Consider the following 182,960-nt stretch of genomic DNA (forward strand, 5'->3'; position numbering starts at 1 on the left):
CGTCCGTGTAGCCGTGCAGCTGGACGGCCACGGTCTTGCCGCGGACGCCTTCCTTCAGCAGCATGTCCACCAGGGTGGCCGTGGTTTCGTCGCTGCTGATTCCGACGTCGGCAAGTCCGGCGGCGCGGACGGCACCACGGGCTTTGGGCCCGCGGACAAACATCCTGCACGCCGCAAGGGTCTCCAGCAGTTCGTCGCCGATTCCGGACGCGTCGGCAGCCTCGCACCAGCGGCGCATGCCGTAGGCGGTGGTGGCGATGCAGAGATCGGGCCTGGCGGCGATGATGGCCCGGGTGTCGTCGATGAGCCGCATGTCCTCCTGCACCGGTGCGATCTTGAGGGCAGGCGCGTGCAGCACCTCCGCGCCGCGCCGCTCCAGGGCCTCGATCAGGTCCTGGGAACGCCGGTGCGACGTCACGCCGATCCGGAAACCCTCCAGGGGTGCATCGGGGGCGTCGGCGGCAGGGGAGTCCTGCGGGCCGGAGGCGGGGGCAATTGAGTTCAAGGCGCTCATGGTTTTACTTTCACGATTCCATCAGTGACGCTGCGAGGCGGTCGAGGTCAGCCGCCGCCTCGGCGTGCCCGCGGTTGGCTTCAGCCACCCGCACCACCTCGCCGATGACCAGCACTGCCGGGTTAGTGCAATCGGCGGCCGCAGTCACAATCGTACCCAGCTGGGCGATGGTGGTGCGCTGGCCGGGGCGGTAGCCGCGTTCGACGACGGCCATCGGCATGTCTGCAGGCATGCCCGCCCGGCGGAGGCCGGCGGCCAGCTGGTGGAGCGTCCCGATGCCCATGAGGACCACGATGGTCCCGCCCAGCCCGGCAAGGTGCGTCAGTTCCTTCTCGGTCAGCGGGGCGTGGCCGGACACCACGGTGAACATGTGGCTGACTTCGCGGTGCGTCACCGGGATGCCGGCTGCGGCCGGAACGGAGATGGCGCTGGTGACGCCGGAAACAACCTTGACGGGGACGCCGGCGGCCACGCAGGCGGCAACTTCTTCGCCGCCGCGGCCGAACACGTAGGGATCCCCGCCCTTGAGGCGGACCACGTTGTTTCCGGCCAGGGCGCTCTGCACCATGAGCTTTTCGATGTCGCCCTGGCTGACCTTGTGGTGGCCGGGCTGCTTGCCCACGTCCACCAGCTCGGCCGAGGTCAGGGACGGCAGCTCCTGGTAAGGGGCGAGCCGGTCGTAGAAGACGACGTCGGCATCGCGCAGCGCCTTGACGGCGGCAACCGTCAGCAGTTCGCCGACGCCGGGGCCGCCGCCCACCAGCGTTACGTGGCCCACTGCTCCCGCAGCCGGTTCCACCGCGACCGGGATGCCCGTCTGGCGGCAGCGGTTCAGCAGTGCGTCCCAGCCGGGCTGGCCGTCGTCGACGGCAGCCACGAGGAAGGGGCGCTCGGGCAGCGGCCCGTCGTGGCTCGCGCCCTGCGGGGTGCTGAGGCGGGAGACGACGGCGCCGGCGGCCTGGTAGCGGCGGACCGCCTGCCGTGCGGCGTGGTCGGAACCGGTAACCAGAACTTCACGGCCCGTGAGATCAATGCTGAGCTGCATGCCTATACCTCGTTCTTGTCGAGTTCCGGAGTGGAGGGACGCATCGGGATGGTGGCCCCGATCAGGACCTTGCCTTTCTCTTCCGCCGTGGCGGGACGCATCTGGCCGCGCTCGTCGGAGACGAACGTGATGGAGTCGTCCTTCTGGTCGGGGGCGTTGACGAAGGAACGGAACCGGCGGAGGCGCTCGGGGTCCTTGAGGGTGTCGGCCCATTCGTCCTGGTAGGTGTCCACGTGCTTGGCCATGGCGGCCTCGAGGTCCTCGGCGATGCCCAGGGTGTCCTTGACCACCACGTCCTCCACGTGCTTGATGCCGCCGTCGAGCTCTTCCTGCCAGCGCGCCGTGCGCTGCAGGCGGTCCGCGGTGCGGATGTAGTACATGAAGTAGCGGTCGATGTACTTGATCAGCGTCTCGTCGTCCAGGTCCTTGGCCAGCAGCTGGGCGTGCGCCGGGGTGGCACCGCCGTTGCCGCCGACGTACAGGTTCCAGCCGTCGGCCGTGGCGATCACGCCGACGTCCTTGCCGCGGGCTTCGGCGCATTCGCGGGCACAGCCGGAGACGCCCATCTTGAGCTTGTGCGGGCTGCGCAGGCCGCGGTAGCGTAGCTCGAGCTGGATGGCCATGGCCACCGAGTCCTGCACGCCGAAACGGCACCAGGTGGACCCGACGCAGGACTTCACCGTGCGAAGGCTCTTGCCGTAGGCCTGGCCGGATTCGAAGCCGGCGTCCACCAGTTCCTTCCAGATTTCCGGGAGTTCTTCCAGCCGGGCGCCGAACATATCGATGCGCTGGCCGCCGGTGATCTTGGTGTACAGGTTGTACTTCTCGGCCACGGCGGCAATGACGCCGAGCTTCTTCGGGGTGATTTCACCGCCGGCGATGCGGGGGACCACCGAGTAGGTGCCGTCCTTCTGCATGTTGGCGAGGGCGCGGTCGTTCGTGTCCTGCAGCGTTCCGCGGCCGGCGTCCAGCACGTAGGCGCTGTTCTGGCTGGCCAGGATGTTGGCGATGGTCGGCTTGCAGATGTCGCAGCCGGCGCCGGTGCCGTACTTGGCCATGATCTCTTCGAACGAGGTCAGCTCAAGGACCCGGATGGCGTCGAACAGTTCCTGCCGGGAGAGCTCGATGTGCTCGCACAGGGCCTTGGAAACCTCGACGCCGGACTTGGTCAGTTCGCTTTCCAGCAGTTTCTTGAGCATGGGCACGCAGGAACCGCAGCTGGTTCCGGCGCGGGTGCAGCCCTTCAGCTCGCCGAGTTCCTGGACGGGAGCGTTGCCGTCGCAGGCACCGCAGCCGTTGACGGTGTCGCGGATCGTTCCGGCCGTCACGTTGTTGCAGGAACACAGGATGGCGTCGTCCGGCAGTTCGGTCTCCGGGGCGTCGCCGCCGCCGGCGGCGCTGAGGAACGCGCCGGGCTCGGCGGGAAGTTCGCGGCCCAGGAGCGGGCGCAGGCTCATGTACGGTGATGCGTCGCCCACGAAGATGCCGCCCAGGAGGGTCTTGGCGTCGTCGGTGGTGACGATCTTCTGGTAAACGCCGCGCGCGGGGTCCGCATAGACGATTTCAAGGGCGTGCTCGGTCTTGGCGAACGCGTCACCGAAGCTGGCGACATCCACACCGGACAGCTTGAGCTTGGTGGCGGTGTCGAAGCCCGGGAAGGTGGCTTCTCCGCCGTGGAGGCGGTCCGCCACGATCTCGGCCATGGTGTTGGCGGGGGCCACGAGGCCCAGGCACATGCCGCCGAAGTTGGCTACCTCGCCGATGGCCCAGATACCGGGGATCTGGGTTTCGCAGCCGTCGGTGATGACGACGCCGCCGCGGGGACCGAGGTCGAACAGCTGTTCCTCGCCTTCGGCAGCGCGGAAGAGCTCATCGCGGGGCTTGACGCCGATGGCAACGATCACGATGTCTGCGGGGATGATGCGGCCGTCGGCCATGAGCACGCCGGTGACCTGTCCGTCTTCGGACAGCACCTCGGAGGGGAACACTCCGCCGTGGACGGTGAAACCCTTGGCTTCGATCAGGCGGCCGAGCGCCTGGCCGGCGCCTTCGTCGAGCTGGGTGTTCATGAGCCAGGGGGCGCCGTTGATGACGACGGGCGTCGCGCCGAGCTGCTCGGTGCCGGCTGCCGATTCCAGGCCGAGGAGGCCGCCGCCGATGGTCACGGCGTTGATCTTGCGGCCGAGCTTCTCGGTGAGCTCGGCAATGGCCTTGTTAATGGCCCAGACGTCCTCGAGCGTGCGGTAGACGTGCACGTGCTCGGCGCCGGGGATCGGCAGGCGGGCGGCGTCCGAACCGGTGGCCACCACAAGTTCGTCGAATTCATAGGTGTTGCCGGCCGCCGTCTCCACGGACTTGGCAGCGTGGTTGATCTTGATGACGCGTTCGCCGGTCTTCAGGGCCAGGGCGTCGTGGTCCCACATGGAGGCGCTGCCGAGGGTGAGGTCCACCTCGCTGTCCGTGAGCGCCTTGCTGAGGGCCACCCGGTCGTAGGGGAGGTGTGCTTCCTCAGTGAGGACCGTGACATGCCAGCCTTCGAGGCCACGGGCATGCATTGCGTCCGCAAAACGGTGGGCCGCGGGGCCGCCGCCGGCGACGACGATGCGGCGCGGAGTCTCGGTGCTTGAAGTCTGTTCGGTCACTGTGGGCCTTTCGCATGGGGCGCAGCGGTGATCTGCGACCATCTCAATCGAGGTGTCCATCCAGACTAGGTACGGGCAGTTTCGCTTCAGTTTCCCTTATGTTTCGTGAACTTAACTTCTGCATCACGAATGGATTTCCGGGCAGGTGAGTTGCCTTTTACGTGCCGGACACATTGACTGCACGCCGTCGAAACACCGGAGCCCTAGCTTGGAGATGTGGCCGCGTCGGCGGTCCGGGCCCGGCAGCCGTTCCATGGAGCGCCGGGCTGCAGGCAATGCGAGAGGGGCCGGAAATGACCGCAATACTTGAACTTGAAGACCAGACCACCGGATTTGCGACGGGCTGGAACCGCGTCTGCGCCGTGGAGGAACTGGAACTGGCATGGGGCGAGGCTGCATTGATCGGCGGCCGCCAGGTGGCGTTGTTCCGTACTGCGGCCGCCCAGGTGTTCGCCGTCGCGCAGGAAGATCCCGCCACGGGCGCCCATGTGATGGCCCGCGGCATTGTCGGTTCACGCGGAACGCGCCAGACCATTGCGTCGCCGCTGCACAAGGAGGTCTATGACCTCGAAACCGGTGAGTGCTTTGGCACTGCCGATCTCCGCCTGCCCACGTTCCGCACCCGGGTGGTTGACGGCTACGTGGAAGTTGAGCTCTAGGCCGTTGAGCTTTGGCCGGCCGCGGCTACAGCCCCAGGGCCTCCCGTACATCCCCCAGGACGCCGTCGAGAGCTGCCCGGGCCGCCTGCCGCGCCTCGGGCAGCTCTGCGGCTGAACCCACGCTTCGGATGACTTCGAGGTAGCACTTGAGTTTCGGCTCGGTGCCGCTGGGACGGATGATCACCCGGCTGAGGTCCTTGGTGACGTAGAGCAGGCCGTCGGTGGGCGGCAGGGTTTCGCTGCCTTCGGCCAGGTCCCTGAATGTTTCGACGGCGGAACCGCCGAATGACTCCGGCTGGCTGACCCGGAGCCGGTTCATCATGGCGTCCAGCAGGCCCAGGTCCGCGACGCGGATGCTGAGCTGGTCGCTGGCATGCAGTCCGTGCACCAGGTACAGCTCGTCGAGGGTATCGAAAATCGTCTTGCCGTCAGCCTTGGCCGCGGCCGCGAGTTCCGCGATGAGCACCGCGGCGGAGATGCCGTCCTTGTCACGGACCAGCTCCGGGGCCACACAGTATCCCAGCGCTTCCTCGTAGCCGTAGAGCAGGCCCGGAACCCGGGAAATCCACTTGAATCCCGTCAGCGTTTCCTCATGGGCGTAACCTGCAGCAGCGGCGATCCGCGCCAGGAGGCGCGAGGAAACAATCGAATTCGCGAAGACCCCGTGCGCCGCGCTTTCGGCGCCGGCGAGCCGGGCCACGATATGCGCACCCAGCAAGGCCCCCACTTCGTCGCCCCGCAGCATGCGCCACGAGCCCGTGTCCGGATCCTTGGCGGCAACGGCAGCACGGTCGGCGTCGGGGTCGTTGGCCAGCACAATGTCGGCATCCACGCGGGACGCAGTTTCCAGCGCAAGATCCAGCGCTCCGGGTTCCTCCGGGTTGGGGAAGTTCACCGTGGGGAAGTCCGGGTCCGGCCGCGCCTGTTCGGACACCAGAGTGACGTCTTCGAACCCTGCCGCCTTGAGGACGGCAACGGCTGTGTCGCCGCCCACTCCGTGCATGGGGGTCAGGACGATCTTCAGGTCGCGGGCCGGGAACTGTGCGGGCAGTGCCAGGGCCGCCACCGCGGCCTGGTAACCGGCTGTGATCGAGGGCTCCAGCACGGTCCAGCCGGCGGGGGCGAGGGTGATCGAGTCCAGCCCGCCCACGCGGTCGATTTCCGCGGCGATCCGGGCGTCGTAGGGCGCCACGATCTGCGCTCCGCGCCCGCTCTCCTCCACGGCATGCCTGCCGAGGTACACCTTGTAGCCGTTGTCCTGCGGAGGGTTGTGGCTGGCAGTCACCATCACACCGCCGTCGCAATCCAGTGCCCTGACAGCGTAGGCAAGCAGCGGCGTCGGGAGCGCCTGCGGCATGAGGAAAGTTTCGATTCCCGCGGCCGTGAACACGGCGGCGGTCTCCTTCGCGAAGATGTCAGAGTTGTACCGGGCGTCATAGCCGACGACGGCGCGCGGCCGGGTGCCCGGCGCGGCTTCCGCCACAGCGGCAGTCAGGAACGCGGCGAAACCTGCGGCCGCCCGCCGGACAACGACGCGGTTCATCCGGTTGGGCCCGGGGCCAAGCTCGGCACGGAGGCCTGCGGTGCCGAACTGCAGCGTGCCGCTGAAGCTGTCCTCAAGCTGCTGGCGGGCGGCGCGAACCCCGTCGCCGGAGAGCTGGATGAGTTCTGTCAAAGCGGCGGCAGTGGCGGGATCCGGATCCTGGGCGGCCCAGTCGCGGGCATCGCTCAGCAGCTGCGGAAATTCGGCATCGGAAGACGTCATAGGAACAAAGCTATCGCCTAACGCCCAGGATTCCTTGCCCGACAAGCACAGGCGGGCCGCTTGACAGTAAATTTTCCGGACACGTAATGTCTGAAAAATGAAGATGGGCCAGGGGGTGGAATGGTCGCTGCACTGCTGCGTCAACATGTCCTGGGCGCCCGCGGGGGAGGCCGTTAACAGCGCCCGGCTGGCCGAGCTCTACCAGTTGCCCGCCGCCTACCTGAACAAGCAGCTGCAGGCGCTGGTCCGCGCGGGAGTTCTGACGTCGGTCTCAGGACCCCGCGGCGGCTTCCAGCTGGCGCGGCCCGCGGAAAAAATCACGGTGCTGGACGTGGTGCTGGCCATTGAAGGTCCGGAACCCGCTTTTCGCTGCGAATCCATTCTTGCCAACGCGCCGGGAGCGGACCCCGGTGAAGACTACCTGCGCAGCTGCCTGGTGTCGCAGACCATGCGGCAGGCCGAGCTGGCCTGGCGGCAGACGTTGTCCCGGCAGACCATCGCCGGCATTGCCGCCTCGGTGGAGCGTAAGTTTCCCGGCTCCCGGAAGGACATCCTCCGCCGGCTGATGCCCGCCAGGTACTAGATGCCCGCCAGGTACCAGGGGTAGATACCCGGCGGGCGCCGCGGCAGCCGGGGTGCCGTCAGAGCTTGGCGATGATTTCCGCCAGCAGCTTGGAGATGCGCGGACCGGCCGCCTGCCCGGCTTCCAGGACTTCCTGGTGGCTCAGCGGCACCGGGCTGATTCCGGCGGCGAGGTTGGTCACCAGCGAGATGCCGAAGACCTCCATGCCCGCGTGGCGGGCGGCGATGGCTTCGAGAGCTGTGGACATGCCCACCAGGTCAGCACCGATCCGCTTGGCGTACTGCACTTCCGCCGGGGTTTCATAGTGCGGGCCGGTGAACTGCGCGTACACGCCTTCGTCGAGGGAGGGATCGACTTCGCGGGCCAGCCCCCGGATCCGTGAGGAGTACAAATCTGTCAGGTCAACGAAGGTTGCGCCTTCCAGAGGTGAGGTGGCGGTGAGGTTTATGTGATCTTTGATAAGCACGGGCGTGCCCGGAGCCCAGGCCTCGTTGAGCCCGCCGCAGCCGTTGGTCACTACCAGGACCTTGCAGCCGGCCGCCGCGGCCGTCCGGACGCCGTGCACTACGGCGCGGACGCCCTTGCCTTCGTAGTAGTGCGTCCGGGCGCCGAGCACCAGGGCCCGCTTGCCTTCCCTGGTCAGGACGGAGCGGATGGTGCCAACATGGCCTTCCACCGCCGGCGCGGAGAAGCCGGGGACCTCGTCCGCGGAGAGCGTGGCCGTGGTCTCGCCGATCAGGTCTGCGGCGTCGCCCCAGCCTGAGCCCAGCACCAGGGCGACGTCGTGACTGTCCACGCCCGTCTCCTCGGCGATGTAGTCCGCGGCCGCCCGGGCGGCATCAAAAGGGTCCGTGTTCAGGAATTCTGTATTACTCACGGGTACAAGCTATCGTGCCCGCGGTGCGGTGCACAGCTGTGGCGCAGCTCCCTTTATTGGTGTGCGGCGGCGGATGGGTAGAGAATGGATCTTTGTGACTACGCATCCGGATTTCAGCTCACCTCGCATCGCAATACTCGGCGGAGGGCCCGGCGGCTATGAAGCCGCCATGGTGGCCGCCTCACTGGGGGCGCAAGTCACCATCATCGAGCGGGCCGGCCTGGGCGGCTCCGCGGTGCTCACCGACGTCGTACCTTCCAAAACCCTGATCGCGACGGCGGACCTGATGACCCGCGTCGGTGAGGCGGGGGAGCTGGGAGTGAAGTTCGACGTCGACGGCGGCGATTTCGCCCCGGTGATGAGGGCGGACCTGAAGCACATCAACGACCGGCTGCTCACCCTCGCGCGGAAACAGTCCGAGGACATCCGGACGGGCCTCGAACACCAGGGCGTGCGCATCCTGATCGGGTCCGGCAAACTGCTGGACAGCCGCACCATCGAGGTCCTCACCGCGGACGGCACCGAGACAGTGGAAGCAGACACCATCCTGCTCGCAGTGGGCGCCCACCCGCGTGAACTTCCCACAGCGCGGCCTGACGGCGACCGGATCCTGAACTGGGCGCAGATCTACAACATGGACGAGCTCCCCGAGGAACTCATTGTGGTGGGCTCCGGCGTCACCGGTGCGGAATTTGCCTCCGCGTACAACGGCCTGGGCTCCAAGGTCACCCTGATTTCCAGCCGTGACCGCGTGCTGCCGGGCTCGGACACCGATGCTGCGGAGGTCCTGGAAGGCGTCTTTGAGCGCCGCGGCGTGACGGTGCTGTCCCGTTCCCGTGCGGAAACGGTGGAGCGGACGGACGACGGCGTGGTGGTCACCCTGGGTGACGGCTCCAAGGTCACCGGCAGCCACTGCCTGGTGTGCGTGGGTTCCATCCCCAACACGGCGGGGATTGGACTGGAGGAAGCCGGGGTGGCGCTCAGCGAGAGCGGCCACATCAAGGTGGACGGTGTCTCCCGCACCACTGCGCCGAACATCTACGCCGCCGGCGACTGCACCGGCGTCCTGGCTCTCGCGTCCGTAGCCGCGATGCAGGGCCGCATCGCCGTAGCCCACTTCATGGGCGACAGCGTGACGCCGCTGAAGCTGCACCAGGTGGCCTCCAATATCTTCACGTCACCCGAAATCGCGTCGGTGGGTGTGTCCGAGGCGGAGATCGATTCCGGCAAGTACCAGGGCGACGTGGTCAAGCTGTCGCTGCGCAGCAACGCCCGCGCCAAGATGCGCAACCACCGGGACGGGTTCATCAAGATTTTCGCGCGCAAGGGCTCCGGCACCGTGATCGGCGGCGTGGTGGTCGGCCCGAACGCGTCCGAGCTGATCTTCGCGATTTCCATCGCGGTCACCCAGAAACTGCACGTCGACGACGTCGCCAGCACCTTTACGGTGTACCCGTCACTGAGCGGTTCCATCTCGGAAGCGGCGCGGCGCCTGCACGTGCATATGTAACGTCAGGCGGGCGGGCACCGTCAGGCTGGCGCGGCCCGGAGGTGGTCCGTTGACACGGTGGTGCGGGTCATCCGGGCTGCTCCGAGGTACAACAGCCCGGTGATCAACGGGATCACGCTCATGGCGGAGAGCGAGACCACTCCTGCGAGGCTACCGAGGGCCGAAAACCCTATGGGCCCGAGTCCCAGGGCCAGCAGCAGCCAGCCCGCAACGGCCGTCCGTTTGAGGCCCAGGACGGCTGCCGGGAAGGCTACGACCAGGACCGCCACGGCGCGGACCGGGCCGTTGGCGTTCTCGAAGGTGCGCCACGACGCCGAATCCACGGCGAACCAGATGCCCGCCACCACCAGCAGTGCCGTCAGTGCCGTCAGCGCGGGGAGGGCCCACGACGGACGCAGCCAGGCGAGTGCCGCCAAGGCGGCCAGCGGCACAGTCCAGGATGTAACCAGTGCGATTCCCTCGCTGCCCCCGGGATCAGCCAGGGCGTAGCCGCTGATGAACAGGCCGGCAAGGACCGTGAAGGCTGCCATGATGGCCGTTGCCGTCCAAGTCAGTGCCTTTGCCCGGGTGGAGCGGTCCAGCTTCCGCAGGGAGACGATGCCCATCACGGCAGCAACCACGATGAGTGCGGCCGCGGCAAGGAAGATCGTGACTGCGAACATGGCAGGCCTCCCTCGGACTCACGGACTCTAGCTTCCATGACACCCCTTGCCCCGCTTTCAGGGCAAGGGGTCCAAGGTCCCTGGAAAACCGGGCGCCCTGCGCCTCTAGCGGATGACGGCCAGAATGGTTTTGAGGGCGTCCTCCGGCACGGTGCCAGGAATATTGCCGAGTGTGGCGTTGTAAATATGGCTGCCGGTGCAGACCTGGGCTTCGTGGACACCAGCTTGCTTCGTGGCGGTCCACGCGGACCACCGCCGTTCGCGGGCAAGGGTCTCGACCGTAGTCACTCCGGGGGCCAGCCCACTGTAGTTGCAGCTGGCCGCCAGCAACGCCTGCATCTCACTGGCAACAGATAAATCGGTGGCGGTCAGCACCGCAAAGGGAACAGATTCGTCCCCGGACTCAGAATAGGCGCAGCCGCCCGAGTCCGGGGACTCCGGGCGTTCGCCCTCGGGTTCATAGAGTGGCAGCCCCGGGAAGCGTGCCAAATACACCGCTCCGGCCGCGCAGAAGTCCGGCACCGGCTGCCCCGAGGAAGGAGGGCCCGCCGGGGAATCTGACGGAGGGCCGGATGCTTCCGATGACGTGGAAGACGACGTGGAAACGGTGGCCGTAGCCTGCTGGACAACTGGCTCGGTGCCGGGCTCCGCCGATCCCGCTCCAGGGGCGGCGCAACCCGAGGCCACCAGCGTCAAGACAGCAGCCAGAACCCGCGTGACAGCCTGATTCACGGCACCCCCGTCGTCGATGTTGGTTCAGGCTAGCAGGCCGGGATGCAGGAGTGGCAGGGGCCCCGGCGGGGGTCCTGCTGCTTCACGTCACGTCAGGCGGCTGCTGCCGCCTGGAAGTGTTTTTCGATGATGTCCTTGATGTCGGAGTGGCAGCCGCCGCAGCCGGTACCGGCGCGGGTGGCGCCGGAAACCTCGGCCACTGTGGAGCAGCCGTCAACTACGGCGTCCTGGATTTTGGTTCCGCTGACTCCGGCGCAGCGGCACACGGTGCGTGCCGGGTCACTGTTGCCCGCGGCAGCCAGCTGGTCCGGCCCGTCCAGTCGCAGCAGCAGCGACCGGTCCGCCGGAAGCTCGTCGCCGCGCTCAAACAGGGACACCAGTTCCGCTGCGGTGCGCTGCATTCCCACGGCCACGAGGCCTTCCAGGACTCCGCCGCGCGTGGTCATCTTGACGTAGCGGCCGTGTTCCGGGTCCGACCACTGCGCAATCTGCAGGCGCGGGCGGCCATTCACGGCACCGGCCGTCAGGACCTCGTCGTCCCACGGCTCGGCGGCGTTGTCACCGGCCACGGCCATGTTCAGGCCGCGGGCCTTGAGGACAATGACGCCCGGCTTTTCCATCGGCAGCTCCGGCAGCGAATTGGCAACGGCAGCCGAACCGGCCTCGCTGCCTTCACCGGACCCGTTCGCGGACCCCTCCGCCAGCAGAGTCAGGTACTCGGCGAGCCACTCCGCCTGGCGCCAGCCCGGGCCCACCAGGCCGGACGGGCCGGGGGCGGTGCGGCACTCGCTGCAGGACGGATCCGGGCAGCGGACCTCGGCACAGTCGCCGATCCCGAAAATGTGGGGCTCGTGGTGTGCCCGCAGCTTGTGGTCCACCAGGATGCCCGTGGCCGTGGAGAGGCCGCAGCCTTCGGCCAGCTCCACGCGCGGACGGACACCGCAGGACAGGACCAGCAGGTCGCCGTCGATCGCTGAACCGTCATCCAGCAGCAAGGCGGAGAAGCCGCCGTCGGGAGCGTTGTGTTCGAGTCCGGTGGAGCGCGCATTGCCGGCCATCCGCACGCCGCAGTTCCGCAGGCTGGCAGCCAGCACGGCTCCGCCGCCGCGGTCGATGTTCCGGCCCAGCGGGTGCGGACCGTTGTGGACCACCGTCACCGTAGCGCCCTCCTCGGCGGCGGCCAGGGCCGTCTCGAGTCCCAGGACGCCGCCGCCCAGCACCACCACGCGCTTGCCGCCGGCAACCGCCTGGCGGAGCACCTCGGCGTCGCGCAGGTCGCGCAGCGCGGTAACGCCGGCGGGCAGCACCGGATGGGCGGGGTCCGGGTTGAGGCCGGTGAGGTTGGGGATCACCGGGCGCGAACCCGTGGCGAACACCAGCCGGTCGTAGTGCGGGGTGCTGCCGTCGGTGAGGATCACCTGCTGGCGGGCGCGGTCCACCCGGCGGACGCGGACCCCGAGCCGGACATCCACGCCGTCGGCGATCAGCGCGGCGGCGTCGGAGAGTGCCAGGGCCCCGGCAGTCGTGCGGCCGACGCCGAGGTCGGCCACCAGCACGCGGTTGTATGCGGCCTCCGTTTCCTCGCCGATCACTGTCAGGCGGGCGAGCCCGCTGCGCACTGCGGGCAGCAGCTCGTCGATCAGCCGTGCGGCAACCGGACCAAAGCCAACAATTACAATCTGCTCACTCATGAGGCCTCCGATGTCTGAAGAACGCTGTGCTGAAGTCCGTTTGCGGCCGCCCGGACCCACACTTTATTGAATTTGAACTCGGGCATCCCGGAGATGGGATCGGTGGCGGCCTCCGTCAGGCGGTTGGCGCTCTCGAGCTCCGGGAAGTGGAACGGCAGGAAGACCGTCTCTGGCCGGATCGCCGTGCTGAGTTCGGCCCGGCAGAGCACCTCGCCGCGCTCGTTGGCCACGGACACGAACGAGCCGTCCGTGATGCCCATTGATGCCGCGGCCGCAGGGTGGATCTGCATTTTTGCCTCCGGCTGGGACTCCAGCAGCTCGGACACCCGGCGGGTCTGCGACCCGGACTGGTAGTGCTCCAGGAGGCGGCCGGTGATGAGCGTCATCGGCTTCGCTTCCGCGGCTGCGCTATCCCTGCCGGGGTTTGCAACGGGCGTACGACGGCGGCGGGGCGCCACCGGGGTCATGACCGCCTTGCCGTCGGCGTGGGAAAAGCCGTCCAGGAACAGCCGCGGGGTGCCTGTGCTGCCGGCGGGGTAGGGCCAGTAGGCGGCCTCGCCGCGGTCCAGCATGGCGTAGTCGATGCCCGAGTAGTCGGCGAGGCCGCCGGCAGAGGCCAGGCGCAGTTCCTCGAAGACCGTCTCGGGATCCTCGCTGTACGTGGACGGGGCGTCGAGCGCTTCGGCGATCCGGGCCATGATCCAGAGCTCACTGCGGGCGCCGGCCGGCGGCTGCAGGGCACGGCGGCGGCGCAGGACGCGACCCTCGAGGTTGGTCAGGGTCCCTTCCTCCTCAGCCCACTGGAGCACCGGCAGGATCAGGTCGGCTTCGGCCGCGGTCTCGGAGACGAAGAAGTCGCAGACCACCAGGAAGTCCAGGCTGCGCAGGCCCGCAATGACAGCGTTGGCATCGGGGGAGGCCACGGCGATGTTGGAGGCGTGCACGAAGAGGCAGTGGACGCCGCCGGGCTGTCCCAGCGACTTCAGGAGCTGGACCGCGGGGAGGCCGGGGCCGGGTATCAGCGTTTCCGGCACGCCCCATACCTTGGCCACATGCGCGCGGGCGGCGGGGTCCGTGATCTTGCGGTAGCCGGGGAGCTGATCGGCTTTCTGGCCGTGCTCCCGGCCGCCCTGGCCGTTGCCCTGTCCGGTGAGGGTGCCGTAGCCGCTGCGGGCGGAACCAGGCAGGCCCAGCAGCAGGCTGAGGTTGATGGCAGCGGTGGCGGTGTCCGTTCCGTCCACGTGCTGCTCCACGCCGCGGCCGGTCAGGATGTAGCTTCCGCCCCGGGTGGCGCCGTGGGCAAGCCTGCGGGCCGTCTCGCGGATCAGGTCCGCCGGCACTCCGGTCAGGGACTGGACGCGCTCGGGCCAGAACGCGTTGACGCTGCGGACCAGGGCTTCGAAGCCGCTGGTGCGCGCCTGGATGAAGCCGGTGTCCGCCAGGCCTTCGTGGATCACCACGTGGGAGAGGCCCAGGAGGAGGGTGAGGTCGGTGCCCGGCAGGGGCTGGAGGTGGAGGCCGCCGCCGTCGGACGTGAACGCAGCCGTGGCGGAACGGCGGGGGTCCACCACAATCAGGCCGCCGGCGTCGCGGGCTCCCTGGAGGTGCTGCACGAAGGGCGGCATCGTCTCGGCCACGTTGGAGCCGAGCATCAGGATGGTGCTGGCGCCGTCGAGGTCTTCCAGCGGGAACGGCAGGCCGCGGTCGACGCCGAAGGCCCGCATGCCGGCGGCGGCTGCGGAGGACATGCAGAACCGGCCGTTGTAGTCGATCCGGGAGGTGCCCAGGGCCAGGCGGGCGAACTTGCCCAGCATGTAGGCCTTCTCGTTCGTCAGGCCGCCGCCGCCGAATACGCCGACGGCGTCCGCGCCGTAACGGGCGCGGGTGTCCTTCACGGCTGCGGTGATGAGCTTCAGGGCGTCATCCCAGCTGACAGGGCGGTGGACGCCGTCGGAGCCTTTGAGCATGGGCTCGGTGACGCGTCCGGGGTGGTTCAGCAGCGACGCGGACGTCCAGCCCTTGCGGCAGAGTCCGCCGCGGTTGGTGGGGAAGTCCCGTCCGGAGACTTCCAGGACCGGCGCAGCCGCGGCGGTCACGTTCGGAGCCGGGGGAGCCGGCACGGGGTCTGACCCCGGCTGGACAGCCGGGGTCAGAGCCGCTGGGGACTTCAGCGTCATGGCGCACTGCAGGGCGCAGTAAGGGCAGTGCGTGTCGGCGCTTGTGGTCATGTTAGACGTGTCCCATCGCATTTCGGTTGGCGTTGCGGATGTAGCAGGCCCAGCAGACCACGAGCATCAGGACGTAGGCCCCGACGAAGCCGTAGAAAGCGGGGGTGTATGAACCGCTGGCCGTGTTGGAGGCGTTCAGCACCTGCGGGATGACAAACCCGCCGTAGGCGCCGATTGCCGAGATCAGGCCCAGGGCCGAGGAAGCCAGGCGCTGGGTTGCCACCGAGCTGGCACCGTTGCGGGCTGCCCGGCTGTTGGTGGCGAAGATGATGGGGATCATCCGGTAGGTGGCGCCGTTTCCGAAGCCGCTGGCAGTGAAGAGCATCAGGAAGAGGACCAGGAAGAGCCAGAAATTCTTCAGCGGCAGGGTCCAGATCATGGTCAGCGTAATGACCGCCATGGAGGCGAAGGCTGCCACTGTCATGCGGGCGCCGCCCATGCGGTCCGCCATGCGTCCGCCGTAGGGGCGGGCCAACGAACCCACCAGCGGGCCGAGGAAGGCGAGGGACAGTGCCACGGTGCCCACTCCGATGGAGGAGAAAGCGGGGAAGTAGTCCTTGATGAGCTTGGGGAACACACCGGCGAAGCCGATGAACGAACCGAAGGTGCCGATGTACAGCAGCGCCATGATCCACAGGTGCGGTTCCTTCAGCGCAGCCACCGAGCCGGCCACGTCACCCTTGGCGCTGGTCAGGTTGTCCATGTACTTCCAGGCGCCGAATGCAGCGACGAGGATGAGCGGGACCCACATCCAGCCGGCCATGGGCAGGTTGACGCTGCCGGCGGCCAGGAGCGTGATGGCGATGGGGACGGCAAGCTGTGCGACAGCGGCGCCGAGGTTACCGCCGGCGGCGTTCAGGCCGAGGGCCCAGCCCTTTTCGCGGGCAGGGTAGAAGAACGTGATGTTGGCCATCGAGCTCGCGAAGTTGCCGCCGCCGAAGCCGGCCAGGGCTGCCACGAGGAGCATGACGCCGAACGGAGTTTCAGGGTTGGAGACGCACAGTGCGAGTCCAATGGAGGGAATGAGCAGCAGCAGGGCCGAGACGATGGTCCAGTTGCGGCCGCCGAACCTCGGGACCATGAACGTGTAGGGGATGCGGAGGGTGGCACCCACCAGGCTGGGCATGGAGATCAGCCAGAAGATTTCGGACGTGGTGAACGTGAAGCCTGCCGCGGGGAGCTGGACCACCACGATGGACCAAAGCTGCCAGACGACAAAGCCGAGGAATTCGGCGAAGATGGACCAGTTCAGGTTGCGCCGGGCGATCGAGCGGCCCTGGGTCTCCCACTGCTCCTTGTTCTCGGCATCCCAGTTGGCGATCCAGCGGCCGGGGCGGACTTCAAGGGCGGGGGCGTGAACGGTGCGGGTAGTGCCGGGCTGTGCGCCGGCCTCTGCCGTGCGGTCAACAGTCACGGTGTACCTCCTTCGGGGGTTTGTTGTCCTTCCAAGGTAGGGAGCGCGCGTTTCGTGAAGCGTCGCCGTTTGTTAACGTGCTGTGAAGTTTGCCTATCGGGGCTTTTGGGACGGTGTGAGGCGCAGTTAGTGAGACAAATCAAAAAGTCCGCATAGTGGACCCTTTGTCCAGTCGTTGGACCGCGGGAACTATTATTGAGAGATACGTATCCCTTAGCCGGGCAGTCTTTTTGGGGCGCCCGCCCGGTTTCTCACGAAAGCGTTACTACATGTCATCCACTGCAACCTCACCGCAGCCGGGGTCAGCCAAGCAGGTTAACTCGCGCGGGCGCGTGATCGTCGCCAGCCTCGTCGGTACCACCGTTGAGTTCTACGACTTTTACGTTTACGCCACTGCCGCTGTGCTCGTATTCCCCAAGCTGTTCTTCCCGGGACAGAACGAGACCACCCAGCTGCTGAGCTCCTTCGCCGTGTTCGGCGTCGCCTTCATCGCCCGCCCGCTCGGCTCGATTGTCTTCGGCCACTTCGGCGACAAATTCGGCCGCAAGGGCACCTTGGTGGCTTCGCTGCTGACCATGGGCATCGCAACGTTCCTGATCGGCTGCCTCCCCACGGCGCTGGTTCCGGGTTGGGGCTTCTGGGCTCCGGCCCTGCTGGTGGTCATGCGTTTCGCCCAGGGCCTGGCCCTCGGCGGGGAATGGAGCGGCGCAGCGCTCCTGGCCACCGAGAACGCCCCTGCCAACAAGCGCGCCATCTACGGCACGTTCCCGCAGCTGGGTGCGCCCATCGGCTTCATCATTGCCAACGTCATCTTCCTGGTAGCCAGCTACACGCTGTCGCCGCAGGCATTCGAAGCGTGGGGCTGGCGGGTTCCGTTCCTGCTCAGCGCCGTCATGGTGATCATTGGCCTCTACGTCCGCCTCAAGCTCATTGAAACGCCGGCCTTCACCAAGGTGCTGGAAAGCAACGAGGTTGCCAAGCTCCCGCTGGCCCGCGTCTTCAAGACCAGCTGGCGTCCGCTCATCCTGGGCACGTTCATCATGCTGGCCACGTACGTGCTCTTCTACCTGATGACCACGTTCACGCTGACCTACGGCACGCGTCCGGCGACGCTGGACGCCGCCAAGGCTGCTGCCGAAAAGGCCGGGAAGCCGATGACCGAGGCCGCAGCTGCCGCGTTCGTCCCCGGCCTGGGCTACACGCGCAACGACTTCCTGTGGATGCTGATTGCCGGCGTCGTATTCTTCGGCATCTTCACCCTGGTCTCCGGACCGCTGGCGGAGAAGTACGGCCGCCGCAAGATGCTGCTTGCCGTGACCGGCGGAATCTTCGTCTTCGGCCTGCTGTTCGTCCCGCTGTTCAGCGGCGGCTTTGTGGGCACCATGGGCCTGCTGATCCTCGGCTTCTCCCTGATGGGGCTTACGTTCGGCCCCATGGGTGCCCTGCTGCCGGAACTGTTCCCCACGAACGTCCGGTACACCGGCTCCGCCGTCAGCTACAACGTCTCCAGCATCCTCGGCGCAGCGGTGGCGCCGTTTATCGCCGTCGCGCTCTGGGAACTGGCTGACGGCAGCCCCGTCCTGGTGGGTATCTACCTGACGTCCATGGCGGTGCTGACCCTCATTGCGCTCTTCATGAGCAAGGAAACCCGCGATCTGGACTACGAGAACAACGTAGCCTGACCGCGTTCCGCCTGCATAAAACATGCCCGGCACCCCTTGACGGGGTGCCGGGCATGTGTCATTTTCCGCTCCTACCTCGCGTAGCGCTGCACGAAGTTGCCGAGGATCTTCATCGGTTCCGTGGCGGTGAACTGCCGGGCGTTCTCCATGAGTGTTTCGGCCGATTCCGGCGGGAAGTAGCCTGCGTGGCGGTAGATATCGATCCTGGTGACCAGCCCGTCCGCGTCGAGTTCGGGGTGGAACTGCGTGGCGTATAGGTTGGCCTTGATCCGGAACATGTGCACCGGGCAGGCCGCCGAGCTGGCCAGCAGCACCGCGTGGGAAGGGAGGACGGTGCAGGCTTCCTTGTGGCCGGTGAAAGCCGTGAAGCTTTCCGGAAGGCCCCGAAGCACGGGATCCTGCAGGCCATCCGCCGTCAGCTTGATGGTGGTCCCGCCCAGCCCCTCACCATAGGTCCGGTCGATGACGGCGCCCTGGTGCAGTCCCAGCGTGCCCACCCCGTAGCAGGCCCCAAGGAACGGGAAATCCGCCGGCACAATGCGGTCCAGCAGCAGGCGGAGTTCATGCTCCACCCGGTGCTGGGCCGGGCTCTTCTGGTCTGCCGGGTCGCTCGAGGTGAACGGGCTGCCGCCCACAATCACGCCGGAGTAGTCGGAGAGGTCCAGCTCCGGGAGGGGGCCGGCTTCCATCCGGATGCGCCGCAACTGCGCTGGCTCGAGTCCGCCAAAGCGCAGGTAGGCCTCGTATTCCTCTTCGGCGGCCTTGTCCTCGGCGCGCGATGCAAGCAGTAGAAATGGCTTCACACGCTAAGTCTGCATGGAGCCGCCCCCGGGCGCCATGGGCGCGCCGGGGGCGGCTCGGAATGCAGACGGAGGGAAGTAAGCCCTTGGGATCAGTCCTCGATAGTGGCGATCACGGCACCGGCGGAGACTGTCTCGCCGGCGATGGCGGCCAGGCCTGTGATGGTGCCCGCCCGGTGCGCCGTGAGCGGCTGCTCCATCTTCATCGCTTCGAGCACGACGACGAGATCACCTTCGGCAACAACGTCGCCTTCGGCAACGGCCACCTTCACGATGGTTCCCTGCATGGGGGATGTCAGCGCGTTGCCGCCGGCCGCTGCAGCCGGTCCGCCGGAGCGGGAGCGCTTCTTCGCCTTGGCCGGCTTGGCGGAGCCGCCACCGGCGCTGAACGAGCCGAGCGATGCCGGCAGAACCACCTCAAGGCGCTTGCCGCCCACCTCGACGACGACGCGCTGGCGATCGCCGGCGTCGGGCGCTTCAGTGTCGGTGCCGGTCGGCGTCCACGCCGGAATATTGTTGACGAACGCCGTCTCGATCCAGCGGGTATGGACTTTGAACGGTCCCTCTGCCGGGGCGAAGTCGGGGTTGGTGACCACGGCGAGGTCGAAGGGAATGACGGTGGGGATGCCCTCGACCACCATCTCCTCCAGTGCGCGCCGGGAGCGCTGCAGCGCCTGTTCGCGCGTGGCGCCCGTGACGATCAGCTTGGAGAGCATCGAGTCGAAGTTGCCGCTGATGACGTCGCCCTGCTCCACGCCGGAGTCGATCCTGATGCCGGGGCCGGTGGGGTTTTTCAGGGTGCTGATGGTGCCCGGCGCCGGCATGAAGTTGCGGCCCGGGTCCTCGCCGGTGATGCGGAATTCGATCGAGTGTCCGCGGATCTCGGGATCGTCGTAGCCCAGCTTCTCACCGCGGGCCAGCCGGAACTGTTCGCGGACCAGGTCGATTCCGGTGACTTCCTCGGAGACGCAGTGCTCCACCTGGAGGCGGGTGTTGACCTCGAGGAAGGAGATGGTGCCGTCCTGGCCCACGAGGAATTCGCAGGTTCCGGCGCCGAGGTAACCGGCCTCTTTGAGAATGGCCTTGGACGATTCGTAGAGGCGGCGGTTCTGGTCTTCGGTGAGGAAGGGGGCCGGTGCCTCTTCCACAAGCTTCTGGTTTCTGCGCTGCAGCGAGCAGTCGCGGGTGGAAACCACCACGACGTTGCCGTAGGCGTCGGCCAGGCACTGGGTTTCAACGTGCCGGGGGGCGTCCAGGAAGCGCTCGATGAAGCATTCACCCCGGCCGAACGCGGCCACAGCCTCGCGGACGGCTGATTCGAAGAGTTCCGGGACTTCCTCACGGGTACGGGCCACCTTGATGCCGCGGCCGCCACCGCCGAAAGCTGCCTTGATGGCTACGGGCAGGCCGAACTTGTCCACGAATTCGAGGATTTCCTCGGCGGACTCCACCGGATCAGCGGTACCGGGGACCTGGGGTGCGCCCACCTTTTCGGCGATGTGCCGGGCCTGGACCTTGTCGCCCAGGGCGGAGATTGCCTCCGGGGAGGGGCCGATCCACGTGATGCCGGCGCCGATGACCATGGCCGCGAACTGCGCGTTCTCGGCGAGGAAGCCGTAGCCGGGGTGGATGGCGTCAGCGCCGCACTGGTGGGCCACCTCGATGAGTTTCTCCATCACAAGGTAGGACTCGGCAGCGGTGTTTCCGCCCAGCGCATATGCTTCGTCCGCGAGGCGCACGTGCAGGGCGTCACGGTCCGGATCGGCATAGACAGCCACGGAAGCGATGCCTTCGTCGCGGGCGGCGCGGATGATGCGCACAGCGATTTCACCACGGTTGGCGATGAGGACTTTGCTGAGCCGCTTGGAGCTCGTCAGGGCGGCACCTGCGTTCCTGGGGGCGGTGAACTGCTCTGGACTTGCGGACTGCTCCGTATTTGCTGACAAGGCGTCTCCTTCTTTCCTTCAGGGAGCCTAGCGCGATTTTGAGGGTTCCGCCGATATTACTTGCGGATTCCGCGGGTAAAGCTCCTAACCTTTGTAGGGAAGCTACAAAGAGGTGCGAATTGGCTCACTCAGCGCGGACTTCTGCGGGGTCAATGGCGCCGCCGGTCCACAGCTCGGTGATGCCCACCTGCGCCTGGGCGAGCAGCCCGCGCAGGGTGGAAATGGAGAGCCCGACGACGGTGTGCGGGTCGCCGTCGACCTTCCTGATGAAGGCCCCGCCGTAGCCGTCGATCGTGAACGAACCGGCGCACTGGAGGGGCTCGCCGGTGGCGATGTAGGCATCGATTTCGTCCCCGCTCATCTCCATGAAATGGACCTCCGCAGAGGTCACGGAACCAAGCGTGGCGCCGGAGCCGGCGGCAGGGCCGGAGCCGGCGGTGTTCTCCGAGTCGTCGGGGTCGGTGTCGCGGCAGTCCACCAGCCAGTGGCCCGTGTGCAGCACGCCCATTGCGCCGCTCATGCGCAGCATCCGCTCCTTGGCGACGTCGGCCGTGTAAGGCTTGCCGTGCGCCTCGCCGTCGAACTCAAAGACTGAATCGCAGCCGAGCACCAAGGCGCCCTCCGCTTCGGGCAGCGAGGCGACCGCCTCCGCCTTGGCGCGCGCCAGCAGCAGGGCGGTGTCGTGCGGGTCCGTCACGCCGTAGCGGGCCTGGACCGCGTCTTCATCCACATCGGAGACCAGGATCTCGTGCCGGATGCCGGCGTGGCTCAGAAGTTTGGTGCGGGCGGGGGACTGGGAAGCAAGAATCAGGCGGGTCACCGGACCAGCCTAATTCCCCGGGAGTCGTGTTGTCGCTCGGTTCTTTTTCGCTCGGCTTTATTGTCGGGGCTTTACTGTCAGGGGTCGGCGGGATAGTTGGTTCATGGACGGGAACCAGGAACGGGAATCGCTTTCATCAGTGGCAAGACGCTATGACGGCGACCTCGTTAGCTTGATCAGGATGTGCAACCGCGCGCTTCAGGACATTACTCTGCCCGTGAGCAGTGCCGGGCAAATCGAATTCTGTCGGCGGCTGGACGAGCTTAGCTCCGCACTGGCCACTGTCAGGACGCGTCTTGAAGTGGCGGCTGTCCTAAGCCGTGTGCCGATAGCTACGTCCGGGGCGGGGACCTCCCCGATGGCAGCGGAAGCGGTTGACCGGCTCTTGCTGGCCCTCATTAATGTCGTAGCCCACCAGGACACTTGAGCTATGGGCGGCAATCAGAAATCCGCGGCGGATCCGGCAGCAGCAGGGTGCGGCTGCGCCTGCACGTGCGGTCAGGAGCCCGCCACGGCGGATCCGTCTTTAGCGCTAAACGAGGGCGCGCCGGAGCTGGACGCCGCCCGTTTGATCGATGAGATCCGGACCCTGGAGGACAGGAAGTCTGCCCTGGCCGCCCGTCAGGCCCGGCTGTCTGTCGCTTTTGACCAGCTGCAGCGCCGGCAGCAGGCCGACGCCGGTATCCCTGCTGACCAGCTCGGGGCGGGCGTCGGAGCCCAGATTGCCCTGGCCCGTCGCGAATCCCCGGCCAAGGGAAGCCGGTTGCTGGGTCTGGCCAAGGCCTTGGTTCCTGAGATGCCGCGCACCCTCGCAGCACTGGAGGCCGGGCAGTTGAATGAATGGCGGGCCACGTTGCTGGTGCGCGAAACGGCGTGCCTGTCCGCGGAGGACCGTTGTAGCGTCGATGAGGAGCTCGCTGCCGACTCCGGGACCTTTGACGGTGCCGGTGACCGGGGGATCGTCGCCGCGGTCCGGAGCGCTGCCTATCGTCGCGGCCCACGGTCCGTTACACAACGAGGGGCCCACGCCGCCACGGGGAGGCACGTCAGCCTGCGGCCGGCACCGGACACCATGTGCTACCTAACCGCGCTGCTTCCGGTGGCTCAAGGAGTGGCCGTCCATACTGCCCTGACCCGGCAGGCCGACTCCCTCCGTTTAGACGGCGATCAGCGTTCGCGGGGGCAGATCATGGCTGATGGCCTCGTCGAGCGCATCACCGGCACCCCCGGCGGGATCACCGGCATCGAAATCCAGCTCGTCATGACAGACCGGACCCTCTTCCAGGGCGACGGAGAACCGGCACGCCTCCCCGGCTATGGCGTGGTTCCCGGCGGCTGGGCACGAAGCATTGTCCGCGGTGGGGCCTCCGACGCGGCCCGGGACCAAGCTTTCAAGATCTGGATCCGTCGCCTGTACACCATCCCTGCTTCGGGCGAGTTGGTGGCGATGGATTCGCGCGCCCGGCTTTTTCCTGCGGGACTCCGCCGCTTCATCGAGGCAAGGGACGACACCTGCCGCACCCCCTATTGCGACGCCCCCATCCGCCATCTGGACCACATAGTCCCCTGGAACGGTGGCGGCGCTACAACCCGGGCCAACGGCGCCGGGCTCTGCGAAGCCTGCAATCACACTAAGGAAACGCCGGGCTGGGATTCACGTGCACGGCCGGGACCCAGGCACACGATTGAGATCACCATCCCCACTGGCCACACCTACTTTTCAACAGCACCCCCGCTGCCCGGGGCAAGCTTTAGTCACGGTGTTATGCACGCAACAAAGCCGCCCAGTGATCAAAGTGATCAGCGGACGGCTTGTTGATCTGCGTGGATCGCAGTGAACTTAGCGTGCCGTGGCGACTGCGTCCTCATCTTCGACAGGGAGGGATGCCAAGGTATCGTCCTGCCGGAGTTTCGCGCCCTCCACGTCCACGTCCGGGAGGATGCGGTCCAGCCAGCGGGGCAGCCACCAGGCCTTCTCGCCGAGGAGGTACATCACCGCCGGGACGATCGTCATCCGGACCACGAAGGCATCAATCAGCACGCCGAAGGCCATGGCGAAGCCGAGCGGCCGGACCATGTTCAGGTGCGAGAAGATGAAGCCGGCGAACACGCTGACCATGATGATGGCGGCGGCGGTCACCACGGCAGCAGCATGGCTGAACCCGCTGCGGACCGCGTGCTTTGCGGATTCACCATGCATGAACGATTCGCGCATGCCGGAGGTGATGAACACCTGGTAGTCCATGGCCAGTCCAAACAGCACACCGATCAGGATGATGGGCAGGAAGCTCAGCACCGCACCCGGATTTTCGACGCCGAAGACGGCGCCGAGCCAGCCCCACTGGTACACGGCCACGACGGCACCGAACGCGGCGGCCAGCGACAGCAGGAAGCCTCCGGTGGCCAGCAGCGGCACCCAGATGGAGCGGAACACGAGCAGCAGCAGGATCAGCGAAAGGCCAACCACAATTGCCAGGTACGGGGGAAGAGCGTCGCCGAGCTTGGTGGACACGTCGACGTTGCCGGCGGTTTGTCCGGTTAGTCCGATGGTGACGCCCGTGGAGTCCCTGATCTGGCCCTTTTCGGCGCGGAGCTCGGACACGACCTGGACGGTGCTTGCGCTCGCCGGCCCTTCATTCGGGATGACCTGGAACACCGCTGTGCGGCGGTCCTCGCTCAGGGCCAGCGGAACCGCGGCAGTGACATTTCCGGTTTCACGCAGGATGTCCGCGACGTCGAACTGCTTGGCCTGAGCCTCGGTTTCGCTCAGGCCCCCGGGAAGGTCGCCCACCACGATGATCGGGCCCGTCATGCCTTCGCCGAAGCTTCGCTTGGTGACGTCATAGGCCTTGAACGCCTGCGAGGCGACCGGCTCGGAACTTGCGTCCGGCAGGGCGAGCCGGAGCTGGCTGGCGGGCAGGGCCACCACGCCAAGCAGCACCACGCCGGCCAGCAGCGCGAGCCACGGGTGCTTGGTGACAATGCCGCCCCAGCCGTGGCTGCTGCGGTACTCGTCCCTGGCGCGGTCCTCGGTTTCGTGGCCGGGCGCGGCGTTGTGCTTCTCGGCCTTGGCCCAGGCCCGCTTGGAGATCAGCTTCCGGCCCACCAGGGACAGGACAGCAGGCGTCAGGGTCAGGGCCACGACGACGGCGACGGCAACCGTCGCGGCTGCCGAGAGACCCATGACGGCCAGGAACGGAAGGCCCGGGACCACAAGGGCTGCAAGGGCGATGATGACGGTCAGGCCTGCGAAGAGCACGGCATTGCCGGACGTTCCGGTGGCCAGGGCCACGGATTCCTCCGGGTCCATGCCGGCGAGCAACTGACTGCGGTGACGGTTGACGATGAACAGGGAGTAATCAATCCCGACGGCGAGGCCGAGCATCAGCGCCAGCATCGGGGAGACGGAGCTCATGTCCATGGTGCCGCTCAGTGCGAAGGTACCGCCTACACCGACGGCGACGCCGACGACGGCCATCAGGAGGGGAAGTCCTGCCGCAACGAGGGTCCCGAGCATTATGACCAGGACCAGGGCTGCGACCGCGATGCCGATAATCTCGGCGGTGCCGAACAGCTCGGAAATGTCCTCGCTGATTTCCTTGCTGGGAAGGGCTGTCACGTTGGCGGCGGACACCTCCTTGACGATGTCCTGGACTTCCTGGCGGACGTCCGGATTCAGGCCGTTGATCGAGGTCTTGAACTGGACCTGGGCGATGGCGGCCTTGCCGTCTTCGGAGACGAAACGGAGGCCCTCAGAGGCCTGCAGCTGGCGCTCGCCGAGCGCCAGCTTTGCCTCACCTGCTTCCAGGTCCTTGGTGCCGGCGTCGAGCTTTGCCTGGCCTTCCGCCAGGGCAGCCTTCTGCTGGCCGAGCTGTGCCTCGATCGCGGCGGCCGGCATACCGGCCGCGGCCATCTGCTGTTCCGCTGCCTCCAACTGGGCCTTTCCGGCTGCCAGCTCGGCCGCTGCCTGGTCGAGCCGGGCCTTGCCGGCGGCGGACTGCTCCTGCCCGGCGGCAAGATCCGCGGATGCCTTATCAAGCTGGGCCTGGGTTGCGAACGGGTCAACTGTGCCCTGGACATCGGGAAGGGTCCTGAGCTTGGTCAGCGCAGCCGCGACGGCGTCCTTCCCGGCCTGGCTGAACCGGGCGTCGTTGGATTCGAACACCACGCTCGCGGAGCCGCCGGAGGAGGAAGGGAGCTCCTTCTTAAGCTTGTCTGCCATCTGCTGGGTTTCCGTGCCAGGGATCTGGAAGTTGTTGGACAGAGTGCCATGGAAGGCGGCTGCCGCTCCGCCGACGGCCACCATCACGGCGAGCCACACGGAGATGACAAGCCAGCGGTGCCGGTAGGAGAACTTGCCGAGGCGGTAGAGCAAAAGTGCCATGTCAGTGCCGATCTGTGGAGGGGGTGGCGGTGGGCGCAAAGCCTGAGCCGAGCAGGCTCATGGAATCGATCAGGAGTTGCCGGAGGGCAGCCAGGGATTCCGGCGTGAGGGATCCGCCGTGCTGTGCGAACCAGACGTCCATGGCAGCTTTACCGCAGGAGATCAGGGAACCAGCCAACGCGCGGAGATAGAGTTCGTTGAGTTCCGCGCCCGGGTTCCGGGCGAACCGTTCGCGGGCGGCGTCGATAATTTCGGCGGTGCAGTGGTCCCAGGCTTCGAGTTCGGAGCGGTTGAGCTGCGGATTGGACTGCGACAGGCTGTACAGCTCGGCCATGGGGGCCACGGTCATGGGGTCCGCCAGTTGGATCAGTGCCGCCCGGGCCGACTCCAGGATGGGTTCATCAGCGGGCCTCAGCCGGAATTGAGCCAGGGCGTTGTCCAGGAAACCGTGGGTCACGGAGGCCAGTGCCGCCTCCGTGCTGCTGAAGTAGTTGAAGAACGTGCGCCGCGAGATACCGGCAGCCTCGGCGATGTCCTCAACGGTGAAGTTCCCCGGCCCCTTGCTGCGCAGGAGTTGGAGGGAGGCATCGGTGATCGCTTGGCGCGTGGCGGCCTTGTTGAGCTCCCGTCGCGAGGCAGGCGCAGGGGTGGTTTGAGTGTGGGGCACGGCATTACACTACGTGCATATTTACACTCTGTGCAAGTTTCTTTCTTGGCCCCGATTCACAGCTTCCTGACAGCTTTATGACAGCTCATCCTTATGTGGCTGGCGGACCCTTGGGGAAGGTAGGCGATCTGTACCTGCCACCGGAAGCAGCCGTGTTGCCGCGGCGGATCGAGGAGACGAGCCATGTCTAGTAGAAAGAAATTGGGCCTCGGCCTGGGCGCCGTTGCCCTGGTTGCCGGGGCCGGGATCGGAGTCAGCGGAATCGCATCGGCGGCCACCACGCCCACACCCACTCCGTCGGCCAGCGCATCCGCCGATGCCAACACTGACCACCCCGACCGCGGGCACAAGGGCGGCCGGCACGGCCACGGCGGAGGTGTGCGGGCATCGGAGCTCGCTGCCAAACTTGGTGTGGACGAGGCGAAGGTCACCGAGGCCCTCAAGTCGTTCCGTGAAGCCAACAAGCCGGCTACGCGGCCGGCCGAAGGTGAGAAGCCGGACCGGGAAGCCATGGAAGCAGCCTTGGCCAAATCCCTCGCGGAGTCCCTTGGCCTTGAGGAATCCAAGGTCACCTCAGCCATTGAGGAACTGCGCGCAGAGGAACGGTCAGAGCGGGCCGCGGCCCTGAAATCCCGGCTGGACAAGGCGGTCACGGACGGCAAGCTCACCCAGGCGGAAGCGGACGCCGTCACCAAAGCCGTGGAGCAGGGCGTGATTGGCGGCGGAGGCCGCTAGGCCCGCAGCACATCGCTTTCTGGCGGGCGGTTTCTAAGCCTTGGTGCCGGCCAGCTCGCGTCCGTTCGCTCCCTTAGAAGCTCCGGCGTCGTCGGCCGAGGGGTCTGCGGCGGGCACGGCGTCCTCGTCAACGAACGGGTCACCGTTGCGCTGCGCGTTGTACAGCGTCTCGTCCAGGATGCCCTGGCGCTTGGCGACGATCGTGGGGACGAGTGCCTGCCCGGCCACGTTGACGGCCGTGCGGCCCATGTCCAGGATCGGGTCGATTGCCAGCAGGAGGCCGACGCCGGCCAGCGGCAGTCCCAGCGTGGAGAGCGTCAGGGTCAGCATGACGACGGCACCGGTGGTGCCGGCGGTGGCTGCCGAGCCCAGGACCGATACGAGGGCGATCAGCAGGTACTGGCTGAAGTCGAGCTGGATGCCGAAGAACTGGGCCACGAAGATCGCGGAAATGGCCGGGTAGATCGCGGCGCAGCCGTCCATCTTGGTGGTGGCTCCCAGCGGCACGGCGAAGGAGGCGTAGGCGCGGGGGACGCCCAGGCTGCGTTCGGTGACGCGCTGGGTCAGCGGCAGGGTGCCCACCGAGGACCGGGAGACAAAGGCGAGCTGCACGGCGGGCCAGACGCCGGAGAAGTACTGCTTGACGGACAGCCCGTGCGTGCGGACCAGAACGGGGTAGACCACGAACAGGACGAGGGCCAGACCGACATAGATGGCGAAGGTGAACTTGCCCAGCGAGCCGATGGTGTCCCAGCCGTAGACGGCCACGGCGTTGCCGATCAGGCCCACCGTGCCCAGCGGTGCAATCCGGATGATCCACCACAGGACCTTCTGGATGACTGCGAGGGCGGAGGCGTTAAGGGTCAGGAAGGGCTCTGCGGCCTTGCCCACCTTCAGTGCGGCCACGCCGACGGCAATGGCGATCACCAGGATCTGGAGGACGTTGAAGCTGACGGCGGTGGTCACAGCGCCCGACTCGGCAACGGTGGAGCTGGCGCCCAGGCCGAGGAAGTTCTTGGGGAAGAGTCCGATCAGGAAGGCCCACCAGTCGCCGGACTTGCCGGAGTACTTGGCTTCCTGGGTGATGCCGGTGCTTGCGCCGGGCTGCAGCAGCACACCCAGCCCGATGCCGATGAGCACCGCGATCAGTGATGTGATGGCAAACCAGAGCAGCGTGTTCCACGCTAGTTTGGCGGCGTTGGAGACCTGCCGGAGGTTCGAGATGGAACTCACGACGGCGGTGAAGATGAGGGGGACCACGGCGGTCTGCAGCAGCGAGACATAGCTCGAGCCGATGGTCTGCAGGGTGGCGCCGAGGGCATTGGGGCTCGCCTTTGTACTGCCCGTGTACTTGGCCAGAAGGCCAAGGCCCAGGCCCACGATCAGGGCGGCGATGATCTGGAAGCCGAACGAGCCGGCCCATGCGGGCAGCCGGAAGCCGGTCTTTCCTGCGGGGGAGGGGGTGCTGGTTTGAGTGGTCACCCGAACACGCTAGGACCGGCCGACGTATCACGACGAACAGATGTTGAGAAATGTTACGCGGCAGATTTCGGCGGCCTGCAGCAAAATCCCTGAAAGTACGCCGGAAGACTGCCCGTTTGTGAAGTTATTCCCGGGCAGCGTGTGGCAAACGTCTCGCCCCGCGCCGCCACAAACGAGTTTTTGTCCAGATAAGCCGACTTCCGGGGCGGTTTGCTCGCGTTATCTGGACAAAAACTCGTCAGGCGGAAGGCAGTTACCCCAGCAACGCCCGCTTCAGGGTGTCCAGGCCAACCGAGCCGATGTTCAGCGCCTTCGTGTGGAAGGCCTTCAGGTCGAAGCCCGGCCGGGCTTCGAGCTCGCTGCGGATCTGTTCCCAGAGGCGCTGGCCAACCTTGTAGGACGGCGCCTGGCCCGGCCAGCCCAGGTAACGTGCGAATTCGAAGTTGAGCTGGCCCTCGCTGATCGCAAGGTTCGCCTTGAGGAAGTCGTAGCCTTTGTCCGGCGTCCAGGTGCCGCTGCCCCAGCGTTCCGGGACCTCCAGCTCCAGGTGCACACCGATGTCGAACACTACGCGGGCCGCCCGCATCCGCTGCATGTCCAGCATGCCCATGTGGTCGCCCGGGTCCTTAAGGTACCCCAGCTCCTGCATCAGCTTTTCGGCGTAGAGTGCCCATCCTTCGCCGTGGCCCGATGTCCAGCAGACGTTGCGGCGCCACTTGTTGAGCAGCTCCCGGCGGTAGATGGCCGTGGCGATCTGGAGGTGGTGCCCCGGTACGCCCTCGTGGAACACCGTGGTGGTCTCGGCCCAGGTGGTGAACGTGTCCTCGCCCGGGGGAACCGACCACCACATCCGGCCCGGCCTGCTGAAGTCGTCGGAGGGGCCGGTGTAGTAGATGCCGCCTTCGTCGGTGGGGGCAATCAGGCATTCGAGGGTCTGCATGATCTCCGGGATCTCAAAGTGCACGCCGGCGAGATCCGCCACCGCCTTGTCCGAGAGTCCCTGCATCCAGGCCTTGAGGGCATCAGTGCCCTTCAGCTGGCGGGAGGGATCGCTGTTCAGGACGGCCTTGGCTTCCTCCACGGAAGCGCCGGGCCGGATTTCGTCCGCTACCCGTTCCTGTTCCGCAATGAGGCGCTCCAGTTCCTGGACGCCCCAGGCGTAGGTCTCGTCGAGGTCCACTGTCGCGCCGAGGAATACCCGCGAGGCCAGCGCATAGCGGTCCCGGCCCACCGCGTCCTTGGCCGGGGCCACGGGCAACAACTCGTCGGACAGGAAGTTCGCGAGTTTTTCGTACCCCGCGCGGGCGGCGGCAGCGCCGTCGTCGAGCTTTGCCTGCAGGTCCGCGGACAGCGGGCCGTCCGCGGTCTTTGCCCCGGCGGCCATCTTGGCGAAGAACCCGTCCTCAGCGGCGTATTTGGTGGCCTGCTCGATGACGATGGACACCTGCCGGGCGGCGGAGACCTTGCCCTGATCCTTGGCGGACCGCAGCGACTCGATGTAGCCCTCGATGGCGCCGGGAACGCTGTGGGCGCGGCCGGCGATGTGCTCCCAGTGTTCCGTGGAATCGGTGGGCATCAGGTCAAAGATGGCGCGGATGTCCTGCGCCGGCGAGGAGATATTGTTCAGGTCGGCAGCATCCCAGCCGGATTCGTGGATTTCCAGCTCCAGCCCCAGCCGTTCACGCATGGCGTCGAGGGTGACGGCGTCCACGTCGTCCACCGGCTCCAGCCCGTCCAGGGCACTGAGTGCCTCCCGCGCCGCCGCGATGAACCCTTCGATGCCGGCGGGCGAGAAATCCTGGAACTCAGTTTCGTGGCCGGGCACTCCAAGCGTGGTGGCAAAGCTCGGGTTAAGCCTGATCAGGGTGTCCGTATAGGCGTCTGCGACGGCGTCGATGGCTGTTTGGGGGCGCGCGGAGGCTGCGGTTTCGGTAGTCACCCCACGAGACTAACGGGCCAGTCCCAGTTATGAAAGACTCACTGAACTTTTCGGTGTGTCAGTGAGCCGCGGCGGTCTGGCCGCGGAGCCGCAGGCGTTAGCCCCGGCTCCGCTTCCACGCTCCCGGTCCCGGAGTCGGGGCCAGTCGCAGCTGCTGCCGCCGCACCCAATGGCGGACGCTCGGCTTTGCATCGCCTTCCGGCTCGGCACTGCCGAGGGAGAGTACGACGGCGGCCAGCGCCGCCAGTTCCACGTCCGTCGGTTCGCCCTTGACCACCGAGAACAACGGCTCCTCTGCCGTCGTGTCGCCGGCTGCTGCCGCGTTCCCGGCGGGCTCCACTTCCGGGGTCACAGCGGAATGTTCCCGTGCTTCTTGGCGGGCAGGCTGGCGCGCTTGTCCCGAAGGGCACGCAGGCCCCTGATGATCTGAACCCGGGTTTCGGACGGCGCAATGACGGCATCCACGTAGCCAAGCTGGGCCGCCTGGTAGGGGTTGAGGAGTTCTTCCTCGTACTGCCGGATGACATCGGCGCGCTTGGCCTCGACGTCGCCGCCCGCCTCCGCGACTGCGGCAAGCTCGCGGCGGTACAGGATATTGACGGCGCCCTGGGCACCCATAACGCCGATCTGGGCCGTGGGCCAGGCCAGGTTCAGGTCGGCGCCGAGCTTCTTGGAGCCCATGACGATGTACGCTCCGCCGTAGGCCTTGCGGGTGATGACGGTCAGCTTGGGAACGGTTGCCTCGGCGTAGGCATACAGGAGCTTGGCGCCGCGGCGGATGATCCCTTGGAATTCCTGGTCTTTGCCCGGAAGGAAACCGGGCACATCCACCAGGGTGATGATGGGGATGTTGAAGGCGTCGCAGTGCCGGACGAAGCGCGCGGCCTTTTCGGAAGCCGAGATATCCAGCGTGCCGGCAAACTGCATCGGCTGATTGGCTACGATGCCTACCGTATGCCCCTCGATGCGGCCGTAGCCGATCATCACGTTCGGGGCGTAGAGGGACTGCATTTCCAGGAAATGGGCGTCGTCCACGATCTGCTCAACGACCTTGCGCATGTCGTAGGGCTGGTTCGCGGAATCCGGAATCAGTGTGTCCAGGGCGAGGTCGTCGCCGTCGACCTCCAGGTCCTGCTGGTGCTCCAGTACCGGGGCTTCGGCCAGGTTGTTGGAGGGGAGGAAGTCCAGGAGTTCGCGGACAAATTCGATGGCGTCCGCCTCGTCCGCCGCCAGGTAGGTGGAGGTGCCCGTGGTGGCGTTGTGCTGCCGTGCGCCGCCGAGGGTTTCCATGTCGACGTCCTCGCCGGTGACGGTCTTGATCACGTCCGGGCCGGTAATGAACATGTGGGAGGTCTTGTCCACCATGACCACGTAGTCGGTCAAGGCAGGGGAGTACGCGGCTCCGCCGGCGGAAGGGCCCATGATGAGGGAAATCTGCGGGACGACGCCGGAGGCGTGGACGTTGTTGCGGAAAATGTCCGCGAACATGGCCAGGGAGGCGACGCCTTCCTGGATCCGGGCCCCGCCGCCGTCGAGGATGCCCACTACCGGGCAGCCGTTACGGAGCGCGAATTCCTGGACTTTGACGATCTTCTCGCCGTTGACCTGGCTGAGTGAGCCGCCGTACACCGAGAAGTCCTGGCTGTACACGGCGACGGGACGGCCGTCCACCGTGCCGTAGCCGGACACCAGGCCGTCGCCGAGGGGCTTCTTCTTTTCCATGCCGAAGGCGGTGGAGCGGTGGACGGCCAGGGCGTCGAACTCGACGAAGGATCCCTCATCCAGGAGGAGGTCAATGCGTTCGCGGGCGGTGTTCTTGCCGCGGGCATGCTGCTTTTCGATGGCCTCGGGGCCGGATGGTTGCTCGGCACGCGCCTGGCGGTCGCGGAAATCTGCAATCTTTCCCGCAGTCGTTGTCAGATCGTGGCTCATCAAGTATCTCCGGCTCTGTAGCTGATGGTCGCTGGCCTGCGTCGCGACGGCGCTTAAGTAGCTTCCGCACAAAAACAGGACCCTGCTGGCTAGTCTAGTGACGCAAATGGCCCGGACCGCTGTAGAAAACCTACAATTTTCTGCCGTCGAGGGGCACCGGGCAGTATGTTACTCGCCGGTAACATACTTCGGTTAGAGTGTCCTTATGACTTCAAGCAACGATGCTTCGGGCACCGCCGCAGGGCCGTACCAGGCCGCCGGTTCCCTTCAGGGACGCACTATTTTGATGTCGGGGGGCAGCCGCGGCATTGGCCTGGCCATTGCCCTTCGCGCCGCACGCGACGGAGCGAACATAGCGCTGATGGCAAAAACCGGCCAGCCGCACGCGAAACTCGAAGGGACCGTCTTCAGCGCTGCGGAACAGGTGGAGGCAGCAGGCGGCCGTGCGCTCCCGATCGTCGGCGATGTGCGCAATGACGACGACGTCGCCGGGGCGGTTGCCGCCGCCGTCGAACGCTTCGGCGGAATCGACATTGTGATCAACAACGCCTCCGCGATTGATCTGTCCAAGACCGACGCCGTGGACATGAAGCGCTATGACCTCATGCAGGACATCAACGTGCGGGGCACCTTCCTGCTGTCCAAGCTGGCGCTGCCCGCCCTGCGCCGGTCACCGTCCGCCCACATCCTGACGCTCTCGCCGCCCCTGAACCTTGATCCCAAATGGGCGGGAATGCACCTGGCCTACACCATGGCCAAATACGGCATGAGCCTCACCACCCTGGGCCTGGCCGAGGAACTCAAGGAAGACGGCATCAGCGTCAACTCGCTCTGGCCCTGCACCCTGATCGATACGGCAGCCATCCGCAACATGCCCGGCGGCGAGAACATCGTCAAGGCTGCGCGCGGGCCGGAGATCATGGCTGATGCGGCCCATGCCGTGTTGACGGGAAGCAACCTTGCAGGAGACGAGGGCCCACGGAGCGGCAATTTTTATACGGATGAACAGGTGCTCGCCTCGGCGGGGGTGGCCGATTTTTCCCCGTACAGCCTCGGCGCGCCGGAGGACCGGCTGGTCCCTGACATTTTCCTCTGAGAACCGCTCAGCCCGCCGCCGCGGCCCCGCCAACTCGGTAGGATTCAACTATGGACGCCCCACAGCCCGCCGACGGCCAGGACCCGATCAACCCGCAGCCTTACGAGGCCCGCGCCGGACTCAGCCGGAGTGAGCTGGGCAGTGAGGATTTCCTGGCTGCCAACGGCATCACGCAGCTCACGGTGGTGGATTCGACAGGGTCCACCAACGCCGACCTCCTGCAGGGCGTCACCGTGGACCCCCGCGCGTGGCCGGACCTGTCCGTGCTGACGGCGGAGCACCAGACGGCCGCCCGCGGCAGGCTGGACCGGCACTGGGAGGCGCCGCCCCTGAGCTCAGTTCTGGTGTCGATTGTCCTCCGCCCGGTGAACGCGGAGGGTCGGCCGCTGCCCACCCATACCTACTCCTGGTTCTCGCTGCTCGCGGCCCTCGCCCTGCGTGAGGCGCTCCTGGAAACGGCGGGCATCCCTGCCGAGATCAAGTGGCCCAACGACGTCATGGTGCGGGGCAGGAAGATTGCCGGCATCCTGGCGCAGCTGGGACCCATGGGGGACGGCACCGTTCCGCCCGTGATCCTCGGCACGGGCCTCAACGTGACCCTGACGGCCGCGGAGCTCCCGGTCCCCACGGCCACGTCTGTCCTGCTGGAAAATGCCAGGACTGTCGACCGGACCGCGCTGCTCAAGAGTTACCTTTCACGCTTTGCCGCGCTCTACCGCAGCTTCTGCAATGCCGACGGCGACCCCGCTGCAGGGCTGGGCGGCGGACCCTCGCTGCACAAGAGGGTCGAATCGGTGATGTCCACGCTGGGCAAGCAAGTGCGCGCCCAGCTTCCCGGCGACCATGAGATTATCGGCCATGCCTCCCGACTGGACGAGTACGGCTCCCTCCTGGTGGTGGACGCGGCCAGGCATGAGCACGTGGTGACGGCCGGCGACGTCGTCCACCTCCGGCCGTGGACACCGCCAGGGTCGGGCGGCGGAACGGCAGCCGAGCCAGGGACTGGCGCCTCCGAAAGCGGATATGCGTAAAGACCTCCTGCCGGGCGAACAGGTCATCACTGTCACCCGGCCACAGCCCCGGAAGCTCTTTTTTCCGGGGCTGCTGTTCATCGTCGTGCCTGCCCTCGGTGCGTACGCCAGTGCCTGGATCGTGAAAGGCGGCCCGGCCGGACTGGTTCCGGTGTTAACCGGGGAGTGGACCCTCTGGCTCGTCGCAGTGTGCGCCGGGGGAGTTGCGTGGATACTGTTGGGGTACTGCCTGCCGCGGGTGCTCAAGTGGCACGCAACGCAGTACGTGCTGACCAGCCGGCGGATAGTTGCCCGTTATGGCATGTTGCGCAGGAGGGACATGCAGATTTCCCTCGCTTCCGTGCAGCACGTGGGTGTCAGCCAGTCGTTGTGGCAGCGCATATTGCGTTCCGGGAATATATCGTTGGATACCGGGCATGGTGCCGAAGCCGTGATCCCGGATGTTCCGGAGGCTGTGAGGTTTCGAAACTTCGTCCTGGACGCCATCGATGAACTGCCCGCCGGCATGATCTTCGAGGCAGACCGGGCGGCGCAGGACATGAGCGGGAATGCGGCGCACCACCGGCCGTGGGGTGTGGGACAGACGTGGGATACGAGAGAAGGTGGAGCAGATGAGCGCTGAGAACGCCGGACCGGGTGACAACGCCGGAGCAGTGGACGAGGCAGAGCCGTCTGAGCTGCCTTCGCCGCCCGACGCCGTAGTGGAGACAGCAACCCTGGAAGCAGCCGTCCTGGATACGGCCACTTTGGACACTGCTTCGGTCGAGGAGCCGGTGCTTCAAACGACCGTGCTTCAAACGCCGGTGCAAGGTGACCCGCCCGGCGACCCTGCCGCTCCCCCCACGGGGACCCTCTCTGCAGAACGGCTCGCAGCCAAGGCGCTCGAGGCCAGGCTCCTGGGCGGTGAGCGCAAGCTGCGCCGCCGTGAAGTGGCGGCCGGCGCGGGGCTCTCCCTGCTGTCCGCGCGCAAGCTCTGGCGCGCCCTGGGCTTTCCCAATCTCGGCGACGAGGATGTTGCCTTCACTGAGCGCGACCAGGCGGCCTTGTCCACCGTCGTGGATCTGGTGCGCTCGGGGAAGCTCACCGAAGAAGCGGCAATTTCGGTGACCCGCGCCATCGGGCAAATGACTGACCGCATGGTGGTGTGGCAAATCGAAGCCCTGGTGGAGGACATGGTCCACCGGCAGGGTGTCCCGGACGCCGTGGCCCGCAAGCGCCTGGTCAACCAGCTTCCGTCCCTGGTCGATGCCCTGGAAGAGATGCTGGTCTACTCCTGGCGCCGGCAGCTCAACGCCGGTGTCCAGCGTCTTGCCGTGCGGGCCGAGGCCGGACTGCAGGCCAGCGAAGAGGGCCGCGAGGGCGACGAGGATGATGCGCCGTTGCCGTTGGCGCGCGCCGTGGGTTTCGCCGACCTCGTTTCGTACACCAGCCTGTCGCGGCGCATGAACGAGAAGACGCTCGCGCAGCTGGTGCAGCGCTTTGAGAACAAGTGCGCCGAGATCATTTCGGTGGGCGGCGGCCGGCTGGTGAAAACAGTGGGTGACGAAGTCCTCTATATCGCCGAGACACCGGCGGCCGGGGCCGAAATTTCCCTCGCCCTGTCGCAGGCCTTCACCGAGGATGAGATCCTGCCCGAAGCCAGGGTTGCGATGGTCTGGGGGCGGATCCTTTCGCGCCTGGGCGACATCTACGGGCCCACCGTTAACCTCGCAGCCCGCCTGACCGCACTTGCCGACCCCGGCACGGTGCTTGTTGATTCGATGACGGCGGCAGCGTTGGAACACGACGAGCGGTTTGTGCTGGAGCCGCAGAAGGCAGAAGAGGTCCGCGGTTTTGGTGAGATCCACCCTGTCCTGCTGCAGCGCGGCAGCGGGCGCGGCCTGGTCCTGGACTAGTTTCTAAAATTGATGGTCTTATGACATAGTCGGACTGGCCCGGCTGTGTTGCACAGCGGGTACTGGCGTGCCCGGACAGCGTTTGTGGGGGAAATACTGGTAATGAAACGGCTACTACGTTCCGCGCGGCCTGAATCCGGTTCGGTTCAAGGCCAAAGCCGGCGCCAGCGGCGCGGCAAGGTCCTCCGGGCTACCGTTTTTGCGGTGGCTGGTGCTGCGCTGGTGGCCGGTGCGGTGATTTATCCGGGGTTCAAGACCACTGAGGTGGAATTGAACGACGGCGGCGTGTGGGTGGTCAGTAAGGCCAAGAATGCTGTGGGCCGGTTGAATTATCCCTCGCGGGTGCTGGATGGTGCGGTGACGCCCGCCAGCACCACCTTCGACATCCTGCAGGACGCCGGGACGGTGTTTGTCGACGACAATGCGGGCTCCACCCTGAACCAGGTTTCCGCCGCCAACATGCGGCTGGGCGGGGACAAGAAGCTGCCCGGTGCAGCTGATGTGAGCTTTGGTTCGGATGTCATCTCAGTGACGGACGCGGCCAAGGGCAGGACGTGGGCGCTGTCGCCGTCGTCCGTTAACGGGTTCGATCCCGAAACCAGTGAGCCGGCCGTTCAAGGATCGCAGGGGCTGGTATCCGCCGTCGGGTCCGATGACCGCATCTACAGCGTGGATCCGAAGACCGGCAAGGTGACCGTCACGGAAGTGTCCGCGGACGGTGAAGCCAAGGAGTCCGAAACAGGCACGTGGGACGGGCTGAAGGGTGCGGGGGATCTGCAGCTGGCTGTGGTGGGGGATGAGCCGGTGGTGCTTGATGCCGGGCGGGGGAAGCTGTTCCTGCCGGGCGGGCGTGAGTTGGCGTTGGCGGATGCGCGGGATGCGAAGTTGCAGCAGTCCGGGCCGGAGTCGGATGTGGTGGCGGTGGCGACGCCGAAGGCGTTGTTGAAGCAGCCGCTGGATGGTTCGACGGCGAAGACGGTGTCGTTTGGTGGTGAGGGTGTTCCGGCGGCTCCGGTGCAGCTGGGCGGGTGTGTCCATGCGGCGTGGTCGGGGGCGAACACGTATGTCCGTGACTGCGTGAATGATGCTGATGACAAGACTGTGGACGTGCCGAAGGCGAGTGCGTCGCCGTCGTATGTGTTCCGGGTGAACCGGGACCTGGTGGTGCTGAATGATGTGAATTCGGGCAATGTGTGGCTGGTGAACCAGAACATGCTGCTGGTCAACAACTGGGACGATGTCATCCCGCCGCAACAGACATCCGATGATGCGGACAAGGACTCCGCCGACGAGGTGCAGCAGACCGTCCTTCCGGACCGCACCAAGCCGAACAACCCGCCTGCTGCCAAGCCGGACGCGTTTGGCGTCCGCGCAGGCAAAACCACCGTCCTGCCCGTGCTGGACAACGATACCGATCCGGACGGTGACGTCCTCACCCTGCGGAACCCCGAAGAGCTGAAGACGGGTTCCCTGTCGGCGATCTATGGAGGTACCGGATTCCAGGTGGCCGTCCCGGCCGGAAAGTCCGGAACGGAGAGCTTCAAGTACACCGTGGACGACGGCCGGGGACTGTCCGGCAGCTCAGACGTCGCGCTGACCGTGGTGCCTGACTCGGAGAATTCGGCTCCCCGGCAGAAACCGAACCGGAACAACGCGATCGTGGTCCAGTCCGGAAAGACGGTGGCCCAGAACATCCTGACCGACTGGATTGATCCCGACGGCGATGACCTTTATGCCGTCAGTGCCGCCAGCACCGACCCGCGTGACCTAGTCAAGATCAGGCCGGACGGGTTGCTGAGCTTCCAGGACTCCGGAACTGCGCCGGGCCGAAAGTCGCTGACCATCACCGTTTCCGACGGCAGGGCAACCGCCGAAGGGAAAGTCACCGTTGATGTCCGGGCCCCCGGTGCGCTTCCCCCGTTGGCCAATGCCGACCACATTATCGCGGTCGCCGGCGTGGACACCGTCATCGCACCGCTGAAGAACGACACCGATCCCCAGGGCGGCTCGCTGCGCCTGGCCCAGGCGACCCCTGATGCACAGTCCTCGGCCACCATCGGCGCAGACCAGCAGACCTTCACCTTCAATTCATCGTCACCCGGGGCCCACTACGTCACGTACCTGGTCACAAACGGTCCGGCCAGCGCCCAGCAGCTGGTCCGCGTGGACGTCGTAGAGGCCGACGGCGGCGGCGCGCCGGTCGCCGTAAGGGACATCGCGCTGTTGCCCACCGGCGGCAGCGTCCTTGTGGACGTCCTCGGCAATGACTCGGACCCCTCCGGTGGCGTGCTCGTGGTGCAGTCGGTCACCGCTGCCGACGGCCTGCCCGTCACAGTGTCAGTGCTGGATCACTCGGTGGTCAGGATCAGCGACCTCCGCGCGGAAGGGCAGCTGACCCTGAAGTACACCATCTCCAACGGCAGGGCCTCGGCCACGGGGGAGATCGCTGTGCTGATGGTGCCTGCGCCGGCGAAACTGCAGGCCCCGCAGGCGAAGCCCGACGAGGCTGTTGTCCGAACGGGGGACGTGGTCACCATCCCGGTGCTGGCCAACGATACCGACCCCAACGGCGGCAAGCTCACGCTGCTCCCGGACCTGCCGCAACAACCTGACGCCGCCGACGGCAGGATGTTCACGGCCGGAGAAGCGCTTCGCTTTATCGCCGGTGAAACACCAAAAACGGTATACGCCATCTACAAAGTGCAGAACGAGTCCGGGCAGACGGACTCCCAGCAGGTAACCATCAGGATTGCTGCCCGCGACGATGCCAGGAACGCCCGGCCGGAGCCGCACAACCTCACGGCACGGGTTGTGGCCGGGATGACGGTACGCATTCCGGTGCAGCTGGACGGCATCGACCCCGACGGCGATTCGGTCCAGCTCCTGGGGATCGGTGAAGCGCCCGCCATGGGCACCGCCGTGGTCAAGGACGGCTACGTCGAGTTCACTGCTGCCGGGGATTCCGCGGGGACCGACACCTTCACTTATGTGGTCCGGGACCGCATTGGAGCGGAGAACACCGGCACGGTCATTGTGGGCATCGCACCGCCCGAAGCCAACAACCAGAAACCGATCGCCGTTGATGACGCAGTGGAGGTGCGGCCCGGCCGCAACGTTGCCGTCGACGTGCTGCTGAACGACACCGACCCCGACGGGGACCCGATCGCACTCGTGGCCAACGGCTTCGAAGCCCGTCCCGAACTTCAGGTCAAAGCAACCGAATCTTCCAAGGTCCTGCTGACGGCTCCGGCCGCAGGAGGGAACGAGAGCATCCGGTATCTCATCCGGGACGACAAGGAGGCCTCTGCCGGTGCTGTCGTCCGCGTCCGCATCAGCCCCGCCGCGGCGCTCAAGCCGCCGGTGGCCAAGGACGACCACGTGACGCAGGCGGAAACCCTGGGGAAGTCGGCGGTTGATGTTCCGGTCCTGCGGAACGACTCGGATCCCGACGGCGTGGCAGAGGAACTGTCCATCGGCCTGCCTGACGGCAATCCCAATGCCAGGGCCGCCGCGGGCAGCGTGGTGGTCACGTTGTCGCCGCAGGACCAGTTGATTCCCTACACCGTGACGGACGCCGACGGCCAAAGTTCCACGGCAGTTATCTGGGTGCCGGGCCAGGGCCAGCAGGTCCCCACACTGGCGAAGACCGACGTCGTGGAGGTGATGGCCGGCAAGGAAATCGTCCTTAACCTCAACGACTACGTCAGGGTCCGTGAGGGGCGCACGCCGCGGATTACCGTCGCTGACCGTGTCGCCGTCCAGGGCGGCTCGAACGAAAACCTGATCGCCGGCAACGGGACGGCCCTGCGCTACCTGGCCAAGACCGATTACGTGGGCCCCGGCTCGGTGACCTTCGAGGTCACGGACGGCACCGGACCGGATGATCCCGAAGGCCTGAAATCCGTCCTGACCATCATTACCCGGGTCATTCCGGATCCGGCTGCCAACCATCCGCCCACCTTCAGCGGCGCATCGCTGGACGTTCCCAAGGCGGAGACGGCCACCCTGGAACTCGGTCCGCTTGCCGAGGACGTCGACGAACAGGACAAGGACAACCTCACATTCGAGCTGGACGGAGCCCTGCCGGCAGGGTTTACCGGCAGCCTGGACGGCAGCACGCTGAAGGTCAGCGCCGACAAATCCGTGCCGGTAGGCTTCAGCGGCAGCATCCCCGTCAAGGTCACGGATGGCAGGTCCCCGGCGGTCAGGGCCACCGTTTCGGCCCGGCACGTCGCCTCCACCCGGCCGATGCCGGTGGCCAATGACGACGTGGTGGAGAAAGCCAACGCCGCACGGCCGGAAACTGTCAATGTGCTGGCCAACGACTTCAACCCGTTCAGTGACACCGCGCTCAAAATCGTGGCAGCCACCGTGGAGACCGGATCCGCGGCCGGCCAGCCTGCCGTGTCCGGGGACTCGATCACCGTGACTCCGGCGGACGGATTCAAGGGCGTGATGGTGGTTCGCTACACGGTGGTTGACAAGACCGAGGACGCGTCACGCCAGGCCGGCGGCAGGATCCGCATCACGGTGCGGGACGAGCCTGACGCGCCGTCGGCGCCGTCCGCCACGGATGTCCGCAGCCGCACCGCCGTCCTCAAGTGGGCGCCGCCGTCGGACAACGGCGCTCCGATCACGGAGTACACCGTGCGTTCCAGCGGATTCACCCAGAAGTGCCCGACGACGACATGCACCCTCAACGGGCTGACCAACGACGTCAAGTACGTCTTCACCGTTACGGCGACCAACGAGGTGGGCGAATCCGAGCCTTCGGTGCCGTCCAACGAGATCCGCCCTGACGAAAAGCCGTCCCCGCCGGAGGCCCCCGCCGTTAAAGCCGGTGACAAGGACATGGTGATCAACTGGCCGCCGGCCAAGACCGAGGGTTCCGCCGTCAAGAGCTACAACCTGGAGATCTCCCCGCCGCCGGCCAGCGGTATTGCCGTGAAGAACGGCGTGACCGGCCTGACCTATACCTGGCCCGGGCTGACCAACGGAGTACGCTACAAGGTGCGCGCCCAGGCCGTGAATGAACTGGGCCCCTCGGACTGGGGCATTTACTCCGCCGAGGACAATCCGGCCGGGGTCCCGGCCGCGCCGGCCGCTCCCACTTCCGCGGTGGCGTCATCGGTGGGTACGCAAAACCAGCTGAAAGTAAACTGGACGGAGCCGAACACCAACGGTGACCCGATCCGGAATTACTACGTCACCATGGCCGGCGGCGGCATGGCTCCGCAGACCCAGGCCGTACCGGGCACGGTGCGCACGGCAACGTTCACGGCGGCAAACTCGGAAACGGCATACACCTTCACCGTGCAGGCGGAAAACAAGGCGGGCAAGGGCGAAGTGAGTGGCGAGTCGGCGCCACGGCGCGCCACCGGCAAACTCGGCCAGGTGACCGGTGTCTCCGTCACCGAGGCAGACACGGGCGGCGCAGGCCGGCAGGTCACCATTAACTTCAATCAACTGAGCGCCGGGCAACGGAACGGCTCCACGGCCAACGAGGTCAGCTACACGTTCAAGGCCTCCACCGGACAGTCCGGCCCGATTGCTCCAGGCCAGACCGTGGGCGGCTTCACCAACGGGAGCCAGACCCAGATCACCGTCACGGCGAATTCAAGCGTGGCACCGAGCTCCGACGCGAGTGCTCCGGCAGCGGCCACGCCGTACGGTTCACCCGGCACGCCGTCCGCCTCCGGCACCAACGGCGGCATGAACCAGAAGTCGCTGACTTTGAACTGGAGTTCGCCGTCCACCGCTACCAACGACGTTGCCTCCACCAGGATCAGCATCGACGGCAATCCCAACTGGGAGACCGTTGCGGCGTCCGGCAGCCGCGTGATCAACACCGCAGGCTTTGAGGAAAGCCACAGCATCAGGGTCCAGACGTTCAACTCGCTGGGCCAGGGCGGCCCGGTTGCGGAAGCGAGTGCGAGGTCCGGCCAGCGCGGCGAGTGGACCACCACGCTCAGCTCTGCCGATCCGAAGTTCGTCCGGTCATGCACCTACACCCTGGGCGGCGCCAACTACCGGCCGGCGCCCTACTACGACTGCGACGGCATCAATGCCCACCGGGAACCGTGGGCGTATGTGGCCGACGCCGACCGTATGGTGGTGCGCTGCTACATCGTGCAAAGCGACCACTGGACCCCCAATCCGATCCGCACGTGGTACCGGCTTGAAGCGGGATCCACCCGCAACGTGGGCCGCTACGTGGTGGCAGGTTCCACCACGCTGGGAGAACCCGGCAACGCGGGGGTGCCGCCGTGCTGAGCCCTGTTACGGACGGACTTGCGGAAGGATGCGCTGGTCAGGCGGTCGGGGAGAGCTCCCCATCGCGGTCCCGCGGATGGTTGGGTAGGCTGTCGCGGGAAACAGAGAGCCCGGTACCGGGTCTTTGGAAACGCTGCCCTGGGGGCGGCTGCGATTTTGAGGGATTTGAAAACTTGTGACAACTCTGTTTGGCAGGCTGGGTCTCAGGGAGCGCCGCAGGAAGTTGGTTACCGGCACCGTTTTTGCGGTGGCTGGTGCTGCGCTGGTGGCCGGTGCGGTGATTTATCCGGGGTTCAAGACCACTGAGGTGGAATTGAACGACGGCGGCGTGTGGGTGGTCAGCAAGGCCAAGAATGCTGTGGGCCGGTTGAATTATCCCTCGCGGGTGCTGGACGGTGCGGTGACGCCCGCCAGCACCACCTTCGACATCCTGCAGAATTCCGGGAACGTCTTCGTTGACGATGAAACCGGCTCCACCCTGAACCAGGTGTCCCCGGCCAGCATGCAGCTCGGCGGTGACAAGCAGCTGCCCGGCTCAGCCGATGTCAGCTTCGGTTCCAGTGTCATTTCCGTGACCGACCCTTCCAAGGGCAAGGTCTGGGCCCTCTCGCCGTCCACCGTCAACGGATTCGACGAGGAAGCCACCGAGCCCGCCCTGGTCGGTTCGGAAGGGCTGGTTTCCGCCGTCGGTCCGGACAACAGGATTTACAGCGCCGATCCCAAGACCGGCGCCGTCACCATCACCGCGGTGGATGCCAACGGTGCGACCACCTCCACCGACTCCAGCACGTGGGACGGGCTGAAGGGTGCGGGGGATCTGCAGCTGGCTGTGGTGGGGGATGAGCCGGTGGTGCTTGATGCCGGGCGGGGGAAGCTGTTCCTGCCGGGCGGGCGTGAGTTGGCGTTGGCGGATGCGCGGGATGCGAAGTTGCAGCAGTCCGGGCCGGAGTCGGATGTGGTGGCGGTGGCGACGCCGAAGGCGTTGTTGAAGCAGCCGCTGGATGGTTCGACGGCGAAGACGGTGTCGTTTGGTGGTGAGGGTGTTCCGGCGGCTCCGGTGCAGCTGGGCGGGTGTGTCCATGCGGCGTGGTCGGGGGCGAACACGTATGTCCGTGACTGCGTGAATGATGCTGATGACAAGACTGTGGACGTGCCGAAGGCGAGTGCGTCGCCGTCGTATGTGTTCCGGGTGAACCGGGACCTGGTGGTGCTGAATGATGTGAATTCGGGCAATGTGTGGCTGGTGAACCAGAACATGCTGCTGGTCAACAACTGGGACGACGTGGTCCCGCCCAAGAACCAGTCCGATGAGCAGGACCAGGAATCCGCGGACAACAACACCATCAACATCCTCCCGGACCGCACCAAGCCCAACCGGCCGCCGGAAACCAAACCCGACGTCGCCGGCGTCCGGCCGGGCCGCACCACCATCCTCAGCGTCCTTGACAACGACTCCGACCCCGACGGCGACGTCCTGACGGCGTCCGTCGGTGGCTCCGGCCCTGCCTCGGGCACCCTCCAGAACATCTACGGCGGCACTGCCTTCCAGATCACCGTGCCCGCCGACGCCAAGCCCGGCTCCGAAACCTTCGACTACAACGCCGCGGACGGCCGCGGCCTCTCCGCCGGCGGCCAGGTCTCGCTGAACATCGTCGGCCCGGACGAGAACAAGCCGCCGGTCTTCAAGCGCGGCGAACCCACCACCATGCTGGTGGAGCAGGGGAAAACCGTCAGCCAGAACATCCTCACGGACTGGACCGACCCCGACGGCGACGACCTCGTGCTGATGGACGCCAAGGCGGACAACGACCAGGACCAGGTCAAGGTCCGCCGCGACGGACTGCTCACCTACCAGGACTCCGGGGCAGCGCCCGGCAAGAAAACCGTCACGGTGTCCGTCTGGGACGGCCGCGACACCACCACCGGGCAGGTGGTGGTGAACGTGCAGCCGCCGGGCGCGCTGGTGCCGGTGGTCAACGCCGACCACGTGACCGCCGTCGTCGGCCAGGACCTGGTGATCGCACCGCTGAAGAACGACGTCGACCCCAACGGCGGCGCCCTCCGCCTCGCCCAGGTGGAAGCCTCCGGCCCCGCCGAACTCGGCCCCGTCACCGACGGCGGAACCTTCACCTTCCGGAGCGAGACTGCCGGCCCGGTCTACCTGACCTATATCGCCAGCAACGGTCCGCAGAGCAGCCAGGGCCTCATCCGTGTGGACGTGGAATCAGGCAAGGACACGGGCGACCCCGTGGCGGTCCATGACGTGGCACTTATGCCGACAGGCGGCAGCGTGCTCCTTGACCCGCTGGCCAACGACTCCGATCCCTCCGGCGGCGTGCTGGTGCTGCAGTCGGTCCAGCTCCCGGAAAGCACCACGGCATCGGTCAGCGTGATCGACCACAGCGTGCTGCGGATCACCGACGTGCTCGGTACGAAGGAACCCTTCCTGTTCAAGTACACGATGTCCAACGGAAAGAAGTCCGCCACCGGCAGCGTCTCCGTGGTGCCCGTGCCGGCGCCCGCACTGGTCGAAGCACCCCAGCCGAAACCGGACGAAGTGAACGTCCGCGTCAACGACGTCGTCACCATTCCGGTTCTGGCCAACGACACCCATCCTCAGGGGCAGAAGCTGACCGTGGATCCGGTGCTGCCCCAGGCGGTGGCGGCCGAGGACGGCCAGAGCTTCGTTTCCGAAAACACGCTGCGGTTCATCGCAGGTTCCACGCCCAAGACAGTCCGCGCCATCTACAACGCCGTCGATCCGCAGGGCCAGAAAAGCGCGGCCGCGGTCACCATCCACATCCTGCCGCTGGAAGGCGCCGAGAACTCCCGGCCGCAGCCGAAGAACCTGACCGCGAGGGTGGTGGCAGCCGGTACCGTCCGGATTCCGGTGGAACTGGACGGCATCGATCCCGACGGCGACTCAGTCCAGCTGACCGGCATCGACAGCACCCCGAACATGGGCACCGCCATGGTGGGCAGCAACTTCATCGACTTCACCGCGGCCGGCGACGGCGCGGGCACGGACACCTTCCGCTATCGGGTGGTGGACCGGCAGGGCGCCGTCAACACTGGCACGGTCACTGTTGGCATCGCGCCCCGCGGGGACGCGAACCAGAAACCCACCCCCGTTGACGACGACGTGCAGGTCCGGCCGGGACGCCAGATTGCGGTGGACGCAGCCGGCAACGACACCGACCCCGACGGCGACCCCATCGGCATTGTCAGCGACGGCATCGAAGCGCCTGCGGAACTCCAGGCGACCGTCAGCAAGACGAGCGGGCGCATCATTCTGCAGGCTCCTGCCAGCGAGGGCACGGTCAACGTCCGCTATGCGGTGGCCGATGACCGCGGCGCCTCGGCCCAGGCAACCATTCGGGTGAACGTGCGCAACGACGTGCCGCTCCAGGCCCCGATTGCCCGGGACGATCGCGTGACCTCCGCTCAGACCCTCGGCAAGACCGCCGTCGATGTTCCCGTGCTGAAGAACGACGAGGATCCGGACGGCGTGGGCGAGAACCTGAAGATCGCTACCGATGCCACCACCGCCCGGCCGGGCACCGAGGGCAACATGGTGGTGGAGCTGACGGAGCAGCCGCAGCTCATCCCGTACACCGTCGAAGACGTGGACGGACAGAAGTCCACCGCCATCATCTGGGTGCCCGGCATCGGCCAGCAGGTGCCGACGCTGGCGAAGGACGAGGTCCTCGAGGTCATTGCCGGCCAGTCCGTGACGGTGGACCTGAAGGAATGGGTGAAGGTCCGCGACGGACGCTCGCCCCGTCTGACGCAGACCGACCGGATCAAGCTGATCGGCTCCGACGGTGGTGATCCGGTGGCCGGCAACGGCGCTGCGATCAAATACACCGCCGGCCAGGATTACGTGGGCCCGGGCTCCATCAGCTTTGAAGTTACCGACGGCACCGGGCCGGATGATCCGGCGGGCCTCAAGTCGACGCTCAGCATCCGCACCAAGGTCCTGCCGGATCCCGACCGGAACAACGCGCCCACCTTGCTGGGAAGCTCCGTGGACGTTCCGAAGGGCGAGTCCGCCGAGACCGACCTGGGCAGGCTCACCTCGGACCCCGACAGGGACGACGTGGACAACATGAAGTATGAGTTGGTGGGGGACGGCCCGGCCGGCTTCAACGCCCGCATCGACGGCAGGACCCTCAAGACGTCGGTCGACGGCGCAACGGCCACCGGCACCGCGGGTGCCGTGCAGGTCAAAGCCAAAGATCCACGGGGGCTCGAAGCCACCGCAACATTCCAGCTGGCCGTCACGGCCTCCAACCGGCCCAAGCCGGTGGCCAGCGACGACGTCGAGCCCAACGCGGCTGCCGGCAAGACCGTGTCCGTGGACGTCCTCGCCAACGACTCCAATCCGTTCCCGGAAACTCCGCTGAAAATCGTCTCGGCAGCGACGGAGACGGGCAGCGGCAACGTGGAGGTATCCGGAAGCGACGTCAACGTGACTCCTGCTTCGGGTTTCACCGGGACGCTGGTGGTGGCCTACACCGTTGAGGACAAGACGGGGGAAAGCTCCCGGCATGCCACGGCGCGGGTCCGGCTGACCGTCAAGGACGAACCGCTGGCACCTGCCACGCCCCAGGCCCAGAGCGTGGGCGACCAGACGGCGCTGCTGAACTGGACCGCACCGGCGGACCGCGGCTCACCCATTACCAAGTACACGGTCTATGGTGAGGGCGGCTTCCAACAGGACTGCCCGGCCAACTCCTGCACGCTCACCAACCTGGTCAACAACAGCAAGTACCACTTCCAGGTCACGGCAACCAACGAGTTCGGCGAATCGGACAGGTCCCCGGCCTCGGCTGAAATCCGTCCGGACGTCAAGCCGGACACTCCGGTTGCCCCGGCGCTGAAGTTCGGCGACAAGCAGCTCACGGCCACGTGGACGGCCCCGGCCAGCAAGGGTTCGCCCGTCAAGTCCTATGACCTGGAGATCTCCCCGGCGCCTGCCGGGCAGAACGCGCAGATCCAGAACCTGACCTCGCTCAGCTATGTGTGGAAGGGGCTGCAGAACGGAGTGTCGTACAAGGTCCGGGTCCTGGCGCGCAACGATGCCAAGGAGCCGTCCGAGTGGAGTGCCTACTCCGCCGCGGAAATCCCCGCCGGTGTCCCGGTCACCCCGGCTGCGCCGACGGCTACCCAGGCCGGCTCCGTGGGTACCCAGACTCAGCTCAAGGTCAACTGGACGGCGCCGAACAACAACGGCGACGCCATCTCCGCCTACACCTTGACCACGCTGCGGGGCGGCGCCGCCGTGGCCACGCAGCAGGTCTCCGGGACGTCGCAGAACGTCACGGTGGACAACTCCGAATCGGGCTATACATTCACCGTGTCAGCCACCAACAAGGCGGGCACCTCCGGAACGAGTGCGCAATCCGCCCCCGTCCGGGCGGTGGGCAAGCCGGACATGGTGAGCAAGCCGACCGCAAGCCTCGTGGACACCAACGGCGACGGCGGCAAAATCGATGTCAGGTTCCCTGTGCTGACCGATGCCCAGCGCAACGGATCGACTCCCGGCGAGATCACCTACAAGTACCGGCTGACGTCCGGCGGCGGCAGCGGCAACATCGCAGCGGGCGGCGGCGTCGTGGCGGCAGCCAACGGCACGGATACCGCCGTGGTGGTGTGGGCGGTCTCCTCCCGTAGTTCCACTGCGGGCGACGCCAGCCCGGCCTCCAACACTGTGAACCCGTACGGGCTGGCGTTTGCCCCCACCGTGACGGGCAGCAACAGCAGCGGGGTCGGGGACAGGACGGTTTCCTGGACCTGGAACCAGCCCAGCGGCAACGGCCGGGCAGTGACCGGCTACCAGTACAGCCTGGACGGCGGAAACTGGCAGGACACCGGGCAGCGGTCATTCTCGAAGAGCGTGGGCTTCAGCGAGACGCACACCTTGCGGGTCCGCGCCATCAGTGCCAACCAGCCGGGACGCATCGGCAGCGATACGTCCCGCAGCGGCGCAGAACCGCCGCCCCCGGCGCCGACGTCGTGGGACATTCGGGCTACTCCGGTCCGAACCTGCACTGAGCCGAACAGCAGCACCAACAGCTACCGGGATACCAACCCGGACCAATGCCTCAGCCCGGGCCGGTGGTTCGACACGGGCTACACCGCGCAGGCGGACTACTACGTGGTCTGGAGCGGCCGGATCTGGTACCACCTCACCTCGGGCGCGGCCGGCGGCAACTTCGCGCGCGGCGACACCACGTCGCTGGGCACCAACCCGCCGGCCGGCATGCCGCGCCGGTAGGGATCGGTCATCAATGCACCACCAAAACAATTAGACTAATCGCTGGACTAAGCGGGCAGCGGCCCGAAGATTCACCCGAACCCGGAAGAGGATTCACCCATGACCATGACAACCGAGCAGGCCGACTGGTTTGCAGGCACGTTTGAGAAGCTCGTTGCCAACGTAGGCCAGGCCGTACTGGGCAAGTCCCACGTCATCCGCCTGACCTTCATGGCCATGCTCGCCGAAGGGCACGTCCTCTTCGAAGACGCACCGGGCACCGGAAAGACCTCCCTGGCGCGGGCACTCGCTGCCACCGTGCAGGGCTCCAACAACCGCATCCAGTTCACGCCGGACCTGCTGCCGTCCGACGTCACGGGCGTGACCATCTACGACCAGAAAACCCAGAAGTTCGAGTTCCACAAGGGCCCTATCTTCAACAACATTGTCCTCGCGGACGAAATCAACCGCGCCTCGCCCAAGACCCAGTCCGCCCTCCTGGAGGTCATGGAGGAGTCACGGGTGACCGTGGACGGCACCACGTACGAAGCCGGCCGGCCCTTCATGGTGATGGCCACCCAGAACCCGATCGAACAGGCGGGCACCTACAGGCTGCCTGAGGCCCAGCTGGACCGGTTCCTGATCAAGACGTCCATCGGCTACCCGGACCACGCGTCAACGGTGCAGCTGCTGGGCGGGGCCAACCTCAAGGACCGCTCCAAGGAACTCTCCGCCGTCATCACCACGCAGGCGGTGGCGGACATGGCCGACCTCGCCGCGACCACGCACGTGGACACCGCGGTGCTGGAATACATCTCACGGCTGTGCGAGGAAACCCGCAACGCCCCCGAGACCCGGCTCGGCGTCTCGGTCCGCGGTGCCCTGGCCATGGTCCGGGCTGCGAAGGTCTGGGCAGCAAGCCAGGGCCGCAACTTCGTCCTGCCGGACGACGTGAAGGACCTCGCGGGCGTTGTCTGGACCCACCGCTTTGTGATGGACCCGGAAGCGGAATTCTCCGGCGCTACCGCGGAGGCTGTGCTGGCCCGCGTCCTGGCCGACGTCGCTGCCCCGCAGCAGCGCGCCGCGGTCTAAGCGGTGCCCCACCACCCTTCCGGCACATTCACCGCGCGAACAAAGGCACAGATATGTCCAGCAGCACTCCGTTGACCCGGCTTGCTGAACGCCTGAAAGGGCCGTTTTCAGGTGACGGGAAGGCCACCCGGCTGCACCCCGCCGCCATGTGGTCCGAGGCCGTCAGCACCGCGGGCCTCGCCCTCGCACCCGCCTGGTCCACGGTCCGCGGGCTGTGGCTGAAGTATGTCTGGCCGGTTCTTTCGGTGGTGAGCGTCCTCGGCTGGTCCGTCCTGGCCGCCTCTGTCCTGTTGTGGAGTGTGGGCCAGGCCTACGGCTGGCAGGAAGCGAAGGCTGCCGCGGTGGCTGCCTTCGTCCTGTTCGTCCTTGCCGTCGGATTCATCCTCGGCCGCTCCTCCTACGGCGTGGTGTTGGACCTCGCCAGGACCAGGGTGGCCGTGGGGGACAGCGCCGTCGGCAGCATCGCCGTCTCCAACACCTCCGCGCGTCCCCTCCTGCCGGCCGCGCTGGAACTGCCGGTGGGAGCCGCCACCGCCGTCTTCCACCTGCCGCGGATGAAACCGCAGCAGGTCCACGAAGACCTCTTCACCATCCCCACCGCCCGCCGGGCCGTCATCGTGGTGGGCCCGGTGCGCTCGGTGCGGGCCGACCCCCTGCATTTGTTGCGGCGGCAGGTGCTCTGGACCGAGCCGGAAGACCTCTATGTGCACCCGCGGACTGTTGCCCTGGCGGGCTCCGCCGCCGGCTTCATCCGTGACCTTGAGGGGATGCCCACCACGGACCTGTCCAGTGCCGACGTATCGTTCCACGCCCTCCGCGACTACGTCCCGGGCGATGACCGCCGCCACATCCACTGGAAGACCACTGCGCGGACCAACAAACTCATGGTGCGCCAGTTTGAGGAGACACGCCGCGCCCACCTTGCCATCTCGCTGTCCATCAACACGGACGAGTACGATTCCGAGCAGGAATTCGAGATGGCCATTTCGGCCGCTGCGTCCATCGGACGCCAGGCCATCCGCGAGCAGCGGGAACTCGATGTCCTCACCCAGAAGGGTCCGCTCCGGTGCGAGACCGGCCGGAACATGCTCGACGACATGACCCGGATCGTGGGGTCCCCGATGCGGAAGACCGCCGTCGACCTCGCCCGGACACTGGCGGACACCGTTCCTAACGCCTCAGTGGTTTTCTTTGTCGTGGGCAGCCGGGTCACCCCCGCCCAGCTTCGTTCGGCCGCCGCCTCAGTGCCGCCGGGGGTCCGCAGCCTCGCTGTCCGACTCCAGTCCGGCGCCGCGCCGGCACGCGCCAACATCGCGGACCTGACAGTCCTGACGCTGGGGGACCTGTCCGACCTTGCCATCATCCTCAGAAAGGCCGCTGCATGAGCTCCGCGCCTGCTTTCCGCCAGCGCCGCCGGCCTGCGCCGACCCCGTCGTCCGCCTTCAGGGACGGCCAGCCGGCCTGGCATTTCGCGCTCGACGCCGGCGCCCTGGTTGTCCTGCTGGGGCTCGGAGTCCTCGGGTTCAGCCTCAGCTTCGGCGGTGATCCCTATTACCTGATCGCCGGTTTCGGTGGCATCCTGCTCGGCCTCGGCATCGCCGCGGCAAACGCCCATTTCAGGCTCGGGGCGCTGATCACCGCCGCGGCAACGCTCGGCTCATACCTGGTCCTGGGAACCCTCTTTGCCGTACCCGACGCCGCCATCGCCGGGTTTGTCCCCACCTTCGAGTCGTTGCGGACCCTTCTGCTGGGCGTCGTTTTTGCCTGGAAGGACATGCTGACTGTAGGCGTCCCGGTTGGAACCGCCGGCGGCATGCTCATTGTCCCGTTCCTCAGTGCGCTCATCACGGCGCTGGCCGGAGGGCTGATGACGTGGCGGCTGAAGAGTCCCTACTGGCCGCTCCTGCCCGTCCTGGTGCTCTTCGTTACCGGTATCGCGTTCAGCACCAACGCGGGCTTCCTCAACGTGGAGCGGGGAATCTCCCTGACGGTTGTAGCCGTGGCATGGGCAACCTTCCGCCGGGACGCGCACCGCCGCAACGACACCCGCAAGGTGTCCGTCAACCGCCCGGAGGCGGATGCCGCAACTGCCCGCCGAGCCAAGGTCCGCCGGCTCGGATCCGCCGCCGGCGTCATCGCAGCCTGTGTTGCCATCACGGCCGTGGCGTCGCCCCTGGTCACCGCAAGCGACAACAGGACGGTCCTTCGCAATACGATCGTTCCGCCGTTCGACCCGAAGGACTACATCACTCCGCTGGCGAGCTTCCGTAACTTCGTCAAGGACAAGAAGGACGACAACCTGTTCGTGGTGAAGGGCCTGCCCCGGGACGGACGCGTACGCCTCGCCGCACTGGACGCCTTTAACGGCACCAACTACAACATGGACCCGGACAGTTCCGGGAACTTCAGCAAGGTGGGGGATGCCAAGTCCCTGAATACGCTGGCTGACTCCGACGGCATCGTCCCCAGCAACGATTACACCCTGGACATCACCATCGAGGACTACCAGGGGTACTTCCTGCCCGGCGGACGCCGCACCACAGGCATCAGCTTCACCGGCGACTCCTCGGGAGCCGCCTCCGGGCTCTACTTCAACTCCGGAACGGACACCGCGGTGACCACCAGGGGCCTAGGGAAAGGCGATGCCTACAGCGTCCAGGTCTCCGATCCCGCCAAGCTTGAACATGGCCAGCTGACCCAGTACGACTTCGCCAAGGTGGCACTCCCGGATGCCTCGGAAGTACCGCCCGTGGTCGGTTCCCAGGCCAACGACCTGTCCGCCGATGCACCCACCGCAATCGACCGCGTCCGGCAGATCGAAGCCCATTTCCAGAAGAAGGGCGCCTTCAGCAACGGCCTGATCGACGAAGGACAACTGCCCAGCGTCTCCGGGCATGGCTCCGCACGTATACGCAGCCTCCTGACCGCGAAGCAAATGCTGGGCGACGACGAACAGTATGCCGTGGCGATGTCGCTGATGCTACGGCACCTCGGAATTCCGTCGCGGGTGGTGATGGGCTTCTATCCGGATCCGAAAAGCCCGGAGAACGGCGCCGGCGAAGTGAAGATCACCGGCAAGGATGTCCATGCCTGGGTTGAGGTGGCGTTCGACCGCGTTGGCTGGGTGTCCTTCGATCCCACGCCGCCCAAGGACAACGTCCCGATTCCGCCGGACCCCGAGAACAAATCCAAGCCGAAGCCACAGGTCCTGCAGCCGCCGCCCCCGCCGCAGGAACCGGCTGACCTGCCCCCGGATTCTTCCCCCGACGCGCTGGACGCGGACGAGAAGAAGAACAACCCGTGGCTGTTCTGGGGACCCATCCTCACGGCAATCGGCATTGCCCTGATCCCCATCGGGATCCTGGCGCTTCCGCTGCTGCTCATCGCGCTGCTCAAGAGCCGGCGGCGCAAAGCCCGCTTCTCCGACGGTCACCCGGCCCAGCGTGTCGGCGGCGGCTGGAACGAAGTGGTCAGCCTTGCCACGGACATGGGCGCGGCAGTGGACACCCGGGCAACACGGCGGGAGTCCGCCGTCGTCCTTGGTGAGGCTTTTCCCGGAACAGCCGGGACCACCACCCTGCTGGCGCACCGCGCCGACGCCTCGATTTTCGGTGCCGGCCAGCCAAGCGAAGCGGAGGTCCGGGAGTACTGGACCATCGTGGACGGCTCGCTGAAGGAAATGACGGCCACGGTGGGTTTCTGGAGGCGGCAGGCGGCCCGGTTCTCGCCGCGATCGCTCCTGTCTGACGGTCGGACTGCCCTACAGCTCAGGGGCCTGAGGCTGGTCCGGACGGGACCAGCGGCCCCCGCAGGTAGGGTGGATAGCGGTCCGGCGCCGGCAAGTCCTGCCGCCTCCGGTCCGGATAACGAACAGACCGTGCTGAGGCGCAATCTGAGAGAGAACCGCAACGAACCATGACGCATGACGCCGAGCGCTGCCAGCGCTGCCAGCAGTTGATCCGTCCGGGAGCGACGTTTTGCCCGGCCTGCGGTGCTCCGCTGAGTAACCGGGCCGCCCGCAATGACCGGAACATCGATCATTCGCAGCGCGAACTCATGGCGCGGGCCGCCGCGCAGGGCAGCCCGATTCCCGGTAGTATCCCCGTAGCGCAGGCCCGGGCGGAAGCCGTCGGTCCGCTGGCCACGGGCCAGGTCGCGCACGTACAAGGGGGAGGTGCCGGAATGGGTGGCAAGCTGGATGTGGTTCCCGCGGCGGCCGGACGGCGCCTCGGCGCCGCGGTGCTCGACTGGGTAGGGCCGGCCGCGTTGCTCGTCGTGATGCTCACCCTTGGATTCGCGAGTGTCACGCGGACGCGGAGCGGAGGCTTCATCGTCTATGACACAGCCATGCTGGTGCTGCTGGGCAGCATCGCGGCCGGCATCACTGTGGTTTACATGCTGGTACTGCTCTCCGTTGAGGGCCGCTCCGGCAACAGCATCGGCAACCGGCTCATGGGAATCCGCAGCACGGACCAGGACGGCTACGCCCCCGGCGCGGGCGCGTTGTTCCTGCGCGGCCTCATCACGGGCGCGGGCCTGCTCCTGACCGTGGTGGCTGCCGTGTTGGTGGTGGTGTTCAAGTGGTTCGAAGCCGCACTGTGGATCCTCGGCCCCCTGGCACTGCTCGGTATCGCCTGGGCCTTCGTGGTGGTGGTGTCCAACACCTGGGACAAGAACGGCAAGCTCAGGGGCTGGCACGATGCTGCGGCCAAAACCCTCATGTTTGATGTCAACGCCGGCCGGAACCCGGTGACCACCGGAGGGATCCAGGGTCCGTACAGTTTCGCGCCGCTGGATCTTCCGCCCGTGCAGCAGGTTTCCTCACCCATCGCGGGTGCGGCACCCAGGCCCGGCCAGGCAGTACCCGGGCAAACCCCGGAACCGCAACGCGCCCCCAACCAGCCGGTCGCTATTCCGCAGCCGCCACTGAATCCGAACCAGTGGCAGCCTCCCGCCATGCCGCAGCCCGCTCCCGCCCCGGTCCACGCGGCGGCGCAGCCGCAACCGCAATCGCATCCCGTGCCGGTCCAGACCAAGCCCCTGGCGGACCCCGAACCCCGGGTCCAGGAACCTCAGGTCCAGGAACCCCAAGTCCAGACGTGGGTGCTCCACCCCGACGACGACCACGACCGGACCCGCATGCGCGGTCAAACCGTGCCCGCACCGGTTGCCATGCTGCGGCTCAGGCTGGACGACGGCCGCGATTTCCAGCTGGACCAGTCGGTCCTTATCGGCCGGAACCCCAGCGGGCTCCCGGGGGAACAGGTTGCCCAGCTGCTGGCAGTGGCCGACCCCGGACGTTCCATCTCCAAGACCCACCTGCACCTGCGTGAGGACAACGGGGGAGTCTGGGTCACCGACCGCAATTCAACCAACGGCAGCGCCGTCACCACTCCGGACGGCATCCGAACTGCCTTGCAGGCCGGGGAACCCGCCTTTGTACGCCCAGGGTCCACCGTGCACTTCGGTGACCGCACCTTCCACCTAGGACAGGCATGAATCCCCAGCCGGCAGCAGCCACCTCCGCAACGGGCAGGGAGCCCGGACCCCAACTGAGCTGCGGCTACGGCACAGACCGTGGCCTCCGCCGGGAACTCAACGAGGATTCCTTCATCGCCTCCGACCCCGTATTCGCCGTCGCGGACGGCATGGGAGGCCACGAGGCAGGTGAGATCGCCAGCGGAATCTGCGTCCGGACGCTCGCCGGAATGCCGCAGCTGGCCACCGGCGAGCGGACGGCCACAGCCGCCGTCGTCCAGCAGTACCTGGTCAGCGCCGATGAACGGATCCGCACCGCCACCGGGTCCCGGGCCGGCACCACCCTGTCCGGCGTGGTGCTGGTGGAACAGCAGGGTGTCCCGTACTGGCTGGTGGTGAACATCGGCGATTCCCGGACATACCGGCTGAGCCAGGGGGAGTTCGCACAGGTCAGCGTTGACCATTCCGAGGTCCAGGAGCTTGTCGACGCCGGTGAAATCACCAGGGAGCAGGCGGCCGTGCACCCCCGAAGGCATGTGGTCACCCGTGCCCTGGGCACCGGCGACGAAACCGAAGCCGACTACTGGCTGCTGCCCGTCGAGGAAGGCGACCGCATCATGGTCTGCTCGGACGGGCTGAACGCGGAGCTTACGGACGACCACATGTTCCGCATCCTGAGCACCGTGGGCCACCCGCAGGACGCTGTGGACGCCCTGATCCAGGCGGCGCTGCGCAGCGGCGGACGTGACAACGTCACCGTGATCGTCGTGGATGCCAAAAATGTGATGAACGACGCCGGAACGGACACCGCGCCCCGGCCCGCCGTGGGAGCTGAAGACGAGGACACGCTGCCCCGCACCCACGTGATGGACACGGCTGAAGCGCCGGACAGCACGGAAGTGGACACCGAGGAACTTCCGGAGGCTCCCGGTGCCGTGCAGCCCGCCGATGCGCCGGGTTCCGCGGAGCCGACGGCGGCGGACAACGCCGAACCCCTGCATGACACCGCAGCCGACACCGAGGGCCGCCACGATGGGCTCAAGTAGCTACACCCCGGGGACCTGGCTGGGTGTTGTCCGTTCAGGCACCGCAGTTCTGCTGCCGCCCGCGACGCGGCCCGCGCTCGTGGACTCCCTGTGGGAGCTGCTGGCCCGGGAGACCGAGGTCCACGAAGTACTCCATGCGGTGACCAGCGCCTCCTCCGGCTCCCTGGCGCAGATCCCGTGGTTCGGCATTGTGGACTTCCGGGACTCACTGCGGGTGTTCCTCCGGGGCGACATCGAGCTGACAGCACACCTTGCCGCCGGTGCCGTGGAGCTGAACGGCCGCGACGTCACCACCTGGACCGAGCGCAGGCTCAGCGAACCCGAGTGGTACAGGATTGCGGTTCCCGGCGACGCGGCTGCCGCCGGCGAACTTCCGCTGGGCGAGGGCGTTGTGCTCCTGCAGAGCCTCACGGTGGGTTGCCAGGTCCCGGTCCCGGAGTCCCCGGTTGCGGACGTCCCTGTTGTTGAAGTCCCTGTTGTTGAAGTCCCGGCCCTTCAGGTTCCGGTCCCGGAAGCCCCGGTTGCTGAGCCCGAACACGGGGTATCAGCCGAAACAGTGATGGGCATTCCCGAGGACGAACTCGAATACACGGACGCCGAAATCACCGTCCTGCCGGAGTCTCCGGAGTCTCCGGGGACCGAGGCGCCTGAGGCAGTCCCGGCGAGCGAGGTGACGGGAAGCTACGACCACCTGTGGGACAAGACCGTGATGCGCCGTATCGAGGACGCCGCGGTTCGGGATGAGCCTGAAGACGTGGCTGCAGACGAGTCCGCTGCCGGGTCTGCCGCGAACCAGACCAGCGTGGATGACGCAGCAGAGAAGACCGACGATCCACAGGTAGCACCCGTACGCGAGCAGCCGCCGGCCAAGGAGGCCCCTGCACATGTCCCTGTGCAGCCCTCCGCTCCTGCCGCGCCCCTCATTCCTGCCCGGCCGCAGGACGGCCTGATCGACTCTGTCCCCTGGAACACCGGCGGCGACAAGCCCGCCCGGCCGTCCGGGCCGCCGTCGTTCGTTCCCGCCCCTGCGTCCCCGGTATCGGGTGACACACCGGACCGGTCCAGCCCGGCGGCGGTGCCGCCGGTGCTGGAAGGCGACCACGACGGCGAAACGATCATGAAGAGCGACCTTGCCGGGCTCGGAACCGCCCCGCACGAGCAGGCTGATGCGGAGGCAAACGGTCCCGCCACCGGGCCCATGGTCCTGGCGCGCGTCTGCCCCCAGGGCCACGCCAACCCGCCGACGCACTCGCAGTGCACCGGCTGCGGCGTGGCGCTGGCCGCCGACGCCGTGCAGGTGCGCCGGCCGCGGCTCGGACGCGTCCGTGTGTCTACCGGCGAACTGATCGACCTGGACCAGTCTCTGGTGATTGGCCGCCAGCCGTCGGTTTCCAGGGTGCAGGGCGGAGGCATGCCCCGGCTGGTGCAGGTGGCGAGCCCCGGCGGCGACATTTCCCGGTCACATGTTGAGGTCCGCCTCGAAGGCTGGCATGTGATGCTGTGCGACCTTAAGGCCACCAACGGGACCGTCCTGGTGCGGGAAGGGCAACCGCCCAGGCGGCTCGCCCAGAACGAAATGGCCATCCTTCTTGACGGAGATATTGCAGAACTCGGCGATAACGTGTCGTTGCGGTTCGAGGAGATTGTATGAGTACCAAGCGGCCCGTAGCACCGCCGCCCGCCATTCCCGGATTCACTTATGTGAGCCTGCTCGGTTCGGGCGGGTTCTCCGACGTCTACCTCTATGAGCAGGACAGGCCGCGGCGCAAGGTGGCCGTGAAAGTGCTGCTCTCCGACCTGAAGACCGAGGGCGCGCGGCGCCGCTTCGAATCCGAAGCAAACCTGATGGCGCAGCTGTCCTCCCATCCGTACATCGTCACCATCTTCGAAGCAGAAGTGACCGACGACGGGCATTCCTACCTGGCCATGGAGTACTGCTCCCGGCCCAGCCTGGACGTCCGCTACCGCCGCCAGCGCTTCAGCGTGGACGAAGTCCTGGCCGTCGGGATCCAAGTGGCCTCCGCCGTCGAGACCGCCCACCGCGCCGGCATCGCCCACCGGGACATCAAGCCGGCCAACATCCTGGTGACTGACTACAACCGCCCGGCGCTGACTGACTTCGGCATTTCCGGCACGCTGGGCAGCGACACGGACGAGGACGCGGGAATGTCCATTCCATGGTCCCCGCCCGAGCAGTTCCGGGACGGCCCGGTGGACGGTGTGAGGGTGGACGTGTGGGCCCTTGGCGCCACGCTGTACACCCTTCTGGCCGGGCGCTCCCCGTTCGTCCTGCCGGGCGCGGACAATTCCCAGCGTGAACTGATCTCCCGGATTACGAACTCACCCGTGCCGCGGCTGGGACGCGCGGACGTGCCAGAGTCGCTGGAACTGGCGCTGTCCACGGCGATGGCCAAGTCGGCTTCGTCGAGGTACTCCTCTGCCCACGCCTTCGCGCTGGCCCTGCAGCGGATCCAGGCGGAACTGAACCTGTCAGTCACTCCGTTCGAGGTGCTGGAGGACGCCCACGCAGAGGACAGCCACCCGGACGACGGTTTCGAGGAAACACGCGTCCGGAGCATCGCCTCCGTGGACCCCGACCAGACCGGGCATGCCCCGACGTTCCCGGCCAGGGTGCGTCCCGCGCCTCCGTCCGGGTTTACCCCGGCTATGCTTTCGGCTCCGCCTTCCGTTCCGGTCACTGGTCTTGTTTCGGGGCCTGCTGCCCGTCCGGACCACCAGGATGACTGGTCGCATGGCACCATGCTGCGGGGAAGCGTCGCCGCAGCGCCGCCGCATGGCGAGGCCGACGTGGCCGCCACGGTCCACCGGCCGGAGACAGTGGAAGAGGCTGCTCCCGACGTCCCGGCTGACCACAGCAAGCGGAATCTTTGGCTATCCGTGGCGGGCGGTGCGGTGCTGGTTGTCGCCGTCGTCCTCGGGCTGGTGCTGGGCGCGTCCCGGCCGGAGCCGGTGGTCGAACCCACCGGACAGGTGTCCACGCCGCCAGCGGATGCCTTGGACAGCGGAACCGTACCCGACGTTGAAGGTCTTGCCGGGGCGCGTGACGGCGGGGGCGGCAACATCATCGTCTTCAGGTGGACGAACCCGCAGGCAAAGGATGGTGACATCTACAAATGGCGAACCAAGACGGCAAAGTCCGAGGGCACGTACGAAACCACACTGGCGACCAACGTCTGGGTTTCCGGTAATTCCCTGCCCGTCTGCGTGCAAGTCATCATTGTCCGTGCTGACGGCGCCGCCTCGCCGGGAGGCCCTGACTCCATCGCTTGCCTGGAGCAGTAGTTGGTACATGAACAATCCCGCAACAGGCTGAGGAGGCACGGAAAATGGGGGATCTAGCAATAGATTTCTGTGGCGAATGGTATGAGCCGTCGGACGAGGACGTCTTTGACATCGGACGCGAGGGCCACCTGGAAGTAGACGACAACCCGTACCTGCACCGGCGCTTCCTCCAGATCGCCCGGTACGACGGCATCTGGTGGCTCAGCAACGTGGGAAGCATGCTCTCGGCCACCGTGGCTGACGGCAGCGGCGGGATGCAGGCATGGCTCTCACCCGGCGCCCGGATTCCGCTTGTCTTCAGCCACACAAACGTGATCTTCACCGCGGGCCCCACCACGTACGAGTTCGCCGTCCATCTCAAGACACCCTCCTTCCGGCAGGAGGCCCCCGACGAAAAGAGCGGCGGAGACACCACCATCGGACCCGTGGTGTTCACCGACTCCCAGAAGGCGCTCATCGTCGCCCTCGCCGAGCCCATGCTGCGGCGCGACGGCACCGGCTTCAGCGCCATCCCGTCGTCGGCCGCTGCCGCCAAGACCCTTGGCTGGGCGCTGACCCGGTTCAACAGAAAGCTGGACAATGTGTGCGACAAACTTGACCGCGTCGGCGTCGCCGGCCTCCGCGGCGGCGGCGGAAAGCTCGCCACCAACCGTCGTGCCCGGCTCGTGGAGCACGCCGTGACGTCGCACCTGGTGACAGCGGACGACCTGCACCTGATCGAGAAAATGAGGGGGGTCGACGAAGGGTGAAAATCAGGCTGACACTGCGCCGCGACCCGGCCGATGCCAAGGACCTCGCCGTCACTGTCGACGGCCTGGCGACGGTGGCGGACATCGCCACCCAGCTGTGGGCTGCGGACCCTGAACGGCGCGGCACGCAGCCGCCGGAGAACCTGTCGCTGAGCATCGACGAGGCGTTCGTGGCCGGCGGAATGAGGGGCAACATCCTCAACCGTGCGGACAACCTGCTCGAATCGGGGCTCAGGCCGGGATCCATCGTCTCGCTGGCACAGGTCAGCGAACAGTTCGCCGCACCGGGCGCCAACCGCGGTCCCGCTGCGGCGACCCTCCGCGTGTTGTCCGGTCCCGACGTCGGGCAGGAATTTTCCCTGCCCTTCGGCACCAGCTACATCGGCCGGGACCGGGACGTGGACGTCCGGCTTTCGGACCCGATGACCTCCAAGCGGCACGCCCGCATCACGGTGGGGGAGACCGTGGAGATCGTGGACACGAACTCCGCCAACGGGCTGATCATGGACGGGCTGCCGGTCACCCGGGCCACGCTCAACTCCTCGGATTCGGTCACGCTTGGAGACACGACTGTCTCCGTTGTGAGCCTCGGGCACCACGGCGGTGCGCCGACGTCGCCGCTGGTGGACTTCAACCGCTCGCCGCGCGTGGTGCCGCGTTTCGCTCCGCCCAAGCGTGTACTGCCGGCCGGTCCAAAACGCCAGGAACACCAGCCGTTCCCCTACATCATGCTGATCGCGCCGCTGATGATGGGTGCCATTCTGTTTGCCGTCACAGGCAACGTTCTCTCGGTCCTGTTCATGATGATGATGCCGCTGTTCATCATCGGCCATTACGTGGACCACAAAATGCAGAGCAAGCGCGAACGCAAAGAGCAGCTCAAGCAGTTCCGCGAAGCCATGGCTGCCTTCCGCAAGGACATCACCGAGCTTCAGAACATCGAACGGTCCGTTCGCCTCCAGGAAGCTCCGTCGGTCAGTGACACTGTGGACTCGATCTACAAGCTGGGCCCGCTGCTCTGGACGCACCGGCCCGAGCACAAGGGGTTCCTGGGCCTGCGCTTCGGGCTGGGGACGTCGCCGTCCCGCATCCCGTTCGAAGAGCCGGGCAACAACGAAACCGAAGCCGAATACATGCAGGAAATCCAGGCCTGCCTCAAACAGTTCCAGGACATCGAAGGCGTGCCCATCGTGTCCCAGCTCCGCTCCGCCGGAGCCTTCGGGCTGGCCGGCGCCCGCGGCCTCGTGGACGACGTGGCCCGCGGCATGGTGCTGCAGACCGTCGGACTGCATTCACCGGCCGAAGTGGTGGTCACGGCAATCACATCAGCCACATCACGGGAACGCTGGAACTGGCTTCAATGGCTGCCGCACGTCGGTTCAGGGCACAGCCCGCTCAGCGGCGACCACCTGGCGGCGGGACCTGCCGGCGGATCCTCGCTGCTGGCCCGGCTGGAGGACCTGATCGACCAGCGCGAAGCCGGCGCGCAGTCGCCGCGTCCCGTCCCGAGGCCCGGCATTGACGCCGAGAACGGCGAGATCCCCGGACCCGTCCTTCCGTCCGTGCTGGTCATCGTCGAAGACGACGCCCCGGTGGACCGCGGCCGCCTCACAAGGCTCGTTGAACGCGGCCCTGATTCGGGCGTGCACGTGATGTGGGTGGCCACGAGCGTCCAGTCGCTTCCGGCCGCGTGCCGCGACTTCATGGTGGTGGACGGCGATCACGGAACCACCACCGGCCAGGTCCGGCTTGGCCGCCACACGTACCCGGTCAGCTGCGAAAGCCTCGACGCCGAACTCGCCACCCAGCTTGCCCGGATGCTCTCTCCGGTCATCGACGTCGGCAAGCCTGTGGACGACGAATCCGACCTGCCCCGCGCCGTGTCCTACGTGAGCCTCATCGGCAAGGACTTCATGGACAACCCGCAGGCCGTGGCGGACCGCTGGAAGGAAAACAACTCGGTCCACGCCACCGCCGTGGCCAACCGCAAGGACAACGGCACCCTCCGCGCCCTGGTGGGCTCCAAGGGCATCGAACCGCTGTACCTGGACCTGAAAAACGAAGGTCCCCATGCCCTGGTGGGCGGCACCACCGGTGCCGGCAAGTCCGAGTTCCTGCAGTCGTGGGTCATGGGCATGGCCGCTGCCTACAGTCCGGACCGGGTCAGCTTCCTGTTCGTGGACTACAAGGGCGGTGCCGCCTTCGCCGACTGCGTCAACCTGCCCCACACCGTGGGCCTCGTGACCGACCTTTCCCAGCACCTCGTGCGCCGCGCCCTGACATCCCTCCGTGCTGAACTGCACTACCGGGAGCACCTGCTCAACCGGAAAAAGGCCAAGGACCTCCTGGGCCTCCAGCGCGAGGCGGATCCCGAGGCGCCGCCGTACCTCATCATCATCGTGGATGAGTTCGCGGCGCTCGCCACGGAAGTCCCCGAGTTTGTCGACGGCGTGGTGGATGTTGCCGCCCGGGGCCGGTCCCTGGGCCTCCACCTGATCCTGGCCACCCAGCGGCCCGCCGGCGTCATCAAGGAAAGCCTGCGCGCCAACACCAACCTCAGGGTGGCCCTCCGCATGGCCGACGAGGACGACGCCACCGACATTCTGGGCGTTCCGACTGCCGCGTACTTCGACCCCTCGATCCCCGGCCGCGGCGCTGCGAAGACCGGCCCGGGCCGGATCCAGGGCTTCCAGACCGGCTACGCAGGCGGCTGGACGACGGACAAACCGCAGACCCCGCAGATCGACATCGTGGAGATGGCCTTCGGCTCGGGACCCGGCTGGGCGGCCCCGGCGCCTGAAAAGCCGGTACGCGAGGAGCCTGCCGGGCCCAATGACATAGCCAGGATGACGGCCAACATCATCAAGGCAGCGGAGGCCCTTACCATCGCGCCGCCCCGGAAGCCGTGGCTCAACGAGCTGGCCAAAACCTACGATTTCTCCAAGCTCCCCAACCCGCGGACAGACGAACGGCTCCTCCTGGGCGTGGCCGACGATCCTGCCCGCCAGGACCAGCCCACCGTTTTCTATGAGCCGGACAAAGACGGCAACATGGCCATCTACGGAACGGGCGGTTCGGGTAAATCGGCCGCGCTGCGCGGCATCGCCATCGCCGCGGCGGTCACTCCGCGCGGAGGCCCGGTCCATGTTTACGGCATCGACTGCGGCTCCTCGGGGCTGAAGATGCTTGACGGGCTCCCGCACGTCGGCGAGATCATCAACGGCGACGACGTCGAACGCGTCGGCCGGTTGCTGCGCTGGCTGCGGGACGTCGCCGACGACCGCGCCGCCCGGTACGCCGAAGTCAGGGCCTCCACGATCGTGGAATACCGCAAGCTGGCCAACGATCCGGACGAGAAGCGGATCTTCATCCTGGTGGATGGCATGTCGAGCTTCCGCGAAGCCTACGAATACAGCCGCCTGTCCGCACTCTGGGACATCTTCCTGCAGCTGGCAACGGACGGCCGGCCGCTGGGCATCCACCTGGTGGTCGCCGGCGACCGGCCCAACTCGGTCCCGGCCTCGCTGCTGGCTTCCATCCAGCGGCGACTGGTGCTGCGGCTCTCCTCCGAAGACGACTACATTTCGCTCGACGTGCCCAAGGACGTCCTGAGCCAGGCATCGCCTCCGGGCCGCGGCCTGCTGGGTGCACATGAGGTCCAGCTGGCCGTGCTCGGCGGCAACTCCAACCTGGCCCTCCAGGCCCGCGAGGTGCACAAGCTCAGCGAGGCCATGCTGCGCCAGGGAGTGCAGAAGGCGCCGCAGATCGAACGGCTGCCCGAGCAGGTGGACCTGGACATCCTTCCCGCCGGGAGCCCGGACCTGCCCGTCATCGGCGTGGACGACGAGACGCTCCAGCCGGCCGAAATCATGGCCAAGGGACCGCTGCTCGTGGCGGGTCCCCCCGGAGCCGGCCGCACCGTGGCCCTGGTCACCATGGCCTATGCCCTGCGCCGGTCCAACCCCGGCACCGAGCTGGTCTACATCGGCTCCCGCCGGTCAGCCGTCGCATCGTTGAAGGTCTGGAACCGGTCTCTCGTCGGGGCCGACGACGTCGAAGAGGCAATCGACGCGCTGGTGGACTACTCCTCCGAGAACCCCGGCAGGCTGGCCATCTTCATCGAGGGCCTGACCGAATTCACGGACACCGGCGCCGAGTCCGGCATCGAGCAATTGGTGACCGCGTCCATCAAGGCCGACCAATGGGTGGTGGGAGAGTCTGAGACCTCCACCTGGTCCTCCGCATGGTCGCTGTCCCAGCCGTTCAAGTCGGGCAGGCGCGGACTGTTGATCAACCCGGGCGACATCGACGGCGACACCCTGCTCAGCACATCTTTGGGCAAGATCAGCGCCGATTTCATTCCGGGCCGCGGCTACATTGTGGGCCGGGGCAAGGTCCGCAAGCTGCAGATCGCGTTGCCGCCGGAAAACCGCAGCCAGGCCGATCCCGACCTCAGCCGGGTGGGAGCGGCGAGGTGAACCTTCCATGGGGAGCGGTGCCCATCGACAGTGGTTTGGGCCGCGGGATAGTTTCTAGGTAATGGATCTTCCGGAAGAGCCGGGGGCCGCTGGGGAGCCGATCGGATCGGGTCCGTTGACTGAAGGAGATAACTAATGGCTATTTGGGGTGCAGACATTGCCCAGCTCAAGGCGCTGGGAAGCAAGCTTCAGGCAGGTTCGTCCGAAATTGAGAAGGCGAAGTCGCAGCTGACGAAGGCTCTGGACAGCACTGACTGGAAGGGCCCGGACGCGGAGAAGTTCCGCAGCGAATGGTCCGGTTCGCATGTCACGAGCCTGACCAAGGTGGCGCAGGCGCTGGAGCAGGCCGGCAAGCAGGCAACCAAGAACGCTGCCCAGCAGGAAGAGGCTTCCCGCTAGGAACGCCGCGGCGCTCAAGTGCTGAATCAAAGGTCCCGGATGCATCATTGCGTCCGGGGCCTTTGTTTGCTGCGCACGGGACTGCTGACCAGACCGGGAGCCGGAGCGCTGGCCAGACAATGTCGGAGATCTAGGGCAGGATAGGTCTGTGAGCACAGGGAACACGGCAGCAGACACTGAAACGCAACGCACAACCGGGGCAAACTCACGTCAGGAAGGCGCCACCCGGGAAACGGTGCCTTCGGGGGCAGTGCGTGAGGAATACGAAAACCTGGTCGAAGAGGTCCGCAAGCACCGCTTCGCCTACTACCAGGAAGACACGCCCCTCATCTCGGATGCTGAGTTCGACGAACTCTTCCGGCGCCTCGAAACGCTCGAGGCCATGCACCCGGAGCTGGTGGCCAACGATTCACCCACGCAGGAAGTGGGCGGCGAGGTGTCCGCCGCGTTTGCCGCCGTCGAACACCTGCAGCGGATGTACAGCCTGGAAGACGTCTTTTCCCTCGAGGAACTTGAGGCGTGGATCGCCAAGGCGGAAGCCTCCGTGGCCAAACTGGGGAACGGAACCCCGGCCTGGCTTACAGAACTCAAGATCGACGGGCTGGCGGTGAACCTGCTCTACCGCGACGGCAAACTGGTCCGCGCCGCCACGCGGGGTGACGGCTACACCGGTGAGGACATCACCCACAACGTCCTGACCATCAAGGAGATTCCACAGCAGCTGACGGGCGGGAACTATCCGGCCGAGATGGAAGTCCGCGGCGAGGTGTTTATTCCGTCAAAGGCCTTCGCCGAATTCAACGAGGCCCTGATCGAAGCCGGCAAGGCGCCGCTGGCGAACCCCCGCAATGCCGCCGCAGGGTCGCTGCGGCAAAAGGATCCCGCGGAAACCGCCAAGCGCCCGTTGCGCATGTACGTGCACGGCATTGGCGCCCGCGAAGGGCTGGCAACCGTCAGCCAGTCCGACACCTACCGCCAGCTTGCCGAGTGGGGCCTGCCCACGAGCCCGTACTTCGAGGTCCTGGGCAGCCTCCAGGAAGTGCTCGACTTCATTAAGCGCTATGGCGACAAGCGGCACGGCCTGACGCATGAGATCGACGGCATCGTGGTCAAAGTGGATGACTTCGCCACCCAGCGTGCACTCGGGTACACCTCGCGGGTGCCGCGCTGGGCTGTCGCCTACAAGTACCCGCCGGAGGAAGTCCACACCAAGCTGCTGGACATCGCCGTGAACGTGGGCCGCACAGGCCGCGTCACCCCCTTCGGCATCATGGAACCCGTGAAAGTAGCCGGGTCCACGGTTGGAATGGCCACCCTGCACAACCAGGACGTCGTCAAGGCAAAGGGCGTGAAGATCGGCGACATTGTGGTGCTCCGGAAGGCCGGAGACGTCATCCCGGAGATTGTGGGGCCGGTGCTCGCGCTGCGGGACCAGCAGGACCCGCCCGTGCGCGATTTTGTGATGCCCACGGACTGCCCGTCCTGCGGGACGCCGCTTGCTCCCGGGAAGGAAGGGGACGTGGACATCCGCTGCCCCAATTCACGGTCCTGCCCGGCCCAGCTGCGTGAACGCGTCTTCCACGTGGCCAGCCGCGGCGCCTTCGACATCGAAGCGCTCGGCTGGGAAGCCGCCATCGCACTGACCCAGCCGGCCGAGCCGGAGACCCCGCCCCTGACCAGCGAAGCCACGCTCTTCCGGCTCGGGCGCGAAGACCTCGCCGACGTCCGGATCCGCCGTGAGAAACGCTCCAAGGGAGTGGCAACGGGCGAATTCGAACTTGTGCCGTATTTCTACACCAAGGGCACGGCCAAGGCGCCGTCCAAGCCGACGGCAACCACGGAAAAGCTCTTCGCCGAACTGGAAAAAGCCAAGACCCAGCCGCTGTGGCGGGTCCTCGTGGCGCTCTCCATCCGGCACGTCGGGCCGCGGGCGTCGCGGGCCCTGGCCACCGCCTTCGGCTCAATGGACGCCATCCGGCAGGCCTCGGAGGAGGACCTCGCCCACGTCGACGGCGTGGGCCCGGTGATCGCGGCCGCCCTGAAGGAATGGTTTGCCGAGGACTGGCACCGCGAAATCGTGGACACCTGGGCACAGGACGGTGTGCGGATGGAGGACGAGCAGGACGAGTCCACGCCGCGGACCCTCGAGGGGCTGACCATCGTGGTCACCGGCAGCCTCGAAGGCTTCAGCCGGGACGAAGCCAAGGAAGCGATCCTGATCCGGGGCGGCAAGGCCGCGGGATCCGTCTCCAAGAACACCAGCTACGTGGTGGCAGGCGAGAATGCCGGAACAAAACTGGACAAGGCCGAACAGCTCGGCGTGCCGGTGCTGGACGAGGACGGCTTCCGCGAGCTCCTGGCCCACGGCCCCGCTGTCGCCCCGGATGACGCCAGCGACGGTGATGACCCGGAGGACCGCCAGGAAGGGCAGGCGGAATGAGCGCCTTGCCCGCGGACCTGCTGGAAGTGGCCAAAGCGGCAGCCGCCGCGGGCGCCGCGGTGCTTGCCGCCCGCAACGCCGACGCACTGGACGTCAGCAACAAAGGGGACTCGGGGGACTGGGTGACGGCCTTCGACGTCGCCGCCGAGAACGCCGTCCGTGAGGTCATCGGCCGTGCCCGGCCACAGGACACCGTCACCGGCGAGGAAAACGGCACCCTCAGCCGGGACAACCCCAGCGGCTACCGCTGGTCCATCGACCCGCTGGACGGCACCACCAACTTCATCCGGAACATCGTGTACTACGGCACGTCGGTGGCGGTGGCAGATTCCGACGGCGCCTGGCTGGCCGGCGTCGTCGATGCTCCGGCCCTGGGCCGCGTCTACTACGCATCGCGCGGCGGTGGTGCGTGGCTCGAAGAGCAGGGACGCCGGACCCAGCTCACCGGACCCGTTCCGGGCCGGGCCGGGCAGATCCTGGCCACCGGCTTCAGCTATGACCCCGGTGTCCGGGCCGAGCAGGCAGCGGCCCTCGGCGGCTTCATGGAGGGTTTTGCCGATGTGCGCCGGCTGGGATCGGCCGCCCTGGACCTCTGCCTCGTGGCGGACGGGACCCATGACGCCTTCGGGGAACGCGGACTCAACGAGCACGATTTCTCGGCCGGCGCCCTCATCGCCGAGGAAGCCGGCTGCTGGGTGCGCCGGCCCCGCCTCACCAGCCCCCTCGACGGGGGACCCACGGACGAGGAACGCCTCGCCGCGTGGACATGTGCCGGGACCCTTGAGTTGTCCGGCAAGTTTCCGCTCTAGGACAGGGGTCAGGCGTGCGCGCCAGCCAGCCCGGGAGCGCCGGCCAGCCCGGGAGCGCCGGCCAGCCCGGCAGCGCCGGCCAGCCCGGCGGCGCCGGAGTACCGGTTGAGCGGCCGTTCCAGGCCGTAGTGCCCCCGCAGCGTGTCGGCCGTGTACTCCGTCCGGAACAAGCCGCGCTGGCGGAGGACCGGCACCACATGGTCAACGAAGGCTTCCAGCCCTGACGGGAGCACGGCGGGCATGATGTTGAAGCCGTCGGCCGCGCCGTTCTCAAACCAGAGCTGGATGGCATCTGCCACCTGCTCCGGAGTCCCCGAGAAGGTGCGGTGCCCGCGGCCGCCGCCCAGGCGCCCGATCAACTGCCGCACCGTGAGCTTTTCGCGGCGGCCGAGTTCGACGATCAGGGTGTAGCGGCTCTTGGCACCTTGGATGGAATCCTCGTCGGGAAGGTCTGCCGGGAGCTGCCGGTCCAGCGGGAGCTCGTCCGGGCTGACACCCAGGGTCTTGGCCAGTTCGATCCGGGCATATTCCGGCCGGATCAGCTCGTCGAGTTCAAGTTCCAGCTTTTTGGCCTCAGCTTCCGTACCGGCCAGCACGGGCACGATTCCGGGGAGGATCTTGATGCCCTCCGGGTCCCGGCCGGCCGCGGCGGTGCGGGCCTTGAGGTCGGTGTAGAACTCCTGGGCGTCCTGGAGGGTCTGCTGCGCGGTGAACACGGCCTCTGCGTAGAGTGCAGCGAGGCCCTTGCCGTTTTCGGAGGAACCGGCCTGGACAATCAGTGGGTAGCCCTGCGGGGACCGCGGAACGTTGAGCGGCCCGCGCACCCGGAAATGCTTGCCGACGTGGTCGATCGGCCTGACCTTGTCCGGATCGGCCCACACGCCCGCCTCCTTGTCGGCCACCACTGCGTCGTCATCCCAGCTGTCCCACAGCTTGCCGGCGACGTCCAGGAATTCTGCCGCCCGCTCATAACGGGTGGCGTGCGCCGGCTGGTCGTCGACGCCGAAGTTCCGTGCGGCGTCGGGCCCGGCAGTGGTGACGACGTTCCAGCCGGCACGGCCGCCGCTGACGAAGTCGACGGAGGCGAAGCGCCTTGCGAGGTTGAACGGATCGTTATACGTGGTGGACGCCGTGGCAATGAGGCCGATCTTCTCGGTCGCTGCGGCGATGGCGGTCAGCAGCACCGTGGGCTCAAGCTTCCCGGCCGGCCGGCGGCCCACATCGCCGAAGATCACTGGCGAGTCTGCGAAGAAAATGGAATCGAACTTGCCGCGCTCGGCAATCCGGGCGAGGTTGCGGTAGTGGTTGATGTCCAGGCTGGCCAGCGGATTGCTTTCGGGCAGCCGCCAGGAGGCCTCATGATGGCCGGTGCTCATGAGGAAGGCGTTGAGGTGCAGCGTGCGCTGAGGGGATGCCATGGGAGGGGTCCTGTCTGTCGGGGCGGTGTCGGTGGCCGGCGGCGGTGGTGCAAATCAACCACAGCCCGGCGGCGGTCGGCCAGCGCCGCCGACCACTGGAGCAACGCCCGGAAATACAGTGAAATACCCGGAAATACAGGGCCACGCGGGGCCACGCAGGGCCACGCGGGGCAACGCAGCGCAACGCCGCGAAACGGAGGGCAACCCGGGGCGATGCCGGGCCGCGAACGCGTAGTGATAGTTCAGTCACGGAAACGGACCTTTCGCGGGGACAGGCGTGTGCCCGCAACTACCATGGATAAGTGCATTCGCAGATCCTCATTCGCCCGGCCGTCCCGGCAGATTTCGACGCCGTGGCCCGCATTACGCGGGACGCCTACCTTGCCGCCGGCTACTTCGCGAGTGCCGACCACCCCTACATGCGTCAGATCCAGGATGTCGCCACACGGGCACGGCAGGCCACCATCTGGGTAGCCGAGCGTGCGGGGCGCATCGTCGGTTCGGTGACGCTGGCCGTCGCCGGTGAACCGTTTGCGGACATCGCGCTGGCGGACGAACTCGAATTCCGTATGCTCGTGGTGGACCCGGCCGTCCAGCGCAGCGGCGCCGGCAAGGCCATGGTCGAGGCGATCATAGCGCACGCGAAGTCGCTGGACGGAGTCACGGCCGTGGCCCTGACCACCGGCCGCACCTGGGAAAGCGCGCACGGGCTGTACCGGAAAACCGGCTTCCAGCGCGTTCCCGAGCGCGACTGGTTCGTGCCGGACACCGACATAAAGCTGCTGGTTTACCGGCTCGACGTGTAGCCGCCCTAAAGTGGTGCCGACTCAAGGCACCATCGAAAGGCACACCAATGCGCAAGACATTCGGCTCCGGCTCCTCGTGGGAGCAGACCCTCGGCTATTCCCGTGCGGTGCAGGTGGACAACACCCTGTACATCTCCGCCACCGCGGCGAGCGGTGACAACGGAATCGAGGGCGAGGACTTCTACAGCCAGACAAAGTTCATCCTCGAAAAACTGGGCGCCGTCCTGGCCGAGGCCGGGTTCGCCTACGAGGACGTAGTGCAATCGAAGCTGTACCTGACGGACATCAGCAAGTGGGAAGACGCCGGCCGGGCCCACGGTGAAGTGTTCGGCGAGATCCGCCCCACGCTGTCCCTGGTTCACGTGCTGCCGTTCCTCGACCCCAAGATGCTCGTGGAGATCGAACTGGTAGCCCAGAAGAGCGCCAGCTAACTAGCCGGCAGGCCGTAGCGGTGTTCCGGGCGTCCGGTGGTGCCGTAGCGGAGCTGGATGTCGACGGCGCCGTCGTCCGCCAGCGAGGACAGGTACCGTTGGGCGGTGGCCCGGGATACCCCTACGCGTCCGGCCACCTCGGCCGCCGAGTACTGCTCTCCGGGTTCCAAGGACTCAAGAACGGCGGCCTCGGTCGCGGAGCGGGGCTTGGCTGACGCCGTGACGTCGCCCGGGATCAGCGAGCGTTTGGCGCGCTCCACGGTGTCCTGATCCAGCGCGCCCGGCTGGGCCAGGATCCGCCGGTACCGGGCGTAGGAGCGGAGCTGCTGGGACAGGGACTCGGCCGTGAACGGCTTCAACAGGTAGCCCAGGGCGCCGCGCCGGAACGCCACGCGCAGGGAGGCCGCGTCCGAGGCCGCACTCAGGATCATCGTGTCCACGTCCAGCTGGCCGAGCAGGTCAAGGCCCGACGCATCCGGCAGGTACACATCGAGCAGCACCAGGTCCGGGCGCAGGCTGTGGATGGCCTGCAGCGCCAGCGATGCCGTGCCCGCCGGCGGCAGCGCCATAAAACCCGCCACCGAATCCACGTAGGCGGCGTGCAGCTTGGCGACGTGGAAGTCGTCATCCACAATCAGCACCCTGAGATCCTCAGCCATCGTTATCCTTTCCGATTAGTTCGTTGCTCCCGGCAGTGATTCCGGCAGTGGTTCCCGGCAGCGTCGCCATGAACACCGCGCCGGGCCCGCCGGGGGAACCGGGCTCCAGGATCCGGACGTCGCCGCCGCGGCGCCGCGCCAGCTGCCTGGCGAGGGCCAGCCCCAAACCCTGTCCGCCGCCGGCACGCGCCGGCCGTGCCGCCGTCGTGAATCCCTCCGCGAAGATGGCTTCCGCTGCGTCCGCGGCTTCCGCCGCGGATCCGTCGGCACCGGTTTCGCCCGCCCCGTCCGCACCGGCGTCGGCAGGCGGGCCGGAAGCCAGCCCGTCGCCTGAGTCCGCGACGACGATGTGCAGCGTGCCGCCGTCGGGCCCCGGTTCGTCCAGCAACTCCACTTCCACCCAGCGGTCCGGTGCCGAGCCGGCGACGGCGGCGTTCACGGCGTTGTCGATCAGGTTCCCCAGCACCGTGGTGACATCCTGCGGCTCGGTGACCTGGCCGCGGACCAGGGTTTCCGGGCCGATCCGCAGCGTGACACCGCGTTCGTCCGCTTCCACGCCCTTGGCGCCCACGAAGGCCTGCAGGTACGGGTCCTGCAGCAGCTCGGCCTGGTCCACCGGGAATTTCAGCGGACCGGTGGCGGCCAGCCGCGCCAGGTAATCGCGGGCCTGCTGATGCTGCCCGATGCTCATGAAGCCGGCAATGGTGTGCAGCTGGTTGGCGAACTCGTGCCGCTGGGCGCGCAGGGCGGTGGACATGGTGCCCACGGCATCCAGCTGGCGGGTAAGGTGCTGCAGTTCGGTGCGGTCGCGGAGCATCACCACCCAGCCCAGGTCTTCCTGCCGGTGCAGTGCCTTGCGGGCACTGGCCACCAGCACGCGGGCACCCGCAATGATTTCGACGGCGTCGCCTTCAGCCGCATCCGGCCGGGTCAGGGCCTTCAGCTGCTCCGGCACCGGGGCCCGCTCCCACGGCGAGCCGGCGAGATCCGGCCGGCCAAGCAACCGCTGGGCGGCGGCGTTGAAGACGCTGATCCTGCCGTCCGCCGCGACGCCGATCACGCCGTCGTCAACGCCCTGCAGGACCGCCACCTGGTCATGGACCAGCGTGCTGATCTCCTCCGGTTCCAGGCCCAGCGTCAGCCGCTGCAGGCGGCGGCGCAGCAGGAACGAGGCCAGGATGCCGGCCAGCAGCGAACCCGCCGCGGTGAGCGCGATGGGCGTGATGTCCCGGGCAAGGCTCTGGACGATGCTCTCGGTGGAATACCCCACGCTGACCTCGCCCACCACGGACTCCGAACCGGGAGCGAAAACCGGCACCTTGGCACCGGCGGAGGGACCCAGCGTGCCGGTGTTCCGGGTGGTGACCTCCTTGCCGGCGAGGGCCTCGGAGGGATCCGTGCTGACTTTTTCGCCCAGCCGCTCGGCGTCGGGGTGGGCCAGCCGCAGGCCGGTTTCGTCCGTGATCACCACGAACAACGCCCCGGTGCGGGTCCGCGCACCTTCGGCCACGGCCATCAGGGGGCCGGCCAGCAGCACCGGAGCCGGAGGAGTGCCCGCCTCACGGCTGATGGCCTGGACCTCCCGGCGGACCGCAGGGTCCGAGGCCACCGTCCGGGCGAGGGTGAGCGCCTGGTTCTCAGCTTCCCGGCCCAGCCGCTCGTAGGTCAGCCAGGCGTGCACGGCACCGCTGAGCAGCACCACGAGCACCACCACCCCGAGCTGGAGCAGCAGGGTCTGGGTGGAAAACCGCAGCGGCTGCCTGGGTGCCGGACGCTTCATTGCCCTCCTGACGGGGTGGCGGCTGCTGTGACGGTGTGCTGACGAGGGTGTTGAGCTAAATGAGCAAAATGCTCCCAATAAGCAGTATGCCAATCAATTGAGCCAAAGGCACGGCCGTGACGCGGGCCACTCTAACGTCTGTAGTGCGCATCACACCGGAGTGGTGCCATTGACTGACAAAGGAGCCGGCCGTGCTGGTATTACTTGGATTCGCCATGATCGCGGTATTCATGGTGCTGATCATGACGAAGAAGTTGACGCCAGTGCTGGCGCTGATCATCGTCCCCACCGTTTTCGGGCTGTTCGCCGGGGCAGGACTGGGCATCGGGGACATGGTGATGGACTCGATGAAGTCCATGACCTCCACCGCAGCCCTGCTGATGTTCGCCATCATCTACTTCGGCCTGATGATCGACGTCGGGCTGTTCGATCCGCTTGTCCGGTTCATCCTGCGAAAGCTGGGCAATGACCCCGCCAAGGTGGTTCTCGGCACCGCCATCCTGGCCGCCGCCGTGTCCCTCGACGGCGACGGCTCCACCACCTTCATCCTCACCACCGCCGCCATGTTGCCGATCTACCTGCGCCTGAAAATGAGCCCGGTGGTCCTCACCTGCGTGGCCGGCCTGGCCAACGGCACCATGAACATCGTCCCGTGGGGTGGCCCCACCGCCCGCGCCGCTACCGCGCTGAAGATCGACGTCAACGATGTCTTCGTGCCCATGATCCCGTCGCTGATCGCCGGCCTTGCCGTCGTCCTGGTGTTCGCCTGGGTGCTCGGTCTGCAGGAGCGCAACCGCCTCCGCGCCACCCAGCCCGAAATCTGGGGCGTGCCTGATACCGCTGAAGAGTTCGACGGCGGCAGCACCGCCGGCGGCTCGGGCGCCGGCCGCCGAGGTTCCGGCAGCTCATCGGTTCCCGCAACCGGCGGTCCCGCCGGCCTCTCCCCGGAAGGATCCTCCGTAGCCGTCCTGGAACGCACCGAATCGCTCGTCGACGACCACGACACCGCCATGGCCGACACCGCACTGGACCCCAACCGTAAGACCCTGCGCCCCAAGCTGCAGTGGTTCAACCTGGGACTCACCGTCGCCGTCATGGGCATGCTCATCGCCGACCTCGTGCCCCTGCCCTACGTCTTCATGGTAGGTTCGGCCATCGCCCTGCTGGTGAACTTCCCGAACGTCAAGGACCAGGGCGCCCAGCTCATTGCCCACGCACCGTCCATCGTGGCCGTGGTCAGCATGGTCATGGCGGCAGCGGTCCTGACCGGTGTCCTGACCGGCACCGGCATGGTGGAAGCCATGTCCGCCTGGCTCGTGCAGATCATCCCCGCCAGCATGGGTCCGTTCATGGCCGTGATCACCGGCGTCCTCAGCATCCCCATGACGTTCTTCATGAGCAACGATGCCTTCTACTTCGGCGTCCTCCCGGTCCTCAGCGAGACCGCCGCGCACTACGGCATCAGCGCGGCCGAGATGGCCCGCGCCTCCATCACCGGCCAGCCGTTCCACATGCAGAGCCCGCTGGTTCCTGCCATCCTGCTCCTGGTGTCCCTGGCCAAAGTGGACCTGGGCGACCACCACAAAAAGGTGCTGTGGCGCAGTGCCGTCGTCTCCCTCGTCATGCTGGGAATCGGAATGCTGACGGGAGCCATCGGTATCGGTTAGGGTAAAGCTGCCTGCGGCTGGCTGCTTGCAGCCCGGCTGCGGGTCGGTGCTGCCCGTCTGACGCCCGCTGGGGGTCGTCAGGCGGGCACACTGTTGCAACGTAGACTATGGGGGAAACCAAAACTACATTGCAGGGGAGATCCATGGCTGCGATCAACCGCGACGACGTCGCGCATCTCGCGCGTCTCGCGCACATCGAGATGAGTGCTGAAGAGCTGGACCGGATGGCCGGCGAACTCGCCGTCATCGTCGATTCAGTGAAGTCCGTAAGTGAAGCCGCCGGTGATGACGTCCCGGCCACGTCCCACCCGATTCCGCTGACAAACGTGTTCCGCGAGGACGTTGTAGGCCACACCTTCACAGCCGAGCAGTCCCTGAGCGGTGCCCCCGACGCATACGAAGGCCGCTTCAAGGTTCCGGCCATCCTGGATGAGGACTGATACATGACTGAGAACAACGTTCTGATCCGCCTCTCCGCCGCGCAGCTGGCCGCGAAGCTCGCGGCCGGCGAGGTCACCTCCGTCGAAGTTACCCAGGCCTACCTGGACCGCATCGCAGCGGTCGACGGCGGCCCCCGGGGTGTCCACGCCTTCCTGCACGTCAATACCGAGGAGGCGCTCGCCGTCGCCGCAGAGGTTGACGCCATCCGCGCCGCGGGCGGTGCCGCCGCTGCGGAACTCCACGAACTCGCCGGCGTCCCCATCGCCGTCAAGGACCTCATCGTCACCATCGGCCAGCCCACCACGGCAGGCTCGAAGATCCTCGAAGGCTGGCTCAGCCCGTACGACGCCACAGTGGTCAAACGCCTCCGCGACGCCAAAATGCCGATCCTGGGCAAGACCAACCTGGACGAGTTCGCCATGGGTTCTTCCACGGAGCACTCCGCTTATGGTCCCACCCGCAACCCGTGGGACCTGGACCGGATCCCGGGCGGCTCCGGCGGTGGCTCCGCTGCCGCCGTCGCTGCTTTCGAAGCACCCCTTGCCCTCGGCACGGACACCGGCGGATCCATCCGCCAGCCCGGCGCCGTCACCGGCACCGTGGGCGTCAAGCCCACCTACGGCAGCGTTTCGCGCTACGGCGCCATCGCGATGGCGTCCTCGCTGGACCAGATCGGCCCGGTCTCCCGTACCGTGCTGGACTCGGCCCTGCTGCACCAGGTCATCGGCGGCCACGATCCCCGTGATTCGACGTCACTGCCGGACCCGTTGGACGACCTCGTCGCGGCCGCCCGGACGGGCAATGTGGACGGCATGAAGATCGGCATCATCAAGGAACTCCACGGCGAGGGCTACCAGGCCGGCGTCGAGAACCGCTTCAACGAATCGCTGGAACTGCTCAAGCAGGCCGGCGCGGAAATCGTTGAGGTGTCCTGCCCCAACTTCAAGTACGCCCTGGGCGCCTACTACCTGATCATGCCGTCGGAAGCCTCCTCCAACCTGGCCAAGTTCGACGGCGTCCGGTTCGGCCTGCGGGTCCTGCCCAAGGACGCGCCGCTCACCATCGAGCGCGTGATGGGTGCCACCCGCGCCGCCGGCTTCGGCGACGAAGTGAAGCGCCGCATCATCCTGGGCACCTACGCCCTCAGCGCCGGCTACTACGACGCCTACTACGGCTCGGCGCAGAAGGTCCGCACCCTGATCCAGCGTGACTTCGAGGCAGCGTTCGCGCAGGCCGACGTCCTGATCTCCCCGACGGCCCCCACCACGGCCTTCAAACTGGGCGAGAAGCTGAACGACCCCCTGGCCATGTACCTGAACGACGTCGCCACGATTCCGGCGAACATGGCCGGCGTCCCGGGCCTGTCCCTGCCGGGCGGCCTGGCTGACGAGGACGGACTGCCCGTCGGTATCCAGCTTCTTGCCCCGGCCCGCCAGGATGCGCGCCTGTACCGCGTGGGCGCCGTGCTCGAATCGCTGCTCGAGGCACAGTGGGGCGGCCCGCTGCTGGACCGTGCTCCGGCCCTGACTGAAACTGTCCCGAGCCACGGAGGTTCACACTAATGACTGACGCAACCCTGAGCTTCGAAGAGGCCATGGAGAAGTACGATCCCGTCCTGGGCTTCGAGGTCCACGTGGAGCTCAATACCAAAACGAAGATGTTCTCCTCGGCGCCGAACGTCTTCGGCGATGAGCCCAACACGAACGTCAACGAGGTGGACCTCGGCATGCCCGGCGTACTGCCCGTGGTGAACAAGACCGCGATCGAGTCCTCCATCAAGATCGGCCTGGCGCTCAACTGCAAGATCGCCGAGACCTGCCGCTTCGCCCGGAAGAACTACTTCTACCCGGACACCCCGAAGAACTTCCAGACCTCGCAGTACGACGAACCCATCGCGTACGACGGCTACCTGGACATCGAACTGTCGGACGGCACCGTGTTCCGCGTCGAAATCGAGCGCGCCCACATGGAAGAGGATGCCGGCAAGCTGACGCACATGGGCGGCTCGGCAGGGCGCATCCAGGGTGCGGACTACTCGCTGGTGGACTACAACCGTTCCGGCGTTCCGCTCGTCGAGATTGTGACCAAGCCGATCCAGGGTGCCGGCAGCCGTGCCCCTGAGCTGGCCAAGGCCTATGTCGCCGCGGTCCGGGAGATCGTGAAGAACCTCGGCGTTTCGGACGCGAAGATGGAGCGCGGCAACGTGCGCTGTGACGCCAACGTGTCGCTGCGCCCGCACGGCCGCGAACGCTTCGGCATCCGCTCGGAAACCAAGAACGTCAACTCGCTGCGCGCCGTCGAACACGCCGTCCGTTACGAGATCCAGCGGCACGCCGCCGTCCTGGACTCCGGTGAGCCGGTCATCCAGGAGACGCGCCACTGGCACGAGGACACCCGCTCGACGACGTCGGGCCGGGCCAAGTCCGACGCCGACGACTACCGCTACTTCCCGGAGCCGGACCTGGTTCCGATTGTTGCCTCCCGTGAATGGGTGGAGGAACTGCGTGCCACCCTGCCCGAGCCGCCCGCCGAGCGCCGCAAGCGCCTGCAGGCCGACTGGGGCTACTCGGACCTGGAGTTCCGTGACGTGGTTAACGCCGGTGTCATGGACGAGATCGAGGAAACCATTGCTGCCGGCGCCACGGCCACGGTGGCCCGCAAGTGGTGGATGGGCGAGATCGTGGGCCGCGCCAAGAACGCGGACGTCGACCCCGGCCAGCTGGGGGTCAAGCCGGAAACCATCGTGGAACTGAACAAGATGGTGGAAGCCGGCAAGATCAACAACAAGATGGCCGCGGAAGTGCTTGACGGCGTGCTCGCCGGCGAAGGCACCCCGGCGGAGATCGTGGAGAAGCGCGGCCTGGCCGTGGTCTCCGACGACGGCCCCCTGCTGGAAGCCATCGACGCCGCGCTTGCCGCGCAGCCCGGTGTCGCGGACAAGATCCGCGGCGGCAAGCTGCAGGCTATCGGTGCGATCGTGGGCGGCGTCATGAAGGCCACCCGCGGGCAGGCCGACGCTGGCCGCGTGCGGGAACTGATCCTGCAGCGCCTCGGCGTCGAAGGCTAAGCCACCCGATTTAACCCAACTGGGTCGCAGTTAATGTCGTTTAGAACGCTCATAACGACATCTACTGCGACCTAGTTGGGTTTAAGGGGAGACCAGGCCGGCCATGATGTCCTCCAGGGCCTCGCACACCATCATCACCGAGGTGCGCTTGAGGTTTTCCGGCCGCGCCAGGATGTCGATCCGGCGCCGGGTGCTGATGCCCTGCAGCGGCCTCAGCACGATGTCCGGGTTCAGCACCGGCCGCGCGGTGTGCCGCGGCAGCAGCCCGATCACGCTGCCGGTCGCCACCAGCCCCGCAACAGTGGAGTAGTCGTTGATCCGGTGGACGATGTTCAGCTCCCTGCTGGATACGGCCGCGACGGCGGACAGCACATCCGCGGGGGAGTAGCCGGCGTGGCTGGTCACCCACGGTTCGCCCACGACGTCGTGCGCCGTCAGTGTTTCCATGCCCGCCAGCCGGTGCCCGGCGGACAATGCCACGTCCAGCGGCTCGTGTGCCAGCGGGATGACCGCCACCCGTTCCTCCGGCCAGCGCGGGCTGTGGTCCATACGGTGCGCCAGCACCAGGTCGTACCGCGCCGTCAGGGCGGGGAAGTCCTGCTGGGCCACGTCCTCGTCGGACAGCAGGACGCGGGGCTTGTCAGGCGAGTCCAGCATTCGGGCCAGGGGCGCGAACAGCGCCTGCCCGGCGCTGTGGAAACCGCTCACCGTCACCGGAGCGACGGGGGAGCCGTGATACGCGCCGATTGCCATCCGGGCATCCGCCATGGCGCTGACGACGGCGGCACCGGCGTCGGCCAGTGCCTGGCCGGCCTCAGTCAGGACCAGGTTCCGGCCCTCCTTGCGGGTCAGCGGGACATCCACGCTGCGCTGGAGTGCGGCCAGCTGCTGGGATACGGCCGAGGGGGTGACCAGGAGCGTTTCGGCCACCGCTTTGACGCTCCCGAGGGCGCCGAGTTCCCGGAGCATTTCCAGCTGATGGATTTCCATGCCTCACAGTCTATTGCTTAGCAAATCCTAAATCGTCGATTGAGAAGAATTCGGTTGTGCTAATGCTTCTTTGTGGTTCTAATGAAGGGAGTCAGCCCCGCTAACACCGCGGGCACCGCTAGACGCAATCCCGAGAGTTAGGAAGCCAATGAAGGCTCTGTACAAAGCCGGCGCACACGCCGGATTTGAGCTGGTGGACCGCCCCGAGCCGGAAACCGGCCCCGGGGACGTCAAGATCCGCGTGATGACCACCGGGATCTGCGGCACGGACCTTCATATCCAGTCCTGGGATGCCTGGGCCCAGGGCATGATCGAGGCACCCCTGATCGCCGGCCACGAGTTCTACGGCGAAGTAGTGGAAATCGGCGAGGACGTCCGCGACGTCAAGGTCGGCAACCGCGTCTCCGGCGAAGGGCACATCGTCTGCGGCATCTGCCGCAACTGCCGCGCCGGCCGCCGCCAGATGTGCATCCACACCGTCAGCGTGGGAGTCCAGCGGGACGGTGCCTTCGCCGAATTCGTGGTCATCCCCGAGACCAACGTCTGGGTCCACCAGGATCCGTCCGTCACTCCCGAACTCGGCGCCATCTTCGATCCCTTTGGCAACGCCGTCCACACCGCCCTGAGCTTCCCGCTCGTCGGCGAGGACGTACTGATCACCGGCGCCGGGCCCATCGGGCTCATGGCCATCGCCGTGGCCCGCCACGCCGGCGCCCGGAAAATTGCCATCACCGACGTCTCCGCGCCGCGCCTGGAACTGGCCCGCCGGCTCGGCGTGGACCTCGCCATCGACGTCTCGAAGATGCGCGTCAAGGACGCCCAGCGCGAACTGGGCATGCGCGAGGGTTTCGACATCGGCATGGAAATGTCCGGCCATCCCACCGCCCTGCCCGAGATGATCGACAACATGAACCACGGCGGCCGGATCGCCATGCTGGGCCTGCCGAGCCAGTCCATCGACATCGACTGGGGCAAGGTGGTCACGCATATGCTGACCATGAAGGGCATCTACGGCCGGGAAATGTTCGAGACGTGGTACGCGATGAGTGCCATGCTGTCCTCCAACCCGGTGCTGCACGCCAACATCTCGGCGGTGGTCACGGACACCCTGCCCGCCACGGACTGGGAGAAGGGCTTCGAGATTGCCCGCGCCGGCGTGGGCGGCAAGGTTGTCCTTGACTGGACCGTCTTCTAGCCCTTTTCCAGTACTGACCGGCACCAGAACAAAGAATTCACCCCAGCTGAGGAGCGCAACCCATGTATTCAGCCATCAAGGACCAGCTGCAGGACGAGCTGGATGAGATCCGCACCGCGGGCCTGTTCAAGACAGAGCGCCACATCGATTCGCCGCAGGCCAGCCACATCAGGGCCGGCCAGATCGGCGAGCAGGGGGCAGACGTGCTGAACTTCTGCGCCAACAACTACCTGGGACTTGCGGACCACCCGGACATCATCGCGGCCGCGAAGGCCGCCATGGACGAGCGCGGCTTCGGCATGGCAAGCGTGCGCTTCATCTGCGGCACCCAGGACCTGCACCTGGCACTGGAGGCACGGGTCTCCAAGTTCCTGGGCACGGAGGACACCATCCTCTTCTCCAGCTGCTTCGACGCCAACGGCGGCGTGTTCGAGTCCCTCTTCGGACCCGAGGACGCCGTCATCTCCGACGCCCTGAACCACGCGTCCATCATCGACGGCATCCGGCTCTGCAAGGCCCAGCGGTTCCGCTACGCCAACCGTGACATGGCGGACCTGGAAGCCAAACTGATTGAGGCCACCACGCAGGAGAAACCGGCCCGGCGCAAGATCATCGTGACGGACGGCGTGTTCTCCATGGACGGCTACCTGGCCCCGCTCGAGGCCATCTGCAACCTGGCCGAAAAATACGACGCCCTGGTGATGGTGGACGACTCGCACGCCGTAGGCTTCATGGGCTCCACCGGCGCAGGCACGCCCGAGCACGCCGGTGTCAGCCACCGTGTGGATATCTACACCGGCACGTTCGGCAAGGCGCTGGGCGGCGCCTCCGGCGGCTACGTCTCCGGCCGCGCCGAAGTGGTGGCCATGCTCCGCCAGAAAGCCCGTCCCTACCTGTTCTCCAACTCCCTCGCGCCGGCCATCGTGGCAGCCACGCTGAAGGCCCTGGACCTCGTGGAAAACTCCGCGGAGCTGCGCTCCACGCTGTTTGCCAACGCCGCGCTGTTCCGGACCCGGATGGCGGCCGAAGGATTCGAGCTCCTCGACGGCGAGCACGCGATCGTCCCGGTGATGTTCGGGGACGCCGTGATGGCCGCCAAGGTGGCCGACCGGATGCTCCGGCACGGCGTGTTCGTCACCGCGTTCAGCTACCCCGTGGTGCCCAAGGGAGCCGCCCGGATCCGGGTGCAGCTCTCCGCGGCGCACAGCAGCGAGGATGTCGAGGCGTGCGTCCGGGCCTTCGTCGAGAGCCGCGACGCGGTGGGCGCCTGAGGTACTGACGTGACGTCCTGACGGGTGCAAGGATGTAGTCATGTCAGCAAATTACGATGTGGTGATTGTGGGCGGCGGCATTGCCGGACTGTCCCTTGCCTCGGCCCTGGCCGGTAAATGCAGTGTGGCCCTCGTCGAGGCCGAACAGTCCCTGGCGTACCACACGTCAGCGCGCTCGGCCCGGCAACTGATCCCCAGTTACGGCCCGGTGGTGGTCCAGGAGCTCACCCTCCGCACGCTCGGGCTGATCGCGGCCCGGGATGCGGAGTTGCCCGAGCCCGTCCTGTCTCCGCGCAGCTTCATGCTGATCGGGGACGAAGACACCGTCCGGGAGGAAGCCAGCGGGCACATGCACCGGATCTCCCATGCCGAGGCCCTGGAGCTGTGCCCGGCGCTGGATCCCGGCTTCTTCACCGCGGCCGGCCTGGACACCGGCTCGTTCGCCTGCAATGCGCCCGTGCTGCTGGAAGACCACCGGCAGCGGGCCGAGGCGGGCGGAGTGGACATCATCACCGGCGCCAAGGTCCACTCGGCCCAGCGACTGGGGTCCAGCTGGGAGCTCGGGGCCGGCCAGGAAGGGTTCCAGGCCGGCGTCGTGGTCAACGCGGCCGGGGCCTGGGCAGATGAACTTGCCGTGATCAGCGGCGTGGAGAAGCTCGGCCTCCAGCCGTACCGCCGCACCGCCGCGATTGTCGACGTCGAGCATCCCTTGCCGGAGTCCTGCCCCATGGTGGCGGCGGCGGACGAATCGTTCTACTTCCGCAGGGAAGGCAACGACGTACTGATTTCGCCGTCGGAATCGGTGCCGAGCGGCCCCGAGGACGCGAAACCGTACCCCGGCGACGTCGAGGCGCTCGTGGCGCGGCTGAACGCGGTGACCACCCTGGGGATTCGGAGCGTCAAATCCGCGTGGACCGGCCTGCGCACGGAAGCTGCCGACGGCGTCCCCGTCGTGGGGTTCGACGCCGAAGCCACCGGATTCTTCTGGCTCGCCGGACAGGGCGGTTACGGCTTCCAGACGTCCTCCGGCATTGCGGAACTGGCTGCAGAGCTGATCCTGGCCGGGCCGTCCACCGGGCAGAGTGCCTGGGGCGGCGAGGCCGGGTTCAGTCCGGAATCCCGGACAGCGGCGGCCCTGGCTGCCACCCGCTGGTCCATCCGGCACTGAAGAATGGACCCATGAGCACCCTGATCACCAATATTGCCGAGCTGATGACCCAGGACGCGGAGCACCGCGTCCTCAAGGATGCCGCCGTGATGATCGAAGGGGAGCGCATCTCCTGGCTCGGTCCGGCCACGGCCGCCCCGGCCGCTGACGACTCCGTGGACGCCGGCGGCCGGGCGCTGCTCCCGGGCTGGGTGGATTCGCACACCCACCTGATCTTCGCCGGCGACAGGACCGCGGAGTTCGAGGCCCGGATGGCGGGCGAGAGCTACAGCGCCGGCGGCATCGCCGTGACGACGGACGCCACGCGGGGGACAAGCGACTTCGACCTCACCCGGCTTGCCCTGGGCCGCGTGGCCGAGGCAGTCTCCCAGGGAACCACCTACCTGGAAACCAAGACCGGTTACGGCCTGGATGTCGAGAATGAGGCGCGCAGCGCGCGCATCGCCTCCACCGTGGCTGACGAAGTGACCTACCTCGGCGCCCATCTTGTCCCGGCGGGCGCGGATGCCGGGGAATACACGGACCTGGTGTGCGGACCCATGCTGGCGGCGGTCCGGCCCTACGCCGCCTGGGCGGACGTGTTCTGCGAGCAGGGGGCGTTCAACGAGGAGCAGTCGCGCCGCGTGCTGCGGGCCTGCCGGGACGCAGGACTTGGACTGCGGGTCCACGGCAACCAGCTCGGCGAAGGGCCGGGCGTGCAGCTGGCCGTGGAGTTCGGTGCGGCGAGCGTGGACCACGTCAATTACCTGTCCGCCGCGGACGTGGACGCACTGGCAGGCAGCTGGTCCGGGTGGCAGGGCTCCGGAACGCGCGGCACCGTGGCCACGTGCCTGCCCGCCTGCGACCTGTCCACCCGCCAGCCGCTGGCACCGGGCCGCGAGCTGCTCGACGCCGGCGTGCCGGTAGCCCTGGCCTCCAACTGCAACCCAGGCACGTCCTACACAAGCTCCATGGCGTTCTGCGTCACCACCGCCGTGTTGCAGATGCGGCTCAGCGTCCACGAAGCCGTCCGCGCCGCTACGTACGGCGGCGCGCTTGCGCTGCACCGGGAGTCGGGGAACGACGTCGACGGCGAACGGGCGGTGGGTTCCATCGCCGTCGGCCACCGCGCGGACCTGCACCTGCTCAATGCCCCTTCCGCCACCCACCTGGCCTACCGGCCGGGCATCCCGCTGACCCACGCCGTCTGGCGGGCGGGAGTCCGCGCCCGCTGACCTCGCGGGAGCGGGGAAGGGCTAGAACACCATGGGAGGTGCATCCAGGACCGTCTCGTCCACGCGGCGGTCCTCCCATTGGCTGAACGGCATGTCCAGTTCATACTTGCCCACCTGCGTGCGCACCAGGGTCCGCACCTCGGCATTGTCCGGGTTGTTGAGGGACTCGAAATATTCCACGGACCAGTGGAACCAGCGCATGCAGAACAGGCGCATCGTGAGTCCGTGCGTCACGAAGAGCGCGTTGGGTGCGTAGTCCGGCCGTGCCCAGTGCCGGTGAAGCGTCTCCATGAAGGAGGAGATCCGGTCGTAGACGTCCGAGCCGGATTCGCCTTCCCGGAAGCGGTAGAAGAAGTGCCCGTACGCGTTCCGGAGTTCCTTCTGGTCCTCGATGTCCCCGGCGATCTGGAAGTTTGCCCAGTCCTGTTCACGAAGGCGGGGTTCCTCGATAACACGTTCAATGAGCGGGCCCAGGTTGAGCGCCTCGAGGGTCTGGTACGCCCTGAGGTAGGGCGAGACGTAAACACACACCTGCTGTCCGTCCAGCTGCCGGCGGATCCGCTCGCCGGCTGCCCGGGCCTGCGCCACGCCGAGCTCCGTCAGCGGTATCCGGTAATCCGGCACCCGGTTGTAGATGGAGGTGTCGAAATTGGCGGCGGACTGGCCGTGCCGGATCATGATGATTTTGTCGGGCGCACTCATAAATTCCTAGCATAGGCCCCGGCCCGCCCGGCTGGCGGAAGCGTCGTTCCATCAGCAAGGGCGGGCGTCCGGCGGCGGCGGACAGGAAAGAACCCGCAAGTGAAGGCAAGATAGGAACATGCTGGTTCCCTCCCGCCGTCGTCTGCGCATCGAAGTCTGGATTGTCCTGGGTCTGTCGCTGGGGCAGTCCGCCGTGTATTCCGTGGTGCAGTTGCTGGACAAGTTGACGCGCGCACCCCTGGCGGAGGGGACCTCCACCCTCAACCGCTCGCAGAGCAGCCGCGAATACTTCGACCTGACCTATCAACTCCTGGACATTGTGTTCGCCCTGGTGCCGGTGGTCCTGGTGATCTACTTCCTGACCGAGCACCGTCCGGCGGGGGAGTCCGGCGCCTCGGCCTTCCGTAAGCTGGGGTTCAATTTTGCCCGTCCCGGCAAGGACCTGCTGCAGGGGCTGGGCCTCGCGGCGCTGATCGGTATTCCGTCCCTGGGGCTCTATGCCGCCGGCCGGGCCCTGGGCATTACCACCGCCATCATCCCCAGCGCGCTGGACGCCTTCTGGTGGACCATTCCCGTACTGATCCTGTCTGCCGTGCGGCACGGGATCGTCGAGGAAGTCATTGTGGTGGGGTACCTGCTGGACCGGCTCGGAAAATTCGGATGGAGCGTTCCGCTGGCCATTTTCGCAAGTTCCATGCTCCGCGGCAGCTACCACCTCTACCAGGGCTTCGGCCCGTTCCTGGGCAACGCCGTCATGGGGGTGGTCTTCGCCTGGATCTACACCAGGACCCGCCGGGTGATGCCGCTGGTGATTGCCCACGCCCTGCTGGACATCGTGGCCTTCGTCGGCTTCAGCCTCTTCGGCAAGGCCATCGGGCTGGGTTAAGCCGGGTTGAATTGGGTTGAGCCGGGTTAAAAGGATTCGGCCGCTATCGGTGGGTGACGTCGTTGGCACCCGCTGATAGCGGCCGAAGTTTTTGGTGTGGCACCGTTCAGGGGCAACAGGCTGCCTGTGGTCCGGAGCGGACCACACGGTGGAACAGGATCAGATGATTACTGCCCCGGAGGCGGTTTCGAAGGTGACGGAAAGGATTCCCGGCGTCCCTTTCGGGGCGACCCATTCAACCGCGACATCCTCCAAGGGCTTCTCGACCGGCTGACCGAGCCATTCCGTGACGCGTTCGGCCGAGCCGGCGATGGTGAGGCTGGACATCTTGACGTTGCTTGGGTAGGCGTTGGACGGGTGAAGCTCCGGGTCGCCTTCCCACTTGAGCATGTAAGGCACCTGCGGGTCTGCGATGAGGCCCAGGATGCCGATCTGCTTCCAAACGAGCTCGCGGCCGTCGGGGAACTTGCGGTTGCCGTTGACAGCCGAGCGGCCAAGGCGTTCTTCGAACGGAGCCAGGTCGTCCACTTCGACGCACCAGCCCATCCAGCCGCCGCCCGCCGCGGAGCGGGCACGTACGGCCTGCCCGAATGGCGCCTTGTCGGATGCCGGGTGGTCCAGGACCTCCACGACCTCCAGGTATTTGTGCCCGGCGAGGGGGATAATCATGTTGCGGGTGCCAAAACGGGGGTGTACCCCGCCCTTCACGGCTTCGACGCCGAGGGCGGTTGCAATACGTTCGGTGGTGGCAGCCAGGCCATCTTGTTCACAGGCGTAAGAGACGTGATCCATGCGCATGCCATCATCTTGGCACTTTGTGATGGAGCTCTCAGCTAAGGGTGCCCTAACCGTGGTGGGATGTCATTGCGGTCCGGCCTGAGGGCCCGAAATAACGCGGCCGACGTCCTTCGTCACAAACCTGTTCACACGCATTCAGCCGTTCCTACACTGAGTCCGGGTCAGGACCGCCTGGCGGCACCGGCCCTGCCATGGCAGGTCCTGCCCCGGCACAGGTGCCCTCCACAGAAGGAGCTTCCCGTTGTCCAATGCATGGTCATTCGAAACCCGTCAGATCCACGCCGGCCAGGAGCCGGACAGCGCCACCGGTGCCAGGGCACTGCCCATCTACCAGACGACGTCGTTCGTGTTCCCGAGCGCTGAAAGCGCCGCCAACCGCTTCGCACTGGCCGAACTGGCACCCATCTACACCCGCATCGGCAACCCCACCCAGGACGCCGTGGAACAGCGCGTCGCCAGCCTGGAAGGTGGACTGGCCGCGCTGCTGCTCAGCTCGGGCCAGGCCGCGGAAACGTTTGCCATCCTCAACGTGGCTGAAGCCGGCGACCACGTGGTGGCCAGTCCCAGCCTTTACGGCGGCACCTACAACCTGCTGGCCCACACCCTGAAGAAGTTCGGCGTCACCGTGACGTTCGTCGAGGATCCGGACAACCTGCAGCAGTGGGAGGACGCCGTCCGGCCCAACACCAAGCTCTTCTTCGCCGAGGTGGTGTCCAACCCGCGCCAGGATGTCCTGGATATCGAAGGCGTGTCCGGCGTTGCCCACGCGGCAGGTGTCCCGCTGATCGTGGACAACACGTTGTCCACTCCCTACCTCATCCGCCCGTTGGAATGGGGCGCCGACATTGTGGTGCACTCGGCCACGAAGTACCTTGGCGGGCACGGCAGCGCCATCGCCGGCGTGATTGTGGACTCGGGGAACTTCGACTTCGGCAAGGACCCGGCGAAGTTCCCCGGCTTCAACACCCCGGACCCCACCTACAACGGCCTTGTCTACGCGCGGGATCTCGGGGCGGAGGGTGCCTTGGGCGCGAACCTGTCCTACATCCTCAAAGCCCGCGTCCAGCTGCTGCGCGACCTGGGGTCCGCGGTTTCACCGTTCAACGCCTTCCTCATCGCCCAGGGCCTGGAAACCCTGAGCCTGCGCGTTGAGCGGCACGTCGCCAATGCGGTGGGCGTCGCCGAGTGGCTGGAGTCCAGGGACGACGTCGAATCCGTCGCCTACGCGGGCCTGCCGTCCAGCCCCTGGTATGAGCGCGGCCGCAAGTACGGGCCCAAGGGCACCGGCGCGATCGTCTCGTTCAACATCGCCGGCGGCGCGGAGGCCGGCAAGCGGTTCGTGGACGCCCTGGAGCTCCACTCCCACGTGGCAAACATCGGCGACGTGCGCTCCCTGGTCATCCACCCGGCGTCGACCACGCACAGCCAGCTGACGGCGGAACAGCAGGCCGTGGCGGGCGTGACCCCCGGCCTGGTCCGCCTCTCGGTGGGGCTCGAACACATCGATGACATCATCGCCGACCTCGACGCCGGTTTCCGCGCCGCCAAGGGCGACTGACCGCACTGACTCCCGGCGTCGTCGACGCCGGGAGTCACATTGCTGTCACAATCTTCGCCATTGCGGCGACGCATTTCGTAGACTCTCTACAGGTCATGAGTGCCAGCGACAGCCCCGGCTTGCTGGCCGGCAACCCTCCTTCCGCGGCGGGGTGCCCCGGGTGAAGACCTGGCCTGCCGGCCAGTTGGCGGCAGGCAAGCGCGAAGAAGAGGTCCTCAGATGACGATTGCCGTCACCCGCAGCGGTGTACCCGGAACCAGCAGCCCCAACGAGCCGTTCACCGCCCCCGTCCCGGACGGTACCGTCAAGTTCCTGAGCGTCGGCGGACTCGACCTGGAAGCCGGCGGCCACCTCCCGGACGTCACACTCGCCTACGAAACGTGGGGAACGCTGAACCCGGACCGTTCCAACGCCGTGCTGGTGCAGCACGCCCTGACCGGCAGCACGCATGTCACCAGGGGTGCCAGCGACGAGGAAGGCTGGTGGGAGCAGCTGGCCGGCCCGGGCGCCCCGGTTGATACGGACAAGTATTTCGTGGTCTCCATCAACATCCTGGGCGGATGTTATGGCTCCACCGGCCCGTCGACCCCGGCCCCGGACGGGAAGCCGTGGGGTTCGCGCTTTCCCCTGGTGACCCTGCGCGACACCACGGCGGCCGAAGCCCGGCTGGCAGACGCACTGGGCATCGGAAGCTGGTACGCGGTACTGGGCGGCTCCCTCGGCGGAGCCCGCGCCCTGGAATGGGCCGTGACCTACCCTGACCGCGTCCGGCGCTGCGGCGTGATAGCCAGCGGCGCCAGCAGCACCGCCGAGCAGATCGCGTTCGCGCAGGCGCAGACCCTCGCCATCCGCCAGGACGCCAACTTCAACGACGGCGACTACTACGGCAGTCCGGAACCGGAGGCCGGCCTGGCCCTGGCGCGCAGGATTGCGCACATTACGTACCGCTCCGCCGACGAACTCGCAGCCCGGTTCGGCCGCAGCCCGCAAGGCGGCGAAGCCCCGCTCCAGGCAGTGTCGCTCGGGGAGCGCGGCCGCTACCAGGTGGAGAGCTACCTCGATTACCAGGGCACCAAGCTGGTGCGCCGCTTCGATGCCAACAGCTACATCGCCATCACCGAGGCCCTCATGAGCCACGATGTGGGCCGGGGACGCGGTCCGCTTACGGAAGCACTGGCGGAGGCCAAAGCTGAGTTCTTCATCGCCGCAGTGAACACGGACCGGCTGTACTTCCCTGCACAGTCCCACGAACTCGCGGCAGCGCTCCCCGGTGACGTCCCCGTCCACGTCATCGATGCGCCCATTGGCCATGACGGCTTCCTCACCGAGATCGGCCAGCTCAGCGCGCAGCTGAGGCAGAACTTCTTCGCATAGTCCGCCGGCGAAATGTGCGTTTTTGCAGAGCTGTTCTGCAGAAAATGGCGTTGAGCCTGCGGCAATGTGAGTCCATACTCTAGGGGACCGGCGCGCGTTGGTGGTGCACATCACACGCGGCCGCTACGGAATGGTCCACATGGTGTCGACGGAGACGCCGAAGGAGTTCACAATGAGCACGCACGACTCCGCCGCAAGGCGAGTAGATGAGACTGATGTCAAGGCTTCCGGGCTGAGGAAAGTAGTGACGGCCTCCATGGCCGGCACCGTCGTTGAATGGTATGAATTCTTCCTCTACGCTTCGGCGGCCACCCTGGTTTTCGGCAAGTTGTTTTTCCCCAATTCCGGTACGGAGCTGGACGGGATCATTGCCGCCTTCGTTACCTACGCTGTGGGCTTCGTGGCCCGTCCCATCGGTGGCATCGTGTTCGGCCACTTCGGCGACAAGTTCGGCCGCAAGCAGCTGCTCCAGCTCAGCATCATCCTGGTGGGTGTTTCCACGTTCCTGATGGGCTGCCTCCCCACCTTCCAGCAGATCGGCTACTGGGCCCCGGCACTGCTGGTGTTCCTGCGGTTCGTGCAGGGCTTCGCCGTCGGCGGTGAATGGGGCGGCGCCGTGCTGCTCGTGGCCGAGCACAGCCCCAGCAAGTCCCGCGGGTTCTGGTCCAGCTGGCCGCAATCAGCGGTGCCCATGGGCAACCTGCTCGCCACCGGCGTACTGTTCACGCTGTCCTCGACGCTGTCCTCGGCCGACTTCCTCAGCTGGGGCTGGCGGGTCGCATTCTGGCTCTCTGCTGTGATCGTGATCGTGGGCTACTACATCCGCACCAAGGTCCAGGACGCGCCGATCTTCCTCGAGGCACGCAAGGAAGTTGTGGTTGAGAACAAGGGCTACGGCGTTGCCGAGGTCTTCCGCCGCTACCCGCGCGGCGTCTTCACCGCCATGGGCCTGCGGTTCGCTGAGAACATCCTCTACTACCTCGTGGTCACGTTCTCCATCACCTACCTGAAGGTGGTAGTCCAGACCGACACGTCCAGGATCCTCCTGCTGCTCCTGGTGGCGCACTTCATCCACTTCTGCGCCGTTCCGATGGTCGGCAAGCTCTCGGACGCTTTCGGACGCAAGCCCGTTTACATGGCCGGCGCAGTCCTCGGCGGCACGTGGGGCTTCTTCGCCTTCCCGATGATGGACACCAAGAACGATCTGGTCATCCTGGCTGCCATCACCATCGGCCTCCTGTTCCACGCGCTGATGTATGCCGGCCAGCCTGCGATCATGGCTGAGATGTTCCCGACGCGGATGCGCTACTCCGGTGTGTCACTCGGATACCAGGTCACCTCGATCGTCGCCGGTTCACTGGCCCCGATCATCGCCACAGCGCTGCTGAGCAACTTCAAGTCCTCCGTTCCGGTGGCGATCTACCTGCTCGGTGCGTGCCTCGTCACCATGTTCGCGGTCTTCATGCTGAAGGAAACCCGCGGGATTTCGCTGCACGACGTGGATGCCGCGGATGCGCAGGGCACGGCGGACCTGCTGGCCGCATCCAAGGCAAACAGCCAAGAGATGCCGGCCAAGAAGTAGCGGCAAGGAAGGTGTCCATGCGAGCAGCAGTCCTCTATTCCACCGTCCCCGCGGGAACGAGCTACACCGAAGCCCGCCCGCTCGTGGTCCAGGAACTCGACCGGCCCGAACCCCGGGCCGGCGAGTTGGGAGTGGCCATCACCTACTCCAGCCTGTGCCACTCGGATCTTTCGGTGGTGGACGGCTCCAGGGTCCGGCCGCTGCCCATGGCGCTGGGACACGAGGCCGTGGGACGGGTCGTGGCAGTGGGGGAGGGCGTCCGGGACGTCTCGGCGGGGGACCACGTGGTGCTCGTCTTCGTTCCAAGCTGCGGCGACTGCCGGGCGTGCCGCTCCGGCCGCCCGGCCCTGTGCCACCGCGCCGCCGAGGTCAACGGCTCGGGGGACCTGCTGCACGGGGAAGCGCTGCTGCGGACGCCGTCGGGGGAGCGGATCAACCACCACCTCGGCGTCTCGGCCTTTGCCGACTACGCCGTGGTGGCGCGGGAGTCCGTGGTGGTGATCGGCGACGACGTCCCGGACACCGTCGCGGCCATGTTCGGTTGCGCCGTACTTACCGGAATGGGCGCCGTGCTGAACACGGCGGCGGTCACGTCGGGGCAGTCCGTGGCAGTCTTCGGGCTCGGCGCCGTCGGACTGTCCGCGGTGATGGCGGCGTCACTCGCGGGCGCCGCCGCCGTCATTGCCATCGACCCCAACGAAGATAAGCACCAGCTCGCCCTCGACTGCGGCGCCACGGCAGTGGGAAATCCCGACGACGCCGCCCGGCTGGTCGCCGAGGCAACCGGCGACGGTGTGGACGTTGCCGTCGAGGCGGTGGGATCCGCAGGGGTGATCGCCTCGTGCCTGGACCTCGTGACGCGGGGCGGCGCCGTCGTCTCTGTCGGTCTGCCCAAACCCTCTGCGGAACTGACGGTAAAGGCACTGCAGTTCGCCGGAGCCGGGAAGCGGCTCCTTGGGTCCTACATGGGGGATGCCGTTCCGGAGCGGGATATTCCGCTGTACCTTGACCACTGGCGGGCCGGGCGGCTTCCGGTGGAGCTGCTGCACACGGACACCCGGCCTCTGGCGGAAATCAATGAGGGCCTCGATGCCCTCGCCGCGGGCCGGGTGGTGCGCCGGCTGTTCCAGGCCTAGGACGAGGCCGGGCCTAGGATCGGGCGAGGCTAGTGTCAGTCGAGGCCAGTGTCAGGCCGCCAGGAGTTCCCGGCGGCCTGACACTTCCGCTTTAAGCGCCTCCACCACGGCAAGGACCGACGCCGAGCGCAGCGACTCCGGACGCGCCACCGCCCAGATGGGAAGCTGGCGCTGGAACAACTCGGGCAGCACGGGCACGAAGTCCGGATTGTCTGCCACCATGAAGTTCGGCAACAGGCCGATGCCCGCGCCGAGCCGGACCGCCTCCACCTGGGCGAAGATGCTGGTGGCCTGGAAGCTGAATTTCGGCGCGGGCAGCTGCGATGACCGGTGCCCGAGTTCCGCCACCTGCAGTGCTGACTCAACGTAGGAGACAAAGCCGTGATCCCGGACGTCGTCCAGGGCGGCGGGAAGTCCGCGGGCGCGGACATAGGCCGGACTGGCGTAAAGCCGCAGGAAGTAGTTGGTGAGGAAGATGGGCTGGGCGTTGGTGACCTCCATCCGGCCAACCACCACTTCCAGGTCCACGCCGGACCGGTTTTGGCTGGCCTTGCGGGTGGCACTGAGCATCTCGACGTTCAGCAGCGGATTCTCCTGCTGCAGGCGGACCAGTGCCGGGGTCACGAATTCCGCGCCGAATCCATCGGATGTGCTGATCCGGACCAGTCCGGACAGGGAATGTTCGCCGTTGCTGATGGTGCCGGCCAGGGAGCCGAGCGTCGACTCAATCGCCTCGGCGGCGGCAACGGCCTGGCTGCCCAGTTCGGTCAGTTCCCAACCGTGCGGGCTGCGCTCCAGCGTCCGTCCGCCGAGCTGCTTGTCCAGTGCCAGGATCCGGCGCGAGATGGTGGTATGCGTGGTGCCCAGCGTCTCGGCCACGGCGTTGAACCGGCCCAGCCTGGCCACTGTCAGCAGGATCAGCAGGTCATCGGGACTCGGCAGCCGGTTCAAATCCACTGGTTCTTTTCCATCGTTCAGCCTCCCGGTCAATGTGCATCCATGCACATGCGCTCTGTAGTTTTTCCCCTTGATTGCACTGTAACAGGGTGTGATCGTTGACACGGAACATCCAGCAATATCGGCTGGTACACGAAGCAAAGGAGCTTTCACCATGGCAGTAGTCGCTTGGATCGGTCTCGGAAACATGGGTGGGTCCATGTCGGCAAACCTGGCAAAGGCCGGCCATGACGTTCGCGGATTCGACCTCAACCCCGAGGCCGTGGCTGCTGCCGAAGCCGGCGGAGTGAAGCCGGTGGCGAGCATTGCCGCCGCGGTGGACGGCGCCGACGTCGTCTTCACCATGCTGCCGAAGGGCGAGCACGCCCGGGCCGTCTACCTGGGCGAGGACGGTGTTTTGGCCCATGCCGATACCCGCACGCTGCTGGTGGATTCCTCCACCATCGACATCGCGTCCGCGCAGGCACTGCACGACGCCGCCGCTGCCGCCGGCTTCCGCTTCGTGGACGCCCCGGTCTCGGGCGGCATGAGCGGGGCGAAGGCCGGAACCCTGACTTTCATGATCGGCGGGGAGGCAGGCGCCGTCGCGGACGCCACGGAATATATCCGTCCCATGGCGTCCAACATCATCCCCACCGGCGGCGCCACCACGGGGCAGGCGGCGAAGATCTGCAACAACCTGATGCTCTTCATCAATCTGGCCTCCACCGCCGAAGGCGCAGTGCTCGCCGAGCGCCTGGGCCTGGACAAGCAGGTCTTCTGGGACATCGCCTCGGTGTCGTCGGGGGACAGTTGGGCGCTGCGGACCTGGTACCCGGTGGGCGGGGTCGTTCCCACCGCTGCCTCCAACAACGACTTCGCCCCCACGTTCACCACCGAGCTCGCCAACAAGGACATCGGACTGGCCATCAGTGCCGCCCGCGACACCGGCACTCCACTGGAAATCGGCGAGCACGTGCAGACCCTCTTCCAGCGCCTCATCGACTCCGGGCAGTCCGGGAAGGACTGCTCGATGATCATCAAGCTCGTCGACGGCTCGCTCGAAGCCTCCAACTAACCGCAGCCGTTTTCACGAAAAGGACTTTCCCATGGAACGCATCCCGCACTTCATCAACGGCGCCCGGATCAGCGACGCCGACCGTTTCGGCCCCGTCTTCAACCCCGCCACCGGCGCGCAGGACAAAGAGGTGGCGCTTGCCTCGGCCTCGCGCGTGGAGGAAGCCATCGCCGCAGCCCAGGCCGCCCTGCCTGGCTGGCGGGCCACCAGCCTGGCCAAGCGCACCAACATCTTCTTCCGCGTGCGGGAACTCCTGACCCAGCGCAAGTCCGAGCTGGCGGCCATCCTGACCAGCGAGCACGGCAAGGTGCTTTCCGACGCTGAAGGCGAGATCTCCCGTGGCCTCGAAAACATCGAGTTCGCCACCGGGCTCGCGCACATGCTCAAGGGTGAACGCTCGGAGCAGGTTTCCAGCGGCGTGGACGTGCACTCGGTGCGCCAGCCGGTGGGCGTGGTCGCGTGCATCACACCGTTCAACTTTCCGGCCATGGTGCCGCTGTGGATGATCGGCAGCGCACTGGCCTGCGGCAACACCGTCCTCCTGAAGCCCAGCGAGAAGGACCCGTCGTCGGCCGTTTTCATCGCTGAGGTCTTCGCGGAGGCGGGCCTGCCGGCGGGCGTTCTCAACGTGGTCCACGGCGACAAGGAGGCTGTGGACGTCCTGCTGGAACACCCCGGCGTCAAGGCTGTCAGCTTCGTGGGCTCCACCCCGATCGCGCAGTCCATCTACAAGCGGGCGGCCGACCACGGCAAGCGCGTCCAGGCGCTGGGCGGTGCCAAGAACCACATGGTGGTCCTGCCGGACGCGGACCTGGACATGGCGGCCGATGCCGCCGTGTCGGCCGCCTACGGCTCTGCCGGGGAACGGTGCATGGCCGTCTCCGTGCTGGTGGCGGTGGGCAATATTGCGGACGACCTGGTCAAGGCCATTTCCACGCGCATGGCAGACCTCAAGATCGGTCCGGGAACGGACCCTGCCTCGCAGATGGGACCCCTGATCACCAAGGAACACCGGGACAGGGTTGCCTCCTACGTGGCCGGCGCAGCGGACGAGGGTGCCACGGTTGTGGTGGACGGCCGCGAGCACGAATTCGACTCGGACGGCTTCTTCATCGGGGTCAGCCTGGTGGATCACGTGAAGCCGGGCATGAAGGTGTACGACGACGAAATCTTCGGTCCCGTGCTGTCGGTGGTCCGGGCGGACAGCTACAGCGACGCCGTCAAGCTGGTGAACGACAATGAGTTCGGCAACGGCGTGGCCATCTTCACGCGCGACGGCGGCGCGGCGCGCCAGTTCGAGTTCGACGTCGAGGCCGGCATGGTGGGCGTCAACGTGCCCATCCCGGTTCCGGTGGGGACGTTCTCGTTCGGCGGCTGGAAGAACTCGCTGTTCGGGGACACCCACATGTACGGACCGGACAGCATCCGCTTCTACACCCGCGGCAAGGTCGTCACCACCCGCTGGCCGGACCCGTCCACTTCGGTGATCGACCTCGGCTTCCCGCAGGTGGACTAGCGTGTGTCTCTTAAATCAGGTGTTCGCTGGATGGAGCCGTGGCTGCCTATCGAAGTAACAACCGCGGCTACCGCGGCGGCCATGGCGGGGACGTAGAACCAGCCGATGCTTGCGGAGCCGATGACTACGAAGACAACAAGAACGACAGTCGTCGCGACCGATACTGGAGTCCGCGTGCGTCCTCTTGTCAGGAGAGGTAGCGCGGTCAGGGCCACGGGGATGAGCAACGGCACGAAGATGGATGGCCCTACTGTTTCAACCAGGGTCGGATGGCTAACCTGCTCTTGCCCGCCAGACGTTAGTTTTACCTGGGTGTACATGGGAACCAGTAAGAGAACCAAGGAAGCCACTATCGCGAGTGAGAGAGCAAGAACCTGGCGAACATTCTTAGAATCCAGATGACGTTTCATATGACTCTCCAGCTGTAGCTGTATAGGTCAACGAAAGCACCGTTGGGGTGATTCCACTAGAGGACAGTACGCCAATAAGGAGACATGCCCTAGCTGGTCAGCCAAGGACCGACGCAGGGCAGACTTCCCCGGGGCACTAAATTGTCGGTGGTCACTGCCAGACTTCAGTCATGGAAGGCAACTGGGGGTCGGGAGAGGCTCCGGACGAGACTGGCCGCGGGATCACGGTCAGGGACCTCATAGGTCTCTTGGCCGCGATCCGCCCCTGCAACGACAGCGCCGCCCTGATTGACCAGCTACGGGATCTGGAAGAGCTGAAGTCGGCCGCTGCCGCGATGCAGGCCCGCGACTCGGTCGCGTTCGATGTCCGGCAGCGCTGCGCCCAGACTGAGGCCGGGCTTCCGGCAGATGAACTCGGCAAAGGCGTCGCCGCCCAGATCGCTTTGGCCCGTGGTGAATCGCCCGCCCGCGGCGGACGCTTGCTCGGCATGGCGAAAGCCCTTGTAACGGAGATGCCCCACACCCTGGCGGCCCTCCGGACGGGGCAGCTCAATGAGTGGCGCGCCACCCTGCTGGTGAAGGAAACCGCCTGCCTGTCTGCGGCGGACCGGTGCGCCGTTGATGAACAGCTCGCCGCAGACACCGGCACCCTGGCAGGCGCCGGGGACCGGACCATTATCGCGGCAGCCCGGACAGCGGCCTATCGGCTGGACCCTCACTCCGTGGTCAACCGTGCCCGCAACGCCGTTTCCGACCGGCACGTGAGACTTCGTCCGGCTCCGGACACCATGTGCTATTTGACCGCACTGCTCCCGGTTACTGTCGGCGTAGCCGTCCACGCTGCGCTCACGCGGCAGGCGGACGCCCTGCGCTCGGGCGGAGACACCCGCTCCCGCGGACAGATCATGGCCGATGACCTCGTCGACCGGATCACGGGCACCTCCGGGGGGATCGGCGGCATCGAGATCCAGCTCGTGATGACCGATCGCACTCTGTTCCAAGGGGACAGCGAACCTGCGCGCTTGGCCGGGTACGGAGTCGTCCCTGCAGGCTGGGCCAGGGCCGCGGTTGCAGGGTTGCAGCAAGATGGGGGCGGCGGCCAGTGTGACGCGGCGTTGACTACCTGGCTGCGCAGGCTCTATACCGCCCCGGGGACGGGGGAGCTGGTGGCGATGGATTCCCGTGCCAGGCTCTTCCCGGACGGGCTGCGCCGTTTCATCCAAGCCCGGGATGACACATGCCGCACGCCCTACTGCGATGCGCCGATCCGCCACCACGACCACATTGTTGCGTGGCACCACGGCGGACCCACCAGCCACAGCAACGGCAGCGGGCCCTGCGAATCCTGTAACTACGCCAAAGAATCTCCCGGTTGGCATGCCGAACCAAGGCCTGGGCCACGGCACACCCTGCAGGTCCAGACTCCGACCGGGCACTCGTACCGGTCGACCGCCCCGCCGCTGCCCGGGACATCATCACCCGGCACGCCAGTGCCGCTGAGCCGTCGCCAGAGACGCGAACTTCTGCACCGCGCGAAGATCCTGAAACGCACGCGCCTCAGCCCACTGGCAGCCTGAAGAAACGGCCCAGCATGAGGAGTCGGTGCGACGGCTGCTATGCGACGGCGACTAACCGTTCATGATCTCGTCACGCCGGGCCATGTATTCCTCCATGGCGATTTCGCCGTTGCTGTACTGCTGGTCGAGCTCGGCCAGTTTCCGCGCGCGGAAACCCTGGGGGGCCGACGGCGGCGGCGGAGTTGCCGGGGCGGACGGCTGCTGCGGTTCCTGGCGTGACTGGTTGGCCGGATACTCAGGGCTGTCCTCGTAAGGGACCTGCCCGGGGCCGCCCGGAGCCGGGTAGCCCGGGTTCTGGTAGCCCGGGTTCGGGTAGCCCTGATTCGGGTAGCCGGGGGCCGGGAATCGGGGGTCCTGATACGGCTGGTCGAGCGGAGGCTGCTGCCGGCCGCCGAGTTGCCGGAAGCCGCCGCCGAAGTAATCCTGCTGGGTGTAACCGTCACGCGGCTGGTTATTCGGGCGCCCCGGCTGCTGCCCGGGAAACTGACCCGGGAACTGGCCGGGATACTGGCCGTTGAAGTCCTGGTTCTGGTTCCTGCCCACGCGCTTCCGGTACATGCGCATGGCGAAGGGAATCAGGAACGACAGGACGATGATCCAGAAGAACACGTTGTTCACGGGGGAGGGCCTCTCAGAAGTGTCCTTTCAGTTTAACCCCCGCCCCGCCGCAGGCACTCCCAGGAACGTCCCGTACTCGGCCACTGCCGCATCAATCGCGCTGTTGCCGGCAGCCCCGGGCTCCCGATCGGTGCGGATATCCAGCTCACAGCGTCCGGGACGCAGGACATGGCGCCACGAGCCGATCATCCTGCCCTCCCTAAGCACTACATGCATCGGCGTGCTGCCGTCAGGACGGGCCGGGGCACGGCCGCCCAGGAAATACCGTGACTGTGAATAGCCCATGATGTATTCGTCGTAGCACTGAACCAGGTCGATTCGGGGGTGCCCGCCCTGCCCTGCACCAGGCCCGGGAGGCACCTCGGCCAAGCTGAAGTAGAACCCCAGACCGTCAAGCACGGTTGTTTCGAGCTGGCCGGGATCGGCTTCCAGCGCCAGGCCGAGGCCCAGCCGGATGTCGGTGACGGTGAGCCCGGACCAGTCGGCACAGTCCTTCACGGTTGCCGGTCCGCGGCTGCGGAAATAGCGGCGGACCAGTTCGGCCAGCGCGGCAGGACGGTCGACGGGCCCTCCCGTTGACGGCGGGACGCGTTCCTCGAAAAGTGCGTAGGTCTGCTTCAGTGCGCCGCTTGCACTTCGCACGGGTGTTCCGCTCGTCAGGACGCCACTGACCTCCGCGTGCATGACCAGGTACGCGAGCTCCAGGCCTTTGCCCGCAAATCCGTGCCGGTGCAGTTCCGCAGCGAGCTGCTCCCGGGTTTTGTGGGCGCCGCCGGCCACCGCGGCACCCAGGACGCGCGCGCTCCGGGACGCCGCGTCCGCATCGATGCCCGTCTCGCGGTAGATGGCGCCGTTTCCCCGGTGCAGCCGGGGCGCGGAGAGCGCCAGCAGCCAGCGAAGGTCATCCCGGTGCACGAAATGCCAGGTGGGCCGCAGGATATGCGTTCGGAGGATCCGGCCGTCGGCCACTGCCTGTTCGACGTCGGCGGCGGTGGCCCCCGCCGTGCGCTGCGCCAGCGACCACCGGGCATACGCAAACTCCTGTGACTGGACAGCCAACAGGTTCTTCAGGGCGGCTTCGGCCGAAACCGCGCGCGGAGGACGGAGCTGCTGCTGCCGCAGCCGCAGCCGAACGACGTCGTCGGCGTCCACCCGCGCACTACCCCCGTTCGGACTCGAATCCCGGCGCTTCGCCCGAGCCCAGCGGCATCCCGGGACCGAACACCGGACCGGGCGTCGGCCGCTTGGCCGTGACGCCGTCGCCGGATGATTGATGGCGCAGCCGGCGGACAACCCAGGGAACGAAGTATTCGCGCGCCCACACCAGGTCCCCGGACCGCGCCTGGCGCCAGCTTCGCTGGGGCAGGGGCTTGGGGGAGAGCGGCTCCAAGGTGTGGTTGATGTTGAGCGAATCAAGCACCATCGAAGCGATGGTGTGGTGGCCCAACGGGGAGAAGTGCAGCCGGTCCTGGTCCCACATCTGCGGATTGCCGAGCTGGCGAAGGGACCACATGTCTGCGATGACGGCGTCGTGCCGGGCGGCCACGGTCCTGAGGTTCTCGTTGTAGATGGCGATCTTGCTGCGGACCCGGCCCAGGACGGATGACCCGGTGTCCGGTCCGTTGAACAGCACCACCGTGGCGCCGCCCAGGCTGAGGATGTGCACCACCGAATCCAGCTTTTCGGCCAGCGCGTCAGGGTCCCCGCCGGGCCGGATGAGGTCGTTGCCTCCGGCCGAAAGCGTCACCAGGTCCGGCTTGAGGGCCAGGCAGGGGGCCAACTGCTGGTCAACAATCTGTTCAAGCAGCCGGCCGCGCACCGCCAGGTTTGCGTAGGCAAAATCTGTGTGGCCACGGCTCAGTTCCTCGGCCACGCGGTCCGCCCAGCCGCGGTGCCCGCCGGGGCTTTCGGGTTCCGGGTCGCCGATGCCCTCGGTGAAGGAGTCTCCCATGGCAACGTACCGGCCCCAGGGGTGGGCATCAACGGTGTCCTGCGGGTTCGGAATGGCTTCAGTTTCGCTCACGTTTCCATCCTGCCTCGTGAAGCCAAAGCTACGCCACCGTAGGTTGTTACCGGGCGGTAACTGCAAGAATGGTTCCATGACTGAAGCCGAAGTTTCCACTGCCCCTGTTGTCCTGTGGTCCACTCCTGACCAAGAGCGCTCGGGTAAGCCCCTGCTGGTCCTGCTGCACGGCTACGGTGCGAATGAGAAGGACCTGCTCAGCCTGTCCGACCTGTTGCCCGGAGATTTCGCCGTGGTATCCGTCCGGGCCCCTATTGCCATGGGTCCGGGCTTTACGTGGTTCCCGCTGACGGACTCCGCGGAGTATTCGCTGGATGCGGTCAAGGACGCCGCCGCCTTTGTGCTGGACTGGCTCGACGGCGTCAAAGGCGACCACCCGTCCGTCACGTTGCTCGGGTTCTCGATGGGGATGGCGATGGCCACCACGCTGCTACGGCAGCGCCCAACGGACTTTGCCGCCGTCGTCGGGCTTTCCGGCTTTGCGGTGAACGCCGGAGGGGACCCGACTTTCCGCGACGACGAACTGGACGGCAGCGTCCCGCTGTTCTGGGGTCGCGACCAGCAGGACCCCGTCATCACCCAGGACAAGATCGAATACACCATGGGCTGGGTGCGGAAGCACGTGAAGCTGACGAAGGTCCTCTACACAGGGATGTGGCACGGGATCAACCAGCAGGAGATCGGCCACGTTTCCGAGTTCCTCACCCACGAGGTGCTGACGAAGTAGCTCAGGAGCCCGCGGGTGTCAGGATCCGCACGGTCCGGCCGTTAGCGGTGACAGTGTCGCCGTGGTGCAGCTGCCGGCCGCGGCGGTCATCGATCTCGCCGTTGACTTTGACCAGCCCGTTCTTGATCAGCTCCGTGGCCTCAACGCCGTCCTCCACGAGGTTGGCGAGCTTCAGCAGCTGGCCCAGGCGGATCATGTCGTCGCGGATGGGGATCTCTTCGATTTCCGGGGTGCTCATACAGCAATGATGCCTGACGTAAGGTGAATCCAGTGACCCATTCACCCCGTCTCCCACTCATTGCAGGACTGCCGATGGCCGTGGCCGCCGGACTCGCCATCCCCGTCCAGGGCCGGATCAACGGCGCGCTGGGCGCCCGGTTGAACGACGGCATAGCCGCCGCTGTGGTGAGTTTCACCACTGGCCTGGTGGTGATGATTGTGGTCTCGCTGGTCCTGCCGCGGGGACGCCGCGGACTGGCGCAGATCCTGCCCGCGCTCCGCGAACGCCGTTTTCCACCGGTCTACGCAATGGCCGGCGGCATCGGCGCCTTCTTTGTTTTTGCCCAGTCCTTCACTGTGGGCCTGCTCGGGGTGGCGCTGTTTACCGTGGCCACGGTCACCGGGCAGACGCTGAGCGGGCTGCTGGTGGACCGGCTCGGCATCGGCCCTGCCGGCAAGAAGTCCGTCACCGGGATCCGGGTCCTCGGCACCGTGCTGACCATCGCCGCCGTCGCGTGGGCGGTGTCCCCGCGGTTTGGCGGTGCCGGCGGCGCGGGCGACAGCGGTGCGGACCCGGGCCGGCTGCTCCTACCGGTGATCCTGCCCGTCCTGGCCGGTTTCCTGATGAGCTTCCAGCAGGCCATGAACGGGACCGCCACCGTGCACTACGGCACTCCCATTGCGGCCACCCTGGTGAACTTCGTCTCCGGCGCCACGGTGCTGTGGCTGGCGTGGCTGATCAAGGTGGCCGTTGCCGGGCCCGGCAACGGACTGCCCCCGGAGTGGTGGTACTACCTCGGCGGCCCGATGGGCTGCGCCTTCATCGGGCTTGGGGCGCTGCTGGTCAGGAGCCTGGGAGTCCTGGTCACCGGGCTGGGCATGATTGCCGGCCAGCTGCTGGGTTCGCTGGGCCTGGATTTGGCCTTTCCCGCACCCGGCACGGTGGTTGCCCTGCCCACCGTCCTCGGCACGATCCTGACCCTCGGCGCCATCGTGCTGGCCACGCTTCCGTGGCCGCGGGGCGCCCTCAAGCGGCAGCCGGGCCGGTAGGCTAGGACACGCAGCTTCCTGCACATCTTTCCTTCGCACCGCCCCGCCCGGCAACCAGCCGGGGACTGGGGCCTAGAAACCGCGCGGACCGCACCCAGCGGCCCTGTAGAAATTGGAGTTCCCATGGCAGCAAAATCCGTTCTCGACCAGGTCATCTCCCTCTCCAAGAGGAGGGGCTTCGTTTTCCAGGCCGGTGAAATCTATGGTGGCTCCCGTTCTGCCTGGGACTACGGGCCCCTCGGCGCCGAGCTGAAGGAAAACATCAAGCGCCAGTGGTGGCAGTCCGTGGTCCGCGGCCGCGAGGACGTGGTGGGCCTGGATTCCTCCGTGATCCTTCCCCGCCAGGTCTGGGAAGCGTCCGGCCACGTGGAGGTCTTTTCCGATCCGCTGGTGGAGTGCCTCTCCTGCCACAAGCGCTACCGTGCCGACCACCTCGAGGAAGAGTACGAGGAAAAGAAGGGCCGGCCCGCCGAGAACGGCCTGAAGGACATCGCGTGCGCCAACTGCGGCACCCGCGGCGAATGGACCGAACCCCAGGAGTTCTCCGGCCTGCTCAAGACCTTCCTCGGCCCGGTGGCCAACGAGGAAGGCATGCACTACCTGCGCCCGGAAACCGCGCAGGGCATCTTTGTGAACTTCAACAACGTCCTCACCACGTCCCGGAAGAAGCCGCCGTTCGGCATCGGCCAGATCGGCAAGTCCTTCCGCAACGAGATCACGCCCGGAAACTTCATCTTCCGCACGCGTGAATTCGAGCAGATGGAGATGGAATTCTTCGTTGAGCCGGGCACGGACGAGCAGTGGCACCAGTACTGGATGAAGGAACGCATGGACTGGTACACAGGCCTGGGCCTCAAAGCCGAGAACCTCCGCTTCTTCGAGCACCCGCTGGAGAAGCTGAGCCACTACTCCAAGGGCACCACGGACATCGAATACCGCTTCGGCTTCCAGGGCTCGGAGTGGGGCGAACTCGAAGGCATCGCCAACCGCACCGACTTCGACCTCTCCACGCACTCCAAGGCTTCCGGCCATGACCTGAGCTACTTCAACCAGGCCACCAACGAGCGCTACACGCCGTACGTGATCGAGCCCGCGGCCGGCCTGACCCGGTCCTTCATGGCGTTCCTCATTGACGCCTACACCGAGGACGAGGCCCCCAACGCCAAGGGCGGCGTGGACGTCCGCACCGTGCTGAAGCTGGACCCGCGCCTGGCTCCGGTCAAGGCCGCCGTGCTGCCGCTGAGCCGCAACGAGGACCTGTCGCCGAAGGCCAAGGCCCTGGGCGCCCAGCTGCGCAAGAACTGGAACATCGACTTCGACGACGCCGGCGCCATCGGCCGCCGCTACCGCCGCCAGGACGAGATCGGCACCCCGTTCTGCATCACCGTGGACTTCGACACCCTCGAGGACCAGGCCGTCACCATCCGTGAACGCGACACCATGAGCCAGGAGCGCGTTTCCCTGGACAAGGTGGAGGGCTACCTGGCCGCGCGGCTGATCGGCGCCTGAGCATGGCCATCGAATACCGTGAATGGCGCGAGGGCGATGACCTTGCGCTGCTCGAACTCTGGGGAGGCCCGGAGACTGAGCAGGCCCGGCAGTTCCGCGGCACCCTGGCGCCCTCGGGCAACTCGCCATGGCGCCGCTGCATCGTGGCCGAGGACGTCGTCGACGGCGTGGCCATTCCGGTCGCCGCTGCCGTGGTCCACGAGGCATCCCTGCACCCCGAGCGGCTCTGGGCCTACATTGAGGTCGCGAAGGACCACCGCCGCGCCGGCGTCGGCTCCACCCTGCTGACCATGCTCCGGCACGAAGCCGGCCAGGCGCCGTCGGGCGTTTCCCGGCTCCGGACCAAAGTGGAACCGGGCACGCCCGGAGCCGCTTTCGCCGAGGCCGCCGGCCTGGCCCCGATCCAGCGCTCACGGCTCGTGGTGGTGGAGCCGGGGGCACTCAAGCTTCCGGTGTTCGGCGACGGGTCCGAGGCCGCGGCGTCCGAACAGATCGAGGACCTGGCTACCGGCTCCGTGGAGCTCAGCGACGTCGTGGGCCGGTACTACACCGCCGTCCACGGCTGGGACAGCCCGGGCGAACTCAGCATCGGCACGGTGCAGCGCCTGTTCCTGGACGAACTCAGCGGTGCGCACGGCGCCATTGTGCTGCGGGCGCCGAAGGCCAGCGCTTTCGGCCAGGGCGTTCCGGCCAGCAGGAAGGGCAGGCTCGAGGCGTTCGCCATCAGCTATGCGGAGTTCGTACCCGGCGGGGAGCACCCGGCAGCGGGCGGCGAAGGTTCCGCGTCGGGCCAGCCCACGGACGTGTTCGTCGGCCATGAGCCGAAGCTGTCGGACGAGGAAGCCCGAGCCGCAGTGCGCGACCTGCTGGCACTCATTGCGTTCCAGCACCCGGTGGTGCTGGAACTGGACGACTCGATGACCGCGCTGCGCGCCGTCGTCGAACCGTTGCTGGATAACGGCAAGGCCACCCTCCGGGGTACCGAAACCCTGGTGGTTTCCGACCCGGCCTAGGCGCCGGAGAATGCCGGCCCGCAGTAGTCCGCTACTGCGGGCCGGCTTGCTTAATCCGCCTGCCTCCCGCCCGGCGCGGCCCCTCGGCCCGGTCCAGCCGCCGGCGTTCCGCTTCCGTGGGGGCGCCGCCGCCCAGGTGTGCGGGCATCCACCACGCCCCGCGCGGCGGTGTGAGCGGGAAGTCCGCGATGGCCGTGTCGATCCCGGCCTGCAGGACTGTCCTGAGTTCTTCGGTGGCAGGCTGGGCGTCCTGGGCGGGGCCGGGCAGGTGGGCGGGCAGCAGCGGCCGGCCCACATGGATCCGCACGGGCGCCCGCCAGGCGCGGCGCGGAGAGAACCCGTGATGGCGGGTCATCAGCCGGTGCGCTCCCCACACCGAGACGGGAATCAAGGGCACGCCGGCTTCGGCCGCCATCCGGACCGCTCCGGTCTTGCAGTCGCGGACCGTGAAGCTGCGGCTCACGCCCGCTTCGGGAAGGACCGCGATGATTTCCCCCTCGCGGAGTTTCGCGACGGCGGCGTCGTAGGCACCGCTGCCCGGGCCGTAGGGCACCACCACGTGCCCGGCGGCGCTGATGGCGGGACCCGCGAACCAGTGGTCGGCCGCGCCCTGCGTGACCAGGTACCGCATCTCGGCCCGGTTGTTCCACCACAGCGCCAGTTCGGCAAAGGCAAAATCGAGGTACCCGAAGTGGGTGATGGCGACGACGGCCCCCTGGCCCGGAACCACCCTGCGGGACGGTCCGTTCAGTGCTCCCGGCGGCGGCAGGTGTTCCCGGCCCGTGATGATCACACGGATCCCGAAGAGCCGGTGCAGCGCCAGCCCGGTGCGGACAATGAAGCGGTAGAAGCGGTCATTGGGCTGCGGCCGCCACGGCATGTCAGCGTCCGCCCGGCTGACCGCCAGCCGGACGGCGATGCGGCCATGGGATAAAGCCCGACGTCGATTCGACGTATTCCTTGTAGCCCGGCCGCGCGGACATCGCCTTCTCCGTGAGCGGCTTCCCTGTCTTGCCTGCCAGTGCCCACACCATCAGGGCCGGGGACAGGATGGTGAGGACACCGGGCCAGGAGTCGGCGGCAATCAGGAACAGGCCGGTCCAGACGGCGGCGTCGCCGAAGTAGTTGGGGTGGCGGGTGTAGCGCCACAGCCCCGTGTTCAGCACGGTTCCCTTGTTGGCCGGGTCCTTCTTGAACTGCGCAAGCTGCCAGTCACCCACGGTCTCGAACACAAAACCCACGACCCACAGCACCACGCCCAGAAGGGCAAGCCAGCCCAGGGAGCCGGTAGCGAACATCCCTACCTGCACCGTGAGGGAGACGAAGAACATCACGACGCCCTGGGGCAGGTAGACGCGGCGCAGTGCGTACACATTGCGGGAGCCGGGGGCATCGCTGAGCATTGCCTCATAGCGCGGGTCCTCATGGCCGCCGCGGGCGCGCCAGCCGATGTGCGTTCCGAGGCGGAGCCCCCACAGCCCCGTCAGCAGGACGAGGAGGAGGCGCCGGCCGTCGTCGCCCGTTCCGGCTGACAGCAGCCACGAGACCGCGGCCACGGCAACGAAACCGGGCCCCCAGGCCACGTCCATCACCGAGTGCCTCTTCTGGGCCACGGCCACGGCGAAGGTGACCGCCAGGACCCCTGCCACGGCCAGGGCAGTCCAGGGCAGGCTGGCCAGGAAGTCGTTCACGGGAAAATCGGCCATGGTCAGAGCACCACCGGAATGCCGGGGGAGGTGGCGGGCAGCAGCGCGTCAAAGCGTGCCGCGCCGCCCGGTTCCGCGCCGGTGGTTTCGGCGAAGGCCTTGAGGACGAAGCCGGTGGCCAGCGCATGCCACAGCCCGACCTTGCGGAACATGAAGTGCCCTGCACCGGCCAGCGAGACGTAGTGCAGCTCGTCAGCCCGGTCAGCGGCACGCCGGGCAAACTTGAGTGATTGGGCGGGGCTTGTCCAACGGTCCCTGGAGCCGTGGACAATCAGCACCTTGCGTCCGGCCACGTTCCCGGCCGGCGTCTCGGCGTTCAGCCAGGGGGCCAGGGCCACGACGGCGTCCACCTGGGGATCGTCGGCAGCGCAAATCGCAGTCAGGCCGCCCATTGAGTGCCCCAGCAGGTACACAGGAACTCCGGGGTGCTCCTCATGGATCCGGGCGAGCGCCCAGCGGGCATCCTGCAGCGGCGACATGTCCGGTCCGTTCCAGCCGCGTACGCTGTTCCGCAGCGTCCAGACTGCAAGCCCGTGTTTGGAGCCGGCGCGGTGCAGTTGCTTTGCGAAAGGCACCATGCGGGCGGGGCTGAGGTGGCGGGCCTCCACGGGCTCGTAGCTGTGCGAGCGGCCGCCGTGCAGGACCAAGGCCACGCCTCGAGTGACCCCCGCAGCCTCCTGCACGGTGAGTACAGGCTTGGTACTTCCTTCGACATTCCTGCTATTACCCATGCGGGCCTCCAGACTCCTCGTCCTACAGTTATAAACCCGCGGGTCCGGGTGTTTAGTTCCCCGCCCGGCATTCCGGCTTACACAGGGCATTCGAAGCCGCCGGGCGGGAAGATGGCCGATGGGCCGCAACCAGCAATTTGCCCTTGACGGCGCCTGCCGAGAGGAGTAGGCCGGACGCGTAAGCTCCGGTCTCCGAACCCGGATGGGAGGCGACGTGGGCGGCCGGATCCATAATCGACGAGGATCGGCGGTACTGGAAAATGAACGCACAATCGCTCGATGCGCTGCGGGAACAGGTGCGGGGGCAAGTGATCACACCGGACGACCCGGACTACGACTCTGCCCGCGCGGTCCACAACGGAATGATCGACAAGCGGCCCGCTGCCGTGGTGCGGGTATCCCAGGTGGCGGACGTCATCGCTGCCGTCAACTACGCCAGGGACAACGGCATGCCCGTCGCCATCCGGGGCGGCGGCCACAGCGGACCCGGATTTGGTACAGCGGACGATGCGGTGGTCGTCGACTTTTCCGCCACCAGGGGCGTCAGGGTCGATCCCGCCGGCAAAACGGCAAGGACGGAGGCAGGCGCAACGTGGGCCGACTTCAATCACGCCACGCATGCCTTCGGGCTGGCCACCACCGGCGGCATCGTCGGTTCAACCGGCGTATCGGGGCTGACCCTCGGCGGAGGCATCGGGTACCTGGACCGGAAATACGGCCTCAGCTGCGACAACCTCCTCTCCGCCGACGTCGTCACCGCAGAGGGGAAGTTCCTCACGGCCAGTGAAACCGAGAACGAGGATCTTTTCTGGGCGCTGCGCGGTGGCAGCGGCAACTTCGGCGTCGTGACTTCGCTGGAATTCCGCCTGCATCCCGTGGATATGGTTCACGCCGGCATCATTATCCACCCGCTGGAGCACGCCGAAACCGTCGCGAAGTTCTACCGCGAGTACATTGCGGCGGCCCCGCGGGAGTTCGGCGCTTTCCTCGCTTTCCACCAGGGGCCGCCGGTTCCGTTCCTTCCCGAGGAGTGGCACGGGAAGCCGGTCTGCATCGTCGTGGGTATGTGGACAGGCGACCCGGCCGAAGGACCGGCCCGCTGGCAGCCGTTCCTTGATGCTGCGCCGGTGGCGGGGTCGATGGTGGGGCCGATGCCCTACCCTGCTCTGAATTCGGCCTTCGACGGGATGTACCCCAAGGGGCTGCTCGCCTACTGGAAGGCGGCCTTCCTGACGGAACTCAACGACGGCGCCATCAACGCCCATGCGGAGTTCGGAAAGCGGGTGCCTAGCATACAGACCGCGGTGCACATCTACCCGATCGACGGCGCCGTGCACGATGTGGGAATTGCGGACACGGCCTTCCCCAACCGGAACGCCAGGTTCTCCCCGGTCATTGCATGCCATTGGGCGGATCCCGCGGAAAGCGCGGCGAACATCGCCTGGGTGCGGGACTTCGCGGCGGCGCTGCAGCCCTACTCAGAGACGGCGGGCTACATCAATTTCATGGATGGCGATGACTTGTCGAAGGTCGCGGAAAACTATGGACCCAATTACGGCCGCTTGCAGGAGATCAAGGGCAAGTACGATCCGGGCAACCTGTTCCGTGTCAACCAGAACATCAAGCCCCAGTAGAGTGCAGGGATGAGGTTTTACTGCTGATGAGTGCCGGACACCCGCACGGTCACACAGATCATTCGGAGCCGACACCCCGGGCCCTGGCGGCCCGCAAACGGGCCAACTGGCTTTTGGCGGCGGTGCTGATTCCGCTGACGCTCCTGACCCTGGCGGCCATGGCGATGATGTGGCCGTCCGGGAACAAGGAGGACCTGAAGCTGGCCAGCCCGTACGCGGCGGCGCCCGGCGTGACGTTCGACACCGGCACGATCCAGCGGGTGGTGGTGGAAAGCTGCACGCAGGGCAGCGCCCAGGGCGGCGCCGCCCAGCCCGGAACGGGACAGGACAGCACGGGACAGGACAGCACGGGACAGGACAGCACGGGCCAGGGCACGGCCCAGCAGGGGAGCGAGTGCACCTTCGCCTTCACTGAGCCGGACAAAGGGGGGAACCCGGTCAAGGTGGTGATCAACCCCGACGTGGTGAAATCCCACGGCGTCAAGGTGGGGGACGACATCCGCTACCTGAACCTTTCCAACGCCCAGGGCGCGTCAGCGGGGCAGGGTTCGCCCGCCTACATCTTTGTGGACTTTGTCCGCACCTTGCCCATCATCCTGCTGGCCGTTCTTTACGCCGCCGTGGTGATCGCCGTGGCGCGCTGGCGCGGGCTGCGGGCCCTGATCGGCCTCGTGGGAGCCTACGCCGTGCTGGTGACGTTCATGCTGCCCGGCCTGGTGGAAGGAAAGCCGCCGCTGCTCCTTGCCCTGGTGGGTTCCACCGTGATCATGATCGGGGTCCTCTACTTCGCCCACGGCTTCTCGGCACGGACCTCCACGGCTTTGCTGGGCACCATGTTCGGGCTGGGCATCACGGCGCTCCTGGCTGCCTGGGCCACCGACGCGGCAAACCTGGCCGGCGTCGGCAGCCATGACGCCGCCACGCTGGCGAACATTTCGGACAACATCTCCATCTCCGGCATCATCCTGTGCGGGCTGATCATTTCCGGACTCGGTGTGCTGAACGACGTCACCATCACCCAGTCCTCCGCGGTGTGGGAACTCTACGAACTCGCGCCGGAGACAAGCGCCCGCCAGCTCTTCTCCTCGGCCATGCGGATCGGCCGCGACCACATTGCGTCCACCGTCTACACCATCGCTTTTGCCTACGCCGGTGCGGCGCTGCCCATCCTCATCATCGTGATGCTGTACGACCGCCCCCTCGGCGAGGCGCTGACCAGTGCGGAACTGTCCGAGGAAGTCATCAGGACGCTCGTCGGTTCCGTGGGGCTGGTGCTGGCCATCCCGGTCACCACGCTGATCGCGGTGCTGGTGGTCAAGGCCACGGGGATCAGGCAGCCTGCCGTTCCCGAAGGGGGCGGCACCGCCTCCGGGCGTGCACCCGTAACGCCCGACGACGTCGGGGACACCGGCGCGCTCGCAGCGGCGGCGTCCGTATCGCGCGGCCAGCGGACGCGCGCAGCCGGTGTGCCCGCCCCGCGTGACGCCGGGCGGGAACCCGGCGGAGCGCCCCCGCCCGGCAGCCGGCGCGCCCGGCGCGCCGCCGAAGGGGAATAGCCGGGGGGACCTGCCGCCGTCGGACGGGCATTTCGACGGGCGGCTCGCCGATTTGCCCGGCTTTGCGACAATGGACAGGTGACTGTCGTAGCAACGCCCCCCGCCCCCAAGCTGGAACTCCCGCCCCTGAAGCTGGGACCCCTCACGGTGGATACCCCCGTGATCCTGGCCCCCATGGCGGGCATCACCAACTCCGCTTTCCGCAGGCTCTGCCGTGAATACGGCGGCGGAATGTATGTGGCGGAGATGGTCACCTCCCGCGCCCTCGTCGAACGCACGCCCGAGTCGCTGCGCATCATCTCCCATGACGACGATGAAAAAGTCCGGTCCGTCCAGCTCTACGGCGTGGACCCGGTGACCGTGGGCGCCGCAGTGCGGATGCTCGTGGAGGAAGACCGGGCCGACCACATCGACCTGAACTTCGGCTGCCCGGTGCCCAAGGTGACCCGGCGCGGCGGCGGTTCCGCACTGCCGTGGAAGATCGACCTGTTCACCTCGATCGTCCAGACGGCCGTCAAAGAGGCGTCCAAGGGAAACGTCCCGCTCACCATCAAGATGCGCAAGGGCATCGACGAGGACCACCTGACGTACCTCGACGCCGGCCGGATCGCGCGCGATGCCGGCGTCGCCGCCGTCGCCCTCCACGGCCGCACCGCGGCGCAGTTCTATTCCGGCCAGGCGGACTGGTCCGCCATCGCACGGCTGCGCGAGGCGCTGCCGGACATCCCGGTGCTGGGCAACGGCGACATCTGGTCCGCGGAGGACGCCGTCCGCATGGTCCGCGAGACCGGCGTCGACGGCGTGGTGGTGGGCCGCGGCTGCCAGGGCAGGCCTTGGCTCTTCGGGGACCTCCAGGCGGCCTTCGAGGGCAGCGACACCCGCCACAAACCGAACCTGCAGCAGGTGGCGGAAGGCGTCTACCGGCACGCGGAACTCATGGTGGAGACCTTCGGCGACGAAGGCAAGGCCCTGCGTGAAATCCGGAAGCACATGGCGTGGTACTTCAAAGGCTATGTGGTGGGCGGGGAACTGCGCACCAGGCTGGCCCTGGTCACCAGCCTGGAAGTCCTGCGAAACACGCTGGCCGAGCTGGACCAGGATTCCCCCTACCCCGGAGTGGACGCCGAGGGCCCCCGCGGCCGTGCCGGTTCCCCCAAGAAGCCGGCGCTGCCCAAGGACTGGCTGGAATCCCGGGCGCTCAACGCCGAACAGTCCCAAGACATCGCCGCCGCGGAACTGGACGTGTCAGGTGGCTGAAACACGGACCACAGCACCGGTGCTGCCGGGCTACGAGGCCCATGACTCCGCCCGGTGGGTGGAGGAACCGCCCAAAACCACATACCGCTCCGACTTCGAACGGGACCGGGCGAGGGTCCTGCACTCGTCCGCGCTGCGCCGGCTCGGCGCCAAGACCCAGGTGGTTGCCCCGGACACCGACGACTTCGTCCGCACCCGGCTGACGCACAGCCTTGAAGTGGCCCAGGTGGGCCGCGAACTGGGCCGGGCGCTGGGCTGCGATCCCGACGTCGTGGACACCGCCTGCCTCAGCCATGACCTCGGCCACCCGCCGTTCGGGCACAACGGGGAATCCGCGCTGAACGAGATGGCGCACGCAATCGGCGGCTTCGAAGGCAATGCCCAGACGCTCCGGCTGCTGACCCGGCTGGAACCCAAAGTGCTGGCTGCGGACGGAACACCGGCCGGGCTGAACCTCACCCGCGCCAGCCTGGACGCTGCCGCCAAATACCCGTGGTCGGCACTGAACGCCCCGGTGATCCACGGGCAGCGGACCAGCAAGTTCGGCGCCTACGAGGACGACCTTCCCATCTTCGACTGGATCCGCGAGGGTGCACCGGAGCGCCGGTCCTGCCTGGAAGCGCAGGTCATGGACCTCGCGGACGACATCTCCTACTCGGTGCACGACGTCGAGGACGCGATCGTGGCAGGGCACTTCCAGCTGCGCTGGATGGACAACCCGGACCACCGTGCCCGCGTGGTGGGGTACGCCAAGCAGTGGTACCTGCCGCACAACGATCCCGCAGCCATCGACGCCGCCCTGGCCCGGCTCGAGGCCACGGATGTCTGGGTGCGCGAAGCAGACGGCAGCCGCAAGGCGATGGCCGCCCTCAAGAACATGACTAGCCAGCTGATCGGCAGGTTCTGCCAGAGTGCGCTGGAAACCACGCGGGCGGTCTACGGTCCCGAAGACCTCACCCGGTACAACGCCGAGCTGATGGTGCCGGATGAAACCGTGATGGAAATCGCCGTCATGAAGGGCCTGGCCACCACCTTCGTGATGACCACCGAGCACCGCCAGCCCATCTACGAACGCCAGCGCGAGGTCCTGCACGCCCTGGTGACCGCGCTGAACGCCACCGGAGACCGCCACCTGGAGCCGATGTTCGCCGCTGACTGGCGGGACGCAGCCGACGACGGCGCCCGCCTGCGCGTGGTCATCGACCAGGTCGCCTCGCTCACCGACGGGTCGGCGCTGGCCATGTACGAACGGCTGGTCGGCAGCCTGCCGTCGCTGTGGTGACGGCCGCCATATGGCGCCTCCGGCGGTCGTACCCAAGGACTAGGATGGCTCTGTGGCCGGGCTGATCAAACGCGAAGATATTGACGAAGTACGCCAGCGCACGGACATCAAGGAAGTCGTCGACGGCTACGTGACGCTCAAGGGCGCCGGGCTGGGATCATTCAAAGGCCTGTGCCCCTTCCACGACGAGCGTTCGCCGTCGTTCACCGTCCGTCCCCAGGTGGGCAGGTACCACTGCTTCGGCTGCGGCGAGGACGGCGACGTCATCTCCTTCGTCCAGAAGCTGGACCACACGTCCTTCCATGAGGCCGTGGAGAAGCTGGCCGCCAGGATCGGCTTCGAACTGCGCTACGAGGACGGCGGCACCGGGCCCAACCGCGAGGAAGTGGGCAAGCGCCAGCGCCTTCTGGACGCGCACAAAGTTGCTGATGAATTTTTCCGGGCCCAGCTGCTGACTCCGGGGGCCGCAGAGGGCCGCAACTTCCTCCACGGCCGCGGCTTCGACCGGGCCGCCGCTGAGCAGTTCGGCGTCGGCTACGCCCCGCAAGGCTGGGACGCGCTGCTCAAGCACCTGCGCGGCCGGGGCTACACGGATGCTGAATTGAAGCTGACGGGCATGTTCTCTGAAGGCAACCGGGGAATCTACGACCGCTTCCGCGGCCGCCTGATCTGGCCCATCCGCGACATTGCCGGCGACACCATCGGCTTTGGCGCCCGGAAGCTCTACGAGGACGACCAGGGCCCCAAGTACCTCAACACGCCTGAAACCACGCTCTACAAGAAGTCCCAGGTGCTCTACGGCATCGACCTCGCCAAGCGGACCATCGCCAAAGAACGGCAGCTCGTGGTGGTGGAGGGCTACACCGACGTCATGGCCTGCCACCTGTCCGGCATCACGACGGCGGTGGCCACCTGCGGCACCGCGTTCGGCGCCGACCATATCAAGATCGCCCGGCGGCTGCTGTCCGACGACGGCACCGGGGGAGAGGTGATCTTCACGTTCGACGGCGACGCAGCCGGCCAGAAGGCTGCCCTGCGGGCTTTTGAGGAGGATCAGCGCTTCGTGGCCCAGACGTACGTCGCGGTCGAACCGACCGGAGCCGATCCCTGCGACCTGCGCCAGGCCCGCGGCGATTCCGCGGTGCGGGACCTGATCAGCAGCCGTCGTCCGCTCTTTGAATTCGCGATCAGGGCATCCCTCAAACGCCACAACCTGGACACGGTGGAAGGCCGTATTGCGGCCCTGCGGGAGTCCGCACCGGTGGTGGCCCAGATCCGCGACGCGGGAATCCGCCCCGGCTACGCCCGCGAGCTTGCCGGCTGGCTTGGCATGCCGGTTGAGGAAGTCAGCCGTGCGGTGGCTGTGGCCGCCAAGCGCGCCCAGGGCGAAACCCCGGCCACCCAGGCCGGGGGACCACAACGGGCCGGCATGACGCCGGGCGTTGCCGACCTGCCGGCGTCGGGCGTGGTGCCGTCCTTCAACCGGCCGGACCCCCGGGACCCCGTCGCGTCCATGGAGCGGCAGGCGCTGGAGGTGGCGCTCCAGGAGCCCGCCATGCTTGCGGGGGAGACGTGGGAGCGGTTCAGTGCGGCCGGCTTCAAGACACCCGCCTACCAGGCCGTCCACGACGCCATGCGGGCCTCCGGGCCCGGCCTGGCCGGCGATCCCGTCCGGTGGGTCGAACAGGTGATGAACGAGGTGCCGGAGCCGCTGCGCCCGCTGGTCTCCGAGCTCGCAGTTGTTCCGCTGCCGGCGAGCAATGCCGAAGGTGTGCTGAAGTACTGCCGCGACATCCTGGCACGGCTGTTCGAACTGCAGATCACCAGGGTCAAGGCGGACAAGATGGGGCAGTTGCAGCGGTTGGATGCCTCGGCCCATCCCGACGAGTTTCAGCGGCTGAACCGGGAATTGATGATGCTGGAAATGGAGCGCCGGTCGTTGCGCTCCGATGCCTGACCGGCCGATTTTCACTTCTGATTTCGCTTCCAGCCGGTGTGTTTGCTAGGCTAGTACCCGCTTCATTCCTCCTTAGCTCAATTGGCAGAGCATTCGACTGTTAATCGAAGGGTTGCTGGTTCAAGTCCAGCAGGAGGAGCGCGCAGTCCCCGTTCCGGGTCACCGGGACGGGGACTTTTTTATACCCGGGCGGGGTATTTGGGGGAGCCGTGGAAGCCGATTTCACATTGGGGTGAAACCTTTGCTAATGTCATACCTGCTTCATTCCTCCTTAGCTCAATTGGCAGAGCATTCGACTGTTAATCGAAGGGTTGCTGGTTCAAGTCCAGCAGGAGGAGCGGACAGGCCCCGTGGCCGGCGAACAGCCGGTTGCGGGGCCTTTTTTATTTCAGACGAAGTCCATCTCCACCTGCAGGAAGCGCTCGGCTTCGTCTATGGCGGCCCGGAACGCTTCGGCTTCCGTGGGGGACTTCCGGGGCTCCCGGGGGTGCCATTCATGCGGCGCAGAGTGCACCCTGGTGAAGCCGCTGTTGGGCGGTGCATAGAAGATGCCAAACCGCTGGACGGGCCATTCGGGGGACGTCTCGGGGGCCACGAGGAGTGCGGCGTTGAACGCGGGGTTGAACCACTGCGCGATGGGGCGGCGCCGGTCCTCCGTGAAAAGTCCCGCGGCGTAGAGCGCTGCCGACTGGGGACTTGTCTGCGAACACAGCCGTTCCCACCACAGAGGCAGGATGCCGGCGTCGCATCGCTGCCACGTGGCCGGAAGGGGAGGATGATGCTTCTGCCAGTCGGGCACAGAACAACTTTATCGCGCGGGCAATTGCCGGAACAGGGGCACAAAGCCTGTGTCCCGGGAGGTTGTCAGGGTCGGTTCCAAGGGCCGGGATTGACCCGGTAAAGCAACGCGGAGCCGGCGATCGCCCCCAGGATGATGCCCATGGCCGGGTTCCCCATCGCCCGCCCGGCGAAGTAACCGGCGACGGCGCCAATCACGGCGCCGAGGAACAGTCCCCTGCGGTTGCGGTGCGGTCTTGTGGCCATGGGTCCAGCGTACCGGGGCGGTTGCGGCCCTGGGACGGCTCAGCTAGATGGAGGGCGCCGGCGGACGTCGGCGCTAGTGGATGGAGGGAACCGTGCGCGGGCGGACCACCAGCCACAGCGCCGCCGCGGCCAGCAGGATGCTGGTGGCCTGGACGCCGCCCATGACGGTTGCCGAAATTTCGCCGAACCAGCCCACCACCGGGGAAACGAGGCCGGCCATCATGAAGGTCGCGGCTCCCAGCAGTGATGCGGCGGTTCCTGCCTGGGCGCCGTGCTTGGAGAGGGCCAGGACCTGGACGCAGGGGAACGTAAAGCCGGTGCCCAGGATGTAGAACCACAGCGGCACCATCACGCCCCAGAGCCCGAGGCCGAACTGGTCGAAAACGACGATCAGCAGCGCCATCAGGAACATCCAGGCGGTGGAACAGGCCAGGATCCACTGCGGCGGAACCCGCTTGATCACCCGCGAGCTGGTCTGCACGCCGGCCACGATGCCCAGCGAGTTGATGCCGAAGAGCAGGCCGTACTGCTGGGGGGTGAACCCGTAGATGTTCTGGAAAAGGAAGGGGGAAGCGGACAGGTAGGCGAAGAGCCCGGCAAAGTTCATGCCGCCAAGCATCAGCAGGCCCACGAACATGCGGTCTGAAAAGAGCAGTTTGTAGCGCTGACCCGCCGTCAGCCCGGACTGGCCCCGCAGTTCCGGGGGCAGGGTTTCACGCACCAGGAGGATGGCGGCGATGATCACCAGCGTGCCGTAGCCGGCCAGAAAGTAGAAGATGCCCGGCCAGGGCATGATCAGCAGTAGCTGGGAGCCGATGACCGGCGCCAGGATCGGGGCCAGGCCGTTGACCAGCGCCATCCTGGAGAACATGCGCACCATGGCGTACCCCGAGAAGAGGTCCCGCACCATGGCCATGGCCACCACGCCGCCGCCGGCCGCGCCAATGCCCATAAGCACCCGGAAAATCCCCAGCGTCGCCAGGTCCGTGGACAGGGCTGCGCCGAGCGAGGCGGTGATGTGCAGCGCCGTGGCAAGGATCAGCGGCAGCCTACGCCCGAACTTATCGCTCAGCGGTCCCACCACCAGCTGTCCCAGGGCGAAACCCACGGTTGTGCCGGTCAGCGTGAGCTGGACTTCCGCTTCGGACACCCCGAGGCTCGCCTCGAGAGCGGGAAATGCCGGCAGGTAGAGATCGATCGTAAAAGGACCGAGCGCCGTCAGGGCGCCGAGGAGGAGGATGTACAGGATTTTCCGGTTGCGGCTCAGGGAGTCGCCCGGATTGGCGGGAATGCTCACAGGGACCAATCCTAGGGCCCCCGGATCACACTTTTACAGCGTTGCAGGGCGCGCCACGGGTTATTACCCGAAGAAGGGTCCGAAGCTGAATGATAGTTTTGTCAACGGGGAGTGTGTGAAGCCGCGCAGGCCCCCGGAATCCACCGGAATCCGAATCAAAGATGGAACCAGTTAGGCGGGATCGATGAGCGGACGACACAGCGGCCGGACAACAAGCGGACTGAGCATTGGAGCGCTACCCAAAACGCTGAGGCTTGTTGCCAAACTGGCACCACGGCAGCTCAACGACGAGATCGCCCTGGCGAAGATCGAAGTCAAGCGCAAGGGCATCCAGGTCGGGGTGGCTGCCGCGTTCCTCGCTGTGGCACTGGTGTTCGTCGCCTTCCTCGTTACGGGGCTCATCGTGGCCGCCATCATGGGCCTCGCCACCATCATGCCTGCCTGGCTGGCAGCCCTCCTGGTGTGCGCAGTCTTCCTTGTCATCGCCCTCATCGGCGCCCTGATCGGCATGCGCAAGTTCAAGAAGGCCATGCCGCTGGTGCCGGAAGACACCATCCGCGGACTCAAGCACGATCTCGGTATCGTGAAGGAAGGCTCGGAATTCAACCCGGCCGTCCTTGATCCGAACTCCGAGGAGGCCAAGGCCGCCAAAGCCGCCAAGGAAGCGAAGGCAGCCAAGGAAAAGGCCGAAAAAGAAGCCAAGGCCGCTGCCGAAAAGGTTGACGTACCCGTCCCCACGGAAGCTGAACTGCGGAGCCGCCTGGACAAGCGCCGCCGGCACCTGACGGGCGTCCGCGACGAACTGGGCGAGGAGCTTGACGTCAAGACGCAGGCGCAGCTGCTGCTCGCTGTCACCGAAGCCCGGCTGAAGTCCGGCAAGGCCCGCGCCGGCCACCAGGTGGAATCCCTCAGCCACTCCGCATCGACCTTCCTGAACCGCGCCGGCGAAAGCCAGGCCGGGGCGCGCTGGAAGCCGCTGGCCGCGCTGGTCGCATCTGCGGCTGTCCTCGTTGTTCTCCTCCGCAAGCTCCTCAAGGGCTAGGACTAACCGGCGCCACCCAGGCAGCCGAAGCGGGAATCGAAGGAGGTGAGGGATGAAGTTCATTAACGCAGGAGCGCGTCCGGGCCAGCGGCACGTAGACAGTGACGCCGTCTTCACCATCCCGAACATCCTGACGGTCGTCCGCTTCATGGGCGTCCCGTTGTTCATCTGGCTGGTCCTCGGGCAAAAGGAGTACGCCCTCGCCACGATCGTGCTGGTGGTCATGGGCAGCACGGACTGGGTGGACGGATACATTGCCCGCCGCTTCAACCAGACGTCCAGGCTGGGCCGGATCATGGATCCGATAGCCGACCGGATGGCGCTCATTGCCGTGGCCGTCACCCTCGTCATCGCCGGCGTCGTGGAATGGTGGTACCTGACTGCCCTGGTGGTCCCGGACGCCATCCTGATGGCCGTTTCGCTGTACTATTTCCGCAGCCACCCGGACCTCCCCGTCAGCCGCATTGGAAAAATCCGCACCGCTCTCCTGCTCGTGGGCACCCCGTTGCTGGTGCTCGCCAAACTGCCCATTCCGCTGACCGAGGTCTATTTCGTGGCGGCATGGATCTTCCTTGGCCTCGGCCTCATCGGCCACTGGGTGGCCGCCTACAACTACTTCCGGGCCATCATCCGTAAGGGCAGGCTCAAGGCTGCGAACGACGGCGGACACGGCTGATGGTGTGGCTCGCCGTCTTCCTGGCGGTGCTGGGTGCCTTTTGCCTCGCCATCGGAGCTCAGCGGCAGGGAAGTGCGGTCAAGGCGGATACCGGCGGGCTGGCGCTCAGCACGCACGGCTTCCTGCGGCTCATCCGCAACCCGCGCTGGGTGTTCGGATTGCTGCTGCTCGGTGCCGGCATGGCCATGAACGCTGTCGCGCTCGTCTCGGCGCCGCTGACGGTGGTGCAGCCGATCGGGGCCATCGCACTGGTCATCACCACGGTGGTCAATGCCAAGGACCAGGGACTGAGCATCAACCGGGCCACGGTAGTGGCCATCTCGGCCTGCGTCACCGGCTCCGCGGCCTTCGTCCTGCTGGCGGTAAACGCAACGCAGGAAAACCATCACGTAAGTTTCGACGACGAACTCACCATCGTCCTGCTGCTCGCCCTCGCAGTGGGACTGTTCGGCACGCTGGCGCTGGTGTTCAAGCACCGCATGAGCGCCTTCATCTACATCCTGGGGGCGGGGGTACTTTTCGGCTTCGTGGCAGTGCTGACACGCATCATCGGCAAGCACTTGCTCGACCCCAACGGGCTGGCACTGCTCAACGTGCAGTGGTATTCCGTGGTGGCCATCGTTGCGGCGGGCGTGCTGGGCTCATGGTTTGTCCAGTCGGCGTACTCAGGCGGTCCGCCGGACCTTGTCATCGCCGGGCTGACGGTCATCGACCCCATCGTGGGAATCGCCATCGGCATCGCCATCCTCGGCGAACTCCGTCCGGATGTCCACGCCGTGCTGGCGATTGCCATGGGGGCGGCCGCTTCCCTTGCTATCGTGGGGGTAATCGCCCTCTCGCGGCACCATCCCGAAGTGACCAAGCGCAAGAAGGACGCGCGCAAGGCCGCAGGGCGGGTGTCCTAGGGGCGAGTGATACCCAGACTTCACCAGAAGTCCCGGCGCGACAGCGCCGGGGGCCAGCAGGCCGCCACAGCCAGCGCTGACCGCACAGTGACCACCAGGAGCTCTCCACGTGACCATGCCCGACAGCCAGCAACCACTTACTATCCTGATTGCTGCGGACACTTACCCGCCCCACGTCAACGGAGCCGCGCAATTCGGATACCGGCTGGCGAAGGGCATGACGGAGCGGGGACACGACGTCCACGTGCTGGCATGCCGGCAGGACAAGGGCAAGAGCTTCACCGAGTTCCGGACGGAGGGCACCGTCCACCGGATCCGCTCCCACTCGGTGCCCACGCACGAGTACTTCCGGATCACGTTCCCCTGGGAGATCAAGAAGGAAATCAGCCTCCTGTTCGACCGCGTCAAGCCGGACGTGGTGCACATCCAGAGCCACTACATGATCGGCGAGCATGTGCTCTACGAAGCCGAACGGCGCGGAGTGCGGATCGTGGCCACCAACCACTTCATGCCGGAGAACCTCAATCCCTTCCTGCCGTTCCCGCAGTGGTTCAAGGACATCGTGGGACGCATCTCGTGGAAGGACATGGGCAAGGTCATGGGGCGGGCCGACGTCGTCACCACTCCCACGCCGCTGGCCGCCAAGGCAATGCACCAGCATGCGTTCCTGCGCAAGGTCCTGCCGCTCTCCAACGGCATTGACTCGGCTGCGTACGAACTCCGCGAGGGCGAAGTGATCGAGCGGCACCGGCACCCCACGGTGCTGTTCGCGGGCCGCCTGGCCGAGGAGAAGCACGTCAACGTCCTCATCGACGCCGTGGCGAAGACTCCCGCGGAGCTGAACGTCCATCTGGAGATCGTCGGGGGAGGCGAGGTCCGCGCCGCCCTCGAAGCGCAGGTGGCCCGGCTGGGACTGGAACCGCGCGTGAAGTTCCTGGGCCTGGCCAGCGATGCCGAACTTCGCGAGGCCTACATCAAGGCGGACCTGTTCTGCATGCCGGGAACGGCCGAGCTCCAGTCCCTGGTCACGCTGGAGGCCATGTCCGCTTCCACCCCTGTGCTGCTGGCGGATGCCATGGCGCTGCCGCACCTGGTGCGCGACGGCGAGAACGGCTACCTTTTCACGCCCAACGACAGCGACGACCTCGCCGCCAAGATCACCAAAGTGCTGCAGCTGCCTGCTGAGGATCTGGCGGCGATGGGCAAGGCCAGCCGCTGCATGGTGGAACCGCACAGCATCCAGGGGACCCTGCAGACGTTTGAAGACCTTTACCGCGGGGCCACCTACGACGACAAAGTGGTGTAGTCCCGCGTGGTGCCGCCGGCAGCCGGAGTGCGGGTGCGCGTATCAGGCCATTACTATTGCTAGAGTGTTTTTGCCCCGGAACTGCCGAGGCTCCGTGTGGAGCCGGCAGTCCGCAGGGCGCACGGGGCTATAGCTCAGCTGGTTAGAGCGCGGGACTCATAATCCTAAGGTCCTCGGTTCAAGTCCGAGTAGCCCTACAAGATTTCCAGCCGCCGGCCCAGCCGGACCGAGATCCTGTGCCAACAGCACCTATGCCAGGGAGCCGCGGCCGATGTTCAGACATCGGACGCGGCTCTTTTTGTTGCCGCTGCGGGCTTGGCAGGGGACGGTTTTCGCTTGCCCGCCGCCGCACCCTGCGGTATGTTACTCATGAGTAACTTAAGCGCATGCGCGACACCCGCCCCTACTGGTCGCCGCTGATCACCGTGAGGAACACCATGTCCAAAGCTGCAATCGACATCAACAACCTGCCGTACGCCGACGGCGACTTCTTCGCCTTCGAGCAGCTGCTCAGCGCCAAGGAACGCGACCGGCTGGCCGAAGTCCGGGATTTCCTGGCCCGCGAAGTCAAGCCGATCGCGGTGGACTGCTGGAACCGGGCCGAGTTCCCGATGGACCTGATCCCCAAGCTGGCCGAGATCGACCTCGTCAGCCCCGTGCGGCGCCAGGGATACTCCAACCTGTTCGCCGGCATCCTGCATGCCGAAGCCACGCGCGCGGACACCTCCATCGCCACCTTCCTGGGCGTCCACGACGGACTCTTCACGGGCTCCATCGAGGCCCTCGCCTCGCAGGAACAGCAGGAAGCCTGGCTGCCTGACATCTATTCGCTGAAAAAGATCGGCGCCTTCGGCCTCACTGAACCGCTGGGCGGCTCCGATGTTGCCGGCGGCACCCGCACCACCGCCCGCCGCGAGGGCGACAGCTGGGTCCTCAACGGCGCCAAGCGCTGGATCGGCAATGCCACGTTCTCCGACTGGGTTGTCATCTACGCCCGGGACGTCGCCGACAACCAGGTCAAGGGGTTCCTTGTTGATACCCGGACCGAGGGTTACAGCGCCGCGAAGATTGAAAACAAGATCTCCCTGCGCACCGTCCAGAACGCCGACATCACGCTCGAGAACGTCGTGGTGCCGGACTTCTTCAAGCTCGCCAACGCCAACGGCTTCAAGGACACCAACAAGGTCCTGAAGGTGACCCGCCTTGCCGTGGCGTGGCAGGCTGTCGGCCAGCAGCTTGCGGCCTTTGACGTCGCCCGCCGTTACGCCGTGGAACGCAGCCAGTTCGGCCGGCCGATCGCTTCCTTCCAGCTGGTCCAGAACCAGCTCGTGCAGATTCTTGGCAACGCCGTCAGCTCCATGGGCATGATGGTCCGCCTGTCCCAGCTTGAGGACGCCGGGGAGGCCAAGGACGAGCAGTCCGCCCTCGCCAAGGCTTTTACGACGGCGCGGATGCGCGAAAGCGTGGCCATCGGCCGCAGCCTCCTGGGCGGCAACGGCATCGTCACGGACTTCGAGATGGCCAAGATCTTCTCCGACGCCGAGGCGATCTACTCCTACGAAGGCACCCACGAGATCAACACCCTGGTCACCGGCCGCGCCATCACCGGGATTTCCGCGATCGTGTAGCCGTCCCGGGCGGCCGTTCGCGGGCGCCCGCCGCTGATCCCATCGTGGCCCTTCATCCTCAGTCCGGCGCACCCATGGGCAGCAGAATGGAGGGCCGCAGGTCTGTGACAAGGGACAGCGGGTTGATGTAGTCCTCCCCCCGCCGCACACCCCAGTGCACGCACGGCGTCATCGCGCAGTGCCCCGCCACCACCGTCCCGAGGACATCCCCCTTCGATACCGCCGCGCCGGCCGGCAGGCTGCTCTCCACCGGCTCAAAACTGCTGCGCAGGCCGTTGCCGTGGTCGATGGTGATCACGGGCCGGTCCACTACTACGCCCACGAAGCTGACGGTGCCGGACTCCGGCGCGGTGACCGGGGCGCCGTCGGCCGCCGCCTGGAGGTCCACGCCGCGGTGCCCGCTCATCCATGGCTTGTCCGGGGGGTCGAACCCGCGGAGTACTGCCGGCCTGGGTGGCAGCGGCCAGTCCCAGCCGCCGGCACCGGGCGTGACCGCAGCGCCGGAGGCGGGGGCGACGGCTAGCATGGACAACAAAATGGCGGCCGGGACGGCTCGGGCTTTCATCCCTTCAGCCTGCAACCCCTGGATGACGGCCGGAAGGGATGCGCCTGGCTATGTGGACAAGCCGGGCGGCACGCTATGCGGGGACGCTTTGTTGGCGCGCATTGCGGGCGCGCATTGCGGGCGCGGCGGGGCCCGGAACTGGTCTGATTCGGCGGGGCCGCTGTAGTACACTTGATGGAGCAGTTTGCTGTGCCCTCAACGATGCCCGGCCGGCGGTTCATGCCACCTTCTGGTCGCTTGGTCCATCCGGTCGTTCTAGTCAGCACGTCTCATTCAGAGGTGCGGGGGAGCAGTGGCTGACTACGCGTATCCAGCCCTCCTCAGAAGAAGCTCCACGCTTCCGGTGCGGAGGACTGCGCCTCCTGCGGTCCCTGCCATATGGCACGGATGGGAAGCGCAGTGGATGCCAGGAGTAACGCCCGCCTGGGCGAAGCTAATCAACCGTCAACTATTGGCAGGGTAAGAGAGCCATGGGCTTTCTCATGAATGACCTGCCGGAAGGAGCGTCGGCATGCCCGTCGTAACTATGCGCCAGCTGCTTGACAGCGGCGTCCACTTTGGACACCAGACCCGTCGTTGGAACCCGAAGATGAAGCGCTTCATCTTCACGGAGCGCAACGGCATCTACATCATTGACCTGCAGCAGTCGCTGTCCTACATCGACCGCGCCTACGAGTTCGTGAAGGCCACTGTTGCACACGGCGGCACCGTTCTCTTCGTCGGCACCAAGAAGCAGGCGCAGGAATCCATCGCCGAACAGGCCACCCGCGTTGGCCAGCCGTACGTCAACCAGCGTTGGCTCGGCGGTATGCTGACCAACTTCCAGACGGTCTCCAAGCGTATCCAGCGCATGAAGGAACTCGAAGAGATCGACTTCGACGACGTCGCCGGTTCCGCGTACACCAAGAAGGAACTGCTGCTCCTTCGCCGTGAACTCACCAAGCTGGAAACCAACCTCGGCGGTATCCGCAACCTGACCAAGGCACCGTCCGTGCTCTGGATCGTGGACACCAAGAAGGAACACCTCGCCGTTGACGAGGCCAAGAAGCTGAACATCCCGGTTGTTGCCATCCTGGACACCAACTGCGACCCGGACGAAGTCGACTTCCCGATCCCGGGCAACGACGACGCCATCCGCTCCGTCAACCTGCTGACCCGCGTTGTTGCCGACGCCGTTGCCGAGGGTTTGATCGCCCGTAACCAGCGCGCAACCGGCACCACGGAAGCTCCGGAAGAGCCGCTGGCCGAGTGGGAGCGCGAGCTCCTCGAAGGCAGCAAGGCTGAAGAAGCTCCCGCTGCTGCAGAGGCACCCGCCGCAGAGGAAGCCCCGGCAGCTGCCGAGGCAACCGAAGCTGCAGCCGGCGAAGCCGACGCTGCCAAGTAGGCAGACAAGTAAATCTGGACCATCCCCGGCACTGTCCGCAGTGCCGGGGGTTTCTGACAGGATGGCCGCTCACTCGGTGAGCTGCCGTCCTGTCAGTCCGTACACCACACAAAATTTCTAGACAGAGGGGTTCACATGGCGAACTACACTGCCGCTGATATCAAGGCTCTGCGCGAGCGCACCGGCGCCGGCATGATGGATGTCAAGAAGGCTCTTGACGAGGCCAACGGTGACGCCGAAAAGGCCATCGAGATCATCCGCATCAAGGGCCTGAAGGGCGCTACCAAGCGTGAAGGCCGCTCCACCGCTGAAGGCCTGGTTGCTGCCAAGGTTGCCGGCGGCGTCGGCGTGATGATCGAGGTCAACTGCGAGACCGACTTCGTCGCCAAGGCTGACAAGTTCATCCAGCTGGCCGACAAGGTCCTGGCCGTGGCGGTCGAGTCCGGCGCAGCCGACATCGAAACCCTGCTGGCCACCGAAGTTGACGGCAAGCCGCTGTCCGAGGTTGTTGTCGAAGAAGGCGCAATCCTGGGCGAGAAGGTTGTTGTCCGCCGGATCTCCCGCATCGAGGGCGGCACGGTTGACGCCTACCTGCACAAGACCTCCAAGGACCTCCCGGCCCAGGTCGGCGTCCTGTTCGCTGTCGACGGCGAAGGCGAAGCTGCCGCGACCGCTGCACACGACGTAGCCGTCCACATTGCCGCAATGGCTCCGAACTACCTGAGCCGCGAAGACGTTCCCGCTGAGCTGGTGGAGTCCGAGCGCCGCATCGCCGAGGAAACGGCAAAGGCTGAAGGCAAGCCCGAAGCTGCCATGACCAAGATTGTGGAAGGCCGCGTGACGGGCTTCTACAAGGGTGAAGTGCTGGTTGACCAGGCATTCGCCAAGGATGCCAAGAAGTCTGTGGCGCAGGTCCTCGAAGAGGCCGGCGTCAAGGGCACCGCCTTCGCGCGTTTCCGCGTCGGTTCCTAGTTAGTCACGCAAAGGGGTGGTCACTTCGGTGGCCGCCCCTTTTGCATGCAACCGCAGCGTTGCAGGCTGCGTTTACGGCCGGGGGAAATAGCACCTTTGGCCATCCGGCACGATAACCTAGCTCAGAGCTCATTTACGGGAAGGCACCATGGAAACCGTCAACAATTCTGTCCAGTCAGAGAAGAGCCGGCGTCGCGTCCTCCTGAAACTTTCCGGCGAGGTCTTCGGCGGCGGCAAGCTCGGCGTGGACCCGGACACCGTCCGCGGAGTCGCCAAGCAGATCGCCGCAGCAGTTCCCGACGTCGAGGTTGCGATCGTCGTGGGCGGCGGTAACTTCTTCCGCGGCGCCGAACTGTCCCAGAGCGGCATGGACCGCTCCCGCGCCGACTACATGGGCATGCTGGGCACCGTGATGAACTGCCTCGCCCTCCAGGACTTCCTGGAACAGGCCGGGGTGGAAACCCGCGTGCAAAGCGCCATCACCATGGGACAGGTGGCTGAGGCATACATCCCGCGCCGCGCCATCCGCCACATGGAAAAGGGCCGCGTCGTGATCTTCGGAGCCGGCGCCGGACTGCCTTATTTCTCCACCGACACCGTGGCTGCCCAGCGTGCGCTGGAAGTGCACGCCGACGTCGTGCTGATGGCAAAGAGCGGAGTGGACGGCGTCTACACCGCCGACCCCAAGAAGGATCCCGGCGCCGAAAAGCTGGACCACCTCAGCTATGACGATGCCCTGCGCCGCGACATCCGCGTGATGGACCAGACGGCCATGACCATGTGCAAGGACAACAACCTCACCATGGTGGTGTTCGGCATGGAAGGCGAAGGCAACGTCACCCGGGCGATCCGCGGAGAGCAGCTGGGCACCGTAGTCACCCCCTAGCAACGGCTAGGATGATTTGAGGAAGGCCAGCCCGGAGGGCGGGCCGCAAAGACGGAACGAACCGTGCATTGTTCCGGCCAGCCGGAATGCACCAATTTCTGAGGAGAGACCGTGATCGAAGAAACCTTGCTCGAAGCCGGGGACAAGATGGACAAGGCAGTCGAGGTAGCCAAGGAAGACTTCGCCTCGATCCGCACCGGCCGGGCAAACCCGGGCCTCTACAACAAGGTGCTGGTGGACTACTACGGCTCACCCACTCCGCTGCAGCAGCTGGCCTCCTTCGCGATCCCGGATGCCCGGACCATCCTTATCACCCCGTTCGACAAGACCGCCCTGCGCGATATCGAACGCGCCCTCAGCGATTCCGAGGTGGGCGCCAACCCGTCCAACGACGGCAACGTCATCCGGATCACCATTCCGGAGCTGACCAAGGAACGCCGCAAGGAATACGTCAAGATCGTCAAGGCGAAGGGCGAGGACGCGAAGGTGTCCATTCGGAACATCCGCCGCAAGGCCAAGGAAACCCTGGACAAGCTCGTCAAGGACGGCGAAGCGGGCGAGGATGAGGGCGCGCGCGGCGAGAAGGAACTCGACGCCATCACGAAGGCACACGTTGACGGCATCGACGATCTGCTCAAGCGCAAGGAAGCCGAGCTGCTCGAGGTCTGATGGATCAGGCACAGCAGGGGCCCGGACCCAGGGTCCGGGCCCGGGGGAAGCAGCGCGCCAACCCAACGCCCAAGGCGGGAAGGAATCTTCCAGCCGCCACTGTGGTGGGTCTCGCGATGCTCTTCGCCGTTTTGGGGGGCCTCCTGTTCCTGCCGCTCGGCTTTGTCCTGGTCACCACCACGTTCGCCGTGTTCGGCGTCTGGGAAATCTTCCGGGCCCTTGAGGTCAGCGGCACCCGCCTGCCCATCGTTCCAGTGATGGTGGGAACGGTGGGAATGCCGCTCGCTGCGTACTTCGGCGGGCTGGAGAGTCTGCTCTTTGGGCTGGTGGCAAGCAGCGTGGCCGTGCTGCTGTGGCGGACCATCGAGAGCGCGGCAGGGTCGGCCCGCAGCATCTTTGCCGGCGTTTTCACCCTGGCATGGGTACCGTTCTTCATCAGCTTCGCGATCCTGCCGCTGCACGGGACGGGGAGCGTGGCGCCCGTGGGCCTTTGGCCGGGCGGAGTGATTCCGGCCGGAGCATGGCAAATCGCCACGATGCTCCTGCTGGTTGTTTCCAACGACACGTTCGGCTACCTCGTGGGAGCGTCCTTCGGGAAGCATCCCATGGCGCCGAAGATCAGCCCCAAGAAATCGTGGGAAGGGTTCGCAGGCTCCATCGCCGGCGCCACTGCCGTCGGCGTCCTCGCCTGCCTTTTCCTCCTGGACAAGCCGTGGTGGGTGGGCGTGGTGCTCGCCGTCGGCATGGTGGCCGCGTCCACCATCGGCGACCTGGCCGAATCCATGGTCAAAAGGGAACTCGGCATTAAGGACATGAGCAGCATCCTGCCCGGCCACGGCGGCGTGATGGACCGCCTGGACTCAATCGTCTTCGCCTCCCCGGCGGCATTTATCCTGTTCACAGCCGTTTCCGGGGCCTGAGGCTTCCTGCCCGGCAACAACTCGGCGCCGTAGACTGGTGCGGAGCAAAAACGGCTGATCAGCACTGAAGGAAAGCAACGTGACAGTGGACATTCAACGGCAGATCCCTGCGTCATTTGACCGCGTGCAGCGGAACGAATACGGCTACAACGCCAAGCAGGTGGACCAGTTCCTCCAGCGCGCACGGATTTCGTTCGAGAACCCGGGGGCAGCCGCCCAGGTCATCAAGAGCGCCGACGTCCGGGCCGTCTGCTTCGATCCCGTCAAGGGCGGTTACGCCGCGGCGGGGGTCGACGCAGCCCTGGACCGCCTGGAGGATGCCTTCGCCCGGCGCGAACGTGATGAGCTCATCGCCGCGCGCGGCGAGGACGCCTGGCTCCGTGAAATCGGCAAGCTGTCCGGCCTCCTGCGCGGCCGGCTGCACCGCCACGACGGCGAACGGTTCCGCCGGCCGGCGGGCGGCCGGGTCCGAAGCTACAACACCGTGGACGTGGACAACCTGTGCCACGACCTCATCGGCTACCTAGAGCATGACCAGCCGCTCAGCGTTGACAACGTCCGCCGCGCGGTCTTCCGCCAGGCCAAGGGCAAGGACGGCTACGAAGAAACCCAGGTGGACGCCTTCCTGGACCGCGTGGTCGAGCTCATGGCGGCCATCGACTGACGGTTGCGGGCGTTCCCCGTCGGTTCGCCGTCGGGGCAACCCCTGGCAACACCGGACCCTGGCGTTCAAAGGCCCTTAGCGTTCAATCGTGCCTTGGCGTTCGGTGGCCAGCGGGCGTTCCGGCGTGTGCAGCCTGGTCATCACCTTCGTCAGGGTCCGCGGCACGCGGCCCTTGGTGGCACGGGAGACCAGGACCATCACGGCGAAGGCGGCCGGGACTGTCCAGGCGGCCGGCTGTGCAAGCCACTGCGGCATCGCGGCCCCGGATGCGGCCGGACCGGACAGGGCCCCGGCAACCAGGGCGCCGCCGCACAGCACCCCGCCGGTCACCATGCCGGCGATGGCACCGGCATCCGTGAGGCCGCGCCACCAGATTCCAAGCAACAGGGCCGGGCAGATCGTGGAGGCAGTGAACGCGAACACCAGGCCCACGCTGCCGGCCAGCGCCAGGGAGTCGGTCATGAACGCGAAGCCCAGCGGCACGGTTGCCGAAACCAGGGCTGCCAGCCGGAAGCCGCGGACACTCCCGCCCAGCACGTCCTGGCTGATGACGCCGGCCAGGGAGACCACCAGCCCCGACGTGGTGGACAGGAACGCGGCGAACGCCCCCGCCACCACCAGCGCTGAGAGCATGTCCCCTGCGGGTCCGCCGATCAACCGGCCCGGCAGCAGCAGGACCAGCGCATCCGACCGGCCACCCTGTGCCAGGCCGGGGGCGAACATGCGGCCCAGCAGCCCGTAGGCGGTGGGAAAGAGGTAAAACACGGAGAGCAGCCCCAGCACGATCAGTGTGGTGCGGCGAGCCGAATGCCCGTCCGGGTTGGTGTAGAACCGCACCAGGACGTGCGGCAGCCCCAGCGTTCCAAAGAGCAGGGCAACCAGCAGCGAGATGTTCTGGTAGGGGCCGGTGGGGGCCAGCCCGGTGGGATTGGTGTTGGCGTCGGCCACGGCCGGGGCACCGTTGCCGGCCAGCACGAGGGCGATGAACACCACGGGCACGGCCAGTGCCGTCAGTTTCAGCCAGTACTGGAATGCCTGCACAAAGGTGATGGAGCGCATCCCGCCTGCCACCACCGTCAGGCACACGACGATGACCACCGCCACGGATCCCACCCACGACGGAAGCCCGGTGGTGATGCGGATCGTCAGGGCCGCGCCGTGGAGCTGCGGGACAATGTAGAGCCAGCCCACCACCACTACCACCAGGCTGGTGACGCGGCGGACAGCCCGTGAATCGAGTCGCACTTCCGTGAAGTCCGGGATGGTGTAGGCGCCCGAGCGCCGGAGCGGTGCGGCAACGAACAGCAGCAGCATCAGGTATCCCGCGGTGTAGCCGATGGGAAACCAGAGGGCATCCGTGCCGGAGAGCAGCACCAGCCCGGCCACACCCAGGAAACTGGCGGCGGACAAGTACTCACCGCCGATTGCTGACGCGTTCCACCACGGGCGGACTGTCCGGGAGGCCACGTAGAAGTCGCCGGTCGTGCGTGAGATCCGCAGCCCGTAAAACCCGATGACGGCGGTGGCCACGGAAACGGCCACCAACGCCGCGATGCCCACCACCGGGTTCACTGCCGCCTCACTTGTCCTCCGCCAGGTCCCGGTACCGGGCCTCGTTGCGGGCGGCCGTCCGGATGTAGAGCCACGCACTGAGGCCGATCACCGGGTAGATCCCGGCGCCGAGGAGAAACCAGCCGAAGGGGATGCCCGCGATCTTCGCCTCCGCCAGTCCGGGAACCAGTCCCAGCATGAGCGGAAAGGCGAGCAGGATCAGCAGGAACCCCGCGGCCACCACGAGCGCCAGGTGCAGCTGGGAGCGGATCAGGGACCGGACAAACACCTGGCCCACATCGGACTCCTCGGCGGCTACGCGGGAATCCATCACGGGCTTTGCCGCGGACCGCGGGGCCGTCACCCTGACGCGGGTCATGCCTGCGGCCGGATCCGGGTTGTTTCGAGCTTCTCCCGAACAGACGGCAGGTGGCGGCGGCTGATGGGCAGTTCCGCCCCGGCCACGGTAACGGTCGGCCGGGCTGAGGCGAGCTTCATGTGGCTGACGTGGTTGAGGGCGATGAGGTAGGACCGGTGGGTGCGAAGGAACCCTGCCTCGGCCCACTGCTGCTCCAGATCGGCCAGCGGGACGCGGATGAGGTAGCTGGCATCCGCTGTGTGCAGCCGCGCGTAGTCGCCCTGTGCCTGGACGTACGTAACGTCGTCGCGCCGGATCATCCGTGTGGTGCCGCCGAGGTCCACCGTGATCATTTCCGGTGTTGCGGCGCCGTCCTTCATCAGTTCGCTGATGCGTCCCACAGACCTGGCCAGGCGCTCGGCGCGGACGGGTTTCAGCAGGTAGTCGACGGCGGCAAGTTCGAACGCTTCCAGGGCGCAGTCCTCGTCGGCGGTAACGAACACGACCGCCGGGGGATTGCTGCTGCGTGAAATGGCCCGGGCAATGTCCAGGCCTGACAGGGCGGGCATGTGGATGTCCAGGAACACGGCGTCCACCGTCTCGGCGTCGAGCACCCGGAGGGCCTCCGCGCCGGAGGACGCCCGGTGGATGGCCCCGATCCGGTCGTCCCGGCCCAGCAGGAAGGCCAGTTCCTCAACAGCGGGCAGCTCGTCGTCGGCGACGAGGACGTTAATCATGGTTCTAGATTATCCCGGCGCTCCGGCCGGTGAGGCCCGTGGCGCTCAGGCATCGTGGCCGGGCTGCGACTTGGGAACGCGCATGGTGATCAGTGTTCCCTCGCCGGGTGCCGTTTCGATGACCAGGCCGTTGTCCTCGCCGTAGACCTGGCGGAGCCGGGCATCCACGTTCCGAAGCCCCACATGGTCGCCGTCGCTGTGTCCGGCCAGCATGGACCGCAGCTGTTCGGGATCCATCCCCACGCCGTCGTCCTCGATGGTTACCTCGGCGAACGCGCCGGAATCATTCGCCGCAATGGTGATATGCCCTGGACCTTCCTTGGCCTCCAGCCCGTGCCGGACTGCATTTTCCACCAAGGGCTGCAGGCTGAGGAACGGGATTACCGTGCTCAGCACCTCGGGGGCGATCCGCAGGCTCACCTGCACGCGGTCGCCGAAGCGCGCCCGTTCCAGCAGCAGGTAGCGGTCGATGCACCGGAGTTCTTCGGCGAGGGTGGTGAAGTCCCCGTGGCGGCGGAACGAGTAGCGGGTGAAGTCGGCAAATTCCACCACCAGTTCCCGGGCCCGCACAGGGTCGGTGTTGATGAAGGACGCGATGGCGTTGAGGGAGTTGTAGATGAAATGCGGGCTGATCTGGGCGCGGAGGGCGCGGACTTCGGCCTCCATCAGGAGGGTCCGGGAGGCGTCGAGTTCGGCGAGTTCAACCTGGGCCGCCACCCAGTCGGCCACTTCGCCGGTGGCCCTGACCAGCCCGGCGCCCGTTGACGGCGCGAAGGCCGCCACCACGCCCACCACCCGCGCTCCGGCCTTGATGGGGGCAATGACCACTGCGCGTTCGACGTCGGGCGTGATCGGACCGGAGGCGGTGTCTCCGGCCAGCATCTGCAGCTCGCCTGCCGGGATCACCGCCGTGTGGCCGCCGTCGAGCACTTTTGCGGCGAGGCCCATCAGGGACGGTTTCAGTTCTTCCGCGGCGCCGTCCCAGGCCAGGACCCCCGATGTGTCGGTGATGGCCAGGGCATCGCAGCCCAGGATGGTGCGGAGCTGCCTGCTGGCTTTGGCCGCGCCCGCGGGGTTCAGCCCGGTGCGCAGGTGCTGGCCGGCCCGTGAGGCCGCGTGCAGGGTCTTGTAGGTGGCCCGTTCCGCATCGGTCCCCAGTTCCCGGAAGGACCGCAGGACTTTGAGTCCCACGAAGACGACGACGGCGATCGCCATCGCGATCACGGCAACGGCCGCAGCGGTGAACAAGGGGGAGTCCGGCATGGTGCCCAGCGTAGCCTGCCCGGCGTAGCCGCGGGGTGCCGTTTGGCGCAGCAGCGGGACCGCTGAGCGACGGCCCTGCGGAGTTCTCTGGAATGTAAGCCGCATCACGGGGCACAGTGATTGCAGTCACATTGGCTGGGACTGTCTGTGGGGGACAGGGGCAGCAGGTGTGGATGGCAAGTCTCAATGAGGAGGAATGATGGGTAACGATGCCCCAACTCCGGACGCAGCGGCGTCCGTGGACTTCAAGCAAGTCCAGTCGACCAAGCAGTTCCAGGAACTGCGCAAGCGTCACCGCAGCTTTGTCTTTCCGATGGCCGTTGCGTTCCTGCTCTGGTATTTCGCATACGTCCTCCTGGCCGACTACGCAGTCGGCTTTATGTCCACCAAGGTCTGGGGCAACATCAACATCGGGCTGATCATGGGCCTGCTGCAGTTTGTGTCCACGTTCGCGATCACCGGCTGGTACGTGAGCTACTCCAACCGGCGGCTCGATCCCATCGCCGCTGAAATCCGGCACGAAATTGAAGGTCACGAGTTCGATAAGGAAGGCAACAAAATCAGCGGGGTAACGAAATGACGCTCATGATTCCCGCCGCCGTTGACGTTGCGGACCTCAAGGAAACCACCCTGCTGAACATGGGCATCTTCGGCCTGTTCGTGGCGGTCACCATGATCATCGTGATCAAGGCCAGCCGCAACAACAAGACGGCGGCAGACTACTATGCCGCCGGACGGTCGTTCACCGGCCCGCAGAACGGCACCGCCATCGCCGGCGATTACCTCTCCGCCGCCTCATTCCTGGGCATTACCGGCGCCATCGCCATCAACGGCTATGACGGCTTCATGTACTCCATCGGCTTCCTGGTCGCCTGGCTCGTCGCCTTGTTGCTCGTCGCCGAACTGCTCCGCAACACCGGCAAGTTCACCATGGCCGATGTACTCTCCTTCCGGCTGAAGCAGCGCCCGGTCCGCATCGCGGCAGCCATCTCCACCCTTGCTGTCTGCTTCTTCTACCTTCTGGCGCAGATGGCGGGAGCCGGCAGCCTGATCTCCCTGCTCCTGGGCATCAGCGACTGGGGCGGACAGGCGCTGGTCATTATCGTCGTCGGCGCCCTGATGATCATGTACGTGCTGATTGGCGGCATGAAGGGCACCACCTGGGTCCAGATCATCAAGGCCATGCTCCTGATTGCCGGCGCTGCCGTGATGACCTTCTGGGTCCTCGCCATCTACGGATTCAACCTCTCCGACCTGCTCGGCGGCGCGGTGGAGGCTTCGGGCAACCCGAACGTCCTCAACCCCGGCCTGCAGTACGGCAAGACCGAGACGTCCAAGCTCGACTTCATGTCCCTGGGCCTGGCCCTCGTGCTCGGCACCGCGGCCCTGCCCCACGTCCTGATGCGCTTCTACACTGTGCCCACCGCCAAGGAAGCCCGCAAGTCGGTGGTCTGGTCCATCTGGCTGATCGGCCTGTTCTACCTGTTCACCCTGGTCCTCGGCTACGGTGCTGCGGCACTGGTAGGCGCCGAAACCATCAAGGGGGCCCCGGGCGGCGTCAACTCGGCCGCACCGCTGCTGGCATTCCACCTCGGCGGCCCGCTGCTGCTCGGCTTTATCTCGGCGGTCGCGTTCGCCACCATCCTGGCCGTCGTGGCCGGCCTCACCATCACGGCAGCGGCGTCGTTTGCCCACGACATCTACGCCAGCGTGATTGCCAAGGGGAAGGCCGACGCCGACACGGAGGTCAAGGTTGCCCGGCGCACCGTAGTGGTCATCGGGCTCCTGGCCATTGCCGGCGGCATCTTCGCCAACGGCCAGAACGTGGCGTTCCTCGTGGCGCTCGCCTTCGCCGTGGCTGCTTCGGCGAACCTGCCCACCATCGTGTATTCGCTGTTCTGGCGTAAGTTCACCACCCAGGGCGCCATCTGGAGCATGTACGGCGGGTTGGGCTCGGCGATCATCCTGATTGCCCTGTCGCCGGTGGTCTCGGGCGCCAAGACGTCCATGATCCCGGGCGCCAACTTCGCGATCTTCCCGCTCAGCAACCCCGGCATCGTTTCCATCCCGCTCGCGTTCTTCCTGGGCTGGCTCGGTTCGGTGCTGGACAAGAAGCTGGAGGACACCACCAAGCAGGCCGAAATGGAAGTCCGTTCCCTGACCGGCGTCGGTGCCGAGAAGGCAGTGGGCCACTAGGTTCCGGGCCGACAAAAACAACAGGAGCTCCCGTCAATGACGGGAGCTCCTGCTGTGTCTACTGCTGTGTTGCGTCGCTGCGATGTGGCGTTCAGGCCTTTGGCCGGAGTTTGATGTTGATCATCTTCATATCCTTGTTGCCGTCGAAACGGTACGCGAGGTCCACGTCCTTGCCTTCGCAGTTGATGACCCCGGCGACGTCGGCAGCGTTGTTGCCGTTGTCGCTGCTGACCTTGAAGTCGTTGTACGTCGGCTTGCAGGTCTCGTCCAGTTCGAGGCTTTGGACGCCGGCGGCGAATTCCTCCTTGGAGAGCTTGTCCTGGAGGGCCGGGTCGAGGAAGTCGTCATAGGCGGTATCGGTGTCGCCGGCAATGACGAGCTGAGTGAAATCCTCCGCCAGGCCCTTGGCTTTGCTGGTTGCGCCGCCCACGAGGTTGACCAGTAGTGCGACTCCCACGATGGCGAGCAGCAGAACACCGCCCACGATGCCCAGGATGATCCATAGCTTCTTGCGGCTCTTGGCGGGCGGGTGCTGGCCGGGGACGCCGTAGGGCCCGGGATCGGTGTATTGCGGAGCGCCGTAGGGGGAGCTTCCGTACTGCGGGTGGGCGGGTTGGGAGCTTTCGTACTGCGGGGTGCCGGTCTGCGGGGTTACGTCCTCCGGCTGCCCCTCGCGGGGATCTCCGGGTTGCGGCTGACCGTGGCGGGGCTGCCCGTACTCGGGTTCGCCGTAATGCGGGATCGGCTGCTGTCCCGGAATTCCCTGCTCGCCCGGAGCCCCGTGCTCGTCCGGAGTCTTGTGCCCGGGGGACCCGTAGTGCGGTGGCGGCGTCTGCGGGCCTGAAGGGTCGTATGGCGGGACGGGAGGAGGCTGCCGCCGCCGGCGCCGCTCGCCGCCGGCATCCGGTTCGTCAGGCTGGTTCGGTTCCTGAGGATTGCTCAAGATCAAGCCTTTCCGGCAGCCGGCCTGGCCACTGCCTGATTGCACGGTCCGTTCCCGGCCGCGATTCGTTCAACTCGACCCAGCCTATAACCCCCGGCATCATCAGCCGGAAGCGGCACGTCACGCTTCGGCGGGACCCCGCTCCAGTAGCGGCTGGATCCGGAAGGGGATGAGCTCTCCCATGGCGAGCGCCGTGTCGGTCCGGTCCACGCCGTCACACGCCAGGATCTTGCCGTTGATCCGGAAAAGGTCTTCGGCGTCCAGCGCCACCACCCGCAGCAGGAGGTCGGCCGAGCCGGTCAGGCCGTAGCCTTCCAGGATTTCCGGGATGCCGGCCAGGTCCACCGCCAGCTGTCCCAGCTTCTGCTGCTGCACATGGACGGAAATAAACGCCATCAGCGGGTATCCCAGTGCGGCCGGATTAATGCGCCGTTCGAAGGACAGAAAGACATGTTTCTTCTCCAGCTGGGCCATCCGGGCCTGCACGGTGTTGCGCGAGAGCCCGAGCTTCTGCGCCAGGGCCACCACCGTTCGTTTCGGATCCTTCGCGAGGGCTGATAGGAGCCGGGTGTCAGTGCCATCCAGAGCTTGCATAATGCGCAAGATTAGCACGGAGATGGAGGCTGTTACAGGGCATTCTGCTCAGTTTCTGTTGCAGCGGTTGTACCCAATGAGCATTGTGAGTATCGTCACAATTATCCGGGGCAACGGCGCCCGGGCGGCTGGCGTGCACGGGGATCACGAGTTCCTTGAGCGCCGGTGACACGACGTATGAAGGTTGCGTGCAACTGTGTTTACAGACGAGTTGGGTCAGGGCGGCAATGCCGCGGACGGCCCGGACAGCAGTTCAGGACATCACCACGGGGCGGGCGGCACCCTGGTCCAACTGATCACGCCCGGGGGTGAGCGTGTCAGTCATCCGCAGTACGACGCCTGGGTTCGGGAAGTCACTGATGAGCAGCTGGCGTCCCTGTACGAGGATATGGTGGTCATCCGCCGGATCGATACCGAAGCCACCGCCCTCCAGCGCCAGGGGGAGCTTGGCTTGTGGCCGCCGATGCTGGGGCAGGAGGCTTCCCAGATAGGTTCCGCGAGGTCGCTCCGCGACGATGACTTCGTGTTTTCCAGCTACCGCGAGAACGGCGTCGCCTACTGCCGCGGCGTGGACCTGGCGGACATCCTCAAGGTCTGGCGGGGCAACGCGTCCTCGGGCTGGGACCCCTACACGGTCAACATGGCCACTCCCCAAATCATTATCGGCGCCCAGACCCTCCACGCGACCGGCTATGCCATGGGCATCCAGAATGACGGCGCCGACTCCGTGGCCATCACATATTTCGGCGACGGTGCCACCAGTGAGGGCGACGTCAACGAGGCGATGGTCTTCGCCGCCAGCTTCCAGTCCCCGGTGGTCTTCTTCTGCCAGAACAACCACTGGGCCATTTCCGAACCGGTCCGGCTGCAGTCGCACATCAGGATCGCCGACCGTGCGGCCGGGTTCGGCATCCCCAGCGTCCAGGTGGACGGCAATGATGTCCTGGCGGTGATGGCGGCCACGCGCGAGGCAATCGAACGGGCCCGCCACGGCGGAGGGCCCACGTTCATCGAGGCAGTCACTTACCGGATGGGACCGCACACCACTGCCGACGACCCCACACGGTACCGGGATGCCAACGAACTTGAGGACTGGGCGGCCAAGGACCCGATTGCCCGGGTCAGGGGCCTGCTGGAACGCAAGGGGCTGCTGACGGAGCAGTTGGAGGCCCGGGTGGCTGCCAAGGCCGAGGCCGTGGCCCGGGAAATGCGGGCCGGGTGCATCAACATGCCGGATCCGGAGCCGATGGACATCTTCAAGAACGTCTACAGCACCCCCAACTCCTGGCTGGACCGCCAGGAGGACCATTACTCCCGCTACCTGGCTTCCTTCGGCGATCCCGCAGGAGCCAACTCAGAAGAAGGTGCTCGCTGATGACGCAGATGACCTTTGCCCGGGCAATCAACTCCGGGCTCCGCAAGTCCCTCGAAAACGACCCCAAGGTGATCCTGATGGGCGAGGACATCGGCACCCTCGGCGGTGTCTTCCGTGTGACCGACGGGTTGCAGAAGGACTTCGGCAAACACCGCGTCGTGGACACCCCGCTCGCCGAGTCCGCGATTATGGGCACCGCCGTCGGCCTTGCCTACCGGGGTTACCGGCCGGTGGTGGAAATCCAGTTCGACGGGTTCATCTATCCCGCCTTCGACCAGATCGTGTCCCAGGTGGCCAAGATCCACTACCGCACGCAGGGCGCAGTGAAGATGCCCATCACCGTGCGAGTGCCGTTTGGCGGCGGTATCGGTTCGCCGGAACACCATTCCGAGTCTCCTGAGGCGTACTTCACCCACACGTCCGGCCTTCGCGTGGTCAGCCCTTCCACGCCGCAGGACGCCCACACCATGATCCAGCAGGCCATCGCCCTCGACGATCCGGTACTGTACTTCGAGCCGAAGCGCCGCTACCACGACAAGGGCGAGGTGGACGAGTCCATCGAACCCGCCGCCGCGCTGTCCATGGAAAAGGCGCGGGTGGTGACCGAAGGCACGGACGTCACGCTCGTTGCGTATGGTCCGCTGGTCAAAACCGCCAAGGACGCCGCCCTGGCCGCGGCGGACGAGGGCATCTCCATTGAGGTGATCGACCTGCGCTCGCTGGCCCCGGTGGACTTCGCAACGCTGGAGGCCTCCGTTCGCAAGACGGGACGGCTGGTGATCACGCACGAGGCCGGTCAGTCCGGCGGGCTCGGAGCGGAAGTGGCCGCGAGTATCACCGAACGCTGCTTCTACCACCTTGAAGCCGCCCCGGTCCGCGTCACGGGCTTCGACATCCCGTACCCCTACTCGAAAGTCGAAATGCACCATTTGCCAGGTCTGGACAGAATCCTTGACGGTGTGGACCGTGCCCTGGGCCGTCCCAACTCCCTCAGCGGGCTGGAAGGATGAGCGCCGCCATGATCAAGGAATTCAGGCTCCCGGACCTCGGTGAAGGGCTGACGGAATCAGAAATCCTTAGCTGGAAAGTGGCCGTGGGCGATACCGTGGCCCTGAACCAGGTCATTGCCGAAGTGGAGACCGCCAAAGCGGTCGTGGAACTGCCGTCGCCGTTCGCAGGTGTGATCACCGCCCTCCACGAAAAGGCGGGAACCGTGGTGGAGGTTGGCAAGCCGATCGTTTCGTTCGAGGTTGAGGGCGACGACGGCGGCCCCGCCGCCGGAGGTCCGGCCCAGGCGGAGACCGCCAAAAGGGAACCCAACCTCGTGGGGTACGGCGCCGTCGTCGAAAGTTCCGGCCGTCCGGCACGGCGTGCCCGCACGTTCGCTTCGCCGGTGGCGGAGCCCGCCACAGCCCCGGCGCGAGCGGACGCTGCCCCGGCGGCGGAGCCGGCCAAGGCCCCGGCGGCCGGACGCGTCGGCACCGCAACCCCTGCCGAACGTCCGCGGTCCACGCCGCCCGTCCGGAAGCTGGCCAAGGACCTCGGTGTTGAGCTCACGGAAGTGGCCGGCACCGGCGCCGGAGGTCTGATCACGCGCGACGACGTCCGGAACTTTGTCGGCGGGGGAGACCTTCCGGCGGCTGCCCGCGCCCTGGCCGGAGCGGGCACCGGAACCGGCGCCCCCGGAGAACGCGAAACCCGGACGCCCATCAAGGGTGTCCGCAAGCTGACCGCGGCAGCCATGGTGTCCAGTGCTTTCACGGCACCGCACGCCACGGAATTCCTGACCATCGATGTCACCCCCACCATGGAGCTGCTGGCCCGGCTCAAGGCAAGCCGGGCTTTTGAAGGCCTCAAGCTCACTCCGCTGACACTCGTGGCCAAGGCTTTGCTGATCGCCCTCCGCCGCCAGCCGTCGCTGAATTCGCGCTGGGAGGAGGCCAGCCAGGAGATCGTGCAGTTCAACTACGTGAACCTCGGAATTGCCGCGGCGACTCCCCGGGGACTGACCGTGCCGAACATCAAGGATGCGGACCGTATGTCCCTGACCGAGCTGTCCACGGCCATCACGGCCCTGACCGAGACCGCCCGGTCCGGCAAGACAAGCCCGGCCGAGCTCTCCGGCGGCACCATCTCCATCACCAACATCGGAGTGTTCGGCATCGATGCCGGCACTCCCATCCTCAACCCGGGCGAAGCAGCCATCCTCGCCATGGGTGCTGTCCGGAGGATGCCGTGGGAATACAAGGATGAAGTGGCACTGCGCCAGGTCATGACCCTGAGCCTGTCCTTTGACCACCGGCTGGTGGACGGCGAACAGGGGTCCCGCTTCCTGGCGGACATCGGGGCGATCCTGGCGGACCCGGGCATGGTCCTGGCCATGGTCTAGCCAATCCGCACGAACTGCCGGCTGCCGGTTCCGCAAGGAACGGGCGGCCGGCAGTGTTGCTTCTACTCCCCGGGCACGGGGCTGGCGGCTACCAGGAGGGCGGCGAGGGCCATGCTCTCCAGCAGCGGCCTGGCAGACTTGGCCGCGACCCGCCGCCCGTGGCTGCGGACCGAATGCGGCGTGGAGTTGATGAGGCCGAACGCGGCGTGTGCGCGCATCCGGAGCTCTGCGGTGTCCGTGCCCGCGTGCAGCGCCTGCAGCACCTCCACCCACAGCTCCACGTAGTTGCGCTGCAGCGTGCGGACCTCGGCCTGGTCGTCGTCGGACAGGTTGCTGAAGTCGCGGTCCTGGACCCGGATGACGTCGGGATTGCTCAGGGCGAAATCCACATGGAACTGAACCAACCGGGCCAGGGCGGCGGCGGGATCAGCGGCGTCCGCAACCACGCGCCGGCCGCCCTCCAGCAGCTCCTGGCTCACGCTGAGCAACAGGGCCCCGAGGACCGCCTGCTTGCCCGCGAAATGCCGGTAAACGGCCGGGCCGCTGACGCCGGCGGCGGCGCCCAGGTCTTCCAGCGAAACGCGGTTGAAGCCGTCGACGGCAAAAAGCGTGGCCGCGGAGGACAGCAGCGCCTGCCGCCGGCTTTCCTTCGCCCGGCTGCGCTGGGTGGTCTGGACCCGCTCGGTTGCATCCCCGACCCGCTGGTCCGCCGGGCTGCCGGGGCTGCGCTCAGTGATCGGCACATTTCCTCCTTGGAACTGCAAATCCTAGCAAGGCGGGCGCGTGTTGGACATCACAGTTAATAGAGACTAACCTAAATCTCAGTTATGCGGTACTAACCGAATTGCTCAGGACGGCCCCGCCGGGCGTCCGGGAACGGAAGCAGTCAATGGAGACAATCGCCAGCCTGGTGGACACCGGCAGCGCCGCCTACGCCGCGAACCGCGAGGCCCAGCTGGGGCTGGCCCGCGAGCTGAAGGAACGCCTCGCGACAGCAGCGCTGGGCGGGCCGGAGAAGTCCCGGGAGCGGCACGTGGCACGGGGCAAGCTGCTGCCCCGTGAGCGCATCGACCAGTTGCTCGACGACGGCAGCCCGTTCCTAGAGATCGCGCCGCTCGCCGCCAACGGCATGTACAACGACGATTCCCCCGGTGCCGGCGTCATTGCGGGGATCGGCCTGGTCCACGGCCGCCAGGTGCTGGTCATCTCCAACGACGCCACGGTCAAGGGCGGCACCTACTATCCGATGACGGTCAAGAAGCACCTCCGGGCGCAGGAAATCGCGCTGGAGAACCGGCTGCCCTGCATCTACCTCGTGGATTCCGGAGGGGCCTTCCTGCCGAAGCAGGACGAGGTCTTCCCGGACAAGGAACATTTTGGCCGGATCTTCTTCAACCAGGCGAAGATGTCCGCGGCAGGGATCCCGCAGATCGCCTCCGTGATGGGTTCGTGCACCGCCGGCGGCGCCTATGTCCCCGCGATGAGCGACGAAACCGTGATTGTCCGCAACCAGGGCACCATCTTCCTGGGCGGGCCGCCGCTGGTGAAAGCCGCGATCGGTGAGATCGTCACGGCCGAGGAACTTGGCGGCGGGGACGTCCATTCGAAAATCTCAGGCGTCACCGACCACCTGGCCGAGAACGATGAGCATGCCCTCCAGATCGTCCGGGACATCGTGTCCACCCTGCCCCGCCCGGCCGCCCCCGCCTGGGACATCGACGCCGCCGTCGAACCGGTCGCGGATCCGGAGGAGCTCTACGGCGCCGTCCCCACGGACGTCAATGCCCAGTACGACGTGCGTGAGGTGATCGCCCGGCTGGTGGACGCAAGCCGCTTCCACGAGTTCAAGAAGAACTACGGCACCACCCTGGTGACTGGCTTCGCGAAGCTGCACGGCCATCCGGTGGGCATCGTGGCCAACAACGGCGTGCTCTTCAGCGAGTCTTCGCTCAAGGGCGCCCACTTCATCGAGCTCTGTGACCAGCGCGGCATCCCGCTGATCTTCCTGCAGAACCTGTCCGGCTTCATGGTGGGCAAGGACTACGAGCAGGGCGGCATCGCCAAGAACGGCGCCAAGATGGTCACGGCCGTGGCCACCGCGCGCGTGCCCAAGCTGACAGTGGTGATCGGCGGCTCCTTCGGCGCCGGGAACTACTCCATGTGCGGGCGGGCCTATTCGCCCCGCTTCCTGTGGATGTGGCCGGCGTCGCGGATCTCCGTGATGGGCGGCAACCAGGCTTCCAGCGTGCTGGCCACCGTGAAGCGGGACCAGTATGAGGCCCGCGGCGAGGAATGGTCCGCCGCGGACGAGGAAGCCTTCAAGGCACCCATCAAGCAGCAGTATGAGGACCAGGGCAGCCCCTATTACTCCACCGCCCGTCTGTGGGATGACGGCGTGATCGACCCCGCGGACACCCGCACCGTCCTGGGACTGGCGCTCGACGTCGTCTCCCGCACCCCGCTGCCGGAGACCTCCTTCGGCCTCTTCCGGATGTGAGCCAGAAATGACTACCCCCTCATCGCCCCAGAAGCCGCTCTTCGGCACCGTGCTGGTGGCCAACCGCGGCGAGATCGCCTGCCGTGTCATCCGCACTTTGCGCGCCCTGGGCATCCGTTCGGTGGCCGTCTACAGCGAAGCCGACGCCGGTGCGCGCCACGTGCGGGAGGCCGACGTCGCCGTGCGGATCGGCCCCGCGGCGGCGACCGAGAGCTACCTCAAGATCGAGGCCGTCATCCAGGCCTGCCGCGACACCGGCGCCGAGGCCGTGCACCCGGGCTACGGCTTCCTCAGCGAGAATGTCGACTTCGCCCGCGCCCTGGAACAGGCCGGGATTACCTTCATCGGCCCTGGCGTTGAATCCCTGAACGTCATGGGCGACAAGATCCGCTCCAAGAACCACGTCACCGGCTACGGCGTCCCCGTGGTCCCGGGCATCGCCAAACCCGGCATGAGCGACGCGCAGCTCATCGAGGCAGCGGCCGGCGTCGGCTTCCCGCTGCTGATCAAGCCCTCCGCCGGCGGCGGCGGGAAGGGCATGCACGTGGTCGAACGCCCCGAGGACCTGGAAGCCACCCTCGCCACCGCCCGCCGGGTCGCGGCCAGCGCCTTCGGCGACGACACCCTGTTCCTGGAGCGGCTGGTCACGACCCCGCGGCATATCGAAGTGCAGGTCCTGGCGGACAACCACGGCAACGTGATCCATCTGGGGGAGCGCGAATGCTCCCTGCAGCGGCGCCACCAGAAAGTGATTGAGGAAGCGCCCTCGCCGCTGCTGGAATCACTGCCCGACGGCGCCGCCGTCCGTGCGCGGATCGGCGAGGCGGCCTGCAACGCGGCCCGCAGCGTCCACTACAGCGGCGCAGGCACCGTGGAGTTCCTGGTGTCCGACAACGCCCCGGACGAGTTCTACTTCATGGAGATGAACACCCGCCTGCAGGTGGAACACCCCGTCACCGAGATGGTCACCGGAATCGACCTGGTCGAATGGCAGGTGCGCATCGCCGCCGGCGAGGAACTCACCGTCCGCCAGGACGACGTCGTGCTTGACGGGCACTCGGTGGAAGCGCGCGTCTACGCGGAAATCCCGGAACGGAACTTCCTGCCGTCCACCGGTGAGGTCATTCTCCTGGACGAGCGCGGGGAAATTTTCACCGCCATGGACGAGCTGGACTCGTTGACTCCGGCGGCCGCCGATCCGGACATCCGCATTGACTCCGCCCTGCTCAAGGGACTCGAAATTTCCAGCGATTACGATCCCATGGTGTCCAAAGTGATCGCCTGGGGCAGGGACCGCACAGCCGCGCTGGACAAACTCGACACGGCACTTTCGCGCTACACAGCGCTGGGCATCGACACCAATGTCGAATACCTGCGCCTGCTCATCAACGAACCCGACGTCCGGGCCGGCCGGCTCGATACCGGGCTGATCGAACGCAAAATGCCGGACTTCACCTTCCGGCTGATCGGGGACGCCGAGCTCATCGCCGCCGCCATGCAGTTGTGGGTCCTGGCGGAGGCCCCGGTCACGGTGCGGTCCCCCTGGGATACCACCACCGGCTGGCGCATCGGTGCATCCGCGCCGTGGCGGATGAGCTTCGGAACGCCCGGCAGGGGACTGGCCACCGTGGCCGTCACCTGGCTGAGCAACCTCGATCTGGGCCACGCCCTTGTCCGCGTCAACGATGGTCCCGCGCACAAGGTGATTGTGATCGGTCTGTCCAGTGACAACGTCTACCTGGAAATCGACGGTGAAGAAGTCCGGTACGCGCTGGGCAGTTTCCGGGACTCCCGCCCTCCGCAGGGCAATCCCCAGACCATCTTCCTCGGCAACGAGGGCTGGTCCTGCCGGCTTGAGGTGCTCACCCGCGAATCCCGGCTCGCCCGCGTCCTGGCTGCGGTGCAGCGCGAGGAAGGCGCCGCGGACCCGGCGGTGCGCTCGCCCATGCCCGGCACGGTGGTCTCCGTCTCCGTCAGCGACGGCGACCACGTGGAGGCCGGCCAGGTCCTGCTCTCAGTGGAGGCGATGAAGATGGAGCACCAGCTCGTTGCACCGCTTGAGGGCACAGTCCACATCAGCGCCGCGTCCGGCGACCTGGTCAAGGCGGACCAGGTGCTTGCCACCGTCCACCCCGCGGCGCCGCCATCGGCGGCGGACGCAGCCGAGGACGCGGTAGGGGAATCCGTTATTGCCATGGGCGCGGCAGAGTAGCCGTCCCGCATCCCCACCTTCAGTACACCAACAGACCCGTTACAGACTTAGACAAAGGAAATCCCAATGGCTGATTTTGAGCTCAGCGAGGAATACCAGGACCTCAGCAACACCGTCCGCGAATTCGCCGACGAAGTGGTGGCACCGGTTTCCGCAAAACACGACGAGGAACACAGCTTCCCCTACGAGGTGGTCTCCCAGATGGCGGACATGGGCCTGTTCGGCCTGCCGTTCCCCGAAGAGTTCGGCGGCATGGGCGGGGACTACTTCGCCCTGGCCCTCGCCCTGGAGCAGCTGGGCCGGGTGGACCAGTCCGTGGCCATCACGCTGGAAGCCGGCGTCTCCCTCGGCGCCATGCCCGTGTACCGGTTCGGCACCGACGCCCAGAAAGAGGAATGGCTGCCCTCCCTCGCGTCCGGCAAGGCGCTCGCCGGGTTCGGCCTGACCGAACCCGAGGCCGGCTCCGACGCGGGCGGAACCAAGACCACCGCCCGGCTCGAAGGGGGTGAGTGGATCATCAACGGCAACAAGGAGTTCATCACCAACTCCGGCACGGACATCACCAGCCTGGTCACCGTGACGGCCGTGACCGCCAAGCACGAGCGCGAAGACGGCAGCATCAAGAAGGAAATCTCCACCATCCTCGTGCCCACCGGCACCCCCGGGTTCAAGGCCGAGAAGGCCTACAACAAGGTGGGGTGGAACGCCTCGGACACCCACCCGCTCACGCTCAAGGACGTCCGCGTCCCGGAGGCCAACCTGCTCGGCGAGCAGGGCCGCGGCTACGCGAACTTCCTGTCCATCCTGGACGAGGGCCGCATCGCCATCGCCGCACTCGCCACCGGAGCGGCCCAGGGCTGCGTGGACCTGTCCGTGAAATACGCCAAGGAACGCAGCGCGTTCGGGCAGAACATCGGCAAGTACCAGGCCGTCGCGTTCAAGATCGCCCGGATGGAAGCCCGGGCCCACACGGCGCGGCTGGCGTACTACGACGCGGCCGCCAGGATGCTCGCCGGGAAGCCGTTCAAGACCCAGGCGGCCATCGCTAAGATGGTCGCAGGCGAGGCAGCCATGGACAACGCGCGGGACGCCACCCAGGTGTTCGGCGGCTATGGCTTCATCAACGAATTCACCGTGGCACGCCATTACCGCGACTCCAAGATCCTTGAAGTGGGGGAGGGCACCACGGAGGTCCAGCTGATGCTGATCGCCCGCGAACTGGGACTCTAGCCGGCCTGAAAGGATCACTGATGATTAACAAGGTTGTTGCCAGCGCTGAGGAGGCCGTCGCGGACATCCCCGACGGCGCCTCGCTCGCGGTCGGCGGTTTTGGACTGTGCGGCATCCCGGTTGCCCTCATCGACGCCCTCCACCGGCACGGGACCACCGGCCTGGAAACTGTCAGCAACAACTGCGGCGTGGACGACTGGGGGCTGGGGATCCTGCTGAAGGACGGCAGGATCCGCCGCACCATCAGCTCCTATGTCGGTGAGAACAAGGAGTTCGCCCGGCAGTACCTCTCCGGCGAACTCGAGGTGGTGCTCACCCCGCAGGGCACGCTCGCGGAGAAACTGCGTGCCGGCGGCGCCGGCATCCCGGCGTTCTACACGCCGGCGGGCGTGGGAACCCAGGTGTCCGACGGCGGCCTGCCGCAGAAGTACGACGCCGACGGGACCGTCGCCATCGCCTCCGCAGCCAAGGAAGTCCGCACCTTCAACGGTGCCGACTATGTGCTGGAGGAATCGCTCACCCCGGATTTCGGCCTCGTCCACGCCTGGAAGGGCGACCGGCACGGGAATCTCGTCTTCCATGCCACGGCGATGAACTTCAATCCGCTCTGCGCCATGGCCGGGCGGATCACCATCGCCGAGGTCGAGGAACTGGTGGAGCCCGGCGAGCTCGATCCGGAGCACGTCCACGTTCCCGGCATTTTCGTCCAGCGGGTTGTCCTGGCAGCCCAGGGCGAGAAGCGCATCGAAAAGCGGACGGTCGCGGTGTCCGCGGCCGGCACCCGCGCAACCGGCCAGCAGGCAACCGACCAGGCAGGAGCATGACCGTGGAATCGAACAGCACGCCGGACGCACCGCCCCGCCCCGAAGCCGTCCGCCACGAATACCGGCCGCCCGCCGTCGGGCATCCGGAGGGGACCATGCCTGAAACGAAAGGCTGGACCCGCAACGAACTCGCCGCCCGGGTGGCCCGCGAACTCCACAACGGGCAGTACGTCAACCTCGGCATCGGGATGCCCACACTGATCCCCAACTACATCCCCGCCGGCGTCGAAGTGGTCCTGCACTCGGAGAACGGCATCCTGGGCGTGGGGCCGTACCCCGCTGAGGACCAGGTGGATCCGGACCTGATCAACGCCGGCAAGGAAACCGTCACCGTCAACAAAGGCGCCGCGTTCTTCGACTCCGCATCCTCCTTCGGCATGATCCGCGGCGGGCACGTGGACGTTGCCGTGCTCGGCGCCATGGAAGTGGCCCAGAACGGTGACCTGGCCAACTGGATGATTCCGGGAAAGATGGTCAAGGGCATGGGCGGTGCCATGGACCTGGTGTTCGGGGCCAAGAAGGTGATCGTGATGATGGAGCACGTGGACCGCAACGGCAAGCCCAAGATCGTGCAGCAGTGCACACTTCCGCTGACCGGCAAGGGGTGCGTGGACCGGATCATCACCGACCTCGCCGTGATTGACGTCGTCACCGAAAACGGATCCTCCCGGCTCGTGCTGCGCGAACTGGCCCCCAACGTGACCGCCGAGGAAGTGGCTGCGGCCACCGGAGCGGAACTCTTCGAAGAAGACCAGGAACTGACCGTATGACCAGTGCTGACGAGGTTTCGACGGGCCCAACCACCGGCCGGCCCAGGGTGGTTGAACAGCGCGGCCTTTACTTCGACGAGCTGGAGGAAGGCGTCATCTACGCCCACCGTCCGGGGCGGACGGTCACCGAGACGGACAACGTCCTGTTCACCACCATGACAATGAACACGCAGGCGCTGCACCTGGACGCTGCGTGGAGCGCCGGGCAGCCGTTCGGCCAGCGGCTGGTGAACTCCATGTTCACCCTGGCCACCGTGGTGGGGCAGTCGGTCCCGCAGCTGACCCAGGGAACCATCATCGCGCAGCTGGGACTGACAGATGTGTCGTTCCCGCATCCGCTGTACCACGGCGACACCCTGTACACGGAGACTGTCATCACCGGCAAGCGGCCGTCGGCGTCACGCCCGGGGCAGGGCATCGTGACCATGCAGCACACGGGCAGGAACCAGGACGGCACCGTGGTGGCACTTGCCTCGCGCAGCTGCCTGATGTGGACGCGGGAGGCGCACGAAGCGGCCGAAAAGGGGACAATCTAAACATGACTTTCCTGATGGGGCCCGCCCTGCTCTTCTGTCCTGCCGACCGGCCCGAGCGCTACCAGAAAGCCGCGGAACGTTCCGACGCCGTCATCGTGGACCTGGAGGACGCCGTCGCCCCTGCCGACAAGCAGCGGGCCCGGGGCGCCATCCTCGCCCAGCTCGGCGCCACCGGCGACGTTCCGGAGCTGGACCCCAGCCGGACGATCATCAGGATCAATCCGGCCGGAACGGACGAGTTCGAGAAGGACCTGCACTGCCTCAAGCACACCCCGTACCGCCACGTGATGCTGGCCAAGGCCGAAAACGCCGGCCAGCTCCGGGCGCTGGAGGGCTTCAGCGTCATCGCCCTGTGCGAAACGGCCGCCGGAATCATCAACGCCGCCGCCATCGCCGCCGAACCCAACGTGGTGGGCCTGATGTGGGGTGCCGAGGACCTGCTCGCTTCACTCGGCGGGACCTCCAGCAGGAACGACGACGGCGGCTACCGGGCAGTGGCGCTGCACGCCCGGTCCACCGTGCTGCTGGCGGCGGCGGCTTTCGGCAAGGAAGCCATCGACGCCGTCTACGTCAACATTCCGGACCTTGAAGGGCTGGCGGCCGAGTCACGCGACGCTGTCGCCTCGGGGTTCGGTTCCAAGGCCTGCATCCACCCCAGCCAGGTGGCTGTGGTCCGGGGAGCCTACGCGCCCGCCGAATCGGACGTTGCCGCGGCCAAGGAGCTCCTGGAGGCCGCCGCTGCTGCCGGTAGCGGCGTGTTCCAGTTCAACGGAAAGATGATCGACGGCCCCATCCTGAAGCACGCGGAGTCAACCCTGCGGCGGGCCGCCCGCTAGCGGTACTTGCCCGCTTTCTCCACAATGAAAAGGACTGAACCACGGCAGAGGCCGGGAGTCGAATGACTCCCGGCCTCTGGCATGTTCAGCTGTACTGCTTAGCCGGCCTTCACGGCGAGAACAGGGCAGTCCGCTTCAAGGAGTATCCGCTGGGACGTGCTGCCCATGATCAGCTTGCCGACGGGCGTGCGCCTCCGCAGCCCAATCACAATCAAATCGGCCCGGTGTGCCTCCGCCGCTTCCAGGACCTCATTGGCGGCGTCGTGGCCGCGCACCGGCTGGAGGATGATGTGCTCGATCCCTTCCTTGCCGAGACGCTGGTCGATGCCCTCGATTTCGGCTTCCCCGGCATACCGCTTGTCCACCAAGGCATCGCCCCGGGAGGAATTGATGACCACCAGCTTGGACTGCGCCTTCCGTGCCTCCTTGATGGCCTGGTCAAAGGCCGCTTCGCCCTCCGGGGTTGGTACGTAGCCCACAACGATGGTCATGGTTTCTCCTTATCGTGCTGGATGGTGTCACGGGGGACAGTGTCATGGGGGACCGTGCTGCGGTGCGCGGCGTCGCCGTCGCCGGTGGTGTCGTGGATCCCGGGTGCGGATGAATCCTGGCGCTGCCCCGTGTGGTCTGCAGCTGCGGGCCTGACTGCGGCTGCCGGCTGGACTGCAGCGGCGGGCCGGTTCCGGCGGATCAGCTTGAACAGCAGCGGCCACAGGAGAATGAGCGCCACGATGATGTAGACGGTGACGGCGATCGGCTCGCTCCAGAGGCCGGCAGGGTCGCCGGCGCTGAGCTGCAGCGTCTGGCGGAGCTGCTTTTCCAGGCGCGGTCCGAGGATGACACCGAGGATGAGCGGCAGGACGGGAAGTCCGAAGCGCCGCATCATGAAGCCCAGCGCGCCGAGCGCCAGCAGGAGGACCAGATCGAACGCCTGCAGGTTCACCGAGTAGGCGCCCAGCGTGGCGAAGAACAGGATGCCGGCGTACAGGTAAGGCCGGGGGATCTGCAGGAGCTTCGCCCACATCGGTGCCAGCGGCAGGTTGATGATCAGCAGCAGCAGGTTGCCGATGAAGAGGCTGGCGATGAGTGCCCACACCAGCGGGCCTTCGCTTTCGAACAGCTGCGGCCCGGGCTGGATGCCGTACTGCGTGAACGCCGCCAGCATCACTGCGGCCGTGGCATTGGTGGGCAAACCCAGTGCCAGCATGGGTGTCAGCGTGCCTGCAGCTGCAGCGTTGTTGGCTGCTTCCGGACCGGCTACACCCTCGATTGCGCCTTTGCCGAACTCTTCGGGGTGTTTACTGAGGCGCTTTTCCGTGACGTAGGAGAGGAACGTGGGAATCTCGGCGCCGCCGGCGGGCAGCGCACCGAAGGGGAAGCCGAAGGCGGTGCCGCGAAGCCATGGCTTCCAGGACCGCTTCCAGTCCTGCTTTCCCATCCACGGGCGCCCCACGGGAATGACCTGCAGGGGGTTGCGGCGGAGGTGAGCGGCCACCCAGAGTGCCTCGCCGACGGCGAATATGGCGACAGCCACAACCACGATGTCCAGCCCGTCCGCCAGGAGCGGCACGCCGAAGGTGAGCCGGGCCTGGCCGGTGACCACGTCCAGGCCCACCAGGCCGATGGCGAGGCCAAGGCCCAGGGATGCGAACCCCCGGAGCCGCGAGGAGCCCAGGACCGCGGTGACCGCCAGCAGGGCCAGGACCATGATGGCGAAGTAGCTCGGAGCACCCAGGCTGACGGCGAAGTCCACCACAATCGGAGCGCAGACTGCCAGGAGGGTGGTGCCGATGGTGCCGGCCACGAACGAGCCGATGGCCGCCGTCGCAAGTGCCTGTGCGGCCCTGCCGGCCTTCGCCATCTTGTTGCCTTCGATGGCGGTGACCACCGACGACGATTCGCCTGGCGTATTAAGCAGGATGGAGGTGGTCGAGCCGCCGTACATGCCGCCGTAGTAGATGCCGGCGAACATGATGAAGGCGCTGGTGGGTTCCAGGGCGTACGTGACCGGAAGCAGCAGTGCCACGGTCATGGCCGGGCCGAGGCCCGGGAGAACCCCGACGGCGGTACCCAGGACGACGCCGATGACGGCGTAGAGGAAATTCATGGGGGTCAGGGCGGTGGCAAAACCGTCCATCAGGGAGGAAAAGACATCCATCAGAGAATCCCTTCCAGGAGACCGGCGGGCAGCGCAATGCCGAGGCCAAGGTAGAAGCCATAAAAGGTCAGGAGGGACAAGGCCACGGAGATGAGGCCGTCACGGATGTACCTCCGGCCACCCAGGGCCCAGACGCTGCCCCAGAACAGGATGGTTCCCGAGATAACCCAGCCTGCCCAATCGATCAGCAGGATGTTGGCAACGAAGGCTCCCACCAGCGGCAGGATGGTCTTCCAGTCGGCGGGGTGGGTGAGGTCCACGTCCTCGCCGCCTTCGGCTTCGCCCTGGCCGCCGCGGAGCACGTTGACGGCCAGCAGGACAGAGCAGACCAGCAGCAGGCCGCCCACAATGAACGGCAGGGTTTTCGGTCCTACGGGATCAGACTGGGAATAGGGGGTGACAATGCGGGCAGCGTCCGCGATGACCAATGCCCCGGCCGCCCCGAGCAGGAGGGCAACCCCCAGCTCGGAGCGGCCTTTGAGCCGTGAGGCCAGTGTTGGTGAGGAGCTCACGCCAGGCCAAGCTTCGTGAGGACGTCCGCCACCCGCTTGTCCTGCTCGGCCAGGAAGCTTTCGAACTCAGCGCCGGTGATGAAGGCGTCGCTCCAGCTGTTGGTCTTCAGGGCTTCTTTCCAGGCTGCCGTGCCGTGCATCTTTTCGAGCGCGCCGATCAGCTTGGCCTTGTCAGCATCGGTGATGCCCGGAGGGGCCACGATCCCGCGCCAGTTGGTGAACACCAGGTCGATGTTGGATTCCTTCAGCGTGGGGGCATCCACGCCTTCGAGCCGCTTCTCGCCGCTGGTGGCCAGGACGCGGACCGCGCCTGATTCGATCTGTTTGAGGTACTCACCAGCACCGGAGGCCGCGAAGCCCACCTTGTTGCCCAGGATGGCCGGGAGGAGGTCTCCACCGCCGTCGTAGGACACAAAGTTCACCTTGGTGGCGTCGATGCCCAGGGCGCCGGCAAGCTGCATGGGCAGCAGGTGGTCAGGGCCGCCCGGCGAGGAGCCGCCGCCAACGCTGATGGAACCGGGGTCAGCCTTCCAGGCGGCAACCAGGTCGTCGATGGTCTTGTAGGGCGAATCCTTGCTGACCATGATGGCGCCGGGCTCTTCAATGAGCTTGGCCAGGGGAGTGGTGGCCGTCAGCTTGGACTCGGACTTGTTGGTGTAGCTCGCGCCCACCACGCCCAGGCCCATCAGCATGGTGAGGTCGCCGTTGCCCTTTTCGTTAACGATGCGGGCGAGGCCAACGGTGCCACCCGCGCCGGCGAGGTTGAAGACTTCGGGGTTTGTGGCGATTTTCTCGTCTTCGAGGACCTTGGCCGCCACGCGGGCGGTGGTGTCGTAGCCGCCACCCGCAGTGTTGGGGACCATGATCTGGAGGCCGGTCAGCGGGCCGGCAGGAGCGCCGGAGGTGGCGCCCTCGGTGGAGCTCTTTCCGGTGGCACCGCAGCCGGTGGCCATCAGGGCGATGCCGGCGGCGACGGCGGCAATACGCAATGCGCGGATCTGGCGCATGGTGTTCCTCTTCTCAGTAAAGTTCTCGGTAAAGCTGGTCAGCAAAACTGACTGGTGCTCTGATGCTAGGCCCGGAAGTGACGGCCATCACTCTTGTGTACGCAGAGAAAGTTAAGTTCATTTCGTTCACGTTTCCGGTGTCCCACCGGTGCTCCCTCAAGGACCCGCGAAGGAGCGGCCGCTCGTCCGCCTACCGGGGTGCGTTGGGATATAGTTCCGGTACCCCAACCACCAGAGGAAAGATCCACAGTGACTCGACGTAGAGGAATGTCCCTCGCGGGGCAGTACCTGGTTCTGCAGTTGCTGATTGTCTTCGCGGTCCTGGTGGCGGTGGTGGCGATCTCCCTGGCGCAGTCCGCTGCGGCCTTTGAGCGGATCGAAGGACGCCGCGCCCTGTCGGCCGCGGAAGCGCTGGGCAACAACCCCACAGTGCGGGCACTGCTGCCCTCCGCCGAACCACGGGCCGGTTCAGCCCTTCCTGCGGTTGCGGAGTCGGTGCGGACGGTGTCCGGATCGTCGCACGTGGCGCTCGCCAAACTGGACCGCACAGTAGTGGCATCGTCCGATCCCGGCCTGCTGGGCAAGCCGTTGGAGCTGGGCGGAAGCCGGGTGCTGGAAGGAAGGGCCTGGACCGGAGTCATTGGCGGAACCGGTGCGGAGGCGCTCTCCGCCCACGTCCCGGTCCTGGACGAGACCGGGAAAATGATCGGCATAGCCTCCATCAGCCGGAGCTACCCCTCCACCTGGGAGCGGCTGGGCGACGCCGTCCCCAACCTGCTCACGTACCTGGGCGTGGCCAGCGTGCTGGGCGTGGCAGGCTCGCTGCTGCTGGCCCGCCGCGTCAAACGGCAGACCCTGGGCATGGAACCCAGTGAAATCACCGGGCTGGTGGAGAACCGGGAAGCCATGCTGCACGGCCTGAAGGAAGGCGTGGTGGCTCTCGACCCGCACGAACGCGTTACCGTGGCCAATGACAGCGCCCGCGAACTGCTTGGCTTGCCGGCAGACTGCGTGGGCAAGGTCCTTGCGGTCCTGCCGGTGGATCCGGCGCTGAAGGACGTCCTGACCCGGGAGCAGCCCGGGCCGGACCAGCTGGTGCTGGTGGGAGAACGGCTGGTGGTGCTGAACCGTGTGCCCATCCGTTCACGGGGCCGCGACATCGGTTCCGTCACCACCCTGCGCGACCGGACCGAGCTCTCGTCCCTGGAACGGGAACTCGGCGCCACCCGGACCGCCACCGATACCCTGCGCGCGCAGGCCCATGAGTTCGCCAACCAGTTGCACGTGATTTCCGGCCTGATCCAGATCGGCGAGTACGATTCCGTGGTGCAGTTTGTTAATGGCGCCACCCTGGACAGGACCCGGCTCAACGATGAGGTGACCAGCCGCATCCAGGACCCGGCGCTGGCCGCCCTGCTGATCGCCAAGTCCAGCCTCGCCACAGAACGGGGAGTCACCCTCCAGCTTGACCCGAAGTCCGCGCTGGAGCGGGTTGACGACGAGCTCTCCCGGGACCTGACCACCGTGGTGGGCAACCTCGTGGACAACGCCCTCGACGCCGTCACCGGAGCCGCGGAGGCGTCTGTCCGGGTCCTCGTCGAGGACAGCCCGGACCAAGTGGTGGTCACCGTTCGGGACACCGGCCCGGGCATCGACGCTTCAGCCACAGAGGAAATCTTCCGGCAGGGCTTCACCACAAAGAAGCCGGGCCCCGCGGGCGGCAGGGGCTTTGGCCTGGCGCTCTCGCGCGTCGTGTGCCGGCGCAGCGGCGGCGAGCTCGCCGTTGCCAACGACGGCGGTGCGGTCTTTACCGCCCGACTGAAAAGGGCGCCGCTGAAACGAACGCCCGCCAACGGAAAGGTGGCCAGGCCATGATCAACGTCCTGATCGTCGACGACGACTTCATGGTGGCCAAAGTCCATGCCGGCTTTATCCAGCGCACGCCGGGATTCGCCGTCGTCGGCGTTGCGCATACCGGAGCCCAGGCGATGGTGGAAACCGCCCGCCTGCAGCCTGACCTGGTCCTGCTGGACATCCACCTGCCCGATATCAACGGGCTGGACCTCATGACCAAGCTGCGGGAAGCGGCGCCTGAACTGGACGTGCTGGTGATCAGTGCAGCCCGCGAGGTGGAGACGGTCCGCCGTGCGCTGCGCGGCGGGATTGTCCACTATCTGATCAAGCCGTTTTCGCAGGCGGACCTGCAGGAACGCCTGGAGCACTATCGCAGTGCCTATCAGGGCCTGGACCTCGCCAAGGACGTTGCTGAGCAATCGGACGTCAACCGTGTCTTCGGGCTGGAAAGCGCCGAACGCGCCGAACCGCACCTTCCCAAGGGTTGCAGCCCGGAAACCCTCAAGCGCGTGGTGGACGTGCTCAACTCCACCGAGGCGGACCTGTCGGCGGCCGAGGTGGCGGACCTGCTGGGCACGTCCAGGGTCAGTGCCCGCCGGTACCTCGAATACCTGCACGACGAGTCCCGGGTGGAGGTACGGCTCAAGTACGGTGCGGGCCGTCCAGAGCGCCGTTATGCGCTGAAGGCTGTGTGACACCACCCCGGCGTCAAAGCCCCGGCGTTAGCGCCCCGGCGGCAGGGACAACGGCGGAATGGCCTCATACAGCCTGGTCCTGATCCATCGCTGTCCCGTCTGCCGGTATTCCGCCCTGCTGGCGAAGCGGTACAGGTAGCTGTGGACACGCACCCAGCGGGGGCGGGCGCCGTCGAACGGGTCTTTGCGCAGGAGCCGCAGCACCCCCCGGTCAGCTTCCAGCAGCTTGGCCAGGAAGGCGTAGAACCATTCTTCGTGGACGGTGCGCAGGGGCAGGAACCACATCAGCCAGTCCAGCCGGAGGTGGTAGGGGGCCCACTGGCGCGGCAGCCGGCGGACGTCACCGGGCTTGCCGCGGAAACCGTACTCGCGCCAGTCGGAGTCGTCGTCGGGCTCGTCGTCGAGGGTGCCTTCGACCACAATCTCGATCCGCAGTTTGGTCACCGTGCCGAACGCACCGTAGGTGTTGACCAGCTGCCAGCGGTTGAAACTGGCGTTCATGAGCTGCCTGTGCTGCAGGAGGTTCCGCGCGGGCCAGTAGCTGAGCACCAGAAGGAGCACCGTCACCGCAAGCACGACGACGAGCCACCACACCGGGGTCTGCGCACTGCCGGCGCCGGAGCCGTACGAGTGCCAGTCCAGCGGGATAACGGGGAGGACGGCGTGGGCCACCGGATCGCTGACCGCGGCGAAGGCCAGCAGGATTGCCATCCAGTTCAGCCAGGCAAAGTTTCCGCTCGCCACGAGCCACAGCTGGGTGAAGATGATGATGCCCGCGGCGACACCGGCCAGCGGCTGCGGTGCGAACAGGAAGAACGGCACCAACAGCTGCGCGAAATGGTTCCCCAGGACCTCCATCCGGTGCAGGGGTTTGGGCAGGAGGTGTGCCTGCCGGCTCAAGGGACCCGGCATGGGCTGGGTTTCGTGGTGGTAATACAGTGCGGTCAGGTCGCGCCACTCGCTGCCCCCGCGGATCTTGATCATCCCTGCGCCGAACTCCAGCCTGAACAGCAGCCACGCCAGCAGGATCAGGATGGTCCGGGGCGGCGGGGTCTGGTCCGAGCCGAGGAAGGCCGCCGTGAAGCCGGCCTCCAGCAGCAGCATCTCCCAGCCGAACCCGTAGAACGTCTGGCCCACATTGACGATCGACATGTACAGCAGCCACAGGGCCAGGAAAGCGATCATCGGCAGCCAGGGCGGTCCCAACTGCGGAAGTCCCAGGATGAGCGTGGCCGAGATGGCCATGCCGCACCAGCAGACCACGTGCAGCAGGCGGTCGGTGTAGCGCCACAGGAAGAGGCTGGGCCGGCGGCGGCGCCTGAAGCTGTCCAGGTAGTCGGGGACCGGAAGGAGGCCGCGCTCGCCGAGCAGCGCCGGGAACTGGTTGCGGCAGGAAAGGAACGCCACGAAGAAGATCGTGGCAATGCCGCGCTGCAGCACCTGCCGGGCGAACTCGTACTCCGGCGCGTCGAACCATGCGGCCCACTCCACGTTGTTCACGTTACGCCTGCCGCGCACGGCGTCAACGGCAGGGGGCCTATGACGCGAAACAGCCGGCCGTTTGCCCTATTTTGTCGGATTGGGGCGGCCAATTCCGACATTTTGTGTCAAACGGCCGCAGCCGGCTCGTGCCGGGTCGCCCAGTCTTTTGACACTTTCCGCCCAGGGTACAATACACCCTCCCGCATCGTGCCGCCGTCTGCTCCGTTCCTTCGACGAGCCTCAAGCACAGGACACGTGCGGGATACTTAACGGATGCAGCCACGCAGAATCGTTCTCCTCGGATCCACCGGTTCCATCGGCACCCAGGCGATTGACGTCGTCGACGGCGCCCCGCATCTTTTCGAGGTTGTGGCGCTAAGTGCAGGCGGCGGCAACCTGGAGCTTCTTGCCCGCCAGGCCGTCCATACGAAGGCCAAGGCCGTGGGCACCGCCAGCGGGGATGCGGCCGCCCTGCAGGAAATGATCGACGACGCCGCCCGCGCGGCCGGGATCACCGGCTACCGCCCGGAGATCATCGCCGGTCCGGACGCCTCCACCCGGATTGCGGCCATAGATGCGGACGTCGTGCTCAACGGCATCACAGGTTCGATCGGCCTGGCCCCCACACTGGCTGCCCTGAAGTCCGGTGCCACGCTGGCGCTCGCCAACAAGGAATCGCTGATCGTCGGCGGCGCCCTTGTGAAGGCTGCCGCCCGGGAAGGCCAGATCGTGCCCGTCGACTCCGAGCATTCGGCCCTTGCGCAGTGCCTGCGGTCCGGGACAGCTGACGAAGTGGACCGGCTGATCCTGACGGCGTCCGGCGGCCCCTTCCGCGGCAGGACCCGAGAGGAGCTCCACGGCGTCTCCCCGCAGGATGCCCTCGCGCACCCCACGTGGGACATGGGCCTGATGGTCACCACCAACTCCGCCAGCCTGGTGAACAAGGGCCTGGAAGTGATCGAGGCGCACCTGCTGTTCGATATCCCCCTGGACCGGATCGACGTGGTGGTCCACCCGCAGTCAGTGGTGCACTCCATGGTCCAGTTCGTGGACGGCTCCATCATCGCCCAGGCCTCGCCGCCGGACATGCGCCTGCCGATCGCCCTCGGGCTGGGATGGCCGGACCGCGTCCCGAAGGCCGCCGCGCCGTGCGACTGGACCCAGGCAACCAGCTGGACCTTCGAGCCGCTCGACGCCGAGGCGTTCCCGGCCGTCGGCCTTGCCAAGGACGCCGCCAAACAGGGGAGCACCTACCCGGCCGTTTTCAACGCGGCCAATGAAGAGGCCGTGATGGCCTTCCATTCCGGCCGGATCCGGTTTACGGACATTGTGGATACCATCGAAGCGGTGCTCAGCGAACACCCAGGCTCTTCCGGGCTGACAGTTGAGTCCGTGCTGGAAGCTGAAACGTGGGCACGAGCGCGCACCCACGAACGTTTAGCAGTGAGCAGTCTCTAGGAAGCAGCAGATCTCAGCATGAGTCCCGTCATTCTTTTTATCCTCGGTGTCGTCTTTGTGGCGATCGGCATCGCCGTCTCCATCGCGCTGCATGAAGTGGGCCACCTCGTTCCGGCCAAGCTGTTCAAGGTGCGGGTCACCAAATACATGATCGGCTTCGGTCCCACGCTCTGGTCCAAGCGCAAGGGGGAGACCGAGTACGGCGTCAAGGCCATCCCGCTGGGCGGCTACGTGTCCATGATCGGCATGTACCCCCCGAACAAGGACGACGGCACCGTGCGTCCCTCCAGCACCGGCATGTTCCAGACACTCGCCACCGAGGCGCGTTCCATGGCGCACGAGGAAGTGGGACCCGGCGATGAGAAGCGGGTCTTCTACCGGCTGCCGGTGTGGAAGAAGATCATCGTGATGCTGGGCGGTCCCGTCATGAACCTGCTGATCGGCGTCGCCCTGACGGCGGTTCTGCTGATGGGGTTCGGGATCAGTACCCCCACCACCACCATTGCGGATGTTTCCAAATGCCAGGTCAAGGCAGGGGAGACAGTGGATCCGGATTCCGCCGACTGCAAGCTCACGCCCGCGGCCGCGGCACAACTCAAGCCCAACGACACCATTACCTCCTTCGACGGCAAGGCCGTGACCAGCTGGGATGAACTCACCGGCTGGATCCGTGCGTCCGCAGGCCGGGAAGTCAGCATCACCGTGGAACGTGACGGCACGCCCGTCACCACCACCGTGACCCCCGTGCTCTCCGCGCGGCCGGTCATCGGCGCCGACGGCCGCCAGGCCACCGACTCCACCGGAACCCTCCAGTACCAGGAAGTCGGCTTCCTGGGCATCGGTGCCCAGACCGCCCTGGTGCCCCAGCCGGCGTCGTCCGTCCTGCCCATGGCCGGGGAAAACATCCAGCAGGTTGCCGGCGTCGTCCTGAATCTCCCCGCGCGGGTGGTGGGCGTGGCGAAGGCGGCCTTCAGCGAGGAACCCCGGGATCCGAACGGACCCATCAGCGTGGTGGGTGTGGGCCGTGTGGCGGGTGAAGTTGCCGCCATGGAAGAAGTTCCGCTGCAGTCCAGGCTCGCCGCCCTGGTGGGACTGCTGGCCGGACTGAACTTCGCGCTTGCGGTGTTCAACCTGGTTCCGCTGCTGCCGCTGGACGGCGGCCACGTGGCCGGCGCGCTGTATGAGGGAGCCCGACGGCGGCTGGCCAAGTTGTTCGGCCGCCCCGACCCCGGAGCGTTCGACATCGCCAAGCTCCTGCCGGTGACGTACGTGGTGGCGGCGCTGCTGATGGGCATGAGTGCGCTGCTGATCTACGCGGACATTGTCAAACCGGTCAATCTCTTCGGTTAATCAGCCCTTTCTGGCTTATTTTAGTAAATCAGCCGAAAATGATTGATCTGGCATCATCAGCCAATTATGTTTGACTTATGTATGTACTGACCATCGACCAGAAGGGCAGCACGGGCGACACGGACCGCGTACCCGGGCTCCTGGCCCGGCTGCACCGGATGTCCACCGCCGGCCGGTTCGAACGCTCCGTGGGCGACGAAGTCCAGGGTGTCGTGGAAAAGCCCGCGGAAGTCGTCGAAATCGCCCTTCACAGCCTGCGCGGCGGCCAGTGGTACGTGGGTATCGGCGTGGGCGCCGTGGACCTGCCGTTGCCGGCGAGCCCGCGGGAAGGGTCCGGGGCGGCCTTCGTCGCTGCCCGGCTGGCCGTTGAAAAAGCCAAGGCCGCTGCCGCCCATGTGCCCCTGTCCGTGGTTTCGGGCGGCCTGCGCCGCGGCAGTGCGGCGCCGCCCGAAGCCGGACCCGGCATCGCGGCCTGCGCGAACGCCGAGGCTGTCCTCCGCCTCATCGGCCGGCTGGTGCAGGACCGCACGGAGGCCCAGTGGAAAGTGGTGGACGCCCTCCGTGAGCTCCAGCAGGACGCATCAGCCAGGCACGGCACCCAGAAGCTTGCGGCCGAACAACTTGGAATCACCGAACAGTCGGTGAGCCGCGCCGTCCTGAGGTCTGGTTGGCAGGAAGAATGGGCGGCAAGGCCGGCCGCCGAAGTGCTCCTGGCCCTGGCCCATGACGCAGTCCTGGAAGGACACAGGTGAACGCTCTCTGGATTACGCTCGCCCTGCTGACGGCAGGCTTCGCGGGCTGGCCCGTCACGGCGCTGGTGTTCCGGCTGGCCCGGACCATCGACGACAAAGCTGACGCGGCCAAGGCGGCCGAGGACCGGGCCGCCGGGGAGTCCGCTGACGACCCCGCTGCCGATGTCACGGTGGACAAGGCCGGCGCCGCTACGCCCGCACCCACTACGCGGATCCTTCGCGGCGGGGCCATCATCGGCGTGCTCGAAAGGCTGGCGGTGTGCCTGGCAATCCTGGGGGGCCAGCCCGTGGCCATCGCCTACGTGGTGGCTATCAAGGGCCTGGGGCGCTTCGCCGAACTGAAGGAGACCCCTGTTGCCGCCGAGAGGTTCATCATCGGTACGCTGGCATCCATGCTTTGGGCCGCGGGCGTAGCAGCCATCGCCAAGATCCTCTTCCTCAGCTGAGCGGGATACATACTCGGGCGGGCAGGGCGATAGGGTATCCGTATGACTGTTTTTGCTGTTGAGTACGTATACGCCGCCGAGTCCACCGAAGCACGCAACGCCGCCCGCCCGGCACACCGGGAATGGACCGCCCGCCTTGCCGGTGAAGGTGCGCTCCTGGCCAGCGGACCGTACGGCGATGGAGCCGGTGCGCTGCTCATCTTCAAGGCCGCCGACGAAAACGCGTTGAACGGAATCCTCAAGCAGGATCCTTTCGCTGCCGCCAACGTTATCGCGGGCACGCGCACCACGGAATGGAACCCGGTGACCGGCCTTCTGGCCGACCACGCCGCTTAGTCCGCCGGAACCATCCACCATCGACAGTTCGATATAAAGAGGAGTCCACGTGACCTCGGTCAGCCTGGGAATGCCGTCAGCACCGCCGCCCGTCCTTGCCCCGCGCAGGAAGACCCGCCAGATCAAGGTGGGTTCGGTGGGGGTCGGCTCGGATTCACCCATCAGCGTGCAGTCGATGACCACGACGCCCACCACGGATATCAACGCCACGCTGCAGCAGATTGCCGAGCTGACGGCGTCAGGCTGCGACATCGTGCGCGTCGCCTGTCCGTCCGCGGACGACGCCGAGGCGCTGCCGATCATTGCGCGGAAGTCCCAGATCCCCGTCATTGCGGACATCCATTTCCAGCCCAAGTACGTCTTCGCTGCAATCGAAGCCGGCTGCGCGGCAGTACGCGTCAACCCCGGCAACATCCGCAAGTTCGATGACCAGGTCAAGGAGATCGCCCGCGCCGCGAAGGACCACGGCACGTCCATCCGGATCGGCGTGAATGCCGGGTCCCTGGAACCCGGGATCCTGAAGAAGTACGGCAAGGCGACCCCGGAGGCCCTCGTGGAGTCTGCGGTCTGGGAAGCCTCGCTGTTCGAGGAGCACGGCTTCCACGACTTCAAGATTTCCGTCAAGCACAATGATCCCGTCATCATGGTTGCCGCCTACGAGATGCTGGCTGAAAAGGGCGACTGGCCGCTGCACCTTGGCGTCACCGAGGCCGGACCGGCGTTCCAGGGCACCATCAAGTCCGCCACGGCCTTCGGCGCGCTCCTGTCCAGGGGTATCGGCGACACCATCCGCGTGTCCCTTTCGGCTCCTCCGGTCGAGGAAATCAAGGTGGGAAACCAGATCCTGCAGTCGCTGAACCTGCGTCCCCGCAAGCTCGAAATCGTCTCCTGCCCGTCCTGCGGCCGCGCCCAGGTGGACGTCTACACCCTTGCCGAACAGGTCACGGCCGGCCTCGAAGGGATGGAGATCCCGCTGCGCGTGGCCGTCATGGGCTGCGTCGTCAACGGACCCGGCGAGGCACGTGAGGCCGACCTCGGCGTGGCATCCGGCAACGGCAAGGGACAAATATTTGTGAAGGGCGAGGTCATCAAGACTGTCCCCGAGAGCGAAATTGTTGAGACACTGATCGAAGAGGCCATGCGTATCGCTGAAGAGATGGGGGAGGCCGATGGCGAAGATGCTGTCAAGGGTAGCCCCGTGGTTAGCGTCTCGTAAGGAGACCACAGGGCCGGGGATATCGATCCGGGTCCTGTCCGGGCCGGATACCGCCACGCTGCGGGAGCTGGCCCGGACGGACGTTGTAGCCAACGTCTTCATCCTGTCGCACCTGGCGGCGACCGGGACGGCCGCGCCCACCATGGGCGGGGCCAGTATCTATGGAGTGTTCGACGGCGACGCCCTGGTGGGTGCGTGCTGGGCCGGGGCGAACCTTGTCCCTGTCCAGCTGGAACCGGAACTTGCCGGACTCGTGGCCGAGCACGCGCACCGGTCCGGCCGCCGGTTCGCCTCCATCTTCGGCCCGGCGGACACGGTCCTGGCCATGTACGGGCAGCTGGAGCAGCTCGGGCAGCCCGCCCATGAGGTCCGGGAAGACCAGCCCCTGATGACCATCACGGGGACGCCAGCGGTCCAGGCGAACACTGAATTGGGCATCAGCCAGCTCGCGGATTTCGACAGGATCCTGCCGGCCTGCGCCGCCATGTTTGAAGAAGAAGTGGGTTACTCGCCTTTCCTTGGCGGCCGCGAGTTCTACAGCAGGCGGGTGGAAGGCCTCATCCGGCAGGGCCATTCCCTCGTCCACCTCAATGCGGACGGCCAGGTCATGTTCAAGGCCGAACTGGGTGCCGTGACTCCCGACGTGACCCAGGTCCAGGGTGTCTGGATGAACCCCTCCTTCCGCGGACTCGGCCTCAGCGCCGGCTATATGGCCGCCGTCGTAGTCCTGGCGCAGCAGCTCGCGCCCGTCACCAGCCTGTACGTCAACGATTACAACGCCCGGGCCAGGGCCACCTACGAGCGTGTGGGCTTCCGCCAGGTGGGTACGTTCGCTACAGTTCTGTTCTAGCTGGCCGCAACCGGCCCGCATTCGAACTTATTGGGGGATAAATGAATACGTCCGTTGTGCGCATTTTCGGGGCATCTGCCCTTCTGGTGCTTGGCCTGTCCGCATGCGGCGGACCCGCGAACACCGCTGACGCCGGGGCCGCCTCGGAAACTCCGGCAGCATCCGCCACACCAAGCCCGACCCCCACTGAAGATCCGTTCAAAATGCTCACGTCCGACGAGCTCTCGGAGATCGCCGGAGCGGTGAAGGATTCGGACGGCGTGGCCCTGACGGTGATGCCGGCGGACAAGGTCTCGCAGGCCCTGGACCAGATGATGTCCATCATGAACGAGGTGCAGGTGGAGCCCGCCGAGTGCAATTCGATTGCTACGGGCACGGCATTCAAACCGGACAGCAACACCACCATGGCAGTGGGCGCCTCCGCGTCCTCCACGGCTGAACTGGCCCAGACGCTTTCGCTGCTGTCCGGCGTGGACAAGGAAACGCTGGACCAGACGCTCACGCAGCGCAACAGCGAAATTGGAGCGTGCGCCAACATCAGCATGAACGTCGGGGGAATGGCTATGACAGCCGCCACCACCAAGCTTGACAGCGGTTCCAGCACCCCGGGCGCCGTCGCCCTGCAGACGGACGTCACGCTGCCTACGGGTGCCACGCAAAGCACCATTATGATCTTTGCGGTCAAGGGTGGGGTCCTGATCTCCGCCCAGGTGTCGGGCACGGGAGTCACCTCCTCCGACTTGGCTTCAGCAGAATCCTTCCTGGACCAGGCGGCCGCCCTCATTGACTAGGCAGCCGTCGCCCGGGGACGCGCACCGTAACAACGAGTCAACTGCAGAAAACTGCGTGACGAGTCTTGTAATGGTGCCGTGGATCACATAGGTTCTTTCCTAACCGCGCCGATGGGGTGCGTGCGGTCTCAGGGGGGAAATCAGCAGATGGCACTGGACGTTGACCTTCCCAGCAGGCACGCCTAGCGCTCCTCCGGACTTGTAGGTCTGACGGACCGTAAGAGCCACGCCAAAACAGGATGACCAGCCGGCAACGGCCAGGGGCTTCCTTTCAGTTCTGGCGTGGCTCTTCTCCGTCCGGCGCCGGCGTCCCCGGCGCCCGGGAACCCGGCACCCGCCGCGCCACGGTAGATTAGTACCCAGACGAATTTTCCCAGCCCGTCATCTGAACAGGCACCTCCCAAGAAACGGATTCCTACCCGTGGTCCTTCGACTTTCCAAGCTGTTCCTGCGCACCCTGCGCGAAGATCCCGCCGACGCCGAGGTGGCCAGCCACCGGCTCCTGGTCCGTGCCGGGTACATCCGCAGGGCTGCGCCGGGCATCTACACCTGGCTGCCGCTGGGCCTGAGCGTGCTGCGCAAGGTGGAAAAGGTCATCCGCGAGGAAATGTCCGCCATCGGCGCCCAGGAAGTCCACTTCCCGGCGCTCCTGCCCAAGGAGCCCTACGAGGCCACGAACCGCTGGACCGAATACGGCGAGGGCATCTTCCGGCTCAAGGACCGCAAGGGCGGGGACTACCTCCTGGCTCCCACGCACGAGGAAATGTTCACCCTCCTGGTCAAGGACCTGTACTCCTCGTACAAGGACCTTCCGCTCAGCATCTACCAGATCCAGAACAAGTACCGCGATGAGGCGCGGCCCCGCGCCGGCCTGCTGCGCGGCCGCGAGTTCATCATGAAGGACTCCTATTCGTTCGACGTCGACGACGCCGGCCTGGACGCCAGCTACAACGCCCACCGCGCTGCCTACCTGAAGATCTTCGAGCGCCTCGGCCTGGAGGTCATCCCCGTGGCCGCCACGGCAGGCGCCATGGGCGGCTCCCGGAGCGAGGAGTTCCTGCACCCCACGGAGATCGGCGAGGACACGTTCGTGCGGTCCGCCGGCGGTTACGCAGCCAACGTCGAAGCCGTGACCACTGTGGTCCCCGCTGAGATCGACTTCAGCAACGCGCCCGCTGCCGAGATCCGGGACACCCCGAACACTCCCACCATCGACACGCTCGTGGACGCAGCCAACCAGCTGGTTCCCCGTGGTGAGAACGACGGCGGGGCCTGGACTGCCGCTGACACGCTGAAGAACGTTGTCCTCGCCGTCACCCTGCCCACCGGGGAACGCCAGATCGTTGTCATCGGCGTGCCCGGTGACCGCGGCGTCGACCTGAAGCGGGTGGAGGCCAACATCGGCGCCTACCTGCCTGTGGCCGGCGAGATCACCGTGGAAGCCGCGGGCGAGGAAGACCTCGCCCGCAACCCCCTGATTGTCCGGGGATACCTCGGCCCGGGCATGTCCCTGGGCACGCCGCTCCTTGGCCTGGAAGGTGCCGCCAAGCTCCTGTACCTGGTGGATCCGCGCATCGTCAGCGGCACCGCCTGGGTCACCGGAGCCAACATGGCCGGGAAGCACGTGTTCGGCCTCGTGGCCGGCCGCGACTTCGGCTGGGACGGCGTGATCGAGTGCACCGAAGTGCGCGCCGGCGACGAAGCCCCGGACGGTTCCGGACCGCTGGAGACCGCACGCGGCATTGAGATGGGCCACATCTTCCAGCTCGGCCGCAAGTACGCCGAAGCCCTCGAGCTGAAGGTCCTCGACCAGAACGGCAAGCAGGTAGTGGTCACCATGGGTTCCTATGGCGTCGGCGTCACCCGTGCCGTCGCCGCCCTGGCCGAGTCCAACCACGACGCCAAGGGCCTGATCTGGCCCCGCGCAGTGGCGCCCGCCGATGTCCACGTTGTGGCGGTCGGCCGGGGCGAGGAGATCTTTGCTGCAGCGGAGAAGCTGTCACTCGAGTTGGAAGCCGCAGGCCTCGAGGTCATCTACGACGACCGCCCCAAGGTTTCCCCGGGCGTCAAGTTCGGCGATGCCGAACTTGTCGGCGTGCCCACCATCCTCGCCGTCGGCCGCGGACTGGCGGACGGCGTCGTGGAAATCAAGGACCGGCGCAGCGGTGAGGCCGAAAACGTGGCCGTTGAGAAGGCGGTTGACTACGTGGTCAACGCCGTCCGCAGCAAGTAACCCCGCACGGCCCAAGGAGTGATCTCGGGATTCGAGTCGCTGGAGCCCGCCACGCTGGTCCTCATCATCGTGGCGGGCTTCGCCGCAGGGTGGATTGATGCCGTAGTGGGCGGGGGAGGGCTGATCCAGCTCCCGGCGCTGCTGCTGGTGCCGGGCATCAGCCCGGTCCAGGCACTGGCAACCAACAAGATGGGCTCGATCTTCGGGACCACCACCAGCGCCGTGACGTACTACAGCCGAGTCAGGCCTGACCTGCGGACGGCCATACCCATGGCCGTCATCGCGCTGGCCGGAAGCTTCGGCGGTGCGGTGCTGGCCGCCACCCTGCCGGCGAGCGTTTTCAAACCCATCATCGTGGCGGCGCTGGTCGCCGTCGCCCTCTTTACGGCGTTCAAGCCCAACGTCGGTGACCTGACCTCGCTCCGCCACGACGGCAGGACGCACTATGCGGTGGCCTGCCTCATCGGCGCGGCCATCGGTTTCTACGACGGCCTGATCGGGCCCGGGACGGGTTCGTTCCTGGTCATCGCACTGGTATCGGCTATGGGATACGCCTTCCTGGAAGCCAGCGCCAAGGCGAAAATCGTGAATATGGCCACCAACGCCGGGGCACTGATCTTCTTCCTGCCGCACGGCTCGCTGCTGTGGGGCGTGGGGCTGGTTCTGGGGCTCGCCAACATGGCCGGCGGCTACCTTGGAGCGCGGACCGCAGTGAAGCAGGGCAGCACGTTCATCCGCAACGTCTTCCTGGCCGTCGTCGGCGCCCTGATCCTCAAGCTGGGCTTCGACATCTGGCAGGACACCTTCGCCTGACCCCTTTCGCCCGGCCGCGTTTCGGACCGAAAGACCCTCCCTGGCGGGCGGGGAGCGGGCGTAGCATGCTCCTATGTCAGCAGGGGACGAACCTTTCCGGGACGCCTTGGACGCAGCAGCCCGACATGCCCGGGAATGGCTGGAAAGCCAGCCGACCCGGCATGTGGGACCCCGGGCCACAGCGGGGGAGCTGGACGCCGTCTTCGGCGGCCCGATGCCCGGGAACGGCCTCCCGGCGGGCGACGTGATCGACTATCTCGCCACCAATGCCGAACCAGGCCTGATGGCCATGCCCTCGGGCCGCTTCTTCGGCTGGGTCATCGGAGGCACCCTCCCCGCTGCCATGGCGGCCGACTGGCTGGTCAGCGCCTGGGACCAGAATACGTGCGTGCGGTTCGCCACCCCCGCCACGGCGGCCATCGAAGGGTCCGCCGGGAAGTGGCTGCTCGAGCTGCTCGACCTTCCTGCGGAGTCCGACGTCGGGTTTACCACGGGCGCGACCATGGCGAACTTCACCGGTTTGGCCGCGGCGCGGTGGCGCCTGCTGGCCGACGCCGGCTGGGACTTCGACAGCGACGGCCTCGCTGGTGCGCCCCGGATCCACTGCTTCGTGGGCCAGGAACGGCATGACACGATCGACCTCGGACTGCGGTACCTGGGCCTTGGCCGGCCCACTGTCGTCCCCTCCGACGGCCAGGGACGTATAAATCCGGCGGAGCTGGACTGCGCCCTGGACCGTGCGCTGGTCAGTGCCTCGCATGGTGCAGACGGGTCATCCCGGCCCCCGCTGCTGGTCTGCCTGCAGGCCGGAAACCTGCATTCCGGCGCCTTTGACCCGTTCCTGGAATCGATCACCGTGGCCCGGTCGCACGGTGCATGGGTGCATGTGGACGGCGCTTTCGGACTCTGGGCAGCCGCTGTGCCCGAACTGGCCGCTCTGACCGCCGGAGTGCAGGGTGCCGATTCCTGGGGAACCGACGCACATAAGACCCTCAATGTGCCCTACGACTGCGGCATTGTGGTGGTCCGGGATGCGCGCGCGTTGCGTTCGGCCATGGGACTGCACGCCAGCTACCTGGTCCAGAACGCGGACGGCGCCGCGGATCCGTTCGAGGCTGTTCCGGAACTATCGCGCCGGGCACGCGGCGTCCCTGTCTGGGCGGCGCTGAAGTCCCTCGGCCGGGATGGTGTTGCCGCGCAGGTGCGTAACCTGGTCAGCCGCGCCTCGCAGCTGGCGCAGCGGCTCTCGGTGCTGGACGGCGTCGAAATCCTCAACGACGTCCAATACACGCAGGTCTCGCTGGCTTTCGGCGATGACGCCACAACGCGGGCGGTGACGGCCCGCATCATCGAGGACGGGCTGGTGTGGATGTCCGGCTCCCGCTGGCATGGACGCGACGTCCTGCGGATTTCGGTGAGCAACTGGACTACGGACGAGTCCGACGTCGACACGGCCGTCGACGCGGTTCGGAAAGCCCTGGCGGCAGTCCGCGGCCCGGAGGGCGCCTAACCGGAAGCGTGGCCCGGTGCTGCCTGGCCAGGGGCCGCTTCCCCCGATGCTGCCTGTCCCGGTTCGGGAAGATCGTGGGCCGCAGGCAATCCCGGCAGGGTGCGTCCCGCAAGCGTGCTCGCCACCCACAGGGAGCGGGCGAGGTCGCCGTCGTGGTGCGGGCGGCCGGCATACGACAAGGCATTTTCAACTTCGCGGGCAAGGCTCCACTGCCGCGCCACCTCCGCATCCAGCCCCGCGGAGGCGCTGAAATCCCGGCACCTGTCCAGCAACCCCTGGCGGGGATCGGACCGGGGGAGGTCACAGAGACGGTTCCACAGGAGCGGGGCCACGGAGAACTCGGCTTCGCCGATCATCGGCTGCGGGTCTATGGCGGCAAAGCCGCTCACGGCAGGCGGGAGCGGCTGGTACTGCGGCCGGGCCAGGATGTTCAGGTAGTGGAAGTCCGAATTCACCAGAACGTCGGTCCCGGCCCGGCGGCCTACCGCTCCGCGCGTCTGGCAGACCTCCAGGGCGGCCTCCAGCAGCCAGCGCGGAAATGGCCTCCCGAGCTGCTCCCAGTCCGCGGGGAGATCATCGCTCCATTGTTCGGCGCGGGCAGCCACATGGTCGAATTCCTGCCACTCCGGCCGCTGGTCCGGCGCCAGGCTCAGCTGCCGCGTCAGCCCGCCCCATACCTCCACGGCCGTCTCCAGCGGGACATCCTGTAGCGAGCGGCAGGCGTCCAGCCTCTCCAGCAGCATGGAACACGTTCCGGCGTCTGATTCCAGGAGCCGCACTGCCCCCTGGCCGTCCCAGAGCCGGAGGGCGTAACGCTCAACCCGGGCTTCGTCGTGCGGGTAGGCAACCTTCAACGCAGCAGGAACACCTGCCCGGGTCACCGGGACAACCACGCCGCCATGCCCGCTCCATGGCAGCGCGCCAGGTTCGAGGTCCAGTTCAAGGCCCCACCGCTCCAGGCGTCCGCAGATCAGTCCCTGCAGGGAGCCGAGCCAGGCTCGTCCGCCGCTGGTCCGGCTGTAGCGGCGGCTGAGGTCAGGCGGGATGGGGACAGCTGCGGGTTGTTTCATCGGATCCAGCGTACCGCCGGGTAGCCGGGCCGGATCGCTTAGAGGGGCCGGATCGTTGGTAGTTCCGCCCGTCAGGCGACGACGCCGCTGGCACCCAGCAGGTTGCCGATGGCGAAGGTGGCGATGAGTGCCAGGGCGCCGCCGACCACCACCCTGAGGGCTGCCTTCGTTTTGGAGCCCCCGCCGATCCAGGCACCGAGGGCGCCAGTCAGGGCCAACGCCACGAGCACGGCCACGAAGGTCAAGGGAACCCGGATGTTTTCCGGGGGCAGCAGAATCGCCAGCATGGGCAGGATCGCGCCGACCAGGAACGCTATGGCGGATGCGAAGGCGGCGTGCCACGGGCTGACGATATCTGTTTCGTCAATGTGGAGCTCGGCCGAAAGGTGGGCGCCGAGGGCATCGTGGGCCGTGAGTTCCTTGGCGACGGTGCGTGCAGTGGCGGCGCTGAGGCCCTTGCCCTGGTAGATGGCGGCGAGCTCCTCCAGCTCTTCCTCAGGCTGTTCGGCCAGTTCGCGCCGTTCCTTTTCGATCAGCGCCTGCTGGCTGTCCTTCTGGCTGCTGACGGACACATACTCGCCCAGGGCCATGGAAATGGCGCCACCCACCACGCCCGCGGCACCGGCGATGAGGATGGGGCCCGAATCGGTGGTGACACCGGCGACACCCACCACGATTGCCGCGACGGAGACTATGCCGTCGTTCGCTCCGAGCACACCTGCGCGCAGCCAGTTCAGCCGATGGGCGATGTCGTTGTGGTGCGGTTCATTCTCGTGCTGCGTCGCAGTCCCTGCGGTATCCATGCCTATAGCAAACCATTGGTGTCCGGACCCTGCCACTAACACATGGCTAAGGAAGGTTAGGCACGCCTCGGACGGGAGCGGGGTGAACGGACCGGACGGCAACGGGCTGGACGGGAGCGGTCCTTATCCGGCGTCCGACTGCCGGGTCGACGCCGGCGGTGCCGTCGGATCCTGGCCCCGCCCGTCCTGCGGGAGGTCGGGGAGCTGCGCAGTGTTCACCACAATGCCCGGAAGGGGACCGGGGTCGGCGCCCCATAGCACGGCGCGGTTGGCGGCTGCCAGCAGACCCGAAATGGCCCATTGCCGGGTGCTGCCGTCGCTGAGCGCCACCAGGTCCCCGTACACCGGGAGGGTTCCTGCTTCAAGGCTGCCCAGGCCGGACGCGGGCGATTCGAGGAACAGCGGGCCGAGCGTGTACCCCGCCTCCCGCGGCGGAATAGCCGCACACTGTGCCCGGCTCAGCGCTTCCGCCTCGGCAAGGACTGCTTCATGCCGCGCCAAAAGCTGTGACGCCGAGTCGGCGGCAGCGCCTTCAAGGCGGGCGACGGCCACCTGATACCCGTAGACCGTTTCGGCTTCGGTTTTGACCGTCATCGCCAGGGCAGCTTCCGGAGTCGCTGTTGGTACCGCCGGTTCTGCAGCCGTTCCGGAGGCAGCCGGCGCCGCCCGGCATGAATTTCCGGCGGCCGCCTGCGTTCCGGCTGACGACGTTATTACCGGAAGGGGCGCCGTTACCGGAAGCGCGGGCGCCGGCGGTGCGGCGGCCCCCACCGCCGGCGCCAGCGAGGATGCCTGAAGAAGCTGTGCGGCGCCGACGGCGGCGAGCAGCCGTGCCATCCCGCCGTCGGACGCTTCCGCATCGGTGAGGCGCTGACCGCCGCTGGCCGACAGCGCGGCCACAAGCCCGGCGGGGGAGTCCGGCCCCGCCGTCGCACCGCCCGCTGAGTCGGAAGGAACCCCGGAAGCGGTCCCCGAAGCGGCACTTGTGGTTGATTGCCCCTGATCGGGTGCTTCCTGATCGGGGGCGTTCTGATCAGGTGCGGCCAATGCCCTGGCCTGGGTTGTCAGCAAAGTCACAGTGCGGAGCAGGGCCTGGCGCTCGGCACCGGAAACGGAATCGGCGAGTTGGCTGCCAGTCGTGCGCAGCTGCAGCGTTTCGGCAAGGGCTGCGGCCCGTGCGCGTTCAGAGAAGGCGGGTTCCGGCGCCTCAGGCGGCGGGCCCGGAGTCAGCGCGAGCCCGAGGCTGATGGCAAGCACTGCCAATGACGCCAGGATGCCGTACCGGAAATAGCGGCCCGGCCGTCGTTTTTCCTTGGTGTCGTCTTTCACAACAGACCATGTTGTCATGCCCGGCAGCAAGCGGGTGCACCACGGCGCCCATAAAATCGCTACGCTAGTACACACAACATCATCTAGCGGGAGGCGGCCGGCATCGTGAGTAATGCAGAAGCCACGACTTCATCAGACCGGACCGGGACGGGCAAGGCTGAGGCCGAATCCGTGCACAACCCGGAGGCCGAGCGCGTCCGGGCGCTGCTGGAGCCCTCGGTCCAGGCACACCGACTGTACCTGGAGGACGTTTCCATTCAGGTCGCCGGTGCCAACCGGGTGGTCCACGTAGTGGTGGACCTGCCGCAGGAGGAGACCGGCGGAGTGAGCCTGGACGTTATTGCGGAGATTTCCAAGGAGCTGTCCGGCATACTGGACAGCGATCCCAGCTACGACAGCCGCCCTTACGACCTCGAGGTTTCCTCGCCCGGTGTCGGACGGCCCCTCACCGAGCCGCGCCACTGGCACCGTGCCCGCGGCCGCATGGTCAAGGTGAACGTCATCCAAGGGGACAACATCACCGGCAGGATCCAGTCCGTTGACGACGACGGCGTGACCCTCATTCCGGAGATCGCAGCCAAAAAGGGAATGAAGCCCAAGCAGGGCGAACCCGAAAAAATTCCTTTCGACAGGATCCGCAATGGAAAAGTCGAGATAGAGTTCAGCCACCTCGATGAGGTCGGTCTGGAAGATGAACACAATGGACCTTCTGAGGAGGCCTGATGGATATTGACATGAGCGCACTGAGACTTCTGGAGCGTGAGCGTGAAATCCCGCTGGACCTCCTGATCCCCACCATCGAGCAGGCGCTGCTGGTGGCCTACCACAAGTCTCCGGGAGCCTTCGAAAAGGCCCGCGCAGAGCTGGACCGCAAGAGCGGCCACGTGACCATCTGGGCAACTGAAATTGACGACGACGGCGCCCCCATCGGCGAGTTCGAAGACACCCCGGCGGGGTTCGGCCGCATCGCTGCCAGCACTGCGCGGCAGATCATCCTGCAGCGGCTGCGCGACGCGGAGGACGACAACGTCCTGGGCCAGTTCAAGGGCCGCGAGGGTGAACTGGTGGCCGGCACCATTCAGCAGGGCAACAACCCGCACATGATCCAGGTCAACCTTGGAACGGTGGAGGCGCTGCTGCCCCCGCCCGAGCAGGTACCCGGTGAGAAGTACCTCCACGGCAACCGGCTTCGCGCCTTCGTCATCGACGTGCACCGCGGCACCAAGGGTCCGTCCATCACGCTGTCCCGTTCGCACCCCGGCCTGGTCCGGAAGCTTTTCGAACTGGAAGTTCCGGAGATCGCCGACCGCTCGGTGGAGATCGTGGCACTGGCCCGCGAGGCCGGCCACCGCACCAAGATCGCTGTCAAAGCCAACATCCCCGGCATCAATGCCAAGGGTGCCTGCATCGGTGAAATGGGTTCCCGTGTCCGGGCCGTCATGACCGAGCTCAATGACGAGAAGATCGACATTGTTGACTACAGCGAGGACCCGGCCACCTTCATCGCCAGCGCACTGTCGCCGTCGAGGGTGAATTCCGTCACGATCACGGATGAGGCAACCCGCTCCGCACGCGTTGTTGTGCCGGACTATCAGCTGTCACTCGCTATCGGCAAGGAGGGCCAGAACGCCCGTCTGGCCGCCAAGCTCACCGGCTGGCGCATCGACATCGTCTCCGACGCGGCGGCTCCGCGCGAAAACTAGGCCGCCTCGGCGGCAGCACCCCCGGATTGTCCCGCCCGGTTTTGACCCGTCATTTCGGGGCCGGGGCACCGGAGGGGCTAGAATAGACATTGACCGTGCCTTATGGCCGGTATTCGTGCGCCTTGAGCGTGCCCGCAGAATCTGCGTTCCTTTCGGATGCGTGATCAGCGGGCGGGTTCGGGGCGGCAAATTTGCAGGGGCAGGAAGATACTCACCGTGGCATTAGTGCAACACCTTGAGGATCAGCCGCAACGCACCTGCATCGGATGCCGGAAGAAGGGGCCACGGTCAGAGCTACTCCGGCTCGTCGCCGAAGGCAGCGGTTCCGCCGCTGTCGTGGTGGACGAACGACGCCGGATGGCTGGCCGGGGTGCATGGCTGCACCCCAGCGAAACGTGCCTGGCGCTGGCAATCAAGCGGCGTGCGTTCGGACGTGCCCTCCCGGGCACCACCGGAACCGCCGCCGTCGAACGCCGGATAACGGCAGGCACGCAAGCCGTGGACACTCCGGTGGCCGCAGCAACAACCGTCCAACCTGAAAGCGGGTCAGAAAACTGATGGAAACCCGATGAGTTCCCAGCGATGAGTGCGCAACGATGACAACTTTGTTGCGCTCTGCAATGGACCTTTCAGCTGCACTCGCGGCGGAGGTCCGCAGTAAGAAGTAGACGGTTCGTGCCTGGCTCGGTGCGGACCGAGACAGGAGAAATGTGGCCAAGGTCCGCGTACATGAGCTTGCTAAAGAGCTCGGTATTACTTCCAAAGATGCAGTAACCAAACTGCAGGAACTGGGCGAATTCGTTCGCTCTGCCTCTTCCACCATTGAGGCCCCCGTTGTGAGGAAACTCCGCAACGCCTACCCCGCCGCCGGCGCTTCGAAGTCCGAAGCTCCCGCTGCAGCGCCCAAGGCGCCCGCCAGCCCCGCGGCTTCCCGTCCGGCCCCCGCGCCGGGCCCGGCAGCTCCCAAGGCTCCGGAACCCAAGGCTGAAGCTCCGGCCGCAGCGCCCGCCCCGTCGGCGCCTGCTCCGGCAGCAGCACCTGCTCCCTCGACTCCGGCTGCAGCCGCGCCCTCGGCACCGGCTCCGGCCGCACCGTCCACCGGCGCGAAGCCCGGTGCCCGTCCGGCACCGAAGGCCGAAGCTCCGGCTGCCCCCTCCCGCTCCGGCGGACAGGGCGGCTCGGCGCCCCGTCCGGGCGGTCCCCGTCCCGGTAACAACCCGTTCGCCACGTCCCAGGGCATGCCCCGCGGCCGCGGCGGCGACACCGAACGTACCTCGCGTCCGGGCAACAACCCGTTCGCTCCTTCCCAGGGCATGCCGCGTCCGGGCGGAAGCCGCACCGAGGGCGAACGCCCCGGCGGCCCGCGTCCGGCAGCCGGCGCAGGAGGTCCCCGTCCGGGTGCTCCGCGTCCCGGTGGTACCCAGGGTGCACGTCCCGGTGCTCCGCGTCCGGCCGGCGCTCCCGGCGCACGCCCCGGCGCAGGTGGCGGAAACCGTCCTACTCCCGGCATGATGCCTAACCGCACCGAACGTCCCGCACCCGCTGGTGCAGGTCGTCCCGGCGGCGGCGGCCGCGGTCCCGGACGCCCCGGTGGCGCACCGGGTACCGGTGGCGCTCCCGGCGCCGGCGGCGGTGCTCCGGCCGGCGGTGGCTTCGGCAAGGGCGGCCGCGGTCGCGGTGGCACCCAGGGTGCCTTCGGTAAGGGCGGCGCAGGCCGTGGCAAGCAGCGCAAGTCGAAGCGTGCCAAGCGCCAGGAACTCGAGCAGATGAGTGCTCCGTCGCTGGGCGGCGTCAGCGTGCCCCGCGGCGACGGCAACACCGTTGTCCGCCTCCGTCGCGGCTCGTCCATCACGGACTTCGCCGACAAGATCGAGGCCAACCCCGCCGCACTGGTGACGGTTCTCTTCCACCTCGGTGAAATGGCCACAGCCACCCAGTCGCTGGATGAAGAGACCTTCGCACTGCTGGGCGAGGAACTTGGCTACAAGCTCCAGGTTGTATCGCCGGAGGACGAGGAGCGCGAGCTGCTCTCCGGTTTCGACATCGACTTCGATGCCGAACTTGAAGCTGAAGGCGACGAGGAACTCGAAGCACGTCCTCCGGTTGTCACCGTCATGGGTCACGTTGACCACGGTAAGACCCGCCTGCTGGATGCCATCCGTAACTCCGACGTCGTCGCGGGTGAACACGGCGGCATCACGCAGCACATCGGTGCTTACCAGATCACCACCGCGCACGAAGGCACCGACCGGAAGATCACCTTCATCGATACCCCGGGCCACGAGGCGTTCACCGCCATGCGTGCCCGTGGTGCGAAGGTCACCGACATCGCCATCCTGGTGGTCGCAGCGGACGACGGCGTGATGCCGCAGACCGTTGAAGCCCTCAACCACGCACAGGCGGCCAACGTGCCGATCGTCGTGGCCGTGAACAAGATCGACAAGGAAGGCGCCAACCCGGACAAGGTCCGCGGCCAGCTGACCGAGTACGGACTGGTTCCCGAAGAATACGGTGGCGACACCATGTTCGTGGAGGTCTCTGCCCGCCAGAACCTCAACATCGACGAGCTGCTCGAGGCAGTCCTGCTCACCGCAGACGCAGCCCTGGACATGCGCGCCAACCCGAACAAGGACGCCCGCGGTATCGCGATCGAAGCCAACCTGGACAAGGGCCGCGGTGCGGTTGCCACCGTCCTGGTCCAGTCCGGTACGCTGCACGTCGGCGACACCATCGTGGCAGGCACGGCCCACGGCCGCGTCCGTGCGATGTTCGACGACGACGGCAGCGTCCTGACCGAGGCCGGCCCGTCCCGCCCCGTGCAGGTGCTGGGTCTGTCCAACGTCCCGCGCGCCGGTGACACCTTCTTCGTGACCGCTGACGAGCGCACCGCCCGCCAGATCGCCGAGAAGCGTGAAGCTGCCGACCGTAACGCCGCCCTGGCCAAGCGCCGCAAGCGCATCAGCCTGGAAGACTTCGACCAGGCCGTCGCCGAAGGCAAGATCGACACCCTCAACCTCATCCTCAAGGGTGACGTGTCCGGTGCCGTGGAAGCCCTCGAAGACGCGCTGCTCAAGATCGACGTCGGCGAGGGTGTCCAGCTCCGCGTTATCCACCGCGGTGTCGGTGCGATCACGCAGAACGACGTCAACCTGGCAACGGTCGACTCCGCCGTCATCATCGGCTTCAACGTCAAGCCCGCCGAGCGTGTTGCCGAACTGGCAGACCGCGAAGGCGTGGACATGCGCTTCTACTCCGTCATCTACGCAGCAATCGATGACATTGAGATGGCCCTTAAGGGCATGCTCAAGCCGGAGTACGAAGAGGTCCAGCTTGGCACCGCCGAGGTCCGGGAAGTGTTCCGTTCCTCCAAGTTCGGCAACATTGCCGGTTCCATCGTTCGCTCGGGTGTTATCCGACGCAACACGAAGGCCCGCATCAGCCGCGACGGCAAGATCATCGGCGACAACCTCACCGTTGAGACGCTCAAGCGCTTCAAGGACGACGCCACCGAGGTCCGCACGGACTTCGAGTGTGGTATCGGCCTTGGCTCGTACAACGACATCAACGAGGGCGACATCATCGAGACCTTCGAGATGCGCGAAAAGCCGCGCGTCTAGTCGCGTGAGTTTCACAGGGTCGGGGTCGTTGGATTTTTTCCGGCGGCCCCGCCCCTTCGCTGGATGGCCAACGTCTTACGACGTCGGCCACCCAGCTTCGGCAGGCCCGATGCCACTCCCAGGCCGCCGGAAAAAATCCAACGGGAGTCCGTCGTAGACTCGCCTTAGGCGCGTGGCAATTACCAAACTTGAGTACGTAAGCCGCTAACGCGCCGTCGTACATCCAAATATTTAGGAGTGGAAATGGCTGATCCGGCACGCGCTGCCAAGTTGGCGCAGCGGATTAAGGTTGTTGTTGCAGAGGCTTTGGGCCGGAAGGTCAAGGATCCGCGGCTTGAAGGTATTACTGTTACCGATGCCCGCGTGACCAATGACCTGCAGCACGCCACGATCTACTACACCGTGTTCGGGGACCAGGTTGTCCAGGCGGATGCTGCCAAGGGCCTGGAGAAGGCCAAGGGCGTCCTCCGGCAGGAAGTGGGCCGCAACATCACTGTGCGGCTGACTCCCACGCTCGAGTTCGTGGCTGACCAGATTCCGGTCAACGCCTCCAACCTGGAGGAACTGCTCCGCGCCGCCAAGAAGCGCGACGCTGAAGTGGCCGCCCTGGCTGCCGGCGCCAAGCACGCCGGCGACGCTGATCCCTACAAGAGCGACATTCCCGACGACGTCGAAATCGACGAAGACGACTTCGACGAAGAGGATGAAGACCTCATCGACAACGAAGAACTCGACGAGGACAACAGCAAGTAGGACGTCGCACCACGAGTGTGGCCGGACCGCAATGCGGCCGGCCACACTCTTGTTTAGGGGGCTGTGTCAGTGACGGGAGTGCCTGTCAAGGTCAACGGAAACCACTTTGCCGTCGGGCGCCTGGTTCGGCGCCGGGAGGGCATCGGTGGTTGCGTACAGCTTGGAATCCCTGATGGCGACGTCGGCAGTCACCTTGCCGGCCAGCACCGTCCGCTGCTTGTGGCCGTCTATCTTGAGGACGCCCTCACCGAACAGGGACGCGACGTACACGTCGCCGTCGTCGTCCAGTGCCAGCCCGGTGGGTGACATCACGTCGTCGGCGAAGAGCCGGACACGGCCGTTGTCCGGGTTGACCCGGTACACGGCGCCGCGGGCACCGAGCGCAGGATCCTCCGGTCCGCCCGGGAGCACCGACACGTACAGCCATCCGTCGTGACCCACCGCGACATCCGTGGGAACGGGCTCAAAGTTATAAGTGAGGCCCGCAACGCAGTCCGGGAGCTGCAGGGCTGACGCCACTTCGGCCGTGACGGTGTAGGGACGCGGCGGCAGGACGGCGACGGTCTCAGTGTCACCGGAGTCGGCGTCGATGGCCACAATGCTGTTGGCCCCGGCATCTGCCACGTACACGGTGTCCCCGGACAACGCGATGCCATAGGGGTGCGAGTCGACCGTTCCGGCATACGAAGCGGGCACTTCAGGAGGGAGCAGCGCCGCGCACGCCTCCGGCAGGTCCTCAAAACCGTAAGTGACGTCGCCGTCGGCGTTCTCGTTTGTCTCCAGTGCGGCAAGGTCACCGAAGGTGGCCTGGGCTCCGTCGCGGGCAATGGTGCGGATATGACCGGCGAGCGGACGGGCATCCATGGGCCCAGCTCCCTGGCTCTCGGCGAAATAGGTGGTGCCCCGCCGGTAGGCGCTCCCGGCCACATCCCAGGCAGGGTCCGAATACAATTCCGATCTGGCGCCGTCAGAACCGATCCGGATCAGCCGCCCGGCGAATTCCTCACTGACGGTGACTGCCCCGTCGCGGGCCGTGCTGACGTGGAGCGGACTCACCAGCCCGCCCGCAAGGATAACGGGATCTGACTGTGGCGGTGCGGCAGCGCCCGCAGGGCCGGATGCCAGGAAAACCGCGGCGGTAACAGCAGCCGCGGCAAGCGAAACGTGCTTTCTCATGGTGGTCTCCAAATGGACAGGATGATTCCCAGGAATCACTGAGACCACGGATCGGGCTGGCGGAAACACCGCCGCCCCCCACAGCGCACATTCTATTTCTTCCCCGCCGGGCACGTCGATGGTTCCCGTAAACTCCGCTGTCCTTCTGCCCGGAAAGTCGCGGCTGGCTGGCTATGATCGGAGCATGGACGCCCAACCTTCCGCCGCTGACATCCAGGACTTCCTGGGCCAGGCCGTCAACCTCGCCGTGCAGAACGTGAGTGACGGCGGCGGGCCCTTTGGCGCGCTCGTGGTCACCGCCGACGGCGAGCGCTATTTTGGCGTCAACAGGGTGACGAGGGATAACGACCCCACCGCGCATGCCGAGGTGGTGGCAATCCGCACGGCCGCGGCGGAATCCGCCAACTTCGATCTCAGCGGGGCCGTGCTCTACGCAAGCTGTGAGCCCTGCCCGCTGTGCCTGGCCGCCGCGCTGTGGGCGCGGATCGGCCGCGTCTACTTTGCCGCGGACCGGCACGGCGCCGCCGCCGCCGGGTTCGACGACGCCCTGTTTTACGAGTATTTCGAGGGGACCCGGCCGGACCTCATGCCGGTCAGGCAAACCGACATCCCGGCGTCGAACCTCCCGTTTGATGCATGGCGCGACAACCCGGACCGCACCGAATACTGAACGGGCCCCGGGCTCCCGGCCCGGTGGTACGGCGGCGGGACCTTCGACTCTATCCGCCCCCGGCCGGCAGGCGTCCGATTAACGCATGACTTCAGGAGCGACGGGACGGCCGCGCGGAGCAGTGCAACCGAGGCTCATCAAGTGTCCCGGTTGTGGAAAAACGAACAGGATTCCCGCGGCTGCTCCCGGCCGTCCGCGCTGCGGCAACTGCAGCCACGACCTGCCGTGGATCGTCGACGCCGGCGACTCTGACTTCAAGCACATCGCGGAGGAGTCAACGGTGCCTGCCCTGATCGACTTCTGGGCGGAATGGTGCGGCCCCTGCCGGTTGGTCAGTCCGGTCCTGGACCAGTTGGCGACCGAGAAGGCGGGACGGATCAAGCTGGTCAAAGTCGACGTTGACCGGGCACCCGGGCTGTCAGCGCGGTTTGCCGTGCAGGCGATCCCCACGTTGATGGTGATTATCGGCGGCATGGTGGTCGCCCGGCAGGCGGGCGCCGCTCCTGCGCCGGCCCTGCGGACCTGGCTGGAACACGCGCTTTCCTCCAGCCTCAGCTGAGCACCCCACGGCTGCGCTCCCGGGATTTTAGGCACATGTTCGGCACAGTTCGGCACACGGAGGAAGCGATGACAGAGATACTGCGCTACGAAGTCGGGTCAGGCGTGGTCCTGGTGGAAGCCGAGGAGGGCAGCTTCGGGGTGGAACACCGCTCACGTGACGAACAGGGGATCCAGGACACCGGGCGCAGGTTCGAAGATGCACTCGCAGCCGTCAGACCGGCCGCCAAGGCGGCGGCCGAAGTTTTGGGGGATCTTGCTCCCGAGCATCTGGAACTTCAGTTCGGCGTGAAAATGGCGGGGGCGGCCGGGGCGATCATCGCCAGGAACGTGACCGAAGCGCACTTCATCGTCCGGATGTCCTGGTCGCCTGAGCAACCGCCGCCCGACGAGGAGCTTGAGTACTAGGGCGTATCTCCTGCAGCCTCGAAGTGATCCCGTCGCCGGGCCGACGACGGGCGACAGAAAGGAACACATCATGGGACTCATCCATATCGACCTTTTCACCACGCTCGACGGCGTCGCGCAGGCGCCCGGCGGGCCCAGTGAGGATCCCGATGGCGGGTTCACGTTCGGCGGGTGGCAGGCACCCCTCATCGACGAGGTGGTCGGCGAACAGATCGACGCCGGGATGGAGGGGATGGACGCGCTGCTGCTCGGGCGCCGGACCTACGACATTTTCGCCGGGTACTGGCCGCACGCGGACGGGGACATTGCGCGGCTGTTCAACCGCCTCCCTAAATACGTGGCCTCGCGCCGGACGCCAGCCCTCGAGTGGGCGGGCTCCACACTGCTCGGTCCCGATATCTCCGCCGCCGTGAGCGAACTGCGCGACCGCCACGCGAACATCCACGTGATCGGCAGCCTCGACTTCGTGCAGACCCTGTTCGCCGAGCGGCTCTTCGACCGGCTCACGCTCTGGGTGTATCCGATCCTCCTCGGCAGTGGAAAGAAGGTCTTCGCCCGCGGGGTGGTTCCGACGAACCTCAGGCTCATCGAGCCGGTGGTCGCCTCGCCGAAGGGTGCGGTGCTGCAGCGCTATGCCCTCGCCGAGGGCACGCCCGGCGTCGGTGATATGTCGGCTGTCGACTGATCGCGGCCCTGTAAGGCGGCCCTGTATGGCGGGGCAGGTTCGCCCTGTCCGGGGCGCTACGTTCGCGAACGGCGGCCGCCGCGGGCACCCAGCCCGCCGAGCACCGGCGATCCCATCCCCAGCAGGAAACCGAAATCATACCAGTTGCCTGCCCTGGCGGTGTTGTAGAACGGGAATTCCGCCCAGGCTCCGAACACGTGCGCGATGAGCACGATCCACGCCGTCAAACCGTTCCAGAAGCCCCACAGCAGGTCCTGCCACCACATGATGTTCCTCTCCGGTGCCGCCCCTGTGGACAGGTTAAGGCGCCGCCGGGTTCTGCACTAGGGACCGCATTGACTCATAGGAAAGGTCCGTGGAGCGGGATACGTTGCCTCACCTGAAAAGGTCCGGGAATGCCGTGGTGCGGACATCCTTGAGGGATGGGTTTGACGATGAGCCAGCGCAAGGCGGTCAC

General features: G+C 66.7%; 150 protein-coding genes, 3 tRNA genes and 1 riboswitch (1 of these 154 cut by a window edge). Of the genes, 99 read left to right on the forward strand and 54 right to left on the reverse strand.

The window, feature by feature from the left end:
* The 3 genes in view from RW112_RS16570 to nirB are tightly spaced (at most 19 nt apart) and all read right to left on the reverse strand, a layout consistent with a single transcriptional unit that may run on beyond the window.
* Window positions 1-505 carry the 5' portion of a uroporphyrinogen-III synthase gene (locus tag RW112_RS16570; protein WP_411709932.1) on the reverse strand. 644 nt of this gene lie to the left of the window's left edge, so only the first 505 of its 1,149 coding nucleotides appear in the window; its start codon is at window positions 503-505; the stop codon falls past the left edge of the window.
* A gap of 19 nt (window positions 506-524) precedes the next feature.
* Window positions 525-1,559 carry a uroporphyrinogen-III C-methyltransferase gene (cobA, locus tag RW112_RS16575; protein WP_317782815.1) on the reverse strand — a complete coding sequence of 345 codons (1,035 nt, stop codon included), beginning with the start codon at window positions 1,557-1,559 and terminating at the stop codon, window positions 525-527.
* Between the two features lie 2 nt (window positions 1,560-1,561).
* Window positions 1,562-4,201 (reverse strand): nitrite reductase large subunit NirB, encoded by a 2,640-nt coding sequence (gene nirB, locus RW112_RS16580; protein ID WP_317782816.1) that lies wholly within the window; start codon window positions 4,199-4,201, stop codon window positions 1,562-1,564.
* 293 nt (window positions 4,202-4,494) lie between these two features.
* Between nirB and nirD the strand changes: the two genes are divergently transcribed.
* Window positions 4,495-4,860 carry a nitrite reductase small subunit NirD gene (nirD, locus tag RW112_RS16585; protein ID WP_317782817.1) on the forward strand — a complete coding sequence of 122 codons (366 nt, stop codon included), beginning with the start codon at window positions 4,495-4,497 and terminating at the stop codon, window positions 4,858-4,860.
* 25 nt (window positions 4,861-4,885) lie between these two features.
* Here the strand turns inward: nirD and RW112_RS16590 are convergent, their stop codons facing one another.
* Complete coding sequence (locus RW112_RS16590; protein ID WP_317782818.1) at window positions 4,886-6,625, reverse strand: phospho-sugar mutase; 1,740 nt, start codon at window positions 6,623-6,625, stop codon at window positions 4,886-4,888.
* 97 nt (window positions 6,626-6,722) lie between these two features.
* Here RW112_RS16590 and RW112_RS16595 point away from each other — a divergent pair, with 97 nt between their 5' ends.
* Window positions 6,723-7,208, forward strand: a complete 486-nt coding sequence (locus RW112_RS16595; protein WP_317782819.1) for an Rrf2 family transcriptional regulator — start codon at window positions 6,723-6,725, stop codon at window positions 7,206-7,208.
* A 58-nt stretch (window positions 7,209-7,266) separates the two neighbouring features.
* On the opposite strand, the gene RW112_RS16600 is transcribed toward RW112_RS16595, so the two are convergent.
* Entirely contained in the window at window positions 7,267-8,085 is an 819-nt protein-coding gene (locus tag RW112_RS16600) for a purine-nucleoside phosphorylase (protein ID WP_305940251.1), read from the reverse strand.
* A 94-nt stretch (window positions 8,086-8,179) separates the two neighbouring features.
* On the opposite strand from RW112_RS16600, the gene RW112_RS16605 reads away from it, so the two are divergent.
* A complete protein-coding gene (locus RW112_RS16605; protein ID WP_317782820.1) occupies window positions 8,180-9,595 on the forward strand; it encodes an NAD(P)H-quinone dehydrogenase in 1,416 nt (471 codons plus the stop codon).
* A gap of 20 nt (window positions 9,596-9,615) precedes the next feature.
* On the opposite strand, the gene RW112_RS16610 is transcribed toward RW112_RS16605, so the two are convergent.
* The 5 genes from RW112_RS16610 to RW112_RS16630 form a co-directional block, all read right to left on the reverse strand.
* Window positions 9,616-10,257 carry a hypothetical protein gene (locus RW112_RS16610; protein WP_317782821.1) on the reverse strand — a complete coding sequence of 214 codons (642 nt, stop codon included), beginning with the start codon at window positions 10,255-10,257 and terminating at the stop codon, window positions 9,616-9,618.
* A 105-nt stretch (window positions 10,258-10,362) separates the two neighbouring features.
* Window positions 10,363-10,746 carry a hypothetical protein gene (locus RW112_RS16615; RefSeq protein WP_317782822.1) on the reverse strand — a complete coding sequence of 128 codons (384 nt, stop codon included), beginning with the start codon at window positions 10,744-10,746 and terminating at the stop codon, window positions 10,363-10,365.
* Between the two features lie 335 nt (window positions 10,747-11,081).
* The gene (locus tag RW112_RS16620) at window positions 11,082-12,680 is read right to left on the reverse strand and encodes an FAD-dependent oxidoreductase (protein WP_317782823.1); all 1,599 of its coding nucleotides are present in this window, start codon (window positions 12,678-12,680) and stop codon (window positions 11,082-11,084) included.
* Window positions 12,677-14,908 (reverse strand): molybdopterin oxidoreductase family protein, encoded by a 2,232-nt coding sequence (locus RW112_RS16625; protein WP_317782824.1) that lies wholly within the window; start codon window positions 14,906-14,908, stop codon window positions 12,677-12,679. The genes RW112_RS16620 and RW112_RS16625 overlap by 4 nt, the downstream gene beginning before the upstream one ends.
* A 1-nt stretch (window position 14,909) precedes the next feature.
* Window positions 14,910-16,322 carry an MFS transporter gene (locus tag RW112_RS16630; RefSeq protein WP_305940257.1) on the reverse strand — a complete coding sequence of 471 codons (1,413 nt, stop codon included), beginning with the start codon at window positions 16,320-16,322 and terminating at the stop codon, window positions 14,910-14,912.
* Window positions 16,323-16,591: 269 nt separating this feature from the next.
* Between RW112_RS16630 and RW112_RS16635 the strand changes: the two genes are divergently transcribed.
* On the forward strand, window positions 16,592-18,004 hold the full coding sequence (locus tag RW112_RS16635) for an MFS transporter (protein ID WP_305940258.1): 1,413 nt from the start codon (window positions 16,592-16,594) through the stop codon (window positions 18,002-18,004).
* Between the two features lie 71 nt (window positions 18,005-18,075).
* On the opposite strand, the gene RW112_RS16640 is transcribed toward RW112_RS16635, so the two are convergent.
* The 3 genes from RW112_RS16640 to RW112_RS16650 all read right to left on the reverse strand — a co-directional run bounded on the left by RW112_RS16640 (window position 18,076) and on the right by RW112_RS16650 (window position 21,570).
* Entirely contained in the window at window positions 18,076-18,807 is a 732-nt protein-coding gene (locus tag RW112_RS16640) for a glutamine amidotransferase (RefSeq protein WP_317782825.1), read from the reverse strand.
* Between the two features lie 89 nt (window positions 18,808-18,896).
* The gene (locus tag RW112_RS16645; RefSeq protein ID WP_317782946.1) at window positions 18,897-20,681 is read right to left on the reverse strand and encodes an acetyl/propionyl/methylcrotonyl-CoA carboxylase subunit alpha; all 1,785 of its coding nucleotides are present in this window, start codon (window positions 20,679-20,681) and stop codon (window positions 18,897-18,899) included.
* Window positions 20,682-20,874: 193 nt separating this feature from the next.
* Window positions 20,875-21,570, reverse strand: coding sequence for a Maf family protein (locus tag RW112_RS16650; protein ID WP_317782826.1), 696 nt, complete (start codon window positions 21,568-21,570; stop codon window positions 20,875-20,877).
* 430 nt (window positions 21,571-22,000) lie between these two features.
* Here RW112_RS16650 and RW112_RS16655 point away from each other — a divergent pair, with 430 nt between their 5' ends.
* Window positions 22,001-23,389, forward strand: coding sequence for an HNH endonuclease (locus RW112_RS16655; RefSeq protein WP_317782827.1), 1,389 nt, complete (start codon window positions 22,001-22,003; stop codon window positions 23,387-23,389).
* Window positions 23,390-23,410: 21 nt separating this feature from the next.
* Here RW112_RS16655 and RW112_RS16660 read toward each other — a convergent pair whose 3' ends face one another.
* Both RW112_RS16660 and RW112_RS16665 read right to left on the reverse strand, forming a co-directional pair.
* Entirely contained in the window at window positions 23,411-25,954 is a 2,544-nt protein-coding gene (locus RW112_RS16660) for an MMPL family transporter (protein ID WP_317782828.1), read from the reverse strand.
* Window position 25,955: 1 nt separating this feature from the next.
* Window positions 25,956-26,621 carry a TetR/AcrR family transcriptional regulator gene (locus tag RW112_RS16665; protein ID WP_317782829.1) on the reverse strand — a complete coding sequence of 222 codons (666 nt, stop codon included), beginning with the start codon at window positions 26,619-26,621 and terminating at the stop codon, window positions 25,956-25,958.
* Between the two features lie 183 nt (window positions 26,622-26,804).
* On the opposite strand from RW112_RS16665, the gene RW112_RS16670 reads away from it, so the two are divergent.
* Window positions 26,805-27,356, forward strand: coding sequence for a hypothetical protein (locus RW112_RS16670; RefSeq protein ID WP_317782830.1), 552 nt, complete (start codon window positions 26,805-26,807; stop codon window positions 27,354-27,356).
* Window positions 27,357-27,389: 33 nt separating this feature from the next.
* Here the strand turns inward: RW112_RS16670 and RW112_RS16675 are convergent, their stop codons facing one another.
* The 4 genes from RW112_RS16675 to RW112_RS16690 form a co-directional block, all read right to left on the reverse strand.
* Window positions 27,390-28,838 (reverse strand): dicarboxylate/amino acid:cation symporter, encoded by a 1,449-nt coding sequence (locus RW112_RS16675; RefSeq protein WP_317782831.1) that lies wholly within the window; start codon window positions 28,836-28,838, stop codon window positions 27,390-27,392.
* Between the two features lie 253 nt (window positions 28,839-29,091).
* Window positions 29,092-30,777, reverse strand: a complete 1,686-nt coding sequence (locus tag RW112_RS16680; protein WP_317782832.1) for a DUF885 domain-containing protein — start codon at window positions 30,775-30,777, stop codon at window positions 29,092-29,094.
* 97 nt (window positions 30,778-30,874) lie between these two features.
* On the reverse strand, window positions 30,875-31,129 hold the full coding sequence (locus tag RW112_RS16685) for an acyl-CoA carboxylase subunit epsilon (protein WP_411709925.1): 255 nt from the start codon (window positions 31,127-31,129) through the stop codon (window positions 30,875-30,877).
* Window positions 31,126-32,709: an acyl-CoA carboxylase subunit beta gene (locus tag RW112_RS16690; RefSeq protein ID WP_317782833.1), complete on the reverse strand. Its 1,584-nt coding sequence runs from the start codon at window positions 32,707-32,709 to the stop codon at window positions 31,126-31,128. The genes RW112_RS16685 and RW112_RS16690 overlap by 4 nt, the downstream gene beginning before the upstream one ends.
* A 205-nt stretch (window positions 32,710-32,914) precedes the next feature.
* On the opposite strand from RW112_RS16690, the gene RW112_RS16695 reads away from it, so the two are divergent.
* From RW112_RS16695 to RW112_RS16780, 18 genes are all read left to right on the forward strand, one after another.
* The gene (locus tag RW112_RS16695) at window positions 32,915-33,805 is read left to right on the forward strand and encodes an NAD(P)-dependent oxidoreductase (RefSeq protein ID WP_317782834.1); all 891 of its coding nucleotides are present in this window, start codon (window positions 32,915-32,917) and stop codon (window positions 33,803-33,805) included.
* A 50-nt stretch (window positions 33,806-33,855) separates the two neighbouring features.
* Window positions 33,856-34,836, forward strand: a complete 981-nt coding sequence (locus RW112_RS16700; RefSeq protein ID WP_317782835.1) for a biotin--[acetyl-CoA-carboxylase] ligase — start codon at window positions 33,856-33,858, stop codon at window positions 34,834-34,836.
* Window positions 34,829-35,458: a PH domain-containing protein gene (locus tag RW112_RS16705; protein WP_317782836.1), complete on the forward strand. Its 630-nt coding sequence runs from the start codon at window positions 34,829-34,831 to the stop codon at window positions 35,456-35,458. The genes RW112_RS16700 and RW112_RS16705 overlap by 8 nt, the downstream gene beginning before the upstream one ends.
* Window positions 35,448-36,731 (forward strand): adenylate/guanylate cyclase domain-containing protein, encoded by a 1,284-nt coding sequence (locus RW112_RS16710; protein ID WP_411709926.1) that lies wholly within the window; start codon window positions 35,448-35,450, stop codon window positions 36,729-36,731. The genes RW112_RS16705 and RW112_RS16710 overlap by 11 nt, the downstream gene beginning before the upstream one ends.
* A gap of 102 nt (window positions 36,732-36,833) precedes the next feature.
* Window positions 36,834-43,004 carry an Ig-like domain-containing protein gene (locus RW112_RS16715; protein WP_317782837.1) on the forward strand — a complete coding sequence of 2,057 codons (6,171 nt, stop codon included), beginning with the start codon at window positions 36,834-36,836 and terminating at the stop codon, window positions 43,002-43,004.
* A 175-nt stretch (window positions 43,005-43,179) separates the two neighbouring features.
* Window positions 43,180-49,284 carry an Ig-like domain-containing protein gene (locus RW112_RS16720; protein WP_317782838.1) on the forward strand — a complete coding sequence of 2,035 codons (6,105 nt, stop codon included), beginning with the start codon at window positions 43,180-43,182 and terminating at the stop codon, window positions 49,282-49,284.
* A 99-nt stretch (window positions 49,285-49,383) separates the two neighbouring features.
* Complete coding sequence (locus tag RW112_RS16725) at window positions 49,384-50,355, forward strand: MoxR family ATPase (RefSeq protein WP_317782839.1); 972 nt, start codon at window positions 49,384-49,386, stop codon at window positions 50,353-50,355.
* 53 nt (window positions 50,356-50,408) lie between these two features.
* A complete protein-coding gene (locus RW112_RS16730; protein WP_317782840.1) occupies window positions 50,409-51,740 on the forward strand; it encodes a DUF58 domain-containing protein in 1,332 nt (443 codons plus the stop codon).
* Window positions 51,737-54,274 (forward strand): transglutaminase domain-containing protein, encoded by a 2,538-nt coding sequence (locus RW112_RS16735; RefSeq protein ID WP_317782841.1) that lies wholly within the window; start codon window positions 51,737-51,739, stop codon window positions 54,272-54,274. Before RW112_RS16730 ends, RW112_RS16735 begins: the two co-directional genes overlap by 4 nt.
* On the forward strand, window positions 54,271-55,854 hold the full coding sequence (locus RW112_RS16740) for an RDD family protein (protein WP_317782842.1): 1,584 nt from the start codon (window positions 54,271-54,273) through the stop codon (window positions 55,852-55,854). The genes RW112_RS16735 and RW112_RS16740 overlap by 4 nt, the downstream gene beginning before the upstream one ends.
* Window positions 55,851-56,879, forward strand: coding sequence for a PP2C family protein-serine/threonine phosphatase (locus tag RW112_RS16745; RefSeq protein WP_317782843.1), 1,029 nt, complete (start codon window positions 55,851-55,853; stop codon window positions 56,877-56,879). Before RW112_RS16740 ends, RW112_RS16745 begins: the two co-directional genes overlap by 4 nt.
* The gene (locus RW112_RS16750) at window positions 56,866-58,530 is read left to right on the forward strand and encodes an FHA domain-containing protein (RefSeq protein ID WP_317782844.1); all 1,665 of its coding nucleotides are present in this window, start codon (window positions 56,866-56,868) and stop codon (window positions 58,528-58,530) included. The genes RW112_RS16745 and RW112_RS16750 overlap by 14 nt, the downstream gene beginning before the upstream one ends.
* Complete coding sequence (locus RW112_RS16755) at window positions 58,527-60,182, forward strand: serine/threonine-protein kinase (RefSeq protein ID WP_317782845.1); 1,656 nt, start codon at window positions 58,527-58,529, stop codon at window positions 60,180-60,182. Before RW112_RS16750 ends, RW112_RS16755 begins: the two co-directional genes overlap by 4 nt.
* A gap of 44 nt (window positions 60,183-60,226) precedes the next feature.
* A complete protein-coding gene (locus tag RW112_RS16760; protein ID WP_317782846.1) occupies window positions 60,227-60,931 on the forward strand; it encodes a hypothetical protein in 705 nt (234 codons plus the stop codon).
* A complete protein-coding gene (locus RW112_RS16765; protein WP_317782847.1) occupies window positions 60,928-65,409 on the forward strand; it encodes an FtsK/SpoIIIE domain-containing protein in 4,482 nt (1,493 codons plus the stop codon). The genes RW112_RS16760 and RW112_RS16765 overlap by 4 nt, the downstream gene beginning before the upstream one ends.
* Window positions 65,410-65,544: 135 nt before the next feature.
* Complete coding sequence (locus RW112_RS16770; RefSeq protein WP_305940283.1) at window positions 65,545-65,808, forward strand: hypothetical protein; 264 nt, start codon at window positions 65,545-65,547, stop codon at window positions 65,806-65,808.
* Window positions 65,809-65,956: 148 nt separating this feature from the next.
* A complete protein-coding gene (ligA, locus tag RW112_RS16775; protein WP_411709927.1) occupies window positions 65,957-68,248 on the forward strand; it encodes an NAD-dependent DNA ligase LigA in 2,292 nt (763 codons plus the stop codon).
* Window positions 68,245-69,057, forward strand: a complete 813-nt coding sequence (locus tag RW112_RS16780) for an inositol monophosphatase family protein (protein WP_317782848.1) — start codon at window positions 68,245-68,247, stop codon at window positions 69,055-69,057. Before ligA ends, RW112_RS16780 begins: the two co-directional genes overlap by 4 nt.
* A gap of 8 nt (window positions 69,058-69,065) precedes the next feature.
* Here the strand turns inward: RW112_RS16780 and RW112_RS16785 are convergent, their stop codons facing one another.
* Window positions 69,066-70,475, reverse strand: coding sequence for an LLM class flavin-dependent oxidoreductase (locus RW112_RS16785; RefSeq protein WP_317782849.1), 1,410 nt, complete (start codon window positions 70,473-70,475; stop codon window positions 69,066-69,068).
* A 302-nt stretch (window positions 70,476-70,777) separates the two neighbouring features.
* On the opposite strand from RW112_RS16785, the gene RW112_RS16790 reads away from it, so the two are divergent.
* The gene (locus RW112_RS16790) at window positions 70,778-71,281 is read left to right on the forward strand and encodes a GNAT family N-acetyltransferase (RefSeq protein WP_317782850.1); all 504 of its coding nucleotides are present in this window, start codon (window positions 70,778-70,780) and stop codon (window positions 71,279-71,281) included.
* A 47-nt stretch (window positions 71,282-71,328) separates the two neighbouring features.
* Window positions 71,329-71,712, forward strand: a complete 384-nt coding sequence (locus tag RW112_RS16795; RefSeq protein ID WP_317782851.1) for a RidA family protein — start codon at window positions 71,329-71,331, stop codon at window positions 71,710-71,712.
* On the opposite strand, the gene RW112_RS16800 is transcribed toward RW112_RS16795, so the two are convergent.
* Both RW112_RS16800 and RW112_RS16805 read right to left on the reverse strand, forming a co-directional pair.
* Complete coding sequence (locus tag RW112_RS16800) at window positions 71,709-72,371, reverse strand: response regulator (protein ID WP_317782852.1); 663 nt, start codon at window positions 72,369-72,371, stop codon at window positions 71,709-71,711. The genes RW112_RS16795 and RW112_RS16800 overlap by 4 nt on opposite strands.
* Window positions 72,364-74,151, reverse strand: a complete 1,788-nt coding sequence (locus RW112_RS16805) for an ATP-binding protein (RefSeq protein ID WP_317782853.1) — start codon at window positions 74,149-74,151, stop codon at window positions 72,364-72,366. The genes RW112_RS16800 and RW112_RS16805 overlap by 8 nt, the downstream gene beginning before the upstream one ends.
* A 191-nt stretch (window positions 74,152-74,342) precedes the next feature.
* Here RW112_RS16805 and RW112_RS16810 point away from each other — a divergent pair, with 191 nt between their 5' ends.
* The 4 genes from RW112_RS16810 (at window position 74,343) to gatB (ending at window position 79,326) form a co-directional block, all read left to right on the forward strand.
* A complete protein-coding gene (locus tag RW112_RS16810) occupies window positions 74,343-75,818 on the forward strand; it encodes a CitMHS family transporter (protein ID WP_317782854.1) in 1,476 nt (491 codons plus the stop codon).
* A gap of 143 nt (window positions 75,819-75,961) precedes the next feature.
* A complete protein-coding gene (gatC, locus tag RW112_RS16815) occupies window positions 75,962-76,258 on the forward strand; it encodes an Asp-tRNA(Asn)/Glu-tRNA(Gln) amidotransferase subunit GatC (RefSeq protein ID WP_028272567.1) in 297 nt (98 codons plus the stop codon).
* A 3-nt stretch (window positions 76,259-76,261) separates the two neighbouring features.
* The gene (gene gatA / locus RW112_RS16820; RefSeq protein ID WP_317782855.1) at window positions 76,262-77,821 is read left to right on the forward strand and encodes an Asp-tRNA(Asn)/Glu-tRNA(Gln) amidotransferase subunit GatA; all 1,560 of its coding nucleotides are present in this window, start codon (window positions 76,262-76,264) and stop codon (window positions 77,819-77,821) included.
* Window positions 77,821-79,326: an Asp-tRNA(Asn)/Glu-tRNA(Gln) amidotransferase subunit GatB gene (gatB, locus tag RW112_RS16825; protein WP_317782856.1), complete on the forward strand. Its 1,506-nt coding sequence runs from the start codon at window positions 77,821-77,823 to the stop codon at window positions 79,324-79,326. Before gatA ends, gatB begins: the two co-directional genes overlap by 1 nt.
* A gap of 81 nt (window positions 79,327-79,407) precedes the next feature.
* On the opposite strand, the gene RW112_RS16830 is transcribed toward gatB, so the two are convergent.
* A complete protein-coding gene (locus RW112_RS16830) occupies window positions 79,408-80,316 on the reverse strand; it encodes a LysR family transcriptional regulator (RefSeq protein WP_317782857.1) in 909 nt (302 codons plus the stop codon).
* 148 nt (window positions 80,317-80,464) lie between these two features.
* On the opposite strand from RW112_RS16830, the gene tdh reads away from it, so the two are divergent.
* The 4 genes from tdh (at window position 80,465) to hutI (ending at window position 85,164) form a co-directional block, all read left to right on the forward strand.
* On the forward strand, window positions 80,465-81,511 hold the full coding sequence (gene tdh / locus RW112_RS16835; protein WP_317782858.1) for an L-threonine 3-dehydrogenase: 1,047 nt from the start codon (window positions 80,465-80,467) through the stop codon (window positions 81,509-81,511).
* Between the two features lie 62 nt (window positions 81,512-81,573).
* On the forward strand, window positions 81,574-82,782 hold the full coding sequence (locus RW112_RS16840; protein ID WP_317782859.1) for a glycine C-acetyltransferase: 1,209 nt from the start codon (window positions 81,574-81,576) through the stop codon (window positions 82,780-82,782).
* Window positions 82,783-82,822: 40 nt separating this feature from the next.
* Window positions 82,823-83,950: an FAD-dependent oxidoreductase gene (locus tag RW112_RS16845; RefSeq protein ID WP_317782860.1), complete on the forward strand. Its 1,128-nt coding sequence runs from the start codon at window positions 82,823-82,825 to the stop codon at window positions 83,948-83,950.
* 11 nt (window positions 83,951-83,961) lie between these two features.
* Window positions 83,962-85,164 (forward strand): imidazolonepropionase, encoded by a 1,203-nt coding sequence (hutI, locus tag RW112_RS16850; RefSeq protein WP_317782861.1) that lies wholly within the window; start codon window positions 83,962-83,964, stop codon window positions 85,162-85,164.
* Window positions 85,165-85,185: 21 nt separating this feature from the next.
* Here the strand turns inward: hutI and RW112_RS16855 are convergent, their stop codons facing one another.
* On the reverse strand, window positions 85,186-85,866 hold the full coding sequence (locus tag RW112_RS16855; protein WP_317782862.1) for a histidine phosphatase family protein: 681 nt from the start codon (window positions 85,864-85,866) through the stop codon (window positions 85,186-85,188).
* 118 nt (window positions 85,867-85,984) lie between these two features.
* Between RW112_RS16855 and RW112_RS16860 the strand changes: the two genes are divergently transcribed.
* Window positions 85,985-86,752, forward strand: coding sequence for a CPBP family intramembrane glutamic endopeptidase (locus RW112_RS16860; protein ID WP_317782863.1), 768 nt, complete (start codon window positions 85,985-85,987; stop codon window positions 86,750-86,752).
* 159 nt (window positions 86,753-86,911) lie between these two features.
* Here RW112_RS16860 and RW112_RS16865 read toward each other — a convergent pair whose 3' ends face one another.
* Window positions 86,912-87,550 (reverse strand): VOC family protein, encoded by a 639-nt coding sequence (locus RW112_RS16865; RefSeq protein WP_305940301.1) that lies wholly within the window; start codon window positions 87,548-87,550, stop codon window positions 86,912-86,914.
* Window positions 87,551-87,791: 241 nt separating this feature from the next.
* Here RW112_RS16865 and RW112_RS16870 point away from each other — a divergent pair, with 241 nt between their 5' ends.
* From RW112_RS16870 to RW112_RS16885, 4 genes are all read left to right on the forward strand, one after another.
* Complete coding sequence (locus RW112_RS16870) at window positions 87,792-89,108, forward strand: bifunctional o-acetylhomoserine/o-acetylserine sulfhydrylase (RefSeq protein WP_317782864.1); 1,317 nt, start codon at window positions 87,792-87,794, stop codon at window positions 89,106-89,108.
* A gap of 91 nt (window positions 89,109-89,199) precedes the next feature.
* Window positions 89,200-89,315, forward strand: a riboswitch (SAM riboswitch).
* A gap of 12 nt (window positions 89,316-89,327) precedes the next feature.
* Window positions 89,328-90,482, forward strand: a complete 1,155-nt coding sequence (gene metX, locus RW112_RS16875; protein ID WP_305940303.1) for a homoserine O-acetyltransferase MetX — start codon at window positions 89,328-89,330, stop codon at window positions 90,480-90,482.
* A gap of 172 nt (window positions 90,483-90,654) precedes the next feature.
* Window positions 90,655-92,064 carry an MFS transporter gene (locus RW112_RS16880; RefSeq protein WP_317782865.1) on the forward strand — a complete coding sequence of 470 codons (1,410 nt, stop codon included), beginning with the start codon at window positions 90,655-90,657 and terminating at the stop codon, window positions 92,062-92,064.
* Between the two features lie 17 nt (window positions 92,065-92,081).
* A complete protein-coding gene (locus tag RW112_RS16885) occupies window positions 92,082-93,200 on the forward strand; it encodes a zinc-dependent alcohol dehydrogenase family protein (RefSeq protein WP_317782866.1) in 1,119 nt (372 codons plus the stop codon).
* 51 nt (window positions 93,201-93,251) lie between these two features.
* Here the strand turns inward: RW112_RS16885 and RW112_RS16890 are convergent, their stop codons facing one another.
* Window positions 93,252-94,151, reverse strand: coding sequence for a LysR family transcriptional regulator (locus RW112_RS16890; protein ID WP_317782950.1), 900 nt, complete (start codon window positions 94,149-94,151; stop codon window positions 93,252-93,254).
* 160 nt (window positions 94,152-94,311) lie between these two features.
* On the opposite strand from RW112_RS16890, the gene mmsB reads away from it, so the two are divergent.
* From mmsB to RW112_RS16905, 3 genes are all read left to right on the forward strand, one after another.
* Entirely contained in the window at window positions 94,312-95,214 is a 903-nt protein-coding gene (mmsB, locus tag RW112_RS16895; protein ID WP_317782867.1) for a 3-hydroxyisobutyrate dehydrogenase, read from the forward strand.
* A 31-nt stretch (window positions 95,215-95,245) separates the two neighbouring features.
* Window positions 95,246-96,730, forward strand: coding sequence for a CoA-acylating methylmalonate-semialdehyde dehydrogenase (locus RW112_RS16900; protein WP_317782868.1), 1,485 nt, complete (start codon window positions 95,246-95,248; stop codon window positions 96,728-96,730).
* Window positions 96,731-97,310: 580 nt separating this feature from the next.
* On the forward strand, window positions 97,311-98,717 hold the full coding sequence (locus RW112_RS16905) for an HNH endonuclease (protein WP_317782869.1): 1,407 nt from the start codon (window positions 97,311-97,313) through the stop codon (window positions 98,715-98,717).
* Between the two features lie 51 nt (window positions 98,718-98,768).
* Here RW112_RS16905 and RW112_RS16910 read toward each other — a convergent pair whose 3' ends face one another.
* The 3 genes from RW112_RS16910 to RW112_RS16920 are packed head-to-tail and all read right to left on the reverse strand — an operon-like array spanning window position 98,769 to window position 101,286.
* The gene (locus RW112_RS16910) at window positions 98,769-99,335 is read right to left on the reverse strand and encodes a hypothetical protein (RefSeq protein ID WP_317782870.1); all 567 of its coding nucleotides are present in this window, start codon (window positions 99,333-99,335) and stop codon (window positions 98,769-98,771) included.
* Between the two features lie 27 nt (window positions 99,336-99,362).
* Window positions 99,363-100,487: a winged helix DNA-binding domain-containing protein gene (locus tag RW112_RS16915; protein WP_317782871.1), complete on the reverse strand. Its 1,125-nt coding sequence runs from the start codon at window positions 100,485-100,487 to the stop codon at window positions 99,363-99,365.
* A gap of 7 nt (window positions 100,488-100,494) precedes the next feature.
* The gene (locus RW112_RS16920) at window positions 100,495-101,286 is read right to left on the reverse strand and encodes an SGNH/GDSL hydrolase family protein (RefSeq protein ID WP_317782951.1); all 792 of its coding nucleotides are present in this window, start codon (window positions 101,284-101,286) and stop codon (window positions 100,495-100,497) included.
* Window positions 101,287-101,434: 148 nt separating this feature from the next.
* Between RW112_RS16920 and RW112_RS16925 the strand changes: the two genes are divergently transcribed.
* Entirely contained in the window at window positions 101,435-102,085 is a 651-nt protein-coding gene (locus RW112_RS16925) for an alpha/beta hydrolase (RefSeq protein ID WP_317782872.1), read from the forward strand.
* Between the two features lies 1 nt (window position 102,086).
* On the opposite strand, the gene RW112_RS16930 is transcribed toward RW112_RS16925, so the two are convergent.
* On the reverse strand, window positions 102,087-102,323 hold the full coding sequence (locus RW112_RS16930) for an RNA-binding S4 domain-containing protein (RefSeq protein WP_317782873.1): 237 nt from the start codon (window positions 102,321-102,323) through the stop codon (window positions 102,087-102,089).
* Window positions 102,324-102,355: 32 nt separating this feature from the next.
* Between RW112_RS16930 and RW112_RS16935 the strand changes: the two genes are divergently transcribed.
* From RW112_RS16935 to RW112_RS16945, 3 genes are all read left to right on the forward strand, one after another.
* Window positions 102,356-103,354 carry a DMT family transporter gene (locus RW112_RS16935; RefSeq protein WP_317782874.1) on the forward strand — a complete coding sequence of 333 codons (999 nt, stop codon included), beginning with the start codon at window positions 102,356-102,358 and terminating at the stop codon, window positions 103,352-103,354.
* A 123-nt stretch (window positions 103,355-103,477) separates the two neighbouring features.
* On the forward strand, window positions 103,478-104,863 hold the full coding sequence (locus RW112_RS16940; RefSeq protein WP_043479986.1) for a glycine--tRNA ligase: 1,386 nt from the start codon (window positions 103,478-103,480) through the stop codon (window positions 104,861-104,863).
* A 2-nt stretch (window positions 104,864-104,865) separates the two neighbouring features.
* Window positions 104,866-105,876, forward strand: coding sequence for a GNAT family N-acetyltransferase (locus tag RW112_RS16945; protein WP_317782875.1), 1,011 nt, complete (start codon window positions 104,866-104,868; stop codon window positions 105,874-105,876).
* Window positions 105,877-105,907: 31 nt separating this feature from the next.
* On the opposite strand, the gene RW112_RS16950 is transcribed toward RW112_RS16945, so the two are convergent.
* The 3 genes from RW112_RS16950 to RW112_RS16960 are packed head-to-tail and all read right to left on the reverse strand — an operon-like array spanning window position 105,908 to window position 108,313.
* The gene (locus RW112_RS16950; RefSeq protein ID WP_317782876.1) at window positions 105,908-106,756 is read right to left on the reverse strand and encodes a lysophospholipid acyltransferase family protein; all 849 of its coding nucleotides are present in this window, start codon (window positions 106,754-106,756) and stop codon (window positions 105,908-105,910) included.
* 1 nt (window position 106,757) lies between these two features.
* Window positions 106,758-107,582 (reverse strand): DUF1295 domain-containing protein, encoded by an 825-nt coding sequence (locus RW112_RS16955; protein ID WP_317782877.1) that lies wholly within the window; start codon window positions 107,580-107,582, stop codon window positions 106,758-106,760.
* Window positions 107,583-107,584: 2 nt separating this feature from the next.
* Window positions 107,585-108,313: an alpha/beta hydrolase gene (locus RW112_RS16960; RefSeq protein ID WP_317782878.1), complete on the reverse strand. Its 729-nt coding sequence runs from the start codon at window positions 108,311-108,313 to the stop codon at window positions 107,585-107,587.
* 260 nt (window positions 108,314-108,573) lie between these two features.
* Here RW112_RS16960 and RW112_RS16965 point away from each other — a divergent pair, with 260 nt between their 5' ends.
* From RW112_RS16965 to RW112_RS16995, 7 genes are all read left to right on the forward strand, one after another.
* Window positions 108,574-109,947 carry an FAD-binding oxidoreductase gene (locus tag RW112_RS16965; protein ID WP_317782879.1) on the forward strand — a complete coding sequence of 458 codons (1,374 nt, stop codon included), beginning with the start codon at window positions 108,574-108,576 and terminating at the stop codon, window positions 109,945-109,947.
* Window positions 109,948-109,973: 26 nt separating this feature from the next.
* Window positions 109,974-111,503, forward strand: a complete 1,530-nt coding sequence (locus RW112_RS16970) for a YibE/F family protein (protein ID WP_317782880.1) — start codon at window positions 109,974-109,976, stop codon at window positions 111,501-111,503.
* A 78-nt stretch (window positions 111,504-111,581) separates the two neighbouring features.
* Window positions 111,582-112,760: a tRNA dihydrouridine synthase DusB gene (dusB, locus tag RW112_RS16975; protein ID WP_317782881.1), complete on the forward strand. Its 1,179-nt coding sequence runs from the start codon at window positions 111,582-111,584 to the stop codon at window positions 112,758-112,760.
* Window positions 112,753-114,042: a deoxyguanosinetriphosphate triphosphohydrolase gene (locus RW112_RS16980; protein WP_305940321.1), complete on the forward strand. Its 1,290-nt coding sequence runs from the start codon at window positions 112,753-112,755 to the stop codon at window positions 114,040-114,042. Before dusB ends, RW112_RS16980 begins: the two co-directional genes overlap by 8 nt.
* Before the next feature lie 52 nt (window positions 114,043-114,094).
* Window positions 114,095-115,999 (forward strand): DNA primase, encoded by a 1,905-nt coding sequence (gene dnaG, locus RW112_RS16985; protein ID WP_317782882.1) that lies wholly within the window; start codon window positions 114,095-114,097, stop codon window positions 115,997-115,999.
* Window positions 116,000-116,065: 66 nt separating this feature from the next.
* Window positions 116,066-116,138 (forward strand) — tRNA-Asn (locus RW112_RS16990).
* Between the two features lie 126 nt (window positions 116,139-116,264).
* Window positions 116,265-116,337, forward strand: a tRNA-Asn gene (locus RW112_RS16995).
* A gap of 50 nt (window positions 116,338-116,387) precedes the next feature.
* Here RW112_RS16995 and RW112_RS17000 read toward each other — a convergent pair.
* The 3 genes from RW112_RS17000 to RW112_RS17010 all read right to left on the reverse strand — a co-directional run bounded on the left by RW112_RS17000 (window position 116,388) and on the right by RW112_RS17010 (window position 118,340).
* Window positions 116,388-116,798 (reverse strand): hypothetical protein, encoded by a 411-nt coding sequence (locus RW112_RS17000; RefSeq protein ID WP_317782883.1) that lies wholly within the window; start codon window positions 116,796-116,798, stop codon window positions 116,388-116,390.
* A gap of 65 nt (window positions 116,799-116,863) precedes the next feature.
* Entirely contained in the window at window positions 116,864-117,043 is a 180-nt protein-coding gene (locus RW112_RS17005; RefSeq protein ID WP_317782884.1) for a hypothetical protein, read from the reverse strand.
* Between the two features lie 73 nt (window positions 117,044-117,116).
* Window positions 117,117-118,340 (reverse strand): multidrug effflux MFS transporter, encoded by a 1,224-nt coding sequence (locus RW112_RS17010; protein WP_317782885.1) that lies wholly within the window; start codon window positions 118,338-118,340, stop codon window positions 117,117-117,119.
* Between the two features lie 184 nt (window positions 118,341-118,524).
* Between RW112_RS17010 and RW112_RS17015 the strand changes: the two genes are divergently transcribed.
* The 6 genes from RW112_RS17015 (at window position 118,525) to RW112_RS17040 (ending at window position 123,897) form a co-directional block, all read left to right on the forward strand.
* Window positions 118,525-119,382, forward strand: a complete 858-nt coding sequence (locus tag RW112_RS17015; protein ID WP_317782886.1) for a phage holin family protein — start codon at window positions 118,525-118,527, stop codon at window positions 119,380-119,382.
* Window positions 119,383-119,434: 52 nt separating this feature from the next.
* Window positions 119,435-120,058, forward strand: coding sequence for a CDP-alcohol phosphatidyltransferase family protein (locus RW112_RS17020; protein WP_317782887.1), 624 nt, complete (start codon window positions 119,435-119,437; stop codon window positions 120,056-120,058).
* Window positions 120,058-120,963 carry a DMT family transporter gene (locus RW112_RS17025; RefSeq protein WP_317782888.1) on the forward strand — a complete coding sequence of 302 codons (906 nt, stop codon included), beginning with the start codon at window positions 120,058-120,060 and terminating at the stop codon, window positions 120,961-120,963. The genes RW112_RS17020 and RW112_RS17025 overlap by 1 nt, the downstream gene beginning before the upstream one ends.
* 109 nt (window positions 120,964-121,072) lie before the next feature.
* A complete protein-coding gene (locus tag RW112_RS17030; protein WP_317782889.1) occupies window positions 121,073-122,269 on the forward strand; it encodes a glycosyltransferase in 1,197 nt (398 codons plus the stop codon).
* 123 nt (window positions 122,270-122,392) lie between these two features.
* Window positions 122,393-122,466: transfer RNA gene (locus RW112_RS17035), tRNA-Ile, on the forward strand.
* Between the two features lie 240 nt (window positions 122,467-122,706).
* Window positions 122,707-123,897 (forward strand): acyl-CoA dehydrogenase family protein, encoded by a 1,191-nt coding sequence (locus tag RW112_RS17040; protein ID WP_317782952.1) that lies wholly within the window; start codon window positions 122,707-122,709, stop codon window positions 123,895-123,897.
* Window positions 123,898-123,955: 58 nt separating this feature from the next.
* Here the strand turns inward: RW112_RS17040 and RW112_RS17045 are convergent, their stop codons facing one another.
* Window positions 123,956-124,462, reverse strand: coding sequence for a M23 family metallopeptidase (locus RW112_RS17045; protein ID WP_317782890.1), 507 nt, complete (start codon window positions 124,460-124,462; stop codon window positions 123,956-123,958).
* A 511-nt stretch (window positions 124,463-124,973) separates the two neighbouring features.
* Here RW112_RS17045 and rpsB point away from each other — a divergent pair.
* From rpsB to RW112_RS17075, 6 genes are all read left to right on the forward strand, one after another.
* Entirely contained in the window at window positions 124,974-125,846 is an 873-nt protein-coding gene (gene rpsB, locus RW112_RS17050) for a 30S ribosomal protein S2 (protein WP_305940330.1), read from the forward strand.
* Between the two features lie 135 nt (window positions 125,847-125,981).
* Complete coding sequence (tsf, locus tag RW112_RS17055; protein ID WP_305940331.1) at window positions 125,982-126,818, forward strand: translation elongation factor Ts; 837 nt, start codon at window positions 125,982-125,984, stop codon at window positions 126,816-126,818.
* Window positions 126,819-126,966: 148 nt separating this feature from the next.
* Window positions 126,967-127,704, forward strand: coding sequence for a UMP kinase (gene pyrH / locus RW112_RS17060; protein ID WP_317782891.1), 738 nt, complete (start codon window positions 126,967-126,969; stop codon window positions 127,702-127,704).
* 111 nt (window positions 127,705-127,815) lie between these two features.
* Window positions 127,816-128,373: a ribosome recycling factor gene (gene frr, locus RW112_RS17065; protein ID WP_305940332.1), complete on the forward strand. Its 558-nt coding sequence runs from the start codon at window positions 127,816-127,818 to the stop codon at window positions 128,371-128,373.
* Window positions 128,373-129,293, forward strand: coding sequence for a phosphatidate cytidylyltransferase (locus tag RW112_RS17070; protein WP_317782892.1), 921 nt, complete (start codon window positions 128,373-128,375; stop codon window positions 129,291-129,293). Before frr ends, RW112_RS17070 begins: the two co-directional genes overlap by 1 nt.
* Before the next feature lie 79 nt (window positions 129,294-129,372).
* Window positions 129,373-129,957, forward strand: coding sequence for a DivIVA domain-containing protein (locus tag RW112_RS17075; RefSeq protein ID WP_317782893.1), 585 nt, complete (start codon window positions 129,373-129,375; stop codon window positions 129,955-129,957).
* Between the two features lie 75 nt (window positions 129,958-130,032).
* Here the strand turns inward: RW112_RS17075 and RW112_RS17080 are convergent, their stop codons facing one another.
* Genes RW112_RS17080 through RW112_RS17095 form a run of 4 tightly spaced genes read right to left on the reverse strand, consistent with a single transcriptional unit; the run spans window position 130,033 to window position 133,866 of the window.
* Window positions 130,033-131,529, reverse strand: coding sequence for a cation acetate symporter (locus RW112_RS17080; RefSeq protein ID WP_317782894.1), 1,497 nt, complete (start codon window positions 131,527-131,529; stop codon window positions 130,033-130,035).
* A 7-nt stretch (window positions 131,530-131,536) separates the two neighbouring features.
* A complete protein-coding gene (locus RW112_RS17085; RefSeq protein WP_317782895.1) occupies window positions 131,537-131,887 on the reverse strand; it encodes a hypothetical protein in 351 nt (116 codons plus the stop codon).
* Window positions 131,884-132,603 (reverse strand): LytTR family DNA-binding domain-containing protein, encoded by a 720-nt coding sequence (locus RW112_RS17090; RefSeq protein ID WP_317782896.1) that lies wholly within the window; start codon window positions 132,601-132,603, stop codon window positions 131,884-131,886. Before RW112_RS17090 ends, RW112_RS17085 begins: the two co-directional genes overlap by 4 nt.
* Before the next feature lie 45 nt (window positions 132,604-132,648).
* Complete coding sequence (locus RW112_RS17095) at window positions 132,649-133,866, reverse strand: sensor histidine kinase (protein WP_317782897.1); 1,218 nt, start codon at window positions 133,864-133,866, stop codon at window positions 132,649-132,651.
* A gap of 199 nt (window positions 133,867-134,065) precedes the next feature.
* On the opposite strand from RW112_RS17095, the gene RW112_RS17100 reads away from it, so the two are divergent.
* On the forward strand, window positions 134,066-134,446 hold the full coding sequence (locus RW112_RS17100) for a DUF485 domain-containing protein (protein ID WP_317782898.1): 381 nt from the start codon (window positions 134,066-134,068) through the stop codon (window positions 134,444-134,446).
* Window positions 134,443-136,062, forward strand: a complete 1,620-nt coding sequence (locus tag RW112_RS17105; RefSeq protein WP_317782899.1) for a cation acetate symporter — start codon at window positions 134,443-134,445, stop codon at window positions 136,060-136,062. Before RW112_RS17100 ends, RW112_RS17105 begins: the two co-directional genes overlap by 4 nt.
* A 91-nt stretch (window positions 136,063-136,153) precedes the next feature.
* Here RW112_RS17105 and RW112_RS17110 read toward each other — a convergent pair whose 3' ends face one another.
* Together RW112_RS17110 and RW112_RS17115 are read right to left on the reverse strand one after the other, a co-directional pair.
* Window positions 136,154-137,005, reverse strand: coding sequence for a hypothetical protein (locus RW112_RS17110; protein WP_317782900.1), 852 nt, complete (start codon window positions 137,003-137,005; stop codon window positions 136,154-136,156).
* Window positions 137,006-137,125: 120 nt separating this feature from the next.
* Window positions 137,126-137,599 (reverse strand): Lrp/AsnC family transcriptional regulator, encoded by a 474-nt coding sequence (locus RW112_RS17115; protein WP_305940341.1) that lies wholly within the window; start codon window positions 137,597-137,599, stop codon window positions 137,126-137,128.
* Between the two features lie 196 nt (window positions 137,600-137,795).
* Here RW112_RS17115 and pdhA point away from each other — a divergent pair, with 196 nt between their 5' ends.
* Genes pdhA through RW112_RS17130 form a run of 3 tightly spaced genes read left to right on the forward strand, consistent with a single transcriptional unit; the run spans window position 137,796 to window position 141,363 of the window.
* Entirely contained in the window at window positions 137,796-138,974 is a 1,179-nt protein-coding gene (gene pdhA, locus RW112_RS17120) for a pyruvate dehydrogenase (acetyl-transferring) E1 component subunit alpha (RefSeq protein ID WP_317782901.1), read from the forward strand.
* Window positions 138,974-139,984 carry an alpha-ketoacid dehydrogenase subunit beta gene (locus RW112_RS17125; protein ID WP_317782902.1) on the forward strand — a complete coding sequence of 337 codons (1,011 nt, stop codon included), beginning with the start codon at window positions 138,974-138,976 and terminating at the stop codon, window positions 139,982-139,984. Before pdhA ends, RW112_RS17125 begins: the two co-directional genes overlap by 1 nt.
* A gap of 8 nt (window positions 139,985-139,992) precedes the next feature.
* Complete coding sequence (locus tag RW112_RS17130) at window positions 139,993-141,363, forward strand: dihydrolipoamide acetyltransferase family protein (RefSeq protein WP_317782903.1); 1,371 nt, start codon at window positions 139,993-139,995, stop codon at window positions 141,361-141,363.
* A gap of 62 nt (window positions 141,364-141,425) precedes the next feature.
* Here RW112_RS17130 and RW112_RS17135 read toward each other — a convergent pair whose 3' ends face one another.
* The gene (locus tag RW112_RS17135) at window positions 141,426-142,100 is read right to left on the reverse strand and encodes a TetR/AcrR family transcriptional regulator (RefSeq protein ID WP_411709933.1); all 675 of its coding nucleotides are present in this window, start codon (window positions 142,098-142,100) and stop codon (window positions 141,426-141,428) included.
* Between the two features lie 152 nt (window positions 142,101-142,252).
* Between RW112_RS17135 and RW112_RS17140 the strand changes: the two genes are divergently transcribed.
* From RW112_RS17140 to RW112_RS17170, 7 genes are all read left to right on the forward strand, one after another.
* Window positions 142,253-143,860 (forward strand): carboxyl transferase domain-containing protein, encoded by a 1,608-nt coding sequence (locus tag RW112_RS17140; RefSeq protein WP_317782905.1) that lies wholly within the window; start codon window positions 142,253-142,255, stop codon window positions 143,858-143,860.
* 7 nt (window positions 143,861-143,867) lie between these two features.
* Window positions 143,868-146,072 (forward strand): acetyl/propionyl/methylcrotonyl-CoA carboxylase subunit alpha, encoded by a 2,205-nt coding sequence (locus RW112_RS17145; protein ID WP_317782906.1) that lies wholly within the window; start codon window positions 143,868-143,870, stop codon window positions 146,070-146,072.
* A 66-nt stretch (window positions 146,073-146,138) separates the two neighbouring features.
* Window positions 146,139-147,302 carry an acyl-CoA dehydrogenase family protein gene (locus RW112_RS17150; protein WP_305940348.1) on the forward strand — a complete coding sequence of 388 codons (1,164 nt, stop codon included), beginning with the start codon at window positions 146,139-146,141 and terminating at the stop codon, window positions 147,300-147,302.
* A gap of 20 nt (window positions 147,303-147,322) precedes the next feature.
* Window positions 147,323-148,126: a CoA transferase subunit A gene (locus RW112_RS17155; RefSeq protein ID WP_317782907.1), complete on the forward strand. Its 804-nt coding sequence runs from the start codon at window positions 147,323-147,325 to the stop codon at window positions 148,124-148,126.
* On the forward strand, window positions 148,123-148,896 hold the full coding sequence (locus tag RW112_RS17160) for a CoA transferase subunit B (protein WP_411709929.1): 774 nt from the start codon (window positions 148,123-148,125) through the stop codon (window positions 148,894-148,896). The genes RW112_RS17155 and RW112_RS17160 overlap by 4 nt, the downstream gene beginning before the upstream one ends.
* The gene (locus RW112_RS17165) at window positions 148,893-149,432 is read left to right on the forward strand and encodes a MaoC family dehydratase (protein WP_317782909.1); all 540 of its coding nucleotides are present in this window, start codon (window positions 148,893-148,895) and stop codon (window positions 149,430-149,432) included. Before RW112_RS17160 ends, RW112_RS17165 begins: the two co-directional genes overlap by 4 nt.
* Before the next feature lie 2 nt (window positions 149,433-149,434).
* Window positions 149,435-150,268: a CoA ester lyase gene (locus tag RW112_RS17170; protein ID WP_317782910.1), complete on the forward strand. Its 834-nt coding sequence runs from the start codon at window positions 149,435-149,437 to the stop codon at window positions 150,266-150,268.
* 98 nt (window positions 150,269-150,366) lie between these two features.
* Here the strand turns inward: RW112_RS17170 and RW112_RS17175 are convergent, their stop codons facing one another.
* Genes RW112_RS17175 through RW112_RS17190 form a run of 4 tightly spaced genes read right to left on the reverse strand, consistent with a single transcriptional unit; the run spans window position 150,367 to window position 153,945 of the window.
* Window positions 150,367-150,759, reverse strand: coding sequence for a universal stress protein (locus RW112_RS17175; protein ID WP_305940353.1), 393 nt, complete (start codon window positions 150,757-150,759; stop codon window positions 150,367-150,369).
* Window positions 150,756-152,426 carry a tripartite tricarboxylate transporter permease gene (locus tag RW112_RS17180; protein WP_317782911.1) on the reverse strand — a complete coding sequence of 557 codons (1,671 nt, stop codon included), beginning with the start codon at window positions 152,424-152,426 and terminating at the stop codon, window positions 150,756-150,758. Before RW112_RS17180 ends, RW112_RS17175 begins: the two co-directional genes overlap by 4 nt.
* The gene (locus RW112_RS17185; RefSeq protein ID WP_305940355.1) at window positions 152,426-152,938 is read right to left on the reverse strand and encodes a tripartite tricarboxylate transporter TctB family protein; all 513 of its coding nucleotides are present in this window, start codon (window positions 152,936-152,938) and stop codon (window positions 152,426-152,428) included. The genes RW112_RS17180 and RW112_RS17185 overlap by 1 nt, the downstream gene beginning before the upstream one ends.
* Window positions 152,935-153,945 carry a Bug family tripartite tricarboxylate transporter substrate binding protein gene (locus RW112_RS17190; RefSeq protein ID WP_305940356.1) on the reverse strand — a complete coding sequence of 337 codons (1,011 nt, stop codon included), beginning with the start codon at window positions 153,943-153,945 and terminating at the stop codon, window positions 152,935-152,937. The genes RW112_RS17185 and RW112_RS17190 overlap by 4 nt, the downstream gene beginning before the upstream one ends.
* 267 nt (window positions 153,946-154,212) lie before the next feature.
* Between RW112_RS17190 and RW112_RS17195 the strand changes: the two genes are divergently transcribed.
* Both RW112_RS17195 and RW112_RS17200 read left to right on the forward strand, forming a co-directional pair.
* The gene (locus RW112_RS17195; protein ID WP_317782953.1) at window positions 154,213-155,820 is read left to right on the forward strand and encodes a sensor histidine kinase; all 1,608 of its coding nucleotides are present in this window, start codon (window positions 154,213-154,215) and stop codon (window positions 155,818-155,820) included.
* Window positions 155,817-156,494 carry a response regulator gene (locus RW112_RS17200; RefSeq protein ID WP_317782912.1) on the forward strand — a complete coding sequence of 226 codons (678 nt, stop codon included), beginning with the start codon at window positions 155,817-155,819 and terminating at the stop codon, window positions 156,492-156,494. The genes RW112_RS17195 and RW112_RS17200 overlap by 4 nt, the downstream gene beginning before the upstream one ends.
* Window positions 156,495-156,521: 27 nt before the next feature.
* On the opposite strand, the gene RW112_RS17205 is transcribed toward RW112_RS17200, so the two are convergent.
* A complete protein-coding gene (locus RW112_RS17205) occupies window positions 156,522-157,985 on the reverse strand; it encodes a lipase maturation factor family protein (protein WP_317782913.1) in 1,464 nt (487 codons plus the stop codon).
* A gap of 264 nt (window positions 157,986-158,249) precedes the next feature.
* Between RW112_RS17205 and dxr the strand changes: the two genes are divergently transcribed.
* The 11 genes from dxr to RW112_RS17260 all read left to right on the forward strand — a co-directional run bounded on the left by dxr (window position 158,250) and on the right by RW112_RS17260 (window position 169,731).
* Window positions 158,250-159,434 (forward strand): 1-deoxy-D-xylulose-5-phosphate reductoisomerase, encoded by a 1,185-nt coding sequence (dxr, locus tag RW112_RS17210; RefSeq protein ID WP_317782914.1) that lies wholly within the window; start codon window positions 158,250-158,252, stop codon window positions 159,432-159,434.
* Between the two features lie 18 nt (window positions 159,435-159,452).
* Complete coding sequence (locus RW112_RS17215) at window positions 159,453-160,784, forward strand: site-2 protease family protein (RefSeq protein ID WP_317782915.1); 1,332 nt, start codon at window positions 159,453-159,455, stop codon at window positions 160,782-160,784.
* Window positions 160,785-160,861: 77 nt separating this feature from the next.
* The gene (locus tag RW112_RS17220; protein ID WP_317782916.1) at window positions 160,862-161,536 is read left to right on the forward strand and encodes a MarR family transcriptional regulator; all 675 of its coding nucleotides are present in this window, start codon (window positions 160,862-160,864) and stop codon (window positions 161,534-161,536) included.
* Entirely contained in the window at window positions 161,533-161,982 is a 450-nt protein-coding gene (locus RW112_RS17225; RefSeq protein WP_317782917.1) for a hypothetical protein, read from the forward strand. The genes RW112_RS17220 and RW112_RS17225 overlap by 4 nt, the downstream gene beginning before the upstream one ends.
* Window positions 161,983-162,024: 42 nt before the next feature.
* Entirely contained in the window at window positions 162,025-162,318 is a 294-nt protein-coding gene (locus RW112_RS17230) for a YciI family protein (RefSeq protein WP_317782918.1), read from the forward strand.
* Between the two features lie 49 nt (window positions 162,319-162,367).
* Complete coding sequence (gene ispG / locus RW112_RS17235; protein WP_011691265.1) at window positions 162,368-163,534, forward strand: flavodoxin-dependent (E)-4-hydroxy-3-methylbut-2-enyl-diphosphate synthase; 1,167 nt, start codon at window positions 162,368-162,370, stop codon at window positions 163,532-163,534.
* Window positions 163,497-164,384: a GNAT family N-acetyltransferase gene (locus RW112_RS17240; protein WP_317782954.1), complete on the forward strand. Its 888-nt coding sequence runs from the start codon at window positions 163,497-163,499 to the stop codon at window positions 164,382-164,384. The genes ispG and RW112_RS17240 overlap by 38 nt, the downstream gene beginning before the upstream one ends.
* Window positions 164,385-164,425: 41 nt before the next feature.
* Window positions 164,426-165,175 carry a hypothetical protein gene (locus RW112_RS17245; RefSeq protein ID WP_317782919.1) on the forward strand — a complete coding sequence of 250 codons (750 nt, stop codon included), beginning with the start codon at window positions 164,426-164,428 and terminating at the stop codon, window positions 165,173-165,175.
* Between the two features lie 421 nt (window positions 165,176-165,596).
* Window positions 165,597-167,408 (forward strand): proline--tRNA ligase, encoded by a 1,812-nt coding sequence (locus RW112_RS17250; RefSeq protein WP_317782920.1) that lies wholly within the window; start codon window positions 165,597-165,599, stop codon window positions 167,406-167,408.
* A gap of 18 nt (window positions 167,409-167,426) precedes the next feature.
* Window positions 167,427-168,221 (forward strand): sulfite exporter TauE/SafE family protein, encoded by a 795-nt coding sequence (locus RW112_RS17255; protein ID WP_317782921.1) that lies wholly within the window; start codon window positions 167,427-167,429, stop codon window positions 168,219-168,221.
* Window positions 168,222-168,294: 73 nt separating this feature from the next.
* A complete protein-coding gene (locus RW112_RS17260) occupies window positions 168,295-169,731 on the forward strand; it encodes a pyridoxal phosphate-dependent decarboxylase family protein (protein ID WP_317782922.1) in 1,437 nt (478 codons plus the stop codon).
* On the opposite strand, the gene RW112_RS17265 is transcribed toward RW112_RS17260, so the two are convergent.
* From RW112_RS17265 to RW112_RS17275, 3 genes are all read right to left on the reverse strand, one after another.
* The gene (locus RW112_RS17265; protein ID WP_317782923.1) at window positions 169,728-170,801 is read right to left on the reverse strand and encodes an aminoglycoside phosphotransferase family protein; all 1,074 of its coding nucleotides are present in this window, start codon (window positions 170,799-170,801) and stop codon (window positions 169,728-169,730) included. The genes RW112_RS17260 and RW112_RS17265 overlap by 4 nt on opposite strands.
* A 71-nt stretch (window positions 170,802-170,872) precedes the next feature.
* Entirely contained in the window at window positions 170,873-171,604 is a 732-nt protein-coding gene (locus RW112_RS17270) for a VIT family protein (protein WP_317782924.1), read from the reverse strand.
* Between the two features lie 123 nt (window positions 171,605-171,727).
* Entirely contained in the window at window positions 171,728-172,933 is a 1,206-nt protein-coding gene (locus RW112_RS17275; RefSeq protein WP_317782925.1) for a ferritin-like domain-containing protein, read from the reverse strand.
* 105 nt (window positions 172,934-173,038) lie between these two features.
* On the opposite strand from RW112_RS17275, the gene rimP reads away from it, so the two are divergent.
* The 5 genes from rimP (at window position 173,039) to rbfA (ending at window position 179,006) form a co-directional block, all read left to right on the forward strand.
* Window positions 173,039-173,656: a ribosome maturation factor RimP gene (rimP, locus tag RW112_RS17280; RefSeq protein WP_317782926.1), complete on the forward strand. Its 618-nt coding sequence runs from the start codon at window positions 173,039-173,041 to the stop codon at window positions 173,654-173,656.
* Window positions 173,656-174,636 carry a transcription termination factor NusA gene (gene nusA / locus RW112_RS17285; RefSeq protein WP_305940373.1) on the forward strand — a complete coding sequence of 327 codons (981 nt, stop codon included), beginning with the start codon at window positions 173,656-173,658 and terminating at the stop codon, window positions 174,634-174,636. Before rimP ends, nusA begins: the two co-directional genes overlap by 1 nt.
* Window positions 174,637-174,852: 216 nt before the next feature.
* On the forward strand, window positions 174,853-175,194 hold the full coding sequence (locus RW112_RS17290) for a YlxR family protein (protein WP_317782927.1): 342 nt from the start codon (window positions 174,853-174,855) through the stop codon (window positions 175,192-175,194).
* A gap of 152 nt (window positions 175,195-175,346) precedes the next feature.
* The gene (infB, locus tag RW112_RS17295) at window positions 175,347-178,253 is read left to right on the forward strand and encodes a translation initiation factor IF-2 (protein ID WP_317782928.1); all 2,907 of its coding nucleotides are present in this window, start codon (window positions 175,347-175,349) and stop codon (window positions 178,251-178,253) included.
* Between the two features lie 243 nt (window positions 178,254-178,496).
* Window positions 178,497-179,006: a 30S ribosome-binding factor RbfA gene (gene rbfA, locus RW112_RS17300; protein WP_305940376.1), complete on the forward strand. Its 510-nt coding sequence runs from the start codon at window positions 178,497-178,499 to the stop codon at window positions 179,004-179,006.
* 66 nt (window positions 179,007-179,072) lie between these two features.
* Here rbfA and RW112_RS17305 read toward each other — a convergent pair whose 3' ends face one another.
* The gene (locus RW112_RS17305) at window positions 179,073-180,182 is read right to left on the reverse strand and encodes a ScyD/ScyE family protein (protein ID WP_317782929.1); all 1,110 of its coding nucleotides are present in this window, start codon (window positions 180,180-180,182) and stop codon (window positions 179,073-179,075) included.
* A gap of 184 nt (window positions 180,183-180,366) precedes the next feature.
* On the opposite strand from RW112_RS17305, the gene RW112_RS17310 reads away from it, so the two are divergent.
* The 4 genes from RW112_RS17310 (at window position 180,367) to RW112_RS17325 (ending at window position 182,503) form a co-directional block, all read left to right on the forward strand.
* Window positions 180,367-180,852: a nucleoside deaminase gene (locus tag RW112_RS17310; protein WP_317782930.1), complete on the forward strand. Its 486-nt coding sequence runs from the start codon at window positions 180,367-180,369 to the stop codon at window positions 180,850-180,852.
* Between the two features lie 85 nt (window positions 180,853-180,937).
* On the forward strand, window positions 180,938-181,411 hold the full coding sequence (gene trxA, locus RW112_RS17315; protein ID WP_371745862.1) for a thioredoxin: 474 nt from the start codon (window positions 180,938-180,940) through the stop codon (window positions 181,409-181,411).
* Window positions 181,412-181,479: 68 nt separating this feature from the next.
* A complete protein-coding gene (locus tag RW112_RS17320; protein ID WP_317782931.1) occupies window positions 181,480-181,818 on the forward strand; it encodes a CU044_2847 family protein in 339 nt (112 codons plus the stop codon).
* Window positions 181,819-181,888: 70 nt separating this feature from the next.
* Window positions 181,889-182,503 (forward strand): dihydrofolate reductase family protein, encoded by a 615-nt coding sequence (locus RW112_RS17325; RefSeq protein ID WP_317782932.1) that lies wholly within the window; start codon window positions 181,889-181,891, stop codon window positions 182,501-182,503.
* Between the two features lie 56 nt (window positions 182,504-182,559).
* Here RW112_RS17325 and RW112_RS17330 read toward each other — a convergent pair whose 3' ends face one another.
* On the reverse strand, window positions 182,560-182,769 hold the full coding sequence (locus tag RW112_RS17330) for a hypothetical protein (protein ID WP_317782933.1): 210 nt from the start codon (window positions 182,767-182,769) through the stop codon (window positions 182,560-182,562).
* Window positions 182,770-182,960 lie beyond the last annotated feature (191 nt).

This window comes from Arthrobacter sp. B10-11 (assembly GCF_033142195.1).
In the GTDB taxonomy this organism is placed as follows: Bacteria; Actinomycetota; Actinomycetes; order Actinomycetales; family Micrococcaceae; genus Arthrobacter; species Arthrobacter oryzae_C.

What these genes read in the sequence shown, in the direction of transcription:
- cobA (WP_317782815.1), bottom strand. Translation starts at nt 1,559, where the DNA reads ATGCAGCTCAGCATTGATCTCACGGGCCGTGAAGTTCTGGTTACCGGT.
- nirD (WP_317782817.1), top strand. Translation starts at nt 4,495, where the DNA reads ATGACCGCAATACTTGAACTTGAAGACCAGACCACCGGATTTGCGACG.
- RW112_RS16590 (WP_317782818.1), bottom strand. Translation starts at nt 6,625, where the DNA reads ATGACGTCTTCCGATGCCGAATTTCCGCAGCTGCTGAGCGATGCCCGC.
- RW112_RS16595 (WP_317782819.1), top strand. Translation starts at nt 6,723, where the DNA reads ATGAAGATGGGCCAGGGGGTGGAATGGTCGCTGCACTGCTGCGTCAAC.
- RW112_RS16610 (WP_317782821.1), bottom strand. Translation starts at nt 10,257, where the DNA reads ATGTTCGCAGTCACGATCTTCCTTGCCGCGGCCGCACTCATCGTGGTT.
- RW112_RS16620 (WP_317782823.1), bottom strand. Translation starts at nt 12,680, where the DNA reads ATGAGTGAGCAGATTGTAATTGTTGGCTTTGGTCCGGTTGCCGCACGG.
- RW112_RS16625 (WP_317782824.1), bottom strand. Translation starts at nt 14,908, where the DNA reads ATGACCACAAGCGCCGACACGCACTGCCCTTACTGCGCCCTGCAGTGC.
- RW112_RS16635 (WP_305940258.1), top strand. Translation starts at nt 16,592, where the DNA reads ATGTCATCCACTGCAACCTCACCGCAGCCGGGGTCAGCCAAGCAGGTT.
- RW112_RS16655 (WP_317782827.1), top strand. Translation starts at nt 22,001, where the DNA reads ATGGGCGGCAATCAGAAATCCGCGGCGGATCCGGCAGCAGCAGGGTGC.
- RW112_RS16660 (WP_317782828.1), bottom strand. Translation starts at nt 25,954, where the DNA reads ATGGCACTTTTGCTCTACCGCCTCGGCAAGTTCTCCTACCGGCACCGC.
- RW112_RS16670 (WP_317782830.1), top strand. Translation starts at nt 26,805, where the DNA reads ATGTCTAGTAGAAAGAAATTGGGCCTCGGCCTGGGCGCCGTTGCCCTG.
- RW112_RS16690 (WP_317782833.1), bottom strand. Translation starts at nt 32,709, where the DNA reads ATGAGCCACGATCTGACAACGACTGCGGGAAAGATTGCAGATTTCCGC.
- RW112_RS16695 (WP_317782834.1), top strand. Translation starts at nt 32,915, where the DNA reads ATGACTTCAAGCAACGATGCTTCGGGCACCGCCGCAGGGCCGTACCAG.
- RW112_RS16700 (WP_317782835.1), top strand. Translation starts at nt 33,856, where the DNA reads ATGGACGCCCCACAGCCCGCCGACGGCCAGGACCCGATCAACCCGCAG.
- RW112_RS16705 (WP_317782836.1), top strand. Translation starts at nt 34,829, where the DNA reads ATGCGTAAAGACCTCCTGCCGGGCGAACAGGTCATCACTGTCACCCGG.
- RW112_RS16710 (WP_411709926.1), top strand. Translation starts at nt 35,448, where the DNA reads ATGAGCGCTGAGAACGCCGGACCGGGTGACAACGCCGGAGCAGTGGAC.
- RW112_RS16715 (WP_317782837.1), top strand. Translation starts at nt 36,834, where the DNA reads ATGAAACGGCTACTACGTTCCGCGCGGCCTGAATCCGGTTCGGTTCAA.
- RW112_RS16725 (WP_317782839.1), top strand. Translation starts at nt 49,384, where the DNA reads ATGACCATGACAACCGAGCAGGCCGACTGGTTTGCAGGCACGTTTGAG.
- RW112_RS16730 (WP_317782840.1), top strand. Translation starts at nt 50,409, where the DNA reads ATGTCCAGCAGCACTCCGTTGACCCGGCTTGCTGAACGCCTGAAAGGG.
- RW112_RS16735 (WP_317782841.1), top strand. Translation starts at nt 51,737, where the DNA reads ATGAGCTCCGCGCCTGCTTTCCGCCAGCGCCGCCGGCCTGCGCCGACC.
- RW112_RS16740 (WP_317782842.1), top strand. Translation starts at nt 54,271, where the DNA reads ATGACGCATGACGCCGAGCGCTGCCAGCGCTGCCAGCAGTTGATCCGT.
- RW112_RS16745 (WP_317782843.1), top strand. Translation starts at nt 55,851, where the DNA reads ATGAATCCCCAGCCGGCAGCAGCCACCTCCGCAACGGGCAGGGAGCCC.
- RW112_RS16750 (WP_317782844.1), top strand. Translation starts at nt 56,866, where the DNA reads ATGGGCTCAAGTAGCTACACCCCGGGGACCTGGCTGGGTGTTGTCCGT.
- RW112_RS16755 (WP_317782845.1), top strand. Translation starts at nt 58,527, where the DNA reads ATGAGTACCAAGCGGCCCGTAGCACCGCCGCCCGCCATTCCCGGATTC.
- RW112_RS16760 (WP_317782846.1), top strand. Translation starts at nt 60,227, where the DNA reads ATGGGGGATCTAGCAATAGATTTCTGTGGCGAATGGTATGAGCCGTCG.
- RW112_RS16770 (WP_305940283.1), top strand. Translation starts at nt 65,545, where the DNA reads ATGGCTATTTGGGGTGCAGACATTGCCCAGCTCAAGGCGCTGGGAAGC.
- RW112_RS16780 (WP_317782848.1), top strand. Translation starts at nt 68,245, where the DNA reads ATGAGCGCCTTGCCCGCGGACCTGCTGGAAGTGGCCAAAGCGGCAGCC.
- RW112_RS16785 (WP_317782849.1), bottom strand. Translation starts at nt 70,475, where the DNA reads ATGGCATCCCCTCAGCGCACGCTGCACCTCAACGCCTTCCTCATGAGC.
- RW112_RS16795 (WP_317782851.1), top strand. Translation starts at nt 71,329, where the DNA reads ATGCGCAAGACATTCGGCTCCGGCTCCTCGTGGGAGCAGACCCTCGGC.
- RW112_RS16800 (WP_317782852.1), bottom strand. Translation starts at nt 72,371, where the DNA reads ATGGCTGAGGATCTCAGGGTGCTGATTGTGGATGACGACTTCCACGTC.
- RW112_RS16805 (WP_317782853.1), bottom strand. Translation starts at nt 74,151, where the DNA reads ATGAAGCGTCCGGCACCCAGGCAGCCGCTGCGGTTTTCCACCCAGACC.
- gatC (WP_028272567.1), top strand. Translation starts at nt 75,962, where the DNA reads ATGGCTGCGATCAACCGCGACGACGTCGCGCATCTCGCGCGTCTCGCG.
- gatA (WP_317782855.1), top strand. Translation starts at nt 76,262, where the DNA reads ATGACTGAGAACAACGTTCTGATCCGCCTCTCCGCCGCGCAGCTGGCC.
- gatB (WP_317782856.1), top strand. Translation starts at nt 77,821, where the DNA reads ATGACTGACGCAACCCTGAGCTTCGAAGAGGCCATGGAGAAGTACGAT.
- RW112_RS16830 (WP_317782857.1), bottom strand. Translation starts at nt 80,316, where the DNA reads ATGGAAATCCATCAGCTGGAAATGCTCCGGGAACTCGGCGCCCTCGGG.
- tdh (WP_317782858.1), top strand. Translation starts at nt 80,465, where the DNA reads ATGAAGGCTCTGTACAAAGCCGGCGCACACGCCGGATTTGAGCTGGTG.
- RW112_RS16840 (WP_317782859.1), top strand. Translation starts at nt 81,574, where the DNA reads ATGTATTCAGCCATCAAGGACCAGCTGCAGGACGAGCTGGATGAGATC.
- RW112_RS16845 (WP_317782860.1), top strand. Translation starts at nt 82,823, where the DNA reads ATGTCAGCAAATTACGATGTGGTGATTGTGGGCGGCGGCATTGCCGGA.
- hutI (WP_317782861.1), top strand. Translation starts at nt 83,962, where the DNA reads ATGAGCACCCTGATCACCAATATTGCCGAGCTGATGACCCAGGACGCG.
- RW112_RS16855 (WP_317782862.1), bottom strand. Translation starts at nt 85,866, where the DNA reads ATGAGTGCGCCCGACAAAATCATCATGATCCGGCACGGCCAGTCCGCC.
- RW112_RS16860 (WP_317782863.1), top strand. Translation starts at nt 85,985, where the DNA reads ATGCTGGTTCCCTCCCGCCGTCGTCTGCGCATCGAAGTCTGGATTGTC.
- RW112_RS16865 (WP_305940301.1), bottom strand. Translation starts at nt 87,550, where the DNA reads ATGCGCATGGATCACGTCTCTTACGCCTGTGAACAAGATGGCCTGGCT.
- metX (WP_305940303.1), top strand. Translation starts at nt 89,328, where the DNA reads ATGACGATTGCCGTCACCCGCAGCGGTGTACCCGGAACCAGCAGCCCC.
- RW112_RS16880 (WP_317782865.1), top strand. Translation starts at nt 90,655, where the DNA reads ATGAGCACGCACGACTCCGCCGCAAGGCGAGTAGATGAGACTGATGTC.
- RW112_RS16885 (WP_317782866.1), top strand. Translation starts at nt 92,082, where the DNA reads ATGCGAGCAGCAGTCCTCTATTCCACCGTCCCCGCGGGAACGAGCTAC.
- mmsB (WP_317782867.1), top strand. Translation starts at nt 94,312, where the DNA reads ATGGCAGTAGTCGCTTGGATCGGTCTCGGAAACATGGGTGGGTCCATG.
- RW112_RS16900 (WP_317782868.1), top strand. Translation starts at nt 95,246, where the DNA reads ATGGAACGCATCCCGCACTTCATCAACGGCGCCCGGATCAGCGACGCC.
- RW112_RS16905 (WP_317782869.1), top strand. Translation starts at nt 97,311, where the DNA reads ATGGAAGGCAACTGGGGGTCGGGAGAGGCTCCGGACGAGACTGGCCGC.
- RW112_RS16920 (WP_317782951.1), bottom strand. Translation starts at nt 101,286, where the DNA reads ATGGGAGACTCCTTCACCGAGGGCATCGGCGACCCGGAACCCGAAAGC.
- RW112_RS16925 (WP_317782872.1), top strand. Translation starts at nt 101,435, where the DNA reads ATGACTGAAGCCGAAGTTTCCACTGCCCCTGTTGTCCTGTGGTCCACT.
- RW112_RS16930 (WP_317782873.1), bottom strand. Translation starts at nt 102,323, where the DNA reads ATGAGCACCCCGGAAATCGAAGAGATCCCCATCCGCGACGACATGATC.
- RW112_RS16940 (WP_043479986.1), top strand. Translation starts at nt 103,478, where the DNA reads ATGGCAGCAAAATCCGTTCTCGACCAGGTCATCTCCCTCTCCAAGAGG.
- RW112_RS16945 (WP_317782875.1), top strand. Translation starts at nt 104,866, where the DNA reads ATGGCCATCGAATACCGTGAATGGCGCGAGGGCGATGACCTTGCGCTG.
- RW112_RS16950 (WP_317782876.1), bottom strand. Translation starts at nt 106,756, where the DNA reads ATGCCGTGGCGGCCGCAGCCCAATGACCGCTTCTACCGCTTCATTGTC.
- RW112_RS16955 (WP_317782877.1), bottom strand. Translation starts at nt 107,582, where the DNA reads ATGGCCGATTTTCCCGTGAACGACTTCCTGGCCAGCCTGCCCTGGACT.
- RW112_RS16960 (WP_317782878.1), bottom strand. Translation starts at nt 108,313, where the DNA reads ATGGGTAATAGCAGGAATGTCGAAGGAAGTACCAAGCCTGTACTCACC.
- RW112_RS16965 (WP_317782879.1), top strand. Translation starts at nt 108,574, where the DNA reads ATGAACGCACAATCGCTCGATGCGCTGCGGGAACAGGTGCGGGGGCAA.
- RW112_RS16970 (WP_317782880.1), top strand. Translation starts at nt 109,974, where the DNA reads ATGAGTGCCGGACACCCGCACGGTCACACAGATCATTCGGAGCCGACA.
- RW112_RS17005 (WP_317782884.1), bottom strand. Translation starts at nt 117,043, where the DNA reads ATGGCCACAAGACCGCACCGCAACCGCAGGGGACTGTTCCTCGGCGCC.
- RW112_RS17015 (WP_317782886.1), top strand. Translation starts at nt 118,525, where the DNA reads ATGAGCGGACGACACAGCGGCCGGACAACAAGCGGACTGAGCATTGGA.
- RW112_RS17020 (WP_317782887.1), top strand. Translation starts at nt 119,435, where the DNA reads ATGAAGTTCATTAACGCAGGAGCGCGTCCGGGCCAGCGGCACGTAGAC.
- RW112_RS17025 (WP_317782888.1), top strand. Translation starts at nt 120,058, where the DNA reads ATGGTGTGGCTCGCCGTCTTCCTGGCGGTGCTGGGTGCCTTTTGCCTC.
- RW112_RS17040 (WP_317782952.1), top strand. Translation starts at nt 122,707, where the DNA reads ATGTCCAAAGCTGCAATCGACATCAACAACCTGCCGTACGCCGACGGC.
- RW112_RS17045 (WP_317782890.1), bottom strand. Translation starts at nt 124,462, where the DNA reads ATGAAAGCCCGAGCCGTCCCGGCCGCCATTTTGTTGTCCATGCTAGCC.
- rpsB (WP_305940330.1), top strand. Translation starts at nt 124,974, where the DNA reads ATGCCCGTCGTAACTATGCGCCAGCTGCTTGACAGCGGCGTCCACTTT.
- tsf (WP_305940331.1), top strand. Translation starts at nt 125,982, where the DNA reads ATGGCGAACTACACTGCCGCTGATATCAAGGCTCTGCGCGAGCGCACC.
- pyrH (WP_317782891.1), top strand. Translation starts at nt 126,967, where the DNA reads ATGGAAACCGTCAACAATTCTGTCCAGTCAGAGAAGAGCCGGCGTCGC.
- RW112_RS17070 (WP_317782892.1), top strand. Translation starts at nt 128,373, where the DNA reads ATGGATCAGGCACAGCAGGGGCCCGGACCCAGGGTCCGGGCCCGGGGG.
- RW112_RS17085 (WP_317782895.1), bottom strand. Translation starts at nt 131,887, where the DNA reads ATGACCCGCGTCAGGGTGACGGCCCCGCGGTCCGCGGCAAAGCCCGTG.
- RW112_RS17090 (WP_317782896.1), bottom strand. Translation starts at nt 132,603, where the DNA reads ATGATTAACGTCCTCGTCGCCGACGACGAGCTGCCCGCTGTTGAGGAA.
- RW112_RS17095 (WP_317782897.1), bottom strand. Translation starts at nt 133,866, where the DNA reads ATGCCGGACTCCCCCTTGTTCACCGCTGCGGCCGTTGCCGTGATCGCG.
- RW112_RS17100 (WP_317782898.1), top strand. Translation starts at nt 134,066, where the DNA reads ATGGGTAACGATGCCCCAACTCCGGACGCAGCGGCGTCCGTGGACTTC.
- RW112_RS17105 (WP_317782899.1), top strand. Translation starts at nt 134,443, where the DNA reads ATGACGCTCATGATTCCCGCCGCCGTTGACGTTGCGGACCTCAAGGAA.
- RW112_RS17115 (WP_305940341.1), bottom strand. Translation starts at nt 137,599, where the DNA reads ATGCAAGCTCTGGATGGCACTGACACCCGGCTCCTATCAGCCCTCGCG.
- RW112_RS17125 (WP_317782902.1), top strand. Translation starts at nt 138,974, where the DNA reads ATGACGCAGATGACCTTTGCCCGGGCAATCAACTCCGGGCTCCGCAAG.
- RW112_RS17130 (WP_317782903.1), top strand. Translation starts at nt 139,993, where the DNA reads ATGATCAAGGAATTCAGGCTCCCGGACCTCGGTGAAGGGCTGACGGAA.
- RW112_RS17140 (WP_317782905.1), top strand. Translation starts at nt 142,253, where the DNA reads ATGGAGACAATCGCCAGCCTGGTGGACACCGGCAGCGCCGCCTACGCC.
- RW112_RS17145 (WP_317782906.1), top strand. Translation starts at nt 143,868, where the DNA reads ATGACTACCCCCTCATCGCCCCAGAAGCCGCTCTTCGGCACCGTGCTG.
- RW112_RS17150 (WP_305940348.1), top strand. Translation starts at nt 146,139, where the DNA reads ATGGCTGATTTTGAGCTCAGCGAGGAATACCAGGACCTCAGCAACACC.
- RW112_RS17155 (WP_317782907.1), top strand. Translation starts at nt 147,323, where the DNA reads ATGATTAACAAGGTTGTTGCCAGCGCTGAGGAGGCCGTCGCGGACATC.
- RW112_RS17160 (WP_411709929.1), top strand. Translation starts at nt 148,123, where the DNA reads ATGACCGTGGAATCGAACAGCACGCCGGACGCACCGCCCCGCCCCGAA.
- RW112_RS17165 (WP_317782909.1), top strand. Translation starts at nt 148,893, where the DNA reads ATGACCAGTGCTGACGAGGTTTCGACGGGCCCAACCACCGGCCGGCCC.
- RW112_RS17170 (WP_317782910.1), top strand. Translation starts at nt 149,435, where the DNA reads ATGACTTTCCTGATGGGGCCCGCCCTGCTCTTCTGTCCTGCCGACCGG.
- RW112_RS17175 (WP_305940353.1), bottom strand. Translation starts at nt 150,759, where the DNA reads ATGACCATCGTTGTGGGCTACGTACCAACCCCGGAGGGCGAAGCGGCC.
- RW112_RS17180 (WP_317782911.1), bottom strand. Translation starts at nt 152,426, where the DNA reads ATGGATGTCTTTTCCTCCCTGATGGACGGTTTTGCCACCGCCCTGACC.
- RW112_RS17190 (WP_305940356.1), bottom strand. Translation starts at nt 153,945, where the DNA reads ATGCGCCAGATCCGCGCATTGCGTATTGCCGCCGTCGCCGCCGGCATC.
- RW112_RS17195 (WP_317782953.1), top strand. Translation starts at nt 154,213, where the DNA reads ATGTCCCTCGCGGGGCAGTACCTGGTTCTGCAGTTGCTGATTGTCTTC.
- RW112_RS17200 (WP_317782912.1), top strand. Translation starts at nt 155,817, where the DNA reads ATGATCAACGTCCTGATCGTCGACGACGACTTCATGGTGGCCAAAGTC.
- dxr (WP_317782914.1), top strand. Translation starts at nt 158,250, where the DNA reads ATGCAGCCACGCAGAATCGTTCTCCTCGGATCCACCGGTTCCATCGGC.
- RW112_RS17215 (WP_317782915.1), top strand. Translation starts at nt 159,453, where the DNA reads ATGAGTCCCGTCATTCTTTTTATCCTCGGTGTCGTCTTTGTGGCGATC.
- RW112_RS17220 (WP_317782916.1), top strand. Translation starts at nt 160,862, where the DNA reads ATGTATGTACTGACCATCGACCAGAAGGGCAGCACGGGCGACACGGAC.
- RW112_RS17230 (WP_317782918.1), top strand. Translation starts at nt 162,025, where the DNA reads ATGACTGTTTTTGCTGTTGAGTACGTATACGCCGCCGAGTCCACCGAA.
- RW112_RS17240 (WP_317782954.1), top strand. Translation starts at nt 163,497, where the DNA reads ATGCTGTCAAGGGTAGCCCCGTGGTTAGCGTCTCGTAAGGAGACCACA.
- RW112_RS17245 (WP_317782919.1), top strand. Translation starts at nt 164,426, where the DNA reads ATGAATACGTCCGTTGTGCGCATTTTCGGGGCATCTGCCCTTCTGGTG.
- RW112_RS17260 (WP_317782922.1), top strand. Translation starts at nt 168,295, where the DNA reads ATGTCAGCAGGGGACGAACCTTTCCGGGACGCCTTGGACGCAGCAGCC.
- RW112_RS17265 (WP_317782923.1), bottom strand. Translation starts at nt 170,801, where the DNA reads ATGAAACAACCCGCAGCTGTCCCCATCCCGCCTGACCTCAGCCGCCGC.
- RW112_RS17270 (WP_317782924.1), bottom strand. Translation starts at nt 171,604, where the DNA reads ATGGATACCGCAGGGACTGCGACGCAGCACGAGAATGAACCGCACCAC.
- nusA (WP_305940373.1), top strand. Translation starts at nt 173,656, where the DNA reads ATGGATATTGACATGAGCGCACTGAGACTTCTGGAGCGTGAGCGTGAA.
- rbfA (WP_305940376.1), top strand. Translation starts at nt 178,497, where the DNA reads ATGGCTGATCCGGCACGCGCTGCCAAGTTGGCGCAGCGGATTAAGGTT.
- RW112_RS17305 (WP_317782929.1), bottom strand. Translation starts at nt 180,182, where the DNA reads ATGAGAAAGCACGTTTCGCTTGCCGCGGCTGCTGTTACCGCCGCGGTT.
- RW112_RS17310 (WP_317782930.1), top strand. Translation starts at nt 180,367, where the DNA reads ATGGACGCCCAACCTTCCGCCGCTGACATCCAGGACTTCCTGGGCCAG.
- trxA (WP_371745862.1), top strand. Translation starts at nt 180,938, where the DNA reads ATGACTTCAGGAGCGACGGGACGGCCGCGCGGAGCAGTGCAACCGAGG.
- RW112_RS17320 (WP_317782931.1), top strand. Translation starts at nt 181,480, where the DNA reads ATGACAGAGATACTGCGCTACGAAGTCGGGTCAGGCGTGGTCCTGGTG.
- RW112_RS17325 (WP_317782932.1), top strand. Translation starts at nt 181,889, where the DNA reads ATGGGACTCATCCATATCGACCTTTTCACCACGCTCGACGGCGTCGCG.
- RW112_RS17330 (WP_317782933.1), bottom strand. Translation starts at nt 182,769, where the DNA reads ATGTGGTGGCAGGACCTGCTGTGGGGCTTCTGGAACGGTTTGACGGCG.